Annotated in this window: 179 protein-coding genes, 4 tRNA genes, 3 pseudogenes and 1 riboswitch (1 of these 187 only partly in view); of the genes and pseudogenes, 100 read left to right on the top strand and 86 right to left on the bottom strand. The window is 70.8% G+C overall.

Features of this window, described 5'->3' with window-relative positions; translation table 11 throughout:
* Nucleotides 1-312: 312 nt before the first annotated feature.
* The 5 genes from CHC05_RS12995 to CHC05_RS12975 are packed head-to-tail and all read right to left on the bottom strand — an operon-like array spanning nucleotide 313 to nucleotide 5,275.
* The gene (locus tag CHC05_RS12995; RefSeq protein WP_089248253.1) at nucleotides 313-1,041 is read right to left on the bottom strand and encodes a hypothetical protein; all 729 of its coding nucleotides are present in this window, start codon (nucleotides 1,039-1,041) and stop codon (nucleotides 313-315) included.
* A complete protein-coding gene (locus tag CHC05_RS12990; protein WP_089248251.1) occupies nucleotides 1,038-1,871 on the bottom strand; it encodes a carbohydrate ABC transporter permease in 834 nt (277 codons plus the stop codon). The genes CHC05_RS12995 and CHC05_RS12990 overlap by 4 nt, the downstream gene beginning before the upstream one ends.
* Nucleotides 1,871-2,854, bottom strand: a complete 984-nt coding sequence (locus CHC05_RS12985; RefSeq protein ID WP_089248249.1) for a carbohydrate ABC transporter permease — start codon at nucleotides 2,852-2,854, stop codon at nucleotides 1,871-1,873. The genes CHC05_RS12990 and CHC05_RS12985 overlap by 1 nt, the downstream gene beginning before the upstream one ends.
* A 3-nt stretch (nucleotides 2,855-2,857) precedes the next feature.
* On the bottom strand, nucleotides 2,858-4,216 hold the full coding sequence (locus tag CHC05_RS12980; RefSeq protein ID WP_089248247.1) for an ABC transporter substrate-binding protein: 1,359 nt from the start codon (nucleotides 4,214-4,216) through the stop codon (nucleotides 2,858-2,860).
* 6 nt (nucleotides 4,217-4,222) lie between these two features.
* Nucleotides 4,223-5,275 (bottom strand): LacI family DNA-binding transcriptional regulator, encoded by a 1,053-nt coding sequence (locus tag CHC05_RS12975; RefSeq protein WP_089248245.1) that lies wholly within the window; start codon nucleotides 5,273-5,275, stop codon nucleotides 4,223-4,225.
* Between the two features lie 217 nt (nucleotides 5,276-5,492).
* Between CHC05_RS12975 and CHC05_RS12970 the strand changes: the two genes are divergently transcribed.
* The 11 genes from CHC05_RS12970 (at nucleotide 5,493) to CHC05_RS42445 (ending at nucleotide 21,616) form a co-directional block, all read left to right on the top strand.
* Nucleotides 5,493-6,800, top strand: a complete 1,308-nt coding sequence (locus CHC05_RS12970; RefSeq protein ID WP_089248243.1) for a Gfo/Idh/MocA family protein — start codon at nucleotides 5,493-5,495, stop codon at nucleotides 6,798-6,800.
* Nucleotides 6,801-6,814: 14 nt separating this feature from the next.
* The gene (uxaC, locus tag CHC05_RS12965; RefSeq protein WP_089248241.1) at nucleotides 6,815-8,230 is read left to right on the top strand and encodes a glucuronate isomerase; all 1,416 of its coding nucleotides are present in this window, start codon (nucleotides 6,815-6,817) and stop codon (nucleotides 8,228-8,230) included.
* The gene (locus CHC05_RS12960) at nucleotides 8,227-9,513 is read left to right on the top strand and encodes an enolase C-terminal domain-like protein (RefSeq protein WP_089248239.1); all 1,287 of its coding nucleotides are present in this window, start codon (nucleotides 8,227-8,229) and stop codon (nucleotides 9,511-9,513) included. The genes uxaC and CHC05_RS12960 overlap by 4 nt, the downstream gene beginning before the upstream one ends.
* On the top strand, nucleotides 9,510-10,976 hold the full coding sequence (locus CHC05_RS12955) for a mannitol dehydrogenase family protein (RefSeq protein ID WP_425426737.1): 1,467 nt from the start codon (nucleotides 9,510-9,512) through the stop codon (nucleotides 10,974-10,976). Before CHC05_RS12960 ends, CHC05_RS12955 begins: the two co-directional genes overlap by 4 nt.
* Nucleotides 10,973-12,196, top strand: a complete 1,224-nt coding sequence (locus CHC05_RS12950) for a Gfo/Idh/MocA family protein (protein WP_089248235.1) — start codon at nucleotides 10,973-10,975, stop codon at nucleotides 12,194-12,196. The genes CHC05_RS12955 and CHC05_RS12950 overlap by 4 nt, the downstream gene beginning before the upstream one ends.
* 156 nt (nucleotides 12,197-12,352) lie before the next feature.
* Nucleotides 12,353-13,660 (top strand): pectate lyase family protein, encoded by a 1,308-nt coding sequence (locus CHC05_RS12945; protein ID WP_089248233.1) that lies wholly within the window; start codon nucleotides 12,353-12,355, stop codon nucleotides 13,658-13,660.
* Complete coding sequence (locus CHC05_RS12940) at nucleotides 13,657-15,210, top strand: pectate lyase family protein (RefSeq protein WP_089248648.1); 1,554 nt, start codon at nucleotides 13,657-13,659, stop codon at nucleotides 15,208-15,210. The genes CHC05_RS12945 and CHC05_RS12940 overlap by 4 nt, the downstream gene beginning before the upstream one ends.
* A gap of 84 nt (nucleotides 15,211-15,294) precedes the next feature.
* Nucleotides 15,295-16,896: a pectate lyase family protein gene (locus tag CHC05_RS12935; protein WP_245870812.1), complete on the top strand. Its 1,602-nt coding sequence runs from the start codon at nucleotides 15,295-15,297 to the stop codon at nucleotides 16,894-16,896.
* Between the two features lie 12 nt (nucleotides 16,897-16,908).
* Complete coding sequence (locus tag CHC05_RS12930; RefSeq protein ID WP_089248231.1) at nucleotides 16,909-18,465, top strand: pectate lyase family protein; 1,557 nt, start codon at nucleotides 16,909-16,911, stop codon at nucleotides 18,463-18,465.
* 56 nt (nucleotides 18,466-18,521) lie between these two features.
* The gene (locus CHC05_RS42450; protein WP_245870811.1) at nucleotides 18,522-20,066 is read left to right on the top strand and encodes a pectate lyase family protein; all 1,545 of its coding nucleotides are present in this window, start codon (nucleotides 18,522-18,524) and stop codon (nucleotides 20,064-20,066) included.
* On the top strand, nucleotides 20,066-21,616 hold the full coding sequence (locus CHC05_RS42445; protein WP_245870810.1) for a pectate lyase family protein: 1,551 nt from the start codon (nucleotides 20,066-20,068) through the stop codon (nucleotides 21,614-21,616). The genes CHC05_RS42450 and CHC05_RS42445 overlap by 1 nt, the downstream gene beginning before the upstream one ends.
* Here the strand turns inward: CHC05_RS42445 and CHC05_RS12915 are convergent.
* The 5 genes from CHC05_RS12915 to CHC05_RS12895 form a co-directional block, all read right to left on the bottom strand.
* Entirely contained in the window at nucleotides 21,613-22,557 is a 945-nt protein-coding gene (locus CHC05_RS12915; RefSeq protein ID WP_089248229.1) for an inositol-3-phosphate synthase, read from the bottom strand. The genes CHC05_RS42445 and CHC05_RS12915 overlap by 4 nt on opposite strands.
* 266 nt (nucleotides 22,558-22,823) lie before the next feature.
* A complete protein-coding gene (locus CHC05_RS12910) occupies nucleotides 22,824-23,642 on the bottom strand; it encodes a DUF6807 domain-containing protein (protein ID WP_089248227.1) in 819 nt (272 codons plus the stop codon).
* The gene (locus CHC05_RS12905) at nucleotides 23,639-24,445 is read right to left on the bottom strand and encodes a sugar phosphate isomerase/epimerase family protein (RefSeq protein WP_089248225.1); all 807 of its coding nucleotides are present in this window, start codon (nucleotides 24,443-24,445) and stop codon (nucleotides 23,639-23,641) included. Before CHC05_RS12905 ends, CHC05_RS12910 begins: the two co-directional genes overlap by 4 nt.
* On the bottom strand, nucleotides 24,442-25,563 hold the full coding sequence (locus tag CHC05_RS12900) for a dihydrodipicolinate synthase family protein (RefSeq protein WP_089248223.1): 1,122 nt from the start codon (nucleotides 25,561-25,563) through the stop codon (nucleotides 24,442-24,444). Before CHC05_RS12900 ends, CHC05_RS12905 begins: the two co-directional genes overlap by 4 nt.
* Complete coding sequence (locus tag CHC05_RS12895) at nucleotides 25,560-26,711, bottom strand: Gfo/Idh/MocA family protein (RefSeq protein WP_089248221.1); 1,152 nt, start codon at nucleotides 26,709-26,711, stop codon at nucleotides 25,560-25,562. The genes CHC05_RS12900 and CHC05_RS12895 overlap by 4 nt, the downstream gene beginning before the upstream one ends.
* An 87-nt stretch (nucleotides 26,712-26,798) precedes the next feature.
* On the opposite strand from CHC05_RS12895, the gene CHC05_RS12890 reads away from it, so the two are divergent.
* Together CHC05_RS12890 and CHC05_RS12885 are read left to right on the top strand one after the other, a co-directional pair.
* Nucleotides 26,799-27,797 carry a LacI family DNA-binding transcriptional regulator gene (locus CHC05_RS12890; protein WP_089248219.1) on the top strand — a complete coding sequence of 333 codons (999 nt, stop codon included), beginning with the start codon at nucleotides 26,799-26,801 and terminating at the stop codon, nucleotides 27,795-27,797.
* A gap of 203 nt (nucleotides 27,798-28,000) precedes the next feature.
* Nucleotides 28,001-28,342, top strand: coding sequence for a hypothetical protein (locus CHC05_RS12885; protein WP_144022571.1), 342 nt, complete (start codon nucleotides 28,001-28,003; stop codon nucleotides 28,340-28,342).
* Here CHC05_RS12885 and CHC05_RS12880 read toward each other — a convergent pair.
* From CHC05_RS12880 to CHC05_RS12870, 3 genes are all read right to left on the bottom strand, one after another.
* Nucleotides 28,339-28,623, bottom strand: a complete 285-nt coding sequence (locus CHC05_RS12880) for a GNAT family N-acetyltransferase (RefSeq protein WP_089248215.1) — start codon at nucleotides 28,621-28,623, stop codon at nucleotides 28,339-28,341. The genes CHC05_RS12885 and CHC05_RS12880 overlap by 4 nt on opposite strands.
* A 48-nt stretch (nucleotides 28,624-28,671) precedes the next feature.
* The gene (locus CHC05_RS12875) at nucleotides 28,672-29,343 is read right to left on the bottom strand and encodes an esterase/lipase family protein (RefSeq protein WP_089248213.1); all 672 of its coding nucleotides are present in this window, start codon (nucleotides 29,341-29,343) and stop codon (nucleotides 28,672-28,674) included.
* Nucleotides 29,344-29,430: 87 nt separating this feature from the next.
* Nucleotides 29,431-30,012 carry a DinB family protein gene (locus tag CHC05_RS12870; RefSeq protein WP_089248211.1) on the bottom strand — a complete coding sequence of 194 codons (582 nt, stop codon included), beginning with the start codon at nucleotides 30,010-30,012 and terminating at the stop codon, nucleotides 29,431-29,433.
* A gap of 59 nt (nucleotides 30,013-30,071) precedes the next feature.
* Between CHC05_RS12870 and CHC05_RS12865 the strand changes: the two genes are divergently transcribed.
* Nucleotides 30,072-30,590, top strand: a complete 519-nt coding sequence (locus CHC05_RS12865; protein ID WP_089248208.1) for a hypothetical protein — start codon at nucleotides 30,072-30,074, stop codon at nucleotides 30,588-30,590.
* Between the two features lie 6 nt (nucleotides 30,591-30,596).
* Here the strand turns inward: CHC05_RS12865 and CHC05_RS12860 are convergent, their stop codons facing one another.
* Nucleotides 30,597-32,111: a GGDEF domain-containing protein gene (locus CHC05_RS12860; protein ID WP_144022570.1), complete on the bottom strand. Its 1,515-nt coding sequence runs from the start codon at nucleotides 32,109-32,111 to the stop codon at nucleotides 30,597-30,599.
* A 193-nt stretch (nucleotides 32,112-32,304) separates the two neighbouring features.
* On the opposite strand from CHC05_RS12860, the gene CHC05_RS12855 reads away from it, so the two are divergent.
* The 4 genes from CHC05_RS12855 (at nucleotide 32,305) to CHC05_RS12840 (ending at nucleotide 35,304) form a co-directional block, all read left to right on the top strand.
* Complete coding sequence (locus tag CHC05_RS12855) at nucleotides 32,305-32,538, top strand: DUF397 domain-containing protein (protein WP_089248204.1); 234 nt, start codon at nucleotides 32,305-32,307, stop codon at nucleotides 32,536-32,538.
* 115 nt (nucleotides 32,539-32,653) lie between these two features.
* Entirely contained in the window at nucleotides 32,654-33,520 is an 867-nt protein-coding gene (locus tag CHC05_RS12850) for a helix-turn-helix domain-containing protein (RefSeq protein WP_089248202.1), read from the top strand.
* Between the two features lie 28 nt (nucleotides 33,521-33,548).
* Nucleotides 33,549-34,169 (top strand): TetR/AcrR family transcriptional regulator, encoded by a 621-nt coding sequence (locus CHC05_RS12845; protein WP_245870809.1) that lies wholly within the window; start codon nucleotides 33,549-33,551, stop codon nucleotides 34,167-34,169.
* Between the two features lie 46 nt (nucleotides 34,170-34,215).
* Nucleotides 34,216-35,304 (top strand): aldo/keto reductase, encoded by a 1,089-nt coding sequence (locus CHC05_RS12840; protein ID WP_089248200.1) that lies wholly within the window; start codon nucleotides 34,216-34,218, stop codon nucleotides 35,302-35,304.
* A gap of 200 nt (nucleotides 35,305-35,504) precedes the next feature.
* Here CHC05_RS12840 and CHC05_RS12835 read toward each other — a convergent pair whose 3' ends face one another.
* Together CHC05_RS12835 and CHC05_RS12830 are read right to left on the bottom strand one after the other, a co-directional pair.
* On the bottom strand, nucleotides 35,505-35,786 hold the full coding sequence (locus tag CHC05_RS12835) for a CPCC family cysteine-rich protein (RefSeq protein WP_089248198.1): 282 nt from the start codon (nucleotides 35,784-35,786) through the stop codon (nucleotides 35,505-35,507).
* Nucleotides 35,787-36,293: 507 nt separating this feature from the next.
* Nucleotides 36,294-37,532 (bottom strand): hypothetical protein, encoded by a 1,239-nt coding sequence (locus tag CHC05_RS12830; RefSeq protein ID WP_144022569.1) that lies wholly within the window; start codon nucleotides 37,530-37,532, stop codon nucleotides 36,294-36,296.
* Nucleotides 37,533-37,738: 206 nt separating this feature from the next.
* Here CHC05_RS12830 and CHC05_RS12825 point away from each other — a divergent pair, with 206 nt between their 5' ends.
* The 4 genes from CHC05_RS12825 (at nucleotide 37,739) to CHC05_RS12815 (ending at nucleotide 41,959) form a co-directional block, all read left to right on the top strand.
* Nucleotides 37,739-38,857 carry a pentapeptide repeat-containing protein gene (locus CHC05_RS12825; protein ID WP_089248194.1) on the top strand — a complete coding sequence of 373 codons (1,119 nt, stop codon included), beginning with the start codon at nucleotides 37,739-37,741 and terminating at the stop codon, nucleotides 38,855-38,857.
* A gap of 242 nt (nucleotides 38,858-39,099) precedes the next feature.
* Nucleotides 39,100-40,971 (top strand): hypothetical protein, encoded by a 1,872-nt coding sequence (locus tag CHC05_RS40685; RefSeq protein ID WP_144022568.1) that lies wholly within the window; start codon nucleotides 39,100-39,102, stop codon nucleotides 40,969-40,971.
* 180 nt (nucleotides 40,972-41,151) lie between these two features.
* Nucleotides 41,152-41,646 (top strand): nucleoside-diphosphate kinase, encoded by a 495-nt coding sequence (locus CHC05_RS12820; protein WP_089248192.1) that lies wholly within the window; start codon nucleotides 41,152-41,154, stop codon nucleotides 41,644-41,646.
* 40 nt (nucleotides 41,647-41,686) lie between these two features.
* Nucleotides 41,687-41,959 (top strand): hypothetical protein, encoded by a 273-nt coding sequence (locus CHC05_RS12815; RefSeq protein ID WP_144022567.1) that lies wholly within the window; start codon nucleotides 41,687-41,689, stop codon nucleotides 41,957-41,959.
* A gap of 2 nt (nucleotides 41,960-41,961) precedes the next feature.
* Here the strand turns inward: CHC05_RS12815 and CHC05_RS12810 are convergent, their stop codons facing one another.
* From CHC05_RS12810 to CHC05_RS12800, 3 genes are all read right to left on the bottom strand, one after another.
* Nucleotides 41,962-42,363 carry an NUDIX hydrolase gene (locus tag CHC05_RS12810; RefSeq protein ID WP_089248188.1) on the bottom strand — a complete coding sequence of 134 codons (402 nt, stop codon included), beginning with the start codon at nucleotides 42,361-42,363 and terminating at the stop codon, nucleotides 41,962-41,964.
* On the bottom strand, nucleotides 42,360-42,959 hold the full coding sequence (locus CHC05_RS12805) for an NUDIX hydrolase (RefSeq protein WP_245870808.1): 600 nt from the start codon (nucleotides 42,957-42,959) through the stop codon (nucleotides 42,360-42,362). Before CHC05_RS12805 ends, CHC05_RS12810 begins: the two co-directional genes overlap by 4 nt.
* A 128-nt stretch (nucleotides 42,960-43,087) precedes the next feature.
* The gene (locus tag CHC05_RS12800) at nucleotides 43,088-43,438 is read right to left on the bottom strand and encodes a GntR family transcriptional regulator (protein ID WP_089248184.1); all 351 of its coding nucleotides are present in this window, start codon (nucleotides 43,436-43,438) and stop codon (nucleotides 43,088-43,090) included.
* 95 nt (nucleotides 43,439-43,533) lie between these two features.
* On the opposite strand from CHC05_RS12800, the gene CHC05_RS40680 reads away from it, so the two are divergent.
* From CHC05_RS40680 to CHC05_RS12760, 9 genes are all read left to right on the top strand, one after another.
* Nucleotides 43,534-43,827 carry a hypothetical protein gene (locus CHC05_RS40680; protein ID WP_144022566.1) on the top strand — a complete coding sequence of 98 codons (294 nt, stop codon included), beginning with the start codon at nucleotides 43,534-43,536 and terminating at the stop codon, nucleotides 43,825-43,827.
* Nucleotides 43,828-44,353: 526 nt separating this feature from the next.
* Nucleotides 44,354-44,605 (top strand): DUF6284 family protein, encoded by a 252-nt coding sequence (locus tag CHC05_RS12795; protein WP_089248182.1) that lies wholly within the window; start codon nucleotides 44,354-44,356, stop codon nucleotides 44,603-44,605.
* A 33-nt stretch (nucleotides 44,606-44,638) separates the two neighbouring features.
* Nucleotides 44,639-44,863: a hypothetical protein gene (locus tag CHC05_RS12790; RefSeq protein WP_089248180.1), complete on the top strand. Its 225-nt coding sequence runs from the start codon at nucleotides 44,639-44,641 to the stop codon at nucleotides 44,861-44,863.
* The gene (locus tag CHC05_RS12785) at nucleotides 44,860-45,579 is read left to right on the top strand and encodes a DUF2637 domain-containing protein (protein WP_089248178.1); all 720 of its coding nucleotides are present in this window, start codon (nucleotides 44,860-44,862) and stop codon (nucleotides 45,577-45,579) included. The genes CHC05_RS12790 and CHC05_RS12785 overlap by 4 nt, the downstream gene beginning before the upstream one ends.
* Nucleotides 45,580-45,596: 17 nt before the next feature.
* Nucleotides 45,597-45,920, top strand: coding sequence for a hypothetical protein (locus CHC05_RS12780; protein WP_144022565.1), 324 nt, complete (start codon nucleotides 45,597-45,599; stop codon nucleotides 45,918-45,920).
* A gap of 94 nt (nucleotides 45,921-46,014) precedes the next feature.
* Nucleotides 46,015-48,132, top strand: a complete 2,118-nt coding sequence (locus CHC05_RS12775; RefSeq protein ID WP_089248174.1) for a cell division protein FtsK — start codon at nucleotides 46,015-46,017, stop codon at nucleotides 48,130-48,132.
* Between the two features lie 140 nt (nucleotides 48,133-48,272).
* Nucleotides 48,273-48,524 carry a hypothetical protein gene (locus tag CHC05_RS12770; RefSeq protein WP_089248172.1) on the top strand — a complete coding sequence of 84 codons (252 nt, stop codon included), beginning with the start codon at nucleotides 48,273-48,275 and terminating at the stop codon, nucleotides 48,522-48,524.
* Nucleotides 48,525-48,600: 76 nt separating this feature from the next.
* Nucleotides 48,601-48,783: a helix-turn-helix domain-containing protein gene (locus CHC05_RS12765; RefSeq protein WP_089248170.1), complete on the top strand. Its 183-nt coding sequence runs from the start codon at nucleotides 48,601-48,603 to the stop codon at nucleotides 48,781-48,783.
* Complete coding sequence (locus CHC05_RS12760) at nucleotides 48,780-49,949, top strand: site-specific integrase (RefSeq protein ID WP_089248168.1); 1,170 nt, start codon at nucleotides 48,780-48,782, stop codon at nucleotides 49,947-49,949. Before CHC05_RS12765 ends, CHC05_RS12760 begins: the two co-directional genes overlap by 4 nt.
* A gap of 65 nt (nucleotides 49,950-50,014) precedes the next feature.
* Here CHC05_RS12760 and CHC05_RS12755 read toward each other — a convergent pair.
* The 3 genes from CHC05_RS12755 to CHC05_RS12745 form a co-directional block, all read right to left on the bottom strand.
* Nucleotides 50,015-50,089: transfer RNA gene (locus tag CHC05_RS12755), tRNA-Val, on the bottom strand.
* A gap of 17 nt (nucleotides 50,090-50,106) precedes the next feature.
* A tRNA-Cys gene (locus CHC05_RS12750) sits at nucleotides 50,107-50,177 on the bottom strand.
* 21 nt (nucleotides 50,178-50,198) lie between these two features.
* Nucleotides 50,199-50,271: transfer RNA gene (locus tag CHC05_RS12745), tRNA-Gly, on the bottom strand.
* 149 nt (nucleotides 50,272-50,420) lie between these two features.
* On the opposite strand from CHC05_RS12745, the gene CHC05_RS12740 reads away from it, so the two are divergent.
* Nucleotides 50,421-51,152: a class I SAM-dependent methyltransferase gene (locus tag CHC05_RS12740; RefSeq protein ID WP_179266157.1), complete on the top strand. Its 732-nt coding sequence runs from the start codon at nucleotides 50,421-50,423 to the stop codon at nucleotides 51,150-51,152.
* Here the strand turns inward: CHC05_RS12740 and rpmJ are convergent.
* Nucleotides 51,133-51,255 (bottom strand): 50S ribosomal protein L36, encoded by a 123-nt coding sequence (gene rpmJ / locus CHC05_RS12735; protein WP_089248164.1) that lies wholly within the window; start codon nucleotides 51,253-51,255, stop codon nucleotides 51,133-51,135. The two genes, CHC05_RS12740 and rpmJ, sit on opposite strands and share 20 nt — an antisense overlap.
* 270 nt (nucleotides 51,256-51,525) lie before the next feature.
* Between rpmJ and CHC05_RS12730 the strand changes: the two genes are divergently transcribed.
* The 8 genes from CHC05_RS12730 to CHC05_RS12695 all read left to right on the top strand — a co-directional run bounded on the left by CHC05_RS12730 (nucleotide 51,526) and on the right by CHC05_RS12695 (nucleotide 60,805).
* The gene (locus tag CHC05_RS12730) at nucleotides 51,526-52,884 is read left to right on the top strand and encodes an FUSC family protein (protein ID WP_089248162.1); all 1,359 of its coding nucleotides are present in this window, start codon (nucleotides 51,526-51,528) and stop codon (nucleotides 52,882-52,884) included.
* A 229-nt stretch (nucleotides 52,885-53,113) separates the two neighbouring features.
* Complete coding sequence (locus CHC05_RS12725; protein ID WP_089248160.1) at nucleotides 53,114-54,145, top strand: hypothetical protein; 1,032 nt, start codon at nucleotides 53,114-53,116, stop codon at nucleotides 54,143-54,145.
* A 56-nt stretch (nucleotides 54,146-54,201) separates the two neighbouring features.
* Entirely contained in the window at nucleotides 54,202-54,693 is a 492-nt protein-coding gene (locus CHC05_RS12720; RefSeq protein WP_089248158.1) for a pyridoxamine 5'-phosphate oxidase family protein, read from the top strand.
* Nucleotides 54,694-54,772: 79 nt separating this feature from the next.
* Entirely contained in the window at nucleotides 54,773-55,411 is a 639-nt protein-coding gene (locus tag CHC05_RS12715) for an HNH endonuclease family protein (RefSeq protein WP_179266156.1), read from the top strand.
* Nucleotides 55,412-55,516: 105 nt separating this feature from the next.
* On the top strand, nucleotides 55,517-55,822 hold the full coding sequence (locus CHC05_RS12710; protein ID WP_089248153.1) for a GlsB/YeaQ/YmgE family stress response membrane protein: 306 nt from the start codon (nucleotides 55,517-55,519) through the stop codon (nucleotides 55,820-55,822).
* 257 nt (nucleotides 55,823-56,079) lie between these two features.
* Nucleotides 56,080-59,847, top strand: coding sequence for a type IV secretory system conjugative DNA transfer family protein (locus CHC05_RS12705; protein ID WP_089248151.1), 3,768 nt, complete (start codon nucleotides 56,080-56,082; stop codon nucleotides 59,845-59,847).
* Nucleotides 59,844-60,275, top strand: a complete 432-nt coding sequence (locus tag CHC05_RS12700; RefSeq protein WP_089248149.1) for a hypothetical protein — start codon at nucleotides 59,844-59,846, stop codon at nucleotides 60,273-60,275. Before CHC05_RS12705 ends, CHC05_RS12700 begins: the two co-directional genes overlap by 4 nt.
* Nucleotides 60,272-60,805, top strand: coding sequence for a DUF4760 domain-containing protein (locus CHC05_RS12695; protein ID WP_089248147.1), 534 nt, complete (start codon nucleotides 60,272-60,274; stop codon nucleotides 60,803-60,805). Before CHC05_RS12700 ends, CHC05_RS12695 begins: the two co-directional genes overlap by 4 nt.
* 168 nt (nucleotides 60,806-60,973) lie before the next feature.
* Here CHC05_RS12695 and CHC05_RS12690 read toward each other — a convergent pair whose 3' ends face one another.
* The gene (locus tag CHC05_RS12690; RefSeq protein ID WP_089248145.1) at nucleotides 60,974-61,591 is read right to left on the bottom strand and encodes a TetR/AcrR family transcriptional regulator; all 618 of its coding nucleotides are present in this window, start codon (nucleotides 61,589-61,591) and stop codon (nucleotides 60,974-60,976) included.
* A 92-nt stretch (nucleotides 61,592-61,683) separates the two neighbouring features.
* Here CHC05_RS12690 and CHC05_RS12685 point away from each other — a divergent pair, with 92 nt between their 5' ends.
* Nucleotides 61,684-63,000 carry a pentapeptide repeat-containing protein gene (locus CHC05_RS12685; protein WP_089248143.1) on the top strand — a complete coding sequence of 439 codons (1,317 nt, stop codon included), beginning with the start codon at nucleotides 61,684-61,686 and terminating at the stop codon, nucleotides 62,998-63,000.
* On the opposite strand, the gene CHC05_RS12680 is transcribed toward CHC05_RS12685, so the two are convergent.
* The 3 genes from CHC05_RS12680 to CHC05_RS12670 all read right to left on the bottom strand — a co-directional run bounded on the left by CHC05_RS12680 (nucleotide 63,001) and on the right by CHC05_RS12670 (nucleotide 66,289).
* The gene (locus CHC05_RS12680) at nucleotides 63,001-63,390 is read right to left on the bottom strand and encodes a DUF4190 domain-containing protein (RefSeq protein ID WP_089248141.1); all 390 of its coding nucleotides are present in this window, start codon (nucleotides 63,388-63,390) and stop codon (nucleotides 63,001-63,003) included. It abuts the gene before it with no gap.
* Between the two features lie 155 nt (nucleotides 63,391-63,545).
* Nucleotides 63,546-64,142 (bottom strand): fasciclin domain-containing protein, encoded by a 597-nt coding sequence (locus CHC05_RS12675; protein ID WP_089248139.1) that lies wholly within the window; start codon nucleotides 64,140-64,142, stop codon nucleotides 63,546-63,548.
* 86 nt (nucleotides 64,143-64,228) lie between these two features.
* On the bottom strand, nucleotides 64,229-66,289 hold the full coding sequence (locus tag CHC05_RS12670; RefSeq protein WP_245870807.1) for a M14 family zinc carboxypeptidase: 2,061 nt from the start codon (nucleotides 66,287-66,289) through the stop codon (nucleotides 64,229-64,231).
* A gap of 280 nt (nucleotides 66,290-66,569) precedes the next feature.
* Between CHC05_RS12670 and CHC05_RS43020 the strand changes: the two genes are divergently transcribed.
* Entirely contained in the window at nucleotides 66,570-66,704 is a 135-nt protein-coding gene (locus tag CHC05_RS43020; protein WP_281257665.1) for a hypothetical protein, read from the top strand.
* Here CHC05_RS43020 and CHC05_RS12665 read toward each other — a convergent pair.
* From CHC05_RS12665 to CHC05_RS12655, 3 genes are all read right to left on the bottom strand, one after another.
* Nucleotides 66,698-66,937, bottom strand: a complete 240-nt coding sequence (locus tag CHC05_RS12665; RefSeq protein ID WP_089248134.1) for a hypothetical protein — start codon at nucleotides 66,935-66,937, stop codon at nucleotides 66,698-66,700. The genes CHC05_RS43020 and CHC05_RS12665 overlap by 7 nt on opposite strands.
* A 4-nt stretch (nucleotides 66,938-66,941) precedes the next feature.
* Nucleotides 66,942-67,427 (bottom strand): hypothetical protein, encoded by a 486-nt coding sequence (locus tag CHC05_RS12660; RefSeq protein ID WP_144022564.1) that lies wholly within the window; start codon nucleotides 67,425-67,427, stop codon nucleotides 66,942-66,944.
* Between the two features lie 147 nt (nucleotides 67,428-67,574).
* Nucleotides 67,575-67,868, bottom strand: coding sequence for a hypothetical protein (locus CHC05_RS12655; protein WP_089248130.1), 294 nt, complete (start codon nucleotides 67,866-67,868; stop codon nucleotides 67,575-67,577).
* 336 nt (nucleotides 67,869-68,204) lie between these two features.
* Here CHC05_RS12655 and CHC05_RS12650 point away from each other — a divergent pair, with 336 nt between their 5' ends.
* On the top strand, nucleotides 68,205-68,522 hold the full coding sequence (locus CHC05_RS12650) for a hypothetical protein (RefSeq protein ID WP_179266155.1): 318 nt from the start codon (nucleotides 68,205-68,207) through the stop codon (nucleotides 68,520-68,522).
* A 72-nt stretch (nucleotides 68,523-68,594) separates the two neighbouring features.
* On the opposite strand, the gene CHC05_RS12645 is transcribed toward CHC05_RS12650, so the two are convergent.
* Nucleotides 68,595-69,377 carry a hypothetical protein gene (locus CHC05_RS12645; protein WP_245870806.1) on the bottom strand — a complete coding sequence of 261 codons (783 nt, stop codon included), beginning with the start codon at nucleotides 69,375-69,377 and terminating at the stop codon, nucleotides 68,595-68,597.
* Nucleotides 69,378-69,593: 216 nt separating this feature from the next.
* Here CHC05_RS12645 and CHC05_RS12640 point away from each other — a divergent pair, with 216 nt between their 5' ends.
* Complete coding sequence (locus CHC05_RS12640) at nucleotides 69,594-69,908, top strand: hypothetical protein (RefSeq protein WP_089248128.1); 315 nt, start codon at nucleotides 69,594-69,596, stop codon at nucleotides 69,906-69,908.
* 5 nt (nucleotides 69,909-69,913) lie between these two features.
* Here the strand turns inward: CHC05_RS12640 and CHC05_RS12635 are convergent, their stop codons facing one another.
* The 3 genes from CHC05_RS12635 to CHC05_RS12625 are packed head-to-tail and all read right to left on the bottom strand — an operon-like array spanning nucleotide 69,914 to nucleotide 72,007.
* Nucleotides 69,914-70,450, bottom strand: a complete 537-nt coding sequence (locus CHC05_RS12635; protein WP_089248638.1) for an isochorismatase family protein — start codon at nucleotides 70,448-70,450, stop codon at nucleotides 69,914-69,916.
* A 9-nt stretch (nucleotides 70,451-70,459) separates the two neighbouring features.
* The gene (locus CHC05_RS12630) at nucleotides 70,460-71,380 is read right to left on the bottom strand and encodes a phosphotransferase family protein (RefSeq protein WP_089248126.1); all 921 of its coding nucleotides are present in this window, start codon (nucleotides 71,378-71,380) and stop codon (nucleotides 70,460-70,462) included.
* A gap of 9 nt (nucleotides 71,381-71,389) precedes the next feature.
* On the bottom strand, nucleotides 71,390-72,007 hold the full coding sequence (locus CHC05_RS12625; RefSeq protein ID WP_089248124.1) for a VOC family protein: 618 nt from the start codon (nucleotides 72,005-72,007) through the stop codon (nucleotides 71,390-71,392).
* A 128-nt stretch (nucleotides 72,008-72,135) separates the two neighbouring features.
* On the opposite strand from CHC05_RS12625, the gene CHC05_RS12620 reads away from it, so the two are divergent.
* Both CHC05_RS12620 and CHC05_RS12615 read left to right on the top strand, forming a co-directional pair.
* On the top strand, nucleotides 72,136-73,428 hold the full coding sequence (locus tag CHC05_RS12620; protein ID WP_089248122.1) for a DUF1800 domain-containing protein: 1,293 nt from the start codon (nucleotides 72,136-72,138) through the stop codon (nucleotides 73,426-73,428).
* A gap of 11 nt (nucleotides 73,429-73,439) precedes the next feature.
* Nucleotides 73,440-74,642, top strand: a complete 1,203-nt coding sequence (locus tag CHC05_RS12615; protein WP_089248120.1) for a DUF1501 domain-containing protein — start codon at nucleotides 73,440-73,442, stop codon at nucleotides 74,640-74,642.
* Here CHC05_RS12615 and CHC05_RS12610 read toward each other — a convergent pair.
* Both CHC05_RS12610 and CHC05_RS42040 read right to left on the bottom strand, forming a co-directional pair.
* The gene (locus CHC05_RS12610; RefSeq protein WP_089248118.1) at nucleotides 74,629-75,450 is read right to left on the bottom strand and encodes an alpha/beta fold hydrolase; all 822 of its coding nucleotides are present in this window, start codon (nucleotides 75,448-75,450) and stop codon (nucleotides 74,629-74,631) included. The two genes, CHC05_RS12615 and CHC05_RS12610, sit on opposite strands and share 14 nt — an antisense overlap.
* A gap of 23 nt (nucleotides 75,451-75,473) precedes the next feature.
* On the bottom strand, nucleotides 75,474-77,000 hold the full coding sequence (locus CHC05_RS42040; RefSeq protein ID WP_245870805.1) for a serine/threonine-protein kinase: 1,527 nt from the start codon (nucleotides 76,998-77,000) through the stop codon (nucleotides 75,474-75,476).
* A gap of 190 nt (nucleotides 77,001-77,190) precedes the next feature.
* On the opposite strand from CHC05_RS42040, the gene CHC05_RS12600 reads away from it, so the two are divergent.
* Genes CHC05_RS12600 through CHC05_RS12585 form a run of 4 tightly spaced genes read left to right on the top strand, consistent with a single transcriptional unit; the run spans nucleotide 77,191 to nucleotide 79,962 of the window.
* Entirely contained in the window at nucleotides 77,191-77,463 is a 273-nt protein-coding gene (locus CHC05_RS12600; protein WP_179266154.1) for a hypothetical protein, read from the top strand.
* Nucleotides 77,464-77,517: 54 nt separating this feature from the next.
* Complete coding sequence (locus CHC05_RS42440) at nucleotides 77,518-78,291, top strand: hypothetical protein (RefSeq protein WP_089248114.1); 774 nt, start codon at nucleotides 77,518-77,520, stop codon at nucleotides 78,289-78,291.
* 13 nt (nucleotides 78,292-78,304) lie between these two features.
* A complete protein-coding gene (locus CHC05_RS42435) occupies nucleotides 78,305-78,790 on the top strand; it encodes a cupin domain-containing protein (protein WP_089248112.1) in 486 nt (161 codons plus the stop codon).
* On the top strand, nucleotides 78,790-79,962 hold the full coding sequence (locus CHC05_RS12585) for a threonine synthase (protein WP_089248110.1): 1,173 nt from the start codon (nucleotides 78,790-78,792) through the stop codon (nucleotides 79,960-79,962). Before CHC05_RS42435 ends, CHC05_RS12585 begins: the two co-directional genes overlap by 1 nt.
* Here the strand turns inward: CHC05_RS12585 and CHC05_RS12580 are convergent.
* Nucleotides 79,948-80,850 carry a GlxA family transcriptional regulator gene (locus tag CHC05_RS12580; protein ID WP_089248108.1) on the bottom strand — a complete coding sequence of 301 codons (903 nt, stop codon included), beginning with the start codon at nucleotides 80,848-80,850 and terminating at the stop codon, nucleotides 79,948-79,950. The genes CHC05_RS12585 and CHC05_RS12580 overlap by 15 nt on opposite strands.
* Before the next feature lie 10 nt (nucleotides 80,851-80,860).
* Nucleotides 80,861-81,445 carry a cysteine hydrolase family protein gene (locus CHC05_RS12575; protein WP_089248106.1) on the bottom strand — a complete coding sequence of 195 codons (585 nt, stop codon included), beginning with the start codon at nucleotides 81,443-81,445 and terminating at the stop codon, nucleotides 80,861-80,863.
* Nucleotides 81,446-81,581: 136 nt separating this feature from the next.
* Here CHC05_RS12575 and CHC05_RS12570 point away from each other — a divergent pair, with 136 nt between their 5' ends.
* From CHC05_RS12570 to CHC05_RS12560, 3 genes are read left to right on the top strand one after another with little or no spacing between them, the layout of a single operon-like run.
* Nucleotides 81,582-83,240 carry an NAD(P)/FAD-dependent oxidoreductase gene (locus CHC05_RS12570; protein WP_089248104.1) on the top strand — a complete coding sequence of 553 codons (1,659 nt, stop codon included), beginning with the start codon at nucleotides 81,582-81,584 and terminating at the stop codon, nucleotides 83,238-83,240.
* Nucleotides 83,237-84,730, top strand: coding sequence for an ATP-binding protein (locus tag CHC05_RS12565; protein ID WP_089248102.1), 1,494 nt, complete (start codon nucleotides 83,237-83,239; stop codon nucleotides 84,728-84,730). Before CHC05_RS12570 ends, CHC05_RS12565 begins: the two co-directional genes overlap by 4 nt.
* The gene (locus CHC05_RS12560) at nucleotides 84,727-85,401 is read left to right on the top strand and encodes an HAD family hydrolase (protein WP_179266153.1); all 675 of its coding nucleotides are present in this window, start codon (nucleotides 84,727-84,729) and stop codon (nucleotides 85,399-85,401) included. Before CHC05_RS12565 ends, CHC05_RS12560 begins: the two co-directional genes overlap by 4 nt.
* A 2-nt stretch (nucleotides 85,402-85,403) precedes the next feature.
* Here CHC05_RS12560 and srmL read toward each other — a convergent pair whose 3' ends face one another.
* The 6 genes and pseudogenes from srmL to CHC05_RS12535 all read right to left on the bottom strand — a co-directional run bounded on the left by srmL (nucleotide 85,404) and on the right by CHC05_RS12535 (nucleotide 89,943).
* Nucleotides 85,404-86,495: a PheS-related mystery ligase SrmL gene (gene srmL / locus CHC05_RS12555; protein WP_089248098.1), complete on the bottom strand. Its 1,092-nt coding sequence runs from the start codon at nucleotides 86,493-86,495 to the stop codon at nucleotides 85,404-85,406.
* 715 nt (nucleotides 86,496-87,210) lie between these two features.
* Nucleotides 87,211-87,417: pseudogene (locus CHC05_RS43425) on the bottom strand (Clp protease N-terminal domain-containing protein); the annotation flags it as partial.
* A 183-nt stretch (nucleotides 87,418-87,600) separates the two neighbouring features.
* Nucleotides 87,601-87,810 (bottom strand): annotated as a pseudogene (locus CHC05_RS43420) (Clp protease N-terminal domain-containing protein); the annotation flags it as partial.
* Nucleotides 87,810-88,046, bottom strand: a complete 237-nt coding sequence (locus CHC05_RS12545; RefSeq protein ID WP_089248094.1) for a helix-turn-helix domain-containing protein — start codon at nucleotides 88,044-88,046, stop codon at nucleotides 87,810-87,812. The pseudogene CHC05_RS43420 and the gene CHC05_RS12545, both read right to left, overlap by 1 nt.
* Before the next feature lie 49 nt (nucleotides 88,047-88,095).
* Entirely contained in the window at nucleotides 88,096-88,875 is a 780-nt protein-coding gene (locus CHC05_RS12540) for an ArsR/SmtB family transcription factor (RefSeq protein ID WP_089248092.1), read from the bottom strand.
* A gap of 177 nt (nucleotides 88,876-89,052) precedes the next feature.
* Nucleotides 89,053-89,943 (bottom strand): DUF1295 domain-containing protein, encoded by an 891-nt coding sequence (locus CHC05_RS12535; protein ID WP_089248090.1) that lies wholly within the window; start codon nucleotides 89,941-89,943, stop codon nucleotides 89,053-89,055.
* A gap of 845 nt (nucleotides 89,944-90,788) precedes the next feature.
* Between CHC05_RS12535 and CHC05_RS12530 the strand changes: the two genes are divergently transcribed.
* The 8 genes from CHC05_RS12530 (at nucleotide 90,789) to CHC05_RS12495 (ending at nucleotide 103,140) form a co-directional block, all read left to right on the top strand.
* Entirely contained in the window at nucleotides 90,789-91,766 is a 978-nt protein-coding gene (locus CHC05_RS12530) for a diacylglycerol/lipid kinase family protein (protein ID WP_245870804.1), read from the top strand.
* A gap of 19 nt (nucleotides 91,767-91,785) precedes the next feature.
* Entirely contained in the window at nucleotides 91,786-92,787 is a 1,002-nt protein-coding gene (locus CHC05_RS12525; protein WP_089248085.1) for a YihY/virulence factor BrkB family protein, read from the top strand.
* 10 nt (nucleotides 92,788-92,797) lie between these two features.
* Nucleotides 92,798-94,297, top strand: a complete 1,500-nt coding sequence (locus CHC05_RS12520) for a phosphatase PAP2 family protein (RefSeq protein ID WP_089248083.1) — start codon at nucleotides 92,798-92,800, stop codon at nucleotides 94,295-94,297.
* Nucleotides 94,233-95,039: an endonuclease/exonuclease/phosphatase family protein gene (locus CHC05_RS12515; protein WP_089248081.1), complete on the top strand. Its 807-nt coding sequence runs from the start codon at nucleotides 94,233-94,235 to the stop codon at nucleotides 95,037-95,039. Before CHC05_RS12520 ends, CHC05_RS12515 begins: the two co-directional genes overlap by 65 nt.
* Nucleotides 95,040-95,775: 736 nt before the next feature.
* Nucleotides 95,776-96,366: a GNAT family N-acetyltransferase gene (locus CHC05_RS12510; RefSeq protein ID WP_089248079.1), complete on the top strand. Its 591-nt coding sequence runs from the start codon at nucleotides 95,776-95,778 to the stop codon at nucleotides 96,364-96,366.
* 627 nt (nucleotides 96,367-96,993) lie between these two features.
* Nucleotides 96,994-97,836 carry a phosphotransferase gene (locus CHC05_RS12505; RefSeq protein ID WP_179266152.1) on the top strand — a complete coding sequence of 281 codons (843 nt, stop codon included), beginning with the start codon at nucleotides 96,994-96,996 and terminating at the stop codon, nucleotides 97,834-97,836.
* 94 nt (nucleotides 97,837-97,930) lie between these two features.
* Nucleotides 97,931-100,930 carry a glycoside hydrolase family 9 protein gene (locus CHC05_RS12500; RefSeq protein WP_245870803.1) on the top strand — a complete coding sequence of 1,000 codons (3,000 nt, stop codon included), beginning with the start codon at nucleotides 97,931-97,933 and terminating at the stop codon, nucleotides 100,928-100,930.
* Nucleotides 100,927-103,140 (top strand): rhamnogalacturonan lyase family protein, encoded by a 2,214-nt coding sequence (locus CHC05_RS12495; protein ID WP_089248632.1) that lies wholly within the window; start codon nucleotides 100,927-100,929, stop codon nucleotides 103,138-103,140. The genes CHC05_RS12500 and CHC05_RS12495 overlap by 4 nt, the downstream gene beginning before the upstream one ends.
* On the opposite strand, the gene CHC05_RS12490 is transcribed toward CHC05_RS12495, so the two are convergent.
* A complete protein-coding gene (locus tag CHC05_RS12490) occupies nucleotides 103,128-104,114 on the bottom strand; it encodes an LLM class flavin-dependent oxidoreductase (protein ID WP_089248075.1) in 987 nt (328 codons plus the stop codon). The genes CHC05_RS12495 and CHC05_RS12490 overlap by 13 nt on opposite strands.
* A 94-nt stretch (nucleotides 104,115-104,208) precedes the next feature.
* Here CHC05_RS12490 and CHC05_RS12485 point away from each other — a divergent pair, with 94 nt between their 5' ends.
* Together CHC05_RS12485 and CHC05_RS12480 are read left to right on the top strand one after the other, a co-directional pair.
* Nucleotides 104,209-104,841, top strand: coding sequence for a 4'-phosphopantetheinyl transferase family protein (locus CHC05_RS12485; protein ID WP_089248073.1), 633 nt, complete (start codon nucleotides 104,209-104,211; stop codon nucleotides 104,839-104,841).
* Nucleotides 104,842-104,947: 106 nt separating this feature from the next.
* The gene (locus CHC05_RS12480) at nucleotides 104,948-106,318 is read left to right on the top strand and encodes a cellulase family glycosylhydrolase (RefSeq protein WP_089248071.1); all 1,371 of its coding nucleotides are present in this window, start codon (nucleotides 104,948-104,950) and stop codon (nucleotides 106,316-106,318) included.
* Between the two features lie 26 nt (nucleotides 106,319-106,344).
* Here CHC05_RS12480 and CHC05_RS12475 read toward each other — a convergent pair whose 3' ends face one another.
* Entirely contained in the window at nucleotides 106,345-107,202 is an 858-nt protein-coding gene (locus tag CHC05_RS12475) for an NAD(+)/NADH kinase (protein ID WP_089248069.1), read from the bottom strand.
* 76 nt (nucleotides 107,203-107,278) lie between these two features.
* Nucleotides 107,279-108,406, bottom strand: a complete 1,128-nt coding sequence (locus CHC05_RS12470) for a LolA family protein (protein WP_089248067.1) — start codon at nucleotides 108,404-108,406, stop codon at nucleotides 107,279-107,281.
* Between the two features lie 96 nt (nucleotides 108,407-108,502).
* Between CHC05_RS12470 and CHC05_RS12465 the strand changes: the two genes are divergently transcribed.
* Together CHC05_RS12465 and CHC05_RS12460 are read left to right on the top strand one after the other, a co-directional pair.
* Nucleotides 108,503-109,159 (top strand): response regulator transcription factor, encoded by a 657-nt coding sequence (locus CHC05_RS12465; protein WP_089248630.1) that lies wholly within the window; start codon nucleotides 108,503-108,505, stop codon nucleotides 109,157-109,159.
* A 44-nt stretch (nucleotides 109,160-109,203) separates the two neighbouring features.
* Nucleotides 109,204-110,595, top strand: coding sequence for an ATP-binding protein (locus CHC05_RS12460; RefSeq protein WP_089248628.1), 1,392 nt, complete (start codon nucleotides 109,204-109,206; stop codon nucleotides 110,593-110,595).
* On the opposite strand, the gene CHC05_RS41435 is transcribed toward CHC05_RS12460, so the two are convergent.
* Together CHC05_RS41435 and CHC05_RS12450 are read right to left on the bottom strand one after the other, a co-directional pair.
* Nucleotides 110,541-112,598 carry a tetratricopeptide repeat protein gene (locus CHC05_RS41435; RefSeq protein WP_179266151.1) on the bottom strand — a complete coding sequence of 686 codons (2,058 nt, stop codon included), beginning with the start codon at nucleotides 112,596-112,598 and terminating at the stop codon, nucleotides 110,541-110,543. The two genes, CHC05_RS12460 and CHC05_RS41435, sit on opposite strands and share 55 nt — an antisense overlap.
* Before the next feature lie 126 nt (nucleotides 112,599-112,724).
* On the bottom strand, nucleotides 112,725-113,183 hold the full coding sequence (locus CHC05_RS12450; protein ID WP_089248065.1) for a MarR family winged helix-turn-helix transcriptional regulator: 459 nt from the start codon (nucleotides 113,181-113,183) through the stop codon (nucleotides 112,725-112,727).
* 57 nt (nucleotides 113,184-113,240) lie between these two features.
* On the opposite strand from CHC05_RS12450, the gene CHC05_RS12445 reads away from it, so the two are divergent.
* A complete protein-coding gene (locus CHC05_RS12445) occupies nucleotides 113,241-113,759 on the top strand; it encodes a VOC family protein (protein ID WP_089248063.1) in 519 nt (172 codons plus the stop codon).
* Between the two features lie 25 nt (nucleotides 113,760-113,784).
* Nucleotides 113,785-114,681, top strand: coding sequence for a hypothetical protein (locus tag CHC05_RS12440; RefSeq protein ID WP_089248061.1), 897 nt, complete (start codon nucleotides 113,785-113,787; stop codon nucleotides 114,679-114,681).
* On the opposite strand, the gene CHC05_RS12435 is transcribed toward CHC05_RS12440, so the two are convergent.
* Nucleotides 114,662-115,159, bottom strand: a complete 498-nt coding sequence (locus CHC05_RS12435) for a potassium channel family protein (RefSeq protein ID WP_089248058.1) — start codon at nucleotides 115,157-115,159, stop codon at nucleotides 114,662-114,664. The genes CHC05_RS12440 and CHC05_RS12435 overlap by 20 nt on opposite strands.
* A 78-nt stretch (nucleotides 115,160-115,237) precedes the next feature.
* Nucleotides 115,238-115,411, bottom strand: a complete 174-nt coding sequence (locus CHC05_RS12430; protein WP_089248056.1) for a DUF4236 domain-containing protein — start codon at nucleotides 115,409-115,411, stop codon at nucleotides 115,238-115,240.
* Between the two features lie 101 nt (nucleotides 115,412-115,512).
* Here CHC05_RS12430 and CHC05_RS41430 point away from each other — a divergent pair, with 101 nt between their 5' ends.
* From CHC05_RS41430 to CHC05_RS12395, 7 genes are all read left to right on the top strand, one after another.
* Nucleotides 115,513-115,752 (top strand): hypothetical protein, encoded by a 240-nt coding sequence (locus tag CHC05_RS41430; RefSeq protein WP_179266150.1) that lies wholly within the window; start codon nucleotides 115,513-115,515, stop codon nucleotides 115,750-115,752.
* A gap of 58 nt (nucleotides 115,753-115,810) precedes the next feature.
* On the top strand, nucleotides 115,811-116,842 hold the full coding sequence (locus CHC05_RS12420) for a PQQ-dependent sugar dehydrogenase (RefSeq protein ID WP_089248052.1): 1,032 nt from the start codon (nucleotides 115,811-115,813) through the stop codon (nucleotides 116,840-116,842).
* Between the two features lie 58 nt (nucleotides 116,843-116,900).
* A complete protein-coding gene (locus tag CHC05_RS12415; RefSeq protein ID WP_089248050.1) occupies nucleotides 116,901-117,794 on the top strand; it encodes an alpha/beta hydrolase family protein in 894 nt (297 codons plus the stop codon).
* A gap of 126 nt (nucleotides 117,795-117,920) precedes the next feature.
* Nucleotides 117,921-120,485: a helix-turn-helix transcriptional regulator gene (locus CHC05_RS12410; RefSeq protein WP_245870801.1), complete on the top strand. Its 2,565-nt coding sequence runs from the start codon at nucleotides 117,921-117,923 to the stop codon at nucleotides 120,483-120,485.
* 13 nt (nucleotides 120,486-120,498) lie between these two features.
* Nucleotides 120,499-121,338: a class I SAM-dependent methyltransferase gene (locus CHC05_RS12405; protein WP_089248046.1), complete on the top strand. Its 840-nt coding sequence runs from the start codon at nucleotides 120,499-120,501 to the stop codon at nucleotides 121,336-121,338.
* A 26-nt stretch (nucleotides 121,339-121,364) separates the two neighbouring features.
* On the top strand, nucleotides 121,365-122,492 hold the full coding sequence (locus CHC05_RS12400) for an FAD-dependent monooxygenase (RefSeq protein ID WP_089248044.1): 1,128 nt from the start codon (nucleotides 121,365-121,367) through the stop codon (nucleotides 122,490-122,492).
* A gap of 9 nt (nucleotides 122,493-122,501) precedes the next feature.
* On the top strand, nucleotides 122,502-122,849 hold the full coding sequence (locus CHC05_RS12395; protein WP_089248042.1) for a TraR/DksA family transcriptional regulator: 348 nt from the start codon (nucleotides 122,502-122,504) through the stop codon (nucleotides 122,847-122,849).
* 3 nt (nucleotides 122,850-122,852) lie between these two features.
* On the opposite strand, the gene CHC05_RS12390 is transcribed toward CHC05_RS12395, so the two are convergent.
* The 6 genes from CHC05_RS12390 to CHC05_RS12365 all read right to left on the bottom strand — a co-directional run bounded on the left by CHC05_RS12390 (nucleotide 122,853) and on the right by CHC05_RS12365 (nucleotide 131,124).
* Nucleotides 122,853-123,485, bottom strand: coding sequence for a hypothetical protein (locus CHC05_RS12390; protein ID WP_144022563.1), 633 nt, complete (start codon nucleotides 123,483-123,485; stop codon nucleotides 122,853-122,855).
* Nucleotides 123,486-123,698: 213 nt separating this feature from the next.
* Entirely contained in the window at nucleotides 123,699-124,181 is a 483-nt protein-coding gene (gene atpF / locus CHC05_RS12385; protein ID WP_179266149.1) for a F0F1 ATP synthase subunit B, read from the bottom strand.
* Nucleotides 124,182-124,233: 52 nt separating this feature from the next.
* On the bottom strand, nucleotides 124,234-126,165 hold the full coding sequence (locus CHC05_RS12380; protein ID WP_089248036.1) for a penicillin acylase family protein: 1,932 nt from the start codon (nucleotides 126,163-126,165) through the stop codon (nucleotides 124,234-124,236).
* Complete coding sequence (locus tag CHC05_RS12375; RefSeq protein ID WP_089248034.1) at nucleotides 126,162-128,390, bottom strand: GNAT family N-acetyltransferase; 2,229 nt, start codon at nucleotides 128,388-128,390, stop codon at nucleotides 126,162-126,164. The genes CHC05_RS12380 and CHC05_RS12375 overlap by 4 nt, the downstream gene beginning before the upstream one ends.
* The gene (locus CHC05_RS12370) at nucleotides 128,387-129,670 is read right to left on the bottom strand and encodes a lysine N(6)-hydroxylase/L-ornithine N(5)-oxygenase family protein (RefSeq protein ID WP_089248032.1); all 1,284 of its coding nucleotides are present in this window, start codon (nucleotides 129,668-129,670) and stop codon (nucleotides 128,387-128,389) included. Before CHC05_RS12370 ends, CHC05_RS12375 begins: the two co-directional genes overlap by 4 nt.
* Complete coding sequence (locus CHC05_RS12365; RefSeq protein WP_425426735.1) at nucleotides 129,670-131,124, bottom strand: pyridoxal phosphate-dependent decarboxylase family protein; 1,455 nt, start codon at nucleotides 131,122-131,124, stop codon at nucleotides 129,670-129,672. Before CHC05_RS12365 ends, CHC05_RS12370 begins: the two co-directional genes overlap by 1 nt.
* A 56-nt stretch (nucleotides 131,125-131,180) precedes the next feature.
* Between CHC05_RS12365 and CHC05_RS12360 the strand changes: the two genes are divergently transcribed.
* Complete coding sequence (locus tag CHC05_RS12360) at nucleotides 131,181-131,885, top strand: siderophore-interacting protein (RefSeq protein ID WP_089248030.1); 705 nt, start codon at nucleotides 131,181-131,183, stop codon at nucleotides 131,883-131,885.
* 9 nt (nucleotides 131,886-131,894) lie between these two features.
* Nucleotides 131,895-132,548 carry a sulfotransferase family protein gene (locus tag CHC05_RS12355; protein WP_144022562.1) on the top strand — a complete coding sequence of 218 codons (654 nt, stop codon included), beginning with the start codon at nucleotides 131,895-131,897 and terminating at the stop codon, nucleotides 132,546-132,548.
* Here the strand turns inward: CHC05_RS12355 and CHC05_RS12350 are convergent.
* Nucleotides 132,533-133,387 carry a helix-turn-helix transcriptional regulator gene (locus tag CHC05_RS12350; protein ID WP_089248026.1) on the bottom strand — a complete coding sequence of 285 codons (855 nt, stop codon included), beginning with the start codon at nucleotides 133,385-133,387 and terminating at the stop codon, nucleotides 132,533-132,535. The genes CHC05_RS12355 and CHC05_RS12350 overlap by 16 nt on opposite strands.
* Before the next feature lie 3 nt (nucleotides 133,388-133,390).
* Nucleotides 133,391-134,386 carry an aldo/keto reductase gene (locus CHC05_RS12345; protein ID WP_245870800.1) on the bottom strand — a complete coding sequence of 332 codons (996 nt, stop codon included), beginning with the start codon at nucleotides 134,384-134,386 and terminating at the stop codon, nucleotides 133,391-133,393.
* Between the two features lie 282 nt (nucleotides 134,387-134,668).
* Between CHC05_RS12345 and CHC05_RS12340 the strand changes: the two genes are divergently transcribed.
* Complete coding sequence (locus tag CHC05_RS12340) at nucleotides 134,669-134,890, top strand: CbtB domain-containing protein (protein ID WP_245870799.1); 222 nt, start codon at nucleotides 134,669-134,671, stop codon at nucleotides 134,888-134,890.
* A 14-nt stretch (nucleotides 134,891-134,904) separates the two neighbouring features.
* Nucleotides 134,905-135,627, top strand: coding sequence for a CbtA family protein (locus CHC05_RS12335; protein ID WP_089248024.1), 723 nt, complete (start codon nucleotides 134,905-134,907; stop codon nucleotides 135,625-135,627).
* Here CHC05_RS12335 and CHC05_RS12330 read toward each other — a convergent pair.
* From CHC05_RS12330 to CHC05_RS12285, 11 genes and pseudogenes are all read right to left on the bottom strand, one after another.
* Nucleotides 135,624-136,463 (bottom strand): annotated as a pseudogene (locus CHC05_RS12330) (sirohydrochlorin chelatase); the annotation flags it as partial. The gene CHC05_RS12335 and the pseudogene CHC05_RS12330 sit on opposite strands and share 4 nt — an antisense overlap.
* Entirely contained in the window at nucleotides 136,460-137,062 is a 603-nt protein-coding gene (locus CHC05_RS12325) for a precorrin-8X methylmutase (RefSeq protein WP_089248020.1), read from the bottom strand. The gene CHC05_RS12325 and the pseudogene CHC05_RS12330, both read right to left, overlap by 4 nt.
* The gene (cobJ, locus tag CHC05_RS12320; protein WP_089248018.1) at nucleotides 137,059-138,738 is read right to left on the bottom strand and encodes a precorrin-3B C(17)-methyltransferase; all 1,680 of its coding nucleotides are present in this window, start codon (nucleotides 138,736-138,738) and stop codon (nucleotides 137,059-137,061) included. The genes CHC05_RS12325 and cobJ overlap by 4 nt, the downstream gene beginning before the upstream one ends.
* Complete coding sequence (gene cbiE / locus CHC05_RS12315; RefSeq protein ID WP_089248016.1) at nucleotides 138,735-139,889, bottom strand: precorrin-6y C5,15-methyltransferase (decarboxylating) subunit CbiE; 1,155 nt, start codon at nucleotides 139,887-139,889, stop codon at nucleotides 138,735-138,737. Before cbiE ends, cobJ begins: the two co-directional genes overlap by 4 nt.
* Nucleotides 139,882-140,682 (bottom strand): precorrin-4 C(11)-methyltransferase, encoded by an 801-nt coding sequence (gene cobM, locus CHC05_RS12310; RefSeq protein WP_089248014.1) that lies wholly within the window; start codon nucleotides 140,680-140,682, stop codon nucleotides 139,882-139,884. The genes cbiE and cobM overlap by 8 nt, the downstream gene beginning before the upstream one ends.
* A complete protein-coding gene (gene cobI, locus CHC05_RS12305; RefSeq protein ID WP_089248012.1) occupies nucleotides 140,679-141,392 on the bottom strand; it encodes a precorrin-2 C(20)-methyltransferase in 714 nt (237 codons plus the stop codon). The genes cobM and cobI overlap by 4 nt, the downstream gene beginning before the upstream one ends.
* Entirely contained in the window at nucleotides 141,383-142,717 is a 1,335-nt protein-coding gene (locus CHC05_RS12300; RefSeq protein ID WP_245870797.1) for a cobyrinic acid a,c-diamide synthase CobB, read from the bottom strand. The genes cobI and CHC05_RS12300 overlap by 10 nt, the downstream gene beginning before the upstream one ends.
* On the bottom strand, nucleotides 142,711-143,325 hold the full coding sequence (gene cobO, locus CHC05_RS42425) for a cob(I)yrinic acid a,c-diamide adenosyltransferase (RefSeq protein ID WP_245870796.1): 615 nt from the start codon (nucleotides 143,323-143,325) through the stop codon (nucleotides 142,711-142,713). The genes CHC05_RS12300 and cobO overlap by 7 nt, the downstream gene beginning before the upstream one ends.
* Before the next feature lie 4 nt (nucleotides 143,326-143,329).
* A complete protein-coding gene (locus CHC05_RS12295; RefSeq protein ID WP_089248008.1) occupies nucleotides 143,330-145,273 on the bottom strand; it encodes a VWA domain-containing protein in 1,944 nt (647 codons plus the stop codon).
* 38 nt (nucleotides 145,274-145,311) lie between these two features.
* Nucleotides 145,312-145,484: riboswitch (cobalamin riboswitch) on the bottom strand.
* 34 nt (nucleotides 145,485-145,518) lie between these two features.
* Nucleotides 145,519-149,061 carry a cobaltochelatase subunit CobN gene (cobN, locus tag CHC05_RS12290; RefSeq protein ID WP_089248006.1) on the bottom strand — a complete coding sequence of 1,181 codons (3,543 nt, stop codon included), beginning with the start codon at nucleotides 149,059-149,061 and terminating at the stop codon, nucleotides 145,519-145,521.
* Nucleotides 149,058-149,813, bottom strand: coding sequence for a cobalt-precorrin-6A reductase (locus tag CHC05_RS12285; RefSeq protein ID WP_089248004.1), 756 nt, complete (start codon nucleotides 149,811-149,813; stop codon nucleotides 149,058-149,060). The genes cobN and CHC05_RS12285 overlap by 4 nt, the downstream gene beginning before the upstream one ends.
* A 30-nt stretch (nucleotides 149,814-149,843) precedes the next feature.
* On the opposite strand from CHC05_RS12285, the gene CHC05_RS12280 reads away from it, so the two are divergent.
* Nucleotides 149,844-150,554, top strand: a complete 711-nt coding sequence (locus tag CHC05_RS12280; RefSeq protein WP_342745631.1) for a hypothetical protein — start codon at nucleotides 149,844-149,846, stop codon at nucleotides 150,552-150,554.
* A 74-nt stretch (nucleotides 150,555-150,628) separates the two neighbouring features.
* A complete protein-coding gene (locus CHC05_RS12275) occupies nucleotides 150,629-151,270 on the top strand; it encodes a lytic polysaccharide monooxygenase auxiliary activity family 9 protein (protein ID WP_218824525.1) in 642 nt (213 codons plus the stop codon).
* An 8-nt stretch (nucleotides 151,271-151,278) separates the two neighbouring features.
* Here CHC05_RS12275 and cobF read toward each other — a convergent pair whose 3' ends face one another.
* Nucleotides 151,279-152,022 carry a precorrin-6A synthase (deacetylating) gene (gene cobF / locus CHC05_RS12270; protein WP_089248000.1) on the bottom strand — a complete coding sequence of 248 codons (744 nt, stop codon included), beginning with the start codon at nucleotides 152,020-152,022 and terminating at the stop codon, nucleotides 151,279-151,281.
* A 41-nt stretch (nucleotides 152,023-152,063) separates the two neighbouring features.
* Here cobF and CHC05_RS12265 point away from each other — a divergent pair, with 41 nt between their 5' ends.
* From CHC05_RS12265 to CHC05_RS12250, 4 genes are all read left to right on the top strand, one after another.
* Nucleotides 152,064-152,849 (top strand): (2Fe-2S)-binding protein, encoded by a 786-nt coding sequence (locus CHC05_RS12265; RefSeq protein WP_089247998.1) that lies wholly within the window; start codon nucleotides 152,064-152,066, stop codon nucleotides 152,847-152,849.
* A 145-nt stretch (nucleotides 152,850-152,994) separates the two neighbouring features.
* Entirely contained in the window at nucleotides 152,995-153,327 is a 333-nt protein-coding gene (locus tag CHC05_RS12260) for a hypothetical protein (RefSeq protein WP_144022561.1), read from the top strand.
* 140 nt (nucleotides 153,328-153,467) lie between these two features.
* Nucleotides 153,468-153,674: a hypothetical protein gene (locus CHC05_RS40670; protein ID WP_144022560.1), complete on the top strand. Its 207-nt coding sequence runs from the start codon at nucleotides 153,468-153,470 to the stop codon at nucleotides 153,672-153,674.
* Nucleotides 153,655-154,020 (top strand): hypothetical protein, encoded by a 366-nt coding sequence (locus CHC05_RS12250; protein ID WP_089247994.1) that lies wholly within the window; start codon nucleotides 153,655-153,657, stop codon nucleotides 154,018-154,020. The genes CHC05_RS40670 and CHC05_RS12250 overlap by 20 nt, the downstream gene beginning before the upstream one ends.
* Before the next feature lie 22 nt (nucleotides 154,021-154,042).
* Here the strand turns inward: CHC05_RS12250 and CHC05_RS12245 are convergent, their stop codons facing one another.
* The gene (locus CHC05_RS12245) at nucleotides 154,043-154,540 is read right to left on the bottom strand and encodes a hypothetical protein (protein ID WP_218824524.1); all 498 of its coding nucleotides are present in this window, start codon (nucleotides 154,538-154,540) and stop codon (nucleotides 154,043-154,045) included.
* Between the two features lie 292 nt (nucleotides 154,541-154,832).
* Between CHC05_RS12245 and CHC05_RS42030 the strand changes: the two genes are divergently transcribed.
* Nucleotides 154,833-155,639: a G5 domain-containing protein gene (locus CHC05_RS42030; RefSeq protein ID WP_245870795.1), complete on the top strand. Its 807-nt coding sequence runs from the start codon at nucleotides 154,833-154,835 to the stop codon at nucleotides 155,637-155,639.
* A 94-nt stretch (nucleotides 155,640-155,733) separates the two neighbouring features.
* Here CHC05_RS42030 and CHC05_RS12235 read toward each other — a convergent pair.
* Together CHC05_RS12235 and CHC05_RS12230 are read right to left on the bottom strand one after the other, a co-directional pair.
* Nucleotides 155,734-155,808, bottom strand: a tRNA-Val gene (locus CHC05_RS12235).
* Between the two features lie 59 nt (nucleotides 155,809-155,867).
* Nucleotides 155,868-156,401 (bottom strand): TIGR02611 family protein, encoded by a 534-nt coding sequence (locus CHC05_RS12230; RefSeq protein WP_089247990.1) that lies wholly within the window; start codon nucleotides 156,399-156,401, stop codon nucleotides 155,868-155,870.
* Nucleotides 156,402-156,695: 294 nt separating this feature from the next.
* Between CHC05_RS12230 and CHC05_RS12225 the strand changes: the two genes are divergently transcribed.
* Entirely contained in the window at nucleotides 156,696-157,127 is a 432-nt protein-coding gene (locus tag CHC05_RS12225) for an SsgA family sporulation/cell division regulator (protein WP_089247988.1), read from the top strand.
* A gap of 119 nt (nucleotides 157,128-157,246) precedes the next feature.
* Here the strand turns inward: CHC05_RS12225 and CHC05_RS12220 are convergent, their stop codons facing one another.
* Nucleotides 157,247-157,852, bottom strand: a complete 606-nt coding sequence (locus tag CHC05_RS12220) for a TetR family transcriptional regulator (protein ID WP_089247986.1) — start codon at nucleotides 157,850-157,852, stop codon at nucleotides 157,247-157,249.
* 57 nt (nucleotides 157,853-157,909) lie between these two features.
* On the opposite strand from CHC05_RS12220, the gene CHC05_RS12215 reads away from it, so the two are divergent.
* From CHC05_RS12215 to CHC05_RS12205, 3 genes are all read left to right on the top strand, one after another.
* The gene (locus tag CHC05_RS12215; protein WP_089247984.1) at nucleotides 157,910-159,385 is read left to right on the top strand and encodes an FAD-dependent monooxygenase; all 1,476 of its coding nucleotides are present in this window, start codon (nucleotides 157,910-157,912) and stop codon (nucleotides 159,383-159,385) included.
* Nucleotides 159,386-159,475: 90 nt separating this feature from the next.
* The gene (locus tag CHC05_RS12210) at nucleotides 159,476-160,309 is read left to right on the top strand and encodes a ChbG/HpnK family deacetylase (RefSeq protein WP_179266148.1); all 834 of its coding nucleotides are present in this window, start codon (nucleotides 159,476-159,478) and stop codon (nucleotides 160,307-160,309) included.
* Nucleotides 160,281-160,709 carry a GNAT family N-acetyltransferase gene (locus tag CHC05_RS12205; protein WP_089247980.1) on the top strand — a complete coding sequence of 143 codons (429 nt, stop codon included), beginning with the start codon at nucleotides 160,281-160,283 and terminating at the stop codon, nucleotides 160,707-160,709. Before CHC05_RS12210 ends, CHC05_RS12205 begins: the two co-directional genes overlap by 29 nt.
* On the opposite strand, the gene CHC05_RS12200 is transcribed toward CHC05_RS12205, so the two are convergent.
* From CHC05_RS12200 to CHC05_RS41425, 3 genes are read right to left on the bottom strand one after another with little or no spacing between them, the layout of a single operon-like run.
* Nucleotides 160,699-161,256 (bottom strand): nucleoside/nucleotide kinase family protein, encoded by a 558-nt coding sequence (locus tag CHC05_RS12200; RefSeq protein ID WP_144022558.1) that lies wholly within the window; start codon nucleotides 161,254-161,256, stop codon nucleotides 160,699-160,701. The genes CHC05_RS12205 and CHC05_RS12200 overlap by 11 nt on opposite strands.
* Nucleotides 161,249-162,562 carry a family 4 glycosyl hydrolase gene (locus CHC05_RS12195; RefSeq protein WP_179266147.1) on the bottom strand — a complete coding sequence of 438 codons (1,314 nt, stop codon included), beginning with the start codon at nucleotides 162,560-162,562 and terminating at the stop codon, nucleotides 161,249-161,251. Before CHC05_RS12195 ends, CHC05_RS12200 begins: the two co-directional genes overlap by 8 nt.
* On the bottom strand, nucleotides 162,559-163,338 hold the full coding sequence (locus CHC05_RS41425; RefSeq protein ID WP_179266146.1) for a hypothetical protein: 780 nt from the start codon (nucleotides 163,336-163,338) through the stop codon (nucleotides 162,559-162,561). The genes CHC05_RS12195 and CHC05_RS41425 overlap by 4 nt, the downstream gene beginning before the upstream one ends.
* Nucleotides 163,339-163,533: 195 nt before the next feature.
* Here CHC05_RS41425 and CHC05_RS12190 point away from each other — a divergent pair, with 195 nt between their 5' ends.
* From CHC05_RS12190 to CHC05_RS12180, 3 genes are all read left to right on the top strand, one after another.
* A complete protein-coding gene (locus CHC05_RS12190) occupies nucleotides 163,534-164,211 on the top strand; it encodes a PIG-L deacetylase family protein (RefSeq protein WP_089247973.1) in 678 nt (225 codons plus the stop codon).
* A 137-nt stretch (nucleotides 164,212-164,348) separates the two neighbouring features.
* Nucleotides 164,349-165,521 carry a hypothetical protein gene (locus CHC05_RS12185; RefSeq protein WP_144022557.1) on the top strand — a complete coding sequence of 391 codons (1,173 nt, stop codon included), beginning with the start codon at nucleotides 164,349-164,351 and terminating at the stop codon, nucleotides 165,519-165,521.
* Between the two features lie 213 nt (nucleotides 165,522-165,734).
* Nucleotides 165,735-166,181 carry a nuclear transport factor 2 family protein gene (locus tag CHC05_RS12180; RefSeq protein WP_245870794.1) on the top strand — a complete coding sequence of 149 codons (447 nt, stop codon included), beginning with the start codon at nucleotides 165,735-165,737 and terminating at the stop codon, nucleotides 166,179-166,181.
* 82 nt (nucleotides 166,182-166,263) lie between these two features.
* Here the strand turns inward: CHC05_RS12180 and CHC05_RS12175 are convergent, their stop codons facing one another.
* Nucleotides 166,264-166,791 (bottom strand): DUF4352 domain-containing protein, encoded by a 528-nt coding sequence (locus tag CHC05_RS12175; RefSeq protein ID WP_089247969.1) that lies wholly within the window; start codon nucleotides 166,789-166,791, stop codon nucleotides 166,264-166,266.
* A 95-nt stretch (nucleotides 166,792-166,886) separates the two neighbouring features.
* Between CHC05_RS12175 and CHC05_RS12170 the strand changes: the two genes are divergently transcribed.
* Nucleotides 166,887-168,674, top strand: coding sequence for an N-6 DNA methylase (locus CHC05_RS12170; protein ID WP_089247967.1), 1,788 nt, complete (start codon nucleotides 166,887-166,889; stop codon nucleotides 168,672-168,674).
* 11 nt (nucleotides 168,675-168,685) lie between these two features.
* The gene (locus tag CHC05_RS12165) at nucleotides 168,686-169,855 is read left to right on the top strand and encodes a serine/threonine-protein kinase (RefSeq protein WP_218824523.1); all 1,170 of its coding nucleotides are present in this window, start codon (nucleotides 168,686-168,688) and stop codon (nucleotides 169,853-169,855) included.
* 11 nt (nucleotides 169,856-169,866) lie between these two features.
* Here the strand turns inward: CHC05_RS12165 and CHC05_RS12160 are convergent, their stop codons facing one another.
* Nucleotides 169,867-170,409 carry a DinB family protein gene (locus CHC05_RS12160; protein ID WP_089247965.1) on the bottom strand — a complete coding sequence of 181 codons (543 nt, stop codon included), beginning with the start codon at nucleotides 170,407-170,409 and terminating at the stop codon, nucleotides 169,867-169,869.
* 56 nt (nucleotides 170,410-170,465) lie between these two features.
* On the opposite strand from CHC05_RS12160, the gene CHC05_RS12155 reads away from it, so the two are divergent.
* Complete coding sequence (locus CHC05_RS12155) at nucleotides 170,466-171,041, top strand: dienelactone hydrolase family protein (RefSeq protein WP_089247963.1); 576 nt, start codon at nucleotides 170,466-170,468, stop codon at nucleotides 171,039-171,041.
* 20 nt (nucleotides 171,042-171,061) lie between these two features.
* Entirely contained in the window at nucleotides 171,062-172,093 is a 1,032-nt protein-coding gene (locus CHC05_RS12150; protein ID WP_245870793.1) for a DNA glycosylase AlkZ-like family protein, read from the top strand.
* Nucleotides 172,094-172,149: 56 nt separating this feature from the next.
* On the opposite strand, the gene CHC05_RS12145 is transcribed toward CHC05_RS12150, so the two are convergent.
* The 6 genes from CHC05_RS12145 to CHC05_RS12125 all read right to left on the bottom strand — a co-directional run bounded on the left by CHC05_RS12145 (nucleotide 172,150) and on the right by CHC05_RS12125 (nucleotide 176,752).
* Nucleotides 172,150-172,470 carry an alpha/beta hydrolase domain-containing protein gene (locus CHC05_RS12145; RefSeq protein WP_144022556.1) on the bottom strand — a complete coding sequence of 107 codons (321 nt, stop codon included), beginning with the start codon at nucleotides 172,468-172,470 and terminating at the stop codon, nucleotides 172,150-172,152.
* A gap of 124 nt (nucleotides 172,471-172,594) precedes the next feature.
* Nucleotides 172,595-172,705, bottom strand: coding sequence for an alpha/beta hydrolase domain-containing protein (locus CHC05_RS43270; protein WP_342745630.1), 111 nt, complete (start codon nucleotides 172,703-172,705; stop codon nucleotides 172,595-172,597).
* Nucleotides 172,669-173,367: an alpha/beta hydrolase domain-containing protein gene (locus CHC05_RS12140; protein WP_089247957.1), complete on the bottom strand. Its 699-nt coding sequence runs from the start codon at nucleotides 173,365-173,367 to the stop codon at nucleotides 172,669-172,671. Before CHC05_RS12140 ends, CHC05_RS43270 begins: the two co-directional genes overlap by 37 nt.
* A complete protein-coding gene (locus CHC05_RS12135) occupies nucleotides 173,364-174,722 on the bottom strand; it encodes an aldehyde dehydrogenase family protein (RefSeq protein WP_089247955.1) in 1,359 nt (452 codons plus the stop codon). The genes CHC05_RS12140 and CHC05_RS12135 overlap by 4 nt, the downstream gene beginning before the upstream one ends.
* Nucleotides 174,719-175,819 (bottom strand): Zn-dependent alcohol dehydrogenase, encoded by a 1,101-nt coding sequence (locus tag CHC05_RS12130; RefSeq protein ID WP_089247953.1) that lies wholly within the window; start codon nucleotides 175,817-175,819, stop codon nucleotides 174,719-174,721. The genes CHC05_RS12135 and CHC05_RS12130 overlap by 4 nt, the downstream gene beginning before the upstream one ends.
* Nucleotides 175,820-175,822: 3 nt before the next feature.
* Nucleotides 175,823-176,752 (bottom strand): hydroxymethylglutaryl-CoA lyase, encoded by a 930-nt coding sequence (locus tag CHC05_RS12125; protein WP_245870792.1) that lies wholly within the window; start codon nucleotides 176,750-176,752, stop codon nucleotides 175,823-175,825.
* A gap of 138 nt (nucleotides 176,753-176,890) precedes the next feature.
* On the opposite strand from CHC05_RS12125, the gene CHC05_RS12120 reads away from it, so the two are divergent.
* The 4 genes in view from CHC05_RS12120 to CHC05_RS12105 are tightly spaced (at most 21 nt apart) and all read left to right on the top strand, a layout consistent with a single transcriptional unit that may run on beyond the window.
* Complete coding sequence (locus CHC05_RS12120; protein WP_218824522.1) at nucleotides 176,891-177,553, top strand: GntR family transcriptional regulator; 663 nt, start codon at nucleotides 176,891-176,893, stop codon at nucleotides 177,551-177,553.
* Nucleotides 177,550-178,752 (top strand): CaiB/BaiF CoA transferase family protein, encoded by a 1,203-nt coding sequence (locus CHC05_RS12115; RefSeq protein WP_089247947.1) that lies wholly within the window; start codon nucleotides 177,550-177,552, stop codon nucleotides 178,750-178,752. The genes CHC05_RS12120 and CHC05_RS12115 overlap by 4 nt, the downstream gene beginning before the upstream one ends.
* Nucleotides 178,753-178,773: 21 nt before the next feature.
* Entirely contained in the window at nucleotides 178,774-180,822 is a 2,049-nt protein-coding gene (locus tag CHC05_RS12110; RefSeq protein ID WP_089247945.1) for a hydantoinase/oxoprolinase family protein, read from the top strand.
* Between the two features lie 2 nt (nucleotides 180,823-180,824).
* On the top strand, nucleotides 180,825-181,244 hold the 5' end (the start) of the coding sequence (locus CHC05_RS12105) for a hydantoinase B/oxoprolinase family protein (RefSeq protein ID WP_089247943.1). It continues 1,443 nt past the right edge of the window; the window shows 420 of its 1,863 coding nt (coding positions 1-420); it begins with the start codon at nucleotides 180,825-180,827; its stop codon lies off the right edge, out of view.

The following is a 181,244-nucleotide window of genomic DNA, read 5'->3' as shown; positions in this document are numbered from 1 at the left end:
CGGGTCGGGCCTGGCGGCGGGTCGCGCCCGAGCGGCGGGTCGCGCCCGAGCGGCGGGTCGGGCCTGGCGGCGCGTTGCGCCCGAGCGGCGGGTCGCGCCCGGCGGCGCGTTGCGCCCGAGCCGCGGGTCGCGCCTGGCGACGCGTTGCGCGTTGCTGCGAGACGTGGTTTTGACCCGGCGGCTCGCGCGTTGCGCTTGGCCGTGCGTTGCGGCCTGGGCGGCGACGTGGTTCGCGCGAGGTGGTGGGCGCACTGCGTCGGGCGGGCTGCGCGTCGACGTGAGCCGTGCCTCGCTGAGGTGTGGACGGTTGGGCTACCGAGTTGGCTCTGTCGCCGGGGTGGGGTTCAGGCGTCGGGTAACCGCGTGGAGCGCGTAGAGGCCATAGCCGACCAGGCAAGCGGCCAGGATCGGGTGCACCAGCAGCGCGAGCAGGCTTGCCAAGCCGATCACGCCCGCTGCGGCGGCGACGGTCGCTGGCCGCTCCGCGACGGCGGTGCGTGCGGCCGATCGCCAAACGCCGTGCGGCGCCGCGGTGGCGCGGGCGTCGCCTGACGTCGCGGCCGCGCTGTCGCCGGCAGTTCCGGCGGCGCGAGGCGGCGCGGTGGTTGCGGTGCGCTGGGGTGTTTCGGTGGCGTGGGCCCCGCCGGGATTCGCGGTGGCGAGGGTGCCGCCGAGGGCGACCAGCGCGAGCGCCGCATAGCCGCACGCGGCTGCCGTGATCACGGTGGTCAGGCCGACCACGACCGCGCCGCCCGGGACGCGGCCGGTCGAGACCGCGGCGAGGTCGACGGTGACCAGCCAGGTCGCCGCAAGCACGGCCGCCGTTGCCAGGGCGCCGGGCAGCAGCGTGCGGCGGAAGACGCGCCAGCAGGCGCGTGGGCCTGGCCAGCGGTCGTTGGTCAGGAATGAGTGCACCGCGTAGCTGGCGGTGGCGAACGCCGCGCCGGTCGTGAGGACCGGCAGCGACGCCGCCACCATCAGGAGGCCCAGCACCGCCACGTCGGTGGCGACGCGGACCGTGTCGCGCCAGTCGGGTTTCATCCCTTGATGCCGCTCGTGTTGATGCCTTCTACCAGGAGGCGTTGGAAGGCTACGAAGAACAGGAAGACCGGCACCAGCGACAGCAGCGACATCGCGAACATCGGGCCCACCGCGCTCTCGCTCGTCGAGTCGATGAACAACGTCAGGGCCACCGGGACCGTGTAGTCCTGCAGGTCCGACAAGAAGACCAGCTGGCGGAAGAAGTCGTTCCACGTCCAGATGAACGAGAAGATCGCTGTCGTGACCAGGGCCGGCCGGCTCAGGGGCACGATCACGTGGGCGAACACCGTGTACGGCGACGCCCCGTCGATCTTCGCGGCCTCGTCCAGCTCGTAGGGGATGCCGCGCATGAACTGGACCATCAGGAAGACAAAGAACGCTTCCGTGGCCAGGAACTGGGGGACCAGCAACGGGAGATACGGCCAGTCGCCGCCGACCCAACCCAGCTGCTTGAACAGCACGTACTGCGGGATGATCAGCACATGGCCCGGCAGCAGCAGCGTGCCGATCATGATCGCGAACCAGACCTTGCGCATCCGGAACCGGAGGCGGGCGAAGGCGTAGGCGGCCAGCAGGCACGAGACCGCGTTGCCCACGACCGTCAGCAGGGCGACCATCGCGCTGTTGGCGAAGAACCGTCCGAAGCTCACGTCGAAGTTCTGCCAGCCGTCCCGGAAGTTCCCAGGGGTGAACACATCGGGCCACAGGCCGATGTTCGTGGCGATCTCCTCGCGTGACTTGAACGAGGTGCCCAGCATCCACAGCAGGGGATACAGCACCACGGCCAGGATCAGCACGAGGATCACCAAACGCCAGAAGCGCCTACCCATCACCGGTCCTCACCGTCGGCGTAGTGGACCCAGAACCGGCCCGTGCTGAACAGCACCACCGTGATCAGGGCGATCGCCACCAGGAACACCCACGCCAGCGCCGACGCGTAGCCCATCCGCAGCTCGGTGAAGCCCTTGATGTAGAGGTTCAGCGTGTACATCAGCGTCGAGTCGACCGGACCCCCGGTGCCGTTCGACAGCACGAAAGCCGACGTGAAGCCCTGGAAGCCGTTGATCGTCTCCAGCACCAGGTTGAAGAAGATGACCGGCGACAGCATGGGCAGCGTGACTGCCCGGAACTGGCGCCACGGACCCGCGCCGTCCACCGACGCCGCTTCGTAGAGCTCGACCGGGATCTGCTTGAGCCCCGCCAGGAAGATCACCATCGGCGCGCCGAACTGCCAGATGGCCAGTGCCATCAGGGTCTCCAGAGCGAACCGGGGATCGTTGACCCACGGCGCGCCCTCGATGCCGAACAGGCCCAGCAGCGAGTTGAACGCGCCGTCCCGGTTGAACATGTTGACCCAGACGATGGCCAGCGCGACGCTGCCACCGAGCAGCGACGGCAGGTAGAACAGGCCCCGGAACAGCCCGACGCCCCGGAACGCCCGGTTGAGCAGCAGGGCGACCCCCAGGGCGGCGGCCAGCTTCAGCGGCACGGCGATCAGCGCGAAGGTGACCGTGACCCGCACGGCGTGCCAGAAGGACGCGTCCGCGGTGAACATCTCGCGGTAGTTGTCGAGCCCGATCCACTCGACCGCGGAGAAGTCGGAGAGGGCGTCGTAGTTGGTGAACGAGAGATAGAGGGAGAGCAGCATCGGGACGGCCGTGATGCCCATGAGCCCGAGCAGCCACGGTGACAGGAAGACGAACCCGGCGATGTTCTCTCGGCGGCGCGGGCCACCCCGGCCCCGCCGACTGGCGGGACCGGGGGAGGCGGAGCCGGCAGGCGGTGCCGCCGGCGGCGCGGTACTAATGGCCAACGGTCAGGCCTGTCCGATCGCGGCCTGGGCGATGGCGAAGTACGCCTTGGCGGCCTCGGCGGGTGTCTGGCGACCGAACTGCACCTCTTCGGCGGCCTTGATCAGCTCGGCGCGGACCTTGCTGTGCCCCTTGAGCGGAACCTGCGGCGAAGCGCCGAACTTGGCGCCCAGCTCGGTCTGCACCTGGATGGCGACCTTCATGTTCGCGTCCGAGACAGTGGAGGAGACCGCCTTACGAATGTCCAGGTTGGACGGCAGGCCACGGTCGGTGCCGAGCACCGCCGCCGCCTCGGGGTCGTTCGACAGGAAGTTGATGACGTCGACCGCGATGTCCTTGTGCTCGCTGCCCCGGAACACCGAGAAGTACATCGACGCCCGGGCCCACTGCGCGCTCGGGTCACCCGGGTACGCGACGACGCCGAGCTCGTCCTTGGTGTTTTTCTTCAGCTCGGGCATCTGGTTGGCCCACACCCAGGAGGTGCTCGCCTTGCCGGTGACGACGAGCTGCTTGCTGATGTCGGTGACGTTGCCCTCGTGGATCACGTCGGCGGTCGGGGTGGCACCGCGGTCGCGGGCGCCCTTCCACAGCTCGAACCACCCGGCCACGTCCTGCTCGGTGAAGCCGAGCGCCTTGTCCTTGTAGAGGTCCTTGCCCTGCTGGCGCAGCCACACCCAGAAGGCCTTGTAGTCGGCGCTCGGGTCCTGCGTGCCGGGCACCTTGGCGGTCTTGGAGACGTTCTCCGCCCAGGTGATGAAGTCGGCCCAGGTCATGCCGGTGGTCGGCGCGGGCAGCTTGAACTTGTCGAGCAGGGTCTTGTTGAACACCAGGCCCTGGGTGTTCTCACCGAACGCGACGCCGGCCATCTTGCCGTCGACGATGCCGTAGTTCACCAGGCTCTCGGGGAACTTCGAGACGTCGAGCTTGCCACCGTCCTTGTAGGACGTGAGGTCCAACGTGACGTTCCGCGACGCGTACTCGGTGAGGTAGTTGTCGTCGATCTGGAAGATGTCGGGCGCGTCGCCGCCCGCGGTCAGGGTCGCCAGCTTGTCGAAGTAGCCCTGGTTGGCCTGCCACGTCTTCTTGAAGGTCACGTTGGGGTGCTTCTTGGTGTAGAGCGCCAGCGCGTCCTCGGTCAGCTTCGCGCGGCCCTCCGCGCCCCACCAGAAGATGGACAGTTCGACCGGCTTGTTGGGGTCGGCGGCGGAATCGCCGCCATCGTCACCGCAGGCCGCGGCGGCCAGCGCGAGGGGAATGGCGACCAGGGCCGCGAGCAGGCGTCGCCGCAGGCCAGGCCCCGAAAAGGCGGTACGGTGGTGGCGCGTGGTCGGCTCGACCGCACGCGAAGATGGTGCGCGGTGCATGTGCGCTCACTCCTTGGCGTAGGAGGCGACCTCTCCGGGGGCGGTGGCGACCACGCCGCCCGGGTCCGCATGGCTGTGCGGACCCGGGCCCGGCCCCGTCGAGTCGCGGATGACCAGCTCGGTCTGAAGGGTTATCTGTGCGGTGGTGCGACGGTCGTCGCCGTGCGCGAGGAGCATGTCGACGGCCGCCCGTCCGGCGGCGGCGGTTGGGGTCGCCACCGTCGTCAGCTTGGGGCGGGTGAGGCGGCTCAGCGCGATGTCGTCGATGCCGACGACGCTGATGTCTTCCGGGACGCTCAGGCCCAGGGTGGATAGGCCCTCGATCAGGCCGATGGCCATGAGGTCGTTGTAGGCGAGGACGGCGCTCACGCCGGCGCGCACGATCTGCTCGGCGACGGCCATGCCACCGTCTTCGGTGGGTTGGTTGGGCCCGATGACGGCCAGGTCGGCGTCGTTGGCCCGGGCGGCCGACAGCGCCGACCGGCGGATCTCCCGGCTGGTCCACGACCCGCGTGGGCCGGCGACCAGGGCGATCTGCCGGTGACCGAGCCGGCTGAGGTGGTCGATGGCGAGCCGGGCGCCCTGCGCCACGTCCATCACCACGGTCGGCAGGCCGGTGAGCTGGCGGTTGACCACCACCAGCGGCACCTCGCGGCTGAGCTGCTCGATCAGGCTGTTGCTCATCCGCGGGCTGCACAGCAGGACCCCGTCGACCTGCTTGGCCAGCGCGCGGACCAGTCCTTCTTCGACGCTCGCGTCCTCGTTGGTGTCGGTCACGAAGATGTGGTAGTCCCGTTGCCGGGCCTGGCTCTCCGCCGCTTTGATCAGCGGTGGGAAGAACGGGTTGGCGATGTCGGCCACGATCAGGCCGATGTTGTGCGTGCGCCCGGTGATCAGCGCCCGGGCCGCCCGGTTGGGGCGGTAGCCGAGGTGCTCGGCACAGGCCAGCACCCGGCTGCGGGTCTCCGGGTTGACCAGGTGCGGCGCCGAGAACGTGCGCGAGACCGTGGAGATGTGCACCCCGGACTCGCGCGCGACGTCGCGGATGGTGGCTGGCACGCGGGACCCCTTCATCGAAGGCTGTGGTGGCCGTCACTCAAGTGCGCCAATTAATGCAAACGGTTGCGTGGCTGTCAACGGTCTGTTGTTGCGACTCGGTTGCGGGCGCGTTCCAACCCACCGGCAAAAGCCAAAATAACGGACAAGACATTGACGGGTACGAGGGGAGCATGCTTAGTTTCCTGCAAACGTTTGCACTCCGCGAAGGGGTTGGTCGATGTCTGACGGACGACGTCGCTACGCGTTGGTCGGCGCCGGAGCCCGGGCCGGGATGTTCCTGCGCGCCCTCGCCACCGACCACGCCGACCGGGCCGAAGTGGTGGCCCTGGCCGACGTCAACCACACCCGGATGGCGGCCCACGTCCGCTGGCTGGAGGAGCTGGGCGCGACCCCGCCGAAGACCTACGCGGCGACCGACTTCACCACCATGCTGGCCGCGGAGAAGGTCGACGAGGTGCTCGTCACCACCGTCGACGCGACCCACGCCGACTACATCGTGGCCGCCCTGAACGCGGGCTGTGACGTGGTCACCGAGAAGCCGATGACGACCGACGCCGAGGGCTGCCGGCGGATCCTGGCCGCCGTGCGAGAGACCGGTCGCCGGGTCCGGGTGGCGTTCAACTACCGCTACAACCCGTTGCACGAAGCTTTCAAGGACGAGCTGCGAGCGCTGGGCGAGATCGGGTCCGTCCACTTCGAGTGGTTGCTCGACGTGCGGCACGGCGCCGACTACTTCCGCCGCTGGCACCGCGACGTGGCCAACTCGGGCGGCCTGCTCGTGCACAAGTCCGGCCACCACTTCGACCTGGTCAACTGGTGGCTCGACGCGACACCGGCCACCGTCTACGCGCAGGGCCGGCGGTTCTTCTACGGCCCGGAGGGGCGCAGGCACGGCTACGCCCGCGACTACGCCCGGGGCCACGACGCGCCAAGGGACGACCCGTTCGCCCTGCACCTCGCCGACAACCCGCAGCTCCGCGCGCTCTACCTCGACGCCGAGGACGAGGACGGCTACCTGCGCGACCAGAACGTCTTCGCGCCCGGCGTGACCATCGAAGACGACCTGGCCGTGCTCGTGCGCTACTCGACCGGGGCGACGATGACCTACCACCTCACCGCGTACGCGCCGTGGGAGGGTTATCGGGTCATGGTCAACGGCAGTCGTGGCCGGCTGGAGCTCGAGGTGGTCGAGAGCGACCACGTCAGCCCCGCCGGTGCCAGCGAGGTCAAGGGCGCCGCCGTGCACGGCGAGGTCGCCGCCGCCGAGCACGGACGCGCGCGGCTGACCGTGCACCCCTACTGGCAGCCGCCCCGCGAAGTCGCCGTAAAAGGCTATGCCCGCGGCGGCCATGGTGGCGCCGACGCCCGGATGACCGGGGTGCTCTTCGGCGGCCAGGCTGACCCGATGGACCGCTCCGCCACCGCCCGGGACGGCGCCCTCGCGCTGCTGACCGGGCTGGCCGCCAACCGCTCGATGGCGACCGGTGCGCCGGTGACCGCCACCGACCTGCTCGATCCGACCTGACCGCGAGGGAGTTCATGTCCGACCTGCTGTTTCCGGCCGAGCCGGGTCAACGCGCGATCGCCCGCGAGCTCTACGGGCTCGCCCGCGACCTGCCGCTGATCTCCCCGCACGGCCATGTGGACCCCGCCGTCCTGGCCGACGACGAGCCGTTCCCCGACCCCGCCCGGCTGATCATCGTGCCGGACCACTACCTGACCCGGATGCTGCTCAGCCAGGGCATCCCGCCGGCCCGGCTCGGCGTGCCCAGCCGCACCGGCGAGCCCAGCGAGACCGACGGCCGGGCCATCTGGCGCCTGTTCGCCGAGCACTGGCACCTGTTCCGCGGCACGCCGTCGCGGTTGTGGCTGGAGCGCACGTTCGAGACCGTCTTCGGCGTCACCACCCGGCTGACGCCGGAGACCGCCGACGAGGTGTACGACGCGCTGGCCGAGAAGCTGGCTCGGCCGGAGTTCCGCCCCCGGGCGCTGTTCGAGCGCTTCAACATCGAGGTGCTGGCCACGACGGAGTCGCCGCTGGACGAGCTCGCCGCACACGCGAAGCTGGCGGCCGACGGCTGGGGCGGTAAGGGCGGCCGCGTCGTCACCACCTTCCGCCCCGACGACGTGGTCGACATGGAGTTCGAGGGCTGGGCCGAACGCGTCGGCCGGCTCGGCGAGGTGGCCGGCGAGGACACCGGCACCTACCCGGGCTACCTGGCCGCGCTGCGGTCCCGCCGCGCGGCGTTCATCGCCGCCGGTGCGACCTCCAGCGACCACGGCCACCCGACCGCCCGCACGCTCTCCCTGACCCAGGCCGAAGCGGCAAAGCTGTTCGAACGGGGACTGCGCGGCGCGGCGGACGCGGCCGACGCCGAGACCTTCCGCGCCCACATGCTGCTCGAGTTCGCCCAGATGTCCATCGAGGACGGTCTGGTGATGCAGCTGCACCCCGGCGCCGTGCGCAACCACAACCGGTGGCTGCACGCGACGCACGGCCGCGACGTCGGCGGCGACCTCCCCCAGGCAACGGAATACCTGCACGCGCTGACGCCGCTGCTCGACGCGTACGGCAACGACCCGCGGCTCCGGGTGGTCGTCTACACCCTCGACGAGTACACGTTCAGCCGCGAGCTGGCCCCGATCGCCGGCGGCTACGCCGCGATCTACCTGGGTGCGCCGTGGTGGTTCCTGGACTCGCCCGAGGTGCTCCGTCGCTTCCGCGAGGCGGTCACCGAGAGCGCCGGCTTCTACAACACGGCGGGCTTCGTCGACGACACCCGGGCGTTCTGTTCGATCCCGGTGCGCCACGACGTGTCCCGCCGCGTCGACGCCGGCTTCCTGGCCCGGCTCGTCGCCGAGCACCGGCTGCCCTTCGACGAGGCGGCCGAGACCATCGTCGACCTCGCGTACCGCCTGCCCAAGCGGGTGTTCCGGTTGGAGGACGCCAAGTGACCACGATCCGTGCCGTCGAGGTGCACGACGTGCGGTTCCCGACCGCCGCGGCGGGCGACGGCTCCGACGCCATCAACCGGGGCGACTACTCGGCGACCTATGTGGAGCTGCTGACCGACGGGCCGCTCGTCGGTGCCGGCTTCACGTTCACCAACGGCCGGGGCAACGAGTTGACCTGCGCGGCGGTCCGCGCGCTCGCGCCGCACGTCGAAAACCGGTCGATCGAGGAGATCGCCGCCGAGCCGGTGGCGTTCTGGCGCTCCCTGACCGCCGACCCGCAGCTGCGTTGGCTCGGCCCGGAGAAGGGCGTCATCCACATGGCGACCGGCGCGGTGGTCAACGCGGTCTGGGACCTGCGCGCCAAGGCCGCCGGCCTGCCCCTCTGGCAGTTGCTGGCCGAGATGCCGACCGACGAGCTCGTCGCCAACGTCGACTTCCACCACATCACCGACGCCCTCATGCCCGACGACGCGGTCGCCATTCTCGACAAGGGCCGCCACGGGTACGCCGAGCGCCTGGCCCAGGTGCGCGGCGACGGCTTCCCGTCGTACACGACGTCGGTGGGCTGGCTCGGCTATCCGGACGACAAGGTCCGGGACCTGACCCGGGCCGCGTACGCCGAGGGTTGGCGGGCGATGAAGATGAAGGTCGGTGGCGACCTCGAGGACGACGTGCGCCGGGCCCGGATCATCCGGGAGGAGATCGGCCCGGACGCGCTGCTGATGATGGACGCGAACCAGGTCTGGGACGTCGACGAGGCGATCGCCGCGATGGCCCGGCTCGCCGAGTTCGACCCGTACTGGATCGAGGAGCCGACGCACGCCGACGACGTGCTCGGCCACGCCCGCATCCAGCGTGCGGTCGCTCCGGTGCGGGTGGCGACCGGCGAGGTCGCGGCCAACAGGGTGATCTTCAAGCAGCTGCTCCAGGCCGACGCGATCGGCGTCATGCAGATCGACGCGTGCCGGGTCGGCGGCGTCAACGAGGTGCTCGCGGAACTGTTGCTCGCGGCCAGGTTCGGTGTGCCGGTCTGCCCGCACGCGGGCGGCGTCGGGCTCTGCGAGCTCGTGCAGCACCTAGCCTTCTTCGACTACCTGCGGGTCGGCACCTCGCTGGAGGGACGGATGGTGGAGTACGTCGACCACCTGCACGAGCACTTCGTCGACCCGGTGCGCACCCGCGGCGGCCGGTATCTGCTGCCCACCGAGCCCGGCTACAGCGCCACGATGAAACCGTCGTCGGTGGCCGAGTTCTCGTTCCCGGAAGGACCGGTGTGGCGATGACCCCGCGACTCGGGCTCGACACGCTGCGCCGGCTGCCCATCGAGAGCCGGCCGCTGCTGCGCCCGGGCACGGTGCCCGCCGGCATCGTGCACATCGGGCTCGGCGCGTTCTTCCGCGCGCACCAGGCTGTCTACACCGAGGAGGCCGTGGCCGCCGCCGGCGGCGACTGGGGGATCCTCGGCGTGGCGCCACGGTCGGCCGACGTGGTGGCGGCCCTGAAGGAGCAGGACCACCTCTACAGCGTCTCCGAGATGTCCGCGGAGGGTGCCCGGGCCAGGGTTATCGGTGCCCTGGCCGGCGCCCAGGTGGCCGCCGCCGACCCCGAGCGGGTGGTCGCGCGGCTGGCCGACCCGGCCATCCGGGTGGTCACGCTGTGCGTCACCGAGAAGGGCTACAAGCTCGACCCGGCGACGGGGCAGCTGCTCGACGACCCGGCGTTGACCGCCGACCTGCTCGGTGACGGGTCACCCACCACCGTGCCCGGGCTGCTGGTCCGCGGACTGCTCGCCCGGGCGCGCGCCGATGCCGGGCCGATCGCGGTGGTCAGCTGCGACAACTTCTCCTCCAACGGCCGTCGGGTGCGGGGCATGTTGGCCGCCGCGTACGCCATGGCCGGGCACGACGACGCCTGGCTGCGGGCCAACGTGAGCTGCCCCGGCACGATGGTCGACCGGATCGTCCCGGCGTCGACGGAGGTGACCCGGGCGGCCGCCGCGGCGCTGCTCGGTGTGCGCGACGAGGCGGCGCTGGCCGGTGAGCCGTACCGCCAATGGGTCATCGAGGACGACTTCCCCGGCGGTCGGCCGGCCTGGGAGGCGGCCGGCGCGGTGCTCACCGGCGACGCCGGCCCCTGGGAGCGGCTCAAGCTGCGGGCGCTCAACGGCGTCCACTCGGGCATGGCCTATCTCGGTGCGCTGGCCGGGCGGGAGACCATCGCGGAGGCGCACCGGATGCCCGGTCTGGTCGACGCGATGCGGCGGTTCGTCGCCGAGGACATCGCGCCCAGCTTCACCCCGCCGGACGGCGTCTCGGTCGTCGACTACGGCGAGCTGTCGCTGGCGCGGTTCGCCAACCCGGCGATCGCCCACCGCACCAAGCAGGTCGCCATGGACGGCTCGCAGAAGCTGCCGCAGCGGGTGCTGGAGACGGTCGCCGGGCGCCGGGCGGCCGGAGCGGAGCCGCGCTGGGCGGCGCTGGTCGTGGCGGCCTGGATGCGCTACGCGCGCGGCATCGCCGACGACGGCCGCGCGCTGCACCTCGACGACCCGCTTGCGGACCGGATCCACGCGGCCGTCGCCGCCGCTCCGGACAGCCCGGAAGGCCTCGCGGGCGCGCTGTTCGGCCTGACCGAGGTCTTCCCGGCGGAGCTCGCGGCCGACGAGGTCGTCCGCACTCTGGTGGTCGACTGGCTGACGGAGCTCGACAAGCACGGCGTCGAGTCCACTCTGGCCGGTGCGGGATGACGACCCGCGTCGCGCTGGTCGGTGCCAACGGTCACGGCCGCTGGCACCGGCGGCGGCTGGCGACCCGCTCCGACCTCACGCTCGTGGGCATCGCCGAGCCGAAGCCGGTCGATCCCGACCCGCCCGTGCCGCCGGGCACGCCGGTGTTCCCGAACCACCGCGACCTGCTCGCCGCGACCCGGCCCGAGGTGGTGATCATCTGCACGCCGCCGGGCACCCACCTGCCGATCGCGCTGGACGCCCTGGCGGCCGGCTGCGACCTACTGCTGGAGAAGCCACCGCTGCTCTCGTTGGCCGACCACGACCTGCTGTCGGCCGCGCTGGCCGAGGCCGGCCGGTCGTGCCAGGTGGGCTTCCAGGCGCTCGGCTCGGCGGCGCTCGACGAGCTGCGGGGGGTGATCGCCAGCGGAGCGCTGGGCACGGTCACGGGCGTCGCCGCGGTGGCCGCATGGCAGCGCGACGACGCGTACTACACGCGGTCGCCCTGGGCCGGTCGGCGCGGCGTCGACGGCGCGTTGACCAACCCGCTCGCCCACGCGGTCATGCAGGCCCTCGCCGTCTCCGACGCGGCTTTGCTCTGCCGCCATATGCGCATCACCGGTAGCGACCCGACACGTGATGCGTATATGGCGGCAGAGCAAATGGGCGCCGAACCGCCGGGGCGGCTCGAGGTGGAGCGTTATCGGACCCGGGCCATCGAGAGTGACGATACCGCCGTGTTGCGGTTGACCGTCCAGGGTGGACCGTCGGTGGTCGTGGCGGTCACGTTGGCGGGCGAGGAGTTCATCGCCGGTGAGGTCACGGTCACCGGCACGCGGGGGAGCGCGACCCTGGAGTACCCGACCGATCGCCTGATGCTGCCCGGTGACCCCGGGCCGCGCGAGGTGCCCGGCCGGGTCGACCTGCTCGACAACCTGCTCGCGCACCGCGCCGACCGGGCCGGCGTGCCGTTGCGGGCCGCACTGTCGGCCACCGTTGGCTTCACCGCGGTGGTCGAGGCACTCGGCGCGGCGCCCGCGCCGGTGGCGCTCGGCGACGACGTCGTCGCCGACCTCGGCACCGGGCCGGGGCGCATCCGCTCGATCCGCGGCATCAACGCGGTGCTCCGCCGGGCGGCCGCAGGGCTCGCGCTGCCGTCGGAGCTCGGGGTGGCCTGGGCAAGGCCGCCGCACACGGAAAACCGAATGCAAACAACGGGGTCAATCGCCCACCTGAAATAGGGCTAATAGGTAGCCTACTCGGCCGTTCCGACGGTCGAGCCATTCGCCGTTGCCGCGTTTTACTGCAACATAACTGCACATCGATGGCATTGACACTCATAATGATCGATACCTATCTTTCAGAATAGGTATCCGCATTGTGATCGGAGTGTGTCAATGCGATTTCGAGGTCTCGCCGCCAGCGTGGCCGGCGTGCTGGTGATCGCCGTCGCGGCGCCCGCCGCGGCGGCGTCGACTCCGCTGAGCGAGCGACTGGCCAGGCAGGTTCTGCCCGCCGGCGACGGTTGGGCGGCCGAGGGTGCCGGCACCACCGGCGGTGCCGCGGCCACACCGGAAAACGTCTTCCAGGTCGACACGCGCGACGAGCTCGCTGCCGCCGTGGCCGGCACGACACCGGCGATCGTCATCGTTCGCGGCATCATCAACGGCAATGCCGACGCCACCGGCGCCCCGCTTTCCTGCGCTCAGTTCGCCGATCCGGCGTACACGTTGGACGCTTTTTTGAGCACCTATGACCCGGCGGTCTGGGGCCGCGTCGCGCCGAGTGGTCCACTGGAGGAGGCGCGAGCGCGCTCGGCCGCCAACCAGAGCGCCCGGGTGCGGGTCAACGTCGGCTCCAACAAGACCATCGTCGGGCTGGGCAACGCCCGGCTCAACGGGGTCTTCCTGCGGCTCGACGGCAGCTCCAACGTGATCATCCGGAACATCACCCACGAGGACAGCCGCGACTGCTTCCCGGTCTGGTCGCCGACCGACGGCGCGACCGGCAACTGGAACGCGGCGTACGACAACATCTGGGTCCGGAACTCGAACCACGTCTGGGTCGACCACAACACGTTCACCGACGCCGACAACCCGGACTCGGCGCAGCCGCTGCACTTCGGCCGGCCGTACCAGGTGCACGACGGGCAGGTCGACATCACCAACGGCAGCAACTACGTGACGGTGTCCTACAACCGGTTCACCAACCACGACAAGACGATGCTGATCGGCTCGACCAACACCCCGGGCGCCGACGTGGGCGCGCTCAAGGTGACCGTGCACCACAACGAGTTCGAGGGCAGCGTCCAGCGCGCGCCGCGCGTCCGGTTCGGCCAGGTCGACGTCTACAACAACCTCTACCGCGTGCCGGTCGAGGACCCGTACGAGTACAGCTGGGGCGTCGGCGTGCAGTCGGCCATCTACGCCGAGAACAACTACGTCGCGTTTGGCGCGACCGTGCCGCAGGACTCGTTCGTCTTCGACTGGGGCGGCACGGTGCTCACCGAGAAGGGCACCTGGGCGCGGTCTGGCCGGTCCCTGCCCCGGCCCGTCAACCTGCTCGCCGAGTACAACGCGACCCACGACCCCGACATCGCAACCGACGCCGGTTGGACGCCCACCCTGCGCGCCGGCCACGTGCTCCCCGCACCGGCCGCCGCACTCGTGGTCGAACTATGCGCGGGCGCTGGGAGGATCCGATGAGAAGACGCCTGAGCGTCCTCGCCGCGGCGGCCGTGCTGGCCCTGCCGCTCAGCGTGGTCGGCATGAACCTGGCCCACGCCGCGACCCTGTTCAGCGACACCTTCGACGACGGCAACGCCGACGGCTGGTCGAAGTCGGGCGGGAGCTGGTCGGTGGTGGGCGGGGCCTATCGCCAGTCGAGCACGGGCGCCGCCGCTAAGGCGCTCGCCGGCAGCACCTCGTGGACGGACTACACGGTCAGCGCGCGGGTCACCCCGATCGCGTTCGGCGCCAGCGGGCGGTCCGTCGGCGTGGCCGCCCGGGTCCAGACCTCGACCAACTACTACGCCCTGGTGCTCACCGGCGGCGGCTCGGCCCAGCTCCAGCGGGTCTCCGGCGGCGGCGTCACCGCGCTCGGTACGGCCGTGGTCGGCGTGACCCCGGGCACCACGTACACGTTGGGCCTGCGGGTCGCCGGCGGAGCGCTCAGCGGATCCGTGAACGGCGCCACCGTGGTGAGCGCGACCGACGGCACGTTCGGCTCCGGCCGGATCGGGCTGGTCGCGTCCTACGCCAGCGCCACGTTCGACAACGTCTCCGTCGATACGGGTGCCGCGCCCGACCCGGACCCGACCACCCCGCCGCCGACGGACCCGCCGCCCACCGGCACCTGCCGGGTCAGCGGCACCGCGAGCGGCTTCGCCACGGGCACGACCGGCGGCGCCGGCGGGCCTACGGTCGCGGTCGACACGGCCGCCGAGCTGCTCGGCGCGATCGCCCGCTCGGGCCCGGTAACCATCTGCGTCAGCGGCACGATCACCCTGCCGGCCGGCATGTACGACGTGGCCAGCGACAAGTCGATCGTCGGGGTCGGCAGCACCGCGGGCATCACCGGCGGCGGCCTCAACATCGGCGGCCCGGTCTCCGACATCACCTCGCCGCCCGCCGACGCCGTGCACAACGTGATCGTCCAGAACCTGTCGTTCCGCGGCGCCAGCGACGACTCGATCAACGTGCAGATGTTCGCGCACCACGTCTGGATCGACCACAACGACCTGGCGCAGGGCTACGACGGGCTGATCGACATCAAGCGGGGATCGTCCTATGTGACCGTGTCGTGGAACCACACCCACCACCACACGAAGAACATGCTGCTCGGGCACGACGACAGCAACGGCGCGCAGGACGTCGGCCGGCTGAAGGTGAGCTATCACCACAACTGGTTCGACGCGACGCCGCAGCGCAACCCGCGCGTCCGGTTCGGCGAGCCGGTGCACGTCTACAACAACTACTTCTTCTACAACACCGACACCGGGGTGGCGTGCCAGGCCGACGCCGGCTGTGTGGTGGAAGGCAACTACTTCGAGAACGTCGAGGAACCGGTGACCAACTCGTACGCCGGCCCGCGCGGGCGCTGTGTCTCCCGCGGCAACGTCTTCGCCGGCGAGTCCGGTGCGGCGGTGTGCTCCGGCAGCGTGCAGGAACCCAGCGCGTACTACGCGTACACCCTCGATGACGCTTCGGCGGTCAAAGCGCTCGTGACCGCCGGGGCCGGGGTCGGCAAGGTCTGATTCCGGCCAGGGGTACGGGAGGCGTTCTCAGCCCGGGTCTCCCGCATCCTTAGAGATCGACAAGTATCGATCAAAGGAGGATCCGTGTCACCCCCCAACCCAGTCCGGCGAACACGTCGCCGCGGCCTGCTGACGGCCCTCGCGGCCGCGGCGGCCGCCGCGGCGCTGGTCCTCGGCATGACCACCGGAGCCAGCGCGGCCACGCTGCTCTCCGACGACTTCGAGGACGGCAACTCGTCCGGATGGACGACGAACGGGGGCAGCTGGTCGGTGGCCACCGACGGCTCCCGCGTGCTCCGCCAGAGCAGCACCAGCAGCGACGCCCGGGCCCTCGCCGGCACGGCGAGCTGGACCGACTACGCCGTGCAGGCTCGGGTCAAGCCAATCAGCTTCAACGGCAGCAACCGCTTCGTCGCGGTGCTCGCCCGGGTGCGGAGCAGCACCAGCTACTACTACCTGGCCCTGCGCTCCAACAACACCGTCGAGCTCAAGAAGCTCGTCGGTGGCTCGTCGACCACACTGGACACCGCCTCCGTCGGCGTGAGCGCGGGCTCCTTCTACACGCTGCGGCTGGAGGTCGCCGGCACGACGCTGCGCGGCTACGTCAACGGTGCCCTGCTCACCGACGCCAGTGACAGCCAGTGGAGCAGCGGCCGCGTCGGCGTGGCCACGTTCTACACCAGCGCCAGCTTCGACGACGTCGCCGTCACCACAGGCGGTGGCACGGAGCCGACGCCGACGGCGACACCCACCACCGAGCCCACCAACCCGCCGCAGCCCAACGCGGCCGACGGCTGGGCTTCCGTGAGCGCCTGGGGCCAGAACGGCACCAGCGGCGGCGCCGGCGGCTCGACCGTGACGGTCACCACCGCCGCGGCGTTCCTGTCGGCGATCGCGCAGTCCGGACCGCGCATCATCCAGGTGCAGGGGATGCTCACGCTGCCCGGCCCGATGCACGACGTGACGTCCGACAAGACGATCGTCGGGCTCGGCTCGGGATCCGGCCTCACCGGCGGTGGCCTCAACATCGGCCTGCCCATCGACGACGACATCACGGCACCGCCGGCCGATGCGGTGCACAACGTCATCGTCCGGAACCTGAACTTCCGAGGCTGGCCCGACGACGCGATCAACGTGCAGATGTTCAGCCACCACGTCTGGATCGACCACAACACGTGGACGACCGGCACCGACGGCGGCGTCGACATCAAGCGTGGCTCGTCGTACGTCACCGTCTCCTACAACCACGCCGACGGCACCGACAAGAACATGCTGCTCGGGCACGACGACGACAACGGTGCGCAGGACACCGGCCGCCTGAAGGTCAGCTACCACCACAACTGGTTCGACGACACCAACCAGCGCAACCCGCGCGTCCGGTTCGGCGACCAGGTGCACGTCTACAACAACTACTACAACGACACCGGCAACTACGGCGTCGCGTCCACGGAGAACGCCGGCGTCATCGTCGAGGGCAACGCCTTCGTGAACGTCGACGACCCGTTCCATCTCGGTGAGGCCTCGTCGGGTCCCGGCCGGATCGTGGCCAGGAGCAACTGCTTCACCAACTCGGGTACGGGCGAGGCCGGCGGCAGTGTCTCCGCGGTGCCCTACTCGTACACCCTGCTGCCCTGCTCCCAGGTGCAGTCGACCGTTTCCGCGCAAGCCGGCGCCGGCCGGATCTGAGGGAGGACAGTCATGAGCAGAACGGCACGCAGGGGAGTGCTCGCGGTCATCGCGGCCGCCCTCGCCGCCATCGTGGTCGCGTTCGGGTTGGGTGGGGTCGCGCAGGCGGCGACGCTCTTCTCCGACGACTTCAACGACGGCTCCGCCGACGGCTGGTCGAAGTCCGGCGGCGACTGGTCGGTGGTCAGCGACGGGTCGCCGACCTTCAACCAGTCGAAGACCGACAGCGAGCTGGCCCGCCAGTTCGCCGGATCGACGGGCTGGACGGCGTACTCGGTGCAGGCCCGGGTCAAGCCCCTGGCCTTCAACGGCAGCAACCGGCTCGTGGCGCTGGCGTCGCGGTCCTCGTCGGCCACGAAGATGTACCGGCTGGCGCTGACCAACGCCAACCGCGCCGAGCTCCAGGCGGTCGACGGCTCGTCGGTCACGGTGATCGGCTCAGCGTCGCTGACGGTGTCCACCGGCACCTGGTACACGCTGCGGATCGACGCCAACGGCAGCACGATCTCGGGCTACGTCAACGGGACCCGGATCGCCACCGGCAGCAACAGCGCGCACAGCTCGGGCCGGGTCGCTCTGGTGACCGTGTACGCGTCGGCCCGCTTCGACGACGTGGTGGTCAGCACGGACGGCTCGACGCAGCCGACGGGCAACCCGACGTCGTCGCCGACCAACCCGCCAACCAGCAACCCGACCACCGGCCCGACGACTCCGCCGCAGACCGGCCTGGTCGGCTGGGCCACCCAGGGCGGCGGCACCACCGGCGGCGGCAGCGCGTCCGCCACGACGGTGACGAGCTCGTCCGCGTTGTCCAGTGCGGTCTCGGGCACCACGGCCCGCGTCGTCCGGGTCTCGGGCACGATCTCCTGCTCGGGGATGATCTCGGTCGGGTCGAACAAGACGATCCTCGGCAACTCCGGTGCGACGATCGCCGGCTGCGGGCTCAACGTGTCCAACGCCAGCAACGTGATCATCCGCAACATCTCGTTCCGCGACTGGGACGACGACGCGGTCAACGTGCAGTACTCGACACGGGTCTGGGTGGACCACAACAGCTTCACGAACGGGTACGACGGCGCGGTGGACGTGAAGCGGGCGTCGGACTACGTGACCATCTCCTGGAACCGGGTGTACGGCCACGACAAGTCGATGCTGCTCGGCCACAGCGACGACAACGCCGGTGAGGACGTCGGGCACCTGCGCGTGACGTACCACCACAACTGGTTCGACGGCTCCGGGACGCGGCACCCGCGCGTGCGCTTCGGCAACCCGGTGCACGTCTACAACAACTACTACAACGGCAACGAGTACGGCGTCGCGTCCACGATGGACGCCGGCGTGCTGGTCGAGGGCAACTACTTCGAGAACGTCGACGAGCCGACCCTGGTCGGGTACGCGGACTCGGACCCGGGTGACCTCGTGCAGCGCAACAACGTGTTCGTCGGCTCCGGCTCGCCGCAGAGCTCCGGCAGCACGAACAGCATCCCGTACTCGTACCAGCTCGACAACGCCAGCGGCGTCAAGTCGAGCGTGACCTCGGGCGCCGGCGCCGGCCGGATCTCCGTCTGACTCGTCGCGGTGCCGGGGTGGCTTCCACCCCGGCACCGCCTTTTCCGGGAGGAAGCATGCGCACCAGGTTCTCCATGGCGGCCGGCGCCGCGGCTCTCGCGCTGGCGATCGTCGTCGCGTTGAACGCGCCCGCGTCGGCCGCCACCCTGTTCGGCGACGACTTCGCCGACGGCAACGCCTCCGGCTGGTCCACCTCCGGCGGCTCGTGGTCGGTGTCCGGTCAGGCCTATCGCCAGTCGAGCACCGGCGCGGACGCCAAGGCCCAGGCCGGCTCGACCGCCTGGACCGACTACGCGGTGCGGGCCCGGGTCCAGCCCGTCGCGTTCGGCTCGTCGGCGCGCTCGGTCGGCGTCGTCGCGCGGGCGCAGAACACCACGACGTTCTACTCGCTCGTGCTGGTCGGTGCCGGGCGCGTCGAGCTGCGCCGGGTGTCCGGCGGCGGCGTCACCGTGCTCGCGTCTTCGCCCGCGACCGTGACGCCGGGTGGCTGGCACGAGCTGACCCTCACCGTCGCCGGGTCCGCGTTGCGCGGGGCGCTCGGCGGGCAGACGCTGGTCACCGCCACGGATGCGACCTTCGCCGGGGGTCGGGTCGGGCTCGTCGCCTCGTACGCCAGTGCCGTGTTCGACGACGTCGCCGTGTTCACCGGCAGCGGCCCGGACCCGACCCCGACTCCTTCTGAACCCACCTCGACCCCCGGGCCGCCGCCGCTGCCCGGCTTGCCGGACGGCTTCGCCAGCGTCGCGGGCCTCGGGCTGTCCGGCACCACCGGTGGAGCGGCCGGTCCGACGGTCGCGGTCAGCACCGCCGCCTCGCTGGCCTCGTACGCCGGCGCTCCTACGCCGTACACGATCCTGGTCTCGGGTCGGATCTCTCTTTCCGGCATGGTCACCGTGGTGGCCAACAAGTCCATCGTCGGCGTCGGCAGCACGGCGGAGCTCACCGGCGGCGGGCTGCAGCTCGGCACCACCACCCGGCCCGGCAACAACGTGATCATCCGGAACATCCGGTTCAGCGGGGCGTCCGACGACTCGATCAGCGTCACGAACTCCGCGCACCACGTCTGGATCGACCACAACGAGTTCCTGCCGGCGTACGACGGGTCGGTCGACGTCAAGCGGCAGTCGACGTTCGTGACCATCTCGTGGAACCGGTTCACCGGCACCGACAAGTCGGCGCTGCTCGGCCACTCCGACTCGTACCCGGCGGATGTCGGCTATCTGAAGGTGACCTACCACCACAACCTGTTCGACGGCTCCAACCAGCGGCATCCGCGGGCGCGTTTCGGTGAGCCGGTGCACGTCTACAACAACTACTACCGCGACATCGGCCTGTACGGCGTCGCGTCGACCGAGAACGCCGGTGTCGTGGTCGAGGGCAACTACTTCGAGAACGTTGCCTATCCCTGTTACTCGGTCGGTGGCTATGCGGAGAGCGCGCCCGGCCGGCTCGTGCAGCGTTCCAACGTGTTCGTGGGGTCCGGGACGTGTGAGGCCGGGGGAGCGGTGCAGGAGCCGTCCTCGTACTACTCGTACTCGCTGAGTCCCGCGTCGTCGGTGCCGGCCGCGGTGACGGCGGGCGCCGGGGTGGGGAGGTTGTGATGCGGTTTCGAGCCCTGCTGACCGCGCTGCTGCTGGCGGTCGTCGGCGTCGCGGTGGTGAGTGGGTCCGCCAGCGCGGCCACCCTGCTCAGCGACGACTTCGCCGACGGGGACGCGGCCGGCTGGACGACCTCGGGCGGCTCCTGGGCCGTGTCCGGTGGCGCTTATCGGCAGACCGGGCAGAGCAGTGACGCCCGGTCGCGGGTGGGCTCGGCCGGTTGGACCGACTACACGGTGCGGGTGCGGGTCACGCCGGCCGCGTTCAACGGGAGCAACCGGTTCGTGGCGGTGCTGGCGCGGGCGCAGTCGGCTACCAGCTACTACTACGTGGCGCTGCGGTCGAACAACACCGTGGAGCTGAAGCGGTTGGTGAGCGGGGCGTCGACGACGCTGGACACCGCGTCGCTGGCCGTGACGGCGGGGCGGTCCTATGTGGTCGCCTTGACGGTGGCCGGCTCGGTGTTGTCCGCCACGGTCGACGGCGTGGCGTTGTTGTCGGCCTCGGACACGCGGTTCACCGGGGGGCAGGCCGGGGTGGCGACCTACTACGCTTCCTCGGCCTTCGACGACGTGGTGGTGGAGACGGCCGGGAGCGGACCGCCGTTGCCGTCGCCTTCGCCTTCGCCGACCGTGACCCCGACGCCGACCGTGCCACCGACCGATCCGCCGCCCGCGGGCTCGCCCGACGGGTTCGCGTCCGTGGCCGCGCTGGGGCTGTCCGGCACCACCGGCGGCGCCGGCGGGCCGACGGTCACGGTCGACACCAGCGCCGAGCTGCTCGAGGCGATCGACACCATCGGGCCGATGACGATCCAGGTGGCCGGGCGGATCACGATCAGCAGCAAGCAGGGCGTGCGGCCGAACAAGACGATCGTCGGTATCGGCTCGGCGCCCACGATCGCCGGGGGCGGGTTCGACTTCTACCGCTCGTACAACGTGATCGTCCGCAACCTCACGTTCCTCGACGCCGAGGACGACGCCATCAACGTCGGCCAGGAGTCGCACCACGTCTGGATCGACCACAACACGTTCGTGTCGCCGGTCGACGGGTCGATCGACATCGTCCGGGGTGCCGACTACGTGACCGTGTCGTGGAACCATTTCGCGGCCACCGACAAGAGCATGCTGATCAGCCACTCCGACGGGGCCGCGTCGACCGACGTCGGGCACCTGAAGGTGACCATCCACCACAACTTCTTCGACCGGTCGCGCCAGCGGCATCCCCGGGTGCGGTTCGGGGAGCCCGTGCACGTCTACAACAACTACTTCCTGGGCAACGAGCTCTACGGCGTGGCGTCCACGATGAACGGCGGCGTGCTGGTCGAGGGCAACTATTTCTCCGGTGTGCCGTTCCCGTGCTTCTCGGGCAGCGGCTACGCGGACAGCGGGCCGGGCCGGTTGGTCCAGCGTGACAACGTGTTCAGCGGGTCCGGGCCGTGCGAGGTCGCGGGCTCCGTGGTCGAGCCGCGCACCTACTACTCGTACACGATGGACAGTGCCAGTGTGGTGCCCGCGCGGGTCTCCGCGGGGGCCGGTGCCGGGAAGCTCTAGACCGCCGTTCCCGGTGGCGACTTGAACAGCGGCGCCGCCGCGTCGACATAGCCCTTCTGCCCGTCGCGCAACGCACCACACGCGATGCGGACGAGGTCGATGTTGACGCCGGCGGCGCCGCTCGGGTCGTGCACCTTCAGCTTCACGTCGAGGCTGACGGCGGTCTCGCCCCAGCCCTGCGCCTCGATGTTGAGGTGGGCGACCTTCTGCGACCCGAGCTGCGGCAGGTAGCCCAGCGGCGCCAGCTGCACCTTGTCGGCCCCGGACAGGGCGTTGAGCTTGGACTGCTTCTTGGTGTTGGGGTTCTCGACCAGGTTGCGGAAGTCCTCGGTGCCACCCAGGTTGACCTGGTACGAGCTGACCAGCGTAAGCCCGCGCGCCGCCAGCAGCCGCAGCAGCGTGTCGTGCAGGATCGAGGTGCCGAACTGGCTGGTCAGGTCGTCGCCGAGCAGCGGAAGGCCAGCCGCCGTGAACTGGTCGACCTCCGCCTGGTGCCGGGCCACCGGGTCGGACGTGGTGTTGACGAACGCGACCCCCGCTGCTCGAGCGGCCAGGGCATAGGCGAGCGCCGTCTCCGGGCGGCCACTCGGCGCGGAGTAGAGCAGCACCTCGGCTCCCGCCAACGCCTGCGCTACCCGATCGACCTCGGTCGCGTCCCGCAGACCCTTGGTGACGGCAACCTCGGCCTTAGGCAGGTCGCAGTCGAGCCGAGGGAAGTTGTTGGGCGGCAGAAAGATCGCCTCGGTCAGGTCCTTGCCAACCTTCTCGGGCGAGGTGGCAAAGGCCGCCACGATGTCGACGTCACCCACGCCAAGCCCGTCGATCATCGGCCGCTGAACGCCGGCAAGACTGCCGGTCTGGCGGTAGAAGGCGATCCCCTGCACCAGAGCGGACGTGTTGTTGCCGACACCGACGACCGCGACCCGCGCTGGTTTGATCATGCAACCGAGGCTACCTGCTCGCGCGTGAGAGCACTGTCCGCGACGAGAACGCCGATGCGCCGCGAGAGCGGCGCTTCCGGAAAGACCAGCGGCGGACGGTCGAAGGGCCGGGCGGCGCAGGCGCCGGGATGGTAGCGGGGCCAGGGCGGAGCGGATGCCGGGATGGTCGCGGGTCCGCACGAAACGGGTCGTCGTCGTTGCCCGGAACGCCAGTGCGGGCGCGCTTTGTCGACCGTTACGGTCGAGCGCGGCCCGGGCTGGTTTGGTCACGGAGTTGCGGTTACCTGCTCGCGGGTGAGAGCGCCGTCCGCGACGAGAACGGTGATGCGCCGCGAGAGCGGTGCTTCCGGAGTGACCAGCAGCGGGCGGTCGAAGGCCAGGGCCGCACAGACACCCGGATAGATGCCGGTCCGCACGAACCAGCGGTCGTCGCCTTGGAGGCCGCGGAACACCAGCGTGTACGGACCGGGGCCGGTGAGCGCGAGCCAAGGCGCGGCGCTGCCGTTGACCTCGCCCTCGCCCTCGGCGTCCGCGGTGAAGGTGTGCGTCTCGCCCGGCGCGGCTCGCCAGAAGAAGCCCCCGTAACCGGCCCCGCCCGGCCGGCCGTTCGTGGCCGGGCTGCCGAGCGAGACGGCCTTCGTCGCGGACAGGGTGAAGTCGACCGCCAGCTCCCAGCCGTGCGTGGCCTTCGTGGCACGGAGCCGCCGCTCCTCGGTGAGCAGCACCGCACCGTCCTTGTCGCGCCACTCGATGGTGTTGCCCAGGCACCGCTCCAGCTCTTCGCGCGCCCCGTCGTCGGCGTGCAGCCAGCCTGTGTGTGCGATCTCGCCGTGGTCGTCGAGCCACGTGTAGCCGCGGTCACGGACGTAGGTGCGGCCGCCCCACAGGTTCGTGCCGTCGACGTCCTGCATGGCGATCGAGACGCCCAGGTGCCAGATGTGGTCGTCCGGAGCGAAATCGGTGACGGGTGTGCCGCGCAACGTGCGTACCGGATGCAGATAGGGCCTTGGTCCCTGGATCAGGTCGACCTTCGGCTCGACCACATAGGACGCGACCGCCACGCCGTCGACAGTGAGATCTGTCATCCCTCGACCGTCTCCCGGTAGCCGCGCAGGGCCGCGTCGAGTACCTCGTCGCCCGGCCGTGCCCATACCTCGGCCGAGAACACCTCGACCTCGACCGGGCCGGTGTAGCCGGCCGCGTCGACCGCGCGGCGGAAGCGGCGGTTGTCGACGCAGCCGTCGCCGGGCAGGCCCCGGCCGAGCAGCACGCCGGCCGGCAGGGGAGTGACCCAGTCGGCTACCTGGAAGCAGGCGATCCGGCGCTGGCGGCCGGCCCGCTCGATCTGGGCCCAGACCTGGTCGTCCCACCACAGGTGGTACGTGTCGACCACGACGCCGACCGCGTCGACCGGGTGCGGTGCGGCCAGGTCGAGCGCCTGGCCGAGGGTGGACACCACGCAGCGGTCGGCGGCGAACATCGGGTGCAGGGGCTCGATGGCCAGCTTCACACCGGCCGCCTGCGCGTGCGGCACCAGCCGCCCGATCGCGTCGCCCACGTGCGCGCGGGCTCCGTCGAGGTCGCGGCTGCCCTCCGAGAGACCACCGGAGACCAGCACCAGCACCGGTGCGCCGAGCGCGGCCGCCTCGTCGATCGCACGGCGGTTGTCGTCCTCCCAGCCAGGGTCGGCGAAGAAGCCGCCCCGGCACAGCGAGGTGACGGCCAGTCCCGCGTCGGAGACGAGCGCCGCCGCCTTGTCGAGGCCGAAGGCGGCTACCTCCTCCCGCCACAGGCCGACCTGGTCGACGCCGGCGCGGACACAACCGGCGACCAGGTCCGGCAGTGGCCAATGCTTGGTGGTGGCCGAGTTGAGCGCGAACCTGGTCATTGGGCCACCCCCACGGTGGTCAGCCACGCTCTCGCGCGCGAAGCGGCCAGGTCGGCGTCAGGGAGCACGCCGGCCGCGTCGGCCAGCCGGATCAGGGTCGCGAGGTGCTGCGGCGACCGGCCGTTCTGCAGGCCGCCGACCATCGTGAAATGGCTCTGGTGGCCGGCCAGCCAAGCGAGGAACACGATGCCGGTCTTGTAGTAGAAGGTGGGCGCGCCGAACACGTGCCGGGCCAGCGGCACCGTGGGCCCGAAGATCTCGTCGTACGCGTCGTCGTCGCCCTGGTCGAGCGCGCGCAGGGCGGCCGCCGCCGGTGCCGCGATCGCGGCGAAGATGCCCAGCAGCGCGTGCGAGAAGCCCTCGGCGTCGCCCTTGATGAGCTGCGGGTAGTGGAAGTCGTCGCCGGTGTAGAGCTTGACGCCCGAGGGGAGCCTGCGCCGCAGGTCGACCTCGAAATCCGCGTCGAGCAGCGACACCTTGATGCCGTCGACCTTCGCGGTGTGCGCGCCGATCAGCGCGAGCACGGTGGCCACCGGGTCGGCGCCCCAGTAGCCCGCCAGAGCCGGGTCGAACATCTCGCCGAGCCAGTGCAGCACCACCGGGCCGTCGGACTGGCCCAACAGCTCGCCGTAGACGTCGAGGTATTCGTCGCCGTGCCGGGCGGCTGCGGCGAGGTGGCGGCTGCACATCAGCACCGGCGTAGCGCCCGCAGCCTGGACGTCGTGCAGTTGCTCGGCATACGCCTTGCGCACCTCGTCGAGGGTGGCCGGCCCCGGCGCGAGCTGGTCGGTGGCGACCCCGGCCACGATCGGCCCGGCCGCCTCGCGGGTGCTGCGCCGGATCAGCTCGCGCGTGGCCGCGTAGTCGAGGCCCATGCCGCGCTGCGCGGTGTCCATCGCCTCGGCCACCCCGAAGCCGTGCGACCACAGGTGGTGGCGGAAGGCCAGGGTGGCTTCCCAGTCGAGCGCGGCCGGCCGGCCGGGGGTGTTGTCGGCCAGCGGGTCGGCGACGACGTGCGCGGCGGCGTACGCGATGCGGCTCGTGAACTTTTCCTTCGCGAATGAAGCCCCGGCGCCGCTGAAGGTGAACGGGCCGTCGGGCAGGCGCACGGTGGTCACGGCTGAAGCTCCGGGACCTCGAGACGCCGGCCCTCGCGGGCCGATTGGGCGCCGAGCTCGGCGAGCTGCACGCCGCGGGCGCCGGCCCAGAGATCCCAGGTGTACGGGGCGTCCTCGACCACATGCCGCAGGAACAGCTCCCACTGCTCCTGGAAGCCGTTGCGGAACTCCTCGTTGTCGGGGACCACCTGCCACTGCTCGCGGAACTGCTCGGTGGCCGGCAGGTCGGGGTTCCAGACCGGCTTGGGGGTGGTCGAGCGGTGCTGGATCCGGCAGTTGCGCAGCCCGGCGACCGCGCTGCCCTCGGTGCCGTCGACCTGGAACTCGACCAGCTCGTCGCGGTAGACCCGGACGGCCCACGAGGAGTTGATCTGGGCGACGACGCCGCCCTCGAGCTCGAAGATGCCGTAGGCCGCGTCGTCGGCCGTCGCCTCGTAGGCCTGGCCGGACTCGTCCCAGCGGCGCGGGATGTGGGTGGTGACGTGCGCGGTGACGGCCCGGACGGGCGCGAAGATCTGCTCCAGCACGTAGTGCCAGTGCGGGAACATGTCGACCGTGATGCCGCCGCCGTCGGCCGTGCGATAGTTCCACGATGGACGCTGGGCCGGCTGCCAGTCGCCTTCGAAGACCCAGTAGCCGAACTCGCCGCGGATGCTCAGGATGCGGCCGAAGAAGCCGCCCTTGACCAGCCGGTCGAGCTTGCGCAGGCCGGGCAGGAACAGCTTGTCCTGCACGACGCCGTGCTTCACGCCGGCCGCGTCGGCCAGCCGGGCGAGCTCGACCGCGCCGGCCAGGTCGCCGGCGGTCGGCTTCTCGGTGTAGATGTGCTTGCCGGCCGCCACGGCCGCCCGGATCGCCTTCTCCCGGGCGTTGGTCACCTGCGCGTCGAAGTAGATCTCGACGTCGGGGCGGGCCAGCGCCGCGCCCAGGTCGGTGGTCCACCGCGTCAGGCCGTGCCGGTCGGCGATGGCCCGCAGGCGGGCGTCGTCGCGCCCGACCAGGATGGGCTCGGGCCAGAGCAGCGTGCCGTCCCGCAGCGGGAGGCCACCGCCCTCGCGGATCGCGAGCAGTGAGCGGACCAGATGCTGGCGGTAGCCCATCCGGCCGGTCACCCCGTTGAGGACGATCCCGATGGTTCTGCGATCCACGACCTTGACCTCCCCAGGTAAGCGCTTTCCTGGGCAACGTATCCATCGGGATGGGTTGAGGCAAGGGCTTTCCCGTATGATCTCGACGTGGCCACGCTGGACGACGTCGCGCGCCGGGCGGGCGTCTCGACGGCGACCGCATCGCGCATCATCAACGGGAGCAGCAAGCCGGTCAGCGCTGCCCTGCGCGACCGGGTCGAGGCCGCGGTCGCCGACCTGCACTACGTGCCCAACGCACATGCCCGGCAGCTCGCCGGGTCCGGTCGCACCGCCGTGGGCGTGGTCGTCCACGACGTCTCCGACCCCTACTTCGCCGAGATCACCCGCGGCCTGCAACGGGTCGCCACCACCGACGGCCGGCTCGTCATCATCTGCAACACCTACCGCGACCCGGCCCGGGAGCTCGACTACGTGGAGCTGCTCCGCGCCCACCAGGTGGCGGCGATGGTGCTGGCCGGCTCGGGCTACCACGACGTGGCCTTCGCCCGTTCCCTGCGGGGCAAGCTGCGGGCCTACGAGCTCAGCGGCGGCCGGGTCGCGGTCATCGGCCGGCACGACCGCACCGGCGACGCGGTGGTCCCCGACAACGAGTCCGGCGGTTTCATGGCGGGCGAGCACCTCTACGCGCTGGGCCACCGGGACATCGGCGTCATCGCCGGCCCGCGCAACCTCACCACCACCACGGACCGGCTGACCGGCCTCCGGCGCGCCGCCCGCACGCACGGCCGCCCGGCACCGAAGGTCGCGTACGCGGACTTCGACCGCGACAGCGGAGCCGCCGCGACTGGAGACCTGCTGTCCACCCACCCCCGGCTGACCGCGATCGCCGCCCTCAACGACTCGATGGCGGTCGGCGCCCTGGCCTTCCTGCGCGACGTCGACCGCCGCGTCAGCGTGATCGGCTTCGACGACATGCCGATCGCCCGCGACGTCACACCGGCCCTGACGACGATCCGGCTGCCGCTGGCCGACATGGGCGCCCAGGCGATGTCCCTGGCCCTGTCGCCGGCGTCGCCGGACCCGCGCGTGGAGCGCGTGCCGGCCACGCTCGTCGAACGCGCCAGCACGTTCCCACCGGACCGGTGACGCGGTGATGCGCGGCGCCTGGGCCTTACCGCTGCTGCTGCTCGCCGGGTGCACGCCCGCGCCGCCGCCTGTGCCGCCCAGCCCGGTGCCGCAGCGCTCCGTGCCGGCCGCCCCGACGACGACGGCCCCCGTGGGGGGTTCGTGACTGCGCGTCCTCGGTGGAAGTCGGCGCGGCGGCGGCCAGTGAGCCGCAGGCCGGCCCCGTGACACTCGCATCGCTGGACTATGACTTCGGCGACCCCCTGGAACCTCCGCGCGACGCCGACGCGACCGGCCACCGGCCGTACAAGATTGCCCTGCTCCTGCGCGCCGGCACCGAGGCGACGGTGACGATCCCGGCCGCCTACCGCGACCGCGCCAAGCTGACCTACTCGCCCGGCAGCGACCACAGCGTCAGGTTCGTCGCGTGCCCGACGAGCCCGGACGGAGACTCGGACTTCGCCGGCGGCATCGCCATCCGCGGCCCGGTCTGCCTGCCCGTCGACATCACGTCCGCCGGCCGCACCTGGCGCCTCCAGCTGGAGTTCGGCGCCGACGTCTGCTAAGCGGTCAGTGTGATCCAGTAGCGCCGTACCCGCACATCCCCGGTCTCCCGGATGCCTTCGAGCACGCCGCCGTTGCGTTCGATCGTGCGGGCCGAGGCCACGTTGTCGGCGAGACAGGGGATCAGGACGCGGTCCAGGCCCAGCGTGGTGCGGGCCTCCCGCAGCATCTCGGCCAGGGCCCAGCTCGCCAGCCCGCGCCGGCGCGCCGACGGGCGGATGCCGTAGCCGATCTGGCCCAGGTCGTCGTCGTACCGGTGCCGCAACGCGATCCCACCGAGCACCTGGGCGCGGCCCGCCGATGTCGACGAGCCGCGCCCCGCGTTTGCCCGCTAACCCGCGATGAAGTTGCGGACCTGGGTCAGGACGCTCGTGTTCGTGAGGTAGCCGAGGTGGGTCACGCACCCCGGGTTCGTGTTGGTCGCGCCGGTCAACCGCGTGCTCGTGTACGGGAGGATGACGCCGTCGCAGGCGGAGTACCAGGTGCGGTAGGCGGCGCTGCCCGGCGTCTCGTCACCGTCGGCGAGGTCGAGCAGGAACAGCGAGCCCGGATACATCTCGATGCACGACACGTTGATCAGACAGGCGCCGGCGAACGTCGTGCCGTGGTTGGCCCCTGCGAGCGACGCGACGTGGCTGACGTTGCCCGAGCCGCCGAGCTCCTCCAGGTACCACCGGGTCACCAGGCCACCCATCGAGTGGTTGACGATCGCCACCTTTGACTGGCCGGTCTGGGCCTTGACCTGGTTGACGAAGCTGGCGAGCCCGGCCGCGCTGACCTGGTTGGACCCGGCCCAGTTGTAGTTGTACGTGTAGAGCCGGCTGAACCCGCCGGCCCGGAACACGCTGAGCGCGGTCGTCCAGTTGCTGGCACTGCCGGTGTAGCCGTGCACGAAGATGACGGGCGTCGAGGTGGCGGCCTGCGCGGGCGCCGGCGCGACGACCAACGCGGCCGCGGTGGCCAGCGCGGCGCAGGCGGCGGCCAGTCGCTTGTGGATACGCATGGACAACCTCCGGGGTGCGGGGGACCTGTGCGACGCATTCTGCGAACAACGTCGATCCCTCCGCATCGGCAAGATTGCCGGTTCTGCTCACTGGCCGATGCGGCCGTCGATTCGCTCGCGCAGCAGGTCGACGTGGCCCATGTGGCGGCCGTACTCCCAGACCATGCCCACCAGCGCCTCCCGTAGCGACATGGCTCCGCCGCCGCTGCCGTGCTGGTTCAGCGGGTCGTCACCGGTGACGTCGAGGCTCGGCGCCTCGGCCACGTACCGCGTCGAGAAGTCGACCTCCGCACGCCAGGCGTCCCAGGCCTCCTCGACCAGCTTCGCGTCGGCCACAGCGTCGTCGAAGTCGCCGTCGCGGTTGGTGTCGGAGACGAACAGGCGGGGTACGTCCTGCCCGGCCATCATCGTGCGGAACGTCGACCGTTCGACCTCGGCCAGGTGGCGCACCATGCCGAGCAGCGACATGGTCGACGGCTCGACGGACCGCCGCGCCATTTGCTCAGCGTCCAGCCCTTCGCACTTCATCTCCAGCGTGAGGCGGGCGGTGCGCAGGGCCTCGACCAGCGTGGTGCGCTCGTCGCCCAGCGAGGGCCCGTGCTCCCGTGGGTCGTCGTCGGAGGGTTTGCCGTCCGCGGTGAACATGTCGGCGCGTCGAGAGGTAGCCATGGCCGCATCATCGAGGCCGCCCTTGCCGGGCGACAACTCATTTGTTTAGGTTGCCGGTCATGAGCCGGGTCCTGCGCGCCGCCATCGCTGTGGCACTCGCCGCGACCTGCGTCGCGTGCGAAGCGGAGCAGCGTGCGCCGTTGCCACCGGCCCTGGCCGCCGAGCTCGCGACCGTCGTGGTCGACGCCTTCGAGACCGATCGCGCGGCGGCGACCGCGTTGCTGCCCCCCTACCACGGACCGCTGGTGTGCGTCGCGGAGCCCTTCGGCGTCGACCCCGTCACCGCGACCGCGGCGGCCGACGTCACCACCATCTACACCGCGCTCTTGTGCTCGGTCCGGGAAGAGGGCGTCCCGTTCGCCGAGGCTTTGGGCGTCTCCTCGACGGTCGCCGTGCACCGCACGAACCCGGTCACGGTCGAGGTCCCGGGAGACGGGGCGGCCAACCAGCCGGACAGAGAGCGAATCTTCCCGGAGGACCTGCACGAGCGGACGTTCGAGGGCTTCCGCGACCCACCGGCCGCCCAGCGGGAGCTCGCCACCCGCTTCGCGGAGCAGAGCCAGAGCCAGAGCCGCTAGCTCAGCTCAGATCGGGCTCAGCTCGGACGGCGGCGCGACCTGCTCGGGGGTCGGCTCCGGGCGGGGCTCGTACGCCGCGACGCCGCCACCGCGCCGCTTGGCCACGTACATGGCGATGTCCGCGGTTCGCAGCAGTTCGCCTGAGCCCGCGTCGGCCAGATGCGTGCCGGAGACGCCGATGCTGACCCCGAGCCGGATCTGCTTGTCGCCGAGGTGGGACGGGCAGGTCACCGCCACGTGGATGCGCCAGGCCAGGTCGGCGGCCTCGGCCAGGGTGGCGCCGGGCAGCAGGATCGCGAACTCGTCGCCGCCCAGCCGGGCCAGCACCTGCTGCGGCGTGAGCACCACCTTGATGCGGTCGGCCGTCTGGGCCAGCACCTGGTCGCCCGCGGCGTGGCCGATGCTGTCGTTGACCTCTTTGAAGCCGTCGAGGTCGAGCAGCAGCAGCGTGGCCGGCGTCGCGAGCGCGTCCAGGTGCTCGTAGAGCGCCCGCCGGTTCGGCAACCCGGTCAGGTCGTCGGTGCGGGCCTGCAGGTGCACGTCGCGCAGGTCGCGCAGTTCCCGGAAGGTCAGGCTGGCCCGGCCGAGCGCCGCCAGCACGCAGGCGGCCGCCAGCGTGGTGCTCAGCGCCGGCAGTCGGCCCGACTGGCCGATGGCCAGCAGCAGCACGCTGCTGACCGCGAAGAATGCGGGCACGGCGAGGGTCGCCCAGCCCACGATGGTTGGCGTGGTCGCCGCGTCGGACCGACGGCGAGGGGTTGCCGCCACGGGGGCGAACGCCAGCAGCACCGGCAGCGCGAGGGAGAGCACCACCAGCGAGCCGGGTTCGGCGAGCGTGCCGCCGGCGTGACCGAGCATCGCGAGGCCGTCCGCGATGCTGGCGGCGCCGAACGCGGCGACCACGAGCACATGGGTGCGGTTCAACCGGCGGCCGCCGAGGCTGCCGCCGATGACCACCAGGAGGATCAGGACCAGATAGACCAGGACACCGGCCAGGTGTACGCCGATGCGCCCGTTGCTGTCGCGGCCCGGTGCGCCGAGGCAGGCGAACGAGGCGATGCCCAGACCGGCGACGATGCCGTCGAACCAGACGCCGCTGTTGAACACCGGGCGGTCCGAGCGCAGCAGCAGGCCGACGAACAGATAGAGCAGCACGAAGCCGACCACCGCCAGGGCGTCGCTGGTCGACGTGTGGATCGGCTCGCCGGGCGAAAGGGCCGCCCAGCCAGCGCCGGCGACGGCGGTGGCCATCGCGGCTCCGGCGGCGGCCCAGGTCGCCTGCTGGACGCCGCCGCACCGCACCCGCCGGAAGAAGACGGCCGCGCACGCCGCGTAGGGAATCGGCACCAGGACGGCGGTGGCCGGGCCCGGTGCGCCGGCCACGACCAGCAACGCGATCAGCAGCAGGCTGGCGACGGCGGTGACGCGCAGCGCCTGGTCCACGCGGGGGCCGGGCGACTTCGGCATCCGGCCACCACCATCGCGGGACATATCGAGCATCTTCCTCGCGTGCACGGTCATGTCGCAAGAGCAAATGCACGTGCAAATGCGCCTGGTCCCAACCCGCGTGGGATCGCACGTGAGGCGTCTGCTGCGAATGTGGACATTCCACACGGGATGTTTAGGCGATCGTGCATCTTCCCGTGAGAATGCACGTGCATTAGGCTCCCGGTCGCGGGAAGACCCCCGTTGACCCCAACCGTCGAAGGTGGACATGAAGATCAAGAATGGCGTCGCCGCACCCGACCTCGGCGACGTGACCTGGGTGAAGAGCCGCCGCAGCGGAGCGCAGGGCAACTGCGTCGAGCTCGCCCGGCTGGCCGACGGCACGGTCGCCGTGCGCAACTCGCGCGACGCCGCAGGCCCGGCGTTGCTCTTCACTCCGGCGGAGATGACCGCGATGTTCGACGGCGTACGCGACGGCGAGTTCGACCACATCGTCGACTAGTCGGTCAGGTCACGGCCTGACGCATGATGGACCGGTAACCGAAGGGTCACGTAGGCTACCGGGCGATCTCGTCGATGCGACCCTCGACGAGCCTGTGCCGACCTCGAGGGACGATATGACCGCGCCGGACGCCGCCGTTGGCCCCACGGCCAGACGGATCGTCGTGGGTGCGCAACTGCGGCGGCTCCGCGAGGCGGCCGGTGTGTCCAGAGAGGACGCCGGCTACCACGTACGCGGCTCGGCGTCGAAGATCTCGCGCATGGAGCTCGGCCGGGTCGGCTTCAAAGAGCGCGACATCGCGGACCTGCTCACCCTCTACGGCATGGTCGACGAGGCCCAGCGCGAGCCCCTGCTGGCGCTGGCCCGCGACTCGCGCTCGGACGGCTGGTGGCACCGCTACGACGACGTGCTGGAGAGCTGGTTCGGCACGTACGTCGGCCTCGAGGAGGCGGCCACCACCATCCGCGCGTACGAGGTGCAGTTCGTGCCGGGCCTGCTCCAGACGGCCGACTACGCCCGTGGCGTCGTGGTCTCCGGCCTGCCCGAGACGGCACCGGCCGAAGTGGACCGTCGCGTCAAGCTCCGCCTGGAACGCCAGCGGATCCTGGACCGCACCCCGCCCGCGACCTACTGGGTGGTGCTGGACGAGGCGGCGCTGCGGCGACCGATCGGCGGGCGGGCGGTCATGCAGGGCCAGCTCAAGCACCTGCTCGACATCAGCGAGCGCCCGAACATCACGCTGCAGGTCATGCCGCTGCGGCGCGGCACCCACACTGCGGACGGCGGCTCGTTCAGCATGCTCCGGTTCGCCGACCCGGACATCCCCGACATCGTCTATGTCGAACAGCTCGTCAGCGCCCTCTACATGGACAAGCCGGAGCACGTGGAGCGCTACCGCCAGGCGATGGAACGGCTGACCGTCGCCGCCCTGTCACCCGTGGACACCACGGAGTTCCTGACCAAGCTGCGCACCGCGGGCTGACCGGTTGCCTCCGCGCTAGGCTGGACCGGTGAGTCCAAAAAGCGGAATCGCGGGTACGGAACGGCCGTTGACGCCGAAAGGTCTCGCCACCCGGCAGCGGATCGTCGAAGGGGCGGCGGCCGAGGTTCGGGAGCGTGGCGCCGTGGCGACGACGCTGGACGACGTGCGTGCGCGGACCGGCACCAGCAAGGGGCAGCTGTTCCACTACTTCCCGGACGGCAAGGACGAGCTGCTGCTCGCGGTGGCTCGGCACGAGTCCGAGCGGGTGCTGACCGACCAGCAGCCCCAGCTCGGCCATCTGACGTCGTGGCCCGCCTGGCTGGACTGGCGTGATCGGGTCGTCGCGCGGTATCTCGCGCAGGGCACCGAATGCCCCCTCAACAGCCTGATGTCCCAGCTCGGCCGCGGCACTCCCGGCGCCCGGGCGGTGACGTCCGAGCTCATCACCCGATGGCAGTGGGAGATCGCGACCGGGATCCGGTACATGCAGAGCATCGGCGAGGTCGACGCGGCGCTGGACGCCGACCGCTCGGCGGCCGCGCTGCTCGCCGGCATCCAGGGCGGTGTCGCCGTGATGCTCGCCACGGGCCGGATCGAGCACCTGGAGGCCGCACTCGACGTCGGCATCGAGGGCCTACGCCGCCGCTAGCGCTTTGGACTTGCGGGTCCATTTTTCGCGCGCCACGGTTGCCCGCATGAATGACTACTACCTGTTGGGTCGGTCCGGGCTGCGGGTCAGCCGGCTGGCGCTCGGCACGATGAACTTCGGGGTCGCGGGCTTCCATGCCGCGTACGGCAAGACCTCGGAGGAGGCGGAGCCGATCTTCCGGCGGTACGTGGAGGCCGGCGGCAACCTCGTCGACACCGCGGACTTCTACACCGCAGGGGAGAGCGAGCGCATCCTCGGCAAGCTGATCGCGTCCGCGGGCGTACGCGATCGCCTGGTGTTGACCAGCAAGTTCACCAACACCGTCGACCCGACGGACCCGAACGCCGGCGGCAACGGGCGCAAGCACATGATCCGCGCGGTCGAGGCGTCGTTGAAGCGGCTCGGCACCGACTACCTCGACCTGTACCTGCTGCACACCTGGGACCGGATCACGCCCGTCGAGGAGGTGGTCCGGACGTTCGACGACCTGGTCCGCGCGGGCAAGATCCGCTACGCGGGGCTGTCCGACGTGCCCGCCTGGTACGCCGCCCGCGCCCAGACCTTCGCCGAGGCCAACGCGCTGACCCCGATGATCACCGTGCAGCTGCCGTACTCCCTGGTGGCCCGCGACATCGAAGCCGAGTTCACCTCGATGGCCCAGACCCTGGGCCTGGGCCTGACGGCGTGGAGCCCGATCGGCGGGGGCCTGCTCACGGGCAAGTACCGCCGGTCCGGCGAGGGTCTGACCGGCGAGGGCCGGCTGGGCGGCGAGGGCCCCCAGCGCCCGGTCAGCGAGCGCGACTGGCGCGTGGTCGAGGAACTCGAGAAGGTCGCCGCCGAGCTGGGTCGGAGCATGGCCCAGGTGGCGGTCAACTGGGTGGCCACCCAGCCGGCGGTCGGCTCGGTCATCGTCGGCGCGAGCAGCGTCACCCAACTCGACAGCAGCCTCGGCGCGCTGGACTTCGAGCTCCCGGCGGAGCTGCGCGCCCGCCTGGACCAGGCGAGCGCACCGCAGTGGGGCCTGCCGTACCAAATGTTCACGCCCGAGTACCAGTCCTGGATCGTCAGCCCGGGCCTGGGCATCGGCGACAAGCCGGCGGGCTACCAGCCTCCAGTGTGGAACGCCGCCGCCTGACCGTGACCGGTTCGCGACGTGCTCTGACGGCCTGTACGCCGGGTGAAGCCTGGTGTCGCCGGCGTACAGGCCGAACCGCGGATCGCGGCTGAGGTCGTCCGGTGCGGCCGCAACAGGCCCGACGTCGTGGTCGCGCTGGACGAGGTGGTTGCCGGAACAGACCGACACCCGCGCATCGCCCGTGTCGCGGCCGGATTGGTTCAGGGGCACTCGTCGTCGCTCGGCGGTCGAACGTGAGGCAGGCGGCGCGGTTCGGAGGCGCCGACGCGGATGAAGTGTTCCCGGGCCATGGTCAGGCTCAAGCCGCGGTTGGGTCCGCCCCGAATCCGGTCGGCGTCGTGGTCGTCCTGGCCGTCGTCGTCCCAGAAGCACACGGGGCAGATCTCGTACATGCCGCGTTCGTCCAGCGTCAGGTATCCGCAACATGGGCACGCATACGGTCCGTCCCCACTGCGGCGCACGTTCACGAAGACGCCACCCATGAACTGATCTTCCCAGGGGAGGTGGAAAGCCAAGCGCAACAGCCGGGCGCTGGCCTGTCGTGGAGTCTTCCCTGATGCAATGTGAGAACCGAAGAGCCGGCTCCCCGTTCTGAGGAAACCGGCTCTGATCTGGTGGGCGATACTGGGTTTGAACCAGTGACCTCTTCCGTGTCAAGGATCGACCGGACTCGTCTTTGCTGCACCGATCGCCTTCTGACCTGCGAGAACGGTCCGACGGTATCCAGCTACGTCTGCGGACGTCCGGCACGGTTGTCACTCAGTTGGACCCTCACCCGCCGTGCGGCTACAGCCGAGCCGTCCCGTCCGTCGTCGACCTACCCGCAGGCAGCAGGCCCGGCAGGTAGGGCCGCGCCTCCGCGGACGTGCCGAACGCCCGCGCCCAGCGCTGGCGGTCTCAGCTCCGGTCTGCTCGGCTCGGGTCGGCTGCGGGCGGGACTCGACGGGCTCAGCCCGTTCGCAGTCGATTCACGCGCCTAGCTAGTCGTGTTACCGCTGCACAATCTCCTCACCGGGCGGAACCGACAGCTTGGCCCCGCTGGGATCGGCGTCTGCCTCGCTGGGCTCGCGGAGGGCAAGGTACGGAATTCCATAGAGAAAGAGATCCTCCGCTGGCTTCACGGCGACTCCGTTCCACAGGGTGGCCGAATGCTGATCTTCGGTAAGCGTGAAGCCAAGAAAGCCAACAAACGCGACCGTCGCAAGCAGTAGAGACACGAACAGATACGGCCCTAGTGGCAGGTCTATTTTTCCGCCGAAGAAGTCAATCGATTGAACGGCAACGCTTGAGGCGGACCATTCTGTGGCGAGCTGTCGGGGAACCGCTACCCATGCAAGAACATAGATGAGCCCGAAAAGACTAAGTCCGACCGCACTGAGAAGCCTCAGGAAATGGCGAATAGCGACCCACTTATACCGCCTCTGCATTACGACGGCCACGCGTCTCATGCTTGCGGCCGTCGACTCTTCCTTGCTGTAGATGTCCGCGAGCTGTGCGGTCGTCGCAGCAACATCGAGCGCCCTCTCGTGGTTTGCGCGCATCGAGTTAAGCTCACGAACAATGGCCGCGAAATCTAACGCCCTCCCCACGGTGGGTTCCACAGCACTATTAAGTATCGCACCAAAGTCGAGTTTCCAAATTCTTAGAACCAAAAGGAAGACCAGTGGCAGGCTCGAACAAAGCGCCAGATACGCGATCCGCGAACCAGACGCGCTGGCTAGCCGCCACGGGTCCTCCGTAAGGAGAGGAAGCAAGACGAAGATCAAAGCAAGGGGCACAAAGAACGGTATGTGTCGCGTCACCTTCACCGCGCCGAGTGCCCACCTACCGAGAGACACAATTAAGAAAGGGACACCGAACGTCAGCAGTGCCGAAGCCAAGTCGTCTTTATAGATAACGACGCCCAGGAGCACGCTCCACAGCGCAAAATATAGGAAGTAGGCAACGCCCGCAGTCGCAGCCCCGAGCCTCATTAGGACGGCCAAAACGACAAGAGATGCGAAGGTAAGAAGGACTGTCTGCCAGAAGACAAGACCTAAATGGAAGACAAAGTAGAAGTTTATTCCCAAAAGTATGCCTGATAGGATATTTTGGCTCAAAATGATCGAGAAGCGGACCGTGTCTGTCGGCTCGCCCTTGCAGACGCGCCCGAAGCCTCTTCTCCGCAATACCCGGATTGAAAGCGTCTTAAGTGATACTTCCTTCGAACTTTCGCCGGCATCATTCAAGTCTGTCCCCTTAGGACTCACTGCACAGCAACCCAACCGTGTTCCTACACGCAACGACGCAGGTCACGCAAGTACGTCACCTGACCGGTTCATTGCGCTACGCGCGCACCTCAGCGTCCGGTAGGGCGGCGGAACGAGAACTCCCCCAGTGGCGGCTAGTCGCTCAGCATGTACGAAGAAGGCGTAATCGCCTAGGGTACTCAAGCATGGCTCGACTGCCTCGCTGGTTTGCGAAACCCTATGAGGTCCTATCACTCAACACCTTCAAGGTCCGCCGCCGGTTGCGGCATGAGGTACCTGTATGGCTAAGACGGTTTGTCATCAGTTGTGCGGCCCTAGCAGCGCTGACAGGGGTGGCGCTCCTCATATGGCGCGGACCGTTTTGGTTTGATTCACAGCTTATCGAATCGATAAAAGATCCTGAAAAGAAGGCACAGGCCGTCACGACTAGCAGAACTACTTTATTGCAGATCGCCCTCGCTTTTGGCGGCCTGGCAACCATCGTGTTTACGGCACGAAGCTACCTTCTTACGCGGTCGGGGCAAGTCGCAGACCGGTATACCAAAGCGGCCACACAATTGGTGTCAGCCCACCCTGCCGAACGTATCGGCGCTATCTACGCCCTGTCGAGATTGATGCGAGACTCACCGCGCGACCACCGCGCCGTCGTGGACTTACTGGCTGGCTTTATTCGCGAAGCTAGACCGCGGGACGAATACATTGAAGACGGCGCCGACCTCGAACAAGATGGCACCTACGAATCTGGTTGGCATTGGGTTGGCGATCCTTTGCCGATCGACGTGCAAACTGCGCTCACAGCTCTGAACAAGCGGCCCCGTCGTTACGAATCTCCATGGATCCAATTGGGGCCCACAGATTTGCCGGGCGCCGCCCTACTTCATGGCTGGGTTGACAATCTCCATTTCGAAGGGTCGAACCTGCAGGGTGCGGACCTCGTCAACGCCCGATGCATTAAAGGTGTGGCATTGCACGAATGCGATCTCAGGGCCGCAAATCTCAGCGGTGCGCGGTTGCCAGCATCGCATATCTCCGGCGCCAACCTGGTTGGCGCTCTTCTCCGGTGGGCGGACCTACGTGGCTCCAGTCTGGATGGCTCGGACCTCCGCGGCGCCGCGCTGCGCGGTTGCAATCTGAAAGGCGCGTCGCTAGTGCAGACTGACCTTCGAGGCGTTGACCTAACCGAGGTGAAGGGCCTCACACACGAACAGCTTGCGCTTGCTGTGATCGACGACGGGACCCTTGTGCCCGCTTATCTCGGCAAACGCCGTCGAGGCGCCGTGCCAAGTGACCCAGAGGGGCAGTAGACGAGTAGAAGCAGAAGGCGGCGGTCATCACCGCTCCACCCACGACGACGCCGCGCCGGCTTAGACCGATTGGATCAAACGAGGGTCATAGCCCCCCACGCTGTACCCCATGAACGAGCACAACTCATGGTTCCTTGGAAGGCGGCGCCGACCAAGTTGGCCATCGAACGGTGACCAGGTCGCGTAACCCGATCGAGGTACTTGGACGCCGTGGGATGAGTTCGGTTAGATACGCTCAATAGATGGACGAAGTTGAGAGTGTTCAACCGGTCGCCCTGACACTACTTCGCCCATTTCTGTCGCTTACCATTGTCCAGATCGAGGCCGAGGACAAGCCGAGAGCGTTCGACCGCTTCATGGCGGAAGTCAGACGGAGAAGTCGAAGACGGCGCGACGACGTCCGCACTATTGTCGCGGACGGCATTGGCGAAGTCCTACGCAAGTCGCCCGACCTCTCTTGGCTATGCGACGATCTGTATCAGGTCGACGCATTCATTCTCCGCCACGACAAGCACCCCTCGTGGATGGCATCCGAGGTCCCGTATACCAACATCAGCTACAGACTGTTCCTTGGGCTGAGGCGAGATCGGTTGATCGCCTTCTACACAGATTTCGAATCAATCAAAGAGTCGATGCAGCGTTGGCTCGACCAGCCAGTCAGAAAACAGTACCAACGGATCCCAGAGGCTTTCTCAAAGGCAGCGTTCTTGCGCGGGAGTCAAACCCGGAGCATTTGGCTTCGCGGAATCCATTCGAAAAGGTCCACCAAAGCAGACACCAAGGCGCTGAGCGGCACCCGAGTCGAAGACCTACTAGTTCCAGGTGATGGCTCTTTCGCCATGAGCGCCGCTAGAGCGGATGTGCCTCGTGACGCTGGGCTCGTTGCGCTAAGAGGCACAGTTGGCGCCGCGCCGGACAAGTCTCGGATGTGGAGCTCGGGTTCTGAGGGGGTTGCCCACTTCTTCGCGCAAGCGAACGAAGCGCTTGTTCTCGTAGAAGAGGCGATGGCTGACCAAGCCGCCCCAGATGATCCCTATCCTTTGCTGGCTCAGCGAGAAGAGAACCTATCCTTAGTTACAAGCGCGTTCGACGTCTCGTTCTTGCAGCCAGAGGATTTGTCGGTGGTTGGCGTGAGCGAGGAGAGAGTGTCCGCCGCTGCGCTCTTGCAGCAAGCTCTCATTGAAGTAGAGGGCGATCCGAACTGCATGGATTTCCGTCTGCACGTAGGATTGGATGGTTCTCTAGGCGGAACATTAAAATGCCTTGTAAGGGAAGTTCGCAATAGGCTTGTCTGCAAGTTCGGTTTCGATGGCGATCCGACCAACCTGCCCTCTGTCCGGCCAATTCTCGATGCGCTCAGAGATCATGGCCAGGATCTGATGACCGCCCACTATCAGTCCGGACACGCCTTCCTTAACTCCCAGATGTGGAAGATGGAGATTCGGTCGGCAGCATTCCCGAACTGGAGATTTGAAGACTTCTCGGGCTATCGGGTAACAGCCGAGAAGCCCCTGATGGATCAAGATCGCGTAGCAAGCACGCAGGACATTCACGACGCGATTGGCGCCGAAGGCGATGACTCGCTGTTTGGGTGGGTAGTGAACGCCTATACGCATGGTTGGCTCACTTGTGACGACGGTGCAGGCGAAGTCTCTGACTTCGTCCACTTGGACCCGGCTGGCAAACTCACTCTTATACATGTCAAGGGCGCCGGCAGCATGAGCCCACGCAGGCAAATAGCCGTTGGGCCGTATGAGGTAGTGGCGAGCCAGGCTGTAAAGAACGTTCGCTACATCTCTGGCGAGCACCTGGAATTGCGGCTAGCGAGGCCTTCGATCGCCCGGCCCGCCTGTTGGACCGACGGTCGGAGGACAACTGATCGCGGCGAACTTCTGGAGATGCTGCGCTACAGGGGACCGCAAGACATCGCCCACGTAGCCATTGTGCAACCACATGTAACCCACCGGAGCCAGCAGGCCGCCCGTGCGCGTGCCGAGGTGGGCACTAATACGCCGGACGCTCTTCGAATGATGTTGCTGGACTCGCTCCTCTTTGCGGTGAGGGCTGCAGTGGTAGAACAAACTGGCGATCTGTTTGTGATCGGGAGTAGATGAGGTCGCCACGGAGGGCAACGCCGTACGCGGCGATCTTGCGCTGGCTTCAAATCGTCGAACCCGCATGGCGAACCAAACAGTGGCATCTGATACCTGCCTCCTGACCCCAGCAAGCGGATCCCTACGGACATCAGGCAAGCTGTAGGCGTTGCCCGATCTTCGGAACTCAGGAGCGAACACATGGCGGCGCTAGAGCGGACCCTCGTACTGCTGAAGCCAGACGCGGTTGCGCGCGGTCTGGTTGGCCGGATCATCCAGCGGTTTGAGGATGCTGGTCTGAAGATCGTCGGTACGAAGATGGTGCAGATTGACGCTGAGCTGGCGAAGAAGCATTACTTCGACTTGGAGGAGCGGTTCGGTAAGTCGGTCTTCGACGTGACCGCGAACTTCATGCAGACCGGGCCGGTCATCGCGCTGGTCTTGGAGGGCGTTGAGGCGGTCGTGACGGTGCGCCGTCTGGTTGGCGTGACCTTCCCGAACGAAGCTACGCCCGGCACGATCCGTGGCGACTTCGCGCACACGTCGAAGGCGTACACCGAGTCGAAGCACACGGCGGCCGCAAACCTTGTGCATGCGTCAGGTAAGCCGGACGAGGCGAAGTACGAGGTTGAGCTGTGGTTCGACGGCTCCGAGTTGCACGACTACCAGACGGTGGCCGAGAAGTTCCTCTTCTAGTGGTCGTGACGACGCGGTGCCGAGGCCGACTATCGGGGAGTTGCGGAAGCTGTACGACGAGGAGCTTTTCTACGAAGAGGAACGCTCCGCGGCTGAGTACGCCTACGCGCTCGCCGTGAGGCTGCGCGAGGTTGGTCAGACAGACGAGGCTCGGAAGTACGCGCGGGCGTGTCTCGGTCTGGCTGAGCGGCTGCCGTCTGCCAGTCTGGATCACGTTGTGTCGGGTCGGCAGTCGGTCGGTGGGGTGCCGTTACCGGACCACTTCCACGATGGCGTGGTCCGGTCTCGCTTGGCCGACTTGCTCGCCGACTGATGTCAGAGCAGCGCCGCGTCTAGATACTCCTGAACTGGCCCGTAGAACGGGTACGGCACATGCTTGGCGAGGGTTGCACGGTCGCACCACGCCACCTCGGCCAACTCTTCTTCGTCGGCGACGAACGCGGTTCCGTCGACCCGGTCGCAGGCGATGTAGTCCATGGTCCGGCCGGTGTTCGGGTGGACGCGGCTTCCCAGCGATTTCGTCGCCCGGACCGTCAATCCCGTCTCTTCGTTTGCCTCGCGGACCGCTGCGTCCTCATTGGACTCGCCTTGCTCGACTTCGCCGGCTGGGAACTGCCATGAGAGTTGGCCTTCGCTGACGCGGCGGCGGACGAGGAGTAGCCGGCCGTCGTCGATGATGACGGCAGCGGCGATGGTGGGTCGGGTTGGGTCGCTCATGGCTCCTCGTTCAGTGCTTGCTGTATGGGTGGGTAGAGGCGGTCAGCGGGTATGAAGTCGTTGACGCGTTGGCGGGGAATCCAGACCGCGTCGACGTTTTCGGCGGTGTCGCGGTTCTCGACGTGGCCGGTGAGGTAGAGGCAGAGGAAGTACTCGCAGAAGACGCCGGTGATGGGGTGGATGCGGCTTCCGAGTTCCCGGACCACTGAGGCGTGGATGCCTGTCTCTGCAAGGGTTTCGCGGATAGCGACGGTCCGGGAGTTCCCGCCTGGCTTGACGATTCCCGCGGGGAACTGCCAGGTGATGCCGTGCGGATCGTCTTCGCGTCGGCAGACGAGCAGGACGTCGGTCTCGCTGGTGACCACAGCGATCGCGACCGTGAGGCTTACGCCGCTGTGTGTTGCTTCGATTTCGGCCCGGTCGTCGGCGCGGAGCTGTCGCGCGAAGCGCACCTTGACCGACTCGTCCGCACGCTCGTAGGCGGTGTCAAGGGCTCGTTGGAGCTCGGGCCGGATGACGATCGCTGGCCGCTCGTGCCACGCCGCGACGGTGCGTTTGGCGACGCCGATGAGTGCGGCCATCTCGTCCTGTGACATGCGCAGTGCGGCTTGGAGCGCGGTGGCGTATCGGGCGGTCCATTGGTCAATGACGGTGTGCCGCGCGGGTTGGCTCATCGCGAAGCCTTGCGATCGAAGGCTGCGCGACGGCGGTCCATTGCGTGTGCCTAGTCGGCGACCGTTAGGTTTGTGCCGGCTGGGAAGGTCTCCGTGTCCCCTGACGCTCGGGTGACCGTTAGCGCCGTGCTCGATGTGACGCTGTCACCGCGGTGAAGCTTGACTTCCGGTGGCGTGTCGACGACGTAGGTGCCGTGGCCTTGCCGGACTTCGATCAAGCCTTCCTGGCGTAGGACCGCCAGGGCGCGGCGGACGGTCTCCCGCGCTAGGCCGAACTCGTCGTGGAGATCCTTCTCGGAAGGCATCCGACCGCCTGGCGGCAGGGTTCCGTTGCGGATGCGGTCACGCAACACCGCGGCGAGCTGCATGTATGCGGCGCCTTCGCGGGATGGCGTGATCATGAGATCACCGTACGTAGGTCCGCCTAGACGTCGGGTGGTATATTCGTCTAGACGTGTATGCGAGCTAATCGATCGGGCACGAAGGTGAGGGAAGCATGACGACAGAATCCACGTCCACCGGCGTCAATGGGTCTGACTGCCCTCCCTGGTGCGGCGCCAACCACTCGCACGGCAACGGGTTTCACGCGCAGTGCGTAGGCGAACTGCACTGGGACAAGGCAGAGCAGATCTCGGTGACGCTGACGAGATCAGCGAACGGCGACGGCGTCGAACTCGGCTACTACGCGCCCGGCCATGCGCCGGCCATCGCGTTCCTTAGCCGCGACGACGTCGGTAATCTGCATGACTACCTTGACGTCGCTTGGGAGGCGCTCCGTCCGCCTCGCTAGCGACGGGTGGCCAGAAGGCCCTGGGCGATTCGTCGTCCGGGGCCTTCCGTCTGTTCATCCGAGGACCAACTACAGCGTCACTGCATCAGACGTGCATCGGCGATGGTCTCTTGCCTCATCGGCGGCGCGGCCGTTTCTCGGTTGACTTGACCTCACCGTAACGACGCGCAACGGAAGGAGGTGAGGACACAGTGTTCGACTCAACGGCAACCGATCCGCGACGCGGGCGCGACGCCTGCCACGACCGGACCGACGCTGGTCGCCACGCGGGGGACCGGCCGAACATCCGGTCCGCAGCCGGTGCCTGGCCCCTGGACACGTAGGCCGCCCACGTCACGCGGCTGATCGGCGCACCCACTGATTGCAGGTACGCCAACACGTCGTCGGTGGTCCACCAGTCGGTAGGCAACTCGCCGGTCGTCTCGGCCATCACCGGGGAGCGTACGTCACAAGCACCCGCTCGTTCGCGGCGTACGCGCTAGTTCGAATACAACGCCAGCTTGTACTTCGCACCAAGGAGATCGCCGTGAAGCCTGTTCGTTCCAAGCCGAGCGACGACGGACCGTCGAGCGCCGAACTCGCCGCGATCCAACGCGAGTGGCCGCTCATCGAGGCGGAGATGGCACTCGTCGCGGCAGAGATTCGCGTCCTGACCGCTCAACCTCAGCCGACGGTCCGCGACTGGCACCGCCTACGTGCCGCGGAGCGCCGAGTCCTTCGCGAGGTCGCGGCCCTCGTGCACTCCCGAGTGGGCGAGGTGTTCGGCGATGCCGCGTGACCACGCACGTCCCTGTCCGGAAAGGAGCCTCCGATGAGTCTGGGCATCTTCTCCCTGATCTTGATCGTCCTGCTCGCGACGTTGTTCGTCGACCGGCGGACCCGTGGCCGGATCGCCTTCGCGGCGGTGCTGGCGTTCATGCTCGGGCTGGTCGTCGCCGGCTCGGACGGCATCCTCGCCGGACCGGCGCACGCCATCATCGACGGCGTCCGGTCCGGGATGGCGACCGTCGGGGCGACGCTCGGTGGGAACCGATGACCGACCGGCATCTGGTCCGTGTCCGGTGGGGAGTCCGCGGCGCCCTGGCCCTGGGCGTCGCGGCTTCCGTCGCGGCCAACATGCTGCACGCCGACCCGAACCCGATCTCGCAAGCCATCTCGGCATGGCCGCCGCTCGCGCTGCTGCTGACCGTCGAGCTGATCTCGCGGGTGCCGGTGCATCGACGGTCACTGGCCGTAGTCCGGCTGTCCGCGACCGCGCTTATCGCCGGCATCGCCGCATGGGTGTCCTACACCCACATGGTCGCGGTCGCCGCCCGCTACGGCGAGCACGGTCTTGCGTCCCATCTCATCCCGCTGTCCGTGGACGGCGTGGTCGTCGTCGCGTCCGTGTGCCTGGTCGAGCTGGCGGGACGCATGCGGCCCGACGCTGCGCCGGTCGACGCGGCGCCAGCGCCGACGCCGGACGCGGACAGCACGGGGGACGCGGCCCGTGAGGCTGGCCCGAACGTAGCGGCGGACACCGCCTCCGAGGCGGTGCCTCACTCGTCGCGCAAGCGTCCGGCTCGCAAGCCTTCCACCCGCAAGCCACTTCCGACTCCGGACACAGGGACCGCCGTCCGGCGGATACGCGACCGCCACCCGGACATGTCGACGGCGGACATCGCGCGGCGGGTCGGCGTGACCGACCGGACCGTGCGTCGCCACCTCAGTGCGCCCAAGACCAAAGCACACACGAAGGAGACGACTCGATGAGCACCACGTATCAGCGGTTGACCAAGGTGCTCGCGGCACTCGGCGCGACGGCGGATGAGGTCGCGGACACCCTGCTCGCCGGCGGATGGACGGGGCTGCGCGAAGACGGCTTGGCCTGCCCGGTCTCCAAGTACGTCGTCAGCGTCCTGCCGGACATCGAAGTCGCGGCCACCAGCTTCCAGCGCATCAAGGTCATCTCGACCCGCGGCGAGACCGTCGACGCCTCATTGCCGGACGGCGCGGCCGAGTTCGTCACCGCCTTCGACACCGGCTCTTACGACGAACTCGCCGCGACGCTCACCCGCGCCGACGGCGAAGCCATCGACGAAATCGAACGCTGACCACGCCCGGGGCGCGGCCAACCGGCCTCGCAAACCACCGGCCGCGCCCCGGCCCCGGTCAACCCATCTGGACATCGACGGAGGAACAACCATCATGGCAAACCCAGAAGACTTCGACTGGGACCGGCACGAAGCCGAGATCGTCGACTTGGACGCAGCACGAAGCGACCGGCACGCGGTGCCGGTCGACGTGCCGGACACCGACGCCTCGCAGCGTTGGAGCGTCGCGGGACTCCGGACGGCGAAACGGCGCCCCGTCGTGCCCGCGTGGGCGCGGTCATGGACGGAGCTGTCGACACAGATCCGTTGGCTGCTCGGCTTCTCCGCACACGTGGTTGCCTACCACCTCATCCGCATCCCCAAGTACGCCGTCCGGTTGGCCTTCCGCGCACCGCGTGGGGTTGTCCGGCTTACGACCGGCACCGTCCGGTGGGTCAGCGACGCCGAAGGCGGCCCGGTGCGTGCGGCAGCGGTGCGGCGGGAGAACGCAGAGGAGTACCTGAAGCTCTCCCGGCAACGCGACGCTCGGGTGCGGCTACGCACCCTGCTGGCGCTTTCGGCCGCCAGCTTCGCGCTCAGCGGCCTGGCGGTGCTGTTCGTGCTCGGTACGCGAGAGCACTGGTGGATAGCGCTCGCGGCAGCAGTCGCGTTGCTCGGTGCCATCGGCGCTCCCGCCGATCGGCCGCTGCTCGACGCGGCGGTGTCGACTGGCCGGTCGCCGAAGCTCACCTCGGAGGTGGTCCTCGCGGCACTCGGCGCGATCGGTGTCGCGAGCATCAACCAGGCGTACGCCAAGAAGGGCGCCAAGGATGCCGTCCGGTTCGCCGAGCCGATCAGCCGCGACGGTCCGGGCTGGCGCGCCGTGGTCGACCTGCCACCCGGCACGACTGTCGACCAAGTCGCGGACCGGCGCAAGGAACTCGCGTCTGCGCTCGGACGTCCGCTCGGCTGCGTCTGGCCGGAAGGCAATCTCGAGGTCCACCCCGGCCGCCTGGTGCTGTGGGTCGGAGACGAAGACCTCGCCAAGTCTCGTCGACCGGCCTGGCCGCTGCTGAAGGCGGGAACGGTCGACCTGTTCAAGCCGATCCCGTTCGGCACCGACCACCGGGGTCGCCCGGTCGTCGTCACGCTCATGTTCGCCTCGATGGTCATCGGCTCGATTCCCCGCGTCGGCAAGACCTTCGCCGCCCGGCTGCTGCTGCTCGCCGCATCGTTGGACGTGCTGGCCGAGATTCATGCCTACGACCTCAAGGGCATGGGCGACTTCGCGCCGCTGGAACCGGTCTGTCACCGTTACCGCGCCGGCTCCGAAGACGACGACATCGCCTACGGCCTGGCAGATATGCGCGAGCTGGCCCAGGAGCTGACGCGGCGTAGCAAGGCCATCCGGGCACTGCCGCGCGAGGTGTGCCCGGAGTCGAAGGTCACCCCGGAACTCGCCGCACGCCGGACGTTCCGGCTGCACCCGATCGTCCTGGTAGCCGACGAATGCCAACGGTGGTTCGAACACCCCGTCTATGGAGACGAGCTGCGTGCGATAGCGGAAGACCTCGTGCGGCGCGGGCCGGCCGCGGCAATCATCGCCATCTTCGCCACCCAACGCCCCGACGCCAAGTCGCTGCCGACCGGCATCTCCGGAAACGCCGCACTTCGCTTCTGTCTCAAAGTCATGGGCCAGATGGAGAACGACATGGTGCTCGGCACCAGCGCCTACCGCAACGGCATCCGCGCAACCATGTTCAGCCGACGCGACCTCGGAATCGGCTACCTCGCAGGCGAATCCGACGACCCACAAATTACTCGGACCTACTATGTGGACGGACCGGCAGCCGAAACCGTCGTCGCACGCGCCAAAGCGCTGCGACAGAAGGCTGGAACGCTTACTGGTCACGCCATCGGCGACGTCCTCGCCCTCAAAGCCATCGCGGCATCCGTCTCGTTGCTCGACGACATCGCCGCCGTCGTGCCGACCGGGGACGCGAAGGTGTGGTGCGAGACCGTAGCGGCCCGCCTGGCCGAGCTACGCCCCGACGTCTACGGCGGATGGGACGGCGAACGGGTCACCGTCGCGCTCAAACCGTTCGGCGTGCGGGTCACACAGGTCTGGGGCACCGACGCGGCCACCAGCAAGGGCGCGAACCGGCGAGGTTTCGAACGCGCCCACCTCATCGACGCCATCACCGAACGCACCCGTCGGCAAGACGCGGCATAGCCGCCGCGCGGTGCTAGGTCTAGCGCCCCGACCGCGCAAGACCTAGCACCGCCGCTAGCACCTCGAACCGGCCTCCTGCTGGCCGCTAGCGCGCTAGCGGTCAGGCCCACCACCCCTCCTCAAACCCGCCGGAGAAGGTCATGGACCACTCGACATTGCTAGGGAGCATCGGCTGCGCTGCCCTGCCGCTGCTCACCGTCTGCTACCTCACCCTCTGCTGGATCGCCCCGTTCCGCCGCTGCCGCACATGCGGCGGAACCGGCCTCGTCCGGCGCCGCTACGGGCGCACCTTCCGAACATGCCGACGCTGCGACGCCACCGGGCTACGACTGCGCTACGGCACGCACCTCATCAACGAGGCACTCCGCATCCACCGCGACGGCAACCGCTGAGAGGAGGGGACCCGTGGAAGAGCGAGCGACACAACCGCTGCGGCTGATACCGGGCGACGGATGCCGGCAGAAGGCGATGTACCGCATCCCAGAAGCCATGCGGCTACTCAGCCTCAGCCGCTCCGTCATCTACGAGCAGATCCGGGCCGGTCGCCTCCGCACCGTGACCCAAGGACGGACGCGACTCGTCTCGGCAACCGCCATCGCCGAGTACGTCGCCCTCCTCGAATCCGAAGCCAGCGAGAGGAAAGCGGCATGACCGAGCGACGCGGCCGAGGTGACGGCGGAATCCACTGGGACGAGAAGCGGCAACGCTGGATCGCCTCGGTCACCATCGGCTACACCCCCGCGGGCAAGCGGATCGTCCGGCGGGGAAGCGGCAAGACCAAGACCGAGGCGAGGGCCAAGCTCAAGAAGGTCATGCGCGACTACGAAGACGGACTGGCCATCGCAGCGACCGGATACACCGTCGCCGACGCGGTGAACGACTGGCTCTCCTACGGACTCAGCGATCGATCTCAAGCCACCATCGACAAGTACCAGACGCTGGCCGCGACCCACGTGGTTCCGAAGCTCGGCGCGAGGAAGCTCCGCGAGCTGAGCGCCCTCGACGTCGAGAAGTGGCTCGCGGCCAACGCGAAGACGCTCAGCAGCAGCACCGTCGGCATTCTCCACTCCATGCTCAACCGCGCCGTCCGCCGTGCGATGGCGCGCGACAAGGTGAAGCGCAACGTCGTCGAACTCTGCACCATCCCGAAGGGCCAGGAAGGGCGTCCCTCGAAGTCGCTCACCCTCGTCGAGGCGCAAGCGCTGCTCGACGCTGCGGAAGGGACAGCTCTTGAGGCATACATCGTTCTCTCGATGCTGATCGGTGCACGCACGGAAGAACTCCGTCCGCTCCGATGGGATCACGTCGACCTCATCGGCAGACCGGAGCAGGCCCCGCCCGTACCGCCGTCGGTGATGGTCTGGCGCTCGGTCCGGGAGGGTGGCGACACGAAGACCCGCAAGTCCCGCCGCACCCTCGCGCTCCCGAAGCGCTGCGTCGTCGCCCTCACGCGCCAACGCGACCGGCAGATCGAAGATCGGAAGGCCGCGGGCAAGGACTGGCACGAGAGCGATCTCGTCTTCACGAGCACGGTCGGAACCCAGCTCGACGCGGCCAACGTCCGCCGCGCGTTCCGCCGCGTGATCAAGGCCGCGGGCCTCAACCCGAAGGACTGGACGCCACGGGAACTGCGGCACAGCTTTGTCTCGCTGATGTCGGAGGCTGGGGTCACCGTCGAGGAGATCGCGCCGCTCGTGGGCCACGCCGGGACGCGGGTGACGGAGGCTGTCTACCGGCACGAGCTGCGCCCGGTGCTGCTCCACGGCGCCGCGACCATGGACAAGATCTTCGCGCACGCGACAGCCGAGGAACCGTAGTCACTCAGTTAGTCACTCAGGATGCGAAAGAGGCCATGACCTTCGATAGGTCATGGCCTCTGAGCTGGTGGGCGATACTGGGTTTGAACCAGTGACCTCTTCCGTGTCAAGGAAGCGCGCTCCCACTGCGCCAATCGCCCTTGCTATTGGTCTCGCGAGGTGGAGACGGGATTTGAACCCGTGTAGACGGCTTTGCAGGCCGTTGCCTCGCCTCTCGGCCACTCCACCGTGTTCTCCGTCAACGTGCCGAGCGGACGACGGGACTCGAACCCGCGACCCTCACCTTGGCAAGGTGATGCGCTACCAACTGCGCTACGTCCGCATGTCGCTTGGTGTTTCTGGCGACGGATGAGAACTTTAGCCGAGCCTCCCGGCACATGCCAACTCGGGGTACCCCGGGCGCGTCGAAGCGACCAACCGGACAAACCCGGCACCCCGAAAACCAGGCGACACAGCAACGACAATTGGGGTGTGAGCGGGCATCGGTTCTACCAAGATCTGGCTCCCTGGTGGCCGCTGATCTCTCGGGTCGACGACTACGCCGCGGAGGCCGGCTTCGCCGCCACGTTGCTGAGAGACGCGAACACCGTGCTCGAGCTCGGGAGCGGCGGCGGGCACAACGCCGTGCACCTCAAGGAGCACTTCGCCCTCACGCTCGTCGACCTCGAGCCCGACATGCTCGCCGAGTCGAGGAAGATCAACCCCGAGCTGACGCACATCCAGGGCGACATGCGCACTGTGCGACTCGGGGAACAGTTCGACGCCGTCTTCGTGCACGACGCGATCGATTACATGACCACCGAGGCCCACCTACGACAAGCGCTCGAGACCGCCTTCGTACACACGAAGCCTGGTGGGTCAGCCCTGTTCGTGCCTGACGCGACCGCCGAGAGCTTCCGGCCCGAGACCGACCACGGCGGGGTCGACGGGGCCGACGGTCGGGCCGCGCGCTATCTGAGCTGGTCCTACGACCCCGACCCGGACGACACCACGACCCTGACCGAGTACGCGTTCCTGCTTCGCGACGCCGATGGCCGGACGACCGCCGTGCACGAGACGCACGAGACAGGCCTGTACCCGACGGCGACGTGGCTAAGACTGTTGCGGGAGACGGGTTTCGTGGCGAGGGCGGTCATCGAGGAAACCGACGAGGACCGCCCTCCGCGCACGCTACTTGTGGGACTCAGCCCTGACGGCCGCTGAAGCGGGGGTTCTTCCGGTTCAGCACCATGATCCGGCCGCGCCGGCGGACGATCTTCGCGCCGGGCTTGCGGGCCAGGGAACGCAGCGAGGTTCGGACCTTCATGAGAAGCCTCTTTCCGTTCGTTGACGTGCAGCGTGTGCAACGCAATGACCACCCCGCGCATTCCACAACGCAAGTGCAGTTCGGTTCTTGCGACGCATCGATAAGCTTCTTGCGTCACTCTGCTACGGACCGTACCGTTGGACCTCACCAGGCCACTGCGGCTGAGCCTCCGGCAGTCCGCATCTCAGGGGCCCCTCTCCCGTGGGCACGGCGCGGGAAAGGGGCCCCGCCGGTAAACTCGATCAGTTGTAACGGCTGGTCGGGAGGGCTATGTCGAGAGGCTCGCGGCACGGACGTTCGGGCGCGGTCGGGCGACCCACGGCGAAAGCACGCCGGATCGCCACCGAGAGCGTCCGGGTCACCGGTGACCTGCTGGCCCCGGCCGAGCCCGCCGATATCGGGCCCACCGCGTCCCGCAAGCGCCGCCTGTGGGCCAAGATCCGCGGGCAGGAGCCCGTTCCGGGCCTTCGGACGATCAAGGTCGTGCTCGCCACGGTCCTCGCGTTCGTCCTGGCCGAGGGACTCCCGAGCACCGAGCCCCCGATTGTCGCGGCGCTGACCGCCCTGCTGGTCGTCCAGGTGAGCCCGATCAAGAGCATCCGCTCAGGTTGGGAGCGGATCGGCAGTGTGATCGCTGGTGTCCTGCTCGCCGTCGTGCTCTCGAGCGTCTTCGGCCTGCACTGGTGGAGCCTGGGCGTGACCGTGGCGGCGTCGATGACGATCGCGTACGCGCTCAGGCTCGGTGACCACGCCTTGGAAGTGCCGATCTCCGCGATGCTCGTGCTCGCCGTCGCCGGCAGCACGGATGTCGGGATGGAACGGGTCTACGAGACCCTGATCGGCGCTGCCGTCGCTGTCCTGGTGAGTGTCGCCCTGCCGCGGGTCTACGTGCAGCCCGCCGGCAACGCCATCGGCACGCTCGCCGCCGAGATAGGCAAGCAACTCCGGGACATGGCGGGCTGGGTGCAGTCGGACTGGACGGCCGAGCGGGCCACCGAAGGGCTGCGCCGTGCCCGCAACGTGGAGTCGTTGATCGGCAAGGCCCGCGACACCCTGGCGCAGGCCGAAGACAGCGTGCGGCTCAATCCGCGCGCCACCCGCACCGCGCACATCCCGGTCACCATGCGCCCCGGCCTCACCGCGCTGGAGTTCTCGGCGATCTCCGTGCGCGGGCTGGCCCGCGCGTTGCTCGACCGCCGCTCGGGTGACGCCGCGGCACACCCGCCCGGCCCGTGGGTGGCACTGAGCCTGTCCCGCCTGATCGACGCGCTCGCCGACGCGATCTTCGCGTTCGGCGTCGTGATCGCCTCCGACGTGACGCTGGCGCCGCCGAGCCCGGAACCGCTGCGGCACGCCCTGCGCCGGGCCCGCTTCCTGCGCGACGAGACCACGTACCAACTCCAGGAGGACGCCAAGACGGAACCAGCGATCTGGCGAGTGAACGGTGCTCTCGTCGGCCACATCGACCGCTTGATCAACGACCTGGACCCGGACACCGAGTCGGTCTCCCCCGCCATCAACCGCCCGCGTCCCGAGCCCGTCCGCCCACTGCGTCGCTTCACCCCCTCCGTCATCCGACGCCAACTAGACGACAGCGCACGTTCACTTCGACGCCGGATCAGACGGTAAAACGCAAGATCAAAGGCTGACGAACGAGACCAAGCAAGATCAGGAGCCGGATTTACGCACGTCCGCCTGGGGCACGACCGCTTGCTCCCGCGCGCCAACTCCGCTTCGCTCCGAGCCGGGTCCGCTTCGCAAGGACGTTGAAAATCGTCTATCTTTATGTCGCCAGGCGGACGCCTGCGCCCAGCAGGATCCGTGGTGGTTCAACCACTTCGGACGCGGGAGCGACAGAATGCTCGTCAGGAACAGGTTTCTCGCCACCCTCGCGACGCTGGCACTGAGCGCCACAGTGCTGGCCACCCCGGCCCATGCCGCGGTTAGTCGGGCGGAGCTTGCCTTGCGGTGGGCGCCCATTCATCACCAGGACGTCGACGCCACCGGGAGTCATGCGCTCGGTGGGCGGGCCGACTACATCGCTGCGGTTGACTTCGACGGCAATCTCGACGGGCGGGACAACTGGGATCGGGCCGCGACCGCGGCGCTGCCGGCGCACGCCTACTACTCGGTGGTCGAGACCAGCACCCACTGGTACCTCACCTACCTGTTCTTCCATCCCCGCGACTGGACCGACCACCCGTTCTTCGAGACGGAGCACGAGAACGACGGCGAGGGCGTGCTGCTCGCCGTCGAACGGGACGGCTCGCCCTACGGTGTGTTGCGTGGCGCGGTCACCGTCGCGCACAGCGACTTCTTCTCGTACACGCCGGCGGGCAGCACCTGGACCAGCGGCCGGGAGACGGTCGACGGCACGCTCCAGCTCCAGTCGTCACCGCACGACGCGTTCGCGCATCCCGTCACCGCGCAGGAGGCGCAGGGGCACGGCCTCAAGGCGTTCCCGCAGTACGCCATCAACGGCGACGGCCTGATCCACTACCCGTCCACTGTGGCCGAGGAGCCGACGGGCGGCAACGACCGCGACGTCCGCTACAAGCTCATCGACATCTTCGCGACCGGCGGCCTCTGGGCCCAGCGGGCCAACGCCAACCTGTTCGCCAGCCTCGGCACCTTCGCCGGCGACACCTCCGGCGGCTGCGGCTCGGGCACCTGGGGCTGTTCGACGAACTCGGCCAACGCGCCGTGGGGCTGGGACGACGGCAACGACCTGCCCGGCCGGGGCGAGCTCGCCAGCGACCCGGCGAAGCTGGTATCGGAGTACTTCACGATCCCCGGCGGGGTGTCCCGGGCCTACACCTACAACCCGTACGCCGGCGCCGCCGCGGCCCTGAAGGAAGCGGCCCGGACCGCACCGCCCACCGTCGACTGACGGTCACTCCACGGTGGCCGGCCCGCAACCGGCCGGCCACCGTAGGATGCGAGGTCATGGCGACCTGGTCGGAATTCGTCGAGGAAGCACCCCGCGTCTCCGAGATCTTCCAGCGGCGGCACGCCGCGACCGGCAACCTGTGCCTGCTCGCCACCGTGCGGGCCGACGGCTCACCGCGGATCAGCCCGATCGAGCCACGCGTCTTCGAGGGCCGCCTGCTGCTGGTCGGCATGCCGCACACCACGAAGTTCGCCGACCTGGCCCGGGACGGGCGGTTCTGCCTGCACACGGCCACAGTGGACCCGCATGTCGGCGAGGGCGACGTCAAGCTGTTCGGCACGGTCCGCGACGACCAGGACCGGGCGCTGCACCAGCGGTTCGCCAACGCGCTGTTCGCGGAGAGCGGCTTCGACCTGCGCGGGCAGGAGTTCGACCCGTTCTACGTCGCCGAGCTGACCGGCGGGTCGTCGGTCACCATCGATGACGGCGCCCTCCTTGTCACGATCTGGAAGCCCGGCGAGGGCGAGCGGGTCGTCCGCAAGAGCTGATCGGTTCATCTGCCCTCTACCGCCCGGCAACACTTATCGCTCATGATCGATGTCTCCGTACCCCCCATTTGGAGGCATCATGTTCCGATCCCGTCGGCGCACCCTGACCGCGGCGATCCTGGCCGCGGTCGCCGTCGCCACCCTGGCGGCCACCCCGGCCAACGCGACCCCGCCCGGCATCCCCTCGACCGCCAGCGCCCAGTCCCAGCTCAACGCCCTTACCGTGGCCGCGGAAGGCTCGTCGAGCGGCTACTCCCGGGACCTGTTCCCGCACTGGATCACCATCTCCGGCGCCTGCAACACCCGCGAGACGGTGCTGCGCCGCGACGGCAGCAACGTCGTGGTCAACAGCTCCTGCGCCGCCACGTCCGGGAGCTGGTACAGCCCGTACGACGGCGCCACCTGGTCCAACGCCGCGGACGTCGACATCGACCACGTGGTGCCGCTGGCCGAGGCCTGGCGGTCGGGTGCGAGCAGCTGGACCACGGCCCGCCGCCAGTCCTTCGCCAACGACCTGTCCCGGCCGCAGCTGATCGCGGTGACGGACAACGTCAACCAGTCGAAGGGCGACCAGGACCCGTCGACCTGGCAGCCGTCCCGGACGGCCTACCGCTGCACGTACGCCAAGATGTGGATCGCCAGCAAGTACTACTGGGGCCTACGCCTCCAGTCGTCGGAGAAGTCGGCGCTCCAGACGATGCTGAACACCTGCGGCTGATTCACGCCGCCGCGCGTGGCCCGCGACCCGGGCCACGCGCGGCCGACGTTTGACCGCCCGCGGTGGTTGGGAACACCACTCCCGACAACGCGAGGAGGAATCACCATGGGCGCGCAGGACTACCTCATAGCGATCGTCTTCGGCGCGGTGGTCGGAGTCGTCGCCCGCATCCTGCTGCCGGGCCGTCAGCGCATCGGACTCATCCCGACCGTGCTGATCGGGATCGGCGCGGCCGTGGCCGGCACGTGGATCGCCGACCGCTGGGACCTACACAGCGGCAACGGCTTCGACCTCGTCGGCCGCAGCTTCGACTGGCTGGTGCTCGCCATCCAGGTCGGCATCGCGGTGGTAGGCGTGGCGATCGCGGCGGTGCTGGCCCGCACGTTCACGACCGACCGCGACGAGAGCTAGCACGTTCCCGCGTGTGCGGGGGTGGCTCATCCGCACGGTGACGGCATTCAAACGAACGGTGTACCTCATCCGGTGCAAGCTGGATTTGCCCGATGGTGATGATGCCAGCACGTCCCTATAGTCATACTCATTAGTCCGAATGCTCCCTTATGAGTAGCCCATCTGCGGAATGACGACACAGCCGTAACTTCGTTTATCCGGCCCGGTTAGGCAGGCGTGGTTGACCCGACAGGAGATCTAGGAAAAGGATCCGCACAATGGCGGAACTAAGTGCGAAGAATGGCCCGACGCCACGCCCGGACGTCCTTCGTCTCGCCGCCGTCCAGCTCTCCTACACGCCGAATCTGAGCACCGTGCGCGGTTCGCACTGGGCGCCCGACGAACCGCTGCTCGACTGGGCCGCCACGCGCCCGTCGGCAGCCGGCCACGCGATCGCCGACCTGCGGCTGGACGGGAGTCTCAGCGACGCCACCGGGACAACGATCGACCTGGCGCGGGATCACGGCATCGAGAACCTCCGGTTGAAGCTGAAGCAAATCCTCGACTTTCTGGTCGCCGAGCGGGTCGACGTGGCGGTCTTCCCCGAATACCTCGTGCCGGTCGACCTCGCCGAGATACTGATCGGCTATCGCGAGAAACTCGCGGTCTTCGCCGGCATCGGCGAACTACGCGACGAGGCCGACCTGGAAACGCTGCGCCGGTTGGGTTTCACGGACCCGGCCGAGGTGCGCAACAACTGCGCCGTCTACGTCGACGCCGACCAGAGTCGCGTCGTCACCAAGAAGTTCGGGGCCGAGGGCGAGCACCTCGTTCCGGGCTCCGGCATCGCCGAAGTGACGCTGGCCGCGCACGGCCGACAATACGTCGTGGGCCTGGCGATCTGTATGGACTACCTCAAGGCCGGCTACGCCTGGTTGGACAACGGCGGCACGCCGCAACTGGCCCTCGTAGCCGCGATGACGCGGCCTGCCGACGACTTCTACGCCAAGAACCGCGATTTCATCACCGTCATCGCCAACCGGGCTGACGCGGGCGGGAGCGCGATCGTCGTACCTCGGATGGGCGGCCTGGACTTCATCGTCGACAAAGGAACGATGCCGCTTCCAGCCGCGGAAGGCGTGGTGATCGCCGACTGCTCCGGCTACGCGGCATCGCCGAGCTCGACCACGCCGACCCACAACCGCATCGTTCACCGGTCAGCCGTGCTCTACGGCGCACCCGGACGCGACCGCGCGGAGCTGAGCGCTTCGTCCATCGCGGAGGAGCTGGCAGGCTGGGAACTGCCGCTGCCAAAGGAGGTGGTGGGTGCCTATCTCGCCGCCGTCCAGCGCCACGTCGCCGATACGAGGAGCGTCAACGAGCTGTTGCGAACCGCGGTGGAGGCGCTGGCCTCCCGGTATCGCAACTTCCGCGACGTCGAGGGCCTCCAACTGCTCAAGACGCACATCCGGCTCAGCCAGGTGGAGTCGGAGAGCGAGCTGCGTTACCGGGTCCTGGGCGCGCTGCTGGACATCTGGCAACCGGCACTGACCCGCGCCGACTCACCCCCGGAGCTGGGCTCGCACATCGACGACCTACGCAGGCTGCGCGGCATGCTGGAACCCGACGTCCGCCCGGAGCTGCGGGCCACCGTCCAGAGCACGCACATCGACGACAATGGCGCCACGCCGGCGCCCGGTTCGACGTTCTTCAAGCGTCGGCTCATACCCCGCAACGGGATCGACCCGTTGGCCGGATTCGCGCAGCAGTTGAACGTGCTGCGCGCCCTGTCACTCAGCCATGACGAATCGGTATGCCTGATCTATCGGTTGGCCACGGCCGAGCGGACCGGCGGCGGGTTGGTGCCAACGCTGGACGCCCTCGCGGTCACGCGGTCCGACGACCTCGGCCACCAGATGGATCTGGCCGACGGGCTCGGTGCCCAGCTGGAAGTGGCGCTACAGGCCGGCTGGCGGCTCTCGCCGTCGTCGGCCGACCCGACGTCCAACCTGCCTCATCAGTACGAGCTGCGCCCCCACAACGATGCCACCCCGTTCAGCGCCGAGGACTGGAGCCACGTGGTGGGCTATCTGCAGCTACAGCGCGGGCCGGTGAGTCTCCAGCTCACCTGTCACCGCGTGCTCGCCAAGGATCCGCAGCGCGAGCCGAGCCACGAGGACGTGGCGCTGCGGTCGTTCCTGTCGGAGACCGACCGGCGGGCCGCCGCGTTCCTTCGCAGGGCAGCGGCCGAGGACCGCAGCGCGCGAGCGAACCTCGGCGTTACCGTGCTGGTCTCCGCCGCCGACGCGCTCGGCGAGCACGTCCTCAGCTCGATCGGAGTGGCCATCTTCGGCGCCGAGCCGTTCGACGTGGTGGCGGCGGACGGCGCCCACGCCGCCGGCGACGGCGCGGCCCAGACCGGCCTGCGACCCGCGGAGGCGCTGCGGTTGTTCCATCCACCGTTCGAGCTGCTGCGCCGGGGCGACGACCTAGCGGTGGAGGCGGCGCCGATGGACGGCCTGGCCGAGGTCAACCTCCCGGCTCATGGCGTCTACCTAGGCACCTCACCGACCACAGTGGACCGGGCGCAGGGTGGTCGGGACATTCGGCTGCCCACCGAGGCGCGGCTGCGGCACCTGCACATCATGGGGCAGACCGGTGCCGGCAAGACCAATCTACTGAAGTTGATGGCTCGCGAGGATCTCCGGCAGAATCGTGGGATAGCGGTCATCGACCCGCACGGTGACCTGGTCGATTTCTTGCTGGGCCATGTCGCGGATCGCGAGAATGTCGTACTGCTCGATTTCGAGAACGAATCGCATCTGCCTGTTCTCAACCCCCTCGACTTGGACGTCAAAGCGGGTGACGATCGCATTCTCGCCATGGAGAGATTCATCCAACTGCTCACCAGACAGTCGCCATACGAATCGTACGGGTCGCGGTTCGAAGATCTTATGCGGCTCACGCTTGAGTCGATCAACGACGAAAGCTACCCTCTCAAGGAACCGACGATCCTGGATATTGTTCGCATCCTTCGTAACGATAAGAGTCGACGATGGATAAGTCACGCGCTGGCCGATGTCGCCCTCCAGGACCGCTGGTTGAACTTCGATGGGCTCAGTCGAGCCGATATCTCCCAGGTGCTCACCCGAGCGCTTTCCAAGTTCAGCGAGATCTCACACGAAGGCGTGCTGGGCCACGTTCTGGCCGGCGGCCCGTCCTCGGTCTCCATCGAGCAGGTCGTCCACGACGGCGGCGTGCTCCTGGTAAAAATCCCGGAATACGCGTTGAGCCGTTCGGCGGCCGCGCTCCTGGGCAACTTCATCCAGGAGCGCATTCTCGCCGCGGTCTACCGCCGACACGCGGCGGGCGGCGAACCTCAGCCCTTCTATCTCTACGTCGACGAGTTCCAGTTCTTCGCCGAGTGTGGCTTCGAGACGATGATCGCGGAGGGCCGCAAGTTCGGCCTCGGGCTGGTTCTGGCCAACCAGAGCCTGCATCAGCTGACCGATTCGCGATTCACGAACAGTGAGTCCAAACAGCTGTACGAGGCGGTGATGAGCAACGTGGCCAACCGGGTGGTCTTCAGCGCTTCGCCCAGCGACGCGAAGCTGCTGAGCAAGGAGATGGGGGTCGACCCGAAACGGCTGCGGGACCCGGGCCGTCACCATGCCGTGGCGCAGGTGCTGCTCGGCGAGCGGAGCACCACCCTCAGCCTAGGGATGCCACCCGCCAGCCCGGACAAGGGTTATCCCGGGGCACGCAGGCTAATCGAGACTCGCATGATCGACGAGAAGATGTGGCTCAGCCGCGAGGAGGTCAGGCGGGCGCGGGTCAGCCGGGACCGACGCATCCGGATCGCGTCCGGCGACTTCTTCCCACCGACTGGGGACGACCCCGAGCCGCCCGGCGACGCATATGGGACAAAGCCCTTTAAAACGGTCGAACATGCCATGATTCGAGATGAAGACGGGGCCGTCGACGAGGCGGCCGCGCGCAGCGACGGGGCCGGGTTCGCGAAAGCCGAGCAGAAGGGGTCGCGATGACCACGCCGAACGTGCCGGAGGAACGGACCATCGTCGACGACCTAGCCCAGGTACACGCGGCATTGCGGGTGCACTCGCTCTTCTTCGAGGAGCACGGCCTGGCGGACCTCACCGCCGACGAGCGACAGTCCGTGCGGGAAGACCTGGAGTTCATCATCGGACGGGCGATCGTCCAGAACTGCGACGACAGCCAACTCGAGAAGCTCGAGCAGAAGGTGCGCAGCAACGGCACGCTGGAGGCGCTCCGCTGGCTCTACTCGGCGACCCCGCATACGTTCCGGGACGCCGTCCACGCCGGTCTCTTCCAGCTCGTCGACAAGCTCCGCAGTCGCTATTCCAGTCCGCTGGCGCCGGGTCGGGCCGCCATGATGACCCGGCAGCGGGCCGGCGACGGCGTCCGGTCGAGGCGCGAGTACGGCACCCGATGAGCTCCGCGTCGATCTACGTGGCGGTGCTGTCGCCGGTCGTCAGCCTGTGCGTGGCCGTCTGGGGTTTCCGCCGCACCACCCGGGCCGACCGGCTGAAGATGTTCCTGGACCTGCAGGAGCGCTACCTCGCCTCCGCTGCACGTGCCGGCCGTCGGGTGATGCACCGTCGCCTGCCGGACTTGAAGCCCGAGACGTTCGACCAGCTCACGGAGGCGGAGCGGGGCGACCTGCACCACGCGCTGGCGGTGATGGAAACCATCGCCATCGCCTGGGACGCGGGTCACGTCGAACAGTCGATGATCCTGAACGCGATGGGCCGGTCGTTCTCGTCGGCGATCCGCAAGAGCGGGCCCTACATCGAAGATCAGGCTGCCCTCCGCGGCTTCCGGCCCTACCAGCGTGCCTGCCGGTTGGCCGACGAACTGCACCGCGCGATCGAAGCGCCGGGCCGGACCGCTCGAAAAGCCCCTCGTCAGGTGCGCGCGGTGCAAGGCGGAGTCGAAGCGCAGGAAGTCTCCGGCAGGGGGTGAACGCCGCCGCTGCGGCGCCTGGAAGGCACGGGAACGCCGGCCCGGCTAGCCCCGATGCCGGAAAGCTCCCCGACCACCAGGGCGATGCCCGGGGGTGACGCCGACGTGAAGAGCACAGCGTGATCTTGACGCGGGTCGAACCCACCGGGAGGCTGAGGAACCCGAGGACTAACCCCCGAGACCCGACTCCAGCAGGTCGAAGCCGCGGTTGGCGGCCGCCAACGCCGGCCGGTATGCCGCGTCGGCCGTGCAGCCGTCGACGAGTCGCCGCCAGTTGTCGCGCGCCAGGATCCGCTGGACGACGATGATCTGGCCCGCGGCCAGCCGCGCTCGCAGCCCGCCGCGCGGGTCGAGGGCCGCCGCCAGCGCCGCCTCGTCCGCCTCGGCGAAGCTGGCCACCCGGGTGGCCAGGCTGGGGGTCTCGAAGACCATCCGGTGGTACGCCAGCACCTGCGGATGGTCGTTGAGACCGGTGACCGGGTCGCGGCGCCGCAGCCCGTCGAGGAAGTGGCGGCGCAGCGCGGCCAGTGGGCTCTCTCCCGGGCCGCGGCCGGCGACCACCCGGCCGGCCTCGCCGAGGTGGTCGGCGATCCGGTGCAGCACGAGGTCTTCCTTCGTCGGGAAGTATTTGAACAGCGTCGGCTTGGACACCTCGGCCGCGGCCGCCACGTCGGCGACCGAGACGGCGTCGAACCCGCGGGCCAGGAAGAGATCGACGGCCGCGGTCGAGATCGCGTCGTGGGTGCGTTGCCGCTTGCGTTCGCGGAGCCCCGCCTGGTCGGTCACGGCCCCGACACTATCGGCCGATAGTTCACTTGGGCAAATCTATTACTGGGTCTTATTATTTACTCAGTAAAGACCGCCACGGGGGGTTCTTCATGCTGGACGATCTCACCGAGCTCCTCGGAGCCGCTTCCCGAACGGACGACGACGCCGCCGCGGTCGTCAAGCACGACCCACGGATGGCCACCGTGCTGGCGCGAGCCCTCTACGGCCGGCTCGGCGAGCCGACCGAGCGCCTGGTGGTGCCCGACGGTGCGTACCGCTGGCGGATCTCCGAAGGCGCCCAGGCCCGGCTGATGGACGAGATCTGGCAGGAGTCGCCACGGTACGGCGCCGGGCGGGAACGGCTGCGTTCCGGGCTCGTCGACCTGGTGCGGCGGCAGGCCGAGCGGCGTGGGCTGGTGCCCGGCGAGGCGTGGGCCCGGCAGGTCGGCCGGAGCCAGCCGGTCCGCGACCTCCTCGACCGGCTGTGGCCGCGCGTAGACCCGGCCGACGTGGTGGCCGAGTTCCTGAGCGACCCGGCGGTGGCCGCGGACGGGATCCTGTCCGACGCGGAGCAGGCGGCGATCCGCCGGTCGCCACCCCAGGTCGCTGGCTGGTCGCCCGCCGACCTCGTGCTGATCGACGAGGTGGCCGGGCTGATCGAGCAGCCGGCGCACGGTTCGCTGGCGGTGCTCGGCGCCCTCGCGCTGACCGCTGGACTCCGGGTACCGGCCGCTGCCGCAGGCGATCGGGGGTTGACTACGGTGGACGACGTGCCAGCTCAACACGCTCCCGCCGACCCCCGCCTGGCTCCGTTGACGGAAGGAACCGCGGACCTCGAACACGAGGGATTGTCGCGCCGGCTGTCGTTCACCGGCCTGGACCTGTCGGCCCAGGAGGCCGACGCGGTGGAGTTCGACCAGTGCCGGTTCGAGCGCACCACCCTCGCCTCGGCGGTGCTCGACCAGCCCCGCTTCACGGACTGCGAGGTCTCGCACTGCGACTGGGCCAACGCCCGCCTGACCAAGCCGGCGCTGCTGCGCACGCGGCTGACCAGCGTCCGGTTGACCGGCGCCCAGTGCACCGCCGGCACGCTGCGCGACGTGACGTTCGAGGACTGCCGCGCGGACCTGGCCGGTTTCCGCTTCACGACGTTCGCCCACGTGCGCCTCACCGGCTGCAACCTGACGGGGGCCGACTTCACGGGAGCGGACCTGCGGCGAGCCGAGTTCATCGGTTGCGACCTGACCGGGGCGCAGTTCTCCAACGCCAACGCCGCCGGCGCGCGCTTCACCGACTGCGACCTGGACGGCATCGGCGGCGTCACGAGCCTGTCGGGCGCCACCATCACCGCCGACGACCTGATCGCCCTGTCACACACGTTCGCGCGAGCCCTGGGCATCACGGTCGTGGCGTCGCCTCAGCGTTAGTCACGGCTCCACATTGGATGACGAGATCGCCGCCATCCCGGAACCCAGGACCATCCAGATCGAGAAAAGAATCATCGGCACCACGAGTACGTAGCCGAGGATCAGCCCGGCGACGGCCATGCCGTGCCCGCTCTTCGTGCCGTCGGCGGTGTCGCGGAGCCCGACGTGGCCGAGGACGACGGCCAGGACCGACAAGACACCGAACGAACAGCAGCCCACCAGGACGCCCAGCATGCCGAGCACCATGCTCGCGACCGCGGCGCCCGACGTGGGGAGTTGGACGACGGTGACCTGGTACGGCGGCGGGTAACCGGGCGGCGGCGAGACCGGGCCGGGACTGATCGGTGGGTACCCCTGACCGTACGAGTCACCTGGCGGCTGGTACGACATCGTTGCGGCTCCTACCGTTCAGCACCCCCCGCGGGCGGCAAGCCTGCACGGTATTGGGCGGGCCCGCGACGCTGCCTCCCCCTCTCGGCGGCCGTTTGCCCGCGCGGGGATTCACAGGGTGGCCGATCAGCTCACCCACGTCGCCGCACGGACCGTCAGTGGCCGGAGTCGCCCTGGCCGGCTGTTGTCGGGAGGTTGCCCAGGACGTGGTTGATGACGTGTACGCGCCCGTTGGCGATGCGGTAGTCGGCGCAGACCGTCGTCGCCTCGTCGCCGATGCGGGCCATCTTGTCGGCCTCGCCGACCTTCACCGTTGTACCGTCCAATGTGGTCACCGAGTCCGCGTCGCGTAGGTCGGCCAGGCTCAGGGAGCGGTCCACGATGTGCGCGCGGAGCAGCGTACGCAGCGTGTCCTTGTCTTTGATCATCAGCTCGTCGAGGTTGTCCTGCGAGAACTTCGCCATGAAGGCGTCGTCCGACGGGGCCAGCACGGTGATGGCCTTCTTGCCCTCGAGCTCCGGCACCAGCTCCGATGCACGCAGGGCGCCCTCGAAGGTGGTCAGCACCGTAATCCATTGCAGCGCCTGGTCGACCGGCTCGCTCGCCAGCGCCGTGGGGTTGCCCGGTTCGTCGCCCTTGGGCAACTCGTCGCAGAGCGGGCCCGAGACGGCGGTGGTGGTCGACGAATCCGACGTGCAGCCGGCCAGCGCCAGCGCGGCCACCACGACGACGGCCAGCAACCGGGTGCGCATCAAAGCCCTCCAGGGAGAGAAGGTGCGTACCGGCGGGCCGGGCTTCCCGGTCCGGCCCGCCGGTACGACAGGGTTACGTCAGTGGATCACAGGGTGGCGCACTGCCCCGCCCGCGGTCCGTTGACCACGTTGCGGACCTCGAGGTTGGTCGGAGCCGTGCTGTTGCCGGCGCAGTTCAGCGGGCCGCTGACGCTGTTGCCGGCGAAGTACGGAGCCGCACCGTTGGTGTTGTTGACCAGGTTGACCGGGCCGGACACGTTCGTGCCGATGACGGTGACCGGGCCGTTGGTGTTCGCGACCTGCAGCGGGCCACGCACGACGCTGTCACCGAAGAACACACCGGCGGCGTTGGCGGCGTTGACCGGACCACTGATGGTCGTGTTGGTGGCGACCAGGGTCGCACCCGGACGCAGGTTGACCGGGCCGTTGACCGTGGCACCCGACAGGCAGGCGAAGCCCGAGATGGTCAGCGGGCCGTTGTGGCGACCGGTCAGGGTCGGGTAGACCCGCTCGCCGCTCACCCACTCCTCTTCACCCTGCTCGTCCAGCAGCAGCGGGATCAGACCGCGCTCCGGCTGGGCCAGCGGCACGACGTACCCGTCGGCGACCTTGACGACCTTCCAGCCGTGCGCCGCGATCCGCTCGGCGACCGTGGCACCGACGTCGTTCGGACCGTCGGTACGCGCGCCGTTGTACTGCGCCTCGGTGAGCTTGTAGGCACACGGGGCGTTGTCCAGGATCATGTCCGGCGTCGGCAGGTCCTCGCGGGGGCCGGCCTCACCCGGGTGCGGCGCCGGGTGCAGCGGGACGATCCGCGAACCCCGGAAGACGATCCGGCCGTTGTTGCCTGCCTGGAATTCGATCGCCTCGCCACGCGCCGTCTTGATGTCGCTGAGCTGGTTGTGGTGGTAGTCCATGAACTGGTTGAACGTCCACAGTGCGGAGAAGGTCTTGCGGCGACGGTTGTTCGCCGTGTTGCCCTCGTCCGGCCGGGTCGCGCCACCGGAGCTGCGGAGCTCCAGGAGCGAGTTCACGGTGTTCTTCAGGCCCAGGGTGTTACGCAGGATGGTCTCTTCGGAGAGGCCAACCCCAGAGCCGTTGGCGCAGCCGTACGGGCAGGCCCACCAGCCGTCCTTGGCGCCCTCGACGTACATGTGGTTCTCGATCATGTCGAGCGACTCGTCGAAGATCTGCTGGGCCACGTTCTGGTGGCGCGGCGGCAGCATCGGCAGGTCGCCGGCCTGGGAGTTGCCGTACTCGTGACCGTCGTAACCGGCCACCGGGCGGTAGTCGCGCAGCATCCGCACGTACGCCGCGGTCTCCGGCTGGCGGATCAGCGAGTAGTCGCGGTTGAGGTCCTGACCGGTCACGTTGCCACGGGTGTTGGCGGCCCGACCGTCACCGTTGATCGTCGGAACGATCAGGACGGTGGTGTTCTTGAGCAGGCCGAGGGTACGAGCGTCGTTGCTGAACGCGAGCTGGCGAGCCATGATCAGGCAGGCCTCGCGGTCGCCCGGCTCGTTGCCGTGCACGTTGCAGTTGACGGCCAGCGGCGAGGTGGCGGCCACCGCGGCCGGGGTCGCCGGCGGGGTCGGGTAGCCGATGACGAACATGTTGATAGGGCGGTTCTGGACGGTACGGCCGATCTCGACCACCCGTACCCGCTCGCTCAGCCGGTCGACCTCCGCCGTGTAGGCGTACTCGTTGACGTCGCTGGTGTACTGCGCGGCCTGGGTGGTCTCCCACTGCGTACGCAGGTTCTGGCCGGCGACGGCGGGATCGCCCCACGGCGCCTTGGTGGTGTCGAACACGGGCGACGAGTACGGCTGCTCGGCGGTGCCGATGCGGGCCCGGACCCGCCACTGGAAGCGGCTGCCGGGGTTGAAGCCGGCGTCGGCGAAGGTCGGCTCTTCGTTGTTGACCTGCCGGTTCGGCCGCCACACGCCGACCACCGTGGGGGTTCCGGTGGGAGCGTTCGATGCGTCGACCGCGGTGCGCTCGATCTGGTAGTCGGTGACACCGGGGACCGGGGTCCAGGCCACGGTGGCGAACCCGTCAGCCTGGGTGACGGTGAGGTCGGTGACCTGGTTGGGCTCGGCCGCCGCGAAGGCCGGCAGAGGAGCCGCGAACGCCGAGGTCGACGTCACGACGGGGGCGAACGTGGCAGCCAGCAAGGCAGAGATAGCTATTACTGTCGACCGCCGATGGTTCAATGGAACCTCCAGGTGGGGGGACCCTGTCTTGATCAAGACATCGGTGCCCGTCAGCCTGACTGTCCTCATGGGCCGATCGCAACGATCTTGAGTAAGTCTTGAGGCTTTCGCCAACCGGTTACCTGAACGAACCTGGCAATTGATCTTCAAGTGCGGACGCCGAGCGTACGGACACGGAGTGACCGTGCGTGGGGCCCGAGGCCAAACTGTGCCCATGCGAATCGCAACCATGACGGCGGAGTACGCGGCCGACATCGTGACGTGGCGTTACCCGGCCCCGTACGACCGCGACGACATGACGGGCGCCGACCCGGCCCTCCTCGCCGACGGAGGGCCGCTGCGCTACTGACCCAGGATCGAAAGCTCGGCTCCGCTCGAGTTCCAGATCCGCGCCATCCTGCCGCTCGGCTCACCGACAGTGAGCCCAGTGGGTGAGTGCTGAATCGTGCCCATCAACGGCCCATCGGCATCCGGCCACTCGACGACCATGTGATCACCCGCGCCGATCGAGTACTCGGCCCCCGATGGCTCGAACGTGACGATCACCGGAGCGTCGCCGCTCGCCTGGATCAGAAACTTCATCGACTCAACCGCCTGCGGTCACGGGGACTGGTTGCCCTTGGCACGCTTCGAGGACTGCCCGCCGGCCCAGCGGCTGCGCCAGGTTGAGCGTTGCGGTCCGGACGTAGCCGGCCAGCGCACATGTCTCGTCGCCGCCGTGCGGCTGCGCGATGACGATGACGACGACCGCGTTGGCCGATTCGACCGCCTCGGCGTAGTAGTCGGCGCCGCACGATTCGGTTGCGGGGCCCCGCGCGCCGGTGAAGGTGACAGAGAGCCTCGTGCTGACCGCGGTGCCGGTCGCGGACTCGATGGAGAGGCCGGGTGGCGAGTTCCACGCGGGCGGCGTCACGGTGACGGGCGCCGAGCCGCCGGCGTCGACGACCGCCTGGTCATAGCGCGCCAGGGCCTCGCCGGCCTGCTGGCGCATCTCGCCCAGGCTTTCGCCCTTGGCCAGGGCGCTGTTGCCGCTCACCTCGGGGCTGCAACCAGCGAGCAGGACCACCGCCACGGCCCAGAGCATCCGTCCCCGCCGAGCCAGCACGGCTACCTCCGTCGCCCAGGCTGAAGCGTCAAGCGTACGGACGCCGCGCCGCGACCGGAGCCCGGTGCCTGGTGGGCACCGCCTCAGTAACCCGTTACCCGTACGAGGCGGAATCTAGTTGTCAATCGCCGCTTTGAGTGCGACGGCGACGATCGACCAAACGACGTACGCGCCTATCACCACGGCGATCATGACCAACGCCTTGACCGCCGGGTGCAACGACTTGCGCGCCACCTTCAGGTTCAACCATGTGCCCGCGGCGCCGACGGCACCGCCGATGAGGCCACCGAGCCCGATGAGGACCAACGGCAGCAGCGACAGAACGAGCTGCCACCACCTGAGCCCACGAAATGCGGCCCAGCGATCACGCTTCTCAAGGCTGTTACTGGACAAATTCGGTGAAGCCATCGAGTCCCCCTACCGGTACGAGTGCGTTTTTGATCTTGCCACACCACCCCGACGTCCACGGCCCCGACCAGCCGCCCCAGAAGTCATGGACGCGCGGATGGCAGGGCGCCGCAAGCGCGCTGCCGTTTCCGCGATTGGGTCCTCGACCGCCTGCTTCGGGAGAGCCCGCCAAGGTCGGCTCCAGAATTCTCCCGGCAGGAACCGATAGAGCCGGCTCCTCACTCTGAGGAAACCCGCGTCAGGCAACGTGGGACTCAGTCCCGCCTCCGCGTCTGGCTGCGGCATGAGCGTGCGGTCGCGGTCATGGCCGAAGATGGTCCGCTATGACTTGACGCCATGTCGCCCGAAGATGACGGTGACGGGATCCTGGCCCAGTTCGGGACGTTCGCCTTCGACGGCCTGCGCGAGTTCTCGGCCGATCTCACTCGACAGTTCATCGACGCCGGTGACGAGGACGCGGTGTGGCAACTGAGCTGCACGTTCCACTGGTCCGCTCGTGCCGAGACTGAGGCTCTTGGGTCAGGTCAGCTGTGGTCCTTCGGCAGATCTCTCGACGACTTCTTCGCCGAGGCGCTCGCCCTTCCTGGATGGGCGTGGGCGCTGGCCGGCGTGCGGGCCCCTCGGCAACTCACGATCGAACTCGAGCGGATCTGACTGCATGTCTTCACGAGCGCGCGTCGTCGTGGACTTCGACAGCCGCCCAAACAACCGGCAGCCCGGCTTCTGCTAGAACCGCGCGGGTCTCCAGGACGGCCCCGCGATCTCCGGGGGCTCGGTCAGCGTGGGCTTGATGGCGTGCCAGGTGGCGCGCCACTGGCTGGGAGGCAGTGCCAGGGTGGCGCAGACCGAGCGAGCTAACTCCTCAGGGCCACGGCCACGCCACGGGGTGTCGACGAAGACCTGGTAGTCACCTTCGATCTGTAGGGCGACCCGGAACAGTTGGTGATCGCGATAGTCGTTGGCGACCCAACTGGGTCTGAGGCCGTAGGTGAGCAACCGTTCGCGGTCCATATCCGTCATGACACGTCGTCCGGCTGTGCGCTCTGCCGTCTCCCACGAATAGTCTGCGGCCACCCGTGCGACCTCCGCGTCGTACCCGGCGGCAGCGAAAGAGACGCCGCGGTTCATCGGCACCTCGATCGACCAGTCCCAGTGCACCAGGTCGCCGTCCCGCGTGATGGTGACATCCGTGGACCCACAGCCGTACACGCCACAACCGCAACGGGCGATCGGAACAGTGCGCGGCTGGGAAGCGGCCACCAGACGATTGATGGGGACAAGGACGTCGTATGGCTCCATCCCGAGGCCCGCTGCGGCAGCGGTCATCTCCGTACCGTTGACATAGACCTCCACCTGGAACCCGCCGCCCGCGTCGTCGGGCACCGGCGTCACATCCAAACGCAGAGAGTCGACTCCTGGCCGGCGGGTCGCTGCAGCCGCCGGCCATGGCTCCCCGCCGTGGATCGCGGCGACTGCCCGTTTCGGGATTCGCGCCACGAAGACGATCACCCGCTCCGGGTCCGTCGGTGTCCGTCCGATCACGCGCACCTCAGCCTGCTCCGCGGCCGTGGCGTCGACCAGGATCGAGAAGAGGAGGTCGCCGTCGGCTTGGCTGTAACCGAATTACTGCGATCTGTTTCGCAGCTCGGCGAAATGGTATGACGGCGACGGCGGAGCCTCGATACGGTGCTCGTGACGGGGTGGCCCGATCGGCAGGGGGTTCGGATGACGTTGGCGGTCAAGGGTTCCCGGCGAATCACGGTCGACGGCGTTTCGTACCGCTGGTTGGTCCGCGGCCGGCCTACCTACTGCCAGGGCCTGGGCTGGACACCCCTGACCTTCGTCGTCGGGCACGCGGAGCGGACCGGCGCCGTTCTGGTCGCATCGATGCCCTGCGCGCATCCCAGCAACTGGATCGGGCTACCGAGCCAGCCTGTGTTGCCCGGCACGGTCGCCTCGTGCGTTCGGCGAGCCGTCACCGACGGCTGGCAGCCCGGCCAGCCCGGGCCGCCCTTCGAGGTGCGTGTGGGCGACCGCTGACGTCGTCAACGGAGTCGGGCGAGCACCTCGTCGGTGGTGACCACCTCGCCGAAGCGGGGCAGGACCACCGACAGGGCGTGGTCGTGTTCCGTTGCCGTCATGCCGCTCATCGCATCGGCCGCGAAGACGACCTCGAACCCGTGGTCTGCCGCGGCGCGGCCCGTCGACTCGACGCCCATCGTCGTGGCCAGGCCGGTCAGCACCACCGTCCGCACGGCGCGCTCACGCAGTTGGTCGGCGAGGCCCGTGCCGTAGAACGCTCCGATGGTCTGCTTCACCACCGTGATGTCGCCCGGCCGTGGCTCCAGTTCCGGGACGAAGCCGCTGCCCGGCGGCTGTTCGGCGACGCCCGGTCGATCCACCCGGACCAGCACCACCGGGCCGCCCGCGTGGCGGAACGCGGTCACCAGGCGGCTTGCCCGGGCCACCACGTCGGCGCCTTTGTGTGGGCCCATGTCCTGCGAGACGATCCGCGGCATCAGGTCCACCGCGATCAGCGCCGTGTGTGCTGCGAGCAGCGGCGAAGTAAGGGGTGAAGACATCATCGGACCCTAACACCAGAGGAGCGTCCCGAGTGCGGGGAGTCGGGCGAACAGGTCGGGCAGCCCACGCAGTCCGTTGCGCACCGACTCGTGCGACAGCGCGAGCTCGGGCCCGGTGCCGGCCTCGATACCGGCCAGGCAGCGCAGGATGTTCCACCTCGTGAAGCCCAGCCAGCCACCGACGAGGTACGCGAACCAGCTCGGGCCGAACGGCGGCAGCGTTCCACCCCCCGCCACATAGCCGTCCAGGACCGCGCGGAAGATGGCCGGCCGGATGTCGTCGAAGCCGGGTCCCTTGGCGAGGCTCAGCGCCGTCGAGCCGAGCTCGCCGGACAGGTCGAGCAGCCCCGAGAGCTCCCAGTCGAGCACTACCGGCCGGCCCGCTCGCGAGAGCAGGTTCCACGGCTGGATGTCGCGGTGGGTCAGCACGGCGGGGCCCGGTCGTTCGCAGGCGTCGACGAACTCGGCAAGAGCCAGGAACGTCGTGACCGAAGAAACGAGCTCGCCGGCCCACGGCTGCCCGGTTGCCGTCGCCCGGGCGGCGAGCGAGGCCCAGTCCCGCGGCGCCGGCTCCGACACAACCACCCCGGGCCAGGAGACGGAAAGCGCGTGCAGGCGCGCGAGGATCTCACCGATCTCGAACGCGTACGCCGCCGGCACCGGCTCCTCCGGCACCTTCTCGCCCTCGACCCACCGATGGACGAGCGTACGAGAACCAGCCGAGATCGGCTCCGGCATGGGAATGCCGGCGGCGAAGGCCGCTCGCTCGAACCTGAACACATCCGAGACCGGGCGATCGACGAGACCGAGACTCAGCTCCTTGACGGCGAACGAACCCAGGTCGGTGTCGAGCCGGTACAGCCGGTTGGCGAATCCACCGTGGACTCGGACCATCGGACGGATCGGCGTGCCGAGATGTGCGAGGTTCACCCGACAAAGCTAGACGGGCGGCTCGGCCCCGGACTGCTCGGCGGCCATGTACGTCGCGTACCAGTCAGGCCAGTTCGGGTCTTCCTTGCCCGTGCGCTTCTCGTGCTCGCCGTGCGCCACCGACGCGCGGCGCATGGCGTCGGCCAGGTCGTTGACCGACTCGTACGACGTGATCCCGGTGTCGACCCGGCCCGGCAGCCGGGTGACGATCTCCTGGAGCAGCCACTTGTTGCCGTCCGGGTCGCTCCACGCGGCGAGCGAGTTGTAGCTGTTGCGGTCGGGGTCCGGCCCCTCAGCCTGACCGGTGGCCGTGTTGTGGAAGATCGGACCCACGTCGACCCCGTGCTTGATGAGGTCCTCGCGCGCGGCCACGATGTCGGTGACGATCAGGAACATGCCGGGCGGCGAGTCGACGGGAGTGGGCGGGTTGCCGATGCCGAAGTGGATGGACGCCGGCGAGCCCGGCGGCGTGAACTGGATGGCGCGCCGCCCGCCGAGCTCGAAGTCCGCGTCGAGCCGCCAGCCCAGGCCGGCATAGAACGCCTTCGCTCGATCGGGGTCCGACACCGGGATGGTGATCACTTCGAGTTTGCTGTCCGTGTTTGCCGCGTTCTGGGCCGTTGCCATCACAAGTCTCCCAGTCGTTGACGTCCAGTCGTCGTCAGTATCGCCCGGGCACCCCCACCGACGGCGCGGAGATCGAGCGCTGACACGGCACTTACGTTCCTCGTACACCGTTGGCCTAGCCTCGCACCATGGCTGACCGCGCGAGGATCGCCCACCTGCTGCGCCGCGCCACCTTCGGGCCGACCGCCCAGGAGGTCGACGAGGCCGAACGGGCCGGGTACAACGCGACCGTGCGGCGCCTGGTGGAGGCGGCCGGCACCGACGCGGGCGCCCCGGTCTTTCCAGCGGTGAACGCGGGTGACAGCCGCGAGGAACGGCAGAAGGCCAACCAGGAGCGGCGCGCGCAGGTCACCGCGACCATCGAGTGGTGGCTCGACCGGATGGTCGCGGCCGACGCCCAGCTCGCCGAGAAGATGGTGTTCTTCTGGCACGGGCACTGGGCGACCAGCGCGCAGAAGGTCAAGACCGCCTCGCTGATGCTCGGCCAGCTCCAGACCTTCCGGGAGTACGGCCGTGGCGAGTTCACCGCGTTCGTCACGCGGATGGTCCGCGACCCGGCGCTGATCGTGTGGCTCGACGGCCAGAAGAACACGGTCAAGGCGCCCAACGAGAACCTGGCCCGCGAGCTGATGGAGCTGTTCACGCTCGGCATCGGCACCTACACCGAGGACGACGTGAAGGCCGGCGCCCGCGCGCTGACCGGCTGGACCGTCGACCGCCGGGCCGGCACCGCGCGGTTCGCCCCGCGCCGGCACGACAAGGGCACGAAGACGGTCCTGGGCCGCACCGCCGCCTTCGACGCCGACGGTCTCGCCGCGCTGGTCGCTCGGGAGCCGGCCAGCGCGGCGTTCATCGCCCAGCGCCTCTGGTTCCGGTTCGCGAGCGGCGAGCCCATGGCCGCCGAGGTCCGGGACCGGCTGGCGAACGCCTTCGCCGCGCGCCGCGACGTCGACGACCTGCTGCGGGCGCTGTTCACGGACGAAGCCTTCGCGGGTACGCACGGCCAGTTGGTCAAACAGCCGGTGGAGTGGGCGGTCGGCGCCCTCCGCCAGCTCGGTATCCGCCCGTCGCGGCTCACCGACCAACAGCGCAAGCAGCTGGTCGGCGGGCTGAACGGGCTCGACCAGGTGCCGTTGCGCCCGCCCAGTGTCGGCGGCTGGCCGGCCGGCGCGGCCTGGTTGACCACCAGCTCGCTGCAGGCCCGGGTGCGGCTGGCCGAGCTGCTCGCCGCGCGGACTTCCCCCGCGGTGCTGGACCGGCTGAAGGCCGCGCCGGTGGCCGGGCGGCCGGACGCGCTGGCCCGGCTGCTGGTCGTCGAGGCCTGGACCGAGCGCACCCGATCCGTGCTCGCGGACGCGGCCGGCAAGCCCGAACGGCTGATCCAGCTCGGTCTGGTCAGTCCCGAGTACACCGTCCACTGAGGAGCAGATCGATGGATGCGTTGACCCGGCGGAGGTTCCTGGTCGCCAGCGGTGTCGTGGGGGCGGGCGCGCTGGCGGCCGGAGCCACGGCGTACACGCTGACCGACCTCTTCGAGACGGCCGGCGACCGGCCCGCGGACGCCGGCACGCTCGTGCTGGTGACGCTCTACGGCGGCAACGACGGCCTCAACACGGTGGTTCCCTACGCCAACGCGTCCTATCAGGACGCCCGTCCGGACATCGCCTACGACGCCGGCGAGGTGCTGCGCCTCGACGACACCACCGGCCTCAACCCGGGTCTGAAAGGCTTCCAGCGGCTGTTCACCGACGGCCGGCTGGCCATCGTGCGCGGCGTGGGCTACCCGAAGCCGGACCGCAGCCACTTCCGCTCGATGGACATCTGGCAGACCGCGGACCCGGTGCGGCCCGGCACCACCGGCTGGCTCGGCCGCTGGCTGGACACGGCGGGCGGCGACCCGCGGCTCGCGGTCAGCTTCGAGCCCGCGCTGCCGCCCCTGCTGGCCGGCGCGACCAGTGCGGGCGCGGCCGTGCCGACCGGCGCCCGCAAGCAGGTCAAGGGGGTGACCGGGCTGGGCGCGCCAGCGGCAGGGGAGCCGCCGTTGCAGGCCCGCGCCGCCCGCTGCTTCGCCGACCTGGAACGGGTCGAAGCGATGATCACGGGGGTACGCGACGCCCAGCCAGAAGACTCCGACGACGAGGAATCTGCCACCGGCACCGGCGGCCGCGGCGACCTCGGCGCGCAGCTCGACCTGGTCGCCCAATGCATCGAGGCCGGGGTGGCAACGCGGGCGTTCTCCGTGTCGCTCGGCGGCTTCGACACCCACGCCGACGAGAAGCAGCTCCAGGAGATCCTGCTGGCCAAGGTCGACAAGTCGGTGACGGCGTTCGCCGACCGGATGGCGGGCCGGCCAGTGACGGTGGTGGTCTACTCGGAGTTCGGCCGGCGCGTGCGGGCGAACGCGAGCGACGGCACCGACCACGGCACGGCGTCGAACGTGTTCGTGCTCGGCAGCGGGGTGCGCGGCGGCCTGCACGGCGAGCAGCCGAGCCTGACCGACCTCGACGACGGCGACCTGAAGCACACGGTCGACTTCCGTGACGTGTACGCGGGCCTGCTCACGGACGTGCTCGCGGCCGACCCGGCCGAGGTGCTCGGCGGCTGGACGGGCCGGTTGTCGCTCACCGGCTCGTGAGCCACTCCATGGCGGCCGGGAACCGCCGCAGGACCGACACATGCCCGTCCACATCGGACGTCTGGAAGGTCGCGCCCGGGATCCGCCGCGCGAGCCAGGCGGTGTGGGTGGGCGGCACCATCCGGTCCCGCGCACCGGCCAGCAACAGCGCGGGTGCGGTGACCGCGGCCGGGTCGAAGCCCCACGGCGCCACGTAGGCCAGGTCGTCGTCGGCCGCGGCGGACGGGCCCTGGGCCAGCGCCGGCCGCACCACGTCCATCATCCAGGACCAGTCGGTCGTCAGGGCGTCCTCGTCGGCGTCGACGAAGCCGATGTCGGGGTCGCCGGACGGGTTGGCCCCGAAGTCCTCCCGGGCCGCGCGGCCGGCGAGGGCCGCGTGCAGGGACGCGGCGGCGCCCGGTGCCATCCCGCCGAACCAGTCCAACCCCTCGGCGCCCCACGGCGCGAGGCTGGACCCGACCACCACGGCGGTGACGCGGGCGGGCACCAGGGCGGCGACGGCCAGCGCGTGCGGCCCGCCGCCGGAGTGCCCGACGACCGCGAACCGGTCGAGCCCGAGCCGGTCGGCGACGGCCGTCGTGTAGCGCGCGGCGGACGCGACATCACGCCCGGGCGTGCGGGTCGAGCCGCCGTAACCGGGCCGGTCGTACGCCACCCACCGCACCGCGTCGTCGAACAGCGGGGCCGGTGGCGCACCGAGGTTCGGCGTGCCGTGGTGCCAGAACACCGTGTGCGCGGCGGGCCGGCCGGTGTCATACACGTGGAGGGTCTGCCCGCCGCCGAGGTCGAGATCGAGCTCCTTGGTCACCCGGCCGACCCTACCCGGGGTCGTCAGAGCAGGCTCGGCACGCCGTTGCGGCAGACCAGGCTCGCGCTCAGGCCTAGCACCGTGATGGTCGCGCGGTCCTGCGGGCCGGACGCGTGCTCGGCCGGCGAGACCACCTCGACCTGGTCGCCGACGCAGCGGGCGTCGACGCTGATGCCGAGCAGCCCGATCTCGATGGTCCGGCCCGGCGTCGGGCCGGGGTCGGCCGTCGGCTCGGCTTCCGGATCGTCGGTGTCCGGGCCGGCGCCTGGTTGGTGGGTCGCTTCGGGCGCGCTGCCCACGCCCGGACCACCGGCGCCGGTGTTGCCGGATCCCTGGCCGAGGTTGCCGCCGGTCGGCGCCGTCACAGCGGGGTTCGTGGTCGGCGGCTCGCCCGGCGTGGCGGGGGTCGTGAGGGCGGGTGTCGCGGTGCCGGAGCTGTCGGCGCTGACGCCCGGGTTCTCGCCCGGCATCACCAGCGCGGCCACCACGGCGCCGGCGACCAGCACCGCGCCGGCGCCGGCGAGCAGGGCCGTGCGGCGGCGGTCCGGCCGGCGGACCGGCTTGGCCGGCACCGGCACCACCTCGGTGGTCAGCTCGGGGTCGATCGTGGGCCGCGCCGCGTCGACCACGTCGTCGGCGACCGGTGCGGCGGCCGCGGCGTGGGTGGTCGCGTCCATCGCGGCGACCAGGCCGGCCAGCGCCGGGTCCTCGTCCTGCGGCGGCGGCACGATCCCGGCGGCCGTCGCCAGCACCGTCGCGACCTCGCCTGCGGCCGGGCGGTCGGCGGGCTCCTTGGCCAGGCACCGGTCGCAGATCTCGTTGACCTCGGGCGGGATGCCGTCCAGCGGCGGCAGCGGATCGGGTTCGACGTACACGTGTGCGTCGATCATCTGGGTCGTGGTGTCGGCCAGCCAGGGGAGCCGTTCGGTCAGCGCGACGTAGATCAGCAGGCCCAGCGCGTAGACGTCGGACGCCGGCGAGACCTGCCCCAGGGTGAGGCGCTCCGGCGCCAGGTAGGCCGGCGTGCCCAGCAGCAGCCCGTCGGCCTCGAGCTCGTCGCGGCCGACGACGGCGGCGATGCCGAAGTCGACGACCTTGGCGCCGGACGGGGTCAGCATCACGTTGGACGGTTTCACGTCCCGGTGCACCAGGTCCTGCGCGTGCGCGGCGGCCAGGGCGGCGGCGACCTCCGACAGGGTCCGCAGCGCGACCCGGGGCGGCAGCGGGCCGTCCTCGAGGCGCTGCGCGAGGGTGCGTCCGGGCAGCAGTTCCATCACGACGTACGGGACCTTGGCGCCGTCGTCGTCGGTGGCCTCGCCGTAGTCGAAGACGCCGGTCACGTGCGGGTGCCAGAGCCGCGCGGCGGCCCGGGCCTCGGCGCGGATGCGCTGGCGGGCGGCGTCGCTGACGGCGTGGCGGGTGGCGAGCACCTTGACCGCCACCGGCCGCTGCAGCACCAGATCGTGCGCGCGCCAGACCACGGACATGCCACCGGCGCCGAGTCGATCGTCGAGTCGGTAGCGCCCGTCGAGGACCTGTTCGGTGCGCACCCGCACAGCTTGCCAACAACGCGTCGAAATGGCATCCCGGCGACGGGACCGCTATCGATGGCCTTGATGACCGGATCGTGCCTCGTTGGGGCGGACGATGTAGGTTGGCCAGGTGCATCGCGACGTACTGACCCGGCCACTCCGGCGGGTCGTACGCGGTTCTGTGCGGTTTTTGACTGGTTTGGCCGCTTTGGCGCTAGCCGTAGGCATCGGCGTGTCGTCGATCGCCACGCCGGCCGTGGCCGCCGCCCCGGCCCCGCCTCCAGTGGCGAGCGTGGCCGCCTCCGCGACCACCGAACAGGCCCCGGCCCGCGCCGCCGAGCGCGTCGAGCCGGCCCGGCCCGCCGCGGTGGACGCCCCGGCGCCGGTCACCGTTCGAGTGATCCAGCTTTCCGCGGTCCACCCCCAGCAGGCCGCCGCACCCCGCGCCCCACCGGCCGGAGACGACACCTCCGCTCGCTGAGCATCGCTCGGCACCCCGTCGTCCCCTCCGCTTCCCATCCGGTGAGGTGTCCCCGTGCAAACGGTCCTTGAGCTCTTCTACGTCGGCGTGCCCCGCGCCGCCGCCATCTGGTCGATCCTGCTGTGCCTCGCGCTGTTCGCGATCACCGGCCTGCAACTCGTCGGGCCGCGCGGCCCCAGGCGGCCCAGCGTGCGCACCCGGCTGCGGGCCGCGCGGATCCGCCGGGAGCGGCGTGCCACGGCCGCCGCCGAGGTCGTCCGCTTCGCCGACGAGGTCGGCGTCGCGGCGGACCGCGCCGACACCACCGCGCGGCGCCGGCACGAGGCCTGGCTGACCGCGCAGGAGGCGGCCGAGCGCGCCTGGTCCGCCTTCGAGTCGGCCGACCAGACCGCGAGCCGGATGGCCGCGGCCGCGTTGCTGCCCGCGCCAACCACCCCGCAGACCCCGACGGAGTACGCCGAACGCGAGCAGTGGCTGCACCGGGCGGCGATGTCGGCGTGTGCCCACAATGAACTGTCCGTGTTGGACCTCAACGACGCGCTGGCCCACCGCAACGGCTGGGACCCGCGCCGGCACCCGGTGGAGCAGGAGGCCGTGCTGCGCCGGGCGATCCGCGACACCCTGCGCGCCGCCGAGCGGCACGCCGCCCGCGAGGAGCGGCTCGCCTGGGAGGCCGCGGAGTCGTCGGCCGCGGCGGCGCGTAGCCTGCGGGCCGAGGCCATCGCCGCCGCCGAGCGGGCCCGCGGCGTGCGGCACCTCGTGCGGCCGGACGCCACCGCAGGCGCGGCACCGCGGCGGCACCGGCTGCGTACCGCCGTCGCTCGATAAGGGGGAGCAACGAGTGTCCTATCCGGATCCGGCCTACTTCGGTGACACCGGCGAGGTTTCCGGTGCCTTCCGCCCGGCCGGCGCGGAGCCCGACCTGCGGTTCGCGGCCGGCGGAGGGGCCAGCTACCTGGCCACCGGCGCGGCCACGGACGGGCGGTTCGGGCTCTACCGCTGGGACATGCCGGCGACGCCCACCGGGCCGGGACCCCACTTCCATCGCACGATCTCCGAGTCGTTCTTCGTGCTCTCGGGCACCGTGCGGCTCTACGACGGCGACGCCTGGCGCGACGCGAACGCCGGCGACTTCCTCTACGTGCCGCCGGGCGGCATCCACGCGTTCCGCAACGAGTCGGGCGAGCCCGCCTCGATGCTCCTGCTGTTCTCGCCCGGCGCACCCCGCGAGGGCTACTTCGAGGGGATCCGCGAGCTGGCCTCGATGACCGAGGAGGAGAAGGCGGACTTCTACCTGCGGCACGACAACATCTGGGTCGAGGGCTGATGTTCCTCACCCACCTCGCCTGCCCCCGCTGCGGTGCCCGGCACGACTCGGAGGCGCTGACCAACCTGTGCTCGTGTGGCTCGCCGTTGCTGGCCCGCTATGACCTCGACGCGGTGCGGGCGGCGGTCACGCCCGCCGCGCTGGCCGGCCGCGGTGCGGACCTCTGGCGTTACCGGGAGCTGCTGCCGGTGCGCGACGACGCGCATCGCGTGACACTGGGGGAGGGCTGGACTCCACTGTGGTCCGCCGACCGCTTCGGCGCCGCGATCGGGCTGGATCGCCTGCTGGTCAAGGACGAGGGCCTCGTGCCGACCGGCTCGTTCAAGGCGCGCGGTGCCGCGGTCGGCGTGTCCCGGGCCCGCGAGCTCGGCGCCCGGCACGTCGCCATGCCGACCAACGGCAACGCCGGCGCGGCCTGGGCGACGTACGCGGCGCGCGGTGGTCTGCGCTCGACGATCGCGATGCCGCTGGGCGCGCCGCTGATCACCCGCAACGAGGTGGTCGCCGCAGGCGGCGAGCTGATCCTGGTCGACGGCCTGATCGGCGACGCCGGGAAGCTGATCGCCGAGGTGGTCGCGGCCGGTGGTGTCTTCGACGCGGGCACGCTGCGCGAGCCCTATCGGCTCGAGGGCAAGAAGACGATGGGGTACGAGATCTGCGAGCAGCTCGGCTGGCGCGTACCAGATGTGATCATTTATCCGACCGGTGGCGGGGTCGGGCTGATCGGCATCCACAAGGCCCTCGAAGAGCTCCGGTCGTTGGGCTGGATCGGCGACAAGGTGCCACGGCTGGTGGCCGTGCAGTCCACGGGTTGCGCGCCGGTCGTGCGGGCGTTCGAGGCCGGTGAGCGGCGGGTTACGCCGTGGGCTGACGCGCGGACGGTCGCGTTTGGAATCACGGTTCCGGCGCCGCTGGGTGACGAGCTGATCCTCGACGCGCTCTACGCCACGGGCGGCGCCGCGATCGCGGTGGACGACGCCGAGATCCTGGCCGACCTGCGCGCTTTCGGTGCTGCCGAGGGGCTGCTGCTGTGCCCGGAGGGTGCCGCGTGCCTGACGGCCGCGCGTCTGCTGCGCTCCAGCGGTTGGCTCGGGCCCTCCGATGAGGTCGTGGTGCTCAACACCGGCGCCGGCATCAAGTATCCGGAGACCGTTGCCTCAGCGGGCGCGTAGGCGGCGGAGCATCCTCGCGTCGTCGAAGCCGACCGCCCGGGCTGCCGCCTGCATCGTGCTGCCGTGGCCGAGCAGGTGCTCGGCGCGTTCCAGGCGCAAGGCCTGCTGGTAGCCGAGCGGAGTCAGCCCGGTCGCCCGGCTGAACTGCCTGGTCAGGGTTCGCTCGCTGACGCCGCCTTCGCCGGCCAGGTCGGCCAGTGGCAGGCGCTCGGCGTACCGCTGGTCGATCAGGTCCTGGACCCGGTGCACCGCGTCGCTGAGGTGGCCGCGGTGGCGGAGCATCGCGCTGCTCTGCCGCTCGTCGCCGTTGCGGCGGGCGTAGACGACCATCTCGCGGGCGATCAGGGCCGCGGCCGCGGGGCCGTGCCGCACGGCGACCAGGTGGAGCGCCAGGTCGATGCCGCTGGCGATGCCGGCCGAGGTGACCACCCGCCCGTCGACCACGTAGAGCACGTCGCGCACGACCGTCGCCCGCCGGTAGCGCTTCGCCAACTCGTCCTGCAACCCGTGGTGGGTCGTGCAGCGGCGGCCGTCGAGCAGGCCGGCCCGGCCGAGCACGTCGGCACCGGAGCAGACACTCGCGACGGTGCCGCCCGCGCGGTGGTGTGCCGCGACCCAGTCCAGCGTCCGGCGTTCCAGTCGGCCGGTGCCTCGCAGCGTGGGTGAGCGCCAGCCGGGTACGACCAGCAGGTCGGTCGGGCCCAGCGCCGGCAGTTCCGGGTCGGCGTGCACGGGGAGGCCTTGCGCGGTCGGCACCTCGGCCTGCTCGGCGACATAGGCCAGCGTGTAGTCGTGGCCAAGGTCGTGGGCCGTGGAGAACACCTGCGCGGGCCCGGCCAGGTCGAGCAGATGGAGGCCGGGCACGAGCAGGAAACCGACGGTGGTCATGATCTGGTCATCATGCCTTGGTCACTTCCGCGGTCGTACGCACGGTGGCGAACCGGCCGTCGAGGACCCGCTCGGTGCGCTCGACGATCGCCTCGACCCCGAGCGTGCGGGGGTCGGCCAGGATCTCCTCGACGCTCTTGTCTTCCGCCTCGCGGTGTGCGATCGGGAAGGTCAGCGTCGCGTCGGTGACGAACGTGACGGCGTACCCCAGATCGCCTCCGACCCTGGCCGTGGTCTCGACGCACTGCTCGGTGCGGATGCCGCAGACGGTCAGGTCGAAGATCCGTCGCTCCGTCAGGAGCTGACCGGCGTTGGTGGTGGTGAAGACGTTGTGGGAGGTCTTGACCAGGGTCGGCTCGTTCTCTTGCGTCGTTCTGATGTCGTCGAGCGGGCGGACGTGGCCGTTGGCCGGGTCGAAGACGCCGTTCGTGCCGGGCTCGCTGTGCAGCACCCAGATCACGAGATCGCCGTTCGCGCGGAAATAGTCGACCAGGCTGTTGACGTTGGGTACGAAGTCGGGGTTGGAGCCGGCCCGCCAGATCTCCCGCTGGCGGAACGACTCTTGGGCGTCGATGACGAACAGTGCGCGGTTCATACCCCGATCGTCGTCGTGTGTCGGGTCGTCGCGGAAGGCCGGATCGAGTCCCAGGGTGGACGGATCTGGTCACCACCGCGCGGCGTTGTCCACAGGCGGCGTCAGCTTTGTCCCTGCTAGTGCTTTGATTGGTGACATGGCGAATCCGGCGATCCTCACCGTTGACGACGACCTTGCCGTCTCCCGGGCCGTCGCCCGTGACGTGCGGCGTCAATACGGCGACCGCTATCGGGTCGTCCGCGCCAACTCGGGTTCCGAGGCGCTCGAAGCGCTCAAGGAGATCAAGTTGCGCGGCGACCAGGTGGCCGTGCTGCTCGCCGACTTCCGCATGCCGCACATGAACGGCATCGAGTTCCTCGAAGCGGCGATGGACCTGTTCCCGCGCGCCCGGCGGGTGCTGCTGACCGCCTACGCCGACACCGACGCCGCGATCGACGCCATAAACCGGGTCGACCTCGACCACTACCTGCTCAAGCCGTGGAACCCGCCGGAGGAGAAGCTCTACCCGGTGCTCGACTCGCTGCTCGACGCGTGGACGACCACGCCCGAGGCGTCCGCGAGCGTCACCCGGGTGGTCGGCCACCGCTGGTCCGCGCCGTCGTTCAAGGTCCGCGACTTCCTGGCCCGCAACCTGGTGCCGTACCGGTGGTATCTGTCCGACGAGCCCGAGGGCGCCCGGCTGCTGGCCGCCGCCGGTGTCACCGAGGCCGACGTGCCGCTGGTGATCACGCCCGAGGGCAAGTCGATGGTCCAGCCGTCCGAGACCGACCTGGCCACCCATGTCGGGCTGTCCACCACCCCGGCCAAGGAGTTCTACGACCTGGTGGTGGTCGGCGCCGGCCCGGCCGGGCTCGGCGCGGCGGTCTACGGCGCGTCCGAGGGGCTGCGCACGCTGCTGGTCGAGCGGCGCGCCACCGGCGGGCAGGCCGGCCAGAGCAGCCGGATCGAAAACTACCTGGGCTTCCCCGACGGGGTGTCCGGTGCGCAGCTCGCCGAGCGGGCCCGCCGCCAGGCGGTGCGCTTCGGCGCCGAGCTGCTGACCACCCGCGAGGCCGTTGAGCTCGACGTGCGCGGCGCGACCCGGGTGCTCAAGTTCGGCGACGGCAGCGAGGTCGCGTCGCACGCCGTCGTGCTGGCCACCGGCGTCTCCTACCGGATGCTGGAGGCACCCGGGCTGTCCGACTACCGGGGCCGGGGCGTCTTCTACGGCTCGGCGGCCACCGAGGCGCCGAGCTGTTCTGGGCAAGAGGTCTACATCGTCGGTGGTGCCAACTCGGCGGGCCAGGCGGCGGTCTACTTCTCCCGCTATGCCCAGCGCGTGCACGTGCTGATCCGGGGCGAGAGCCTGGCCCGCACGATGTCCCGCTATCTGATCGACCAGATCGAGAGCCACGAGAACATCGAGGTGCACCCTTTCACGGAGGTTTTCGAGGCCTCCGGCGACGAGCACCTCGAGCAGTTGGTGCTCCGCGACACCCGCGACGGACAGACCCGTTCCGTCGACACCTCGTGGCTGTTCATCTTCATCGGCGCCGAGCCCCGCACCGACTGGCTCGACGGGGTGATCACCCGTGACCGCCACGGCTTCGTGATCACCGGCCCGGACCTGATCGCGGGTGGCAACCGCCCGGTCGGCTGGACCATGCCGCGCGACCCCTACCACCTCGAATGCAGTGTCCCCGGCGTGTTCGCCGCGGGCGACGTCCGCTCCGACTCCGTCAAGCGGGTGGCATCGGCGGTGGGCGAGGGCGCGATGGCGATCTCCCTGGTGCACCGTTATCTGGAGGCGCAATGAGCACCGAACTCGCCGGTCACGCCGAGGGCGACCGGCTTTCCCCCGCGGAGCTGCGCAAGCTGTTCCTGTTCGAGAAGCTCGACGCCGAGCAGCTCGACTTCCTCGCCAGCCACGGCGCGGTCGAGCACTACTCGGGCGGCACCTACGTCTATCGCGAGGGCGAAGAGGCGACCTGCTTCTACGTGCTGCTCAGCGGCACCGTCGCGCTCAACCGCACCGTCCGCGGTGACGAGATCGAGACGACGCGCACCGACCAGGTCGGCGCCTACGCCGGGGCCACCCAGGCCTACATCGAGCGGATCCCGCAGATCTACCTCAACAGCATGGTCGCGATCTCCGACGTGGCGGTCTACCAACTGCCGGCCGACGAGCTGGCCAGCTCGCTGCGCGACTGGTTCCCGATGGCGATGCACCTGCTCGAAGGGCTGTTCTTCGGCATGCGCTCGATGCAGACCATGGTCAGCGAACGCGAGCGGCTGCTGGCCCTCGGCTCGCTGTCGGCCGGCCTGACCCACGAGCTCAACAACCCCGCCGCGGCGGCGGTACGCGCGACGTCGGTGCTGCGCACCCGGGTCACCGGCATGCGGCACAAGCTGGCCATGATCGCCGACGGGCGGGTCGACGGCACGCGGCTGCACAAGCTGGTCAACCTCCAGGAAGAGGCGATCAAGCGGGCGGCGAGCGCGCCCGAGCTGACGCCGATGCAGACCAGCGACGCCGAGGACGAGGTCGGCGAGTGGCTCGAGGACCACGACATCACCGGCGCCTGGGACATCGCGCCGACGCTGGTCTCCGGTGCGATCGACACTTCGTGGCTGTCGACCGTGCGCGACGAGATCGGGCCTGACAACTTCGAGAACGCGCTGCGCTGGCTGGTCTACACCCTCGACACCGAGCAGCTGATGACCGAGATCGACGACTCGGTCACCCGCATCTCGTCGCTGGTCGCGGCGGCCAAGCAATACTCACAGCTCGACCGGGCGCCGCATCAGACGGTCAACGTGCACGAGCTGCTGCACGCCACGCTGGTGATGCTGCACGCCAAGTTCCCGGCCGGCATCAAGCTGGTCAAGGAATACGACCGGTCGTTGCCGGAGATCCCGGCGTACGCGGCGGAGCTCAACCAGGTGTGGACCAACCTGATCGACAACGCGATCGGCGCGATGGGTGAGTCCGGCACGCTGACGGTCCGCACGTCGCGCGAGGACGACAACGTGGTGGTCTCGATCGGCGACACCGGCCCGGGCATCCCGGCCGACGTCCGACCGCGGATCTTCGAGCCGTTCTTCACGACCAAGCCGGTCGGCGAGGGCACGGGGCTCGGGCTCGACATCTCCTACCGGATCGTGGTCAACAAGCACCACGGCGACATCCGGGTCGACTCTAAGCCGGGCGAGACCTGGTTCCATGTCGTGCTGCCGATGGACTCCGACGATCAGTCGTCGGAGCAGGACCCGGCCGCTCTGCTCGACGGCGCCGGCACCGAGTGAGCCACGTTCTCTTCGACTTCTTCGGCACGCTCGTCGACTATGACGACGGGCATGCCCGGTCGCCGGTGAAGACGGCGGCGTTCGTGAGCTCGCTCGGGCAGCCCATGTCCGCCGACGAGCTCACCGCGCGGTGGGACGAGGTGTGGATGGCGTGGGAGACGCGCTGCGCGCCGTCGCGGGCGGAGTTCTCGATGCTCGACGTCGCGCGGTCGTTCCTGCCGTCGGCGTCGCCTTCCGAGATCTCGTCGTTCGTGTCGGTCTACATCGCCGAGTGGAACGCGGGTGTGCGGTATCTGCCAGGGCTCGACTCGCTGCTGCGGTCGCTGTCCCAACGGCACCGGCTGGCGGTCGTGTCCAACACGCACGAGCCTGACCTGGTGCCGTTCCACCTGGCCGCGATGGGTGTCCTGGGCCTCGTGGACACGGTCGTCACCTCCGTCGAGGTCGGGGTGCGCAAGCCGGCGCCGGAGATCTACTCGTCGGCCCTCGATCGGCTCGGCATCCGGGCTTCCTCGGCGGTGTTCGTCGGCGACAACCCGACGGCGGACTATTTCGGGCCTCTGGCCGTGGGGATGCGGGCTTTTCTCATCGATCCGGCGGCACGGCACACTGCCGTACCGCCGGCGCATCGGCTGTCCTCGGTCTTCGACCTGCCGTCGGTGTTGCTCTAACTTCAGCGGGCGGTCCACTCGTGTGCTGTGCCCTCGTGCAGGGCCTCGTACACACGGTCGCGGATCGTGTTGGCTTCTACCGTGGACAGGGTGCGGGTGAGGTCGCGCAGGACGAGCCTCAGCAGGACGTTCTTCTGGCCTTGCCGCAGGCCCATCCTGGCGCGGGCCGAGTCGGGTAGGTCGGCGTACCCGGTCTCGCTCCTGACCTCGATCTCCTCCACGGCCGAGGCGTCGTCGCCCAGGACGGCGCGGACCCGGTCGCCGAGCTGCTCGGCGTCGGCGTCCTCGTCGACGGCGAGGGACAGGTCGCGGCTGGTGGGCGGCATGCCGGAGACCAGGTGGTACGGGCTGAGGTCCCGCAGCTGATCCGCGACGCGTGGGTCGCTGGCGCGCAACAGGCGGATGTCGTCGATCCCCTTGACGAGCATGGTGATCCGGTCGAGCCCGAGCCCCATCGCGAGGCCGGTCGTGGTCTCGGGCAGACCGCTGCCCTTGAGCACCTCGGGGTGGGCCAGGCCGCACTCGCCGATCTCGACGCCGTCGACGTAGATCTCGCGACCGTCCAGTGTGTAGGGATGCTGGCTCGTCGGCGTCTCGATTCTCCTGCCGGGGAGCACCGCAGCGACCACGTGCTCGATCATCGCGGTCAGATCGTCGGTGGTGAGCTTTTGGCGGTCGCTGATGCGCCAGAGGTCGAGCTGGTGGGGCTCGCCGACATGCTGCCGATCGATTGCGTCGCGCCGGTAGCACATGCCGGGGACACTGAGCACGACGTCTGGCTGGCTCAGGCTGTCGAGCAACGCTGGGATCCGTGCGGTGGTGTGCGAGCGCAGCATCCGTTCGTCGTCCACGTAGCGGCTGTAGCGCCGGTCCCGGGTGACGGCGGCCCCGTCGTACCGAAGACGGTCGTAGTTGTCGGCGATCGTGACGATGCGGTGCCCAGGGTCGCGCCGCACCGGGATGCCCCATTCGTCGGCCAGCGCCCGCTCGATGCGGCCAACCACGTGTTGGATCGCGTGCTCGCCGTGGGCCGGATCGGTCAGATCGCGGCGGGCAAGGGCGGCTTCGAGTTGGGCAGGGGTCAGGTAGGTCATGGCTTCTTGGTGTCCTCACGGGAGCAGGGGAGACGGAAAAAAGAGACCCCCGGGTTGGACCCGGTGGTTTCTCGTGGTCTCCCGCACCCGAAAGGGCGCGATCGAGATCAGCGCACGACAGAACACCCACCGGTCACCCGGGGGCAGCTAAATCGCATCACCGAAAGCCTCACCCAACCAGTGTAAGCCGCCCGACGACCGATTTCGCAAGCGCACGCACGCTCGCCTCCCGCGACGGGCTGCCGCCCCTACACGGGCTGCGCCATCCGCGACCACGGTGGTTCGCGCCGTGGTGCGCCTAGCTTGTGGCGCCGCCGCGGCAGCGCGCGTAGCCCGTCTCGCCCGTGCCCATCCCGTGCAGGCTTCGCGCGTGCTCGTGCTGTGCGGGCCCCCGCCCGGGCCGGTGCTGTGCTGGCCTCGCCCGTGCTGTCGTGGCCGCGCGGTCGTGTTGGGTCGGCGGGGCAGCCGTCCATGATCGGGTGCGGCCCTTCGAGTGGATCGGGCGGTCGCCGCTTGATCGGGTGTGGCTGTTCTGATCGAGCGCCGGTGGGTCCCAGACCTGGCGCAAAGATCGTCGCCGACGCCGCTGGTCTTCTTGATGAGATGCATTCGATCTTGCGTCAGACCGCTGGCGCGCGACGACTCAGCCTCGACTCGCGCCCGCCACGCCGCCGCGGGTCGAACCGTTCGGCCCGGCCCACGGCGGCACGACTTGTCAGGCGGCGGCGCGGATCTCGGCCTCGATCCGGTTGCGCAGGTCGCCCACCTCGACGCCGGCCTCGGTCAGGACCAGCACGCCGAGGCCTTCGCCCTCGCGGATCAGGCCGAGGAGCACGTGCTCCGTGCCGATGTGCTTCTGCTTGAGCCGCAGCGCCTCCCGGAGCGACAACTCCAGGACCTTCTTGGCGCGGGGCGAGAACGGACCACCGGCCAGGTACCGCCGGCGGCGGAAACCGAACAGCCCCCGCGAGTGGGCCCGGGTCGGCGGCCGCAGCGCGCCTTTGCCGAACGACGCTTCCACCGCCCTGCGTACCGCCTCCAGATCGATCCCGATCTGCCGCAGTGCCTCGGCGTCCGCGTCGCCGAGCGCGCGACGACCGACGTGGGTCTCGATGCGGGTGCGTACGTCGTCGGCGGTCACGCCGGCCTCCCGCAACACCCGCCCCGCGACGCCACCGCCGGCGCCGTCGGGCTCGTTGTCGAGCATCGCGAGCAGCAGATGCTCGGTGCCGACCTTGTCGTGCCGCAGCGCCTGCGACTCGGCCACAGCCCCCTTGACCACTGCTCGCGCCCGGTCGGTGAACCGCTCGAACATCACGCCTCCTGTGACGGTCGCACGACCGGACGCCCGGCGTGCTTCTTGTGTACCGCCTGCCGGCTCACTTCGAGCGCGGCGGCGATGTCCTGCCACGACCAGCCCTGCGCACGCGCGTTGTCGACCTGCACCGTCTCCAGACTTTCGAGGAGTCGGCGGAGGGCCAACACGGCTCGCAGGCCGACCTTGGGGTCGGTGCTGCTGGCGGCCGCGGCCAGGTCCACTGCCTGAGTCATGATGTCAATCTACGTTGACGCTCGCCGGTTGTCAACTCGGGTTGACAATCTACAGCGGTGCGCCCGTCTCCATCAGCGTCTTGAGGCTGGCGATGATCTGCGGCCAGCCGGTGTTGATGGCGCTGAGCACGGCGCTGCCGGGTGCGAAGCCGTGGTGGGTCACCGTGAGCTTGACCGCGTCGCCGGCCGGCTCGAGCTCGAAGGTCACTGTGGACCGTGGCTCGGCGGCGAAGGCGGCCCGGTCTTCCTCCGCGACTCCGGATGCCTTAGCCCAGTCGGCGGTGAAGGTGTGCCAGGTATAGGACAGCCGGGAGTACGGCTCGGACACGACGACCACCTGCTCCGGGTCGGCGATTCGGGCGCCTTCCGCGTGCCAGGTCATTCCCGCGCCGACGGACCAGTCGGTCTCGAACTCGACGCCCCAGTAGCGCTTCGTGAAGGCCGGGTCGGTCAGCGCCTGCCACAGCCGTTCCGGCGTCGTGTTGATGTACGTGGTGTAGACGAACTCTGGCCTGCTCATCGGCGTCTGCTCCAATGCGGTCTTGAGGTCGGCGAGGGCCTGCGTGCGCGCACGGTCGTACCGGCTGATCCAGCGGTCGGCGATCGCGTTCACCGGCGCGGCGTTGAGGTAGTGCAGCTTTTCGCGGCCGTGCCGGACCGTCGTGACGAGCTCGGCGGCCTCCAGCACGGCGAGGTGTTTGCTGACCGACTGCCGGGCCATGTCGAGGCCCGCGCAGAGCTCGCGCAGCGTCTGGCCGTTGCGCGCGTTCAGCGAGTCGAGCAGCTCCCGGCGGCTCGGGTCGGCCAGGGCCTTGAACACCAGATCCACTGGCTTCTCACCTCACATGCAGCCGTTTGGCTGCGTTTTGTTGTCGCGCCACGATAGGCAGCCATTTGGCTGCCAGTCAAGCCCAACCAAAATTGTCGTACGTACGTTCTAATCTGCCTGCATGGATATCGAGCTGGCCACCAAGGGTGGCGAAGGCGGTCCGTGGGGCGATGGTCCTCAGTGGTGCTCGGTGGCGTTCGGGGCGGTGAGCTGACGGTGCGGTCCACGCAGTCGGGGCAACAGCGCGGGCACCTCGCGCATGTGGTCGGCATAGCCGCTGCGGCGCTCCAACGACCGGCGGTCCATGAGCGGAATGCTCGCGGTCTTGAAGAGCACCACCATGGCCAGCGGCCCGACACCCGTCCACCACCAGCTCGGCGCGGCGGCCAGGCCGAAGAGCCACAACCCCCACCAGAGGGCGATCTCACCGAGATAGTTCGGATGGCGCGTGCGCCGCCAGACACCGGTCGCCAGGATGCGGCCGCGGTTCGCCGCCGCGGCCGCGAAACGGTGCAGTTGCAGGTCCGCCACGGCCTCCAACGCGATCGCGCCGGCAGTGACCAGCGTGGCGACCACATCGAGCAAACCGAAGGGACGTGAGCCGGCAAGGGCAGGCCAGACGGAGAGCAGACCGATGTAAACGACGACCGTGGGCATGAGCTGGATGCCGCCCAGGTTGACCACCCACCACGGCACCCGGCCGCGGGTCACCCGCAGCTGGTCGTAGCGCCAGTCGACCTTGTGCAGACCCGTCCAGCCGTAGGCCCAGTTGCCGGTGAGCCGCACGGCCCAGACGCTGATCAGCCCGACGACGAGCACCTGCCGCACGGTGTCGCCACTGCCCGCGACAGCGACCCACCACGCGGCGACGACAGGCGGGGCGACGCTCCAGTACGGGTCGTAGAGGCTCGCGTTGTCGAACGCCATCGACAACGCGAAGACAACGAGCGTGGCGACCACATCGGCAACGAACGCGGCCAACAAGGGATGCCAGGAAGGAGGCGAAACGACGATCACGACCCAAGCGGCGCCGAACGCGAGCAGATAAGCACCGAGAACGACCACCATCGACCGGCTCCGCGAAACAACACGCCTGTCCACGCAAACGCCTCCCGTCAACAGATCGCGATCATCGCACCGCCCGCAACCCCACACCAGGCCCGCCCGCGCTGGGCCTGACCGCGCTGGGCCTGACCGCGCCCTGGCCGGGCGTCCGGGCTGTTGTTCCGTCCGCCGCGCCGCGGCGGCTGACGCAGCCGGAAGCCCGGGGCGCCAGCCCGACGCGGTAACGGATCTGGAGCGGGGCGGCCACTCCGGCCGCCCGCGGGCGGGCCTACCCAGCACAGGCGTCGACGCGCCCAGCGGCGCCGGCGCGATTCGAGCCGCGAGGACCCGCTCCGAAGCCGGCTGGCCAAGCGAGCGCGCACGAACCCGACCGTGCGGTGTCGACGTGGGCTGGCGCTGCGCGGGTCTGACCGTGCGGTGTTGATGTGGGCTGGCGCTGCGCGGGTCTGACCGTGCGGTGTTGATGTGGGCTGGCGCTGCGCGGGTCTGACCGTGCGGTGTTGGTGTGGGTCGGGGCTTTGCGGATCTGACCGGATGGTGCTGCCGCGAGCTCGGGCACGGCGCATCCGTCCGGATCATGGCGATGCCACGCGAACCGAGCCCGCGCGGACCTGACCGGATCGTGCTTGATGTGGGCAAGGCCGTCGCATGGCGTGCCGCGTCTTCTGGTCATGACCGACTCGGCGCCCTAGCCGTGCGGTGCGTGGCCGCCGGTATGGCGATGGCCGGCAGCCGGGCCTGCGGGTGGCCCTGCCCCGCGCGGGCGTAACTCATGCCGGAAAGTGGGGATCGGCACCCGAAGGGAGTTCGGGTCGCCGAAACCGTTGCGGTCCTGCACACTTTGCTGCGTGGAGGTCCGTCGTTCCGGGGTGCGCTCGGCCGTTGTGGTCAATCCGGCCAAGCTGGACGATCCTGACGACCTGCGCTCCGCCTTGGACAAGGCCCTGGGTAAGGCGGGCTGGCCGGCTCCGGAGTGGTACGAGACGACCGTCGAGGATCCGGGGCGCGGGCAGAGTCGCGCGGCGGTCGAGGCCGGCGCTGAAGTGGTGTTCGCCTTCGGTGGCGACGGCACCATCATGGCCTGCGCCTCCGGCCTGGTCGGCACCGAAGCGGCGCTTGCCGTGCTGCCCAGCGGCACCGGCAACCTGCTCGCCGCCAACCTGGGCCTGTCCGGCGATCTGCCCGCCGGCATCGCGGTCGCGGTCGAAGGCGGTCGGCGGCGGCTCGACCTCGGGCTGGTCAAGGGGCGTGACGAGAAGCGCTACTTCACCGTCATGGCCGGCATGGGGTTCGACGCCCAGATGCTCGGGTCGACCTCCGAGTCGACCAAGGCGCGGATCGGCTGGCCCGCGTACATCTTCGGTGGTCTCAAGCACCTGCGTGACCGGCCGATGCGGATCTCCGTGCGCATCGACGACCGGCCGCCGATGCGGCGGCGCGCGCGGTCCGTGCTGATCGCCAACGTCGGTCGGCTGCAGGGCGGCGTGCGGCTGTTCAAGGAGGCCGAGCCCGACGACGGCTGGCTTGACATCGCGATCCTCACCCCGCGTACCGTCGGGCACTGGGCCGCACTGATCTGGGCCGTGGTGAGCCGGCGTGGGAAAGTGCCGCGGATGGAGACCTACCGGGGTCACCGGGTGCAGGTCACCAGCAACCGGCCGCAGCCTCGGCAGCTCGACGGCGACGTCATCCCGGCCGGCAAGACCTTGCGGGTCGAGGTGCAGCCGCGGGCCATCTGGCTCTGCGTGCCGCGTCCGGCCGGCGACGACGACCTCGCACACGACGCCGACGCGGTCGCCGCGCGCGCCAAATGGCTGGTCGGATGACGGGCGGGGGAGCGCGGGCATGAGTTCGACCCGGATCGTTCCGGAGACGCGGCTGATGTCCTCCGACCAGCTCACCGCCGACGACGCCTGGCACACGCTGCGCCGTCACGGTGGCTGGCATCTGCTGCGCGACGCGTTCGTGCGGCTGCGGTACGGCGACGGGTTCAGCCACGCCCGGGCCTTCGCGTTCCAGCTCTGCCTCGCCGTCGTTCCGTTCCTCATCGCGCTCACCGGTCTGACCACCGACCTCGGTGTCGAGGCCGGCGGTCGGGTCGTCGCCGACACCGTGATCGCGCTGACCCCGGGTGCCAGCGTCGACGTGGTTCGCCAGCTCCTGACCGACGACGAGCGCACCGAGGACGCCGGGGAGCTGGCCCTGGGGCTCGGGTTGATCACGGGGCTGGTCGCGCTGACCATGGCGATGTCGCAGGTGGAGCGCGGTGCCAACCGGATCTACGGCGTCGAGCGCGACCGGCCGGCATTGTTCAAGTACCTGCGCGCGGCCACGCTCGCCCTCGCCGCCGGTCTGCCGATGTTCCTCGGCTTCCTGCTGCTCGTCGCCGGGGGGCCGATCGGTGACTCGGTGCAGCGCGAGTACGGCTGGGGTGGCTGGGTGCACGACGTCTTCGACGTGGTCCGGTGGCCGATCTCCCTCGCGTTGACCGTGTTCGCGATCGCCGTGCTGTTCCGGCACGCGCCGCGTCGCCGGCAGCCGGCCCTCTCCTGGCTGTTGTTCGGCGCCGGCATCACGACCGTGCTCTGGATCGCCGCCAGCCTGCTGCTCGCCCTCTACGTCTCGCTGGCCGAGAGCTTCAACCAGACCTACGGCGCCCTGACCGGGATCATGGCGTTGCTCCTCTGGGCGAACCTGACCGGCGTGGCCTTCTTCTTCGGGCTCGCCTTCACCGCGCAGCTCGAAGGGTTGCGGGTCGGCGCGCCCGAACCCGCCGAGCCTGACCTCTGGAAGCCGATCGAGCAGCGCCGCTCGGCCGAGGGTGTGCCCGAGACGACTTCCGGGTAACGAAAGCCGCATGACGGTCGGCACAGACACCCGCGACACCGAAGCCCGAATACCGCGTCGCGCGCTCGAGCATTTCACCGCGCGCAGCCTCGTCGGCCTCGTCGCGGTCGTCGTCGCGGGCATCGCGTTCGGCGTGCTGCTCGCGCTGGTCCGGTTCCGGTTCGGGCCGCTCTACGACCTCGACCACGGGGTCGCCGATTCCGTCAACGGGTACGTGGCCGACCACGAAGGTCTCCTCGACGTCATCCGGTTTGTCACCGGCCTCGGCGGAGGGCTCAAGGTCTGGGTGGTCAGCCTCGCCGTCGCCGTGCTGCTGATCCGGCGCCGCGCCCGGCTCGCCGTGTTCGTGATCGTCTCCGGACTGGGTGCCCTCGCGCTTGAGCCGACGATCAAGCTGCTGGTCGGCCGGCTGCGGCCGGTGGTCGACGTGCCCGTCGCCCACGCGCCCGGCAACAGCTTCCCCAGCGGGCACTCGCTCGGCTCGTTCGTCGTCTACGGCTCCCTTCTGCTCGTCTTCCTGCCCGCGGTGCCGAAGAAATGGCGACCCCTGGCCATTACCGCGGTCGCGACCCTGGTCACCGTCATCGGCCTAAGCCGGATCGCCCTGGGCGTGCACTTCGTCTCCGACGTGCTGGCCGGCTGGCTGCTCGGCGCCGCGTGGCTCGGCATCACGTTGTACGCCTTCCGCCTCTGGCGCCGCGAGGAACACCGCCCCGAGCCCGCGCTTACCGAAGGCCTCGAGCCCGAAGCCGCGGAAGCCCTCGAGCCGGCGCCGGCCGAAAGCAAGGTGCTGCCGCACCCCTGGGTGGAGACGGCCGAGGTGCTGGTCGGCTGGGTGCTCGTACTCGGTGCGTTGTTCGGATTCGGCGTCTGGGCGAGCTACCACGCCGACGGCACCGTGCTGGCGACCCTCGACACGGCGGTGCCGCGCTGGTTCGCCGAGCACCGCACCGCGACCCTCGACGGCTGGAGCCACGCCGCGAGCAAGGCCGGTGACACCCACACGATCCTCGCCGTGTCGCTCGTCTTCTGCACGCTCGTCGTGGCACGCTGGCGACAATGGCGGCCGATCGTGTTCCTCGCGCTGGTGATGGTCGGCGAGCTGACCCTGTTCCTGGCGTCGGCCGCCGCCGTCGACCGTCCGCGCCCCGACGTGCCGCACCTCGACCAGAACCTGCCGACCGCCGCCTTCCCCAGCGGTCACATCGCCGCGACGTTGTGCCTGTGGACCACGATCGCGCTGATCGTGATGGCGCGCACCGACCGCTGGTGGCGCTGGCTCACGGTCGTCGCCGCCGTGGTGATGCCGCTCGTCGTCGCTACCTCCCGGTTCTATCGGGGCATGCACCATCCCAGCGACCTGCTGGGCGCCATGTTGCTGACCGCGCTCTGGATCGGCCTCCTCTATCTGGTCGTGCGCCCCAACGCCGAGGCGGTGGTCGCGGATGCGGGTGATGACCTACAACATCAAAACAGGGGGGTACGACAGTTCGCGCGGGACTCGGCTTGAGCCCATCGCGGAGGTGATCGGCTCGGCCCTGCCGGACGTGGTCGCCCTGCAGGAGCTGCGCGGCGACTCCGGGCCCTGGCTCGCCGAGCGCCTGGGAATGCGGATGATCCGCGCCCGCTCGTCCTGGGGTCAGCCGGTCGCGGTGCTGGTCGGTCCGGAGTGGACAGTTCTGTCCGCCGGCAGCGTCGCCCGACCGTTCCACCACGCCGCGGCCCGGGTGGAGATCGCCACCCTCGGCGGCCCGCTCACCGTTATCTGCGCGCACCTGCACCCGCACTGGGGCTGGCGGCGTATGCACGAGGCGCGCTGGTTGGTGACAGCCGTCGGTCGTAACCGGCATGCCCTGGTCCTAGGCGACCTCAACACCCTCGACCCGTGGACCGACCACCAGGAGCGGCTCGCGGCACTCCCGGCGCCGTACCGCGTCCGCCACCTCCGTTGGCGCCCGCCCGGCCGTGAACGCAGCGATCGTGACGTCGCCACCGTCGCCCGCGTCGACACCAGGGCGATCGCGGCCCTCGACGCCGCCGGCCTGGTGGACGTCTTCCGCGCGGTCGGCGACGGCCCCGCCGAGACCGCACCGACCGCCCTGGGCGGGGCGGAGTTCTCCGGCATGCGTCTGGACTACCTGTTCGCCACCCCGGCCCTGGCCGACCGCCTCCGCTCCTGCCACGTCGTGCGGACCCCGACCGCGGACCGGGCGAGCGACCACTACCCGGTGATCGCTGAGATCGACATCTGACCTGACGCCGGAGACGGTCACGCTGATTGCCGAGGGGGGAGCGAGCGCTTACCAACCCCGCGGTTGGTGAGCGCCCACTAACCCTGTAGGTGCTGAACGCTTACTCGCTCCGCGGGTGGTGGGCGCCCACTAACCCTGTAGGTGGTGAGCGCTTACTCGCTCCGCGGGTGGTGGGCGCCCACTAACCCTGTAGGTGGTGAGCGCTTACTCGCTCTGCGGGTGGTGGGCGCCTACTAAGCCTGTGGGTGCTGAGCGCTTACTCGCTTGCGGGTGGTGGGCGCCGCTAACCCAGCGGGTGGTGGGAGCCCCGCTAACCCAGCGGGTGGTGGGCGCCCGCTAACCCCGTGGGTGGTGGGCGCCCACTAACCCGCAGGTGGTGGGCGGCCGCTAACCCCGCGGAGGTGGGCGCCCGCTTACCCCGCGGGTGGTGAGACCCGGTCGAGGCCACCCGCGACCTCGTGGTGCTGCACGCCACCGACGCGGCGCCCACTAACCCCGCGGGTAGTGAGCGCCCATTACGCCGCGGGGTAGTGAGCGCCCACTAACGCCGCGGGTGGTGAGCGCTCACTCACCCCGGGGGAAGTGAGCGCTAGCGGTGAACTGCGGCATGGGCGTTCGGGCCCGACCGTTATAAGCACCGCGGTCGGGCCGCGTCACCATTGTCCTAGGATGCTTTAGAGGAAGTGGCAAGGTCGCTGCGGGCGGCAAGCTTGATCGATGTAGCTAGTCTGCGTCCATGGCAGACCATTGGCCTCCGGCTCCGATCAGGACCGAGCGGCTTGTGCTTCGTGAGTCCGAAGCCCGCGACCGTCCCGCGTTCATCGAGTTGCTCGGCTCGCCGGAAGTGGGCGCCTATGTCGGCGGCGCGCGGCCGCCGGACGAGTTGGAGCGAACGCCCGAGGTGCCCGGCCGCCGGGTGGGGGTGTTCGTCGTCGAGCTCGACGGAGCGATGATCGGCACAGTCATGCTCGAGCGCCGCAACCTGGGGCCGAAGGACCGGGTCCGTCCGGAGCGGGGAGAGGTCGATCTCGGCTACCTGTTCCTGCCCAAGGCATGGGGGTACGGATACGCGGCCGAGGCCTGTGCTGCGGCCCTCGACTGGTTCGCCGGCGCGTGCCCGGGCGAGCCGATCGTGCTCGTGACCCAGAGTGCGAACGACCGCTCGATGCGCCTCGCGGAGAAGCTCGGCTTCGTCGAGGAGACGCGCTTCGAAGCGTTCGGCGCCGAGCAGTGGTTCGGCGTGTGGTTCCCCGGCCACGCCGCCCAAGCCGAACGCTTAGCGGACCGCCACCCAGGCGCCAACCATAGGGGCACCGCGGAGGGCTGACCTACGCCCCGGGCCGCCGTCCGGGCGCTGTCGCGGGTTCGCGCGTCGGCGAGTTCGCCGCGGCCCGGTGGGAGCTTGCGGGGCGGGCCTCCGTGTGGCCGCACTGCCGGCCGCGAGGGTCCAGCCCGGGCCGCTGTCCCGGGGTGTCGCGGGTCGCCTTTCATGCGTCGGCGAGTTCGTCGCGGCGCGGTGAGAGTTTGCGGGGCGGGGCCTCCGTGTGGCCGCACTGCCAGCCGCGAGGGTCCAGCCCGGGCCACTGTGCGAGCGGTGTTGAGGGTGGCGTTTCGTGCGTTGGCGAGTTCGTCGCGGCGCGGTGAGAGCCTGCGGGGTCGAGCCGTTCCGCTGGTCGCGGGGTCCAGCCCGGGCCGCTGTGCGAGCGGTGTTGAGGGTGGCGTTTCGTGCGTTGGCGAGTTCGTCGGGGCGCGGTGAGAGTTTGCGGGGTCGAGCCTCCGTGTGGCCGTTCCGGTGGTCGCGGGGTGGAGCCGCTGGCGGAGCGGTGTTGAGGGTGGCGCTTCCCACGACGGCGAGTTCGTCGCGGCGCGGTGAGAGCTTGCGGGGCCCCGCCTCCGGTTGGTGCGGTCCAGGCCCGGATCGCCACCCAAGTCCCGCCCGCGCGACGATCTGGTGGTGGACGGCGAGGCGGTGGCGCGGCGGTTCGGGTTGGGGCGGCCGGTAGCGCCGGCCGTGCGGGTCGAGGGTGGGTTGTCCAACGAGCTGTGGCGGCTGACCACCGCTGACCGGATCTTCGCGGTCAAGCGGATGGTGATCAACGCCGACCGGCCCGACTTCGTCGACAACGTCGAGGCGGCCTACGCCGTCGAGCGACGGGCCTGGGCGGCCGGCGTGCCGATGCCGGAGCCGATCCCCGTGCCGGACACAGGACGCGCGCTCGCAGAGGTCGGCCAGAGCCTCTACCGCGTGCACCGCTGGGTCGACGGCGAACCCGGACGGGCCACCGCGAACGAGGCCGCCACCCTGCTGGCCGACATCCACGCGGTCGGCGAGAGGCGACCAGGGACAGCCGAGCCCGGTTGGACGGCGGACCGCTACGGCGCCGATCTGGTGGAGCTCACCCGGCGGGTCGAGTCCGGACCGACGCTGATCGTCGACAGTCACTGCGACCTGGACCGGAAGAACACCCTGCGCAGCGCGGACGGCACGCTGTTCGCCCTCGATTGGGACGCCGCCGGGCCGACCGGTGCGGTGCAGGAGGCCGCCGGGCTCGCGCTCGATTGGGCAGGCGGCGACAAGGCGGTCTTCGCCGGCGCGTTGCGCGCCTACAGCGTGCGAAGCGGTCTCACCATCCCCAACGAGCCCTGGATCTTCGCCGGTTGGGTGGCCGCGCAGGGCGGCTGGCTGGACTATCACGCGACCAGACCAGAACCGGAGTCACGCGACCAGGTGCGACGAACCCTCGCCCAGCTTCGCGCCCTGGCGGCCAGCCTCGACGACCTCCTGGGCGCGCGCTAAACCCGGACCGCGACATTGACAGTGCTGAAACCCGATGGCAACATGGGAGCGCTTCCAAGGATGACTGTCTATCTCTTACGGGAAGGGACGGCTCGTGAAGACTGCCGCCGCCGCCGTCATCGTGCTCTTCGCCGCCGGGCTCGTCGGCATCGCCGCGCCCGCGGCTGCCGCTCCCGTGGAGCACATCGCCAACGGCACGTTCGACGCCGGCACCGCGCCCTGGTGGTCGACTGGCAACACCACCCTGGCGGTACGCGACGGCCGGCTCTGTGTCGACGTGCCCGGCGGGACCGCCAACCCCTGGGACGTCGCCATCGGCCACAACGGCATCCCGCTGACCGACGGTGCCGCGTACGCGCTCGCGTTCACCGCCGACGCCACCATCGAAACCACCGTCACGGCCAACGTCCAGCTCAACGCCGCGCCGTACACCACCGTCCTGTCGACCCAGGTGAGACCCGACAACACAGCCCAGACGCACGAATTCACCAGCGGGCTCACCGCCGCCGACGGCACGTTCACGTTTCAGCTCGGCGGCAAGGCCGACCCGTACACCTTCTGCCTCGACGACGTCAGCCTGACCAGCGACGGCGACCTGGACCCCGAGCAGATCGAGAACGGCGACTTCGCCGACGGCACCGCGGGCTGGTACTCCTACGGCACCACCAGCACCACCGTCGAGAATGGACAGCTGTGCTCGATCGTGCCCGGTGGGCTGGCCAACCCCTGGGACGGCGGCGTGGGCCAGAACGACGTCCGCCTCACCGCCGGCGCCGCATACACCCTGAGCTTCCAAGCGGCAGCCGATCCGGGCGCGACCGTACGCGTGGCCGTCCAGCTCGGCGCCGAGCCGTACACCGGCTATTTCAGCCGTGACCTGGAAATGACGGCCATCCAAGAGAACTACGAGTTCACCTTCACCGCCCCCGACGACACCCCGGCCGGGCAGGTCGCGTTCCAGGTCGGCGGCAACGCGGCCGGCTACGAGCTCTGCCTCGACAACGTCTCGCTGCGCGGCGGTGAGCCCGAGCCGCCCTACGTGCCCGACACCGGGCCGCGCGTGCGGGTCAACCAGGTCGGCTACCTCCCCGACGGCCCGAAGCGCGCCACCCTCGTGACCGACGCGACCGCACCGCTGCCCTGGCAGCTCAAGAACAGCGCGGGCGCGACCGTGCGCAGCGGCAGCACGACGCCGAAAGGCGTGGACCCGGCATCCGGCCAGAACACCCACACCATCGACTTCACCGGGTACGCCGCGGAGGCGAGCAACCTCACCCTGACCGCCGACGGCGAGACCAGCCACCCCTTCGACGTCACGAAAACCCTCTACGCCCAGCTGCGGAAGGACTCGCTGCAGTTCTTCTACATCCAGCGCAGCGGCATCGCGATCGACGGCGACCTGGTCGGCGACCAGTACGCCCGACCGGCCGGCCACCTCGGCGTCGCGCCCAACCAGGGCGACACCGACGTGCCCTGCCAGCCCGGCGTCTGCGCATACCGGATGGACGCCCGCGGCGGCTGGTACGACGCCGGCGACCACGGCAAGTACGTCGTCAACGGCGGCATCGCCACCGCCCAGCTGCTGAGCACGTACGAGCGCACGAAGACCGCGCCCACGGCCGGCTTCGGCGCCGCCCTGGCCGACGGCACGCTGCGGGTGCCCGAGCGCGGCAACCAGGTCCCGGACGTCCTCGACGAGGCGCGCTGGGAGCTCGAATGGCTGATGCGCATGCAGGTGCCGGCCGGCCAACCCCTCGCGGGCATGGCCCACCACAAGCTGCACGACCAGAACTGGACCGGTCTGCCGCTCGCGCCGGAGGCCGACCCGCAGCCGCGCGAGCTGCACCCGCCGTCGACCGCCGCGACGCTCAATCTGGCCGCGGCAGCGGCGCAGGGTGCCCGGCTCTGGGCGCCATACGACCCGGCCTTCGCGGGCCGCGCGCTCACCGCGGCGAAGGCCGCGTACGCCGCGGCCAAGGCCCACCCCGCCGTCTACGCCAGTGCGAACGACGGCAACGGCGGCGGCGCCTACAGCGACAACGACGTCACCGACGAGTTCTACTGGGCGGCGGCCGAGCTCTTCCTGACCACCGGCGCAACCGCCTATCAGAACGACCTGACGGCAAGCCCCCACCACACCGGCGACATCTTCACCGCGACCGGCTTCGGCTGGGGCAGCACCGCGGCGCTGGGCCGGCTCGACCTGGCGACGGTGCCGAACGCACTGCCGGACCGGGCCCGGGTACGCGAGTCGGTGAGACAAGCCGCCGACACCTACCTCGCCACAGCCGCCGGCCAGGCCTACGGGCTGCCCATGCCCGGCGAACCCGGCGCCTATTTCTGGGGCGGCAACAGCAACATCCTCAACAACGCCGTGGTGCTGGCGACCGCGTACGACCTGACCGGTCAGGCCAAGTACCGCAGCGGCGCGGTCGAGGCGATGGACTACATCCTCGGCCGCAACGCGCTCAACCAGTCCTATGTGACCGGTTGGGGCGAGCACGCCTCCGAGAACCAGCACAGCCGGATCTTCGCCAACCAGCTCGACGCGACGCTGCCGCACCCGCCGGCCGGCTCGATCGCCGGCGGTGCCAACGCCAGCCTCGACGACCCGTTCGCCAAGCAGCTCCTGGACGGTTGCGCGCCGATGTTCTGCTACGTCGACGACATCAACTCGTACGCCACCAACGAAGTGGCCGTTAACTGGAACTCGGCTCTGGCCTGGGTGGCGTCGTTCCTCGCGGACCAGAGCACGCAGCCGACCGTCACCTGCACCGTGGTCTACACCAACTACGGCACCTGGCAGGGCGGCCAAGGCTTCACCGGCCAGCTCGACATCAGGAACACCGGCACCGCGTCGGTCAACGGCTGGACCGCCCGGTTCGCGTTCACCGGCGACCAGAAGCTCCGGGAGGCCTGGATGGCCCAGGCGAGCCAGGCCGGCGCCGTGCTGACCGCCCGCAACGAGTCCTACAACGCCCGCATCCAACCGGGAGCCACCGTCATGTTCGGCTTCAACGCCACCCAGTCGTCCTCCTACGCCAATCCCGCGCCGAGCCTGGTGACCGTCAACGGAAGCCGGTGCTCGTCATGAGGAGGACAGCGGTCGTGACGGCGACCGCACTTCTCGGCGCGAGCCTCGCCGTCGCGGTGGGCACAGCCGCCGCGGCGGCGGGGTGCCGGGTCGACTACACGGTGCCGAACCAGTGGCAGGGCGGCTTCGGCGCGAACGTGGCCATCACCAACCTCGGCGACCCGATCACCGGGTGGACCCTGACCTGGAGCTACTCAGCGGGCCAGACCGTCACCCAGGCGTGGAACGCGACCGTGACCCAGTCCGGCGCCGCCGTGACGGCCCGCGACGCGGGCTACAACGCGAGCCTGCCGACCAACGGCAGCACGGCGTTCGGCTTCAACGGCGCGTGGAGCGGCAGCAACCCGGCACCGACCACGTTCACCCTGAACGGCACGGCCTGCACGGGCGCGACAAGCCCGAGCCCGGCGCCGACCACGCCGCCACCCAGCACTCCGCCGCCCACGCAGAATCCGCCACCACAAGGGGCCAAGCAGGTCGAGGACCTCGACCGCGGCGCCATCAGCGTGCGATCGGGCAGCAACAACCTGGTCTCCTGGCGCCTGCTCGGCACCGAGGCGACCAACACCGGCTTCCACGTCTACCGCGGCACCACGAGGCTGACCTCGACGCCGATCACGGCCACCACCAACTACCTCGACGCGGGCGCCGCCGCCGACGCGACCTACACGATCCGCGCGGTCGTCAACGGCGTCGAGCAGGCGGCGAGCCCGGCCGCGTTGCGGTTCGCCAACGGCTACCTCGACGTGCCGATCCAGCGCCCGGCCGGCGGCAGCACCCCGACCGGTGAGGCCTACACCTACAGCGCCAACGACGCGAGCGTCGGCGACCTGGACGGCGACGGCGACTTCGAGATCGTGCTCAAGTGGGACCCGTCCAACGCCAAGGACAACTCGCAGTCCGGCTACACCGGGCCGGTGTTCGTCGACGCGTACCGCCTCGACGGGACCAGGTTGTGGCGGATCGACCTCGGCCGCAACATCCGCGCGGGCGCGCACTACACCCAGTTCCAGGTGTACGACTACGACGGCGACGGTGCCGCCGAGGTGGCCATGAAGACCGCCGACGGCAGCCGCTCCGGCACGGGCCAGGTGATCGGCGACGCCAACGCCGACTACCGCAACAGCAGTGGCTACGTGCTCTCAGGTCCCGAGTTCCTCACGATGTTCGACGGACGCACCGGAGCGACCAGGTCCACCGTGGACTACGTGCCGGCCCGCGGCACCGTGTCCAGCTGGGGCGACAGCTACGGCAACCGGGTCGACCGGTTCCTCGCCGGCACCGCCTATCTCGACGGGACCAGGCCGTCGCTGGTGGTCTCCCGCGGCTACTACACCCGCACGGTCATCGTCGCGTACGACTTCCGCAGCGGCAGCCTCCAGCGGCGCTGGACGTTCGACTCCAACAGCGCGGGATCCGCGTACGCGGGCCAGGGCAACCACAGCCTCACGATCGGTGACGTGGACGCGGACGGCCGCGACGAGATCGTGTTCGGCGCGATGACCATCGACGACAACGGCGCTCCACTGTGGAACACTAGGAACAACCACGGCGACGCGGCCCACCTCGGCGACCTCGACCCGGGAAGGCCCGGGCTCGAGTACTTCAAGGTCTCCGAGGACAGCAGCAAGCCCGCGTCCTGGTTCGCCGACGCCCGCACCGGCCAGGTGCTCTGGTCGACCGCGCCGGCCGGCGACAACGGGCGCGGCGTGGCCGCCGACGTCTACGCCGGCAGCCCCGGCGCCGAGTCCTGGTCGTCGGCCGTCGACGGGCTCCGCTCGACCAGCGGCGCCAACATCGGCCGCAAGCCGTCGTCAGCCAACTTCGTCATCTGGTGGGACGGCGACCCGGTGCGGGAGCTGCTCGACCAGACCCGGATCGACAAGTACGGCACCGGCGGCGACACCCGGCTGCTCACCGGCTCGGGCGTGGCCAGCAACAACGGCACCAAGGCCACCCCGGCCCTGGCCGGCGACATCCTCGGCGACTGGCGCGAGGAGGTGATCTGGCGCACCACCGAGAGCGCGGCGCTGCGGATCTACGCGACGCCGACCGCGACCGACCGCCGGATCCACACCCTGGCCCACGACCCGCAGTACCGGGTCGCGCTGGCGTGGCAGAACACCGCCTACAACCAGCCGCCCCATCCCAGCTTCTTCATCGGCAACGGGATGGGGCAGCCGGCCCGGCCCAACGTCTACGTGAGCTGAGACACGAGCTCGAAGGAGCGGATCCGGTCCTCGACGTCGTACACCATGGTGGTGAGCATCAGCTCGTTCGCCTTGGTCGACTCGAGCAGTGCGCCCAGCTGCGCCTCGACGGTCGCCGGCGAGCCGATCGCCTGCCCGACCAGGCGGTCGTTCATGAAGATCTGCTCCACCTCGGTGTACGAGACGGCGGCGGCCTCCTCCGGCGTCGCGAGGGGCTGTGGGCGGCCCTGGCGCATCCGCAGGAACGACAGCCCCGCCGGCCCCATCAGGTAGCGTGCCCGCTCGTCGGTGTCCGCGACCACCGTGGAGACCGCGACCATCGCGTACGGCTCGTCCAGCCAGCGCGACGGCGTGAACCGGTCCCGGTAGAGGGCCAGCGCCGGCAGCGTGTTCTGGGCGCTGAAGTGGTGCGCGAAGGCGAACGGCAGCCCGAGCAGCCCGGCGAGCTGCGCGCTGTAGCCGCTGGAGCCGAGCAGCCACACGTCCGGGGTCAGGCCGGCGCCCGGCGAGGCGACGATCGCGCCCGGGTCGTCCTCCGTGAAGAAGTTGATCAGATCGGCCAGCTCCTGCGGGAACTGCTCCGCGGAGAGCCCCTCGACCGTGCGGCGCAGCGCCAGCGCGGTCGCCTGGTCCGTGCCGGGCGCCCGGCCGATGCCGAGGTCAATCCGGCCCGGGTGCAGCGCGGCCAGCGTGCCGAACTGCTCGGCCACCACCAGCGGGGCGTGGTTCGGCAGCATCACGCCGCCGGAGCCGACCCGGATCGTCGAGGTGTTGGCCGCCAGGTGGGCCAGCAGCACGGCGGGCGCGGAGGAGGCGATGGCCGGCATGTTGTGGTGCTCGGCCACCCAGAACCGGCGGAAGCCGAGCTCCTCGGTGCGCCGGGCGAGGGCGGTCGTATGGGCGAGCGCCTCACCGGGCGAGCCGTTGGCGGCGACGGGGGCGACATCGAGCACGGAGAGCGGAACGTCGATCACGAACCAATGACAACGCCGCCACGCCGAAATAGCTTCCCGTTGCAGCCATCGGAATGACCGGAGGAACGCGGGCGATCCCGATATCCTCGCCAGCGTGCTCGCCGACCTGCTGCCGCCCGGTGCGGTGGCCGTGGAGCGCCGCGACGACAACGACCCGGCGCCGCTGTTCCCGGTGGAGGAGGCGGCCGTGGCCGGGGCGGTGGCCAAGCGCCGGCTGGAGTTCGCCACGACGCGGCTGTGCGCCCGGGACGCCCTCGCGCTGTTGGGCGTGCCGGCGGTGCCGTTGCCGCGTGGGCCGAACGGCGGGCCGGTCTGGCCGCCCGGCATCGTGGGCAGCCTGACGCACTGCGCCGGCTACCGGGCCGCCGCCGTGGCCCGCGTCACGGACGTAGCAGGGCTCGGCATCGACGCGGAGCCCGACGAGCCGCTGCCCGCCGGGGTGCTGGACCTGGTCGCGGACCCGGCCGAGCGGGCCGCGCTGCCCACTGGCGGACCGCACTGGGACCGCCTGCTGTTCTGCGCCAAGGAGGCGCTCTACAAGGCCTGGTCCCCGCTGACCGGGCGCTGGCTCGGCTTCGAGGAGGCCCGGGTGGCGTTCGCGGCGGACGGCACGTTCAGCGCCCGCGTGCTGGTCGACGGCGCGGGGGAGCGCACCAGGTTCGAGGGTCGTTGGAAAGCGGCGCCAGGGCTGCTGATCGCATCGGTGACCGTCAACTTAACCGGTTGACCTGTCCGGGTCGGCGGCCCTACTGTGAGTCGACGCCCCAGGGAGCCGGGCGGCAGCTGTCGGGCCAGCTGCCAGCCCTTGTCACGTCTCCCCTGAGAAGGCATGAATGCGACCAAGACTCCTGGCCGTCGTCACGGCCCTGTCCGCGGCCGCCCTCGCGGCCATGTTCGTCCTCACCGTCGGCTCGCCGGCCCGCGCCGCGACCGGCTTCACCGTCACCAACGGGCGCCTCTACGACGCCAACGGCACCGAGTTCGTGATGCGCGGCGTCAGCCACGCCCACACCTGGTACCAGAGCCAGACCCGGGCGTTCGCCGACATCAAGGCGACCGGCGCCAACACCGTGCGGGTCGTGCTCAGCGGCGGCCGTTGGCCCGCCAACAGCGCCTCCGACGTGTCCAACGTGGTCAGCTTGTGCCGGCAGAACCGCCTGATCTGCGTGCTGGAGAACCACGACACGACGGGGTACGGCGAGCAGAGCGGCTCCGTGCCGCTGTCCACGGCCGTCGACTACTGGATCAGCCTGCGCGACGTGCTGGCCGGCCAGGAGCGCTATGTGATCATCAACATCGGCAACGAGCCGGTCGGCAACAACGCGGTCAGTCCTACCTGGACCCAGGCGACCACCACGGCGATCCAGCGGATGCGCACCGCCGGTTTCGACCACACGCTGATGGTGGACGCGCCCAACTGGGGCCAGGACTGGCGCTTCGAGATGCGCGACAACGCGGCCAGCGTGTTCGCCGCGGATCCCGACCGCAACACCGTGTTCAGCATCCACATGTACGGCGTGTTCGACACGGCGGCCGAGATCACCGACTACCTGGGCCGGTTCCGCACGGCCGGGCTGCCGATCGTGGTCGGCGAGTTCGGCTTCAACCACTCCGACGGCAACCCCGACGAGGACACGATCATGTCCTACACGCAGGCCAACCGGATCGGCTACATCGGCTGGTCGTGGAGCGGCAACGGCGGCGGCGTCGAATACCTGGACATGGTGACCGGCTTCGACCCAACTAGGCCGACGAGCTGGGGCCAGCGGATCATCGACGGCGCCAACGGGATCCGGTCGACCTCGCGCGAGGCGACCGTGTTCGGCGGCGGCGGTCCGACCGGGACGCCGACGTCCACGCCCACCTCGACCCCGACCACCCAACCGACCACGCCACCGCCGGCCCGCGGCTGCTCGGCCGCGTACCGGGTGATCGGCTCATGGCCGGGTGGGTTCCAGGGTGAGGTCACGGTCACGGCGGGCAGCGCCGCGATCAGCGCGTGGACGGTCGGCTGGACCTGGGCCAACGGCCAGCGGGTCACCCAGTCCTGGAACACCACGCTGACCACCTCGGGCAGCGCGGTGAGCGCGCGCAACGTGTCCTACAACGGCAACCTCGGAGCCGGCGCGAGCGCGACGTTCGGCTTCCTGGCGTCGTGGACCGGCAGCAACACGGCCCCGACAGCCACCTGCACCGCCAGTTGAGACAGGCCGGTGGCGCCGGGGTCGGGTCAGTCGACCTCGGCGCTGCCGGTGACGCGGAGCTTGCGGCGGGCGCGTTCCGAGAACGTGGTGTGGCCCAGGCGGATCACCCGGGCGGCGCCGGGCACCGCGTTGACGTCGAGGCGGTCGCCGGGGCCCACGTAGGTGGCCACGCCGCCGTCCACCTCGACCGCCAGCCGGCCGCTGCGCTCCAGCACGTCGAGGCTCAGGGTCTCGTCGACCGAGAGCATCAGGGCCCGGTTGTACGAGGAGTGCGGGGACGAGGGCACGACCAGCACGCCCTCCAGGTTCGGGGAGACGATCGGGCCGCCGGCCGAGAACGCGTACGCCGTCGAGCCGGTCGGGGTCGCCACGATCACCGCGTCGGCCGCGTACCGGACGAACGGGACGCCGAGGATGCCCACGCCGACGGCGGCCGATCCGTCGCCGGGCACGCGTACCAGGGCGATGTCGTTGAAAGCCGTGACTTCCCGGCCGTCCGGCAGCGTTGTGCGGACGGCGAGCCGCTGCTCCAGCGTGAATTTCTTGTTGTCGATCGCGGAGAGCGCCCACGGCAGGTCTTCGACGTCGATCTCGGCCAGGTAGCCCAGTTTGCCGAGGTTGACCCCGAGCACGGCGGTCTTGGTGCCGGCGGCCAGCCGCATGCTGCGCAGCATGGTGCCGTCGCCGCCGAGGCTGACCAGGATGGTCGACTTGCTGGCCAGCGTCTCCGGGTCGACGGGGATCGCGTTGCAGTCGATGCGCGCGATGTCGTCGGCGAGCCCCAGCACCGAGGTGCCGTGGTTGCCCGCCCACTTGAGGATGGTCTCCAGGGCGGGGGCGGAGTCGCGTTTCGGATGCAGCACGATCCCGACGGTATGCACCATTCCCACAGCGCAACTGTAGTGCCGCGAGCGGCGGAGCGCCCGGCCAGCGGTGGCCGGGCGCTCCAACTGATCTTGGTCAGCGGTGGGTGGCGGCCACCTCGTAGAGCCGCTCGGGGCTGACCGCGCCGAAGAACACCCGGCCGTCGTCGGTCAGGAGCCCGGTCGCCAGGTGGCTGGTGAACAGCCGCCCGCTGCCCCAGGCGCCGTTGACCTTGGGAAGCTGGCCGAGCAGACCGGCGATCCCGGGCTCGTCGCCGCCGCCCTGGTCGAGCTTGGCCATCACCACGGTGGTCCAGCCGGTGCCGATGATCGTCGGCCCGTCGCCCTTCTTCGCGGGCTGCTGCCGCTCCTTGGCGATCTTGTCTTGCAGCGCCTTGCCGTCCTTGCTGCCCTCGGCGGCCTTGACCGCGTCGTCGAACTCGGTGACCTTGGTGCCGGCCGGCGGGTTGAAGACGAACTGGGCGTCGTCGGGCCGGTTGAAGTCGACCATCGTGAAGGCGACCTCGAACGCGGCCTTGTCGGACGCGGCCGGGTAGACGCGGAACCGCAGCGGCACGTGCTCGGTCGCGTCGATCGCGATGGACACCTGGCCGACCAGCGACGCGTGGTCCTTCGGGGTCAGGTTCAGCTCGTACGCGTCGCGCCCGGCGATCTTCGTGGAGCGCCCGACGCTGACCTGGGTGCTCGGCTCGATCGCCTTCAGCGCGAGGTCGGCCGCCTCCTGGGGAGAGGTCGGCAGCCCGGCCGGCGGCGCCCCGTGGTCGCCGTCGCCGTCCTTGATCTTTCCGTGGGTGGCGGTCTTCGACCGGCTGCTCCACAGCCAGGTGTCGGAGCCGTTGCGGATCACGTCGGTCTGGGCGTCGCCGCCGAGCAGCGAGACGCGGGCCTTGTCGGGGCCGGCGTACCAGACCCGCAGGGTGTGCTGGCCGTCGACGAGCGAGGCGAAGTTGGCGTCGCCGAGCATGCCGGCGAGGCTGGCGATCGGCGGCAGGCCGAGGTCGGCCCGCTGCACGACGGTGCCGGACAGGCCGTCCAGGCGAGCGGTCTGCAGGTCGACGAGGAGCTGGGCGGCGGATCGGTCGGGGAGGGTCGGGTCGGCGGCGCCGGCGACGGTGGCCACCGCGGCACCACCACCGATGACGGCGGCGGCGGCGGTGGCCGGAACCAGCCAGCGCAGCACCGGACGCTTGCTCAGGACAGACATGGTCGGATACCTCCTGCGGACCATGATGCCGGGCGCCGGCTGTGACGCGGCTGAGAGAGCTGTCAACCGATGGCTCCGGGATGGCACGCTTTGCTGGTGCGGTTGCTGGTGGTCGAAGACGAGGCGCGACTCGCGTCGGCGCTGCAGCGTGGGCTGCAGGCCGAGGGCTTCGCGGTCGACGTGGCCGGCGACGGGCCCAGCGGGCTGGAGCTGGCCCGGCACGGCGAGTACGACGCCATGATCCTCGACGTGATGCTGCCCGGCCTGTCCGGTTACCGGGTGGTCCGCGCGCTGCGGGCCGAGGACCGCTGGCTGCCGGTGCTGATGCTCTCGGCCAAGGACGGCGAGTACGACCAGGCCGACGGGCTCGACTGCGGCGCCGACGACTACCTGACCAAGCCCTTCTCGTACGTCGTGCTGCTCGCCCGCCTGCGCGCCCTGCTGCGTCGCGGCGCGCCCGCCCGGCCGGCCGTGCTGGAGGTCGGCGACCTCAGCCTCGACCCGGCGCAGCGCGCGGTGACCCGCGGCGGCGCGGCGGTCGGACTGACCGCGCGCGAGTTCGCGCTGCTCGAATACCTGATGCGCCGGCCCGGCGAGGTCGTCTCGAAGACCGAGCTGCTCGACCACGTCTGGGACGCCAGCCTCGACACCGCGCCGAACGCGGTCGAGGTCTACGTCGGCTACCTGCGCCGCAAGATCGGCCGGGAGCGGCTGGAGACGGTCCGCGGCGCCGGCTACCGGCTGGCGCCGTGAAACCGGCGCGGGTCTGGCGCCGGCTCAGCCTGCGCGGCCGGCTGATGGTGGTCGGCGTCTCCGGCCTGGTCGCGGGGCTGCTGGTGGGCGGCGTGCTGCTGGTCACCGTGCTCGGCAGCACCCTGCACCGGGGCGCGGAGGACGCCGCGACCAGGACGGCCGCCTCGTTGGCCGAGCTGATCGCCGCCGACTCGCTGCCCGATCCGCTGCCGGTCACGGGCGACGACGTACGCGCCCAGGTGATCGACGGCCAGGGTCGCGTGGTCGCCGCGTCCCTGGGTGCCGACCGGCTCGTGCCCTTCCTCTACCCGGGCGAGCGGCCGCCGCGCGGCAGCGACGAGCCGCACAGCGTCTACATCGACGGGCAGCGGATCGGGGTCACGGGCCCGGTGCAGGTGGTCGCGGTGGAGGCCGGCACGCCCGCCGAGCCGCGCACCGTGCTGGTCGCGAAGTCCCTCGGCGACCTGGTCCGCGCCGTCGACCTGCTCAAGCACTCGCTGCTGATCGCGTACCCCCTGCTGGTGGTGTTGCTCGCGGCGATCGCCTGGCGGGTGATCGGGGCGACGCTGCGCCCCGTCGAGACGCTGCGGGCCGGCGCGCAAGCGATCACCGACGGCGCCCGGGCCGACCGGCTGCCGTTGCCGGCGTCCCGGGACGAGATCCACCGGCTGGCCGTGACGCTCAACGGCATGCTCGCCCGGCTCGAAGGCGCGCGGGCCCGGCAGCGGGCGTTCGTGGCCGACGCCGCGCACGAGCTGCGCTCGCCGCTGACCAACCTGCGCACCGAGCTCGAGGTGGCGCAGCGGCTCGGCGAGGCGCCCGACACCGAGGACCTGCTGGCCGACGTGCGCCGGCTCGGCGGCCTGGTCGACGACCTGCTGCTGCTGGCCCGCTCCGACGACCTGGCCGGCCGCCCCGACCCGGTGACCGGCCCCGTGGACGTGGTTGCGCTGCTCGCCGGCATCGCCGCCCGCTATCCCGCGAGGGTCACCCTGCGGCCGGTCGCCGGAGCGCCGTGGACGGTCGGTGACGAGGCCGCGCTCGACCGGGTGGTGGCCAACCTGGTCGACAACGCGGTCCGGCACGCCCGGTCGCGGGTCGAGCTCGCCGCCACGCTGGCCGGCGACCAGGTGGAGATCACGGTGACCGACGACGGCCCCGGCATCCCGGAGGCCGACCGCGAGCGGGTGTTCGACCGGTTCACCCGGCTCGACGACGCGCGGGCCCGGGACGCCGGCGGAGCGGGGCTCGGGCTGTCGATCGTGCGCGAGCTGGTCGCCCGGCACGGCGGCACGGTCACCCTCGACGACGCGGCGCCGGGCCTCGTGGCCACCGTGCGGCTGCCGGCGGCGGCGATCGCCGAGGCCGGGCCGGAAACCCCTCAGCCGCGGTCGGTGCAGACGGGCTTGGCCCGGCCGACCACGCCGGCCGGATAGTTCACGCCCACGACGAAGCAGTAGTCGCTGGTCGGGTCGAGCCCGTAGACGACGAAGTTGTCGCTGCCGGCGGGCAGTTGCTCGATCGGGCGCGCCTGCTGGCCCGTGCGGCCCGCTGACACCACGACCGTCCCATCGGCGCCGACCGGGTATTTCCAGCGCAGCGTCACCTGGTCGGTGCCGTCGTCCAGGGCGACACCGCTCGGCGGGGTGCCCGGACGGGCGGTCGGCGACGCGGTGGTCGGCGGCGGCGCCGTGCTGGTGGCCGGCGCGCTTCGGGCCGTGGTCGGCTGGGCAACCGAGCCGGTGCCCGTGCCGTCGCGGTCGATCAGCGCGAACCCGGCGATCACCGCGACGGCGCCGAGCACGACGACCAGCAGGCCGGCGACCACCAGCGGGGTCACCCGGCGCCTGGGCCGCCTGTCGGGGACGGCCAGCCCGGACAGGCGGCGCTCCGGTAGGCGTGCCGCGCGGCGCTCGGCCTCTTCGCCGGCCTCGAGCTGACGGGGGTAGGTCGGATCCGCTTCCGGCAGGAGAGCCGCACCAGGATCGGTGCCCCAGGCTGCCCGGTCCCAGTTCTGGTTCGGCTCGGGCTCCGGTGGCTCCTCCGACTCCGCCGAGGGCTGCGCCCAGCGCTCGTCGTCGTGTCGCCGCGCCGCCCAGGCCTCGTCGTCCGGTCGGGCGTACCACCCCGTGCCGTCGTCCCAGCCCTCCCCGCCCGGGTCGTCCCAGGTCTCGCTGCTGGTGCTGTCCCAGCTCTCCTGCCGGCGCCAGACCTCGTCGCCGGGCGTCGGCTCCCGCTGGCGGGCCCATTCCGACCGGGCCTGGTCGCTGGCGTGCTGGGCCCACCCGGTGCGGTTGCCCGGCTGCGCCTCGTCGGGCCACAGCGGGCGCTCCGGGGCGCGCTGCGCGGGCGGCGACCAGGCCTCCGGCGGCGGTTCGGTGTCCGGGGGATAGGTCTCTGTGGCGTACGCGTCGCGCAGATCGGAGCCGGGCGCGAAGCGGTCCGGCACCTCGTCGTCGGCCGCGTGCCGTGGCCCGACCGGCCCGGCGTCGTCGCCGTCCAGGGCGGAGCCGCTGCCGAAGCCGTCGCTCAGGGTCGGCGTGACCGGGGCCGGGGCCACGGGTGGCGGGGCGACCGGGGTCGGCGCCACCGGCGGCGGGGTCATCGGCTGCGGGACGACCGGCGGGATGTGCTCGGGCACCGGCGTGAACGGGCGGGCGTAGCCGGTGCCGGCGGGGGAGATCGGCGAGCGGGGCGGGGGCGGCCCCGAGCCCGCCGTGGCGACGCGCTCGCTGTCTTCGACCGCGCAGACGTGGTTGGGATCCGCCGCCGCCCGGGCCAACGCGGCGACCTGGGCGATCAGCGGGTGGTCGGGCGGCAGGTGGGTGCGGCACAGCTCCTGGGCGAGCGCGAGGTGCGCGTGGGAGGCGTCGAGCCGCCCGCAGTCGCGCTCCATCGCGCCGAGCTTGGCCAGCATGCGGATGCCCGCCGGCCGGTCGTCGCCGTAGACCTCGCGATGCATCTCCCAGGCGTCTTCGAGCCGGGCGCGGGCGGCGGCGCAGTCGCCCCGGGCGTATTCGACGGTGGCCAGGTCGGCGTGGACGGCCAGCACGCGCGCGGACTCGGGACCCTCGGCGGCGGACAGCTCCAGGATCACGTCGTGGTAGAGCCGGGCCGCCCGCTCGTGCGCGTGGACCCGGTGCAGCACCGCGGCGAACGTGGTGGCGGTGTCGACGGTGCGCGGGTCGTGCGCGCCGTAGAGCCGGGTGGTCGCCGAGTAGGCGTAGGACGCCCAGCCCCGGGCGCCGTGCGCCTCACCGAGCGAGAGCAGCACCTTGGCCTGCAGCGCGGCGGCCAGGGCGAGCTCGTCGGTCGCGGTCGACGGGGACGGGTCGGCCGTGGCGAGGGCGCTGCCGAGCAGCTCTTCCGCGCCGGCGAGGTCACCGGCGTGGATCCGGTCCTGCGCCCGCGTGGTGAGGTCACCGAGGCCGATGGACATCGCCTCATCGTGCTTGTCCGGCGACGTTCTGTACAAGAGCCAGTTGGCCGAGATATTGACCGGACCCTACGTGACCTGGGGTTGCGCCGGTCGAAGTCGTCCGTTCGTGCGCATGGCGCACGTCCCTTATGTGCGCTGCTCCTTGAGCCCGCCGATGATCGCGTCGCTGATCCGGCGCAGCTCGCCGACCTGGCTCGGAGTCAGCTGGTCGAACAGATGGCCGCGTACGCCTTCGACGTGCCCTGGTGCCGCCTCGGTGAGCCGGCGCATCCCCTCGTCGGTGAGCACGGCGAGCTGGCCGCGGCGGTCGGTGGGGCAGTCCTGGCGGCGCACCCAGCCGGACTCCTCGAGCCGGGCCACCGCGTGCGAGAGCCGGCTGCGGGACGACCCGCAGGCGTCGGCGAGCTCGCTCATCCGCATGTTGTGCTCGGGTGCCTCGGAGAGCCGGACCAGGATCTCGTAGTAGGCGTGCGGCATGCCGGCCTCGTGCTGCAGCTCGCGGTCGAGGGCGTCCATCAGGGCCCGGGTCGCACCGAGGAACGCACGCCAGGTCGCCTGCTCCTGGTCGTCCAACCATCGCGTCATGGTGACATCATACGCGCTTAGTTGAACACTCAACTAAACCGCGCTACCGTGGAGCGCATGGGCATCCACCGACTCAACCACGCGGTCCTCTTCGTCAGTGACCTGGCGCGCAGCGTCGCTTTCTACCAGGACGTGCTCGGCTTCACGAAGGTCGCGATGACGCCCGACGGGTTCGCCGGCGCCGCGTTCCTCCAGGCGAAGGACTCGACCAACGACCACGACCTCGGGCTGTTCGAGGTCGCCGGGGCCGGGCCGTCGCCGGCCGGGCGGGCCACCGTCGGCCTCTACCACCTCGCCTGGGAGGTGGACACGCTCGACGAGCTCTCGGCGACCGCCGAGCGGCTGTCCGCCGCGGGCGCCCTCGTCGGCTCTTCCGACCACGGCAGCACCAAGTCGCTCTACGGCCGGGACCCGGACGGGCTCGAGTTCGAGATCGTCTGGCTGATCCCGGCCGACAAGCTCGACGACGCCGCCCTGGACGCGCGCCGGCGGATCGGCCGGCTCGACCTGGCGGCGGAGAAGGCGCGCTACGGCGGCCAGACGCGAGGCGGTGTCGGGATCTCCGTTCCCGCCTGAGGTCTTTTCCGCCAGAATTGAGGGCATGGGCGGGCCGATCGACGACGTCGTGCGCGAGATCCTCGTGCGCCAGCTCGACGCCTGGGGCCCGGCCGCGCTGCACCGGTCCAAGCGGGCCACCTTCGCGCAGGCCTACGGCGGCCCGCCGGACGGCCTGCCCGAGGCGGCGCTGCGGGTCTTCGACGAGTTCACCGACCTGCTGCGCGGGCGCCGGCTGACCGCGCCGGTGATCGCGCCGAGCCCCGACCGGGCCGCCCTCGACGCGGTCTACCAGGAGCTCGACCGACCGTCCGGGCTGGACATCCACGCCGTCGACGGCGGCGTCGACACGCTGCCGGCGGTGCTTACCGCCGCGTCGGCGGCCGGCGCGCCGCTGCTCGCCTTCCTCGACGCCGCGACCGGCCCGCCGTCCGCGGCGACGCTCGCGGCGGTCGCCCGGGGCAAGCCGGGCGAGCTGCTGCTGGTGCTGCCAGCGGGTTTCCGCGAGCACCGCGCCCTGCTCGGTGCCGCCGGTTTCCCGCTGGTCGCCGACGTCGAGCTGGTCGCCCGCGACGGCAGTGCCCGGCTGGTCGCGTTCGCCACCGGGTCCGGCAAGAGCCTCGACGCGTTCAAGGACGCGATGTGGGCGGTGGATGAATACGCGGGCGTCCGCTACCGCGACCCGCACGACCCGGAAGGGCACCTGCTCGACATATCCGAGCGGCCGCACCCGGGCCCGCTGCGCCGCGAGCTGCTGGCCCACCTGGCCGAGGTGGGCCGGGCGACGGTCACCGACCTGCGGGTGTTCACCGTGACCGACACCGTCTACCGCGCGGGCGACGCCAACCGGGTGCTGACCGCGCTGCTCAGCGCCGGCCAGGTGACCCGCGAGCCGCCGGCCGGTCGGCTCGGCGGCGACGTGGTCATTTCTGCTTCCGGCTAGCCCGTACGCGGGCGGTGGCCTGGTTGATCAGCAGCGACGCGCCCGTGGCCAGCACCACGATGTTGAACACCATCTGGAAGATGACCAGGATCCGGGCTCCCTGGCCGGACGCGTGGATGTCGCCGAAGCCGACGGTGAACAACGTGCTCAGCGCGAAATAGAGTCCGTCGGTGCGCGTCGAGAGGCCCTGGAACTGCGTGGGCAGCGAGATCGCCACCACGTAGTCGGCGAGCGCGAACGCGATCGCGCCGGCGACCAACGCGACGGCCAGTCCTTCCAGGGGCAGTTGGTCGCTGCGCAGCCGGCGCCTGATCTGCCAGACCACCAGGGCGATCGCCCCGGCCACGAAGACCAGCGCGGCCAGCGAGCGCACCACCAGGCGCCAGCCGCTGTCGCCCGCCTCGACGGGCACGATGTAGTAGAGCGCGACGAGCAGCACCACCGACGCGCTCACCCGGAACCAGGCCGCGCCGTTCATATCGGACAATCTACTCAGGGCAGACGCGCTCGTGGCGCCCTTCCGCTTTATCGGAAGAGCGCCACCAGGGGGAGTGGGTTAGCTCTTGTCCTGCTTCCAGGACAGCGGCCCCGGCAGGTCGACGCGGTGCGCGCGTGCCCGGGAGTTCCACGACCAGCGACCGATCTTGATGCTCCAGGAGCTGAAGCCGTTCTCCGTGAAGTTCAGGATGATCGGGCCGATCTTCTTCCGCTTGCGGAACATCAGACCCATGATCGAGCACTCCTTCGTCTCGGCCCACGGCGTCCGGTGCGCGCCGGGGTCGAGCAGAAATGTGCCCAGTCGGCCAGTTCGCGAAACCGGCTCAGCCGCGCATGACGGCGGCCCGGGACGCCCAGGACATGATGGAGCGTTCCGAGGCGGCCGAGAGCAGCGACAACGCGCTGGCCCACGAGCCGATCGACAACGCCGAGAAGGCGCTGCCGATGGAACCGATGCTGCAGACGGACCCGATCGAACCGATCGAAAGGACCGAGCCCTTCGAGCCGATGCTGAGTACGGAGTCCTGCGAGCGGATGCAGAGCATGGTGGCTCTCCCTTCCTCGCCCTCGTAGTGCCCCGTCCGCGCGGCGCTATTCTCGAACGGTGAGCCGGGCTCGGATCGCGTTGACCATGGTCACCGTCGTCGCCCTCGTCGTGGCCGCCCTCGGTGGCGTCGCGGCCTGGCGGGGCTGGTTCAGCGAGCCGTCGGTCCCGTCCGCACCGGACGCGGCGCCGGCCGCCGTGACGGACGTGGTCACCGATCTGCGGGCGCCGTGGGGCCTGGCCTTCCAGCGGGACGGGTCGGCGCTGGTCACCGAGCGCGACACCGCCCGGATTCTCACCGTCCAGGGCAACAGCGCCCGTGAGTTGACGGTGGTCGACGAGGCCGAACCCGCGGGTGAGGGCGGCCTGCTCGGCATCGCGACCGCTGGCGACTGGGTCTACGTGTACTACACCGCGGCCGACGACAACCGCATCGCGCGCTTCCACCCGGACCGGCCCGACACCCGGGAGACGGTGTTCACCGGCATCCCCAAGGCCGGCAACCACAACGGCGGCCGGATCGCGTTCGGGCCGGACGGCATGCTCTACGTCGGCACCGGCGACGCGGGGAACCGCGACGCGGCGCAGGACCGGGCCAGCCTGGGCGGCAAGATCTTGCGGCTGACGCCCGACGGCGCGCCGGCACCCGGCAACCCCTTCGGGGCCACTCCGGTCTACAGCTACGGCCACCGCAACGTCCAGGGCCTCGCCTGGGACACGAGCGGGGCGATGTTCGCGTCGGAGTTCGGCCAGAACACCTACGACGAGCTCAACCGGATCGAGCCGGGCCGCAACTACGGCTGGCCCGAGGCCGAGGGTGACTCGACCGACCCGGCGTTCACCAACCCCGTCGCCACCTGGCGCACGAGCGACGCGTCGCCGAGCGGCATCGCGGTCGGGCCGGACGGCCGGGTGTGGATGGCCTGCCTGCGCGGTGAGCGGCTCTACACGGTCGGCACCGACGGCGCTGGGGCGCAGGCGCTGCTGCGCGGCGAGCACGGCCGGCTCCGGCACGTCGCGGCCGCTCCAGACGGGTCGATGTGGGTTCTCACCTCCAACCACGACGGGCGGGGTGACCCGGCGCCGGGCGACGACCGGATTCTGCGCCTCACCCTCTGACACCGGCGATTTCGCCGATGCGCGTCCGCGTGGCCGCGCCAAACACTGGTCAGCGTCGATGTCCCCCGACGGACCAGGAGCCCCCCACGTGAAGACAGCCCTCCGCCTGCTCGCGACGACCGCCGCGGCCGTGCTCGCCGTCGGTGTCGCGGGCGTGCCCAATGCCCTCGCCGCCGACAACCCGTACGAGCGCGGCCCCGCGCCGACCACCTCGATCCTGGACGCCACGCGCGGCCCGTACGCCACCTCGTCGACCACCGTCTCCTCGCTGGTCAGCGGCTTCGGTGGCGGTGTCATCTACTACCCGACGACCACCAGCGACGGTACGTTCGGCGCGATCGCCCTCTCGCCCGGCTACACCGCCGCGTGGTCGAGCATCAGCTGGCTCGGCCCGCGGATCGCCTCGCACGGCTTCGTGGTCATCGGCATCGAGACCAACAGCCGCTTCGACCAGCCCGCCAGCCGCGGTCGGCAGTTGCTCGCCGCGCTGGACTACCTGGTCAACAGCAGCTCTGTGCGCACCCGGGTGGACGCCACGCGCCTCGCCGTAGGCGGGCACTCGATGGGTGGCGGCGGCACGCTCGAAGCCGCCTCGGACCGGCCGTCCCTGCAGGCCGCGATCCCGCTCGCACCGTGGAACACCGACAAGAGCTGGTCGGAACTGCGGGTGCCGACGCTGATCATCGGTGGCGAGAGCGACTCGGTCGCGCCGGTGTCGTCCCACTCGATCCCGTTCTACAACAGCATCCCGGCCTCGGCGGAGAAGGCGTACCTGGAGCTCAACAACGCCAGCCACTTCTTCCCGCAGAGCACCAACACGCCGACGGGCCGGCAGATGGTCGCCTGGCTCAAGCGGTTCGTCGACAACGACACCCGCTACGAGCAGTTCCTCTGCCCCGGCCCGACCGGCAGCGCGATCGAGGAGTACCGCAACACCTGCCCCAGCAGCTGACCGAACGCGACTGACAAAGGCGCCCGTCGATCGACGGGCGTCTTTGTTGCCAGGAGCTTTCGGATAGGTGACACTGGATACATGCTTGTTGCACCGGCAGTGCATGTTCCTGACGGAACAGGGCCTGTGCTGCGTGGCCGGGCGCGGGAGCTGGCCGCGATCAGCCGGCTGCTGTGGCGGGTGGCGCGGGGTTCCGGCGGCGTGCTGCTGATCGAGGGTGACCCGGGTTCCGGCCGCAGCGCCCTGCTCGCCCACGCGACGCGGCAGGCGCCCGGGTTCGTCCGGCTGCGCGTCCAGGGGCTGCTCGGCGAGGCGGACCTGCCCTACGCGGCGCTGCACCGGCTGCCCGTGCCCCCGCCGGTGCGACCGCGGACCGCCGAGCAGCGGCTGCGGCTGTGCACCCGGGTGCTCGAGGCGGTTGTCGCCCGCAGCCGCGGCCGGCCGGTGCTCTGCGTGGTCGACGACGTCGAGCGGATCGACCCGCCCTCGCTGGAGGTGCTCGCGTTCCTCGCGCGGCGGGCGCCGGACCATCGGATAGCCGTGCTGTTCGCCGGCACCGCCGGGCCACCGCTGGACGGCACCGCGCTGCGGCTCGCCCCGTTGGACGACACCACGGCGACCGACGTGTTGGCCGACCACGGTGTGCGCGGAGAGCTCGCCGAGGTGCTGGTCGACCTGGCCGGCGGCAACCCGGCCGCGCTGCACGACCTCGCCCGGGCGCTGACGCCGGCGCAACGGCGCGGTGCCGACCCGCCGCCGGAGTCGCTGCCCGTCGACGGCGCGCTGGGCCGGGCGTACCGGACCCGGTTGCGCGCCCTGTCCCCGGCGACCCGGCGCGCGCTGCTGCTGGTCGCCCTCGACGACGGCCTGGATCCCGCCCTTCTGGCCCGGCTGGCCGGTGGTGCCCTCGCCGCGGCCGAACGCGCGGGGCTGGTCCGCGGCGCCGGGTTCGCGCACCCGGCGGCCCGCGCGGCCGTGCGGGCCGAGTCCACGCTGGCCGAACGGCAGCGCGCGCACCGCACGCTGGCCCGGCTGCTGACCGGCGAGACCAACCGCCTGCGCCGGCTGCTTCACCTGGCCGCCGCGACCCCTCCGCCCGACGCGGGGCTGGCCGACGAGATCGAGCGCGCGGCGGCGTCCGTCGTGGACTGTCCGGTCGGCGCGGTGGCGCTGGAACGGGCGGCGGAGCTCACCCCGGACGCCGGTCCCGCCTCGGCCCGCCGGGTGGCGGCGGCCCGGTACGCCTGGCTCGGCGGCGACCCGGTCCGGGCCCGCCGACTGCTGGCCCGCGCCGGGGCGACCGGGTCCCTGCTCGCCGGCGAGATCGCGTTGCGGGGCGGCGCGCCGGGCGAGGCGCTGGAGCTGCTGATCGCCGCCGCCGACGACCTGGCTCCGGGGCAGCCGGAGCAGGCCTGGCGCGCGCTGGTGCTGGCCGGCGAGGCGGTGTGCCTGCACGGTGACCACGCCCGCTACCGGGAGGTGCTGCGCCGGGCGGCCCAGCTCCGCCGCGCGGGCCGGGTCGACCCGGTGCGCTCCGCCCAGGTGGCCGGGCTCGCCGCGGCCCTGCGCGGTGACCACGAGCGGGCCCGTCCCGCGCTGCGCTCGGTGCTCGAACTGTCCACCTCGGACCCGGAGGTGCTCGTCTCCGCGGCGTCGGCCGGCCTCCTGCTCGGCGACGACGCGGCCGCGCACCGCAGCCTGGAACGCGCGGCCGAGCTGGCCCGCTCCAACGGCGCGATCGCGCTGCTGCCACGGGCGCTGGAGCTGCGCACGTTCGTCGAATACTGGATGGGCGCCTACCCGGCCGCGGCGGCCAGCGCGCGGGAAGGACTCGACGTGGCCCGGGCCTGCGGCCAGCGGGCCGCCGCCGGCAACCTGATCGGCCTGCTGGCGCTGTTGGCCGCGCTGCGCGGCGACGGACCGGAGTGCATGCGCTGGATGCGGGAGCTGCGCTCGGGCTCGCCCGCCGGCCGCCCGCGCGCGCTGGTGCAGTGGGCCCTGGCCGTGCTCGACCTGGTCGCCGGCCGCGCGTCGGACGCCCTGGGCCGGCTGGTCACGATGGCCGACCCGGCGTCCGGCAGCGGCACCCTGCTGATCCAGATGACCGCGGCGCCGTACCTCGTCGAGGCGGCGGCCGCGGCCGGCGAACCGGAGGCCGGCCGGGACGCGGCGGCGGTGTTCGGGCGGTGGGCGGCCGCGACCGGCGACCCGACCCGGCGCGCCCTCGCCGCCCGCTGCCGGGCCCTGCTCGCGCCGCGCGGTGGTGAGGTCGCGCTCGCGGAGTTCGCCCACGCACTGCGGCTGCACCCGGTCGACGGCGGCGACTTCGAACGGGCCCGCACGGAGCTGTTGCTGGGTCGCGACCTGCGCCGGGCCCGGCATCCCCGGGACGCCCGGCCGCACCTGCACCGCGCCGCGGAGGGCTTCGCGCTCGTCGACATGCCGGTCTGGGCCGCGCAGGCGACGGCCGAGCTCCGCGCCGCGGGTGAGGCGTCGGACCAGCCGGCGCCGCCCGGGCTGTCGCTGACCGCACAGCAGCAGCGGATCGCCCAACTCGTCGCGAGCGGCGCGACCAATCGCGAGGTCGCGGCCCAGCTCTTCCTCTCCACCCGGACCGTCGACCATCACCTGCGCAACATCTTCAGCCGGCTCGGTGTCCGCTCGCGGACCGAACTGGCCAACACACTGTGATATTCATCGACGCGTGGCTCTGGTGCGGGTGGAGACGACGGCGGTCGCGGTCGCGCTGATGCGGGCGCTGGAGAGCGATGTGCCGGCCGGGCACCGACTCTTCGACGACCCCGTCTCCGGGCGGCTGCTCACGGGTCTGCCGGGGCTGGTCGCCCGGCACCGGTCGGCCCGGGTCGCGCTCGGCCGGCTGGCGGAGACGGCGATGCCCGGGATACGCGGCACGGCGGTCTGCCGCACCCGGGTGGTCGACGACTGGTGCCGGGACGCCCTGGCCGCCGGCGCGCGCCAGGTCGTGGTCGTCGGGGCGGGTCTGGACAGCCGTCCCTATCGGATCGCCGAGTTCGCCGCCGCCCGCGTCTGGGAGCTCGACCTGCCAGGCACGCAGGCGCGCAAGCGCGCGGCGCTCGCGCTCCTGCCTGCCACGACGAACATCCGCTACCTCCCCGCCGACGTCACCACCGACCCGCTCGACGCGCTGCTCGCCGCCGACGGTTTCGACGCGTCCGCCCCCACGCTGGTGGTCTTCGAGGCCGTCGCGCAGTACCTGCCGGCCCCGGCGGTGGCGCCAACGCTGGAGTGGGCCGGCTCCCTCGCCCCGGGCAGCCGGCTGGTGCTGACCTATCTGCCCGAGCGGGTGTGGCGGCAGCGCGCCCGGGCGTCCCGGCGCTACGGCTGGCTGAGCGCCTACGACCCGGCCCGGCTCGGCGCCGTGCTCGCCGGGCACGGGCTGACGCTGCTCCAGGACGTCGGTGTCGAGGACTATCCCGACCGCTATCCCCAGCTACGCGGCCGCCGGCTCGCCCTACGCGAGATCGAGCGGGTAGCGGTGGCTGAGGTGGCAGCATCGGTCTAGGAATGTCGACGAGGGACGAGGGATCCATGGCGACGGCGGTCGTGGTCGGTGCGGGGATTGGTGGGCTCAGTGCGGCCATCGGGCTGCGCAACCGTGGCTGGGAGGTCACCGTTCTGGAGCGGGCCGCGCGGATCGCCCCGGTCGGCTCCGGGCTCACCCTGCTGGCCAACGGCATGCGCGGGCTCGACGCGCTCGGGGTGGGCGACGCGGTGCGGGCCGAGGGGCAGGTCGAGGCGTCCGGGGGCCTGCGCACCCCGGACGGCCGCTGGCTGAGCCAGATCGACGGCGCGGACCTGGTGCGGGTGCTCGGCACGTCGGCGGTCGGCATCCACCGCGCCACCCTGCACCGGGTGCTGCTCGACGCCCTGCCGGCCGGCACGGTGGTCACGGGTGCCGAGGTGCACGACGTGCGACCCGGCCCGCCGCCCCGGGTCGACGGTCGCGCGGCCGACCTCGTGGTCGCCGCCGACGGCATCGACAGCGCGGTCCGCCGGCAGCTGTGGCCCACCGTCCCGTCGCCGGCCTACGCGGGCACGACCGCCTGGCGCGGGGTGACGGCCGAGCCGTGGCGGGGCCCGCTGGTCGTGGCGATCACCTGGGGGCCGGGCGCCGAGTTCGGCATGGTCCCACTCGGCGACGGCCGGGTCTACTGGTTCGGTGGGGTCAACGCGCCTCGCGACACCCGGTATGACGACGAGCTCGCCGAGGTTCGCGCCCGGTTCGGTGACTGGCACGACCCGATCCCGGCGCTGATGGCGGCGACCGACACCGTCCGGCGCGACGACCTGCGCTACCTGCGCACCCCCGTACCGTCCTATGTGCAGGGTGGGGTGGCGCTGCTCGGTGATGCCGCGCACGCGATGACGCCCAACCTGGGTCAGGGCGCCAACCAGGCGATCGAGGACGCGGTCGTGTTGGCCGCCTACTGCGACCCGGCCGGTGACCTCGGTGCGGGGTTGGCCGCCTACGACCAGGCGCGGCGGCCGAGGTCGCAGGAGGTGGCGCGGGCGGCGTACCAGATGGGTCGGTTCGGTCAGCAGTTGCACAACCCGGTGGCGGTCGCGCTGCGCAACGCGGTGATCCGGCTCACCCCGCCCAAGGCCGGCCTGCGCTCGATGACCCGCTTCGCGGCGTGGACCCCGCCGACGACGTAGCGTTGGTCGATGAGCGACGACGTGGGGGAGCGGCTGCGGGCCGAGCGCCGCGGCACGGTCGCGCAGATCGAGACGCTCAGCCGGGTGGTCGAGGGGATCGTCACGGCGCAGACAGGGACGGCGACCGACGACGAGCACGACCCTGAGGGCCAGACGATCGCGTACGAGCGCGCGCAGGCGGGAGCCATGCTGCAGCGCGCCCGTGACCGGCTGGCGGCGATCGACGCGGCGTTGGCCCGGGTCGACGACGCCAGCTACGGCCGTTGCGAGCGCTGCGGCGAGCCGATCGACCCCGAGCGCCTGGCCGTCCTGCCGGCGGCGCGCACCTGCGTGGGCTGCGCCGCCGGAAGGCGGTGAAGGTCAGGCTTCGCGGACGACCGAGAGCTGGCTGAGCATCTGCGTCTCGCCGCCGACGTTGGCCGGCTGCTCGACGCCGAGCGCCCGGAGCTGACCCTGCATGAACGCGACGAGCTGCGCGCGATATTCGCGGTCGAACTGCTGAAGCGACTCGATCTCCTGCTGCAACGCCTCACGCTGCGGCTGGAGGCTGCCGACCTGCTCCTCGTAGCGGCGCTGGGCGTCCTGCTCGAGCGCGTCGGCGGCGTCCTGCGCGTCCTGCCCGACCTGCTCGGCCGTCGCGTGGGCCTCGGAGACCATCCGCTCCGCCGCATCGGTGGCGTCGGTGACGACCTGCTCGGCGGTGGCCTGCGCCTCGTTGAGCACGCGCTCGCCCTCGGTGCGGACGTCGTCGGCGTGCGCGGCCGCTTCGCGGGCGGACTGCTCGGCCGACGCGCGCGCGTCGGAGAGCACCTTGTCGGCCTGCCGGCGCATCTCGTCGGAGTAGCCCTGCGCCTCGCGGGCGACCTGGTCGGCGGCCCGGCGGGCCTCCGCGAGGAGCTGCTCGGACTGGCGCTGGGCGGCCGCGATGTGCTCGTCGGCAGTGCGCTGGGCAAGGGTCAGCACGGAGAGTGCTTGGTGAGAGTTGGGTTCCACGAGCGCCTCACTGGGGGTGGGCTCGACCATATGGTGGCCATTGTCCGGAGTCGTCCCGCCGAACAACCCTTTTACGCGGCCTTTAACCCGGTTGTCGGTCACCGGTCGACCTCCGTCCTTGAGCGGCCCGGTCGGCCGGACGCTACCAGGCCCGGCGCCCTTTGTTCGAGGGGGAAGGGCACAGGAACCACCCTTGACCAGGTGCGTTCGCCCTTAATGTCCACGATGAGCTGAGTGAATGGGGCCCGGTTCGTGGACGATCCGGTCAGCGAGCTCGGCGGCCAACCGGTCAATGTCGGGAAGTAGACCACGGTGGACCGCCGCACGTTCGGCCGCGAGCTGCTCCCGGCCGGCGGCGACGATCGCCTCGGCCTCGGCGCGGGCGGCGGCGAGCGCCTCCGCGCGGATCTGCTCGGCCTCGGCCCGCGCCCGTTCGCGGATCAGCGCGGCCTCGGCGCGTCCCTCGGCCAGCTTCGCGCGATAGCTGTCGCGGAGCCGCTCGGCTTCGCTCCTGGCGGCCTCGGCCCGAGCGAGGCCGCCGTCGATCGCGTCGGCGCGGGCCTCGAACGTGCGCTCCATGCGGGGGAACACGACCTTCATCAGCACGAGCGCGAGCAGACCGAACGCGACCAGACCGATCAGCACCTCGGGCAGGACTGGCGTGATGGGGCGAAGCGGGCTATCGCTGGCGAGCATCGCACGACCTCCGAGCCGGGACATCGAATTTATCTCATGTCCATCGCGCCCGTCAGCCCGCGACCGGGACGAGCTCGCCGGCGGCCCACAGCGGGAGCTGGTCGGCGTAATGCGGATCACCCGGTCGGCCGCTCGCGCCGAACGGCACGATCCACCGGCTGGCGGACCGGTCGCCCAGGTCCCAGACCCAGCGGGCGACCGGCCCGCGCCAGCACGCGTCGGACACCCCTGGCACGCTGGAGGTGGCCAGCACGCAGTCGGTGTCGCCGTCGAGGCCGACCGTCGGCGCGCCGTCCGGCACCGCCTGGATCGGTGCCAGCACGTGCGTGGCGCCCCACGCCCGCGCCGGTTCGGCGGCGGTGTCCTCGAGCGCGGCCGCCGCCAGCGGACCGCACACGGCCGGGCCGAGCCCGGCGACCACGCTCTCCAGCGCGATGCCGATCCGGCCCAGCGGGTCGGTCCACGGCGCGAACAGCTCGTCGTACGCGGACGGCCCGCGCAGCGCCGCCAGCGCCGGATGGTCGTGCAGCCGCCGGACCAGCGCGGAGCGCCACCGGGCATAGCTGCCGGCGGCCACACTGGACGCCGCCATCCGCCCGTCCCAGGACAGCAACCGGTCGCGCAGGTCCGCCGCGGGACCGGTGACCTCGGCCGCGGCCAGCAGGTCCCGCGACACCGGCACCTGGGTGTCGGTGTGGATCGACCCGGCCGGAGTGCCCGTGGAGACCAGCTCGCGGATCCGCCGGGCCCGGTGCGGCGGCGCGAAGTCGACACCGAGCGGTGCGACCGCCGGCCGCCGGTCGTTGGCGTGCACGGCGACGCCGGCCACCGGCTCCGAAGGCATCCGCGCGTAGCCCTGCCACGCGTACCGAGACTCCCAGGCCGGCACCGGCTCCCGCCGGCAGCGCTCGTCGCGCACCGGGACCAGCCCGGCGACGAGCTCGCAGACGTCGCCGGTGGTATCGGCGACCAGCACACTGTTGACCGGCTCGACCCAGCACCGCAGCGCGTCGACCACGTCGCCCGTGGACCGCGCCCGCAGCAGCGGCAGCAGCGCGTCGAAGCCGAGCGCGGCCTCGACCCGGCTCGGCGTGCGCAGGCTGAGCGCCTCGCCGGTGCGCCGGTCGACGTCGACCACCGGCCCGCGCGCGGTCTCGACCACCTCGACGGGCTCGGTCGCGCCGTCCCGGACCGCGATGTGCTCGACGTGGACGGCCACCGGCTCCCAGCCGGCCGGGCCCCGCGCCGACACCGTGCCGCCATCGCGGCGCAGATCCTCGCGGTAGAGATCCTGGTAGTCGGCCATCGCGTTGGTGATGCCCCAGGCGACCCCGCCGGCATGCCCGAAGTGCGGCACGCCGGGCACGCCCGGGAAGGCCAGCCCGATCACGTCGAACTCGGGGCAGGCCAGCCCGACCTGCTGGTAGACGCCGGGCAGCTCGAGCAGCCGGTGCGGGTCGCCGGCGAGCACCGCGGGCGGCCCGGCCACCGCCCAGGCGTTGCTGCCCGAGCCGGCCGTGGCGAACAGCTCGGTATCGCCGAGGGCCGCCGCGAGGTCGGCCCGCCACAGCTTGTGCGGGAACGTGCCGAACAGCGCGTGCTGCACGAGGAAGACGCCCAGCGGCGTCCACGGCCGCCAGCGGTCCGGCCGGTGACCGGTGGCGGCGAACTCCGGGGCGTCCACGGATCGCAGCGCTGCGTTGACGCCGTCCACGTAGGCCGCCACCCACCGGCGGGTCGCCGGGGCCAGCCGGGCGAAGCACCGTCGTGCGGTGTCGTCCAGCCGGACCCGGCGCGCGAACCGGTCCCAGGGCAGCTCCGCCGGGCCGAGCACGGCGGCCAGCCGGCCCTCCGAGCGCAGCCGTTCCACCTCGATCTGCCAGGCCCGGTCGGTCGCGGTGACCCGGCCCTGGAGGAACGCGAGCTGGTCGGCGTCGTCGGCCCAGAGGTGCGGGATGCCCCAGTCGTCGCGGCGGACCTTCACCGGGCGGCGATCGGGTTGGCCAGCGAGCCGGCGTAGATCAGCGACCCGGCCTGGTCGGTGAGGTCGACCATCTGGAGCGTGTTGCGCAACTGCAGCCGGTTGAGGCACGAGTGGTCGAACTCCGGCCGCGCCAGCGCCAGCCGCCCACGTAGGTCCGGGTGGTCGGCGGCGTGCTCCTCGACGCAGTCGGCGACCAGCGCCCAGAACCGGTCCCAGGGCAGCACCCCGTCGCCGTCGAGGATGCCCGCGAGGTGCCGCAGGAAACCGTCGAACACGTCGGTGTGCAGCGCCAGCGCCTTGACGTCGTCGGACACGTCGATCCGGATCCGCTCGATCTCCGGCGGCAGCGGCCGGTCGACGCTCATCACCGCGACCTCCTCGCCGATGTCCTTCATGAACACCCGGGTCGGCACGTGCCCGTCGAGCACGAGGATCAGGTTCTCGCCGTGCGGCATGAACGCCAGGTCGTGCCGGAGGATGCAGTGCACCACCGGGCGCACGTACGCGCGCAGGTAGGTCCTGACCCAGCTCTCGGCCGGCAGCCCCGAGGCCGCGACCAGCTCGGCGACCAGGGAACGGCCGGCCCGGTCGCGGTGCAGCAGGCTGGCCATCGTGGCCAGGCGCTCGCCGGCCGCCACCCGCGGCACCGGGCTCTCCCGCCAGAGCGCGGCGAGCATCCGCTGGTGCACCGAGGGGAAACCGCTGCGGTGGTACGCGTCCCCGGTGTAACCCACCGACGCCAGCTCGCGCAGCACGCTGAAACCGCACTCCCGCAGGGTCTCGTCGGCCTCGACGACGCCGGCCACCCAGTCGTTGATCGGCGGGGTCGCGCGCATGTAGCCGGGGGAGAGGCCGCGCAGGAAGCCCATGTTCTGGATGGCCAGCGCGGTCTTCACGTAGTGCCGGTCGGGCCGGTCGGTGTTGAAGAAGGTCCGGATCGACTGCTGTGTTCGGTAGCGGTCCGGCCCGGCGCCCAACGGCACGATCGCGCGGCGCGCCACGTCGGGCGCGAACGTCACGGCGTGCTTGTGCTCCCACTGCCAGGGATGGGCCGGCAGGTAGCGGTAGTCGGCGGGGTCCAGGCCGAGCGCGCGCAGCCGAGCGGCGAACCGGTCCAGCGTCTCCGAGCCGAGCTCGTCCGCGTAGAGCTCGTCCTCGGTCACCCCGGCGCCGGCGGTGAACGCGCTCTCGGACCGCAGCACCGCCAGCCAGACCAGCCGGACCGGTTGGCCCGCCTCGGGGGCGTACGCCTCGTGGTCGGCGAGTCCGAACCCGATCCGCCCGTTGTTGGCGACGAAGCCGGGGTGCCCCTCGGTCATCGCGGTCTCGATCGACTGGAAGTCAGCGTGCACCAGCGCGGCGGCGTCGTGCCGCTCGTGGTGGTGCTTCCAGGCCGCGCCGGCCAGGGTCGCGGCGATCTCCTCCAGGTACGTGCCGACCAGCCGGTCCGGGATGCCGAGGGTGCCGGCCAGCCCGGCGACGAACGCCATCGCGTCCAGCGGTCCCTCGATCGAGTCCGGGTCGACCACCCAGTGCTCCAGCGGGTAGCGCCGGGCGCGGAAGCGATGCTCGCCCAGGACCCACCCGTCGCCGTCGGGCTCGGGCGTGAGGATCCGCTCGTGGCTGAACTCGGCGATCGCCTTGGCGATCAGCCGCCGGTGGGCGACGGCCATCGTCTCCGGTGTCAGGTGCGCGGGCGGTTCCGGCGCGGTCAGCGTGTACGCGTCGCGCGTGCAGAAGCTGAGGTTGGCCACCTTGTCGGCGAGCTGGACGCGGCGCTGGACCACGAAACCGACCTCGGCGTTCTTGCGGGCGATGGCGTCGTTCCGCTCGTCGGGCTCGACCACGACCCGGTGGGCGTGCGGGTCGGCGAAGACGAACTCCATGACGGCCCGCATCACGCCCGACGTGAGCCCGTGGCGGACGGTCCCGTCCGGCGGGGCGACCAGCACGTGCATCCCGACGTCGCCCGCGGCGACCGCGTAGTGCGCGGCGAGCTCGCTGTGCGCCGGGTCGTACGTCTCGGCCAGGAAGAGGGGCTCGCCGTCGAGGCGGCCGAGCCAGGCGTGGTGGTGCGGGTCGGCGGCGATCTCGGCGTACGCCTTGTGCACGGTCTCCACCGAGGCGCCCTGCATTCCCCAGTAGACCGACCTCGGGTGGGTGACCCAGGCGTGCAGCAGGTCCGCGTGCGCGTCGAGGTCGAGCGGTTCGAGAGTGAACGTCACGGTGCCACCTCCGCGAGCGCCGGTGCCGGCGCGCCGAACTCCTGGAACGCGATGCGCTCCTCGATCGGGTAGACCTCGCGCCCGGTGAGGGCACGGATGATGACCGAGTTGCGGTAGGCGCCCATGCCGAGGTCGGGCGCGGTCAGGCTGTGCGTGTGCTCCTCGGCGTTCTGCACGAAGATCTCGTTTCCGGTGCGGTCGACCGCATAGTCGAGGGAGACGTCGTAGCGGCCGCGCTCGTCCCAGCGGATCCGGTCGCGCACGGGCTCCAGGAAGCCCGGCACCCGGGGCGCGTAGCCGGTGGCGAGCACCAGACCCTGCGTTTCGGCGGTGAACGAGCGGTCCTGCTCGACGTGGTGCAGGTCGAGGGTGTAGCGGTCGCCGTCGTAGCGGGCCGCGGTGACCTCGACACCGCTGCGCAGCGTCGTCGGCACCGGGCTGCGCAGGCCCAGCTCGTACAGCGTGTCGAAGATGGTGTCGACCAGGTCGCCGCTGATCCCCTTGTAGAGGTTGCGCTGTTCGCGGGCGAGCCGGTCGCGGGTCGCGGCGGGCAGCGCGTGGTGGTAGCGGATGTACTCGGGCGACGTCAGCTCCAGCGTCAGCTTGGTGTATTCCATGGGGAAGAACCGCGGCGAGCGGGTGAGCCAGGTCAGGTGGTAACCCCGCTCCTTGGCCTCCGGTAGCAGGTCCAGGTAGATCTCGGCGGCGCTCTGTCCACTCCCGACGATCGTGATCGAGTCGAGCTGCTGCAGCCGGCGCTTGGCGGGCAGGTAGTCGGCGCTGTGCACGACCGGCAGGTCGCGCAGGGCGGGCGGGACGTGTGGCGCGGTGCCGATGCCCAGCACGAGCTTGCGGGCCAGCACCGTCTCGACCGCGCCGGCGGAGAGGACCCGCAGGGCGTACACGCTGCCGTCGTGGTCGATGCGCTCCACCCGGCTGCCGAAACGGATGGGGAGCTGCGCGGCCGCCCACCGGCAGTAGTCGTTGTACTCCGCGCGCAACGGGTAGAAGCTCTCCCGGATGTAGAAGCGGTAGAGCCGCCCCGTCCGCTTGAGGTAGTTGAGGAACGAGAAGCGCGAGGTCGGGTCGGCCAGCGTGACCAGGTCGGCCACGAACGGCACCTGGATCGTCGCGCCCGGGATCATCAGGCCCGGATGCCAGTCGAAACCGGCGCGCTGCTCGAAGAAGACACCGTCCACATCAGAGAGATCGGCGGTCAGCGCGGCCAGGCCCAGGTTGAACGGGCCGACGCCGACGGCGGCGAAGTCGTGGATCCGCATCAGACCACCGCCGTCGCGAGCCGGGTGTCGTCCTCGGCGAGCAGCGCCCAGCCGGTCTCGCGCACCAGGTCGAGCACCGCCCGCAGGTGCTCGGTCGTGGTCATCGGGTTGAGCAGCGTGAACTTGAGCCAGTGGCGGCCGTCGCGGGTGGTGCCGGCCACGATCGCCTCGCCGCTCGCGAACAGCCGCGCCCGCAGCCGCGGGGTGAGCTCGTCGCAGGCGTCGTCGTCGAGCCAGGCCGGCCGGTAGCGGAACAGCACCGTGCTCAGCGTCGGCTCCGCGGCGACCTCGAAGTCGGGATCCTCGGTCAGCAGCCGGTGCGCGTCCTCGGCCAGGTCGACGACCCGGTCGAACATCGAGCCGAGCTGCTCGGCGCCGACCGTGCGCAGGGTCATCCAGAGCTTGAGCGCGTCGAACCGGCGGGTCGTCTGCAGGCTCTTGTCGACCTGGTTGGGCACGGTCGCCGTGCGCGGGTTCAGGTAGTCGGCGTGGTGGGCCATCCGGCGCATCGCGTTGGCGTGGCGCACGATGATCGCGCTGGAGCTGATCGGCTGGAAGAAGCTCTTGTGGAAGTCGACGGTGACGGAGTCGGCCCGTTCGATGCCGTCGAGCAGGTGCCGGCGGCGGGTCGAGACCAGCAGACCGCAGCCGTACGCGGCGTCGACGTGCAGCCAGACGCCCCGGCGGGCGCAGCTCTCGGCGATCTCGGCGATCGGGTCGACGCAGCCGAGATCGGTGGTGCCGGCGGTGGCGACCACGGCGATCGGCACGAGCCCGTACGCGGCCAGGTCGTCCAGGGTGCGGGCCAGCGCGGCCGGGTCCATCCGCCCGCCGGCGTCGGTGGCGACGGCGACGACGGCCGCCCGGCCGAGACCGAGCAGGATCGCCGCCTGGGTGACGCTGAAGTGGGTCTCGGCGGTGGCCAGGATGCGCATCCGGGACAGGTCGGTCGCCGGGCTGGCCTCGCGGGCGAGCAGCAACCCGTGCAGGTTGGACTGCGTGCCGCCGCTGGTGAACACCCCGTCGGCGTCCGGGCCGAAGCCGATCCGGCCGGCGGCCCAGTCGACCAGGCGGCGCTCGATCAGCGTGCCGGTCGTGCTCTGGTCGTAGGTGTCGACGGACGAGTTGACCGCCGCCAGCAGCACTTCGGCGCTGAGCGCGGGCAGGGCGACCGGGCAGTTGAGGTGGGCGACGTAGCCGGGCTCGTGGAACCAGATCGCGTTGTCGAGGTAGAGCTTGGCGACCTCGTCGAGGGCGGCGTCGGTGTCGCCGAGCGGCCGGTCGAGGTCGACGGCGTCGACCATCCCCTGCAGGTCGGTCAGGCTCGCGCCCGAGTAGGGGCGGCGCACGGTGCGTACCCGGTCCGCCACGGCGGCCGCGGCCCGCGCGACGTCCTGCTGGAACGCCGACACAGTGGACCGACCGAACAGGTGTGGAGATGACCCCTCCAACACGACCTCCCTTTAGGTTAGCCTTGCCTAACTCGAGCAAGACGTTACCTGGAGGAAGCGTGAAACGGAACTGGGAGTCGGTCGTTCTCAAAGCGTTCGGCGGAAAGGACTTCCGCTTGACAGTGCTGGCGAACGAGCCGATCAACGCCCGCTACCAGCGGCTACGTCTCAACGACGGTGGTCTATTGGCGGCATGTGGCGTGCATCCCACGATGTGGGTGCGGCTCTGGTTCGACCGGGATGGTAAGGCGCACCAGCGCGCGTTCACGCTCGTGGACCCTTCGCCGGAATTGGGGGAGTTCAGCCTGGAGTTCGCGCTGCACGACGGCACGGCCGCGCGGTGGGCGCAGGCCGCCTCCCCGGGTGACACGGTCGACGCGACGGTCCAGGGCAGCGCGTTCGTCGTGCCGGACCCGTTGCCGGCCCGCTGGTACGGGGTCGGCGACGCGGCGTCGGCACCGGCGCTGAACAGCCTGTTCGACACGCTTCCGGCCCCGGCGACCGTCTGGCTCGAGTACGCGCACGACGAGGAGCGGGAGTTCCCGCTGCGCGCCCGTTCGGGCCACGAGGTGGTGTGGTTGCCGCGCCGGGACGGGGGCGCGCACCTGGTCTCGACCGTCTGCTCGGCGTTGTCCGCCGCGCCGGAGGCGTTCTACTGGGTCGCCGCCGAGGCGGCCAGCACCCGCGCGATCACCAAGCACCTGCGCCGCACGTTGGGCGTCGACAAGGCTCAGGTCAACTCGCTGGCGTACTGGCGGACGTAAAGTCCATCCATGCGGATCATTGGAGTGGGTTTCGGGCGCAGCGGCACACTGTCGCTGCGGTCGGCCATCGAGCGGCTGGGCGCGGGGCCGTGCCTGCACATGCAGGACCTGCGGAGCGGCGACCAGGCCGAGCGCTGGAAGCGGGTCGCCGACGGCGCGCGGGTCGACTGGCGGGAGATCTTCGACGGGTGGCAGGCCACCGTGGACTGGCCGGCCTGCAGCCGCTGGCGGGAGATCTGCGCCGCCTTCCCGTCCGCGCTGGTCCTGCTCAACTATCGCGACTTCGACGGCTTCTACCGCAGCGTCGAGCGCACCGTCTGGGCCGTCCGGCAGGCCGCGCGGGCCGGCACGCTCGGACCGCGCCCGGACGGCCTGGTGCCGCCGCCGGCGTTCCGGCACGTGATCGAGACGCTGATCTGGCAGGAGGACTTCCAGGACCGGTTCGAGGACCGAGCCTGGATGGAGCGGATGTACGCGGATCGGATCGCGGCCATCCGGCAGGAGATCCCGGCCTCGCGGCTGGTGGAGTGGCGGCTCGGCCACGACGGCTGGGAGCCGTTGGCGAAAGCGCTGGGGGTACCCGTGCCGACTGAGCCCTTCCCCCATCTGCACGACACCGACGAGTTCCGCGTGCAGGCCGGTCTGGCTCAGTCGGCGACGTAGCGCTGCCCGTAGGACTGGTCGCCCAGCGCCCGCAGGAACTCGAAGCTGTCGGCCGTGTGCGAGCCCGGCTGCGGCCGGAAGATGACCAGCCGCTGCCCGGTGCTCTCGCTGCGCACGAAGTCGCACTGCACGTCGAGGTGGCCGGCCTGGGGGTGCAGGATCAGCTTGCGGGTGCTGTGCAACGGCGCCACCCGCATCTCGCTCCAGTAGCCCGCGAACTCGGGGCTCGCCGCCTGGAGGTCGGCGACCAGACGCTCGGCCTCCGGGTCCGGGCCCCGCCGGGCGGCGGCCGCCCGCAGGTCGGCCACGTAGCCGCGGCCGATCGTCTCGTGCTCGTCCAGGGCGTTGAGCGCGCGGGACGGCGGGTCCGTGAACCACCGCCACGTCACGTTGTTCGACCGGGCCTCGCCGGCGGTCCACGGCCCGAGCAGCGCCCGGCTCAGGCCGTTCTGCGCCAGCACGGTGGTGAGGTCGTCGATGACCTGCGCGGGCACCTCGGCGAGGGCGTCGAGCAGAAACAGCAGCGCCGGGTCGACGTAGCCGGTGACCGCACCGGCGGCGGGCGTCGCGTATCCCGCCAGCCGATAGAGGTAGTCCCGCTCCTCGACCGACAGCCGCAGCGCCCGGGCCAGGCCGCCGAGCAGCGCCTCCGACGGCGTGCCGGCCCGCGACTGCTCCAGCCGCTCGTAGTAGTCGACGGACAGGTTGGCCAGCAGGGCAACCTCTTCCCGGCGCAGGCCGGGCGTGCGGCGCCGGCCGCCCGACGGGATGCCCACGTCGGACGGCCGCAGCGCCTCCCGGCGGCTCCGGAGGAAGTCACCGAGCTCGTTGCGTGCCACTGCTCACTCCTCGATGGCGGCCATCGCCTGTGGCGTGTAGCGGGCACCCACCGCCGCGCCGACCGGCGCCGCCACGCTGAGCTCGGCGAGCACGGTCGGGCTCAGGTCGATCCCCGCCGCGGCGACGTTGTCCGCGAGGTACGTGCGGCGCTTGGTGCCCGGGATCGCCGTGGCGCCCTGTCCCAGCACCCACGCTAGTGCGATCTGGGCGGCGGTGACCCCTTCCCGGTCCGCGATGGCACTGATGCGGTCCACGAGCACCAGGTTGCGGTCGAGGTTGCCGTCCGCCAGGCGGGGCCAGGTCCGGCGGAAGTCGTCCTCCGGCACGTCGTTCAGGTCGCGGATGGTCCCGGAGAGGAAACCCCGACCCAGCGGCGAGTACGCGACGAAGCCGATGTCCAGCTTGCGGGTCGTCGCCAGCACCCCGTTGGCCTCGACGTCCCGGGTGAACAACGAGTACTCGGTCTGCACGGCCGACAGCGGCGCGGTCGCGTGGGCCCGCCGGATGCTCTCCGGCCCCGCCTCGCTGATCCCCAGGTAGCCGACCTTGCCCTCGGCGACCAGCTCACCCAGTGCACCGAAGGACTCCTCGACCGGCACCTGGGGGTCCACGCGGTGCAGGTAGAGCAGGTCGATGTGGTCGACACCGAGCCGGCGCAGGGACCGCTCCACGGCCTGCTTCAGGTATGCCGGCTGGCCGTTGGCCGGGCCGACCCACCGGTCCTCGTGGTCCATGGACTGGCCGCCGACCTTGCTGGCGATCACGGCCTCGGCGAGCCGGCTCGCCAGCGCGCGGCCGAGCAGCCGCTCCGCGCCACCGAGCCCGTAGAAGTCGGCGGTGTCGAACATGGTCACGCCCAGGTCGAGGGCGTGCTGGATGGTGGCGGTGGCCTCGGCGTCGTCGCGGGTGCCGTACGCGGTGGTCAGGCCGAAGGTGCCGAGCCCTTCGACGGAGGCCGTCAGGCCCTGGGAGCCGATGGCGTGGTTTCGCATGGTCATGACCACCACGGTGCGTCGGCCCGGCGGTCGTAGCGGCGCCCTGGTTATCCCCGGTCCGGCAGGGCGGGGCTGTCGCAATTGTCGAGCACATCTCAACCGCCCCCGTCGCGGTTGACACCTCGGCGCGGCCGACCGTAGCGTCCCGGTCAGAAGTGACGATGGTAGGAAGCCGGTGAGATACCGGCACGGTCGCGCCACTGTGACCACGCTTGCGTGGAAGTCAGACCCTCCAGCGTCACGGAAACCCAGCGTGGGACGCGTGATCCCGAGGAGGTTCGCCCCGTGTCCAGCATTTCTTCTTCCGCCACCCCCCGCCCGGCGGTCCAGCCCGTGGCCATCCCGTGGCGTGAGCTCCAGCCGTGGCTGCTGTTCGGCGCCGTGCTCGCCATCGCCCTGCTCTACTTCGTCGGAACCGAGCAGGGTGTCTTCCACCTGATCGGTGGCAGCGGCGTGCACGAGTTCGTGCACGACGGCCGCCACCTGCTCGGCTTCCCCTGCCACTGACGGCGGGGGCGATCATGCTGTCCCCCCGTTCGTTGCTGGTTCGCGGCATGCTGGTGGGACTGGCCGCCGGCGTGCTCGCGTTCGCCTTCGCCTACCTCGTGGGCGAAGGCCCGATCGACGCCGCCATCGCGTTCGAGGAAGCACACAGCGAGGCCGGTGAGCCGGCCCTCGTCAGCCGCACCATCCAGAGCACCGTCGGTCTGCTCACCGCCACGCTGATCTACGGCGTGGCGCTCGGTGGCATCTTCTCGATGGCGTTCGCCGCCGCGTACGGCCGGATCGGTCGACTCGGGCCGCGGGCGACCGCGGCGCTGGTCGCACTGGCCGGCTTCGTCGTGGTCGCGCTGGTCCCGTTCCTCAAGTACCCGGCCAACCCACCGGCCACGGGTTCCGAGGACACCATCGGCAGGCGTACGTCGCTGTACTTCCTGATGCTGGTGATCGCGCTCGCGTCGCTGGCCTTGGCCGTCTACGTAGGACGGTCGCAGGTGGCCCGGTTCGGCGTCTGGAACGCGACGATCATCGCGGCCGGCGTGTTCGTGGCCGTGATCGCGGTCGCGCAGGTCCTGCTGCCGTCGATCGAGGAGATCCCGGACGGGTTCTCGCCGATCCTGCTGTGGAACTTCCGCCTGGCCTCACTCGGCACGCAGGTGGTCGTCTGGACCGCCCTCGGCCTCGGGCTGGGCGCGGTCGTCGAGCGCAGCCTGCGCCGCGAGGCGGTCCTGTCCACTCAGTGATGGTGGTGGTGATCGGCCGGGTGATGGTGGGGTAGCTGGGCGGCGCCCACGGACTGCTCGTGGAACGGCAGGGCGATCCGGTACTTGCAGGTGTCGCAGTTGGCCCGGATGTCCCCGCCCAGCGCCTCGTGGTAACGCTCCACCACGATCTCGGCCAGCCCCGCACAGTCGCCGATCACGTCGGCGGTCCGCACGTCAGCGCCGCGGGCCGCCGACCACTCGGCCGCCTGAGCCTCGACCCGGCGGGGCAGGACGCCGGTGAAGATGAAGTACGGCAGCACCACGATCTTTCCGGCACCCAGCGCGCGGCAGCGGTCCAGGCCGGCCGGCACGCTGGGTTGGGCGAGCGAGACGAACGCGTACTCGACGCCCGCCACCGGTGTGGTCTCGGCCAGCAGCCGCGCGACCTTGGCGACCTCGGCGTTGGCGTCGGGGTCGGTCGAGCCGCGGCCGACGAGCAGCACCGTGGTGTCGGCGTCCGCGCCGTGGAGCCGCTCCCGTAGGAGCGCCAGCACCCCGGGATGCGGGCCGAGCGGCCGACCGTAGGCGAACGACAGCCCCGGGTGCCGGGCGCGTTCGGCGGCGAGCGAACCCGGGATGTCGCCCTTGGCGTGGCCCGCGGCGACCAGCATCAGGGGTACGCAGGCGAGCCGTCGCGCGCCGGTTTCGAGCAGCGACGCGACCGCGTCCTTGACCGGTGGCGGGGACAGCTCGATGAAGCCGCCGGCGACCGGCACGTCGAGGGTCCGGCCGACCCGGGCGACGAAGCGGCGGAAGTCGTCGGCACCCTCCTGGTCGGTGGTGCCGTGGCCGGCGATGAGCAATGGGATGGTCATGCGAGGGGATCTCCGTACAGCAGGGCATTGACGGCGGCGGCCGCGACGGCCGCACCACCACGGGCGGATCGGTTGGACAGTTGAGGTAGCGCGGTGTCCCGCAGAGCAGCCTTGGACTCGGCGGCGCCGACGTAGCCGACCGGCAGTCCGACCACCAGCGCGGGCCGGATCTCGCCGGCGTCGGCCAGCCGCAGCAACTCGGTCAGCGCGGTCGGCGCGTTGCCGACCACCCAGACCGCGCCGTCGGCATGGGCCCTCGCCGCCAGTCTCATCCCGGCGGCCGACCGGGTCAGCCCGGTTTCCTTCGCGAGGGCGACCGTCTCGGGCGCGGCCACCAGGCAGGTCGCCGGGTACGTCGTCACGCCGGCCGCGACCATCGTCACGTCGGTGACCAGCGCGGCCCCGCCCGCGAGCGCGGCTTGGCCGGACGCCAGCGCGGCCTCGTCGAGAACCAGGTCGTCGAGCCAGCCCGGGTCGGCCGTGGTGTGGATGATCCGTTCGACCACGTCCCGGGAGTACGGCGGCAGGGCGGCCGTGTCGGCCTCGCCGCGCAGGATCCGGTAGGACTCCGCCTCGATCGGATGCACGGTGCGCCTCACGACAGCCACGTGTACTCCCGGGGCGTGACCATCCGCCCGGCCACCAACCGGCTGCGGCTGGACCCGACCAGCACCACCGAACGCATGTTCACGATGGACGGGTCGGCGGTCAGCGCGGCGAGCGTCGTCAGGTGGACCCGCTGCCCTTCGCGCGACGCGTCCCGAACGACACCGACGGGCGTCTCGGGCGGCCGGTGCCCACCGAGGATCGCCAGCGCCTCGGCGAACTGCGCGGTGCGCGCCTTGCTGCGCGGGTTGTAGAGGCAGGCGACCAGGTCGGCGCTGGCCACCGCGCGCAGCCGATCGACGATCACCGGCCAGGGGGTGTGCAGATCTGACAGCGAGACGTAGGCGTGGTCGTGGCCCAGCGGGGCGCCGAGCAGCGCGCTCGCGGCCAACGCCGCCGTCACCCCGGGCACGGCGTCGACGTCGACGTCCGCGCCGGCCAGCTCGAGGGCCGGCGAGGCCATCGCGTAGAGCCCGGCGTCGCCGGACCCGATCAGCGCCACGGCGTGCCCCTCGGTGGCGAGCTCGACCGCTTCCCGGGCCCGCTTGGCCTCCTCGCCGAGCACGGAGGCGACGATCCGGGTGCCGGGGGAGAGCAGGTGGCGCACCTGGTCCACGTACTGGTCGAGCCCGACGACGACGGACGCCCGGCGCAGCGCGGCGGTCGCGCGCGGCGTCCGCAGGTCCTCGGCGCCGGGCCCGATGCCGGTGATCGTGAGCCGCCCACGCGGCACGAGCCGGGCAACGGCCGCGGTGGCGGTCGGCGTGACCCGCTTGGCCACCACCAGCGCCGCGTCCCGGCCGGCGTCCCGCGCGGCCCGCAGCGCGGCCGCCTCGGCCACGCTCGGCGTGCCGACCGCGGCCCGCACCACCTCCGACGGCGTCGGCACGTCCTCGACCGCGAGCTCCTCGGCCGGGAAGGTCAGCACCGGCCAGCCCCGGTCTTTCGCCAGCTCCAGGATGCCGGCCTCGTCGGCCTTGACGTCCGCGGTGGCCAGGGCCCGCACCGACGCCCGGTCGAGCCCGCCGGCCGCCAGCGCGGCGTCGACCACGGCGGCCACCGCGTCCGCCGTGACGCCCCGGCTGGCACCGACGCCGACCACGAGCGAAGGCGGCCGGTACAACAGATCACCGCGCGCGTCGACGCGGTCGGAAACGACCAGCCGCACCGGGTCGGCGCCCGCCGGCAGGGCCGGAACGGGCCAGGTCGCGTCCGAGACGACGGTCGCACCAGCACCGTCCAGCATCGCCCGGGTGACGCGGGCGACCGGGGCCGCGTCGGCGAGGCGGAAGCCAAGGTCGGCGCCGAACCCGTCGAGGGGCGGGAGCCCGGTGCTGTCGGTGGCGGTGGTGACGACCGGCTCCGCGCCGAGCACAGCCGCGATTCGGTGGGCCGCGTCGTTGGCTCCGCCGTCGTGGCCGCCGGTGAGAGCGATCGCGAACCGGCCGGCCTCGTCGACGCAGACCACGCCCGGGTCGGTGTGCTTGTCGGCAAGCAGCGGCGCGATCAGCCGTACGGTCGCGCCGGTCGCCAGGAAGCAGACCACGACGTCACTGGCGGCCCAGGCGTCCTCGAGCCGGCTGTGGACGCGGACCTCGTCGGGCCAGGCGGTCGCCAGGCGGCCCGCGAATCCGCGGCCGGCGGCGGTCGGTGCGACGATGCCGATCATCGTGTTCCCCAGACGAGCGTCACCGGGTTGATGGCCGCCAGCCGGTGCCGGCCGACGATCTCCACCAGGCGGTTGGTTTGCAGCTGCGCGCCGCCGGTGGCGTAGCCGGCCGCCGCGAGCGCGTCCGCGGCCGGGCCGACCGGCTCCACGGCCGCGAAGGCGGCGACGACCTGGGCGGGCCCGCGGTCGAGCACCGCGGCGAGCACGTCCGGCCCGCCCCCGCCGACGAAGACCGCGTCGGGGTCCGGCAGGTCGGCGAGCACCGCCGGCGCCGCGCCGGTCACGACCCGGACGTCCACGCCGTGCTGGGCCGCGTTGGCCCGCACCAGGTCCGCCGAAGCGGGGTCGCGGTCGACCGCGACCACCGCCGCGCCGAACCGGCCACATTCGACGGCGACGGAGCCGGAGCCCGTGCCGACGTCCCAGACCAGCGTGCCGGGTGCCGGGCGCAGGTGGGCCAGCGCCACCGCCCGCACCTCGGCCTTCGTGATCATCGAGGCGCGGTGCCGGAACGCGTCCTCGGGCAGCGCCCACCCGTCCGGTGGCCGCACCCCGCCCGCGAGCCAGCCGGCCGGGCCGTCCGTGAGCTCGGCGGCGAGGACGATCGCGACGTTCGGCTCGGCCCAGTCGCCGTCCGGGCCGGTCAGCCGTTCCGCGGGCGTGCCCAGCTCGGACGCCACGACGACCTCCCGCCGCCAACCCCGCAGGCCGGCCGCCAGCGCGGGCGGCGTCGCGTCGGGGCCGGTGAGCACGGCGACCTTCGGGTACGCGCGACAGACGTTGAGTGCCCGCCGCAGCCCGCCGTCGCGTCCATGCGCCGACACCACCACCGCGTCGTCCCAGGGCAGTCCCAATCGGGCGAACGCCAGGGCCACCGACGACGGCGCCGGGCGCACCACCGGGTCGACGCCCGCCCGGCGCAGCGCTCGGACGATCCCGAAGAAGCCCGGGTCGCCGCTGGCCACCACCGCGACAGATCCATCATGGACACTGATCCGGTCGACGGCCGCGGACACCGAGCCCATGACGACCCGCTCCGCGTCGGACGGGACGCCGTCGAGGTGGCGTGCGCCGCCGACCAGCAGGGTGGCCTCGGCCACCGATGCCGGCAGGGGGCCGCCGTCGAACCCGTACACGGTGACCTCAGGCATTGCGGGCCTTCAGCTCCGTGCGGGCCGCCCGCTCGGCCTTGCGGTGCCCGTGGAAGTGGCCCGGGTGGTAGAGGTGGCTGCGCGTGCCCGACGCGGACAGCGCGGGCCCTACGAGGAACAAGGTGTGCTTCCACAGCTTGTGCGCGCGGACCGTCTCGGCCAGCGTCTCGATCGTGCACCAGGCCAGCAGCTCGTCCGGCCAGCTCACCCGGGAGCCGATCACGACCGGGGTCTCCGGCGCGTAGCCGCCGTCGAGCAACTGCTCGGCGAGCTGCTTGGCCCGGGCGGCCGACAGGAACACCGCCATCGTCGTGCCGTGCCGCGCGAAGTCGGCGATCCGCTCGCCGGACGGCATCGGCGTCTTGCCGCCCTCCAACCGGGTCAGGATCACCGACTGGGCCACCTCGGGCACCGTCAGCTCCCGGCCGGCGGCGGCGGCGACCGCGGCGAACGCCGAGACGCCCGGCACGATCTCGGTCGTCAGGTCGAGACCCGCGCAGGCGTCGAGCTGCTCGGCGACCGCGCCCCACAGGCTCGGGTCGCCCGAGTGCAGGCGCACCACGTGCAGGCCCTCGGCCGCCGCACGGTGGTAGATCTCGACCACGGCCTCCAGCGGCACCGCCGCCGAGTCGACCACCTCGGCGCCCGGCCGCACGTGTTCGAGCACCTCGGCGGCGACCAGGCTGGAGGCCCAGACCACCACGTCGGCCTCGGCCAGCCGGCGGGCGGCGCGCAGCGTCATCAGGTCAGCGGCGCCCGGGCCGGCGCCGACGAAGGTCACGCGACCGGTCACAGCTTTCCTCCACGTCGTTCGCGCACGGCCGGGATCAACACCGTCGCCAGGTACGGCAACGGCCCGTCGACCGCGTCGAGCGGCTGCACCTTCTCGTCGGGCAGGCCCAGATGGCTGCCCACGACGGCACCGCGCCCGGCCGCCGCCTCGGCGATCGCCGCCATGTGCCGGCCTCCCTTGTAGACCACGACGGTGGCGTCGCGGTCCAGCGCCTCGCGCAGCGGCGTCAGGTCGCCCCGGGCCATCGGCAGCAGCACCAGCTCCTCGCCGCCCTCGACCAGTGGGCGCCCGGCCGCCGCGGCCAGCGCCTGCATCGCGGTGATGCCCGGCACGGTCTCGAGCTCGACGGACGGCACCAGCGCACGCACGGTCTCCGCCAGGTAGCCGAAGGTGGCGTACACGTTGGGGTCGCCGATGGTGGCGAACGCGGCGGTGCCGCCGGTCTCGCGCAGCCAGTCGGCCACCCGGCGCCCGGCCGCGTCCCAGTAGTGCTCGCGCCGCCCGGCGTCCTCCCGCTCGTTGAGCGCGAACACCAGCCGCTCGATCCGCTCGTGCGCGGCGTGGGCCCGCACGGTCGCCTCGGCCCGTCCGACATCGGCGGGGTCGAGCACGGGCACGAACACCCGGCCGGCGGTGGCCAGCGCCCGTACCCCCTTGAGCGTCATCAGCTCCGGATCCCCGGGCCCGACGCCGACTCCGATCAGGCGCATGCCGCCACCAACCGTTCCGCGATCTCGGGCGTGCCCGCCCAGTGCAGGTGCAGATAGGAGGCGTGCACGTTGCCCGCCACGAAGCCTTCGCCCGGCCGTTCGCGCCACGCCCAGGCCGGCGTGGCACCCGCGCCCGGTGTGGTCGCCGTCCGGTGGAACTCGTGCCCGGTGACCCGGGTGCCGACCGGCGCGAGCCAGCTCGGCGAGATGGCCACCGCGTCGCGGTATCCGAGGGTGAGGCGGCCGGTCATCGCCGCGTCGGCCGGGAGCACGCCGCACATCGGCGCCTCGTCCAGGCTGCGGGCCAGCCAGAGTAGCCCGGCGCACTCGGCCACGATCGGCGCACCGGCGGCGGCCAGGCCGGCCACGGCCGACCGCAGCGGGGCGTTCGCGGACAGCTCGGCCGCGTACACCTCGGGGAAGCCGCCGCCGACGACCAGCGCCGCGGTGCGCGGCGGCAGAGCCTCGTCGTGCAACGGGTCCAGCGTGACGACCTCGGCGCCGGCCGCCGTCAGCAGCTCGGTGGTCTCGGCATAGCCGAAGCTGAACGCGGGCCCACCGGCGACGGCGACGACCGGGCGGTTCGAGGTCGCGACCGCCGGCGGTGCCCACGGTTCGACCACCAGCGGCGGCGCCGTCGCGGCCTCGGCGGCGACCGCGTCGAGGTCCACACTGGACGCGATCAGCTCCGCGAGTGCCGTCATCGCGGCGGCCGCCTCGGCGCGGCGTTCCACGACGGGCACCAGGCCGAGATGCCGCGACGGCGCGGACACGGCATCGCTGCGGCGCAGCACTCCCAGCACCGGCGTGCCGGTCTCCTCCAGGGCCTCGCGCAGGATCGCCTCGTGCCGGTCGGAGCCGACCTTGTTGAGCACCACGCCGGCCAGCCGCAGCGTCGGGTCGAAGCCCCGGAATCCGTGCACCAGCGCGGCGACCGAGCGCCCGACTGCGGAGCCGTCGACCACCAGCAGCACCGGCGCTTTCAGCAACTTGGCCACCTGCGCGGTCGAGCCGTGCTCGCCCGCGTGCGCCCGGCCGTCGTACAGGCCCATGACGCCCTCGACGATCGCGACGTCCGCGCCGGCGGCACCGTGGGCGAACAGCGGCGCGATCCGCTCCTCGCCGACCAGCACCGGATCGAGGTTGCGGCCCGGCCGGCCGCTGGCCAGCGCGTGGTAGCCGGGGTCGATGTAGTCCGGGCCGACCTTGAAGCCGGCCACGCGGCGGCCCCGGGCGGCGAAGGCCGCGAGCAGCCCGCCGGCGACGGTCGTCTTGCCGTGCCCGGATGCCGGTGCGGCCACCACGATCCGTGGGGTGGCTACCACTCGATGCCCTGCTGACCCTTGCGGCCGGCGTCCATCGGGTGCTTGACCTTGGTCATCTCGGTGACCAGGTCGGCCGCGTCGACCAGCGCGGGCGCCGCGTCCCGGCCGGTGACCAGGACGTGCTGGTTGCCGGGCCGCTCGCGTAGCGTCGCCACGACCTCGTCGACGTCGACCCAACCCCATTTCATCGGGTACGTGAACTCGTCGAGCACGTAGAACCGGTACCGCTCCTCGGCCAGGTCGCGCTTGACCTGTGCCCAGCCCTCCGCGGCCTCGGCGGCGTGGTCGCGCTCGTCGCCCGGCCGGGCCAGCCACGACCAGCCCTCGCCCATCTTGTGCCAGGTCACGGGCGCACCGGTGCCGGTGCTGGCGTGGTGCTCGCCGAGCGCCTTGAGCGCGGTCTCCTCGCCGACCCGCCACTTCGGGCTCTTGACGAACTGGAAGACCACGATCGGCCAGCCCGCGTTCCAGGCCCGCAGCGCCATCCCGAACGCGGCCGTCGACTTGCCCTTGCCGGTGCCGGTGTGCACGGCCAGCAACGGCTGGCGGCGGCGTTCGCGGGTGGTCAGGCCGTCGTCGGGTACGCGCTCCACCTTGCCCTGTGGCATGGCCTCACACCGCCTTGAGGGTGGCGGCGGACAGCGCCGCGAGCGGGAGGTACTCGGCGTCCAGGGCCGAGGCCAGCGTGCGGGCCATGCCGAGCCGGACGGGGCCGCTCTCGCAGTCGACCACGACACTGGGCACCCCGGAGAGGGCCGGTGCGACCGTGCGCGGGTCGGGACCGCGGGTGTAGCGGCCGTCCGTGACGACGACCAGCAGCGGGCGGCGCAGCGGGTCGCGGCGGCGTTCCCCGGCCAGCGTCCGGGCGGCCGCGGTGAGCCCGGCGGCCAGCGGGGTGCGCCCGCCGGTGCGCAGGTCCGCCAGCCGGCGCACGCCGACCTCGTGGCTGGCCGTCGGGCGCAGCACCGTGGTCGCCTCGGTGTCCCAGAACGTGATCATGCCCACGGTGTCGCGGCGCTGGTAGGCGTCGCGGAGCAGCGAGAGCACGGCGCTCTTGACGGCGGCCATCCGGGCGCGGGCGGCCATCGACCCGGACGCGTCGACCACGAACAGCACGAGGTTCGCCTCACGTCCGATGTGGACGGCCTCGCGCAGGTGGTGCTGCTGGATCGCGACGCGGCCGCCGCGGTGGTCCCGGGCGGCGGCGAGCACGGTGTCCGGCAGGTGCACGGCACCGATCCGGCCGTGCGGGGCGCGCGAGCCGGCGACCCGGCCGCGCGCCGCGTAGGCCGGTGAGCGCCGTCCACTGTGGCCGTAGCGGCCACGGGAGCGGGCGGTCAGCGTCCGCGTCTTGTAGGCGGTGCCGACCGGTGCGGCGGCGGCCGGTGGGGGAGCGGCCTTCGGGCCGCCGGGCCGGTCCTCGGCGTCCGGTGCGGCGGCCTGGTCGCCACCTCCGGGGCCGTTGTCGTCGGGCGGCGGGTTGTCGTCGGGCCCGGAGCCGCGGCCGCCGGCACCGCCTGGATCCTGGTCGTCGTCAGGGTCCGAGGCGCCCGCCTGGTCCAGCGCGTCGTCCAGGGCTTGCTGGTCGGCGCCCGGCGGGTCGAACGGGTCGCGCCGGCGCCGGTGCGGCAACGCCAGCCGGGCCGCGTCGTCGATGTCGGAGTCGGCGACCACCGGGCGGTCGCGCCAGGCGGCCAGCGCGACGGCGGTGCGGGCGATGACGATGTCGGCGCGCAGGCCGTCGACCCCGTACGCCAGGCAGATCCGGGCGATCCGGTCCAGCGCGGCGTCGGGCAGCGTGACCTTCGGCAGCCGGGCCCGCGCCGCGACGATCCGCTCGGCCGTGGCGGCGTCGTCGTCGGCGAACCGGGCCACGAAGCTCTCCGGGTCGGCCTCGTACGCCAGCCGGCGACGGACGACCTCGGCCCGCTCACCGGGAGCGGTCGGCGCGCCCACCTCGACCACCAGGCCGAACCGGTCGACGAGCTGCGGGCGCGGCTCGCCCTCCTCGGGGTTCATGGTGCCGACCAGCAGGAACCGGGCCGCGTGCCGGAGCGAGACGCCGTCGCGCTCGACGAACGCCCGCCCCATCGCGGCGGCGTCGAGCAGCAGGTCGACCAGGTGGTCGGGGAGCAGGTTGACCTCGTCGACGTAGAGCGCCCCGCGGTGCGCGGCGGCCAGCAGCCCGGGCTCGTAGGCCTTCGTGCCCTCGGTCAGGATCCGCTGCACGTCGAGCGTGCCGACGACCCGGTCCTCGGTGGCCCCGACGGGCAGCTCGACCAGCCGGGACTGCCGCACCGAAGCCGCCACCCCGGCGTGCGGCCCGTCGGGACACGACACGTCGGGCGCGGACGGGTCGCAGGCGAACCGGCAGCCGGGCACCACCGCGATGTCTGGCAGCAGCGCGGCCAGGGCGCGCACCATCGTCGACTTCGCGGTGCCCTTCTCGCCCCGCACGAGCACCCCGCCGATCACCGGCGAGACGGCGTTGAGCAGCAGGGCCTGGCGCAGGTCGGCGAGGCCGACGACGGCGGAGAACGGGTACGCGGAACTCATCGCACGCTCAATCCCTTCCGCGGGTGTCCACGCCCGCGATGGTTCTACGGCGAGCGGCCGAGTGTCCTGGCTCCCGGATCGACGCATCCCCTCGGCCTTCCAGCCCGCAATGGGCCGTGACCATCAGGTGAGGGTTTGCTACCCGGTGACAGTGGCGGGACCGCCCCGGAATCGCACCGGGTTCCTCCGCACCGCTCGCTCAACACTGTGACCCACTGGGCGGGCCCGCGTCAAAGGGAGGGGAATCACGCCCCTTCCAGGTCACCCTCCGTCCGGAGGTACTCAGCCCGCAACGCGTCGATGGTCTCCGGGTCGGGCGCGGCCCAGAGCCCACGCTCCGCCGCCTCCAGCAACCGCTCGGTGATGCCGCGCAGCGCCCACGGGTTCGACTTGTCGAGGAACTCGCGCACCGACGGGTCGAGGACGTACGCGGCCGCGAGCTTCTCGTACATCCAGTCGTCGACCACGCCGGCCGTGGCGTCGTACCCGAAGAGGTAGTCGACCGTCGCGGCCAGCTCGAACGCGCCCTTGTAGCCGTGCCGGCGCATCGCCTCGATCCAGCGCGGGTTGACCACCCGGGCGCGGAACACCCGCTTGGTCTCCTCGGCCAGCGACCGGGTGCGCACGTCGTCGGGGCGGTGCGAGTCACCGATGTACGCGGCCGGGTCGCTGCCGCGCAGGGAGCGGACCATCGCCACCATGCCGCCGTGGTACTGGAAGTAGTCGTCGGAGTCGGCGATGTCGTGCTCGCGGGTGTCGACGTTCTTGGCCGCCACGGCCATCCGCCGGTAGACGGTCTCGAGGTCGCCGCGCGCCGCCCGGCCGTCCAGCCCGCGCCCGTAGGCGTAGCCACCCCAGACCGCGTACACCTCGGCTAGGTCCCGGTCGTCGCGCCAGTTCCGGGCGTCGATCAACGGCAACAGGCCGGCACCGTACGCGCCGGGCTTGGAACCGAAGATCCGGGTGGTGGCCCGCCGCCAGTCGCCGTGCTCGGCCTGGTCGGCGAGGGCGTGCGCCCGGACGAAGTTGTCGGGCTCGTCGAGCTTGGCGACCGTGGCGATCGCGTCGTCGAGCAGGGCGATGACGTGCGGGAACGCGTCCCGGAAGAAGCCGGAGATGCGCACGGTCACGTCGACCCGCGGCCGGCCCAGCTCTTCGCGCGGAATGACCTCGAAGCCGTTGACCCGGCGCGACGCGTCGTCCCAGACCGGGCGCACGCCGATCAGCGCGAGCACCTCGGCGATGTCGTCGCCCTGGGTCCGCATCGCGCTGGTGCCCCAGACCGTCAGCCCGACCAGCGCGGGCCAGGTGCCGGTGTCCTCGCGGTGCCGGGCGAGCAGCGAGTCGGCCAAGGCCCGGCCGACGTCCCAGGCGTTGCGGGACGGGATCGCCTTCGGGTCGACGGAGTAGAAGTTGCGCCCGGTCGGCAGCACGTTGACCAGGCCGCGGGTCGGCGAGCCGGACGGCCCGGCGGCGACGTAACCGCCGTCGAGGGCGTGCGCCACGGCGGTGATCTCGTCGGTGGTCGCGGCGAGCCGGGGGATCACCTCGGTGGCGGCGAACCGGAGCACGTCGACCACGGCGGCCGGCGCGCTGCCGAGCGTCTCGCTGGTCACCGCCGCCACCGTCTCAGGTGCCCAGTCCGCGGCCTCCATGGCGATCACCAGTTTGCGGGCGACCTCTTCCAGGGCGTCGCTCTCCAGCGCGGAGTCGTCGAGGCCGAGGTGGCTGGCGAGGGCCTCGCGCAGGCCGGGCAGCGCGCCCCGGCGCCCTCCCCAGACCTGGCGGGCGCGCAGGATCGCCAACGCCATGTTGACCCGGGCCTCGCCGGCCGGCGGCGCACCGAGGATGTGCAGGCCGTCCCGGATCAGCGAGTCCTTGATCTCGCAGAGGTAGCCGTCGACGTGCAGGACGAAGTCGTCGAAGTCGTCCTCGCCGGGCTGTTCCTCGACGTGCAGGTCGTGGTGGAGCTCGGCGGCGCGGATCAGCGTCCAGATCTGCGCCCGCAGCGTGGGCACCTTGGCCGGGTCGAGCGCGGCGACGGTGGCGTACTCGTCGAGCAGCTGTTCGAGCTTGGCCATGTCGCCGTAGGTGTCGGCCCGGGCCATCGGCGGCACCAGGTGGTCGATGATCGTCGCGTGGCCGCGCCGCTTGGCCTGGGTGCCCTCGCCCGGGTCGTTGACCACGAACGGGTAGATCAGCGGCAGGTCGCCCAGCACGGCGTCCGGTGCGCACCCGTCGGACAGGCCCAGACCCTTGCCCGGCAGCCATTCCAGGGTGCCATGCTTGCCGAGGTGGATGACGGCGTCCACGTTGGAGTCCAGCCAGCGGTACGCGGCCAGGTAGTGGTGCGAGGGTGGCAGGTCGGGGTCGTGGTAGATGGCGATCGGGTTCTCGCCGAAGCCACGCGGCGGCTGGATCATCAGCGTGACGTTCCCGTAGCGCAACGCGGCCAGCACGATGTCGTCGTTGTCGACGTAGAGCTCTCCGGGCGGCGTACCCCAGTGCTCGGTCATCGCGTCCTTGAGGTTCTGCGGAACCTCGGCGAACCATTCGCGATAGGTCATCCCCGGCACCCGGATCGGTGCCGCCGCGAGCTGTTCCTCGGTGAGCCACTCGACGTCGTGCCCGCCGGCCGCGATCAGCGTGTGGATCAGCGTGTCGCCGTCGGTCGGCACGTCGCCCACGTCGTACCCGGCTTCCTTCAGCTTCACCAGCAGGGCGACGGCCGACGCCGGTGTGTCGAGGCCGACCGCGTTGCCGACCCGGGAGTGCTTGGTCGGGTACGACGAGAGGACGATCGCCAGCCGCTTGTCCTGGTTGGGAATCGTGCGGAGCCGGGCGTGCCGGAGCGCGATGCCGGCCACCCGGGCGGCCCGCTCGGGGTCGGCGATGTAGATCGGAACCCCGTCGGGGCCGGGCTCCTTGAACGAGAACGGCACCGTGATGAGGCGACCGTCGAACTCCGGGATGGCGACCTGCATCGCGGCATCCATCGGGGTCAGCGCGGCGTCGCTGCGGTCCCAGGCCTCGCGGGTCGTGGTCAGGCACAGGCCCTGCAGCACCGGCACGTCGAGCGCGGCCAGGGCCTCGACCGACCAGGCCTCGTCGTCGCCGCCGGCGGACGCGTCCGCCGCGGTCGTGCCACCGGCCGCGAGCATCGTCACGATCAGCGCGTCGCAGCCCTTGAGCAGGTCGAACAGGCCGGTCTCGGCGGAGCGCAGGGAGGCCGCGTAGACGGGCACGGGCGTGCCGCCGGCCTTGCCCACCTCCTCGGCGAGCGTGTCGACGAACGCGGTGTTGCCGGCCAGCGCGTGCGCCCGGTAGAAGACGATGCCGACGGTTGGGCCGCTGCCTTTGTGGTCTCCGTGCTTGCCGTACGCGGGGAACTCGACCGGTGCCTCGAAGCCCTCGCCGGCCATCAGCAGCGTGTCCGCCAGGAAGCGGTGCAGCTGGAGCAGGTTGGCCGGGCCGCCGGCGACCAGGTAGCGCTGCGCGTCGGCGACCACTCCGGCCGGCACGGTGGACAGCGCGGTGAGCTCGGCGTCCGGGACGGCCTCGCCACCGACGGCGACCACCGGCAGGTTCGCTGCCAGCACGGCGTCCAGCCCCTCTGGCCACGTGCGGCGCCCGCCGAGCAGCCGGACCACGACACCGTCGGCCCCTTGCAGCAGTTCCGGCAGGTCCTCGGTGGTCAGGCGGGCGGGGTTCGCCCCGCGCCAGTCCGCGTCGGCGGCGCTCGCGGCGAGGAGGTCGGTGTCGGCGGTCGAGAGCAGTACGAACGTCACGCGTCGGAGAGTAGTTCGCGGACCCACGCCGCGGCCTCGGCGGGTGTGTGGACGGTCGGCATCGCCTCCTTGCGCGGACGGTCGACCAGGATGACCGGGATGCCGCGTTCGCGGGCGGCGTCGAGCTTGGCGCGGGTGGCGTCGCCGCCGCTGTCCTTGGCCACGACGACGTCGATCGCGTGGGCTTCGAGCAGGTCACGCTCGTGGTCGAGGGAGTACGGACCCCGGTCCAGCACGACGTGGACGTTGCCGGGCAGGTCGTCGCCCTCGGGCGGCTCGACGCAGCGCACGAGGAGCAGCTCCAGCGCCGTGCACGCGGGATGTGTGGTGAATGTCGCTATCCGCTGGCGGCCGGTGGTGATCAGCGCGCGGCGCCCGGTCTTCGGCAACAGGTCCGCGGCGCCGCCGAGGCTGTCCACCCGCAACCACCGGTCGCCCGGCCCCTCGGTCCATCCTGGACGGACGAGGCGCAGCCGGGGTACGCCGTGCGCTTCGGCCGCGTGGGCGCTGACGGTCTCGGCGAACGGGTGGGTGGCGTCGATGAGGGTCGCGGGCTGGTTCGCCGCGAGCCAGTCGCGCAGCCCTTTCGCTCCGCCGAAACCGCCGGTGCGGCTCTCGCCGGGCGGCTTGCGCGGATCCGTGGTCCGGCCGGCGTACGAGGTGACCACCCGGAGGTCGTCGCCGGCCAGGAGTTCCGCCAGCTCCCGTGCCTCGGTGGTGCCCCCGAGGATGAGCGCGGTCGCCTGCGGCATGGGCAGGAGTCTGCCACTTCGGTCTCCGCGTTGACGGCCATCGATGTTGCCCGAGCCGGGGCGGGCGTGGTGAAATGGCTCATATCGCCGTGCGGCACGGGGGCAACCGTGCTGACGACGGCCAGCCTCGCCGGGCCAGCTCCACGATCTCAGGGCGACTCGTGCGCCCGTACCGGCGATGAGGTGAAAGCAATCGTGAAGATTTTCCGGAACCGCTTCGTGTGGGTGGCGGTGATCCTGCTCGCGGTGTCCGCCGGCGCGGCCGTGCTGGCCAACTCGGGCGGATCGGAGGCCAAGCCGGCCGACGTGCGCGGGCAGATTCTGGCCAAGATGCGTTCGACGCTCGAGCAGGTGGACCCCGGTCAGCACAACCATGCCGGACACCAGGCGACGGCCGCGGAGTCTTCCGTGGTCTGCGGCGTCCACGTTTACGGCTACGAGCCGGCCGACGCCACCGCTGTCGCTTCGGTGCGCACCGTCTACGGCTTTCATCTGTGCGGCGTGGCCGAGGCCCGCCGCCCCTGGGACGTGGCCGTCAAGCTGGCCGGCCCGCTGATCATGGACATGTCCGCCGATCCGCCCGGCATCCAGGTGGTCGAGGCGACCGCCGACACGATGTACATCGACCGTCTCAAGGAGATGTTCCCGCCTTCGTACGCGGAGCTCGCTCAGAAGGAAGCGCTGCCGGGGCCGGAAATGTCCGAACTGCGCCGACGGTACGACGACGCCGCTGGATTATGACATTCACGTCTGTGTATGTATGGTGGTTGGAAGCGCTCCCATCCCGACCGTTGTCGAAGAACGGAGGATGAACAGTGCGTACTCACAAGTCCCTTCGAGCGGCCCTGGTGCTGTTATGTGCCGTGGTCGTCGGTCTGCTGCCGTGGGCCGGCCCGGCCCAGGCCCACGGCACGATCATCAACCCGCAGAGTCGCGCGTACCAGTGCTGGAAGACCTGGGGCAACCAGCACATGAACCCGGCGATGCAGACGCAGGACCCGATGTGCTGGGCGGCCTTCCAGGCCAATCCGGACACCATGTGGAACTGGATGAGCGCGCTGCGGGACGGCCTGGCCGCGCAGTACCAGGCCCGCACACCGGACGGACAGCTGTGCAGCAACGGCCTGGCCCGCAACAACACGCTGAACCAGGTCGGTGCGTGGAAGCGGACCAACGTCAGCCGGACCTTCACCGCGCAGTTGTACGACCAGGCCAGCCACGGTGCTGACTACTTCCGCGTCTACGTGACCAAGCAGGGGTTCAACCCGGCCACCCAGAGCCTCGGGTGGGGCAACCTCGACCTGGTCCTGACGACCGGCCGGTACGCGCCGGCGCAGAACATCTCGTTCAGCGTCACCGCGACCGGGCGCTCCGGACCCCACGTGCTCTTCGTGATCTGGAAGGCGTCGCACATGGACCAGACGTACATGTGGTGCAGCGACATCAACGTCGTCTGAGCGGTTCGTCAGTCGCGGCGGCGCAGGAGATAGGTATCCATGATCCAGCCTTTGCTGGCCCGCGCCGCCGCGCGTACCGCGTCGATCTGGTCTTTGGTCTCCGCCAGCCGGCCTTGGATCAGGATCTCGTCGGGGGTGCCGAGGTAGGCGCCCCAGTAGATGTCGACGTCGTCGGTCACGTGCTGGTAGGCGGTGCGGGCGTCGAGCATGACGACGAGGTCGTCGACGTCGGCGGGCATTCCCTGGTCGGCCAGCCGCCGACCGGTGGTGATCTGGACGGCCCGGCCGACCCGGTTGAGCCCGATCCGATGCCGGGCGGCCAGGGTGCTGACGCTGCTGATGCCGGGGATCACGGAGTAGCTGAAGTCGACGCCGTCGATGTCGTCGAGGACGCCGATGGTGCTGTCGAACAGGGCGGGGTCGCCCCAGACCAGGAAGCCGCCCGTTTGCGTCTCGGTGAGCTCGTTTTCTATTACTTCCCGGAACGCGGCAGCCCTCTTCCGGCGCCAGTCGTCGACCGCCCCTGAATATTGGGTGGCAGCGCGGTCCCGCGGCGGGTCGCTGATGGTCACGATGCGGGCACCGGGCGCGTACTGCTTGAGTAACTGGCGGCGCAGGTCCGTCAGGTCGCGCTTCTCGTCGCCCTTGTCGACGAGGAAGGCGGCGTCGAGCCGACCGAGCGCCTTGACCGCCTCGATGGTGAGCTGGTCAGGGTCGCCGGCCCCGATTCCGATGACGAGCACCTCGCGCATGGGTCGTCAGTGTGCCCCATCGACGGTCTACGCTCACACGCGTGCCGCCACACCGAACCGCCGCCGCGGGTCCGGCTCTCGCGGCCGCGGCCGCCGTGGGCCCGTATTTCGCGTGGGAGGCCTGGTCCGCCGGGCTGGGTTGGCGACCGTTCACGGACCTCTTGAAGCCCTCCGTCCTGGTCTCACGGGTGGCGGTCGCGCGATCGACGCTGGTCAGTGCGTTCGGGCTGGCCGAGGACGACGTGCCGGTGCGGGTGGTCGCGTCGGTCTATTTCATGGGGGTCGCGTCCCGGCTGCTGTCACCACCGCTGGGCGCGGCGATCGCGGGCGGCGCGCTGCCGCTGCCGACGCGCGCCAACCTGTGGTGGCGCCCGGTGCCGTCAGGACCGATGCCCATCGCGTACGGGGTGCTGCGCGCGGAGTCCTCGTTGCCCCCTTCGGAGCTGGCCGAGGCGTTGGTGGCCGGCCCGCTGACGGAGACGGTGACCCCGCTGCTGGAGCTGTTCCGATCGGAGTTCCGGCTGTCCCCGAAGGTGCTGTGGGGCAACGTGGCGTCGGCCCTGGCCGGTGCGGCGGGGGTGCTGTCGGACACGATGCCCCGCCACGACGCGCTGGCGGGCGCGGTGCTCGACCACGTGCTGACCCTGCCGCCCCTGGCCGGCACAGGCACGGTGGTCCGCCCGTCGCCGTCGTTGCCACGCCGCTTCCTGGTACGCGCGAACTGCTGCCTGTACTACCGAATCCCCGGCGGAGGCACCTGCGGCGACTGCGTACTGACCCCGCCACTGGAGCGAGAACAACACTGGCGGTCGGTGCTCGATTCGTGACACAGCTCAAGCGCTACCGGTATGTGGGACCCGCAGAGATCTCGGCCCTCGTCGTCGCCGCTACGCGAAGCGCGCTCGACACGTGGCTGGCGGCAGGGCTCGACGAACCTGCCACGTTCGTCGTCGACCTCGACCGCACGCTCCGGTGGCGCCGCGCCAGAGCGAACACGTCGCCTGCGCCGCCGGCCAGGACGTCCTGGCCGCCGGAGAAATCACCTTCGGCGAGAACAGCGACGGCTACTTCGTCGAAGCGGTCAGCAACCAGTCGACCGGATACTGCCCGGACCCCGACTGCTGGCCGGCAGTAGCTGAAGCCCTCGACCGCCTCGACCTGCCGCACCCCGGCGGCTTCACCGCACCGCTGACCTTCCGGCGTTGCCCGGCCTGCGGGGAGCGCAACATCGTCCGAGACGCCGACTTCACCTGCGCCCTCTGCGCCGCGGATCTACCCGCCGCCTGGAACTTCGACGTGGCCTGATCGGGCCGGAGCGGCGAGCCACCGGTAGTCATACCCGATCTCGTCCCAACACGTAGCTACCCATTCGCGCTGCACCGGCGAAAACGTCCACCACTTCGGGTGACTCGTTCTCACCAAGCTGCACGACGTAGTAGCGGATCATGACGATGCTGCGGCTGAGCAGATACAAAACCGCGGCCTCGGTCGCCCGCCGACGCCGCCACCGCCGCAACATCAAGTCCACCTCCGGCGAGCAGTATCCGCGCATGGCCCCGCCCTTCTGCGGGCGACACTGGCTCACGATCACCTGGCCGCGGGTCACTGCATTGCGTCTGTCATTGTTCGCCGATGGTCAACGTGACGATTGATCGCAGTGGCGACGATCCCGCCGTGGCGATGGTGATGTTGCAAGCGCCGTCGTGGGTGTTCCACTTCGAGGCGCACCTCGGCGATCTCGCCCGTCTGCGGTCCATCCGCGAGGCCGACTGGTCCGCACGACGCGCGCTGCGGATCGGTGACGCCGCCGGCATACCGGTGCACTGGGCGATCAACGAGGACACCGTCACAGCCTTGGTCGGCCACGACGACGAGACGTGGCACATCGCCTTTCTCATGCCGGTCGACACCATCGACCGCCTCGCCGCTGAAGTCGTCGACCTCCTGCCGGAGCCGGACCCACCGACCCCGTACCCCGGCCAGCTCGAAATTTTCTAGACGCCTGACCCGAGACCGGCTGTCACCTCATGAACAGCGTTACGTCGCTGGCGGTGGCGATCGCCAACGTCCTTCCCGTGGGCGAGAACCCCGCCGCGCGGAACTCGCCGTGTCCCTCGTCGCTGAATACGTGCCACCACGTATTGCCCGGCTCGCCGCTGTTGCGGCCGCCGTCGGCCGACAGGATGACCCGGTGGTGAGGCCACTCCGGCGAGACCACGTCGATGGTCCGGCCATCCTCCGTGGTCGTGTGCAGGCCTCCGCCGAACAACCCGGCGATCCTCACCCGACTGCCCGCCAACACGCCGATGCCCGGACACGCCAGGTCCGGCCCGTCCGGCGTCGACACCTCACTGTCGGGATCACGGTCGCGCGCGATCTTCGTGCCCGTGGCCACCTCGAGGAGGCCGAACCCATCCCCCGAGACCACCATCAACAGGTCTTCGCCTGTTTCCGGGTGCTCTCCGAACCCCACGCCCAGCAGCCCGCCAAACGGGACGCAGGACCACCGCCCGGCCATCGCCCGCCACGGCGCCGGCGGCTCGACCACGGGAGCCGACAGGTACTTCGTTCGCAATTGCCGCTGGTACTCAGTAAGCACACGTGCCGCCCTACGCCCCGACCAAGACCAACGCCGCCAACGATATGGCGCCGGCAGCTCGACCCATCACCCGTTATCGCGAAGATCGTTCATCCGCCCAGCCTTGCCCGCATGCGGCCACGATGCGTCTGAGGCTCAGTCGCATAACCGACAGCTTGGTTGGCTAGTCGGCCGCTGAATTTCTTGACCTGGGTTGGCGAGACTCTTGCGCGTGACGTACCAGCCTCAGCACGATCCGTGGAACGGCCAGCAACCGCCACCGCCGCCGTATCAGCCGGCGTACGGGGCACCGACGCCCCAGCCGGGGCCGCCCGCGCCGCCGTACCCGATGGCGGGATTCCCGTTCACACCTCCGGTGCGGAAGTCGTGGTGGGCGCGCCTTCCCACGTTGGGCAAAGCCGCGCTGATCGGCGGGGCCGCCGTGGTCCTGTGCTGTGGCGGACTCGCCACCGTGGGCGCCATCGCGGGCCCGCCCGACCCGGCACCCACCACGCGGGCGATCGGTGCCGCCGGCGAGCAGTCGTCGGCTGACGATGCGACCGGGTCTGCGTCACCGGCCAGCGAATCGGTGGCCGCAGCCGGAGACCCCTCGCCCACAGCGGAAGCACCACCCACGATCGAGAAGCGCACCGTCACCGAGACGGCGAAGATTCCTTACACCACCAGACGGATCAACGATTCGACTCTCGCCAAGGGCACCACAAAGGTGACCACCCACGGCGTCGCCGGAGTCAAGACCCTCACCTACGAAGTGACGCTGACGAACGGTGTGGAGACGGGCAAGAAACTCGTCCGCACCGTGATCACAAAAGCGCCCGTCACCCAGGTCACCCGCGTCGGCACCAAAGCGGCGAAGCGATGCGACCCGAACTACAGCGGCTGCGTACCCATCGCCAGCGACGTCGACTGCGCCGGCGGCAGCGGCAACGGCCCCGCCTACGTACAAGGACCGGTGCGGGTCATCGGCAGCGACATCTACGACCTGGACCGCGACGGCGACGGCATCGCCTGCGACTGACCAACCGTCGAGCCTCTCGAAGGCTAGTCCCATCGGAGACGGGAAAGAGGCCCGCCCCTCGATCGGGGCACTGGCCTCTGACCTGCGATTACTGTGGTGGGCGATACTGGGATCGAACCAGTGACCTCTTCGGTGTGAACGAAGCGCTCTCCCGCTGAGCTAATCGCCCTCAGCGCGGACGACAATACCTGATCCCGGCACCCTCGTGCACACCAGCCCCGCCGGGCGTCACCAGCCGAAGAAGTCTCGGGTTTCCTTGATCAGGTCGATGTCGAGGCTGACCTTGACCGACGCCCAGACGACGAAGGCCACGAAGACCAGGCCGACGGCGCCGACTACTAAGCGTAGTGGCCAGGGTTGGCGGGCTATCCAGGATGTCCAGGCTCGGACGTTGCGGCGGGTGAAGTTGAGGAGCTTTTTGGCCCACGTGAACTCGATGGCCCAAATCGCCAGTCCACCGATCACGATGAACCAGCCCGGGCCGGGTAGCGGTATGAGCAGAATACCCAGAGCGACCACCGCCAGGCCGGCAATCGCGACCGTTATACGGAGGATCATCCGTCCGGTCGGATTTGCCCGGATCAGGTCCAAGGTCTCGCCGACTCGGCCTCGGTGATGCGGTTCAGGGGCGGCAACCCCCGTTCGGGCCTCGTGTTCCGAATTTTCGGGCGGGCTACCCCGATCGAGCGTCACCCCGTGCCTCCGCTCCTCGTCCTCCCCAGTCGCCGCCGCAAGCTCCGCGCCGCTGCCCATTTGCTCCATTGAGGATGGTTTCATCGCCCAATCCACTCCGGCTCCGCCTCGGCCCGTCACTCAACGGGACCGCTCGACGTTACCGAACTAAGTCGACGTCTGAGCTACCCGACGCCGGACGGTGCGCAGCACCACAGCAAGTCGGGCATTATACGCATTTTGCTTGGCCTGTTGCGCAAGAACGCGCCGTCTTCCCACTACTGGGTGAGATCAGCGATTGACGGAGCGTAAGTAGAGCTATCACCTGAGTATGGGAAACGCGGGGCAAGCGCGTCCCGCAGCGGTGCCGGGGGGAGAACGTACATGAGTGTCATCCGACCGACGACCGTTGAGGTTGAAACCTCATTGCGGCTCGTCGCACCAGACGCCACCGCCTTGCCGGTGCGCGCCAGCCTGCGCTACGACCCAGCCGACCCGTACGCGGTCCACGTCCTGTTCCACGCGGATTCGGCCGGCGGCGAGGCGGTGAGCTGGTCGTTCGCCCGTGAGCTGCTCGTCACGGGCCTCGACGAGCCCGCCGGCATCGGCGACGTCCGGGTCTGGCCGTGGGCCACACCGCGGGGCGACTTCGTAGCGCTGGCGCTGTCGTCACCCGACGGGAACGCCCTGTTCGAGGTGCCGCGCAGCGTCCTGGTGCGGTTCCTGCGACGGACCTACGTCGTCGTCCCGCGCGGTCGCGAAACCGACCACCTCGACGTCGACGCGGCGGTCAACCGGCTGCTCGCCGGCCGGTAACTGACAACCGAGAAAAGCGCCGCGCGGATCTGCCGACTCCGCGCGGCGCCTTCTTTTTGACGATTCCGGGAATACGCACGACGGTGCTCGACCGGCTCCAAGGAGCCGCACTACCCCCATCAGCGGCCGAGCAACTGCCGCACCAGGGCTGCGCCCAACCACTCCCCGTAGCGATCCGCCGTCCACCCGCGTTCCACCACGAACGTGCGATAGATCTCGGGCAGCACCAGCGCCAGATAGATGGCCAGCCCGTCGTCGACACCCAGCCCCGGCACCAGATCCGCCTCGATCGCGGCCACGTGACGGCGAAACGCGCGTTCCCGGTTGCCGGCGATGGTGTGCAGATCGGCCGCGATGTCCGGGTCGGTCCGCGCCGCTTCCTGGTAGACCGCGATCACGTCGTACATCTCGGCGAACTGTCGTCGTTGGACGGTTGCGGCCATCCGCAGCCCGTCCGCCGGATCGGGCGCCGCCAGCGCCTCCTCGTGCGCCCGGTCGACGTCGAGCGCGGCCACGGCACCCCAGGCGATCACCCGGAGGATCTTCGCCTTGCCGCCGAACGCCGAGTAGATCGTCTGCGCCGGGATATCGGCAGCCTCGGCGATCGCCGCGATGGTCGTGGCGACGTACCCGTTGGTGGCGAACAGGTCCCGCGCCGCGGTGGCCACCTGTCGCTTGGTCGCTTCCGCCTGCCGCTGGCGGTGCCCCGACCGCTTGACATCCACCTCGGGAAGGTATCACTCTGTAGTTCATAGTCAGACTATGACGAGCGGAGTCGTGCTATGACGATTGAGGTTCCCGTCCTGATCGTCGGCGCCGGTCCGGCCGGGTTGACGTCGTCGCTGCTGCTCTCCGCACTGGGCGTCGACTCCCTGCTGGTCGAGCGCCGGGCCACGAGCTCGCCGCTGCCTCGGGCCCGCGGTGTGCACGCACGGGCGATGGAGATCCTCCGGGGCGTGGGCCTGGAAGCGGCTCTGCGCGCGGTCGAACTGCCGATTCTCCCGGGAGCGGAGTGGCGCGCCCGACTGTCCGGCCCGCCGTTGCGTGAGGACGTCCCCGGGCAACGGACCCGAGCGGCGACGAGCCCGTGCGAGGGCCTGTCGGTGGCGCAGGACGTCTTCGAATCAGTGCTGGCCGGACACCTGACGGCGCCGATCCGGCGCGGCGTCGCGCTGGAGAGCTTCACGACCGCCCCGGACGGCGTACGCGCCACCCTTCGCGACGTCGCGTCCGGCCACCGGGAGGCCGTGCACGCGCGCTGGCTGATCGCCGCCGACGGCGCACGCAGCGGCGTCCGGGAGCGGCTGGGCATCACCATGCAAGGGCCGGCCGATCTGGGCCGGCAATGGCTGGTCGCGTTCCGTGCCGATCTCACCGCCCGGACCGGTCCACGGCCCCGCGGCATCTACTTCCTGACCGAGAGCGGCGCCGCGCTGGTCTGGACCCACCCCGACCACCGCTGGATGATCAGCGTCCCGGACTCCGGTGGTCCCCCGGACGTGGCGGCCCTGCTCGGCGTTCCGGTCGAGGTGCTGGCCGGCAATCCCTGGACGGCCGCGGCCCAGACGGCGTCCCGTTATGCCGACGGCCCGGTGTTTCTCGTCGGCGACGCCGCGCACCGCTTTCCACCGGCCGGTGCGACCGGGCTGAGCGCCGCGATCCACGACGCGCACAATGTGGCCTGGAAGCTGGCCGCTGTCGCGCACGGGCACGCCGGCCCGGCATTGCTCGACAGCTATCGCACCGAACGGGAACCGGTCGGCGCCCGCAACGCCGGCGAGACCGGCGCGGCCTGGAGGCGGATCTTCGCCGGCACCGGTGCGCCCTTCGCCGGTCGGAGCCTGGCCCAGATCGACATGGGCTACCAGTACCGGTCCGCCGTGGTCACCTCGGACGGCACGCCCGAGGCGGACCCACCCGGCGCCGACTACGAGCCGACAGCCGCGCCGGGCTGCCGAGCCCCGCACCTGCCGCTCGGCGACGGGCGCTCCACACTCGACCTGTTCGGCCGTGAGCACACACTGCTGACCGCACCACCGGGCGACGGCTGGCGCACGGCAGCGGCAGCGGCCGGGCCCCGCCTCGGCATCCCGTTGTCCAGCCACGTCATCGCCGATCCGTCGTGGCCCACCGCATACGGCACCGGCCCGACGGGCGCCGTCCTCGTCCGCCCGGACGGCCACGTCGCCTGGCGCCATCCCGGCACAGGCGCCGGCAGCGAGCTGCTGGCCGCCCTCACCACCGCCATCGCACGCTGAGACCAGGCGCACGGATGAATGCGTACAAGATCGGGTCGACTTTGGTCCGTTTTGCTTGCCCGCCCCCAGTCGACCTGCCACCCTGCATCCATGAGGGAGCCCTCGGCAAAGCGCATCATCGTCAACGCCGATGACTACGGCTATACCCGCGGCGTTTCCGAGGGAATTCGTCGCGCGTTCGCCGAAGGTGTGCTGTCCTCCGCCACCGCGATGATGAACATGCCGGGCGTCGAGGACGACCTTCGGGAGGCCAAGGAAAAGACCCCCACGCTGCCGTTCGGGGTGCATCTCGTGCTCACCGCCGGCCGCCCGATCTCCGCGCCGCACGACGTTCCGTCTTTAGTGGACAGCGACGGCCTGTTCCACAGCCGGCAGGGCTTCTTCGACGCGTGCGACGACTACGCGATCGACGAGGTCGAGCTCGAATGGTCGAGGCAGATCGACCGGCTCATCGCGTGCGGCGTCGCGCCCGACCACCTCGACAGCCACCACCACACCTCGTACCTGCACCCCACCACGGCCCGGGCGATGCTCAACCTCGCGACGCGACTCGGGCTTCCGGTCCGCCGCCCGCCGGCTCCGCCCGAGGCGCACCCGGCCGTGCCGATGATGTTCGAGCAGGCGACCGTACGCATGCCCGACCTGTTCGTCGGTGAGCTGATGAAGGGCTCGTCGGCGGACAAGTTCGTCGCGCTGGCGCACGCCGTCCCGGCCGGCCGGTCGGCCGAGTTCATGGTGCACCCGGCCGTCGTCGACGACGAGCTCCTGCGGGTCAGCACCTACGCCGAGCCACGGGGTCCGGAGTTGACGACGCTGCTCGACCCGACGGTGTCGGCGTTCGCCGCTTCGGGGCAGATGGTGCTGGCGACCTTCGACCACCTCGAGGAGCGCAACCGTGGACGCGAGACGAGTCCGGCGGGCTGACGCCGGCGACGGACCCGACCTCGCCCGGTTGCTGTCCGCCTTCCTCGACGCCGGCACGGACGAGCGCGGCCACTCGCTCGACGCCGTCCTCGCCTCGGCGGACCACGTCGTGTTCGTCGCTGTCAGCGATGACGAGCTCGTTGGTTTCGTCACGGCCTCGTACCGCCGGGTCGCTCGGGAACCGCACCCCATCTGCGAGATCGACGAGTTGTACGTCAGCCCGCACGACCGGCGCGGCGGCCTGGCGAGCCGGCTCGTCGACGCCGTGGCCGAGGACGCGCGGAGCCGGCGATGCGCGCGCCTGTTCGTGGCCTCCAACAACAAACGCCGCGACGGCCACGCCTTCTACGCGCGGGTCGGCTTCGACCCGTACGGCGGGCATTTCCGGGTCAAGCTCTAGGCCGGCGCACCAGGGACGGCAACGGCAGCGCGGCCAGCTCGCCCGCGAGCTCGGCGAGCTTGCCCTCGTGGCTCACCAGGACCCGGTCGACCCGGTCCGCCACCGCTGGTTCGAAGAGCAGCCGCGACTCGAGCTCGGCGGTGAGCCGGCGTTGCCCACGACCGGCCGCGTCGAGCCGCGCTCCGAGGTCGAACGCGTCCGCGGTGATCCCGATCGCCACCCGCGCCACCGCGTCGAACGCGGCCAGCGACGACGGCAGCACGTCCGTGCCGTGCGGCAGCGGCGACTCGACGGCCGCCCGTACGTGTCGCCGCAGGATCGCGTAGTGGTGCCCGTGGAACTCGAAGCGGTAGAAGATGCTGCCGGCCCGGTCGGCGTCCTCGAACTCGCCCTGGCTGACCGAGATCCGGTCGCGCTCTCCATCCCTCGGCGCGCGGGTGGTAAGCCACGGCACCGTCACCCAACCGTGGTCGGCGACCAGTCGTTTGAGGCATTCCGAGCGGCCGACGCCGCTGGACCCGCACAGCAGCACGAGCATCTCAACCACGACTCCAGGACGCGAAGACCTCGGGCCAGGCGGCCACGGTGCGGGCGACGAACGAGGCGTTGGTGTCTGTGTCGGGCGTGAGCGGGTGCAGCTCCAGGGCCGCGACCAGACCGTCGACGTGCGCGGTGGTCAACGCCTCCAGGACCATGGCTTCGTACGCCGCGATCTGTTTGATCAGGGACGTCGCCCGCGGCGCCAGCGACGTCGGCACGATCTTGCGAACCCGCCGGTCCTGGAAGGCCACCGTGCATTCGATGCCGATGCCGGCGGGCAGGTGCGGTGCGACGTCGTTGGCCGTGATCGCGGTGACGAACCGTTCCCGGCCCAGGACGGCCCCCTCGATGACCCTGATCGCCGGCCCGGAATAGCCGTCGTCGTCGTTGAGCACCTGATCGCCACCCGACTCGAAGGCCCCGGCCATATAGGACCGTTTCCTGCGCGCGAGATAGGCCGTGTACGCCGAATAGGCCAGCTTCGAGTCGGCGCCGGCGGCTTTCAACTCCGCGCGGCAGGAGGCATTGAGTCGCTCTACCACCTCGGCCCTGGTTGACGTGGCCGCTCGTTGTGCCGCCATCGCGCGGGCGTGCAGGTCGTAGTAGTAGAGATATTCGTTGGCGAGGGCGCGGTAGCCGCGCGGCACGCTCGGCGGAAACCAGGGCTGGGCGATTTCCAGCAGGGCATCGTCGGCGAGCACCAACGGCAGTTCGTCGACACCGTCCCGCTCTATCGCATAGACCCACGAGAGATGGTTGAGCCCGTAGGCCAACACCCGGCCGGGCATCCCCAGTGCCCGGGCGCTTTTCTCGGCCGAGCTGCAGACGCCGTACACGGTGCGACCCGGCCTCCGCGCGAGACCGGCGGTGACGATGCCGGCCGGGTTGGTGAAGTTGACGAACACGCAATCCGGGTTTGCTGCCTCTATGCGTTGGACCAGCGCCTCGGCGGCGGGCAGGGCGCGGCAGGCGAACGCCAGGCCGGCGGCGCCGACCGTCTCGTTCGCCAGGTAGCCGAGTGCCTTCGCCCGCAGCTCGTCGGCCACCCGACCCTGCTCCAGCCCGGGGCGGATCGAGACGACGCAGCAGTCCGGGGCCGCCGCCTCCGCCACGCGGAGTTCGGAGGTCATCGTGATCCGGGCGTACGGGTGCGCGTCCTGGACGAAGGCGATCAGGGCCGCCAGCGACCGGGTGCGGTCCGGGCTCACGTCGTACAGGCAGATGTGCTCGAGGCTCAACGACTCCCAGCGGGCGACCAGCGACCCCAGCACGAGAGGTGTGGTGACGCCGACGCCGACCAGGAGCAGTTTCACGACTCGGCCACCTCCGGCGGCCGAGGCCCGGGTGGGACTGCGGCGGGTGCCTGGCGGGTCCCGGCCCGACCCATGATCCGCAGCGCGACCGTGCGGAGCTCGTCGACGTGCTCCTCCAGGACGCCTTCGAGGTCGCCCCGCGGTGCTTTGCGCAGGCGCTTGGCCGCGATCGGCCCGTGTACGCCCGTCCGGTCGCCCAGGTCGTGGAAATGGCCGGTCCAGATCGGAGTCGCGCGGCGGTCCGCGATCCGCGGCCTCAGTTGGATGAAGCCCGAGTACTGCGACGGAATGGGCTCCTTGCCGACGCCTTCGGCGCGCATAGCGAAAACTATTCCGAGTTCCTTGCCGCGCAACCAGACCGTGTCGCTGGTCCAGTCGCCACGGAAAAGCAGATCGTCCGGCTCGATGTAATAGGCGCGGGCGTCGTCGATCTTCATCTCGGCGGCGTCCTGCGAGAGCTTGAACCACCCGGCGATCGGGAACTCCTCGTCACCCGCCTGCGCGAGCAGCACATAGACCCAGGAACCCCGGCAGTTGTTCGATTTGGCGGTGATCCGCCAGCCGAAGTTGCGATAAAACCACTGCGCGACAACCGCGATGCCACCGACCACCGCCGGAACGAAGATCCCGACGACGACTTCCTGCCCGAATGAGTCTTCCCGAAACCCCAGCGCGGCGGCGATGTCGATCGCCAGATTGTTGAGCTGAAGATTCCACACCGCGACGATCGCGATAACCACGAAGGAGATCTCAATCGCACGGTTCTTCTTGGACATGCGGCGATCGTAGAGTCTGACCAGACACTGTGGAAGCGCTGCGTGTGCGACTGACTGCGGTGCGTTTCACCCTTGGGTATGATTTGCCAGACTAAGCGTGGTCTTGCGGGGTTCCCGTGGCTTCCGGCAAGGCTCTAGAGGCCATGGATCTCGATCTTTAGAGTGAAAGACACCCTAGCCGGCCGAGGAGCGACCATGAGCGTCCTGATCTTCGCACCGCACCCGGACGACGACCTGATCGGCTGCGGCGGCAGCATAGCGAAGCACCTGGCCAACGGTCGCGCCGTGCACGTGGTTTATATGACCAGCGGCAACGCCGGCAGCCGGGTGATCGACAAGGCGTCGCTCGCGCAGATTCGCGAGGAAGAGGCGACGCGCGCGGCGGACCTTCTCGGTGTAAAAAACCTGACCTTCCTGCGCCACGACGACGGCTATCTCAAAGACACGCCGGAACTAGCCGAACGAATGATCAATCTGGTACGCGAACACCGGCCGGAATACGTCTATCTACCGCACGAGGACGACGGCCACCCGGACCACCAGGAAACGCACCGCCTGGTAGTCAAGGCGCTGGCGCAAGCCGCGGGCCCATGGTTCCAGGGCACGAAAGGCGACCCCTGGGCCGTGCCGACAGTGTTGGCGTACGAGGTCTGGACCCCGCTGAGGCACGTGTCCTACCTGGAAGACATCACCGAGGTGGCAACTCTGCTGCGCCAGGCTCTCGAATGCCACAAGTCCCAACTAGGCGAGATCGACTACTGGGCAATGGCATACGGCCTGGCCCAATACCGCGGCGTAACCATCGCCCCGGGCCGCCTCGCCGAAGCGTTCACGGTCATCAGCTCACCAACCTCCTCCTTCACGGCGAAGTAGCGGATGGTCGGACCCCATTCGCCGGGTCCAGGTCGTTCGTCCGGCCAGCCGCTCGATGGGATTCCTACCACCCATCCAGCAATAAACGGACGATCGCCTGCTGTTAGTGGTTTGATGCGGTCTGTGACCATGTCCGTGTGACCGAAGAGGACAGCAGCGGGCGGCATCGCCGTAGCTGGCCTGTGGCGCTGACCAGCTTCTTGCTTGGCAGCGCCTCCGGCCTTGCGATCGAGCTTCTGGGGAATGACACGGCAACCGCGATTCGTGCCCTTGCCGTGTCGGTCGGCTTGGCCGCGCTGCTGACTGCGGCAACGAGCCTTCGCCGAATTCCACCTCGTGCCCGGATCGCCCGATATGGTGTCGGCTTCCTGCACGTGTCCGGTCTTGCCGCCTTGATCACCGCCGCCTCCGGGCCACCGGGCCTGACGCCGTACGCGATCTTCATTGCCGTCGCGTTTGCCGGAGCCACGCTTCTTGTCGCCACCGACGTCGAGGCGAGACTCGCGATCGCCCTTGCGGCGGCGCTCATCGGCTTCGGCGCGGCACTTGTCAGCCTCGGGATCTCCGCGTTCAGCGAGGGCGACGTGCTCGCCGGGGTCCTCTGTCTCGGCTTTGGCTTGTCGGGTGTCAGCGCTGGAATCACCACGTTGGTCGGCCCGGCGCCGCTGCAGGGGGTGTCAGCTCTGTGTGCCGGGATAACGTTCGGCATCGCGGGAGTCGCACTCCTGGCCGGCCGTGGCGACTCTGACTTCGGTGTCCCCCTTCTCGGCCTTGGCTTGGCGAGCGCCACCCTCGGTGTTTCGGTCATGATCGATTCCGGCCGGGCCCACGCTGTCGGACAGATCGGGGCCGGCGCGGTACTCGCCGGAACCGGCGTGATGCTTGTCACCCGCAGTGACCTCGCGCTCGGTCTGCCTGTTCTTACCAGCGGCCTGTCGCTTGTCGGCCTCGCCATCTTCGGGCTGATCGGCCGACGGTCGCTCGCGAGTCTGACATTCGTCGTCAACGGTGTGTCGCTTGTCGCGATGGGAGCTCTCTGGTCGCGCGAAGGCGCGCTCCTCCTCGCGGTGGCGTACATGGGCTTTGGGCTGGCGGGGGCCAGTTGGGGAGTCGTCTCCTTCATAGACAATGGTGGCATCTCTGGTGTGAAGCGGTGGCTCATGGCGGAACCGAGCCACCACCAGTCGAAGGGCCCGATCTACGAACTGACCGCGGGGAATTCTGGAGATGGGTCTTTGTCCATCCCCGCTCAGACTGACGAGCATGGAGCGCCCGGGCAGCGCTTGCCGGCTCCTCGCCCTGACCGATGACCAGGTCAGGTCTTTTGGATCGCCCAAGTTGAGGCTCCGGACGGTCGACGTGCGGTTCGCGGACAGCCATGAACGCGTTACGCGCCATCGGCGCCGCATCGCCCTGCTCGAACCGCTGGACGAACATGTCGAAGCTCATGCGAGGACGCTAGCGCCGAGGGCCAGAACGGGCCTCCGGGCGTTGAGGAGACGCTCTTCGCTATGGTGCCGCCGATGGAGACCGGCATGAGCACCCCACGCGAAACTTTCCTTCGACTGGTGAACGGCGTTTGCGACGGTCCGTACGAGGACCTGGCCGACCTGTATGCCGAAGAAACCCATGTCACGCATCCGTTCCACCCGCTCGGCCCGCCGCCGCTGCGCAGCCGCGGTGAGCTGCACGAGCACTTCACCGCTCCGCCTACGGTCCCTCGGACGCTGAACCGCAAGCCGGTCGACATCAGGATTCATGAAACCGCCGACCCGGAGGTGATCGTCGCCGAGTTCGCCTATCAGGGGCGCGTCGAAGAGACAGGCGAGGCGTTCACCGTGCCGTGCGTCTTCGTGATGCGCATCCGCGACGGGCTCATCATCGAGTCGCGTGACTACATCGACCACATCGCCAGCGCGCGGGCCTGGGGTCAACTCGACAGCTTGCTGGCCGCACTTCGTCCGCGATGAGCAAGAGCCCCGCCGTGGGAGGTAGGCGGGGCTCTTGGCTTGCGGGACGGTCACGTCGCCTGGATCGCTGCCGCCAGAAACCTCAGCCCAGCTGCACCGTGACGCCGCCCGAGAAGGGGGAGTCGTGCAGTTCGAGCTTCGTGAGCTTTGCCTTCTTCGGGATGTCGAAGACGACTACGCCGGTGACCTTGTTGCCCGGGTTGATCTCGTTGAACAGGGTTTCCGTGTTCTTGTTCGCGTAGATGGCGGCGCCTGAGTCCGCCGAGTATTCGACGTCGTCCGCGCCGAAGGCCTTCTGGCTGCTGTCGCTGAAGGTCTGCGGCTTGTCGCCGATGTTCTTCACCGTGATGGTCACCAGGCAGAACTGGCCCTGGGCCTGCTCGTTCAGGTATTTGTCGCCGACCGACGCCACACCGCACTTCGGTGCCTTGACCGTGAACTCGAACTTCCCGTCGCGGGCGGCCTCGCCCACCTTCGCGGTCTTTGCCGCCTCCTCTTCGCCGCCCGCGTCGGCTTCCGCAGCGCCGCCCGACGCGGTGCTCGAGCCCGCCCCGCAGCCAAGGGCCAGCAGTCCACCAACGACGAGGGCGAAAAAGGTCGTCTTGCGCATGGTTGTTCCTCCCGGTTGAAGTCGAGGTCAATGAGAGCATCATCTGTGAACCATGTCAACGCGAGGGATACTTGACGTCTGTGTACACTCCTTACGTGCCCGACAACGCGAAGGTCACCGCTACCGAGATCGCCCGCCTGGCCGGGGTTGGGCGGGCCGCCGTCAGCAACTGGCGCAAGCGGCACACCGACTTTCCGGAGCCCGTGGGCGGCACGGCGAGCAGTCCCGAGTTCGACCTGACCCAGGTCGAGGAGTGGCTGCGCGACCAAGGGAAGCTGCCCGAGGTGTCCGTCGAGGACCGGGCCTGGGCGCGGCTCGCCGCCACCGGCAGCGACATCGCCGCCAACCTCGGCGCGGTCGGCGAGCTGCTGCTTGCCCACCAGCGCGGCGAGAAGCACGGCAACCAGCTCCTCGTGCTCCCCGAGATCGCCGACCTGCTCCACGGGCGCCGCGCCGAGGTGGTCTTCGAAGAGCTGTGGCGGCGGTTCGCGCAGACCCAGGCCTGGCGTGTCGGGCTCACCCCCGAGGCGCTGTCGGACCTGATGGTCGGGCTCGCCGATCCCAAGGGCGGCACGCTGTTCGACCCGGCCTGCGGTGCTGGCAGCATCCTGCGCGCCGCCGTCCGCTCCGGCAGCACCGTCGTCCACGGGCAGGAGATCGACGCGGGCCTCGCCCACCTGGCGGAGATGTGGGTCGGGTTGGGCGGCGTGCGGGGAGAGGTGCGGGCCGGCGACTCGCTGCGCGCGGACTCGTTCCCGGAGCTTCGGGTCGACGCGGTCGTGTCGAACCTGCCATTCGGTGATACCAACTGGGGACACGACGAGCTGGGATACGACCCCAGATGGGAGTACGGCGCACCGCCGCGCACCGAACCCGAGCTCGCCTGGGTTCAGCACGCGCTCGCGCACCTGCGGCCGGGTGGCTCCGCGGTGGTCCTCATGCCCCCGTCGGCGGCGAGCCGGCGCGCCGGCCGGCGGATCCGGTCCGAGCTCCTGCGGCGCGGCGCACTGCGCGCGGTGATCTCGCTGCCCGCCAAGGCCGCGGCGCCGCACAGCATCCCGCTGCACCTGTGGGTGTTGCGGCGGCCGGAAGGACAGGCCCCGGCCGCGGCGGCCGCGCTGCTCGTCGACGCGGGGGACGGCGAGGCGTACGAACGGATCGTCGCCACCTACCGCGCCTTCGAGCGGGCCGAGCCGGTCGACGAGCCGGGGTTCGCCCGGGCCGTGCCGGTGATCGAGCTGCTGGACCAGGACGTCGACCTCACGCCGGCCCGCCGCCAGCCGGCCGCGAGCGCCGTGGCCGACGCGGCCGACTTCGCCGGAGCGCGCGCGTCGATGCTGACCCTGCTCGCCCGCGCGGCCGAGGTGGTGCCGGACCTCGCGGTCGCCGACGATCCCGTCGCGCCGCCGACGGTCTCGGTGAGCGACCTGGCCAAGTCCGGTGCGCTGCGGATCCTCGGCCCGGTGCGCCCGACCGGGGGCGAGGCCACGCCGATCGCGCTCGAGCCGGGCGACGTGCTCGTGCCGACGGTGGCACGCCACCTCACCGCCCGGGTCGTCGGCGAAGCGGGCGGTGAGCTGGGCGTGAACCTGTTGCTGCTGCGCACCGACCCGGACGCGCTGGACCCGTGGTTCCTGGCGGGCCAGATCGGCAGCGTCGCCAACGAGCGGCAGGCGGCCAGCGCGTCCGGGGCCTACCGGTTCGACGTGCGCCGAGCGCAGATCCCCCGGCGTCCGTTGGACCAGCAGCAGCGGCTGGGCGAGGCGTTCCGCCGGCTCGCGGTGTTCGAGGAGGTCGTGCGGCAGACCACGACGGCCGGCACCGACCTGGTGCGCACCGTGCGTGAAGGACTGGCCGGCGGCGCTCTGCACCCGGCGCCGTAGAAGGAGAGGTTGTGTCCGCGCGCACTGTCGTCAGTGGTCGCTACGAGCTCGACGCGTTGCCGGTCGCCAAGGGCGGGATGGGCGAGGTGTGGTTCGGGCACGACACCCGCCTCGACCGGCCGGTCGCGGTCAAGTTCGTCCGGTTCCCGCAGGGTGAGCCGGACGCCCAGCTGATCCGCCGGTTCGTCCGCGAGTCCCGCATCGCGGCGCGGCTGGAGCATCCCGGCGTGCCTGCCGTGTACGACGCCGGCGTCCACGATGGACGCCCGTTCCTGGTGATGCAGCGTATCCACGGCATCAGCGTCGCGGACCTGATCGCCGAGCTGGGCCGGTTGCCGGTGGGCTGGGCCACGGCGATCGCCGCGCAGGCCTGCGCGGTGCTGGCGGTCGCGCACGCGGCCTCGCTGGTCCACCGCGACCTGAAGCCGAGCAACCTGATGCTGGAGCCCGACGGCGGCGTCAAGGTGCTGGACTTCGGCCTGGCCATGGCGATCGACCTCGCCGACTTCTCGACGATCACCAACTCCGGCCAGGTCCTCGGCACGCCCGCGTACATGGCGCCGGAACAGATTCTCGGCGGGTTGAGCGGGCCGGCCAGCGACCTCTACGCCCTGGGTTGCACGCTGCACGAGATGCTCTGCGGTGAGCCGGTGTTCGCCGGGTCGACGACCTACGCGCTGATGGACAAGCAGGTCGACGAGGAGCCGGTGGCGGTGCGGACACTCCGCCCCGACGTGCCCGCCGCACTGGGCGAGCTGGTGCTGCGCCTCCTGGAGAAGAAGCCCGAGGACCGGCCGGCGAGCGCCGCCGAGGTGCACGAGCGGCTGCTGCCGTACGCCGTAGAGCTCGTGCCCCTGCCCGGAATTCTCCAGCCGCCGTCGGCGGCGAGCCCGGTCCGGATGTACGCCAAGGTGCTCGGCCGGGTGTTCGGCACCGCGGCGCCGCCGGCCGCACCGCCCGCGGTGCCGGTGCCGAGGACGGCGCCACCGGTCAGTGGCGACCTGGCCGAGGCGCGCAGGCTGATCGCGCAGTCCCGCTACAGCCAGGCCGCGGACGTGCTGGGCGCTATGGTCGGGCACGCCGGCCCGGACACCGCGCTGCGCCAGGAGTACGCGGACCATCCCGCCGTCACCGGAACCGCCGAGATCCTCGCCGGTCTGCGCCGCACCGACGGCCCGTGACGGCCATCCCGTCAAGCCTCGTCGGCGGGGTCCTCGCCGACCAGGCCGTCGATCGACTCGCGGATGAGGTCGGCCTGGCCGACGTGGCGGGCGTACTCCTCGACCATGTCGATGAGGTGGCGGCGCAGGCTGGCCCTGCGGCCGTCCGGCCAGGTGGCGGCCCCGGGGAAGTCCAGGCCGCCTTCCGCCAGGGCCTGCGCGACCAGCACGCGCGAGCGGGCCACCGCCGACTCCCAGAGCGCCATCAACTCCGTCGGCGAGTCCGCGGCCGCCGAGTGCCACTCCCAGTCCTCGTCGAGCTCCCAGCCGCTGGCGAAGGGCTCACCCACCGGGCGGCCGAACAGCTTCATCGAGAACGTGTGCTCCTCGACCGCGGCCAGGTGCTTCAACAAGCCACCCAGCGTCACGGTGGACGGACCCAGGGTCGCGCGCAAACCCGCGGCGTCGAGGCCGCCGCATTTCCAGGCGATGTAGCCACGCTGCCGTTCCAGCGCTCCGAGCAAGGTGTCGACCTCGTTGCCGGCGGCCGGTGGTCCGGTGAGATGTTCAGACATATGGCCGAGGCTAGCCGCGGGCAGCGCATCGGCGTGAACCCATCTAGGGTGGCGAAATGGCTGAAGTTGTGCTGTTCCATCACGCGCAGGGTCTGACCGCGGGCGTCACCGGCTTCGCGGAGGCGTTGCGCGCCGCCGGTCACACCGTGCACACGCCGGACCTCTACGAGGGCAACACCTTCGACACCCTGGACGAGGGCCTGTCGTACGCGCAGAAGGTCGGCTTCGACACCATCCTCGACCGTGGCGTGGCCGCGGCCGGCGACCTGCCCGCCGACGTCGTCCACGCCGGGTTCTCGCTCGGCGGCATGCCCGCGCAGCTGCTCGCGCAGACCCGCCCGAGCCGGGGCGCGCTGCTCTTCCACACCAGCATCACCCCGACCGAGTTCGGCCCCGGTTGGCCGGCCGAGGTGCCCGTGCGGATCCACGCCATGGAGAACGACCCGTTCTTCGCGGAGGAGGGCGGCGACATCGACGCGGCCCGCGCGATCGTGGCCGCGGCCACCGACGGCGAGCTGTTCCTCTACCCGGGCGACCAGCACCTGTTCACCGACGTGAGCCTGCCGTCGTACGACGCCGAAGCCACCGCCCTGGTGCTCCGGCGGACGCTGGAGTTCCTCGCGAGCCGATGAGAACGCATCGACTATCCATCGTGGAGGCTCGCCGGATCGCCGTCCGCGCGCAACTGCTGGACGACGTTCGCCCGGCGGGCCTCCTGGATACGGTGCGGCACCTGACGTTGCTCCAGATCGACCCGACCGCCGCCGTCGCGCCGACCGCCGATCTGGTGGCGTGGAGCCGGCTCGGCGCCGCCTACGCCCCGGCGGACCTGGTCGGTGCCTTGGCGAAACGGGATCTGGTCGAGCTGACCGCCACCATCCGTCCGGCCGAGGATCTGGCGCTCTACCGCGCCGAGATGAGCGAGACGCAGCACCGCCGCGAGTGGGTGCTCGCCAACGACGCCTGTCGCCGGGACATCCTGGCCCGCCTGACCGCGGAGGGGCCGCTGCCGTCGCGCGTCCTGCCGGACACCTGCGCCGTGCCCTGGCGGTCGACCGGGTGGAGCAACGAGCAGAACGTGACCCGGCTGCTGGAGGCGATGTCCGTGCGGGGCGAGGTCGCGGTGGCCGGGCGGCTCGGCCGCGACCGGCTGTGGGACCTGGCCGAGCGGGTCTACCGGGACGAACCCGCGATCCCGCTCGACGAGGCGCTGCGCCGTCGCGACTCGCGCCGGCTGACCGCGCTGGGGATCGCCCGGGCGAAGACCACGAACGTCCCGATCGAGCCGTACGACGTCGGCGAGGCCGGCGAGCCCGCGGTGGTCGAGGGCGTGAAGGGCACCTGGCGGGTCGATCCGGCCCAGCTCGACCAGACCTTCACCGGGCGGACCGCGCTGCTGTCGCCGTTCGACCGCCTGATCCACGACCGGCGGCGGCTGCTAGAGATCTTCGGCTTCGAGTACGGGCTGGAGATGTACAAGCCGGCCGCCAAGCGCCGTTGGGGCTACTACGCCCTGCCGATCCTGCAGGGCGACCAGTTGGTCGGAAAGCTCGACGCGGCCGCCGACCGCAAGGCCGGCGTGCTGCGCGTGCATGCCGTGCACCAGGACCTGCCGTTCGACCGGGCGGCCGTCGACGAGGAGATCGCGGCGCTCGCCGGATGGCTCGGCCTGGTGCGGGCCTGAAGGCGGTGGCTCAGGTGGGACGTCGCCTGGACGAACCACCTGAGCCGAAGCCCTGCCTACTTGCCGATGCGGGAGTGGGCCGCCTCGCGTTTGATGGTCTTCGCGTCCGCGGGCAGTAGGTAGCCGTCGCGGACGTTCTGGTCTGTCACGTGGTTGACCTTCGACACGTACGAGCCGTGCGTCGGGTAGAGGGCGTCCAGCACCGCCGGGCTGAACGGTTCGTAGTTGCCGAAGATGGAGCAGAAGAAGCCCGGGCTGTTCGGGCTCGCGTTGACCGCCGTCGGGACCGCGACCGCCGCCAGCCGGATGCCGCCCGTGGCGATGCCGAAGCTGTCGCGGGCCAGCGTCGCCCCGCGCGGACCCGTCGTCGACAGCACGTCCAAGGCACGTCCTGGAACGTGCCCAGGTCCGGTACTGCACCGGGTTGATGCCCGGGGCGTGCGGTGACAGGTAGTCCTCACCGATCATGTCGAAGTCGGCGTGCGCGGTGCCCGCCACCTCCTACGTGCGCAGCACGCTGGAGTCGGGCTGGCGGTTCTGGGCGTGGCCGATGACGGCGACGTCCGTCTCGGTGGTCAGCTTGAAGACGGGTGTCGCGAGGTCGGTGCGCACGACCAGGTTCGGCTCGGCGCGCCGTTGAGGATGAAGCCGTCCGCGAGCCCGTGCAGCGGGTGGATGGCGTTGAAATACTGCGTCAGCTTCGAGGCCGACTGCGACTCGCCGCCGGCGATCACCTTCGACGCCCGCAGGCTCCCCAGTGGACGGACGCCGCGCGGCGAGCGGACGGCCTGCGGCGCCTGGGAGTAGATGTCCCAACCGAGCGTGTCCGCGGCCACGTCCAGGCCGCCGTAACGGGACGGGCTCCACGACTTCAGCGCGTTGATGCCGAGGGTCTGGGCCGAGACGCCGACCCACGCGTAGCCGGCCCGCATGATGTGCTCGGGGAACCGGAACCAGTCGGCCTCGACGTCGAAGCCCATGGTCACGTTGTACCACTCCACGAAGACCGTGCCGTTGAAATCCCGCGCGGAAGCGGGGCGCCGAACCACCATTCGGCTGGTGTACGCGTGCCCGCCTTCGATCACCGACGCGGTCGTCCGCTGGCCGTTGACGACGGTGTACGTGTTGGCCGTACCCGAGAAGAAGAACTCCTCCTCGACGTAGCCGTGGCCGCGCAGGTCGAACTGTGACTTGAAGAAGGGATAGTCGCCAAGGCGTCCGGTGGCCCGCACCGGCCCGGTGACGACCGGGTTGGGTAGCCCTCCCAGGCTCACAGTTGGATCGACTTGGTCTCGAAGAACTCGTCCAGGCCGTGACGCCCGAGCTCACGGCCGTTGCCGGACTGGCCGTAGCCGCCGAACGGGGCCAGGGGGTTGAACCGCGCGCCGTTGACGTCGACCTGCCCGGTCCGCAGCCGCCGGGCGACAGCGAGGGCCCAGTCCGGGTCGCCGGACCACACGGCGCCGGCCAGGCCATAAGGGGTGCCGTTGGCGATCGCGACCGCGTCGTCGGTGTCGGAGTACGGGATGACGGACAGCACCGGCCCGAAGATCTCCTCCTGGGCGATCGGGGAGTCCCGGTCGACGTCCGCGAAAACGGTGGCACGGCAGAAGTACCCACGGTCGCGCAGGCGCCCGGGTCCGCCCGTCACGGCGACAGCAGAAGCGGACGACAGATAGCCCTGCACCCGCTCGAACTGGGCCGCAGACGCCAGCGGACCGAGCCGCGGCTCCATCGCCACCGCGAACTCACCGGCCAGGGCGGCCGCCTCGTCGTGCAGGGCGGCAGGCACCACGAGCCGGGTCCAGGCGGTGCAGGTCTGCCCGGAGTTGAGGAACGCGTTGCTGACCGTCGTCTTCACCGCGCGGGTCAGGTCGGCGTCCGGCAGCACCACGCTCGCGGACTTGCCGCCGAGCTCCAGCGCCACCCGCTTGACCGTGTCGGCCGCAGCGTGGGAGACCAGCTTGCCCGCGGCGGTCGAGCCGGTGAACGAGATCATGTCGACGTCCGGGTGGGCGGCCAGCGCGGCACCGACGACCGGACCGGTGCCGACCACCACGTTGAGCACGCCCGACGGCAGGCCCGCGCCGGCGAACACGTCGGCGAGCAGCAGGGCCGCGGACGGCGCGAGCTCGCTGGGTTTGAGCACCACCGTGCAGCCGGCCAGCAACGCCGGGCCGACCTTGGCCATCACCTGGTGCAGCGGGTAGTTCCAGGGCGTGATGGCGCCGACCACGCCGATCGGCTCCCGCACGACGAGCGAGTGCCCGATCCGTTCGTCGGGCGCGGCGGCCAGGCCGAGGAGCCCGTCGAGCACGGCCAGTGGGGTGCCGACCTGCACCGCGTCGGCGATCTTCGGTGGGCAGCCCATGTCGCGGGTGATCAAGGCGGCGAACTCGGACCGGCGGGCCTCGATCGCGGACCAGACCCTCCCCAGGATCGCCACCCGGTCCGCGACCCGCCAACCCGGCAGGGCGGCGCGGGCCGCGGCCACCGCGAGGTCGACCTCGGCCGGGCCCGCCAGGGCCAGGGTGGCGAACGGCTCCTCGGTGGCCGGGTCGACCAGCGTCAGCGCGTCGTGCCCGACCGGAACCCAGGCGCCGTCGACGAAGGCGCTGTCGTACTTCATGTGTCCATCTCCAGCACGGTGCGGACGCCGGCGCCCTGGCGCAGGTCGTCGAGAGCGAGGTTGACGTCGGCGAGCGGCCGGCGACCCGTGACCAGGCCGGCCAGGTCGAGCCGGCCGGCCCGCCAGAGGTCGAGGATCCGGGGGAAGTCGCGATGGGGGTTGGCGGAGCCGAGGTAACAGCCGACGAGCTTCTTCTCGTAGAAGGCGTGTACGAGCGCGCGTACGTTCACGGTGTCCGATGTGGAGGGTATGCCGACCATGACGGTGGTGCCGCCGTTGCGGGTCGCCTTCAGCAGCGTCTCCACCACGGCGCCGCGGCCGACGGCGTCGAACGCGAAGTCCGCGCCCCGGCCGGCGGTCAGCGATCGGGCCAGCTTGTCGATCGGCTCAGAGACCGGGTCGGCCACGTGCGTCGCGCCCAGCCGGAGCGCCTCGGCCCGGCGCGCCGCGTTCATGTCGGCGGCCAGGATCGTCGTCGCGCCGGCGATGACCGCCGCCTGCACGATCGACAGCCCGACCGCGCCCAGCCCGCTGACCACCACCGAGGCGCCGATCGGCACGCGGGCCGTGTTGAGCACGGCGCCGACGCCGGTCTGCACCGCGCAGCCGATCACGGCCGCGATCTCGGTGGGCATGTCGTCGGGGATCCGCACCGCGGCCTCGACCGGCACGACGGTCCGCTGCGCGAAGGCGGCCAGCACGAGGCCGCGCCGCACGGGCGCGCCCTGCCACGACAACCGGGTGGAGCCGTCCGGGTACGCGCCACCGACCAGGCCGGCGAACCGCTGGCACAAGGTGCGCTCGCCGTTGGCGCACCAGTAGCAGCGCCCGCACGACGGCGCCATGGTCAGCACGACCTTGTCGCCCGGCCGCAGGTCGGCGACGTCCGGGCCGACCGCGGCGACCACCCCGGCCGCCTCGTGACCCAGGATGACGGGCAGCCCGGTGCGCAGCGAGCCGTCGAGGTAGTGCAGGTCGGAATGGCAGACACCGCAGTGCGCGATGTCCACCAGCACCTCGCCGGCCCGCGGCTCCTCCAGCTCAACCTCGTCGACGATCAGGGGAGCGTCGACCGAAGTCATGATCGCGGCAAGCACGGGTCAGAGCCTCCGTTCCGGTGAGAGGCCCGCGGGGAAGTCGCCCGCGCGGCCGAGCAGCGCGGGGAGCACGATGCCGAGCTCGCCGCCGATCAGGGCCGCCGCCGAGACCAGGGCGGCCAGGTCGAGGCCCGTAGCGACACCCGAGCGGCGCAGTGCGTACGCCAGGTCCTCGGTGGCGATGTTGCCGGTCGCCGCCGGTGCGAACGGGCAGCCGCCGATGCCGCCGGTGCTGCTGTCCAATGCGGACGCTCCGAGGGCGACAGCGGTGAGCGCGTTGGCGTACCCGGTGTTCCGGGTGTTGTGGAAATGGAAGCGGAGCGGCAGGTCGGTGGTGACCGCGCGGACCTCGGCGACGAGGCGCGCGACGTCACTCGGCACCCCCACGCCGATCGTGTCGGCCAGCGCGATCTCGTCAGCGCCGGCGTCGACACACGAACGCACCAGCGCACCGACCGCCGCCGGGTCGACCTCGCCCTCGAACGGGCAGCCGAAACTCGCGCCGACCGTGGCGGTCACCCGCAGCCCGGACGAACGAGCCCGCGCGCTGATCGAAGAAAACGACCGGAGGCCTTCGAGAACCGACATCCCCTGGTTCCGTTGGCTGAACGTCTCCGTGGCGACGACCACGACGTTGACCTCGTCCACGCCCGCCGCGAGCGCCCGGTCCAGGCCCCGCTCGTTGACCACCAGTCCGATGTACCGAACGCCGTCGCCACGCGGGACCCCGGCCATCACCTCCTCGGCGTCCGCCATCCGCGGCACCCGTTTCGGGTGCACGAAGCTGGTCGCCTCGATCCGTCGTGCGCCGGCCGCGACCAGCGCTTCGATGTATGCAATCTTCGCTGCGGTGGAAACAAGGGTGCGCTCGTTCTGCAGCCCGTCGCGCGGGCCGACCTCGACGATCTCCACGGCGCTCCCCGCAGCGTCCACCAGGGGACGTTCGGAAGGCATGGCTCTGTCTAACACTCCAGCGACATGTATGCAATCAGCAAGATTTATTGGCTCGGACCCTTGTCCGAGCCTGGCGACATCGACTAGATGTATGCAACTAGCGAACGGAGGCCACAAGTGACGGCAGCTAGCGACCGCGCGGTCGACCAGCTTCGCGAGCGGATTCTCGGCGGGGAGTACGTGCCCGGCGAGCGGCTCGGCGAGGTGGAGCTCGCGGAAAAGCTGGGCGTCAGCCGGACTCCGGTCCGGGAGGCGTTGCGTCGCCTGGCGGCGGAGGGACTCGTCGACATCACGCCCAACAAGGGCGCTCGGGTGATCGACTACCCGCGGCAGGACCTCGAGAAGATCTTCGAGATCCGCGCGCACGTGGAGGGTCTGGCCGCCCGCAGCGCGGCCGAGACCGCGAGCATGGCCGACATCGACCGGCTCGACGAGCTCGCGACCGTGCTCAAGGAACGGTCCGAGGCCGGCGATCTCGACGAGGTCTACCGCCTCAACGCCGCTTACCACGCGACGCTCAACGGCCTGGCCGGCAGCGCCGTGCTGACCAGCACGGTCGGCCACCTGATCCACAGCGCCGTGCTGCTGCGCACGCTGCACTCGTTCGACCCGGCGGCGCGGCAGCGCAGCGTCAACCACCACCTGGAGATCGTGGCCGCCTTGCGCGCCCGGGACCCGGACTGGGCGGAGGCCGTGATGCGCGCGCACCTGCTCTCGGCGCGGGCATCGCTGCTCGGTGCCCGCCGCCGCGACGAAGAGAACCTTGAGGAGAACGCATGACCGAACGCACCATGCCACTGAGCGACGTCCGTGTCGTCGAGCTTGGCCAGCTCCTCGCCGGCCCGTTCTGCGGCCAGTTGCTCGGCGACTTCGGGGCCGAGGTCATCAAGCTGGAGGACCCGCGCAAGGGCGACCCGATGCGGCAGTGGGGTCGCGAGAAGCCCTACGGCAAGTCGCTGTGGTGGCCGGTGGTGGCCCGGAACAAGAAGTCGGTGACCTGCGACCTGCGTACGCCCGAGGGCCAGGACCTGGTCCGCGAGCTGGTCAAACACTCCGACGTGCTGCTGGAGAACTTCCGGCCCGGCACGCTGGAGCGCTGGAACCTCGCGCCGGAGCAGCTCTGGGAGATCAACCCGCGGCTGGTGGTGACCCGGGTGACCGGCTACGGCCAGTCCGGCCCCTACGCGCAGCGGGCCGGCTTCGGCTCGATCGGCGAGGCGATGGGCGGCATCCGGTACGTGACGGGTTCGGCCGACGAGGCCCCGTCCCGGGCCGGCATCTCGCTCGGCGACTCCCTCGCCGCCATCCACGCCACCCTCGGCACCCTGGTCGCGCTGCACGAGCGGGACCGGTCGGGCCGGGGTCAGGTGGTCGACGCGGCGATCTACGAGTCGGTGCTGGCGATGATGGAGTCGATGCTGCCGGAGTGGCAGCTCGCCGGCTACCAGCGCGAGCGCACCGGCCCGGTGCTGCCGAACGTGGCGCCCAGCAACGTCTATCCCACCAAGGGCGGGGAGAGCGTGCTGATCGCCGCCAACCAGGACACCGTGTTCGGGCGGCTGGCCGCGGTGATGAACCGGCCCGAGTTCACCGCCGACGCGCGGTTCGCCACGCACAGCGCGCGCGGTGAGTACATGGCCGAGATCGACGCCCTGATCGCCGAGTGGACCGCCGACCAGGACCCGGACGAGCTGCTCGAGGCGTTGCACCAGGGCGGTGTCCCGGCCGGCCGGATCTACCGCGCCAAGGACATGTTCGCCGACCCGCACTTCGCCGCCCGGGACGCGATCGTCAACGTCGATGATCCGGACCTCGGCGAGATCGCCATGCAGAACGTGTTTCCCAAGCTCTCCGCGACACCCGGGCAGGTCCGATCCACGGGACCGGCGCTCGGTTCGAACAACGACGACATCTACCGGGGCCTGCTGGGCCTGCGCGACGACGAAATCAGCCGGCTGCGCGCTGCCGGCGTCATCTGAGAAGCGAGAGGAGCAACGAGCATGCGCTACCGACTCGGCGTCGACGTCGGCGGTACGTTCACCGACGTCCTGCTGATCGACGAAGACAGCGGGACCTCGTTCCGCGCCAAGACCCCGTCGACGCCGCACGACCAGTCGGTCGGTGTGCTGACCGGGATCGAGAAGGTCTGTGCCGCGGCGGTCACGTCGCTGGACTCGATCGAGCAGGTGCTGCACGGCACCACCGTGGCGACCAACGCGATCCTCGAAGGCAAGGGCGCCCGGGTTGGCCTGGTCACCACGGCCGGCTTCCGCCAGGTGCTGCAGATCGCCCGCTCGTTCGTACCCGGTGGCCTCGCGGGTTGGATCATCTGGCCCAAGCCCGAGCCGCTCGCGCCGCTGGAGCACACCGTCGAGGCGGTCGAGCGGATCGGCGCCGACGGCGAGGTGATCGTCCCGCTCGACGAGGACGACATCCGCGCCAAGCTGCGCAAGCTCGGCGCCGACGGCATCCAGGCGCTGGCGATCGCGCTCATCAACTCCTATGTGGATGGACGGCACGAGGAACGGGTCGCCGCGATCGCGGCCGAGGAACTGCCCGGCGTGCCGGTGTCGGTGAGCTCCCGGGTGCTGCCCGAGCTCCGCGAGTACGAGCGGACCATCACCACGGTCGCCAACGGGTACGTGCAGCCGCAGGTCACCACGTACCTGGAGAACCTGCTCAACAAGATCGACAAGAAGCTGTACATCCTGCGCAGCGACGGCGGCCTGGCCAGCGCCGCGGCGGCCGCCGCGAACCCGGTCTCGCTGCTGCTCTCCGGCCCGGCCGGCGGGGTGACCGGCGCGGTGTGGGCGGCGAACCAGGCCGGCTACACCGACCTGCTCACCTTCGACATGGGCGGCACCTCGACCGACGTGGCCCTGGTCGAGAAGGGCCTGCCCCGGGTCGGCCGGGAGACCCGGGTCGGCGACCTCACGGTCCGCTCGGCCTCCGTCGACGTGCGCACGGTCGGCGCGGGCGGCGGCTCGATCGCCCACGTTCCCGAGCTGACCAAGGCGTTGCGGGTCGGCCCGCAGTCGGCGGGCGCGGCGCCCGGCCCGGCCGCGTACGGCGCGGGCGGCCTGGACCCGACCGTCACCGACGCCAACGTGGTGCTCGGCTACCTGCCGACCGAGCTCGCCGGCGGCGAGATCTCGCTCGACCGGGCCGCCGCCCGCACCGCCGTGCAGCGGGTGGCCGACGCGATGGGCCTGCCCAGCGCCGAGGCGGCCGCCGCCGGCATCGTCGACATCGTCAACGAGAACATGTTCGGCGCGCTGCGCCTGGTCTCGGTGCAGCAGGGGTACGACCCGCGGGACTTCGCGCTCGTCGCGTTCGGCGGCGCGGGCCCGTTGCACGCCAACGCGCTCGGCAAGCTCACCGGCGCGTGGCCGGTCATCATCCCGCCGTCGCCCGGCGTCCTCTGCGCCTACGGTGACGCGACGACCAGCCTGCGCGACGAGGCGGCCCGCACCTACATCCGGCGGTTCTCCGAGCTGTCCGACGACGAGCTGCGCGGCATCTTCGAGGACCTGGCCGAGTCGGCGTCGGCCACGGTCGAGGCCGAGGGCGTGGCCCGGGCCGACCAGACGATCACCTACCAGGTCGACATCCGCTACCACGGCCAGGGTTTCGAGATCACGGTCCCGGCGCAGATCAAGGACTTCGACGGTGCGGGCGCCGGGCTCGCGGCGCTCGGTGCGGCGTTCGACGCCGAGCACGAGCGGCTGTTCTCGTTCCTGCTCAAGAACGAGCACGAGCTGGTCAGCATCCGGGCGGCGGTCTCCGGGCCGCGTCCGTTCGTGCAGGCGACGACGCTGCCGGAGGGCGGTGCCGACGCCACGGACGCGGTGCGCACGACCACCGACATCTTCGTCGACGGCGCGACGGTGAGCGCCACCGTCTACGACCGGGCCAAGCTGCGCGCCGGCAACGTGGTCAGCGGCCCCGCGATCGTCACCGAAATGGACTCCACCACGCTCGTGCTCCCCGGCCACGCGGCCACGGTGCACCCGAGCGGCAGCCTGCTGATTCGACCCGTGGAGAACTGATCATGGCCCAGATCATCCAGACCGCGACCGACCCGGTCACCAAGGTCGACGTCGACCCGGTCACCCTCGACATCATCGAGAACGCGTTGCGCAACGCCCGCTACGAGATGGACGAGGTGCTGTTCCGCACCGCGCTCTCGCCCGGCATCCGGGAGCAGCACGACGAGTTCCCGCTGATCGGCGACCCGGACGGCAAGATGGTCGTCGGCCAGTTCGGCCTGTCGATCCCGGCGCTGCTGGACGGCTACGACGGCACCATCGCCGAGGGCGACGTGCTGCTGACCTCCGACCCGTACTCGTGCGACGGCGCGATCAGCCACGCCAACGACTGGCTGGTCGTCATGCCGATCTACGTCGAGGGCCGGGTCGTCGGCTGGGCCTCGATGTTCGGCCACATGTCGGACGTCGGTGGCAAGACGGTC

It is taken from the genome of Asanoa hainanensis, from assembly GCF_900188485.1.
Lineage (GTDB): Bacteria > Actinomycetota > Actinomycetes > Mycobacteriales > Micromonosporaceae > Asanoa > Asanoa hainanensis.
This window is presented reverse-complemented; position numbering and strand designations above follow the sequence as displayed.

What these genes read in the sequence shown, in the direction of transcription:
- CHC05_RS12450 (WP_089248065.1), bottom strand. Translation starts at nt 113,183, where the DNA reads ATGACGCGATGGTTGGACGACCAGGAGCAGGCGACCTGGCGTGCGTTC.
- CHC05_RS12585 (WP_089248110.1), top strand. Translation starts at nt 78,790, where the DNA reads ATGTTCCTCACCCACCTCGCCTGCCCCCGCTGCGGTGCCCGGCACGAC.
- CHC05_RS12135 (WP_089247955.1), bottom strand. Translation starts at nt 174,722, where the DNA reads ATGAAGTACGACAGCGCCTTCGTCGACGGCGCCTGGGTTCCGGTCGGG.
- CHC05_RS12950 (WP_089248235.1), top strand. Translation starts at nt 10,973, where the DNA reads ATGACGACCCGCGTCGCGCTGGTCGGTGCCAACGGTCACGGCCGCTGG.
- CHC05_RS12635 (WP_089248638.1), bottom strand. Translation starts at nt 70,450, where the DNA reads ATGTCTTCACCCCTTACTTCGCCGCTGCTCGCAGCACACACGGCGCTG.
- CHC05_RS12445 (WP_089248063.1), top strand. Translation starts at nt 113,241, where the DNA reads ATGGGCATCCACCGACTCAACCACGCGGTCCTCTTCGTCAGTGACCTG.
- CHC05_RS12495 (WP_089248632.1), top strand. Translation starts at nt 100,927, where the DNA reads ATGAGGAGGACAGCGGTCGTGACGGCGACCGCACTTCTCGGCGCGAGC.
- CHC05_RS12510 (WP_089248079.1), top strand. Translation starts at nt 95,776, where the DNA reads ATGGCAGACCATTGGCCTCCGGCTCCGATCAGGACCGAGCGGCTTGTG.
- CHC05_RS12525 (WP_089248085.1), top strand. Translation starts at nt 91,786, where the DNA reads ATGAGTTCGACCCGGATCGTTCCGGAGACGCGGCTGATGTCCTCCGAC.
- CHC05_RS12835 (WP_089248198.1), bottom strand. Translation starts at nt 35,786, where the DNA reads ATGGGTGGCGTCTTCGTGAACGTGCGCCGCAGTGGGGACGGACCGTAT.
- CHC05_RS42445 (WP_245870810.1), top strand. Translation starts at nt 20,066, where the DNA reads ATGCGGTTTCGAGCCCTGCTGACCGCGCTGCTGCTGGCGGTCGTCGGC.
- CHC05_RS12915 (WP_089248229.1), bottom strand. Translation starts at nt 22,557, where the DNA reads ATGATCAAACCAGCGCGGGTCGCGGTCGTCGGTGTCGGCAACAACACG.
- CHC05_RS12665 (WP_089248134.1), bottom strand. Translation starts at nt 66,937, where the DNA reads ATGAAGTTTCTGATCCAGGCGAGCGGCGACGCTCCGGTGATCGTCACG.
- CHC05_RS12295 (WP_089248008.1), bottom strand. Translation starts at nt 145,273, where the DNA reads ATGAGTTCCGCGTACCCGTTCTCCGCCGTCGTCGGCCTCGCCGACCTG.
- CHC05_RS12515 (WP_089248081.1), top strand. Translation starts at nt 94,233, where the DNA reads ATGCGGGTGATGACCTACAACATCAAAACAGGGGGGTACGACAGTTCG.
- CHC05_RS12700 (WP_089248149.1), top strand. Translation starts at nt 59,844, where the DNA reads ATGACCACGCCGAACGTGCCGGAGGAACGGACCATCGTCGACGACCTA.
- CHC05_RS12420 (WP_089248052.1), top strand. Translation starts at nt 115,811, where the DNA reads ATGGTCACCGTCGTCGCCCTCGTCGTGGCCGCCCTCGGTGGCGTCGCG.
- CHC05_RS12475 (WP_089248069.1), bottom strand. Translation starts at nt 107,202, where the DNA reads ATGGTGCATACCGTCGGGATCGTGCTGCATCCGAAACGCGACTCCGCC.
- srmL (WP_089248098.1), bottom strand. Translation starts at nt 86,495, where the DNA reads ATGACCTACCTGACCCCTGCCCAACTCGAAGCCGCCCTTGCCCGCCGC.
- CHC05_RS12820 (WP_089248192.1), top strand. Translation starts at nt 41,152, where the DNA reads ATGGCGGCGCTAGAGCGGACCCTCGTACTGCTGAAGCCAGACGCGGTT.
- CHC05_RS12955 (WP_425426737.1), top strand. Translation starts at nt 9,510, where the DNA reads ATGACCCCGCGACTCGGGCTCGACACGCTGCGCCGGCTGCCCATCGAG.
- CHC05_RS12760 (WP_089248168.1), top strand. Translation starts at nt 48,780, where the DNA reads ATGACCGAGCGACGCGGCCGAGGTGACGGCGGAATCCACTGGGACGAG.
- CHC05_RS12470 (WP_089248067.1), bottom strand. Translation starts at nt 108,406, where the DNA reads ATGTCTGTCCTGAGCAAGCGTCCGGTGCTGCGCTGGCTGGTTCCGGCC.
- CHC05_RS12970 (WP_089248243.1), top strand. Translation starts at nt 5,493, where the DNA reads ATGTCTGACGGACGACGTCGCTACGCGTTGGTCGGCGCCGGAGCCCGG.
- CHC05_RS12680 (WP_089248141.1), bottom strand. Translation starts at nt 63,390, where the DNA reads ATGTCGTACCAGCCGCCAGGTGACTCGTACGGTCAGGGGTACCCACCG.
- CHC05_RS12395 (WP_089248042.1), top strand. Translation starts at nt 122,502, where the DNA reads ATGAGCGACGACGTGGGGGAGCGGCTGCGGGCCGAGCGCCGCGGCACG.
- CHC05_RS12355 (WP_144022562.1), top strand. Translation starts at nt 131,895, where the DNA reads ATGCGGATCATTGGAGTGGGTTTCGGGCGCAGCGGCACACTGTCGCTG.
- CHC05_RS43020 (WP_281257665.1), top strand. Translation starts at nt 66,570, where the DNA reads ATGCGAATCGCAACCATGACGGCGGAGTACGCGGCCGACATCGTGACG.
- CHC05_RS12990 (WP_089248251.1), bottom strand. Translation starts at nt 1,871, where the DNA reads ATGGGTAGGCGCTTCTGGCGTTTGGTGATCCTCGTGCTGATCCTGGCC.
- CHC05_RS12730 (WP_089248162.1), top strand. Translation starts at nt 51,526, where the DNA reads ATGTCGAGAGGCTCGCGGCACGGACGTTCGGGCGCGGTCGGGCGACCC.
- CHC05_RS12430 (WP_089248056.1), bottom strand. Translation starts at nt 115,411, where the DNA reads ATGGGTCTGATGTTCCGCAAGCGGAAGAAGATCGGCCCGATCATCCTG.
- CHC05_RS12615 (WP_089248120.1), top strand. Translation starts at nt 73,440, where the DNA reads ATGGATGCGTTGACCCGGCGGAGGTTCCTGGTCGCCAGCGGTGTCGTG.
- CHC05_RS12805 (WP_245870808.1), bottom strand. Translation starts at nt 42,959, where the DNA reads ATGTCACAGGACGAGATGGCCGCACTCATCGGCGTCGCCAAACGCACC.
- CHC05_RS12810 (WP_089248188.1), bottom strand. Translation starts at nt 42,363, where the DNA reads ATGAGCGACCCAACCCGACCCACCATCGCCGCTGCCGTCATCATCGAC.
- CHC05_RS12440 (WP_089248061.1), top strand. Translation starts at nt 113,785, where the DNA reads ATGGGCGGGCCGATCGACGACGTCGTGCGCGAGATCCTCGTGCGCCAG.
- CHC05_RS12980 (WP_089248247.1), bottom strand. Translation starts at nt 4,216, where the DNA reads ATGCACCGCGCACCATCTTCGCGTGCGGTCGAGCCGACCACGCGCCAC.
- rpmJ (WP_089248164.1), bottom strand. Translation starts at nt 51,255, where the DNA reads ATGAAGGTCCGAACCTCGCTGCGTTCCCTGGCCCGCAAGCCCGGCGCG.
- CHC05_RS12345 (WP_245870800.1), bottom strand. Translation starts at nt 134,386, where the DNA reads ATGACCATGCGAAACCACGCCATCGGCTCCCAGGGCCTGACGGCCTCC.
- CHC05_RS12370 (WP_089248032.1), bottom strand. Translation starts at nt 129,670, where the DNA reads ATGCGGATCCACGACTTCGCCGCCGTCGGCGTCGGCCCGTTCAACCTG.
- CHC05_RS40670 (WP_144022560.1), top strand. Translation starts at nt 153,468, where the DNA reads ATGACGATGCTGCGGCTGAGCAGATACAAAACCGCGGCCTCGGTCGCC.
- CHC05_RS12435 (WP_089248058.1), bottom strand. Translation starts at nt 115,159, where the DNA reads ATGAACGGCGCGGCCTGGTTCCGGGTGAGCGCGTCGGTGGTGCTGCTC.
- CHC05_RS12695 (WP_089248147.1), top strand. Translation starts at nt 60,272, where the DNA reads ATGAGCTCCGCGTCGATCTACGTGGCGGTGCTGTCGCCGGTCGTCAGC.
- CHC05_RS12725 (WP_089248160.1), top strand. Translation starts at nt 53,114, where the DNA reads ATGCTCGTCAGGAACAGGTTTCTCGCCACCCTCGCGACGCTGGCACTG.
- CHC05_RS12905 (WP_089248225.1), bottom strand. Translation starts at nt 24,445, where the DNA reads ATGACCAGGTTCGCGCTCAACTCGGCCACCACCAAGCATTGGCCACTG.
- CHC05_RS12520 (WP_089248083.1), top strand. Translation starts at nt 92,798, where the DNA reads ATGACGGTCGGCACAGACACCCGCGACACCGAAGCCCGAATACCGCGT.
- CHC05_RS12640 (WP_089248128.1), top strand. Translation starts at nt 69,594, where the DNA reads ATGACGTTGGCGGTCAAGGGTTCCCGGCGAATCACGGTCGACGGCGTT.
- CHC05_RS12770 (WP_089248172.1), top strand. Translation starts at nt 48,273, where the DNA reads ATGGACCACTCGACATTGCTAGGGAGCATCGGCTGCGCTGCCCTGCCG.
- CHC05_RS12825 (WP_089248194.1), top strand. Translation starts at nt 37,739, where the DNA reads ATGGCTCGACTGCCTCGCTGGTTTGCGAAACCCTATGAGGTCCTATCA.
- cbiE (WP_089248016.1), bottom strand. Translation starts at nt 139,889, where the DNA reads ATGCCTGAGGTCACCGTGTACGGGTTCGACGGCGGCCCCCTGCCGGCA.
- CHC05_RS12675 (WP_089248139.1), bottom strand. Translation starts at nt 64,142, where the DNA reads ATGCGCACCCGGTTGCTGGCCGTCGTCGTGGTGGCCGCGCTGGCGCTG.
- CHC05_RS12415 (WP_089248050.1), top strand. Translation starts at nt 116,901, where the DNA reads ATGTCCCCCGACGGACCAGGAGCCCCCCACGTGAAGACAGCCCTCCGC.
- CHC05_RS12480 (WP_089248071.1), top strand. Translation starts at nt 104,948, where the DNA reads ATGCGACCAAGACTCCTGGCCGTCGTCACGGCCCTGTCCGCGGCCGCC.
- CHC05_RS12870 (WP_089248211.1), bottom strand. Translation starts at nt 30,012, where the DNA reads ATGGCTACCTCTCGACGCGCCGACATGTTCACCGCGGACGGCAAACCC.
- CHC05_RS12710 (WP_089248153.1), top strand. Translation starts at nt 55,517, where the DNA reads ATGGGCGCGCAGGACTACCTCATAGCGATCGTCTTCGGCGCGGTGGTC.
- CHC05_RS12115 (WP_089247947.1), top strand. Translation starts at nt 177,550, where the DNA reads ATGACCGAACGCACCATGCCACTGAGCGACGTCCGTGTCGTCGAGCTT.
- CHC05_RS12570 (WP_089248104.1), top strand. Translation starts at nt 81,582, where the DNA reads ATGGCGAATCCGGCGATCCTCACCGTTGACGACGACCTTGCCGTCTCC.
- cobF (WP_089248000.1), bottom strand. Translation starts at nt 152,022, where the DNA reads ATGCGCGAGGTGCTCGTCATCGGAATCGGGGCCGGCGACCCTGACCAG.
- CHC05_RS12720 (WP_089248158.1), top strand. Translation starts at nt 54,202, where the DNA reads ATGGCGACCTGGTCGGAATTCGTCGAGGAAGCACCCCGCGTCTCCGAG.
- CHC05_RS12865 (WP_089248208.1), top strand. Translation starts at nt 30,072, where the DNA reads ATGAGCCGGGTCCTGCGCGCCGCCATCGCTGTGGCACTCGCCGCGACC.
- cobJ (WP_089248018.1), bottom strand. Translation starts at nt 138,738, where the DNA reads ATGATCGGCATCGTCGCACCGACCGCCGCCGGCCGCGGATTCGCGGGC.
- CHC05_RS12335 (WP_089248024.1), top strand. Translation starts at nt 134,905, where the DNA reads ATGCTGTCCCCCCGTTCGTTGCTGGTTCGCGGCATGCTGGTGGGACTG.
- CHC05_RS12620 (WP_089248122.1), top strand. Translation starts at nt 72,136, where the DNA reads ATGGCTGACCGCGCGAGGATCGCCCACCTGCTGCGCCGCGCCACCTTC.
- CHC05_RS41425 (WP_179266146.1), bottom strand. Translation starts at nt 163,338, where the DNA reads ATGTCCAAGAAGAACCGTGCGATTGAGATCTCCTTCGTGGTTATCGCG.
- CHC05_RS42450 (WP_245870811.1), top strand. Translation starts at nt 18,522, where the DNA reads ATGCGCACCAGGTTCTCCATGGCGGCCGGCGCCGCGGCTCTCGCGCTG.
- CHC05_RS12715 (WP_179266156.1), top strand. Translation starts at nt 54,773, where the DNA reads ATGTTCCGATCCCGTCGGCGCACCCTGACCGCGGCGATCCTGGCCGCG.
- CHC05_RS12840 (WP_089248200.1), top strand. Translation starts at nt 34,216, where the DNA reads ATGAATGACTACTACCTGTTGGGTCGGTCCGGGCTGCGGGTCAGCCGG.
- CHC05_RS12535 (WP_089248090.1), bottom strand. Translation starts at nt 89,943, where the DNA reads ATGGTGGTCGTTCTCGGTGCTTATCTGCTCGCGTTCGGCGCCGCTTGG.
- CHC05_RS12180 (WP_245870794.1), top strand. Translation starts at nt 165,735, where the DNA reads ATGGAGACCGGCATGAGCACCCCACGCGAAACTTTCCTTCGACTGGTG.
- CHC05_RS40680 (WP_144022566.1), top strand. Translation starts at nt 43,534, where the DNA reads ATGACGACAGAATCCACGTCCACCGGCGTCAATGGGTCTGACTGCCCT.
- CHC05_RS12460 (WP_089248628.1), top strand. Translation starts at nt 109,204, where the DNA reads ATGGTGGTCGGCGTCTCCGGCCTGGTCGCGGGGCTGCTGGTGGGCGGC.
- CHC05_RS12855 (WP_089248204.1), top strand. Translation starts at nt 32,305, where the DNA reads ATGAAGATCAAGAATGGCGTCGCCGCACCCGACCTCGGCGACGTGACC.
- CHC05_RS12400 (WP_089248044.1), top strand. Translation starts at nt 121,365, where the DNA reads ATGGCGACGGCGGTCGTGGTCGGTGCGGGGATTGGTGGGCTCAGTGCG.
- CHC05_RS12800 (WP_089248184.1), bottom strand. Translation starts at nt 43,438, where the DNA reads ATGATCACGCCATCCCGCGAAGGCGCCGCATACATGCAGCTCGCCGCG.
- CHC05_RS12545 (WP_089248094.1), bottom strand. Translation starts at nt 88,046, where the DNA reads ATGACTCAGGCAGTGGACCTGGCCGCGGCCGCCAGCAGCACCGACCCC.
- CHC05_RS12655 (WP_089248130.1), bottom strand. Translation starts at nt 67,868, where the DNA reads ATGGCTTCACCGAATTTGTCCAGTAACAGCCTTGAGAAGCGTGATCGC.
- CHC05_RS40685 (WP_144022568.1), top strand. Translation starts at nt 39,100, where the DNA reads ATGGACGAAGTTGAGAGTGTTCAACCGGTCGCCCTGACACTACTTCGC.
- CHC05_RS12860 (WP_144022570.1), bottom strand. Translation starts at nt 32,111, where the DNA reads ATGACCGTGCACGCGAGGAAGATGCTCGATATGTCCCGCGATGGTGGT.
- CHC05_RS12790 (WP_089248180.1), top strand. Translation starts at nt 44,639, where the DNA reads ATGAGTCTGGGCATCTTCTCCCTGATCTTGATCGTCCTGCTCGCGACG.
- CHC05_RS12685 (WP_089248143.1), top strand. Translation starts at nt 61,684, where the DNA reads ATGCTGGACGATCTCACCGAGCTCCTCGGAGCCGCTTCCCGAACGGAC.
- CHC05_RS12625 (WP_089248124.1), bottom strand. Translation starts at nt 72,007, where the DNA reads ATGGCAACGGCCCAGAACGCGGCAAACACGGACAGCAAACTCGAAGTG.
- CHC05_RS12175 (WP_089247969.1), bottom strand. Translation starts at nt 166,791, where the DNA reads ATGCGCAAGACGACCTTTTTCGCCCTCGTCGTTGGTGGACTGCTGGCC.
- CHC05_RS12940 (WP_089248648.1), top strand. Translation starts at nt 13,657, where the DNA reads ATGAGAAGACGCCTGAGCGTCCTCGCCGCGGCGGCCGTGCTGGCCCTG.
- CHC05_RS12575 (WP_089248106.1), bottom strand. Translation starts at nt 81,445, where the DNA reads ATGAACCGCGCACTGTTCGTCATCGACGCCCAAGAGTCGTTCCGCCAG.
- CHC05_RS12225 (WP_089247988.1), top strand. Translation starts at nt 156,696, where the DNA reads ATGAGTGTCATCCGACCGACGACCGTTGAGGTTGAAACCTCATTGCGG.
- cobI (WP_089248012.1), bottom strand. Translation starts at nt 141,392, where the DNA reads ATGCGCCTGATCGGAGTCGGCGTCGGGCCCGGGGATCCGGAGCTGATG.
- CHC05_RS12850 (WP_089248202.1), top strand. Translation starts at nt 32,654, where the DNA reads ATGACCGCGCCGGACGCCGCCGTTGGCCCCACGGCCAGACGGATCGTC.
- CHC05_RS41430 (WP_179266150.1), top strand. Translation starts at nt 115,513, where the DNA reads ATGACGGCGGCCCGGGACGCCCAGGACATGATGGAGCGTTCCGAGGCG.
- CHC05_RS12160 (WP_089247965.1), bottom strand. Translation starts at nt 170,409, where the DNA reads ATGTCTGAACATCTCACCGGACCACCGGCCGCCGGCAACGAGGTCGAC.
- CHC05_RS12910 (WP_089248227.1), bottom strand. Translation starts at nt 23,642, where the DNA reads ATGACAGATCTCACTGTCGACGGCGTGGCGGTCGCGTCCTATGTGGTC.
- cobO (WP_245870796.1), bottom strand. Translation starts at nt 143,325, where the DNA reads ATGCCACAGGGCAAGGTGGAGCGCGTACCCGACGACGGCCTGACCACC.
- CHC05_RS12285 (WP_089248004.1), bottom strand. Translation starts at nt 149,813, where the DNA reads ATGCCGCAGGCGACCGCGCTCATCCTCGGGGGCACCACCGAGGCACGG.
- CHC05_RS41435 (WP_179266151.1), bottom strand. Translation starts at nt 112,598, where the DNA reads ATGTCCATCGGCCTCGGTGACCTCACCACGCGGGCGCAGGACCGGATC.
- CHC05_RS12250 (WP_089247994.1), top strand. Translation starts at nt 153,655, where the DNA reads ATGGTCAACGTGACGATTGATCGCAGTGGCGACGATCCCGCCGTGGCG.
- CHC05_RS12230 (WP_089247990.1), bottom strand. Translation starts at nt 156,401, where the DNA reads ATGGAGCAAATGGGCAGCGGCGCGGAGCTTGCGGCGGCGACTGGGGAG.
- CHC05_RS12875 (WP_089248213.1), bottom strand. Translation starts at nt 29,343, where the DNA reads ATGCGTATCCACAAGCGACTGGCCGCCGCCTGCGCCGCGCTGGCCACC.
- uxaC (WP_089248241.1), top strand. Translation starts at nt 6,815, where the DNA reads ATGTCCGACCTGCTGTTTCCGGCCGAGCCGGGTCAACGCGCGATCGCC.
- CHC05_RS12580 (WP_089248108.1), bottom strand. Translation starts at nt 80,850, where the DNA reads ATGACCACCGTCGGTTTCCTGCTCGTGCCCGGCCTCCATCTGCTCGAC.
- CHC05_RS12930 (WP_089248231.1), top strand. Translation starts at nt 16,909, where the DNA reads ATGAGCAGAACGGCACGCAGGGGAGTGCTCGCGGTCATCGCGGCCGCC.
- CHC05_RS12190 (WP_089247973.1), top strand. Translation starts at nt 163,534, where the DNA reads ATGAGCGTCCTGATCTTCGCACCGCACCCGGACGACGACCTGATCGGC.
- CHC05_RS12245 (WP_218824524.1), bottom strand. Translation starts at nt 154,540, where the DNA reads ATGGCCGGGCGGTGGTCCTGCGTCCCGTTTGGCGGGCTGCTGGGCGTG.
- CHC05_RS12565 (WP_089248102.1), top strand. Translation starts at nt 83,237, where the DNA reads ATGAGCACCGAACTCGCCGGTCACGCCGAGGGCGACCGGCTTTCCCCC.
- CHC05_RS12995 (WP_089248253.1), bottom strand. Translation starts at nt 1,041, where the DNA reads ATGAAACCCGACTGGCGCGACACGGTCCGCGTCGCCACCGACGTGGCG.
- CHC05_RS12110 (WP_089247945.1), top strand. Translation starts at nt 178,774, where the DNA reads ATGCGCTACCGACTCGGCGTCGACGTCGGCGGTACGTTCACCGACGTC.
- CHC05_RS12785 (WP_089248178.1), top strand. Translation starts at nt 44,860, where the DNA reads ATGACCGACCGGCATCTGGTCCGTGTCCGGTGGGGAGTCCGCGGCGCC.
- CHC05_RS12155 (WP_089247963.1), top strand. Translation starts at nt 170,466, where the DNA reads ATGGCTGAAGTTGTGCTGTTCCATCACGCGCAGGGTCTGACCGCGGGC.
- CHC05_RS12650 (WP_179266155.1), top strand. Translation starts at nt 68,205, where the DNA reads ATGTCGCCCGAAGATGACGGTGACGGGATCCTGGCCCAGTTCGGGACG.
- CHC05_RS12765 (WP_089248170.1), top strand. Translation starts at nt 48,601, where the DNA reads ATGTACCGCATCCCAGAAGCCATGCGGCTACTCAGCCTCAGCCGCTCC.
- CHC05_RS12775 (WP_089248174.1), top strand. Translation starts at nt 46,015, where the DNA reads ATGGCAAACCCAGAAGACTTCGACTGGGACCGGCACGAAGCCGAGATC.
- atpF (WP_179266149.1), bottom strand. Translation starts at nt 124,181, where the DNA reads ATGCTCGCCAGCGATAGCCCGCTTCGCCCCATCACGCCAGTCCTGCCC.
- CHC05_RS12945 (WP_089248233.1), top strand. Translation starts at nt 12,353, where the DNA reads ATGCGATTTCGAGGTCTCGCCGCCAGCGTGGCCGGCGTGCTGGTGATC.
- CHC05_RS12215 (WP_089247984.1), top strand. Translation starts at nt 157,910, where the DNA reads ATGACGATTGAGGTTCCCGTCCTGATCGTCGGCGCCGGTCCGGCCGGG.
- CHC05_RS12705 (WP_089248151.1), top strand. Translation starts at nt 56,080, where the DNA reads ATGGCGGAACTAAGTGCGAAGAATGGCCCGACGCCACGCCCGGACGTC.
- CHC05_RS12210 (WP_179266148.1), top strand. Translation starts at nt 159,476, where the DNA reads ATGAGGGAGCCCTCGGCAAAGCGCATCATCGTCAACGCCGATGACTAC.